Here is a 230,686-nt window from a genome sequence, read left to right on the forward strand (position 1 = left end):
GCAATGGCCGGCCGCGGGGTTGACCGGGCCCGGCGCGAGGGGCTCAATCGCCGCATGGACAGGGCAAGACAAGACGATTCGCTCAGCAACATCGCCGAGTTTTCCGTCAGCGAGATCTCGCAGGCGCTCAAGCGCACGGTCGAGGACGCCTTCGGCCATGTGCGCGTGCGCGGCGAGATATCGGGCTTTCGTGGCCAGCATGCCTCGGGCCACTGCTATTTTTCCTTGAAGGATGAGCGGGCGCGGATCGAGGCAGTCATCTGGCGGGGTACATTCTCCAAGCTGAAGTTTCCTCCACAGGAGGGGCTGGAGGTGGTGGCGACCGGCCGCCTGACCACCTATCCCGGCTCGTCGAAATACCAGATCGTCATCGACAGCATTGAGCCGGCCGGCGCCGGGGCGCTGATGGCCCTGCTCGAGGAGCGCAAGCGCAAGCTGGCGGCCGAGGGGCTTTTCGCGGAGGAGCGGAAAAAGCCCCTGCCCTTCCTGCCACGCGTCATCGGCGTCGTCACATCACCCACCGGTGCTGTCATTCGCGACATCATCCACCGCATCACCGACCGTTTTCCCGTTCACGTGGTCGTCTGGCCGGTCCGGGTGCAAGGCGAGACGACGGGCGGCGAAGTGTCGGCCGCCGTTGCCGGTTTCAATGCGCTTGGTCCAGCCGACGGCATCCCCCGGCCGGACGTCATTATCGTCGCCCGTGGCGGCGGCAGCCTGGAGGATCTGTGGGGCTTCAACGACGAGGCGGTAGTTCGGGCGGTCGCCGCCTCTGAAATACCAATCATCTCCGCCGTCGGCCACGAGACCGACTGGACGCTGATCGACCTCGCCGCCGACCGGCGCGCGCCGACACCCACCGGGGCGGCGGAGATGGCGGTGCCGGTAAAGGCGGAGCTCGAGGCTGGCCTCTCCCGCCTCTCGGCGCGCCTCAAAGGGGCGGTTTCGCGGGATCTGGAGCGGCGGCGGCAAGGCCTGCGTGCGCTCTCGCGGGCGCTGCCGTCGCCGGACCAGCTCTTCGCCCTGCCGCGCCGGCGCTTCGACGAGGCGGCGGGACGGCTGGTGCGTGCCTTGGGCGGCGCCACCCAGCGCAAACGACTGCGCTTCGACGGGTTGCGGCTGTCGATCACGGCACTCGACCGACGCCTCGTCGAGGCACGGCGGCGGGCCACCCAGTGCGGCGAGCGCCTGCCCATCGTCTATCTCGGCCTGGTGCGAAACCGCCGCGCCCGCTTTGATCGTGATGCCGCACGCGTCAGCCCGCGCGCCAGCCTGGAGCGCATCGGCCGCCTGAAAGAGAGGCTGGCGGCCACCACCGGCCGCCGGGACCGCGCCGCCCTTCTGCGGCTCGAGCGCGCGAAAGCTGCCTACGACCAGGCGGCACGGCTCGCCGAATCGCTATCCTACAAGAAGGTTCTGGAGCGCGGCTTTGCATTGGTGCGCGATGCAGAGGACAAGCCGCTTAAGCGGGCCAGCGATCTGCGGGTAGGCCAGGAACTGCACCTGCAATTCTCCGACGGCAGCGCCGGCGCCGTCGCCACCGGCAAACCAGCGGGCGCCCCGCGTCCAAGCAAGTCTTCCCCGCCGGCGAAAGAGCCTGGAAAGCAGGGCTCTCTGTTCTAGGCAGACCAGGTGCGCGTTGGAGACGGTGCCTAACCGGAGAGACCACATCGGAGAATGCCGCGCCAGCAGTGCGGCTGCCGACCGCGCCAGCGCCACTCCCCCACTCCGTCTCGGGCTCCACATCGTGGGGTAGAGGAACCGTGGCTGCAATGACGGGCGCCTTTCCTCTCCCCCATCAAGATGCAGGCTATCCAAGCGGGGGATAAATTTCGACCAAATTTCCCACTAACCTATTGATCCCCCACAACCTGCAAACTTTTCTCGCAGGAATTTTCGCCCCCCTGCCCAAGCCGCCCCTATCATAGCCCCATCGCCCTTACGGGAACCGGGTCCGGACCGGGGATCAGGGAGGGCGGCGGAGACCTCCCCCTTCGGGCTGCCGGTGCCCGGAGGCCTGAGGGCCCGCGACAGGCCGGCGGTGCCGGAGGCGCTACAGACAGCGTCGCCGGCATTGCGGAGAAGCCGCCAGGCTTCCCGTCCGGCCCGGTAAAGCCCCCAATCGGGTGCAGCCGGGAAGGGCGGGGGGCCGGGTGACCGGCCGACCGCCGGGACAGACTCCGGCGGGGCGCGTTGGACGCGCCTTAAAAAGAAATAGAGTGGCTCGGACAACGCGCCCCGCTTCCCACGTTCTTTGACATAGCCCGGCTTCGGCAGAAGCGCGGCAACGGATAAGTATGGCTTGGCCTTCGTACCTGCCGAAACCATTTCCCAATGTGGATTCTGGAGAAGCGGTACCGATGGTTCTGCATCGGCGCGACACCTTTTGGCCGCTTCGATTTGCCGACAAGGCGGGTGCAATTCCCGCGACCGCGATTATAATCGGTCATTCCGGGCCCAACGTGGCCAGCGCTCGATAGCCGGTCCCGTCAGGCGCCCGGACGAGCCAGTGCAGGCCGGGAAGGGTCGCTGCCGCTGTGCGCGCGGTGTGGGAGGGGCTGCCGAGTCGTGACGAGTACCATGCTGAACGCAGGAAGGCGCGCCCATGTCGGAACTTCTCCAACCCTCCATCAGCCATCACACGCGCAGATACGCCAAGGCCGTATTGAACCCGCTGCTTGGTTTGTTTCGCCCCGGGAACGTCGCCATGTTTCATGTCGGGCGCGTCGGTAGCACCGTGCTTGTTGGTATGCTGCAGCAGCACCGACGCATCTACTGGGCTGGCGAGGTGTTCCAGAGGGAGCATGACCGCTACATGAAAGCCGTCGGGTCCGGCAGCTATTCTCTTCCCCAGGATCCGTTGAAGGTCCTGCGGATCGAAATGCGCGAGGCGCGCAATCGGATGTTTGGTTTCGAGACGAAGTTTCTCGACGAGCATCATCTGAAGGTGATCGGCCTCGATCTGGAGCGCTACGTGGACACGCTGTCCGAGCTCGGATTCGAGCGCTGTGTCGTCCTCAAAAGGAAGAACATCCTGCGCCGGCTGATTTCCGGCGTCGTCCTGCGCGATACCGGCCAGTTTCACATTCGCGCGGACCAGAAGCAGCAGAAGAGGCGCTTCCGTCTCGACCTGCACAGGATTCCGCTCGGCGCCAGGCATCTCGACCTGGTCGATGCAATCCGCATGATCGAAGAAGGGCACGAGCGTCTCGACCGACTCCTCGCAGGCAAGCAGGTCTGCGAAATCAATTACGAGGAACACATAAGCGACGACCCGTTCGTCGCCTACCGCAAGGTGATGGCGTTTATGGGGCTGGAGCCCGGCAAGCCGGATATCCTTCTGCGCAAGACCAACCCCGATCCGCTTGAAGACATGATCGAGAACTACGATGAACTACAGGCGATGATCGGGACGACGCCTTATCGGTGGATGCTCGAGAGCGCATGAAGGGATCGCTGTTTCCGATGAAGCGATCCGTCGTGGGCCGGCCTCACGCGGCCTTTCCTGCGCGCCTGTCGGCAGCTGTCGTCAATATCTCCTCCATCCGATCGATCTGCCGCGCACGATCGAGCTGAGGACGTTTGGCGTAATTCAATGCGGCCTGGGAGAGAGATTCATAGAGGGTCGAGTCGTCCCAGAGAGAACGCAGGGCCGCGGTCCATTCCGATAGCTCCGCTCGCGGTGGCAGAAGGATACCGCCTGGTCCTACGGCCTCACCCAGCCCGCCGATCTGCGTGGCGAGAACAGGGATGCCGCTGTAATGCGCTTCAGAGGCAATACGCCCCCAGGTCTCCTCCCATCGGCTGGGAACCAGAACGACGCGGGCTCGGCCGTAGTGCTCGCGCATATCGTCCGTCCGCGAATGCAGCGTGACGTTTCCAAGTCCAGCAATGCTTTGCATGAGTGCCGATCGCTGGTCCTCCGACAGCGTCCAGCTCTCGACGAAATCGAAGGGGATATCGGGACATGCCCGTGCAAGCGTGATGGCGAGATCGACCCCCTTCAGCGGATGGGGGTTCACGAACAGGACCCGTTCGCGGCGCGAAGGGACCTGGTAGCGCTCGGGCTGGAAAAGCGGATTTATCACCGTCGAACGAATCCCGAAGGCGTCTTGATAGCGGTCGGCGGTGAACTGCGAGTTGGCAAGAAAGACGGCGTCGCCGAAATCCTCGATCGGCTCCCCGTGATCCTCGAACTCGACATTGTGAAGATAGATGACCGTCGGCAGGCCCATGTCCCGGAAGGCCCGCGCAACGCGCAGGATCTTGCCGGACTGCGCCACGACAACATCGGGCGCCTCCGAACGCGCTACGTCCCCCGCCCCCTCCCAGGCAAACCAGGAACGGTGAACCGGATAGCCCTGGCTGTGGTCGCAGACGGCTTTGCGCCGCGACAGCTTCATCATCACTCGACCGCGCGCACCGATCCAGCCGTCGCGCGTCAACCCGGCCAGGACGCCGATTTCGTGGCCGCGCGCAAGAAGTTCCCGCGCCATTTCGTGGGTATTCGACTGACTACCGCCGGCGATCTGCGGGAGATAGGGATGTGCACTCGCGAAAACTATCTTCAAAGCGGTCCTCATCCTGTTCGCCCACCGGGTCAGGGTTGCGGAATGGCTGCCTGGGTTTTGAACGTGCGATAGTGGGCTGGAACGCGAAGGCAGGTCTTTGGAAAGTGAAGCCAGAAGGAGGGCAGTTCCCGTGAGATCCTTAGAGCTGCATGCAGGGTGCTAAGCGGCCTGTAGCGCAGGTTCCTGAGGCACAGAAACACCAGATGATCACGCGTCTCCTGCGCTTCTTGCTCGCTCAGCCTCCTTTGTGTCGAATCCAGATCGAATATGGTGGCAAGCTTGTCCCTGAAGACAAGCCCGTCGATCAGGCGGTCGGGCGCGTTGACCGAGTCCCATGCAAGAGCTTCCCGGTAAACGGATACGCCCCGTCCGCGCGCTCCCATGACAGCAGTGGAATAGCTGACCCTGCTGGACTGCTTTGCGAGCGTGATCCAGAAAAGCTGGTCCTCACCGGTACGGCGCAGTTTGGCGTCGAAGCGCACATCACGGTGGGGCGGAAACCCGTACACGACATTGGACGTGTGCGGAATGCAGTGAACCAGAAACTCATTGAACGCCTGATGCCCTGATATGGACCGCGACTCGGGTTCCGCGCCGACGCGGACATCGTGGTTCTTCGTCATGTAGTCGAAGTAGGAGAACGACGTGACACCGTCGTGCATGCTATTGGCGAAATAAAAGTCCGCTCCTCCGGCAAGCGCAGCGACCGCGTGACGGAGATGGTCGGGAAACCACACATCATCAGAATCGAGAAAGGCCACATAGTCCGTCTCCGCCGGATCCAGATGGTCGAGCCCCGTATTCCGCGCCGCCCCTGGTCCGCCGTTTCCTCGGTTTAACACGACAATGCTGTATGGAGCGGGCGGAGTGAGATCGGAAAGCTCCTTTTTCGCAGGAAGCGGCGACTCGTCGTCGACGATGACAATCTTCACATCGGTGCCGTCCGGCAGTTCCTGTGCGAATACCGACTCGACTGAACGCCGCAAAATACCGGATTCCCGTTGGAAATACGGGATGACGACGGCGATCCTGATGTTCATGGCCTGTGCTCCATGACGGAAGCGCGTGATCTAAGAAACTCCTCAACGGCCTGGTGCGCACGCTCGCATGCGTCGTTGATACGATCGTCGCGGCTCAGTTGTGGTTCACATCGGCTCAGCTTTCTCAAATGCCGTGCGGCAAGGAGGGTCAAGACCTTGTTTGCCGGCCTGGCAAGTGTACTTCGACCCAATTGTTTTGCACGGCCTCCATAGTACCGCCGGCCCTTTGTCGCACTGACATAGGCTTCAAGCAGGCTCGACGGCTGGAGGGGATGTCGGCTCAAGTCCAATTCGAGGGATTCTGCCCAATCGGACCATTTGGCGGCATTCTGAGCGTGTATCGGGCGGACCGCAAGCCAAGGCGTTCTCAAGGCATCGGCGACGATGGCGCCATGCATGGCCTCGGTGATCAGCATGCGGGCGCCGCGAATCTTGCTGATGATTTCTTCCACATCATCGCGAGGATCGATCAGGCGAATGCCCGCCTCCGCGCAGGCTTCCGGCCAATGGCCGCGCGTAAAACTGTGATAGTGCGGCATGAAGGCGATGCCAATGTCTCCACCTGCCGGCGGCAAGTCGAGTTTACGGATGAGGACCGCGCTGTCGCAAATGCCTTTGGATAGCGGCAGGTCAAGCCGGGCGGCCGTTCGCGGGCCGCGCACGAATATCACATCCCACATGCCGTCGTGGACATCAGGTGCCGGTGCATACCCGCCATATCCCGATCCGAAAACGTATTTGCGCGGTTCCTTCGGATAGTGCTCCCAGAGTATCGACCCGATGCCGAGGAACAGTTCGCTGTCATCTTCGTCGAGGAAGCCCTGCGGCAAAAGCCGCGGCCACATAAAGGTGTTCAGCTCGTCACCAAAATTGGGTACGTGACCCCTGAAGTAGGTGAGCTTCATGCCGACACCGCTCCCCGCTTCAGCACAAGGTCGCGCATTTGAAATATCCGGCGGCTGTCGAGGATGGCAAGCACCGCGCAGTAGATTACCGCGCCGCATGAGACCTCGCCGGCAAGGCGCAGATATGCCGAATCCTCAGCCATATATTGCCGGAGGGCGAGCACTCCGACCAACATTGCCAGGCTGGCAATCGCGGGGGCGAGGAAGGGCCGCAGATAGGTCCAGGGGCCGATCTTCAGTATTCTCAGCACCATCCAGACGGCGGCCGGCCACATGAGGAAGATCTGGACGGCAATGGCGAAGACAAGCGTGGAAACGCCAAAGCGGTAGAAGACCAAGATCACCAGCACGGTCACAGCCTGCTTCGCCGCCATATAATAGAACCACCAGTTCGCGTTACCCTGGCTGTTGATCAGCGAAGCCTGGAGGATCCCGATGCAGCTTAGCAGTCCGATGACGCAGAAGCTGCGAAGGGCAGGTATGGCCTCGATCCAGTGCGCGCCGAAAAGCACCGGGATGAGATCGCCGGCAACGATGGCGAGCCCGACGAACACGGGGAATGAGAGCGCCGAGGAAGCGAAGGTCGCGAAAAGGAATGCCTCCTTCAGCTTCTCGTGCTCGCTCTGCAGCGACGAGAGCAGTGTATAGGAAACAGCGTTGAGCGCACCGGCGATGAGATCGTTGAGGATCTTAAATATCCGCCGCGCGAAACTGTATATGCCGAGCGCCGTCGTGCCCAGAAGGCTGCCGATCAGTATCTGGTCCAAACTGATCATGCGGAGAATCCGGTGGCCCGAGGCGAACATGCCGTAGTGGGCAAGCTCGCTGAGAGCACGCCGGTCGAAGCGCAGACCAGGCCGCCAGTCGACCGACAGGAGGGTGCCCACGCATATGGCAACCGACGAGGCCAGCTGCGACAGCGCCAGCGCCCAAAGCCCGTATCCCAAGGCCAGCAGGCAAAGACAGACGGCTGCTGAAACAAGCGAGGCGATCGTCGTGCGCATGGCCATCTTGCTGAACGCCATGGCGCGCGAAAGAAGCGCATTCGGTACAACGCATGAAAGATCGAATATGACGCGCAAGCCGATGACCGGCAGGAGCAGCGCCAAGCCGTCTTCGCCCAGAAAACCGGCGAGCGCAGGGGCCGCCAGAACGAGCCCAGCATAGATGGCAAGTGCGACGAGGACGCAGAGCCAAAATACGGAATCGAGATGCCGCCGCCCCAAATCCTCGCGCTGAATGAGGGCCTGGCCAAACCCCGCCGGGGCGACAGCACTCGCCAGCATAGCGATGCTGGCCGCCAGCGCGACCAGACCGAACTCTGCGGGTGTGAGGAAACGCGAGGTGACAGTGAACACACCCGCAGCGACCGCCGCTGGCGCAAAGCCGCTCAGCGCCGACCAGAAGACGCCATGAACGGCTGCACGTGTACGACCGCTGCGCAGACGGCCGTAGACAATCTGTTCTTCCTGTTCGAGGCTCTTTTCGCTACGATCCAGCAAGCTCTGTTCCTTCAGCGGCTCGCTGCCAACACCGGCAGCCGATTGTTCCCGGGCCGCCGCGCCACGGCGACCTGTGCGCCGTTCTCGGGCTTTCTACCGGCATAGGTATTCACCCTGACCTGCAACATATCCCTGGTCAGAAGCTCAAAGTCAGGCTTTTGTGCGGTTGCTTTCGAGTTTCGCATTCATGACAGCTCCAGATCTGCCCCCAGCCTCTGCTTCTGTCGGCTTACGGTCGAAGTCGCAGCGAGCGACTATAGGCATGACCGCCCTGCGTGGCCCGCGCGCGCCAACCCCGTTCCAGTCAGCGCTCACTTTCAAACGGACGCCTCGACGCCACAATGCTGCAACGCAACATACGATGCCACCGAACGCGTGGTCAAGCAACTGCGAAAATTAATTCTGAGTCGATCATGACGGTTATTAGAATCTACTGAGAGCGGCATCGTAACGACTTTCCAATTTGAGCAATTTTTGTGTAACGCCTGTATAAAAAGTGAAGAATAATGCCATCCACGCAGGCTGCAGCAACATACCTCCCATTGATCAATCGACCCCTTGGAGCTCATAGAGCTCGTCCATGCTCAGGGACGCCAGATCGGCGAGCGGGGTTTGGCCCTTTACGCGGCCGCCGCTCAGGATCACGACATCGTCGCAGAACGAAATGGTGCTGCGATGATGGCTGATCACGACCGTCGTGCGGTGGCCGGCTCTCGATCTTAGCGTCTCGACGATTGCCGCTTCGGAGAGACCATCCACGGCGTTGGTGGCTTCATCCAGAATCAGGATGTCGGGATCGCGGACCAGCGCTCTTGCCAGCGCGATCCGCTGCCGCTGCCCCGCAGATAGATTGACGCCCCGGTAGCCGACCACGGTCTGGTATCCCTGGGGCAGTTTTTCTATGAACTCATGCGCCTCGGCCGATTTTGCAGCACGCTCGGCTTCGGCGGCTGTGGCCTGCTTTTGGCCGTAGGTGATGTTTTCCAGAATGGTGCCATCGACAAGCTCGAGCTCCTGGCTGGCGAGCGCGATCTGACTTCGCCATTGGGTAGGATCGATCTGGCTTAGCGGGAGGCCGTCGACGAGGGTAACGCCCTCATCCGGTTCCACGAACCGGCATAGGAGGTTCACGACCGTTGTCTTGCCAGCGCCGGAGCGGCCGATGATCGCCGTCGAGCGGCCTTTGCGGATTTCGAAACTCGCGGAATGCAGCACCACCGCGCGGGAGCCTGAATCCGGATACCGGAACGTCACGCCATCAAACTTCACACCTTGCCTGAGGCCGTGGAAGGGGATGATGCCCTCGGGCGGCTGGGGTTTGTCCGACGAGTCCAGCAGCCATCTGACTTCTTCCATCGACCCACTCCAGCCCTGCAACTGACTCCAGGCAGTCTGCAAAGACCGCATGTGCGGCTGCAGCCTGTAGAGGAGGACGACGAACGCCACGATCACCGGGAAACTCACCCCCACAAACCAGGCGCCCACGACCACACCCAGGAAGAGCATCGCGTGGAGCACTTCCGTCAGCAGCGGCAGCGCACCCTGACGGGTCTGTAGGACGAAGCCGGCTCGGCGAACAGCGTCCGATGCTCCGTCGAACACTGCCTTTTCACGCTGCTCCTGACCGAAAATGCGGATCAGCTGTCCGGCATGCACTAGGTGGAGCATTCTCGATGCGAGTGCGCTGTTGTGCGAGGTAACGCTGCGGCTGGGGGCCTTCAGGCTGGCCGACAGAACGGCATGCGCGAGTTGGACCGCGGCCAGACCGAACGCGACCAGCAGTGTCATCTGCCAGGAAAGGAGCAGCAGGAAGGCCAAGAGAATGACTGCAGCCGAGGCGTTCACGATCGCCCCAAGAACAGTTTGAACCGCATCCGAGGCACGCCAGGACTCGTTGGAGATGATATTGAGCAGACGACCAGGATCCTGTTGCAGGAAGAATGGATAGCCTACCCTCAAGAGTTGTTCCGACAGGGCGCTTCGGATGGAATGGCTCGCTTTGCCATAGATGAATGTCGTGAGTACGGTATTTGAAAACGCCAGGATGTTCTTCAGCACGATCAACGCAACGATGATGGCGGAAATTACGATCAGCCGCTCACCATTGTCGAACCCTGATCCGACCTTTTGGAAGAATGCGGAGAAGCTGCTCATCTGGGAGCTATCGTCGTGACCGACGATGATGCTTAGCATGGGAATGACCAGGCCGATGCCGACACCTTCAAGCGCGGAGGCGACCAAGCCTAGAACCACCACGGCCGGAAGGAGACGCAAATGTCCCCCCAGCGCGTTGCGCAGCACCGGCAATCCCGGCAATACCAATCGCAACATGACGGTCACCTCACCTCAGCGGTTGCCTGTTGGACCTGTCGTACCTCTGCGCGCCCTGGCCGTCCTGCGATCAGCAGGCCGACGAATTTTGCGGCGCCGAGCATGTTCATGGACACGATCGACCAATGAGACAGGCGCAGTTCGGAATCGAACCGTGGGCCGCCCATAAGTTCTCTGAAAGCCGATCGCACAGTCCAGTAGAAGTGGAGAAGCAGCCAGGGCGCATCGCGGATGTGCTTCAGGCAAAGTCCTCCATTACCAAGGCTATAGTTTCGGTGAAGCGTCTCGATGGCTTGGCGGGCGTTTCGGCCATGATGATGAAAAACGGTCATGTCGGGCACATACTCCACCGGGATGCCGAGCAGATATGCTCGCACGAGATAGTCGGTGTCCTCTGCGGAGCGTAGCGGGCCGCCAGCACCGAAGCGCTCGTCGAAATCTCCCACGAGGGCCGCAACCTCGCGATGCATCGTCATATTACAGCCCAGTACGAAGCCGCCCGGATGAACCTCGCGGGTGAGCCGAGCGCGCACCGGCGAGCGTTTGATAGTGAATGGCAGGTCCTCCGAATCTCCGAGTTCGACGCGGCCGCCTCGGATAACGCAGCTATCGCCGCTCGCGTAGTGCCGCTCCAAATCGCGGAGGTAGTCCCGGTGAATTTCGCAATCATCGTCGATGAAGACGAATATGCGACCACGGGCGCTCTTCAGTCCGGCATTGCGAGCGGCAGCCAGCCCCGGACGCGGCTCCGAAATGATCGTGACTGCGATGTTCGACGTTGCGTCGATGCGGGCCAGATATTCCGAAGTGCCGTCCGTGGAGCCATTGTCGATCATGACGAGCTCGGCCGTAATGGCAGCATGAGATTGGCACGCTGCCTGAATTGACGCGATGCAGACATCAAGTGACGAGACGCGGTTGCGGGTGCAGACAATGAAGCTGGCCAGCGGCGTCGGTCCGTCTGTCGTCGCCGGGTAAGCGGCTTCTGGGGCAAACGCCTCTGTGCTGCTCCGTAACGTGGGTGGGATAGGTCCGGCGGTCATTCTAGCTCATGTGATAGCGGGGAAGGACAGCCGCAGCGGGCACTGATTGCAGGTGTCGCGAGAGCGCGTCCACCCGTCTGGTGGCCGCGGTCGACACGCGGCTCAACCATGGCGCATAGGCTCCAACCAGCAACCCGTACTTCTCGCGGCGCCGGATGAGCCCCCATTTCTGCGCCCGGCTCAGGAACTCATGCGTCAGTTCCGGCCGCTGCTCGTCGCTGATGAGTTGGTAGATGAAATAGAAGAGGTTCAGCGTTCCTTGCTCATAGCTCGGTCGCGTTTCCGCAGGCAGGGTTGCGACCCAGCCTTCAAGCGCGAGGATGGAGTCAGCGGCCCGACGAACAGTGTCCGGCGTCACCGCCTCACCGATGTCGCACAGAGTGCCGGGGACAACGGCAGTAGCCTCCCGCTCAAGATTTTCGGTGACGATCGCCAGGTGCGTTCTACGCATCTCGCGCCTGTGCCTGCTTGAAACGCTGCCGTCGTGGATACGGTAGGCGATCAGGCTGTCTTCGATCATCGTCGCCGGAAAGCGATCGGCGATGCGCCTGAAGAGATCGAAGTCTTCCGCGTGCACATAGCGCGGGTCATATCTCAATATTTTCTCCGGTATGACCCGCCTGTTGTAGACTACGGTCGAGTGGATGAAGATCGTAAAGAACATCGACAGTATACGCAGGCTGCAGAGCTGATAGATCGGATCGGCCGTGCCCCTGACAATGCGAGCGCCGACGAGTGTGTCGACGCCCGACCCACAGATTGCGCACTGAGGCTGTTGGGCAAATGCTGCAACCTGCCGCGAAAGGCGCGAAGGATAGGCTATGTCATCGGCGTCCATCCTGGCGATGAGATCGCCTTGGGCCAGGGCAAGACCCTCGTTCAGCGTCGCAATCAGACCGCGGTTTTCACGCGAGACGATCGAAATTCGGCCATCGGCCTTTTGGTACTGCCGCAGAATGTATGCTGAACGGTCGGTCGAGCCGTCATCGATGGCGATGATTTCCAGACGCTCGTAATCCTGGCGCAGGACGCTCTCCAGCGCAGCGGCCAGATAGGGTTCGGCATTGTAGACGGGTAGCAGAACAGAGACCAATGGGGCGGACATGGTTCAGCCTTAGATCGGTTCATCGAGTATCAGGGTCCGGAACGGCCTTGGTGCGCTCAATCGGACCGTGCGGCACAGCCACACTCCTCCGGTCGTGCGCATTGCCTAGCCATCTGGTGAATATCGTCGTGGGATTGCGGTCTCCCTGGGCAACGTAAGGAAAGTGGCGCTTGAACGCGTTGATCGGTTTCTCGAAAAAAAGCCAGGAAACGGAAGCGAGCATCAGCGTTCCAGCTCCCGCGATCGCGAATCGGCCGAACCCCTGTTCCGCGACGTTGACCGGAAGCCAGGGCTGCGCCTTGACGACCAGCGCCAACACCAGACCGTGATAGAGATATATGCCATAGCTGATGCAGCCGAGAGCGACCAACGGCCGCGCCTCCAATAGACGGCCGGCGTAGCCTTCGATCCGCGCCGAACAGAGCCCGACGACCATGACCAGCGGCACGAGGGGGAATACCTCCATTCCGATCCAGCGCATCCAATCCTGCGTCGGCGTAAGCTGGACCGATCTGAACGACAGCAACAGGAGGAAAGCGACCGCAAGGGGTGCCCAGGCCGACCGCATCCATTGGGGCCAGCCCACGGCATGAGACCGATAAGCCGCCAGCAATGCCCCGGCCCCCAGCGCATCCATCGACGCCGGGGGAAGGACATCGCGCGCAGCCGAAGGCGTCCCTGTGAAGGGCCAATAGAACCGGTATGCCAACGACAGGACGATGACGGCTATGCAGATCCGCTCGATCCATTGGCGCGGCGCCAGCAGGATGAGCAAAGGCCAAACGACATAGAACTGCTCTTCGATGGACAGCGTCCAGGTGTGGACCAGGACCCACGGCGTCCAGTCATTCTGGAGAGCGTACCAAAAGTTCGAAATGTAAAGCGCGTGCCAGAGGAGGACCCATCTGGACTGCTCCAGGCTGAGCAGCCAGACGCACCCCAACATGGCGAAATATGGCGGGAAGATCCGCAGAGCCCGTCGAATATAGAACGAGCCGAGGGCGGGCAAAGCTTCAAATTCTGCGGCTGAACGCGCGTCCAGGAGGAGGCGGGTGATCAGGAAACCACTGAGGATGAAGAACAGGCGCACACCGACGTGGCCCCAATAGGAATCGTTGGTGGAGAAAAAATGCGCGTACAGCACCATCGTGACGGCGATTGCCCTCAGCCCATCAAGCTGCCGATCGCGCCCATTCGACATTAATTGCTCCCCTCAGCATGCAGAACCTGATCGCATCAGTTCCTGATCTGAACGCGCAGCCGATCACCACCTTTTCGACAGGCCGACTTCGTAATATTCATAGGTCCGAAGGCAAAATCGAGGATGCGTTGCCAAATAAGCCCGAGCTATGGCAAAGTTGGTCATGTTTTTGGACATGGTGAAATAGAGTTTTACTTGACACAATGAATGAAGAATTCGCAATTAAAGCGATGAATTGACTTCAGAAATCTCGCCGATTTTGCTCATAAAAGCTCAGAAATTTTTCGTTTTAATGTGCGAAATTGGTTCTAACTCTTCATTGAGAAACTGTTTTCCTCTACCGATAGGTGGGCAGTTTGCGGCCCGCGCCTTCCTGGAGATCAGATATCCTTGAGAAGGCGGTGCGCATCGTAGATTGCTGCATGCGTATTGCGCGCCGAAACGGCATCGCCAATGCGAAAGAGCTGGAACTCGCCTCGCGGGTTGCGGCCAGTCGACTGCGGAACGCCGGCGATCAGTTGCTCATGCGACATCTCGCCGAGGTTCGTGGAAGCGGGCTTGAGCTCGAAGTAAACATCATCCAGCGGAATCGTGCCGTGGTTGACGACCACCTGGTCGAACGTGCGCTGCTTTGCAACGCCGCCATAGTCGCTGCCGACGTGGGCTATCAGCTGATTGCCGTTCTTCTCAACCGCCTCCAGGCGATAGGTAACCGTGAAGGTGGCGTCCAGCTTTTGGAGAGTACGCATGTAGGGCACCAGGTTCATGGCCATGACCTCTGGCGCGAACGAACGGTCGGGCGTCATGATCTCGACCTTCGCCCCGGAATTGGCAAGGATTTCGGCTGCCTGCAGTCCGGCATGGTCGCCCGCATCATCATACACGAGGACGTTGCTGCCGGGTTTTACATCGCCCGAGATGATATCCCAGGAGGAAGCGACGAGCTCGTTACCCTTCTTCAGCACCTCTGTGTGCGGCAGGCCGCCCGTCGCGATGATGACGACATCGGGCTTTTCGGCCCGAACGTTCTCGGCTTCCGCCCAGCTATTGAAGTGGAAGACGACGCCGTGCTTTTCGCACTGTGCCATGCGCCAGTCGATAATGCTGATCATCTCGCGACGGCGCTCGCTCTGTGCGGTCAGACGGATTTGACCGCCGGGGTCGCTCGCCGCCTCGAAGACGACCACCTCATGGCCGCGCTCGCCCGCAACCCGCGCCGCCTCCATCCCTGCCGGCCCCGCGCCGACGACGACAATTTTCTTGCGACGGTCGGCCTTGGTGATCTCATGTGGCATGGTGAGTTCACGGCCGGTGGCCGCATTGTGAATGCAGTAGGCGGCGCCGCCCTGATAGATCCGGTCCAGACAGTAGTTGGCGCCCACGCAGGGTCGGATCTCGTCCTCCCGCTTCTCCATGATCTTCCGGACGATATGGGGATCCGTCATATGGGCGCGGGTCATGCCGACCATATCGAGCTTACCAGAGGCGATGGCGTGGCGCGCCGTTGCCACGTCCGGGATCTTCGCGGCATGGAAGGTCGGGAAATTGGTGGCCGCGCGTATTTCACCCGCAAAGTCCAGATGCGGGGAATTGGCCATCCCCTGAATCGGAATGACGTCGGTCAGGCCGGCATCGGTGTCGATATGCCCCCTGACGACGTTCAGGAAGTCGACCATGCCGCTGTCCTTGAGCCGCCTCGAGATTTCCAGGCCGTCCTCCTTGGCCAATCCGCCTTCGAGCATCTCGTCGCCCGTGTAGCGGACACCCACGATGAAGTTGGGGCCGACGCGCTTGCGGATTTCCCTTAGGACGTCGAAGGTGAAGCGTAGCCTGTTTTCGAGAGAACCGCCGTAAGGTCCGTCGAGTTCGTTCGTCAGCGGAGACCAGAACTGGTCCATCAGGTGCCCGTAGGCCTGCAGCTCGATGCCGTCCATGCCGCCGGCCTTCATGCGCTCGGCTGCATCGGCGTAGTCCTTGATGATCCGCTCGATATCCCAGTCTTCCATCTTCTTCGGGAACGCGCGGTGAGACGCCTCGCGATGATGCGATGGTGAGACGACCGGCAGCCAGAATTCCTTGTCCCAGCGCGTCCGGCGGCCGAGATGGGTGAGCTGGATCATGACCGCAGCGCCCTCTTCGTGCACGGCATCGGTCATATCCTTCATCCACGGCACTACCTCGTCTTTGTAGACGAGGAGATTGTTGAAGACCGGTGGGCTGTCCTTTGAAACGGCCGCGGAACCCGCCGTCATCGTCATGGCAACGCCGCCCTTGGCGCGCTCCACGTGATAGGCGCGGTAGCGCCCTTTCGGCATCCCGTCCTCCGGATAAGCCGGCTCGTGCGACGTCATGATGATGCGGTTGCGCAGCGTAAGATGCTTGAGCTGGTAGGGCTGAAGGAGTGGGTCGTTCGACATCTGCCTGGCTCCGACTTGGACATTCTCCGGAAGCATAAGTGAGAATGTACATATGTGTCAATTCAGAGTTCATGCGCGAACCTATGATTGACATATATGTACATTTCGGGCAGGAGAATATCCCATGGAGCAGACTTCGAACGAAAGTGGCTGGCGCGGTTCCCCAGATCTTTGGCTGGGGGCGGCATACGAGTCGCTGCTCGAATCGGGCATCGATGCCGTGAAAATCATGCCGCTGGCAAAGAAGCTCAATCTGTCGCGAACGAGCTTTTATTGGTTCTTCAAGGATCGCGAAGAACTGCTTGATGCCCTCGTTGCGCGTTGGCGCGAAAAAAACACCGGCAACCTCATCGAACGAACGGAAGCATATGCCGAGACGATTGCGGAGGCGATGCTGAATGTCTTTGACTGCTGGCTCGACAGCGAGCTCTTCGACTCGAAATTCGAGTTTGCGATCAGGAGCTGGGCGCTCCAGTCATCTGGAATACTGGCTGAGGTCCAGAAGGCCGACCAGCAACGCCTCGACGCCCTGGCGCGGATGTTCATTCGCTTTGGACAAGACGAGTCACGTGCCGATGTTCGGGCACGCACAATCTATCTGGTGCAGATCGGATACATCTCGATGCAGACGAAGGAAGATCTCTCCGTCCGCATGAAACGCATCCCTGAATACGTGGAAATCTTCACCAGTCAGGCGCCGGAGCAGAGAGAACTCGACCGCTTCTTCGCGCGGCATGGCTATTCCGGATAGCAGCAGCGAGGCCGGTATGAGCGACGTGTTGAAGATTGGTGTAATTGGTGGAAACGGATGGCTGGGCGGGGCCATCGCCAAGTCGATCATCGACGCGGGGCCGGTGTCAGCCGAGGAACTCATATTGTCCTACCGGAGCGAACGGCCGAAGCGTTTGCAGGGCGTTCGCTGGACCCGGGACAATCAGGAGCTCGCTGACCGATCGGATGTGATCATCGTTTCGGTGCGCCCGGCTGACTGGCCCTCCCTCCTAGTCAATGCCGGCGGCAAGCTCGTTATATCGGTTATGGCCGGTATCCGGCTGAGCCAGCTGGCCGACCAACTCAAGACGAAGCGCGTCGTTCGGGCGCTGCCGAATGCGGCAGCGGAGGTCGCAAAATCCTACACCCCCTGGGTCGCCTCAGCCGATCTTGACGACCGCGATCGCGCAACCGTGTGCCGCATCTTCGATGCGTGCGGCGCGGCGGACGAGGTGGGCAGCGAAGACGACCTCGACTATCTGACCGGCCTTTCCGGCTCGGGCCCTGCGTTTCCCGCACTGTTGGCGGCAGCTATGATGAATGACGCCCTCGCGCGTGGCCTTGATCCGGAGATCGCTCGCCGCGCGGTCAATGCCGTGCTCATCGGCGCTGGCCGCTTGATTGAACGTCACGAAGAATGCCCTACTGACATGGTGGAAGCATTCGTGAGCTACCGCGGCACGACGGCGGCGGCCATCGAGGCCGTGCGTGACGCCGGCTTCGATGCCGCCGTCCGCTCCGGCCTTGCTAAGGCTCTCAAGAAATCGGTGGATATGGGACAGAAGTCCTGATCCTGCCAGCGTTGGCATGCTTCTATCGAACAAAGGGACTTGCTCCGGGTGACCTGGCATACTCGCGACACCTCGACCGTCACGCGGGCGATGCGAGGCTACCTAGAGCAGTGATGACGGCCACACCTGCGACGATGCCGAAGGTCGCCTCTACAAGCGCATAGGCGTCATTGCGCTGATACCGGCGGCGAAGCATTGAACAGTCCTGGAGACGAAGATTCCATCACACCCGCAGTTCGCCTGCGGAAGCCTGGAACGGTCGCCTGCCGCAAATTGCATTGCAAAATCTATTGCTCGACCGGTGGCAGCGGCTCGCGTGCCGGGCCGTGGATCACCGATCCGTCAGCGGCAAAGATCGAACCATGGCAGGGGCAGTCCCATGTCCGGTCAGCATTGTTCCAGGTGAGTGTGCAGCCTTTGTGGGTGCAGCTTGCGGAGAATGTGCGGAGCGCGCCGGTTTCGTCCCGCACCGCCGCGATCTTTTCATCGCCGCGAACAATTACCCCGCCCTGGCCCGGCTCGATCTCGTCCAGGCTTTGGACATATGACTGGCTGTCCCCACTCTTGTGGAAATCGTCCGGATAAGGCCGCGTCGGATCGTAAAGTGAGGTCCAGGAGTTCGCGCGACCGGCGATAATATCGGCGATCATCATGCCGACGGCCGTCCCGTTGCTTATGCCCCAGGCATTGAAGCCGGTAGCGATGTAAAAGCCCGGCGCCTTCTCCACGTCCGGCGCGCCCGCATAGGGCACGCGGTCGGCCGTGTCGTAGTCTTCGTTGCACCAACGCCAAAGGGTATCACCCACCGGCAGGTGTGCACGTGCCCAGTCTTCCAGCTCCACGAACCGGGCCGCCACGTTGCCATCCTGTCCGGTCCTGAAATGCGGGCCTAGTACGATCAGCAGTGGGCCATGGGCATCGCGACCGGTGCGCAGCGAGCGCGTCGGCTCCTCGATGCTGATGAACATGCCGTCGACGACCGCGGGATCATCGATACGGAAGGCCATAGCCACGTGGCTACGCGGCTGTGTGCGGTGCGCCATGCCGACCGGGCTCTTCACGGTCATGTTCGTCGCCACCACCACGTTCTCCGCATGCACGGTGCCGCCATCGGTGACGACACGCCAGCGGCTCGCCGCATCGGTCATCCGCGCGCGGCTGTTTTCGAAAATCTGCCCGCCGCGCGCCTTCACAACAGCCGCCAACCCGATCAGATATCGGGCCGGGTTGAACTGCGCCTGATCCGGGAAACAAAGCCCGCAGGCCGTATCGAACGGCAGCGGCGCTCGATCGAACACCTCCGCTTGGAGGCCCAGTTTTTGCGCGGCCTCTGCCTCGGCCTCAATCTTTTCTCGAACTGTCGGATCGCGCGTATAAGACCAGGCGGGCTTGGCCTCGAGGTCACAGGCGATGCCGTGTTCTGGAATCCAGCTCTTAATTTGTTGTGCACCCGCACTATTCGCCTCCGCATAATCGCGAGCGCGTTCGATCCCGATCGTGTCTATCAGATCTCGGTAGATGAGCCGGTGCTGCGTGGTGATCTTGGCTGTCGAACGGCCTGTGACCTGCCGACCCACCCGCAGACCTTCAAGCACTATGACGGAGCGCCCCGCTTCGAGGAGCCGCAGAGCTGTGGTGAGGCCAACGATACCGGCGCCTACGACCACCGTCTCGGCATGGATGGAGCCGTCGAGGGGCGGATAATTCGTCGCTTCGGCATTCTCGATCCAGCAGCACGCTGGTTTTCCCGATAACGCATGCATCGGCTATCCACTCTCATGAATTTCGTCGAGATCCGTGGCGGCGATCACACGCGACTTTGCCTGTTCGATCATGTCTGCGATCGTGGCTTTGCGGTCAGGGGCGAACGCCATGGGTGCTTCCCTTCCAGAATCTGTCCCGTCTCCCGAACAACGAATGCCATCGCGAGTTCCATAACGGTGGCAGGGCACTCCACTTCGATGTCTCAACACGCCATAGGCCAATCGCCACGCATTCACGCACCAATGCCGTCTGTTGAGCCCAGAACAGCCTGTAGCAGCGCTTTATGAAGCCGACATTGGGTGGTTCACATCGCGCAGTCGCATATCTCTGCTGTCTTAGAAGGAACATTAGGGTTCGGTTTCTGTTCATTGTTCATGTTGAGCGGCGAACTCACCAGTCATATGACGATGCACATTCTGGCGATGAATCTACTGGCGCCGCTTCTGGCGTATACATTGTACCGCATTCACTGGCGCTACCTGCCTCATCTGACCTTTCTCAGCGCCGCCGCAGCCTTGCAGATCGCGCTTCTTTGGGTGTGGCACGTTCCAGCGATCCTGGCCGCTGCAGCCTCAAGCTCGTCGCTCAGTGTGGTGATGCACATATCGCTGTTGCTCTCGGCGCTCTTTTTCTGGATCTCCATCATTTACAGCGCGGCACGGTCGCCCTGGGGGTCAATCGGAGCTCTTCTCGTTAGCGGCAAACTGTTCTGCCTGCTCGGCGTTCTCCTCCTCTTCGCTCCGAGGCCGCTCTATCGACTGACGGGACATGAGCCCACCGCGTCGATGGCTAGCCAGCTCGCCGACCAGCAGATGGCGGGCCTGCTGATGCTGATCGTCTGTCCCCTCACCTATGTGCTCGGCAGTATCCTTGTTGCCCGCCATTGGCTCATCTCGACCGAACGATCACCAGACTGGCGCTTTGACGGGTAGAGCCGTGGTCAGAATAGCTCCACGTGACCTAACTTGGCGTCAGGGGCTTTTCTGGCTGGCGGTCTTCATATTGGCCACGGTCGTCGGTGCTTTCATGTTTGCCGCTTCCGGCTTCTACAACGTTTCGGCGCTGAAAAGGCATTATGTGGTCGTGGAACGCGCCATCCAGTTCGCGCTGAACCGGTCGATCTCCACGCACAGTACCGGCGATGCGCCTAACAATCTCGATGATGAGAACCTCATCCGACTTGGTGCACGGCATTTCCAACTTGGCTGCGCTCCCTGCCACGGAATGCCCAGCGGCGATGGAAACCCGATCATGCAGGAGATGTATCCCGCGCCGCCGGATCTCAGCCATGCGGCTTCCAAATGGGATGCTGCGGAGCTGGGCTGGATTATTCAGAACGGAGTGAAATTCACCGGCATGCCCGCTTGGGCTGGATTGCACAGACAAGATGAAATTTGGCCTCTGGTGGCCTTCCTACAGTACCTGCCGAGCGAAGAGGTCTACGCTGACACGATCGGCGGTTTGGCGTCGCCCACTGCCGACGAGACTACACCCGCCGATCGCGCTTCGCTTTGCGTGGCCTGCCATGGTGACGGGCAGCGGCTGCCCGTGTCGGATAAGGTGCCGTCCCTTTCCGGACAGACTGCGGCATACCTGCGGCGATCGCTGTTCGATTATCGCGCCGACCGGCGCCAGAGCGGGATGATGGAACCCATCGCCGCGGCGCTCGATGACCAGGCGATAGAGCGTCTTGCAGCCCATTTTTCCGCTCAGAAGGTGCCGAAAGATATTGCAGGAACGGCGCAAAATGGCATCGAGCGCGGCCGCAGGATTGCCGTTTCGGGACAGCCCGACGCCCATCTGCCGCCTTGCCTTTCGTGCCACGGCAGCAGCGGGTCCGACCGCTTTCCTCGGCTGGGCGGATTGTCTCGGCAATATATTCTCGGCCAATTGCGCCTCTTCCAATCCGGCGTGCGTAGCGAGAGCGGCTTTGCCGCAATCATGTCGACGGTCGCCCAACGTCTTACACCGGAGCAGATGGAGGATGTGGCCACATATTTCGCGGCTGCCGATAGGCCCGTTCGCGAGACCGCTTCGTCGAGGATGGGTCGATGATGAAACCGGGGCGTATCGCGGCTGTCCATGTACCCTTGCTCGTCATCACCGGATGTTCGGGCATACAGTCGGCCTTGCAGCCGGAAGGTCGCGAAGCGGTTGAACTGCACGGATTATTGCTCGCTTCAACCGGGTTCAGCGCAGCAATAACGCTGTTGGTGCTGGCGTTGATCATCGTCGCCATGTGGGGTCCGCGGAGCTGGCGGCACCGGCTGGCCCACGAATGGCTGATTTTCGGCGGAGGCATCATCCTGCCAGTGGTGCTCCTCACCTGCCTGCTCGTCTACGGGCTCGTAACCATGGACGCGGGTGCCTCGCGGGCAGCCCGTGCCGAAGGGCCCGGCATCACCATTGTCGGCAAGCGCTGGTGGTGGCAGGTCGTCTACACCTCGACCGATGGCGAACGCGTGGTCAGCGCCAACGAACTGCGCCTGCCGGTTGGGCGCCCGGTCACGTTGCGGCTTGAGAGCGACAACGTGATCCACAGCTTCTGGGCGCCCAAGCTCGCCGGTAAGCTGGACATGATCCCTGGCCGCACCAACACCCTGACCGTGGAGGCGATCGAGCCCAGCATCAGCCGTGGTCAATGCGCCGAGTATTGCGGCGGCGCGCACGCGCTCATGTCGTTCTATGTGGTGGCGATGCCCGCTCAGGACTTCGATGCCTGGTTGGAGGCAGAGGCCGGGCCTGCAAGCGATCCGCAAAACACAGCGGCGCGACGCGGCAGCCAGCTTTTCCAAGAGAACGGTTGCGGAGGCTGCCACACCATTCGCGGGACCGAGGCCACAGGCACAATTGGCCCTGATCTTACTCATGTGGGCTCGCGCCATTCGCTTGCCGCGGCCACTTTGCCCAACGATGCCCAAGCCTTTTCGCGCTGGATCACGAACAATCAGCACATCAAGCCCGACAATCTCATGCCGGTCTACCAGTATCTCAAACCCGAGGAAGTTGAGGCGATCTCGGTCTATCTGGAGGGGCTCGATCTAGGTGATTGACTTCACTCAACTGGCATTGCCACTGAACCTGATCTTTTTCGCGACGGCTGCAGCGTTCGTCTGGTTTGCCGGCAGCAGGTTGACACAGTATGCGAACATGATCAGCAATGTCACCGGCATCGGGCAAGCCATGATCGGCATTGTCCTGCTTGCAGGCGTGACATCGCTCCCCGAGATCGGCGTAACGGCAACCGCCTCTGTCGCAGGCAATGCGGAACTTGCTGTCAACAATCTGTTCGGGAGCATTGCGCTGCAGGTTACGCTGCTGGCGATCATCGATTTCGTCATTGGCAGGAAGGCGCTCACCGCGGTCGTCCCCGAGGCTACCGTCATCCTTCAGGGCAGTCTCAACGTAATCCTCATCTCGGCGGCTGCGGCCGCAATGGTGGTTGGCGACGTCAACGTTTTCGGAGTCGGCCTGTGGGGCTGGGGAGCGCTGTTCGGCTACCTCGCCTGCGTACGGGTCCTGTCGCGCGCCGAGGGGCGCCGACCGTGGCTTGCCGCCGAAGGTGGCCGTGTGGTGGAAAGGCTGACTGATCAGAAGGAAAAGCAGTCTGCCGCAAAAATGGAGGACGATCATTCGCTGCGGAGCCTGCTGGTCAAAACTGCAATCGTCGCCGCGGTGATTCTGATCGCCGGTTATGTCGTCGCCAAATCCGGCGAGGCGATCGCCCAGAAAACCGGATTGGGATCGAGCTTCGTCGGCTTCGTCCTTGTAGCCATTGCAACGTCTCTGCCGGAATTAAGTACAGCGATCTCCGCCGCCAGGCGCCAGCTATTCACCATGGCGATTTCGGATATCCTCGGCACGAACCTTATAAATGTGGCGTTGCTTTTCCTGGTCGATCTGCTCGACACTGGAGGACCGGTGATGGGGCGGCTGGGCCCGTTTCCGGTGTTCGGAGCACTCCTCGCCGTAATTCTGACGGCCCTGTTTCAGGCCGGGCTTGCGGAACGGCGGGACAAGTCGATCCTGCGGATGGGCTACGATTCCATGCTGGTGCTTTGCGTCTATGCCGGCGGTGTGATTCTGCTCTACACACTGCGGAGCAGCGGCTCATGAGCGATTTCCGCCGCAGCCTTCCCAATCCGGAAACCCGCTCCGAACAGGAGGTGGATGAGCTCCTGCGCATCTGGGCAGTGCCCAAAGGTTTCAGGATCGTGACCGCCGTCAACAATACGGTTATCGGCCTGCTCTATATCGGCGCCGCCTTCCTCTTTTTCCTTCTGGCGGGCGTTCTGGCGCTCCTGATGCGCACGCAGCTGGCTGTGCCGGATAACGATTTCCTGAGCCAGGATCTCTACAACCAGATCTTCACGGTCCACGGCACGACAATGATGTTCCTCTTCGCCGTGCCGGCGGTGGAGGCGCTGGGGGTCATGCTCCTGCCGCAGATGCTGGCGGCGCGCGACCTCCCTTTCCCACGCCTGAGCGCCTTTGCGATCTGGGCGTATGTCGTGGGTGGGCTCGTCTTCTTCTCGACCGTCTTCTACGATCTTGCGCCCAAGGGCGGTTGGTTCATGTACACGCCGCTGACGCTGAAGGAATTCTCGCCCGGCGACAACGCGGATTTCTGGCTGCTCGGCATCGGTTTCATAGAGATCTCGGCGATTGCCGGCGCCATCGAGATCGTCGTCGGAACGCTGCGGACGCGCCCGCCCGGCATGTCGCTGACCAAAATGCCGATCTTTGCATGGTCGATGCTGATTTTTGCGGCGATGATCATGTTCGCCTTTCCGGCGGTTATCCTGGGAACGATGCTGCTCGAGATCGAGCGTTCCTTCGGCTGGCCGTTCTTCACCGCCACCAAGGGCGGAGACCCTCTTCTGTGGCAGCATCTGTTCTGGTTCTTCGGCCACCCGGAGGTCTACATCATCTTCCTGCCGGCCGCTGGTCTTGTATCGATGATCGTTCCGACCATGGCGCGCCGGCCGCTGATCGGCTACCGGCTGATCGTGGTGGCGCTGATCGGCACCGGCTTCTTCTCTTTCGGACTGTGGGTGCACCACATGTTCACCACGGGCATTCCGTCCCTGAGCCTCGCCTTCTTCTCCGCGGCGAGCATGGCGGTCGCCATTCCGTCCGGCATCCAGGTGTTTTCGTGGATCGCCACCATGGCGGCCAGCAGAGGCGGCTTCCGTATCACCACGCCGTCGCTGTTCGTCATCGGCTTTCTCGTTGTCTTCACCATCGGCGGCCTGACGGGTGTGATGGTTGCGCTGGTGCCTGTCGACTACCAGGTGCACGACACCTATTTCGTCGTCGCTCACTTCCATTATGTGCTGATTGGCGGAATGGTCTTTCCGCTCATCGCCACTTTCTATTACTGGATGCCGCTAGCAACTGGCAGGCTGCTTTCCGAACGGGTTGGACGATGGGTGTTCTGGCTGATGTTCGGCGGCTTCAACATCGCATTCTTCCCCATGCACATCACCGGCCTACGCGGCATGCCGAGACGCGTCTGGACCTACCCAGAAGGCCTGGGCTGGGATGCGCTCAACATGATTTCAACCGTCGGCGCCTACGTCTTTGCTGCGGGCGTTGCCATCTTCGTGGTCGACCTCATCCGCAGCCACCTGCGACCTGCCAACGCGCCGCAAAATCCGTGGGGGGCAGGAACGCTGGAGTGGCTGCCCAATGATGTCTATTCCACTCGTAGCATTCCCTTCGTCACCAGCAGAGAGCCTTTATGGGATGACCCCACACTGCCCCAGGAGGTGCGCGGCGGACACCACTTCCTTCCGAATGCACCGACCGGCGGCCGCGAGACCATCGTCACATCGGCGATCGAGGCAAAACCGCAATATATCATTCGTATGCCAGGTCCGGGCTGGGAGCACCTGATCGCGGCAGTCTTCACGGCTGCATTCTTTCTGCTGCTGACGGTCAAGCTGGTCGTGCCGGCTTTAATATGCGGCGTCATCGCCATAGCCGCCTGCCTCGTCTGGGCCTGGGGGCTTGATCCCGGTCCCTCCAAAGGTGCGGTAGAGATCGGCGCGGGTATCAGGCTGCCGACTTATGAGAGCGGACCCTCGTCGCATTCCTGGTGGGCGATGGTCGTGCTGATCTTCGTCGCCGGCTCCCTCTACGTCGCCTATGTCTTCTCCTATCTCTACCTCTGGGTGGTTTCACCGCAGGTCTGGGCGGGCCACGGCTCGCCCGATCTGCCATCTGCTGTTTGGCCGGTGACGATTGCCCTGCTTGCCATTGCCGGCTCGGCTACGATGCGCGCCGCAGGCCGTCTTCTGCCCGATCCGGGCACGCGCCGCGCCACGCCGCTATTGCTCATCGCTACCGGCTCACTGGGCCTCATCGCCGCCGTGGCCCTGGAAATGCTGGGCCATTGGCAAAGCGGGCTGCGGCCAACGGAAAGCGCCTATGGCGCCATGGTCTATATGCAGAGCGCACTCAACGGGCAACTCGCCTTCACCCTTTTTATTATGAGTGGCTTTGCAATCGCTCGTCTGCTTACGGGGAAGCTCGACCACGTACGCCGGGTAAGTTTCGACAATTTAGCCGTCCTTTATTACTACGTCGCGGCCCAGCTTCTCGTAGGGCTGCTTCTGATCCATGGGTTTCCGAGAGTGGCCGGATGACATGAACAGGCATGACGATTTCTTTCCGCTCGGGCCGAAGCCTTCGACCACGGGGACCATCTTCTACCTGTTATTCGGCCCGCTGCTCTGGGCAGGGCAGCTGACGGTTGCATATGGCGGACATACGTTGGCATGCGTGCGCGGCAGCAGTCCGGAGCTTGCCGACGCGATCGTCATCGTCGTCACGGCCCTGGCCTTAGTGGCATTGACCGGTTTTCTCATATGGCAGGATCGGTGCGCGCGCGCGCTCGGCCAGCCGGCATTGCCCGCACGTGATCGCGCGACCGACAGTATGGCGCGGCTCCTCGTAGTCCTGTCACTGCCGGCCGTCCTATGGGGCGGGGCGACAGTCGGTCTGGTGGCCGCTTGTGTTGCGGGCCGCTGACGCCCGTCCGTTCTCGTGATATCGCAGGACTGGCCGCTACTGTCTCGGGATTACGCTGATGTTGCCGCTGACCTCGAGCACGGCGAACTCGATCTGCTCCCGGCGGGAGAACTCCCGCGCGTCCCAGTTCTCAATATTCCCCAAAAGCGGATGCTCGGATCATCGGGAGCGCGGCGCGAACAGGCGATCGCGCGACCCCTGTAGATGGGCGCGCATCAGCTCGCCCGCGCGGGCGGCGTCCCGGTCTAGAATGGATTGATAGACAGCCGTGTGTTCGACGAACACGTGTTCGAGACCATCGGCTGTGCTCTTGAGCGAAAGGCCATGAAGCTTCATGCCGACGGCAATGTGGTCTTCGAGCGCCTGCATGGCTGTCGCGAAATAGGGATTTGCCGAAGCCTGCGCAATTGAGAGGTGGAACATGAAATCGGCATCGGAGCGGTGCAACTGCCGGTTGGTTGCATCACGCAGCAGGCTCAGGGCGGTCCTGATCTTCTGCAGCGCCTCCTCGGACCTGCGCTCCGCCGCTAACGCCGCAGCTTTCGGCTCAATGGTCAGCCGGAAATCGTAGCAATGCTGCAGGTCGGAAAGGTTCTCCATCTGTCCGAAGCCCAGCGGCTCGCGGATGCCCTGCTCGCGCACGAAACTGCCCGACCCGCGCCGGGAATAGATGAGCCCCTGGTCGCGCAGCCGCTGCAATGCATCGCGGATCACCGGCCGGGAGACCTGGAACTCAGCGGCCAAGGCGTGCTCGGTCGGCAGGCGCTCATCAACGCCGTAGGCCCCCGACTTGATCGCCTTCTGGATGCGCTCGAATACCGTATCCGAAAGACTGCGCCGAACATTCAGCCCGTTCAACATGGTCATATTCCACCCGTCACCGTTCCACCCCCAGACGCTCCAGGACTTTCACAAATGCATCCGGCGCGCCGAATCCTCCCGACTTTGTGATTAACTTCAGGCGGCCGGCATCGGCAAGGGGCATCCCTGGCAGAACTTCGCCAACAACTTCAACGATTACGATGCCGATTTGGCCGAGGACAGTCTGTGCTGTCGCCCCACCCGAAACGATCAGCAGCGCACCCTGTGGCGGATCGAGCGCCGCCAGCGCGCTAGCCACCGCAGTCGCGTCGGCCCGTTCCGCACCGGGCACTGCCTGAACAATGGTGATGCCACCCTTCGCCCGGACCTCTGGCAATACGCCATTGGGCGCCGGGATATAGACCGCCGCCGGATAGCGTTGCCGCAAGCGATCGACCTGTTCGAGCGTGATCGGATCGGTCGATCCAATGACGAGGATAACCGGGCCGCGATGCGAACCCGTCTCGATAGTGCGCGCCCCCCGCCCCATGCTTTCGGCCTGCGCCTCGGCCAGTGCCCGCGCCCCGATCAAAAGGTCGTAAACACCTCTCGCCAAAGCGGCGCAAATATCGTCCTGCGTCCCAGCATCGGGAATCTCTGCGCGACCAGCATGTGGCCCGAGCCGATCGGCGATGTCGATGGGCGTATCCACCCCGAACCCGCCGAGCTTCCCATCGCGCATCCAGCGTCCGAAGGCCGGAATGGCAGGTATAACGAGGGCTTTCTCATAGGACAGGGCGTCGAGCTCGGCCACGAGATTACCCTTGAGGCGCGAGTCAATTTTCTTGAAGAGCTTGGTACCGGCGGGGATATATGCCAGCGTACGCGCCACCCGCTCGCGTGCCGTCTCCGGCCCGATCTCCCGGCTGTCAGTCGAGACCGCGACCACCTCCGCGCCGGTCTCGAGTGCCTTCTCCAAGGCCTCGGGGGAAAGGGCGACGACGGTGTGGTGGCCCTGCACGGCGAATGGCGCGGCCGAATCGAGCGCGCCCGACAGATCGTCCGCGATGATCGCCAGCCCGGTCATGATGGCGCTGTGGCTGCCATCTGCCGCCTCTGGGCCTGGACGTCGGGGTCAGGATCGAGATTGGCGGCCAACAGCCTCCGCGTATAGGGGTGCTCGGGCGCGTTGAAGACCTTTTCGGTCGGGCCGCCCTCAACGATCTCGCCTGACTTCATGACCAGCACCATGTCGGCGAAATCGCGCACCACGCCCAGATCGTGGGCGATGAACAGGTATGAAATGCCGAACTTTTTCCTTAGCCCGTCGAGCAGCGCCATGACCTGCGCCTGCACCGAAACGTCAAGCGCGGAAACTGCCTCGTCGCAGATGATGAGTTCCGGCTCGAGCGCCAGCGCGCGGGCAATGGCGATGCGCTGACGCTGGCCGCCCGAGAACTGGTGCGGATAGCGCTCGGCATGCTCAGGCAAAAGGCCCACCTGTTCGAGCAGCTCGTCCACCCGCCGGCGCCGCGCCTTGCGGTCCGGCATCAGCCGATGGATGTCCCAGCCCTCGGAAATGAGCTGATAGACCGACATGCGTGGATTGAGCGATTGCGTGGGGTCCTGGAACACCATCTGGATTTCCCGCCGCACGCTTAGCAATTCTCGCGGCGACATGGTGATCAGATCCTTGCCCTTCCACAGCGCCTTGCCGCTATCGGCCTTCTCGAGCCGCAGAATGGTCCGCGCTAGGGTCGATTTGCCCGACCCGCTTTCGCCCACGACAGCAAGGCTCTGGCCGCGCGACAGGGTGAACGAGGCATCCTTGAGCGCAGTGAACTTGCCATAGGACTTGGCGAGCTCTCTGACCTCGAGCAGCGCCGGTGCATCTGTGGCAGGCTGCTTGATCTCCCCTTTGCCCGGAGCCGCGCCGATCAGCTTGCGCGTATAGGGGTGGCGGGGATGGTGATAGACCTCGCGCACCGAGCCTTCTTCGACGATCTCGCCCTGGCTCATTACCACCACGCGGTCGGCGATCTCGGCGACCACACCCAGATCGTGGGTTATGAGAACCAGTCCCATACCGGTTTCAGCCTGCAGTTCCTTCAGCAGCGCCAGCACCTCGGCCTGGATGGTGACGTCAAGCGCGGTGGTCGGCTCGTCGGCAATCAGGATGTCGGGCTTGAGCATCAGCGCCATGGCGATCATAAGCCGCTGGCGCTGGCCACCCGAGAACTCGTGCGGATATTTCTTCAGCGCCTTTTCGGGGTCGGGTATGCCCACCCGGGTCACCAGTTCGAGCGCCCGGGCCCGCGCCTTGTTGGCTGGCCGCCCATGCGCCGTCATCATCTCGACGATCTGCCAGCCCACCGTATAGACCGGATTGAGATGGCCCAGCGGATCCTGGAAGATCATCGCGATCCGCTTGCCGTTGAGCGCGCGGTGCTCCTCATAGCTGACCTTGAGCAGGTCCTTGCCCTCGAACAGGATCTCCCCGCTCACCACCTCGGCGGGCGGAATGTCGAGCAGGTTCATCACGGCCGAAGCCGAGACGGATTTACCCGACCCGCTCTCTCCAAGGATTGCGAGCGTCTCGCCCCTGTTGACCGACCAGCTGGCGTTGCGCACTGCATGGACGGTACCGCGCGCCGTATGAAAGTCCACCGAGAGATTGCGGACGGTGAGCAGGGCTTCAGTCATGTCCAGTCTTCCGGCTTTCGAGGCGCCAGCGTTGCGCAGGGTCGAGCGCGACGCGCATCCAGTTGGAAAGAAGATTGAGCGAGAGGGCGGTGATGACGATCATCAGCCCCGGCCAGAAGGCCAGCCACCACGCCGTGTTCAGATAGGGCCTTCCCTGGCTGACCATCAGGCCCCAGGTGATGTTCGGCGGCTGGATGCCGATACCCAGGAACGAGAGCGAGGATTCGGCCAGCATTACGAAAGCGAAGTCCAGCGTCGCGATGGTCACCAGCGTCGGCGCGATGATCGGCAGGATGTGACGGAAGATAATGCGCCAGTGTGAGGCGCCCATCACCACCGCCGCCTGCACGAACATGCGCTCGCGCACTTCGAGCACCTCGGCGCGCGTGGTGCGCAGATAGATCGGGATGCGGGTGATGGCCAGCACCAGGATCATGTTGGGGACCGACGGCCCCAGAAGATAAAGCACCACTACGGCCAGCAGCAGCGAGGGAAAGGACATGATGACGTCGGCAAGTCGCATGACGAGCTGCGAGACATTCTTGCCCATATAGCCGGCCACCAGCCCGAACAGCGCGCCCACAGTCATGGCCGAGAAAACAGCACCAGCGGCGACCATCATCGTGCTCTGCGCCGCCACAATCAGCCGGGCCAGCACGGGACGGCCCAGTGAATCCCCGCCAAGCACGAAGGCCCAACCGCGCGACAGATCGAACGGCGGGCTGTTGCGTCCCCTCAGGTTCTGGCTAGCCGCCAGATCGCCCAGGAACACCGGCCCAATGAGGGCGCAGATGATGATTATGAGCAGCACCACCGCCGAGACGAAGGCGAACTTGTCGCGCCAGAGCATGGCCAGCAGCGCCGGAGCGCCACGGAGTTCGGCGGGAGAAGCGTTTGTCTGCGAGATGTCGGTCATCTTCACCCGCCCCCTTACTGCCGGATGCGCGGATCGAGGATCGAATAGGCAATATCGATCAGGATATTCATGATGAAGATGGCGACGGCCGTGACCAGAATGGCGGCCATGACCACGTTGAAGTCGCGCTGCAGGATGGAATCGATCATCAGCTTGCCGATGCCCGGAAAGCCGAAGATTGTCTCGACGATCACCGCGCCATTGAGCAGGGCCGCGGCCTGGTCGCCGATCACGGTTATGACCGGCAGCATGGCGTTGCGCAGCGTATGGACGAAGATGATGGGGCGGTTCTTTACCCCCTTTGCCCGCGCCGTCTTGACGTATGGGGCGGCGAGCGCCGAAAGCATGGAACCGCGCACCACCTGCACGATCAGCCCGAACGGGCGGATGAACAGCACCGCCACCGGCATGATCCAGTGCCAGGGGGTCCCAACCCCCGAGGTGGGCAGCCAGCCCAGATTGATAGCAAAGAGCACAATGGCGACGATGGCGATCCAAAAGTCGGGCGCCGAGGCCCCGATCAGCGATACCACGGAAATGCCGCGATCGATGATGCCGCCCACATTGAACGCCGCGATGGCGCCAAGAACGATGGCTGCGACGACGACAAGGGCCATAGTGATAAGCGCCAGGGGCAGCGTCCAGGCATAGGCTTCCAGCACCACGTCGATCGCTGGCCGCGCCCGCCTCAGGGATTCCCCGAAATCGAGCCGCAGCACATCCCAAACATACATGACGAACTGCTCGAGGACCGGGCGGTCAAGACCGTGCAGCGTGCGAAACTGCTGCTTCATTTCCTCGGTCGCATCGATCGGCAGGAACAGTGCCGCGGGGTCGCCCGTCAGCCGCGAGAGGAAGAAGACCATCACCATCAGGACAACGAGCGAGGCAAGGCTCGCAATCGCCCTCTGTCCGATCAATCCGATCATTGGGGTCCACCGGTGCGTTTCAGAAGGGGCGCCGCCGGCCCAACCGGCGCCGCCTGTTCCACGATTGGCCAGAGCTTACTTGAAGCCAATTTCGGAAAGTTGCAGTTGCGAATTGGTCGCGATGGTGGGCCGGAAATCGAGCCGTTCGCTGACCCGGCTGTGACCGACCATGTGGAACAGCAGCACGTCGGCTACAACCTCCTCGTGGATATAGGCGAACAGCTCCGACCACAACGCCGCGCGCTCGTCGCCGGTCGCGGCGGTCGCCCGCTCGATCAGATCGTCCACATGTGGGTCGGAAATGCCCGACTGCGTGCCCTCGCTGTGATACTTGAAGAACATCGAGAACACCGGGTCACCACGGCTGTTGTCGTGTTGGGCAAGAATCAGGCGCGTGCCTTCGCTTTCCGGATAGGGCTTGGAGTAGTACTGCTCATGCTCTGCCACTTCCACCATGCGCAAGCTGGCGTTGAACCCAACTTCGCTGAGCATCTGGGTCAGCGCCTCGGCCACTTCCGTCACGTTGGGGAAGTTCCCGGTGCGCGCGATGATCTCGATGGGCAGGTTCACATCGACGCCGTCGGCCGCGGCCTTCTCGAGCAATTGGCGGGCCAGGTCCGGATCATAGGCGGGCGGCTCGAGACCGCCGTTCCAGCCCAGGGTGGTGGGCGGGACGATGGTGACGGCAAGCTCGGTGCCCTCCGAGAGCAGCGTGCCGATGAACGCCTCGCGGTCGATGGCGTGGTTGAGCGCCTGGCGCACGCGGATGTCGTCGGTCGGCGCATCGGCGCTGTCGATGCGCAGATAGACCGTCTCGGAGTTCGGATAGCTGAAGTCGGTCGCCGGGTTGGTCGCTTCGAGCTCGGTGATCTGCGGAGCGATATCGGCTTCCCCGGTCTCAACCATCGCCGCGCGCACCGCAGCCTCGCTGCGGAATACGTAGCGGGCCGAGCTCACCTCGGGCTGCTCGCCCCAATAATCGTCGCGCCGGTCGAGCTGGATATGCTGCCCGGCCTGCCATTCCGAGAGCACATAGGGTCCGGTGCCGATCGGCTCGCGCACAAATTCCATCGGCGTTTCAGAAGGCACGATGGTCACGAGCGTCATGAGCAGCGGCAGGATGGGCTGCGCCGGCTCGGAGGTGATGTCGATAGTTAAATCGTCGACGACCTCGAAGCTCAGCTCCGTATCGGCGAAATAGCGCGCGCTCTCGCAGGTGACGTCCTCACTGAAGACGCGGTCGAAGGTGTGCTGGACGTCTGCCGCGTCGAACGCGGAGCCATCCGAGAAGGTGACGTTGGGCCGCAGATGGAAGCGCCACACGCCGTCGCCAAGATCTTCCCAGCTCTCGGCGAGCCGCGGCATCAGGCCTTCATCGCCCCGCACGTCCAGCTCGGTCAGCGTTTCGCTCACATTCTGCATGATGACGCGCCCGATATTGGAACGCGTAGCCATGCAGGGGTCGACGAGGTCAAGCTCCTCGCTGAGCACCACGGTAATGTCGGTATTGTCCTGCGCCAGCACCGGCGTTACCGCCGCCGACGCAAAGAGTGCGCCTGCAATCAGGTATCTGAGGGTCAATGCATCCTCCCTTGGCAGCCTCGTCAAGCGGCTGAGCGGCGCTGCCGGACGCCCAGCGGCATGGGAAACGGCCCCTCTCTTGGTTCCAGAGCCGGCGCCACTATCCATGCCCGCGCCAAATTTGTCAAATCTAAATGAACGGCGCAAGGCTTATCGCTCGCGCTGCAACCATAACAGATTGTTTTTATTTATAATTTACTTAGTTTGCAAGGAAATCTTACAAATTATAGACACGTAATAACTTGACAACATTCCAGTTCGCGTGGAGGTATTGCAGCCAAGACGCGAAGGAGGACCCATGTCTCCCAAGGACATCGCCGCCGCCATGACGGGGCAGCTCACCCAGGGGCCGTCCGGAAGGCTCGAAGCCTTCCTCCCCTCCCCCATGGTCCAGAACCACGCCGCCTTCATCGAGCGGCTGGAGGATGGCACCCTGGTGAGCCTGTGGTTCGGCGGCACGCTGGAAGGCAAGTCCGACATTTCCATTTTCGGGTCCACACTCGCCCCGGGCGCCGAGGCCTGGAGCGCGCCGGTGCGCCTTTCGGACGATCCTGAACGCTCCGAGCAGAATCCCCTCCTCGCTCATAACGGGCTGGGCTGGCAGCTCTTCCACACCGCCCAGCCGGCGGGCAACCAGGACGAATGCCTGCTGCGCGCCCGCGAGATCACCCTGACCAGTGGACGTATCGGCGGGGGCGAACCGCGCATCCTTGACCTGCCGCACGGCTGTTTCATCCGCGGGCGCTTCGTCCGCCGCAAGGACGGGGCGTGGATGATGCCGATCTTCCGCTGCGTCTCCCGCCCCGGCCAGCGCTGGACCGGTAGCCACGACACCGCCGCCGTCGGCATCAGCCATGACAATGGGCAGACCTGGACTCTCGAAGAGATTCCCGGCTCGATCGGCTCGGTTCACATGACCATCGTGCCGCTCGACGGTGACCGGATGGTCGCCTTCTACCGCCGCCGCCAGTCCGATTTCGTCCACCGCTCGGTGAGCGAGGATGGCGGAGTGACGTGGTCGGCGCCCGAGCCCACTGACGTTCCCAACAACAATTCCTCCATCAACGTCGTCCGGCTCACCGACGGGCACCTGGCCATGGTGTGCAACCCCACTTCTGCCGCCACCTCCTCGGACCGCCGCGCCTCGCTCTATGACGAGATCGAGGAGGGTGACGACCGCCCCGATGCCAGCGGCGGGTGCAAGCCGATCTGGGGTGTCCCCCGCGCGCCGCTGAGCCTGTGTATTTCGACCGACGAGGGCCGCACCTTCCCGCTGCGCCGCATCATCGACGACAGCCCCGGCACGTGCCTCTCCAACAATTCGGAGGACGGACGCAACAAGGAGCTATCCTATCCCTACCTGCTCGAAGGAGATGATGGCGCCATCCATGTCGCCTACACCTACTTCCGGCGTGCAATCAAATATGTCCAGCTGCCCAAGGGCTGGATATACGGAGAAGAGGCGTGAGCGACATCATCGGCATCACAATGGGCGATCCCGCGGGCGTCGGACCGGAAATCACCGTCCGCGCCATAGCCGAAATGAGCGAAACCGACCGGGCCCGGACCCGCATCTACGGCCATCGCAATACTCTGGAAAAGGCGCTGGAAGCCTCCAATCTCTCGCTCGATCTCGGCCCCCTGGTCGAGAATATCGAGATCGAAGGCGGCGTGCTCCCCTGGGGCAAGCTCGACGCCCGCGCGGGCGACGCGGCCTATCGCTTCATTGCTCGCGCCGTCTCGGACGCCCAGGGAAACAAGATCGGCTGCATCGTCACGGCGCCGATCAACAAGGAAGCGCTCAACCTCGCCGGACACCATTATGACGGCCACACTGGCATGCTGGCCGCACTCACCGGCCAGCGTTCCGCCTTCATGCTCCTGGCCTCCGACCGGCTCAAGGTGATCCACGTCTCGACCCACGTGTCGCTCAAGACCGCGATCGACCGCGCCACGCCCGAACGGATTCTCGCTACAATCCGCGCCGGCAACGACCACCTCAAGCGCATCGGCTACGAGACGCCACGCATCGCTGTGGCCGGCATCAATCCCCATTGCGGCGAGAACGGGTTGTTCGGTACCGAGGACGACGAGCAGATCGTCCCAGCCATCGAGATGGCGCGTGCCGAAGGCATCGAGGTTGCCGGTCCCATCTCCGCCGACACCGTCTATCACCGCGCCTATAACGGCGCCTTCGACCTGGTGGTCGCGCAATATCACGACCAGGGCCACATCCCGATCAAGCTGGTGGCCTTCGATACTGCCGTCAACATCTCGCTCGGCCTGCCCATCGACCGCACCTCGGTCGACCATGGCACGGCCTTCGACATTGCCGGCACTGGCAAGGCCAACCACACCAACATGAACGCGGCCATCGCCTATGCCCGCAAACTCGCTGCCCGGAGAGCACAATGAACCCCGCCCGCACCCTGCCGATCAGCGGCGTATTCTGTGCCGCCGCCACCCCGGTTCTTCAGAACGGCGAGCCCGACCACGCCACCTTCGCCGACCATTGCAAGGCCCTGCTCGAAGAAGGCTGCGACGGCATCGCTCTGCTCGGAACCACCGGAGAGGCTAATTCCTTTTCCATCTCCCAGCGCCAGGACCTGCTCGACCAGGTGATCGCGGCGGGCATCGACCCTAAGCGCCTGATGCCGGGCACCTCCCAGAACAACGTCGCCGACAGTGTCACCCTTACCCGTCACGCCGTCGACCGCGGCGTCGCCGCCTGTGTGGTGCTGCCCCCCTTCTACTATAAAGGGGTGAGCGACGAGGGACTGTTCCAATTCTATTCCGAACTGATCGAGGGCGTGGGGAGCGACGATCTGCGGATTGTTCTTTATCACATTCCCCCTATCGCCCAGGTGGGGCTCTCCCTGGACCTTGTCGGGCGCCTGCTCGAGAGCTTTCCCGGTATCGTCATCGGCGTCAAGGACAGCTCGGGCAAGCTCGACAGCATGCAGTCCTTTGCCAGCGCATACCACAATTTCTCGGTCCTCGCCGGGGCCGACCCGTTAATGCTGCCCCTGCTGCGTTCAGGCGGCGCCGGCTGCATCACCTCGAGCTCGAATCTCATCGCCTCCCATCTGCGCTTCGTTTTCGACAACTGGTTCGACCCGGCGCTCGAAGGCGAGGTGGACCGCGTTCAGCAGCGCATCGACGCCTGGCGCACTCTTTCCAACGCTTATGTGCAGCTGCCGACCGTCAAGGCCATGCTGGCCCGGCGCAGGAACCACGAGGGCTGGACGCGCGTACGCCCGCCGCTCGTTGCGCTCACGCCAGACGAGGTCGAGGTGGTGTGGCGGCAGATGGCTGAACTCGAGGCGACTGACAATGGCTAAATCCGCTCTCTCGATGGCCCGACCGATCACCCTGCTCCAGCCGCCCAGACTGGAGATCGGCGCCGGCGCAATCACTCGCCTCGGGGAATTCTCCAACCGTTTCCGCCGCATCTTCGTCGTCGCCATGGCGCCCACCGCGCCCTATGTCGAACGCATCGGGCTGAAGGGCGCCGTTGAATCCTATATCGACCTGCCCCCCGAGCCTGACCTGCCTTCGGTCGAGGCCGTGCTCGACGCGGCCCGCGCCTTCGAGCCCGATCTCGTGATCGGCCTGGGCGGCGGCTCGGCCATGGACGTCGCGAAGCTGGTGGCTGTCCTCTGGGACAGCGAACAGACCATTCCCGAAGTGGTCGGCCCCGGCAAGGTCCAGAGCCGCCGGACCGCCCTCGTTCAGGTCCCCACCACCTCGGGTACCGGCTCGGAAGCCGGCACGCGCGCGCTCGTGACCAATCCTGCAACCCTCGCCAAACTTGCGGTTGAAAGCGAACACATGCTGGCCGATATGGCCGTGCTCGACCCTGAGCTGACCTATTCCGTCCCCGCTCCCGTGACAGCCGCGACCGGCGTGGACGCTCTCGCCCATTGCGTGGAGGCCTTTACAAACATCAAGGCCCATCCGCTCATTGATGGCTATGCCCGGCTCGGCATCAAGCTGGTTGGCCGCTATCTCAAGCGCGCCGTTGCCGATGGTTCAGATGTGGAGGCCCGCGCCGGCATGATGCTCGCCTCTTATTACGGCGGGATCTGCCTCGGACCGGTCAACACCGCCGCCGGCCACGCCCTCGCCTACCCGCTCGGCACACGCCTCAAGCTGCCACACGGACTGGCCAACGCGATCATTTTTCCCCATGTGCTGGCCTTCAATGCGTCCGCCTGCCGGGAAAAGACCCGCGAGATCACCGAATTGCTCGGGCTTTCCGCCGATGGTGACACCATCCTCGATGAGAGCCACAGATATTGCTGCAGCCTCGGGCTCGAGATGGACCTTGCCGGCCACGGAGCCCGGCAGGACCATCTGCAGGACTGGGCTCGGGAGGCCCACGGCATTCGGCGCCTAATGGACAACAATCCGCGCGCCATGAACGTTGAGGACATTCTCGCCATATACAGCGCCGCGCTGCACCCGCGGCCCTGATATCGCCGGCTCACAAATCGAAGGTCATCAGGAAGAGAATTATGAAGATTCTTTTACACGGCTCGGCACTACGCACCCTACCGATGGGATGGCTGCGGCAAGATATCCGTACGATGCTCGTCCGGTGGCAACGGTGCCGGAGCGGCTGTTCTTAAGTCTTCTCTCGCGCCCCCATTTGCCGGCCAGCTGAGCGTCGCAGGCGACCGCCGGGTTGAAATCCGCAAAGGTCCCGTGCGAATTTTCGCGCCAGGCCCACACATGGAGCTCATAGAAGGGATCGAATCCGTAGCGGCTGCGCGCACCAGACGAAGTGGAAAAGATGTCCCTTCAAAACGGCGGGTCTGGAAAAGGTGAGCATCTTGGCGGTGCCCGACACCTTCATGTCGTGCCTGTCCGGCATCTTCGACACGCTCATCGAGGCCCGCGACGCGGTTTCGCGGGATCTCGCATTCGAGCCGGAGATCGTTGCCGCGACACCCCGGATCGAGATCGGCAAGAGCCGCATGCCGCTCGACGCGCACCGCACGCTCGACGAGATCGACCGCACCGACATCGTCATCGTAGCCGCATCGGTTATGGACGGCGCGCGATGGACGACAGCACGCTATGGCGAGGTGGTGGGCTGGCTTCGCCTGATGCACGATCGCGGCGCGATCCTCTGCTCGGCCTGTTCCGGTGCGTTGCTTCTGGCGGAAACGGGGCTGCTCGATGGCGAGGAAGCGACGACTCATTGGGCGCTGGAGCGCTATTTCAAGGAGACGTTTCCGAAGGTCAGACTGCGGCTTGAAAGGGAACTGGTCGTGAGCGGAGCGGATGGCCGTCTGGTAATGTCCGGCGCATCGACGGTCTGGCACGACCTGACGCTCTACCTGATCGCCCGCTTCAACGGCCCGGCGACCGCCCGCGCCGTGGCGAAATACTTCATGCTGCAATGGCATGCGGACAGTCAGGGCGCCCTTCTTCTCGTTCGAGGAGAGGACCATGGCGATGCGGCGGTCCTGGCAGCCCAGAAATGGCTCCAGGAGAACTGGCGCGAACAGGCTCCGTCGAGGGAATGATCGAGAGTTCCGGGCTATCGGAGCGGAACTTCAAGCGCCGATTTCGCAGCGACCGGCCATTCGCCCATCGGCTATGTGCAAGGCTTGAGGATCGAACGGGCGAAGCACCGGCTCGAGAGGCCCGCCGATCCGATCGAGCGCATCAGTTGGGATATCGGTTACGAGGATGCGTCATTCTTCCGACGGCTGTTCAAGCGCACGGTCGGCATGAGGCCTGTCGACTATCGAAAGAGGTTCGACAGCCGCCACCTACGCTGACTGTTCAATGTCCGCAGATCGATGCCTTGCGTCATTCGGCTGTCCACCGGCAATGACGCATTTCCACCCAACCGCGACGAAGGACGCTCCGCGGCTGTACGGCAGAACCGAATCCTTCGGCCGGCTCGGTCCCGCCATTTCTTGACATTCGCAGCGCTTCTCCGAAGCCTACCTTCGCGTTCCGGCCGGTGTCGACCTCTTGCAGACCCTCGCGCTTCGGGCGCAAGGACAAGAGCCGCGGCTCTAAACGGTCGCTCGGGTTAAACGTGATCCTTCTCATGCTCGCTCCCGTGCTCGTCGGGGCCGTGCCGGATTGGGAACCCCGATGATGTCCGGGCTCATCCCTTGTCTCGACGAAGTAATGTTCTGGCCTCGACACTACTTCTGCCGGTGGAGTTTCCCTTCACAGCGGATAGCGCGCCCGATCCGAACCCGGGTGTACGCTCTAACTCCCCGCCCTCAGCAATGCCGCCGTCCGCCTTAGCCAGTCGGCGGAATCGTCGCGGTGATAGACCTGTTCCGACGGCTCGATGTTGTCCAGGAACTGGCGATAGATCACGGCCTGCCTGGCTGCGGCAATGGGCGCGAGGAGGCCGGCAGCGCGGGCGGGTTCGCAGCCGGGCAGCCGGGCCAGCCATGCGCTAGCCCAGTACTCCTTGATCGTCTCCACGTACTCGAATGGGACGCGGTCGAGAAATGCCGGCTGGTCCAGCATCGGGTGGCCGATCCCGCTGTCGCCCCAATCAAGCAACGTAAGGGTTCGTTCTGCCCCGCGAAAATTGCCGGGATGGAAATCGCCGTGGACCAGCGTGTCAGGCAATCCGCAGGACTCGAGCGCGGCAAAGCGGTCGGCGAGACCGCTGACGAAGCGCTGGAGCAGCGTAAGCTCGTTCCGAGACAACTCTTCGCTGGCTCGCTCCGCCACATCGCCGATCGCAGCGATTAAAGTCGGGCCGCCCCAGTACGGCAGTCCTATGGAGCGCAATTGTTCGACGCGGCCGGTCCACGATGACTGCAGTTCAACCAGCAGGGTCACCATCTCGAGCAATCGCGGTAACGACGCCTCATACATGTCCTCGCCCGCGACTTCTGCGAGCAGCATGCGTCGTCCGCCGTCGTGGCCAAGCAGTTCCGGAACGGGACGGTCGACTAATGCTGTGATGACGCGCGGCTCGTGCGCGAAGAATGGCGGCACGACCTTTAGCCATACAGCTTGGCGGGCGACCGGAATGCGCCAGATGCTGGATAGATTCCAGCTGCGGATCTGGACAGGCTTCCCGACGGGCGTCAGGCCATGCCCGGCTAGTATGCGCCTCGCCCAGGCGAGGTCGGCGGCAGGCCCGCCGGGCTCAGCGTAGCTTTGGCGGAGCGGGTGGGGCTCGAGTCGCCCTGCCCAGACCTCGGCCGGAACGGGCTGTGCGACCTCGGCCAGATACGTGACTTCTCCGCCGTGCGGTCGGTCGCGAACTGCCTCCAGCAGCCGCAGGATCGTGACATCGATCCCATGGTATTCGCGCACGGCGAGGACTACCGACTGCGCATCCTGCCACCAGGGAAGTTCGACCGGGACCGGTGCCAGTCTGCCGACCACGGCACCCTCTGGCGAAACGAGCACCAGCCGGGCGACACGCGGCGGCGGCTCCGATTGCTTCTCGCCATTCATGCGGTCCCCCTCGCGTCCTTGACGCGCTCTTCGCGGAGATCATGCCGGCCGAGTCCGCCCGCTTCAAGCGCAAGGCGAATGTCTGCGTCTCACGCTCTCCGCCCGTTCCGATTGAAAACAGCAACGGCAAAGTTCCACCGCGACGGATGGGAACCGGCAAGTTCGACCCATTATGGTCCTTGCGCCAAGTAAAATTGAAGGCAGGTCCCGATACGTTATCGGACGTTCAGAGCTATCGGGCCTCCGCGAACAGCCTGTTAAGCCGGACAAGCTGCTCTGACCACCGCGTCGCAGACCCAAATGCACGCACGCAACATCATCACCCTGCTGCTCATCATCGTGGGCGGCCTATATTGGGGGCTCGTCGGCCTTTTCCAATTCGACCTTGTTGCTGCGATTTTTGGCGGCCAAGAGGCCACTCTTTCTCGGATCGTCTATGTCCTCGTCTGGCTCTCGGCGCTTTGGCAGCTCATGGCGTTCGTCAAAAGCTTCAGCGACGGCGAAGTCAGGGCCGAACGCAACGTGCGCTGACGGGCATACTCAAATGTGAGCTGCGGCCCTGCGCGGCCGCAGCCTTTTGGCTCATGCCGCCTCGCTGCCCTCTGCATGAGTTTCAGCTCCTGGCATCTCCCGGAGCACCAAATAGCGATTGCCGCGGCGTCGGATGCATCTCGCCAGGAGCACAGCCGTATGGTGGCCGGACCTCATACGGCAGGACGAGGTAAACAAGACCTCGATCTCCTGGGACGAGACGACGGTGGCGGCACAGCCGGAGAACTGCCGCCGATCATGACCTGATCTACCGCAGTGCAGCACTGCAGGCGATGGCCGCCCATGGAACAGGCGCTGTAGCCTTGGCGGCTGGCAATCATCGGAGCGCCTTTCCTGCGCTCAGGCGCGCCTTCGAGCTTTGGCTTCCAGATGCTTCCGCGTCTCGGCCGCACCATAGTATCGGGGCAGATAGATCTTTATCGACGTGCCTTGGCCGATCTCGGAGTAGATCTTTATGTGGCCTCCAGACTGCTTCACAAAGCCGAAAACCTGACTTAGCCCCAGCCCCGTGCCCTTTCCCGGGCCTTTGGTGGTGAAGAACGGATCGAAGGCCTTGGCCATGACGTCGGATGTCATGCCGGTGCCCGTGTCTGTGACTGCGACCATCACATACTGCCCCGGCTTCACATCGTGCTCGGCGCCATAGGCCTCGTCGAGGTGGCTATTGGCGGTCTCGATCGTGAGCCTGCCGCCTTGAGGCATAGCGTCACGCGCGTTGATGGCCAGGTTGAAGATGGCATTCTCAAGCGCATTCTTGTCCGTCAAAACCTGCCAGAGGCCGCCGGCAAGCACCGTCTCCAACCGGACCGTCCCGCCCAAAGTGCGGCGGAGCAGATCGGACATTTCCGCCACCATCTGGTTCGCGTAGAGCGGCTCGGGAGCGAGCGTCTGCTGGCGTGAGAAGGCGAGCAGGCGCTGCGTGAGTGCCGCGGCACGGGAGGCGCCGTCGTTGGCCGCGGCGATGTACTGGGAGATGTCCTCCCCCTTCGCGAGGCGACGTTCGAGAAGGTTTAGCGCGGAGAGGATGACCGCCAGCATGTTATTGAAGTCGTGGGCGATGCCCCCTGTGAGCTGACCGACGGCTTCCAACTTCTGGGCCTGGCGGAGTGCTGCTTCCGACTTCATCCGCGCCTCGACCGCCTCGGCGATGCGCTCCTCCAGCGTGCGGTTGAGCTCCTGGAGTTCGGCATTGGCGTTCTCGGCGGAACGGCGGGCCTCAAGCAGTTCGCGCTCGTAGCGGCGGCGGTCGGATGCGTTGAAGATGGTGATGCGGACGAAGCGCAGCGCACCCTTTTCATCGCGCCGCTCGACGGCATTGACGAGTACAGGAAGCCTGCTGCCGTCAGCGCGCACCAGGTCGAGGGCCACCTCATTGAAAAAGCCCTGCATGCGCATGAGCGGTGCGAAATGAGTCTCGTAGTAGATTTTTCCGGCGATGTTCAGGAAATCCTGAAAGCGCCGCCCGACAAATTCGGAGCGCTCGCGGCCGAGCCACGTGGCGAAGGTGCGGTTAGCCTTGGTGATACGCCCGTCGGGTCCCGCCGAGACATAGCCGCAGGGGGCGTTGTCGAACAAATCCTCGAGGTCGTCGATCCCCTGGCTCATGGGCTCAAATTCGGCGCTCCGGATCCCTCGCCTCAAAGAACGTCTTCATGGCGGAGATCGTTTCCTCCGGCGCGCTGAGATTGGGGCAATGGCCGGTGGCCTGCAGTAGGACGAAGGCGCTGTCGGGAAGACGCTGGTGGACATATGCGCCCACGGCCTGCGGCGCGATCACATCCTCGGAGCATTGAAGCACGAGCGCACGGGCGGTGACGCGCGCGAGATCGGCGCGGTTGTCGGAAAGGAAGGTGACCCGGGCGAAGCGCTTGGCAATTTCCGGGTCCGTCATGCAGAAGGAGTTGATGAGCTCCTCGCTGAGTTCCGGCCGGTCGGGATTGCCCATGATGACGGTGGCCATGGCCTGCGACCATCCCATATGGTTGTCGTCGAGGAAATCGAGCAGTTCGTGGATCTGCGCCTCGCTGAAGCCGCCGGTGTACTCCTGGTCGTCTATGTAGCGAGGCGACGGACCGATCATGACGAGGTCGTCGAAGAGCTCAGGCGCCTGAATAGAGGCAATGGCTCCGATCATGGCGCTGACCGAATGGCCGACGAAAATGCCATGGGTGACGTCGAGCTCGCGGCAAATCGCGATGATGTCGTCAGCATAGCCTTCGAGAGAGGTATACTTGCCGACATCGTAGGCCTTCAGATCGGAGCCGCCGCAACCGACGTGGTCGAACAGGACAATGCGGTACTCCTCGGCAAAGGCAGGCCAGACAAAACGCCACATATTCTGATCGCATCCGAAGCCATGGGCGAAAACCATCGCTCGCCGCCCGGAACCCACAACCTTTACATTGTTCCGCCGCAATACACTCAAGAACAATCTCCCTTTCGTGCCTACTGGAGACCAGCTGCTCGCACAGGGCGCCAGGATGATCTCGCTCATTGAACGGGAAATAGGGCCAACCGCACGCTGTTCAATCGACGGCCCAGCGCCGGCGTGGCACTCGGTCGCTCATGTTGCGGTTGTCTGCTCTGGCGAAGTGCCGGGAAGGATAAGGGCGGCTTCGTCCGCTCGAGCAGTTTGCTCGGACTTGCAGCTAGGACCAAGTGTTGTCGCAGCCGCGGCGAGCGAGGCGAATTTTCGCAATTGGAATGGAACCATTCGCCGCGACAAGGTTGAGCCAATCATCTCGCCATTGCCGCAACGCTTTGCCGGCCCAGGAGTTAGGGCCAAAAGGTGCATCCCATGCAGGAAACAGAGCGCGACGAAGCGGAGACGCCCTCCCATGAGCGTTCGACCGAACCACCGCAGGTCATTGTCGTTGACAAGACCCTGAAGGCGCTGGGAATTGGCACATTCCTGATCATTCTGGTCGTGGCGCTCTATTTCGGGCGTGATTTTCTCCTGCCCGTAGTGCTTGCCTTCCTCTTCGCCCTCGTTCTTGGCCCGGTAGTTCGATCTCTCGCCAGGCGAGGTGTTCCTGAATGGGCCACCGCGATACTGCTCGTGGTCATACTCTCTGCGATCATCTCATCCGCGCTCTACTCCCTGAGCGGCCCGGTTTCGCAATGGATCGAGGACGCGCCGCGCATCGGCCGCGAAGTGCAGGACCGGATCGCCATGCTACGCCGCCCGGTGGATGCGGTGGTGGATGCGTCCCAGCAGGTCGAGCAACTCGCCGAATCCGAGGATCCGGAAGCGCAGCGCGTCGTCCTGAGCGAGCCGGGTCTCATCAGCCGTGCTGCCAGCGGCGCGCCCGAGGTCGCCGCACAGATCGGGGTCACTCTTATTCTGCTTCTCTTTCTGCTTTCCTCCGGCGATATGTTCTATGAAAAGCTGGTGAAATCGCTGCCCACGCTCTCGGACAAAAAGCGCGGATTGCGAATCGCGCGAACGGTCGAGCGGGATGTTTCGCGCTATCTTTTCACCATCTCGCTCATCAATGTCGGCCTTGGCGCCGCTGTTGCGGCGGGCATGTTTGCGATCGGCATGCCCAATCCCGTGCTCTGGGGCGTGCTGGCCGCGCTGTTGAACTTCATTCCGTATCTTGGAGCCTTGCTCGGCGTCGTGCTGGTTGGTCTGGTCGCCCTGGTCTCTTTCGATGCGATCGGAGTGGCGCTCCTTGCGCCGCTCATCTATCTTGCCTGCACCACGGTCGAGGGACAGTTGGTCACCCCGCTGGTCATCGGGCGCCGGCTTGAAATGAACCCCATCGTCATCTTCCTGGCGATCGCATTCTGGGGCTGGCTTTGGGGGATAGTCGGCGCGCTGATCGCCGTTCCACTTCTCGTTATTCTCAAGGTGTTCGCCGATCATGTTGAAGGCCTCGGGGGTTTGGGCGAATTCCTGGCGGGGCGCGACGTGCCGCAGGCGCAGGAAGACGAGGAGAGCAAGCCAGCCGAATCCTCCTAGGTCCCTCCGGTCAAGCGGTGCTAAGCTTATGATCCATTCAACCTGAAGCGCCCTTCGGAGGATTCTCAAGAGAGATGAAATCCATTCTCTTCGCTTCCGGATGCCTACTCATCGTCATGACGCTACTGTCATTCGTGAAAAGCGCGAAGTGGTGGATTCGTGGAGCGGACTTTCCGCGCCTGCAGATCGCCGTCGCGAGCGCCCTTGTGCTGTGCGTGTACCTGTTCCTCTATGAAGAGAGAGGCACATGGGACGCCATTTTCCTGATCACTCTCGCAGGCGCGCTCGGCTACCAAAGTTTCCGGATATTTCCATATACGATCGTGGCGCCTCGGGAGGTTGCGAAGGCCTCTGGCGATGCAGACACGGCAAACTCTATCCGCCTGCTGATCGCCAATGTCTTGATGGAGAACCGGGCAGCCCGCAGATTTCTGGCTCTCGTGCAGGAGACCCGACCGGATATCATCCTGGCCGTGGAGACCGATGCCTGGTGGGACGAGCAGCTGCGCGACCTGAGCGGCGATTATCCGCATTCCATCAAGCAACCGCAAGAAAACCACTACGGCATGCACCTCTTTTCCAAACTGGAACTGGCTTCCCCCGAAGTTCGGTTCCTGGTGGAAGGCGACGTTCCCTCGGTCCGCGCTTCCGTGCGCTTGCGATCCGGCCAGTGGATCGAATTCTTCGGCGTACACCCGCGGCCGCCGGAGCCGCGCACCGATACCGAAGAGCGGGACGCCGAAATCCTGATCGTGGGTAGGCAGGTGAAGGCGCAGAACCGACCAGCGATCGTTGCGGGCGATCTCAACGACGTAGCATGGTCCCACACCACACGTCTTTTCCAGCGCACCAGTGGTTTGCTGGATCCGCGGCGCGGGCGCGGCATGTTCAGCACCTTCCACGCTCGATATCCCCTGTTTAGATGGCCTCTGGACCATATTTTCCACGACGCTTCCTACACGCTTGTCCACCTGCAGCGCCTGCGCGGTTTCGGATCAGATCACTTCCCTGTCCTGGCGGAACTGCACTACACTCCCAGCGCGGCCGAAGGCCAGGAAGCGCCAGAATCCGACCAGGACGACCGCGCGGAAGCTCAAGAAAAGATCGCCGAGGGCAAGGCTGCCGATTAGGCGATTGGCGGCTCCCGAACAGTGGCGGCAGTCATCAGCATCGGAACCAAACGGCTCACCGGCTGTTCGAATACGCCGCCATGTCCGGACACCGCTCCCGGATATCGCGTCGACGCCACGGAGGTTCCTCATGCTCAAGTCAGCCGCCCGAAACGGCGTTGCATTTCGTGTGTGGGCGCCGCATGCCGACGCGATATTTGTCACCGGCTCATTCAATGGCTGGTCGGATGACGAAGTCGCGATGCCGGCGGAGGGGGATGGGATCTGGTACGCCGATGTGGCCGGAGCAAAACCCGGCGACGAATACAGGTTCCTGATCCGCAATGGTGAGCAGGTCCTGTCGCGCATCGATCCCTATGCCCGCGCGGTGACGAGCTCCGTCGGCGACGGAATTGTCGTCGAGCCAGACCACGACTGGCATGATATCGACTTCCAGACGCCGCCCGGGAACGAGCTGGTCATGTAGGCCATGGCCTGCCGGCCACGCCTGCCTTCCTGGTGTGGCAGGAGGCCTATCTCGATCGCTTCGAGGCGGCAATTCTTGGTGCCGACTGGGACAATCCGGACGCCGCGCGGGCGGGCGTACTGGAGGACATGATGGCCTTCCTGCCAAGCGATGAGCTGCTGTTCTTCCTTGAGCAGTCGATTTTGCCCATGCGGAACGACTCGGCATGACCGAATAGCGATTTCTGACAGCATCAAGGGGCGTCGCCGTTGTGGTGGCAAGGCCTTTGGCTCAAGCCCGATCACAGCGCGAAGCTCAGCTTCGGACGGGTCTCACGAATGGCAGCTCATTGGCACTGTGCGGTAGTTCCACACGTTCACCTAAACTTCCTCTCTCCACCCGTTGCTGTCACTGGAATCCCGCTCGAGGAATGCCTCGATTGAGCCCCCAGTGCGGTCATTCGCCTATCGTCATCAGCAACAGGGTGGGGGATACGGTCAATTCGAATGCCGGTTGGTGATCCTGATATAATATCCGTCGGGATCAACAAGACGAAAATCGGTTAACCCCCAGGGCTGTAGGGTGAGGTCACCTGAGAGTGGCCAGCCACTCGCCTTTGCGGCATCATAGGAAGCGTCGATATTGTCGACGCTCAGCACAACTTCTACACCTCGGCCGACTTTCTCACCCGGTCGACATTGCACAGGATGATCGTTCGGCAATAATCTCCTGAGATTCAATGAAATCGTCGCCGCATCATTCGCCAGCATCGTGTATCCGTCGGTGCCCTCCTGGCAAATTTGAAAACCCAATACTTGAGTGTAGAAACTGGCTGACCTTTCCAAGTCATCAACGAACAACTCCAAGCGCAAGTTTATCATCGCTGCCACCTCATCTTCTTAACGTAGTGCGTTTCACCGTAGTAGCCCTGTCAGTTTGCGTGGAATGTCAACTGCGGATCAACTTGATCCGTTTTCGTGCGTCGGTGTCGGATCCACATGCGCGCGTGCCAGTCGCCAAGGAGGGTTCACTCGGTTCGTTCCCTCAAAGGACGATCCGGTTGCCACCTGGGCCAAACAACTCTGCTTCGCGCCAGAGTCCCCGGGCCCACTCGCGAATGCGACGCGGCGTCCTACATTTCCTGCTGCCCAAGGACAAGAATACGCATTTCCTCAAGCTCCTATTTGGAACGCTCCGCAGAAACTTTCCTCTTCAGGCTCAGCCGGTTGTCGGTCAGGTTTGCATGGCAGGTGCCTCGCGCGGTGCGTTTGCGGACCGACGCAACATGAGCCCGATCGCGAGCACGACTGCAACGCTGCCGGGAAGCCACAACCATCCGATCTCGTCAGGCGCAGCGGCAAACAGGATGAGCATGGACACGAAAGGAACGAGATAGGTGTAGGCAGTCACCGCGCCCGGTGTGAGAACCCCAGTTCCTCGCTGCATCAACCAAAACGTGACGCCGCTGGAAAAGATTCCCAGATAGGCCACCATAAGAAAATCGAAGAATGTCAAACGTGCGAGCGCTTGCGCCGGCTCGAAGGCCAAGCCCAGTATCCCGATCAGTACGCCACCGGCCAAGAGGCTCCAGAAGGTGCGTAACGCAGCACTGTCGGAAAGCCATCCACGCTTGAGCCCCCACTTGCTGAGGACCGGGTAAAGAGCGGACGCGACGCACCCCAGGAAGAAAGCAGCCTCGCCGAGGCTGAACTGTAAGCTGCCATTCCCGCCGCTGTTGCCGGCCCAGGCGAGCCAAAGGGCGCCCGCTGCACCAAGCGCCAATGCGGCCAGCAACCCACCATCCGGCCGCTCGACACGGATTATCCGTCCAAGGCCGTAGGCAAGCAACGGTACACTGACATACAGCGTGGCCATCGACAGTGCGGTGACTTGATGTGCGGCCCAGAACATGGCGCCGAAGAAGCCGGCAAGACACAAGCCCATCACTGCATAAAGGACGAGTCCGGGAGGGCTTGGCCAGTGATCGGGCGTACGCCAGACAAGCGCTCCGATGGCGGCGGCGGCTATGGCAAAGCGGATCGCCGTCAGGAACAATGGCGGTAGCCCCTCGCTCATTAGTCCCACAGCAGGGAATGACAATCCGACAATCAGCGCCCACAGGAACATTCCCGCGTGTGCGCCTCCCGGCGCCGCCATGAAGGCGTTCAATCTGTATTGCATCAGGATTTCCCCTGGGTAGTGTCGGACATTCGTCCGACCGGGATGAATCAAGTGGTTTCAGACAGTTTGAGCCTCCGCGATCGCCGCCGCCAGGATTGGGTCGCTGCCGGCAGGGACGTCGATGAGGAAGTGGTTCTTAAGGACATCATGCAACTCCGTGATATCGGTCAGCAGCCTTCGCTCCGACGGTCCATCAATGGCGTGGACCGTCAACCGATTGCCGAGAAGCGCGTAGCGGCCTTCGGCGAATGGCCGTGCGGCAATCAGCGTATGTCGGAAATGGGAGTCCGGATGTGACGAAAGATAGTGGTTGGTGATCTCGTAATCGGCCAGGACCTGCTCCTGCAGATCGAAGCGGTAAACCGGTCTCCAGTCAGCGCCGATCCGGGCGTCCAGGCGAAACAGGCCATCTTGCTCGACAAGGCGGAAGCGCTCATGCGGTGTCTCTTGTTCAAGATCGGGCCGCAGGCGCAACGGCGCCGTCAGAGTGAGCGCTCCGAAGCCGACATCAGCAATGCAGTCCTCGCCATCTGCGTGAACCCTGAGAAGCATATGGCCGCGGGGCGTCTTCGCTTCTTCGGGCTGGTTCCACAGAATGCGTGCAGCCAGACCTGAAACGCGAAACCCCAGAGCTGACAGCATATGCCCAAAGAGCAAATTCTGCTCGAAGCAATAGCCGCCACGTCTGCCGCGGACCAGCTTGTCCATCAGCGAGGCCGCATCCAGCCGGACCGGCAGGCGACCGAGGCGTGGGTCGAGGTTCTCGAAGGCGATTGCCTGAGGATGCAAGCGATGCAGTGAATGCAGCACCGCCAGCGAAGCTTCGCGCGATCCCGAATAGCCGATGCGCGCGAGATAAGCGTCCATCTCGATCGCTTCGTCCGTTGCTGCAAACAGGCGGTCAGTTGTCATTGCGCCGTTTCCGGATTGAAGCGGGCCTTGGGCGGCTCGTGCCCGAAGCCACTCACGCCGACGGCAGATCGCCCCGCGACAGCATCGATAATCTCCGCAGCGGTCTCATCGGAAAAGCCGCCATAGAGTTCGATCAAGCCGACTCCCTGGTCCACCAACCGGCGCGCAACGTCAGGCGCGGCTCGTTCGTCCGCCATGATGAAGGTGGTGTTTTGAGACCCTGCAGTGCGGACGAAACGGTCGACAGCGGGATTTGCGCCTGGAGCAGACACGATGCAGGCCTCTGCGGGGGGCTTGCCATCCATGAAGGCCCGATTGAATTCGGCCGCCTGTACGATCGATTCAATGCCGAACGAGACGGAAGCGACTCTGGTATTGCTGGGTACGGCCGCCCTGACTTTGGCACGCACCGCCAGAGGCATGCCGCCACACAGCTCGACCAATTCGGTTCCTGTGCCTGCCATCTTCTTCGCGACCGCCGGGACCTTGGACGGGTCTCCAACCAGCACTATGGTCACCTCGCCGTTTGCCGACTTGTAGGTGAACCGGTCGGTGTCGGGATCGGCTTCTGGTAATTCATAGAATATGGCGTGGTGCATCTGCGATCTCCTGGCAGCCTGTGCCTCTTGCCGACGGTTTGCTGGTTTATGGGTGACCAGCTCATGAGCCATAAGGTCGCTCCGCTCGTGCATTGCGGAGCGCTGTGGCCCACCATACAAGCTGGTCGAGCATCATCTTTGCCGCTGCGTTGGGACCAGACGGCTCCTTGAGCGCGCCTGTTTCATCGAACAACGCATGGCACATGTGCAGGCTGACGCAATCGCGAAGCGAGACCATGTGCAATTCCGCGCAGACCTGCCGGAGCTGTTCCACCGATCTGAGGCCGCCGGAAATTCCGCCATAGGAGACGAACGAAACCGGTTTGGCCATCCACTCCTCTCGCGCTGAATCGAGCGCGAACTTCAATGAGGCCGGATAGCCGTGGTTGTATTCGGGGGTAATGACCACGAAGGCGTCCGCCTCGGCAAAACGCGAGGTCATCGCCTGAACTTCCGCCGGTGGCGTGTCCTCGAGGATTGCCGGTAGGTTTACTTCCGCCAAATCGATGAGATCGATTTTGATTTCGCTGTTCAGCGCTGCCCGTCCGACGAACCAACCTGCTACCGTATCGCCGAAGCGTCCTTCTCGGGTACTTCCAACAATCACTGCCGTTCGAATTCGAGCTTCAGTCATTTCGTTACCTCCTGATCACGCAGACGGCGTAGCTCGCCCTGGGGAAAGCGGCCTTGCGATGAAATGCTAGGTGTGGAAGGCAGCTTGGATATAGAATATCCAGGAGAGAAACGTTGAACGTTGTTGCTCCTGCAGCTTGCAGCACAATGCCACAATTCCGGGCTTCACCTGCAGGCCGTCACCTGCGTGCGATTGCACGCCTAGTCCGCCTTGCGGCGCTAGGAGAAGGAAGTCTCGTTGCGATATTCGCCAGGCGTTACGTTCAAGACACGGCGGAACAGCCGGGTCATATGGCTCTGGTCGGCGAAGCCACTGTTGGCGGCGACAACCTTCAGCGGGACATTTCCACGGCGCAACTGGCGCTTTGCGTATTCCAATCGTTGCTGGATAACGTAGGCGTAGGGAGGGCAGCCGAATTCGCGACGGAACTTACGGCTGAAGTGAAAGACGCTCAGCTGTAGTAGGCCTGCCAGTTCCGCCAGCGATATATTCCGGCCTATATTCTCTTCGATGAACTCAATAATCATCCTGCGCTGGGCTTGCGAGAGGCCGCCGCAAGAACGATGCTCTCGGAAGGCGACGGTCGCGTAGGTGCGGATGATGTGAACGCATATCTGGCACCGGAGAGCCTCGACATAAAGACGCCCCCCAAGCCCCCCAACCCTTGATTCGGTAGCGAGGCTGTTTGCGGTTTCCGTCAGAACGGTATCGTCGGCGCCGAGAACATCAAGGAGCTCGATATCCGCGATATCGCGCTCGAACACCTCCGCAGCAACACCGGCAAGCACGTTGTAGGGCAGATAGACATGAATGGCCTCGAGCGGCTCATTCCATCGCCAGTGTGATTCTTCGGCGCGGGTAAGAACCGATACCACTCCGGGGCCAACGGTGTGGCTCTGCCAAGGACCGTTCGTGCGCCGATGCAACTCGCCCCGACGCGCGCCATAAGACAGGAGGGCATAGTCGCACATCATGGGAAACTGAAGGTCTTGAGGCGGAGTCCTGTATCCTTTCAGCTTGAGCCCGTCCCAACCGAGCGGGGAACTGTCGTCCAGAACCTCACACTCCAACAAACGGGGCACGTCCTCCGGCGTAATCACTTGGTTCACGTCACCCCTCCCTTAAATGGCGTTCATCCGCGGGGCCTGTGTCCCGACTGTCTTTCCCTGTTGATTTCGTCGTGTAATGCCGCCGTGCGACGAACCGCCACGGTATCCCCGAAAGCGCCTTCGCGGGTGCTTCCAGCAATCACTGCCGTTCGAATTCGATCTTGAGACATCATCGCTTCGTTTCAGTTTTCGCGTCGTTTGCGAATGGCACTGGCAACTGTTCTAAGCAATTGCTAAAGTTTCGATGGAATTGTTCTAAGGGATCGATCAGATTCTCGACGCACTAACGCTTGACCAGTTGCGAACTTTCGTTTCGGTTGCCGAAGCAGGAAGTTTTCGTGGCAGCGCGCGACACCTGTCGCGCGTTCAATCTGCGATAAGTTACTCTGTGGGAAACTTGGAGACCCAGCTGGGAGTGGTGCTTTTCGACCGCTCCGGGCATCTGCCAAAGCTCACACCGCAGGGTCAGTCCTTGCTGGCTGATGCCCGATCCATTCTCCTGAAGGTCGACGCGATGCGAGCGCGGGCTCGCGGGCTCGGCGAGGGGGTAGAACTCGAATTGTCGATCGTGGTCGACTCGCTCTACCCGATGCCCTGGGTCATGACGGCGTTACACACCATCCGTCGCAGCTACGTTGGCGTGAGCATCCAACTGCAGGTCTTGCCACTCGGCGGCCCGCCAGCCGCAATTCAGGATGGGCGGGTGACGCTTGGCATTCTGGCTGGCGAAGACTTGACGGATTCTCGAATTGAGCTCGAGGCGATGCATTCGCATCCCTTTGTCGCAGTCGCTGCACGAACCCATCCACTGGCAGCTGCGGCGGAAGATTTGGGCACCTTGGAGGCTGTGGCGCTTGCTGAGCACGTACAAATCGTCTTGTCTGATCCGACCCAACTTTCTGAGGGCCGCGATTTCGGCGTCCTTTCGCCAACCACTTGGCGCGTCAATAACCAAGAGACAAAATACGCCATGATCCGGGCCGGTCACGGCTGGGGGCGGCTACCCTACTGGGTCGTGGCAGAGAACCTCAAATCCGGGGAACTCGTTCGGCTTCCGGTAGTCGCGCTAGGCCCCGGCGGCCAGATTGAAGTGCAGTTCTATCTCGCGCGCAGGATCGATCGCCCCTTCGGTCCTGTGGCCCGAGCGTTCAGAGAGGCAATTCTCGCCAACCGCGCTTCCGAGACATGATAGACGCAGCCTCGTTCATGGTAGCAAGCGAGGCGCGGTCGCGTTGGGGTGTGAGAGATCCGCCGACTAGGGTTGAAGCGCGTTGGCTTTCAGGGATCGATGATGTGCGAGCTGATCCAGTAACTATTCACCAGCAGTGAATGATGACGCGCGATCCGTGCCCGGCTTCAACGACTGCCAGAACGGCCTTGCCGCTTCCCGCTCGACATCGGCTCGCGTAAGCCCGATATCGTCGAGGAGGCGATCTGTGAGATCGCTAAGACGTCGCCGCTCCCGGACGCGGTCGCACCACTGGCGAGGCAGTGCCAGCAAGGCGCACCATAGCCTGAGTGAGCCTAATCCGGATAAGCTGAAGGACATGACATCGCCCACCTTGACGGAATTCGCTTCGGTCGAGCCGCTGGCACGTCGGGGACAGAAGTGCCGGACCAAGTGCTTCTCCTGCCCAGACGCCTGCTGGAGCAAGCGGCCTTGCGACGAAATGCTAGGGTGGAAGGCAGTTCGGGTATAGAATGTCCCGGAGAGAAACGTTGAAAGTTGTTGCTCCAGTAGCTTGCAGCACAATGCCGGGCTTCACCCGCTGGCCGTCACCTGCAGGTCAAGACCGGCGAGAGCGGCGGGCCACGCGGCTATGATGCGGGCAAGAAGATCAACGGCCACAAGTGTCACGCTCTGGTCGACACCGACGGACGGGTACTGGTGCTGTTCCCAGCATCCAGGACCGGAATGGCGCCGGTCCGCTCCTGCAAGCATCGCAGCGGCCCTTTCCTTCATTCGCAATGGCCTTCGCCGATGCCGGCTATCAGGGCCCGCGCGTCGCCGAAGCCACCTCCATCGCCGTCAAGATCGTGAAACGAAAGCCCGATCAGGTCGGCTTCGCGGTGCAACCAAGGCGCCGGGTGGTTGAGCGCTTCTTCGCGTGGATCGGCCGCAACCGGCGGCTCCAGAAGGACGCGGAAGCAACCATCGAGTCCGCAACCTCCTTCCTCTACGCAGCAGCCGTCATGATCCTCGTCCGACGCATCGCACGCAACTCATGAACAGTTTCGGCACGGACTCTCAGTCAGCGTAAGTGACAATCTTCCTTTGGGCTTGCCCGACCGCTTCCGTTAGCGCCAATAGGTTCCCCCAACTTTGGCATTGGCGTGCTTTCAGAAAACCCTCTGTGACGTGGCCCGGCGCGAAACGCTAAAAAATGCCCATTCTAAGCAATTGGCAGGCTTGCACCAACTTGGGGCCGTTTGCTACCTGTCCGGTTCTGGCCGAGAAAACCGAATAAGCCGCCGTTCGGCTGCTGACGCCGTTTCAGCCGTTCCGCCGTCGATTTGGGCTCTCAAAAGCAGACGCTGCGCGACGTTGTTACTTCAAGGCGACGAGTCCGGCGTCAGAAGGACTGAACCCACAAGCGTCGAAATAAAATGGCCGTAGGTGCGGTTCAAAATCCACATGGAGCCACTCGCAGCCGGTTCGTTTCGCCCGATCAACCGCCTCCACTATCAGGGCCGTTGCAATGCCCTGGCGTTGGAAAGCAGGCGCCACCATTGTGTCCAGAATAAAAGCGTGAACCCCGCCATCCCACGCGACGTTAACGAACCCAACCAGCTTCCCCGAACGACGAGTACACACCCAACCGAGGCTGAAGCGGTTGACTTGTGACCACCAATCATCAGCGAAGACTCGATGTTTAAAACACTCGGCATGAAGAGCATTGACCTCAGCGTTCTCGAAGACTCCACGCCACTCGGTGATGTACTCGGAAGATCCAGACACTTGCGGTGATGTTAGCTTCATGCGCGCGGTTAGATCGGAGACTTCGTTCCGCGTCAAGGTCCGCTTCTTAACGTGGCGCCGCCACAAGCCGCCCGAGCACAAACCACCCGTTCGTGCCTCTCACGCCTCGGCGATCGCAGACATAAAGCGGAGATTGATTTCCGGAAGCATCGGGGCCGGAAGTTGACGGTCCGCTTTCGGGGGCCGCTCAGTACAAAGCGGTCGTTCTGGAACGGACCCGTGATAAAATGGTACGGTTGGGTGGATTCGAACCACCGACCTCAGGAGCCACAATCCTGCGCTCTAACCAACTGAGCTACAACCGCATGGCGTCGTGCGACTGCCGCGTCATTACGAGCAAACGGAGGCTTTTTCAAGAGCCATGCGCGCGTAGGCCGCGAAGGGGGTGCAAAAAAGAAAAGACCGGGGGGAGGACCCGGTCTTTTCAGGAAAAGGCTGGCGGGAGGAGGAGGAGATGCCAGCCCGGTGTTCTTGCGAATGCGCCGGATATAGGCCCGCCCGCCAAAATTTTCAGCGCGACCGTTCGCCTCAGGCGGCGGTCTGCTTCAGAGCCTTCTCGAAGGCATCCTTGACCGGCTTGGAGACCTCGGTGGCCGCCTTCTGGGAGATCGCCTGGAACTCTTTGGCCTGGTTAGCGGCGAGTTCCATCTGCTTGCGCAGGAAAGAGCTCTGCAGCTCGATCACCTCGGAGAAGGAGGAAGCACCGACCAGCGCCTCGAACTGGGCGAAATTGGCCTCGGCGCCAACGCGCATGGCGGCGATGGACTTCAGAACCAGCTCGTCGCCTACGGACTTGGCGTTCTCGAAGGAAGCCTCGAATGCCTTGCGGGCATCCTCAGCGCCGGACTTCATCTTCTCGTAGTTCTCGCGGGTCTGCTCGGCGCTCTTCTCAGCAAAGCTGCGAAACTGCTCCGTTGCCTTGGAGGCGTCGAAAGTGGGGAATTCGGTGGCTTCCGGCTTGTTGCTGGTCTTGCTCATGTGTCGATCCTCTTGTCTACTGCGGGCGGCTTTCAAAAAACGGCCCCGAACTGAACTTGGACCTAATATAGCATACATTTTGTGCATTGCAACATTTTTGTTGCGGCGCAGCAAACGGAGAGCATAGGCGGGGATTAACCAACGGGCAAATTGAAGCTGTCGACAAATGCAGGGTTTGTGGACGTGCGCTTACCGTGCTCTTATTACTAACGACTGGTTAATCTTGGGGCTCACCAGCGGAAATGGTTCGATCTGAATGGCGTCGGCGTACTCGTTCCTCGACATAGCGGTCCTCGACGAGGTGCGTGAGCGCTTCGCCGCCGGCGACGCGCTGGCGGTGCTGTCGGTCGACCTGGCGGAGATCGTCTGGGCCAACGGTGCCGGTGCGGCATGGCTCGGCTATCCCGATATAGAGGCAGCGATCGGCAACGCACCACGGCTTCCGGCCGTGGCACTGCGGCAGGTTGCGGCCGCGCCGGGCTTTCCCGATATCGGCCGCGACCGGCCGCTTGCCCTCAGGCTAGCCGGCGGGCTGAAGAGCCGGATCGTCTCCTTGCAGGCAACTGCGATCGCTTTGCCGCGCGGGGAGAAGGCGCTGCTTCTAGCCCTTCCCTCACCGGTAACGAAAGACGCCATGGAGAAGGAACAGGCGGAGCGAATCGTCGCCGGTTTCGACGAACCCGGCCACTTCGCCGCCCTCCTGGACGCGGAAGGCAATGTGGCGGCGGCATCCGAGGGATTCGAGGCTCTGGGTATCACAGCGGACACGCTGAGGGCGCTGGTCGAGGAGGTGCACGGAGAAGAAGACCGGCTGGTCAAGAAGCCGATCGCCGGCGCGCACCCGTTTCCCGCCGGCATCGCCCGCCTTACCGACGCACCTGCCACCCATTTGCTGGTCGTGGTCGACGAGGGCCCCACCGCTGTCGGATTGGCGGTGGAAGACGAAGACGTCGCCGAGAGCACACCGGAAGCGTTGCAAGCGGAGGAGCCCGAGCCGGTCGCGGCAGAGCCGGAAGAGCCGGTCGCCGCACCCGTTGCCGAGGAGCCCCGTGCTGCTGCGGAGCACAGCAGCACGGAAAGCCGCCCCGAGAGCGAAACGCACGCCGCACGGACGGTCCGTTTCGCCTGGCGCACCGACGAGGAAGGGCGCTTCTCGGCCATTTCGGAGGGCTTCGCTGAAGCCATGGGCGCCCCCGCCGCCGATATAATCGGCCGCAGCTTCCGTGAGGTCTCCAATGCCTTCGGGTTGGACCCGACTGGTTCCATCGCCCGCCTTCTGGAGCGGCGCGACACGTGGTCGGGCCGCACGGTCATGTGGCCGCTCTCGGGTACCGAACTGAAGGTGCCTGTCGATCTCGCCGCCCTGCCCGTCTACGGACGTGGGCACACCTTCGAAGGTTTCCGCGGCTTCGGCATCGCCCGGCTGAGCGAGGCGGAGGTCGACCCGGAAAAGATCGGCTTGGCGCTCACGTCTTCCGCCCCGGAAGAGAAACCTGAGGATCTGCCGCCCTCAGCGGAACACGGCGAGCCACGGGATTTGGCGACGGAGGAAGCGCCTGCTGAGGCCACGACCGACCCTTTCCTGGGCGAGACGCCGGCCATCAGCATCTCCGACGGTCCGGAGCGGCCCACCACGGACAAGGTCATTCGCCTCGCCGAGCACCGTGAGGATACGCGGGATACGCGCCTTTCGGCCTCCGAACGCACCGCCTTTCGCGAGATCGGTGAACGGCTGCGGCGAGCCAGTGAGGCGGCCGCCGCGCGGGCTGCGGAAGTGAGCGACGCGGAGGAACCGAAAGCGGCGGAGGAAGCTCCCGCTCCGGAGGCGATTACCGCGGCGCGGGAGACGAGGCTAGCGCCCGAGGCAACCGCGGACGCCGCGACGGAGGAGGTGCAGAAGCAGGCGGCCGAGCCTGACGAAGAGCAGAAGACGCCACCGCCCGATTTCATCCCCTCGGCTTTTGCCCACCCTGCCCCCGAGCGCCGGGAGAAAGCCACAGATACTGGCCTTCTGACGCATCTGCCGCTGCCCATCCTCATCCATTCGGGCGACCGGCTGCACTATGCAAACCGGGAGTTTTTCACCTTCACCGGGTACGAGGATCTTGCCGCACTCGAGGCCGCCGGTGGCATCGGTGCGCTGTTCGAGGAGCCGCAGGACGGCGCCGAGGAGGCGCCGAGCCGCGCCCTTCGGCTGACCACTGCACAAGGCACGGACGTGCCCGTGGAGGCGCATCTGCAGTCGATGCCCTGGGAGAATGGAAAGGCGCTGATGCTGGCGCTGCGCCCGGCGCGGGAGGGCGTCGCGTCCCGAGCCGAGGATGCCGACGAGGTCGAAGCACGCCTCATGGAGATGCGTGCCATCGTCGACACGGCAACGGACGGCATTGCAGTCATCGCCGACGACGGCACCATTCGCTCCATAAACCGGCCGGCGGAGGCATTGTTCGGCTTCGATGCCGAGCATGTGACGGGCAAGCCTTTCAGCTCGCTTTTCGCCATCGAGAGCCAACGCACGGTGCAGGACTATCTCACCGCCCTTGCAGATAACGGCGTGGCGAGCGTCTTGAATGACGGCCGGCAGGTGATCGGACGGGAGGCGCAGGGTCGCTTCATCCCGCTCTTCATCACCATCGGCCGCCTGCCGAACCAAAGCGGCTACTGCGCCGTCTTGCGCGACATCACCCATTGGAAGCGCGCCGAGGAGGAGCTGACCCAGGCGCGCGCGCAGGCCGAACGCGCCTCTTCGCAGAAGAGCGAGTTTCTCGCCCGCGTCAGCCACGAAATACGCACGCCGCTCAACGCGATCATCGGCTTTTCCGAGCTGATGATCGACGAGAAATTCGGCCCCATCGGCAATGAGCGCTACCGCGACTACCTGCGCGACATCAACCGTTCGGGCAACCACGTACTCGACCTCGTCAACGACCTACTGGATATCTCCAAGATAGAGGCCGGACAGCAGGAGATGCAGTACGAGGCGGTGCCGCTCAACGAGACGCTGGGCGAGGTGGTCGCCATGATGCAGCCGCAGGCCAACAGCGAGCGCGTCATCATCCGCTCCAGCTTCGCCTCGCGGCTGCCCGACGTCGTCGCCGACTTGAGAAGCGTGCGTCAGATCGCGCTCAATATTCTGTCGAACGCCGTGCGCTACACGCCGGCGGGCGGCCAGGTGATCGTTTCCACCGCCTACGACACGGACGGTTCTGTTGTCATGCGGGTGCGCGATACGGGCGTGGGCATGAGCTCCGCCGAGATCGATGAGGCGCTGAAACCCTTCAAGCAGATCAACACCTTGCGCCGCAAGCGCGGCGACGGCACTGGGCTTGGCCTGCCGCTGACGAGAGCCATGGTCGAAGCCAACAGGGCACAGTTCACCATTACCTCGAGGCCCGGCGAAGGCACGCTGGTGGAGATCACCTTCCCGCCCACGCGGGTGCTAGCGGATTGACGTCGGCAGTCGATAACCTGACAATCGCAGTTTAGAATTATTCTAAACTACTGATTTTGTTGCCTTTCCCTTGACCCAAAAACGGGTTTCCCTCATTAGATGAGCTGCGGAGCGGTAGTCCCTCCGCACGGTTTGAAACCTCTTGCCGGGACCTTGTCTCCCGGTGTTCAGGAGAACGATGATGTTTGACACTTCCTCCAAGCTGAAAGCGGGTCTGGCGGCCCTCTCCGTCGCCGCTGGCGCTTCGCTGCTTCCGCTTACGGCACAGGCCGAAGGGACGGTGAATATCTATTCACAGCGTCAGCCCTTCCTGATCCAGCCGTTGCTGGATGCCTTCACGGAAGAAACCGGAATTGAGGCCGAGGTGCTTCACCTCGACGAGGGTCTGCCCGAGCGTATCGCCGCCGAGGGCGAGAACTCCCCCGCCGACGTCATCCTGACCGTCGATATCGGCCGGCTCGCCGCCGTGGTCGATGCGGGCGTCACCCAGCCGGTCGAGAACGACGTCATCAACGAAGCCATTCCCGCCCAGTACCGGGACCCGGAGGGTCACTGGTTCGGCGTGACGACGCGCGGGCGCGTGATCTACGCTTCCAAGGATCGCGTCGAGCAGGACACGATCACCTATGAGGAGCTGGCTGATCCCAAGTGGAAGGGCAAGATCTGCATGCGCAGCGGCCAGCACCAGTACAACATTGCCCTGTTCGCCTCCATGATCGCCCATCACGGCGAGGCTGAAGCCGAAGAGTGGATGAAGGGCCTGAAGGAGAACCTGGCGCGCAAGCCCGGCGGCAACGACCGCGGCCAGGCGCAGGCCATCTATGCCGGTGAGTGCGATCTCGGCCTCGGCAACACCTACTATGTCGGCCTGATGATGAACAACGACGAGGAGCCGGAGCAGAAGGAGTGGGCGGAAGCCATCAAGGTGCTGTTCCCCAACTCCCAGGATCGCGGCACCCACGTGAACATCTCCGGCATGGCGCTGGCCAAGAACGCGCCGAACAAGGATAACGCCATCAAGCTGATGGAATTCCTGACGAGCCCCGAGGCTCAGGCCATCTACGCCGAGAAGAACTATGAGTACCCGGTTCTGCCGGACGCGGAGGTCTCCGAGACTGTGCAGTCATTCGGCGAGATCAAGCCAGACACGCTGCCGCTTGCAGACGTCGCCAAGCACCGCAAGGCAGCCTCCGAGATGGTCGACCGTGTCGGCCTTGACGACGGCCCGGCCAGCTGAGGCGGCGGCTGACTGCCAAAACAGAGAGCCGGACCGGGACGACCGGTCCGGCTCTCGCATTTAGACCACTCGGCATCCGATGAGCAGCTTCATCCTCAAGGCGCCGCTTTCCCCGCCCACCGCAGGCAAGGGCAAAACACGCCGGCAGCGCCATCCCGCGGCGCTTGTCGTGACCGCCCTTGTCGCCGCCGCCGTTCTCCTGCCGATCGTCGCCGTCATCGTCATGGCTTTCTCCGGCACCGGTGCTGACTGGCCGCATCTGGCGCGCTACGTGCTACCGCAATCGGTGAGGACGACGTTCGTTCTACTCGCTCTGGTGGCGTTCGGCAGCAGTATCGTGGGCGTGGGCTGCGCATGGCTCGTGGTGGCCTACGAGTTTCCCTTTCGCCGCACCTTCGCATGGGCGCTGGTGCTGCCGCTCGCCGTGCCGCCCTATCTTGCCGCCTACGCTTTCGGCGAGTTCTTCCACTATGTGGGGCCGGTGCAGACGGCGATTAGGTCCCTATTCGGTTTCACTAGGCCCGGCGACTACTGGTTTCCCGATATCCGCACCACGGCGGGCGCGGCCATTGTCATGACCTCCGTCACCTTCCCCTACGTCTATCTGACGGCGCGGGTCGTCTTCGTCATGCAGGGGCGTAACATCGCCGATGTAGCGCGCACACTGGGGGCTGGGCCCGCTCGTGTCTTCTGGCGGGTGCTCTTGCCCGTCGCGCGGCCGGCTATCGTCGCCGGCGTTGCGTTGGTGCTGATGGAGACGGTCAACGATTTCGGCGCCGTGCAGTATCTGGGTGTGCGCACGCTGACGCTGGCGATCTATTCCACCTGGCTCAACCGGGGCAGCCTTGAGGGAGCGGCGCAAATCGCGGTCGTCATGCTGTTCCTCGTCTTCCTTCTGCTGACGGCCGAGCAGATGGCGCGCCGCAAGCAACGCTTTCATTCGGCACGCGGAACGCAGATGAAGGTACGACCGCCGCGTATCGCGCTTTCCGGATGGCGGGCGAGTGGCGCCTTCGCTGTTGCGCTCGTTCCCATCCTCGCCGGATTCGGTATCCCACTCGCAGTCTTCGGGCGCTACGCGCTGAACCGGCTGCACCGGCTCGCTGAGCCAGCCCTGGCGGAAGCGCTGATAACCAGCATCGGCACGGCACTCGCGACAGCTATCCTGGCCATCGCCGTCGCCCTCCTCCTGCTTTATGCGGCGCGGCTGGTGCGCACGCGCCGAATGATGCTCCTGGTGCGCTTCGCCACCATCGGCTACGCAATGCCTGGCACCATCCTGGCGCTCGGCTTGCTCATATCGCTGGCACGGTTCGATAATTTCATCGACGGGTTGGCGCGCGAATATCTGGGATTGTCCACCGGCCTGCTCCTTACAGGCTCGGCCGCGGCAGTGGTGCTTGCCTGCGCCATCCGCTTCCTGGCGCTTGCCGAAGGCGCCGTGCAGGCGGGGCTGGAGAAGCTTCCGCCGAATCTCGACGAGGCAGCACGCAGCCTCGGCCGCTCGGCGCTGGCCAGCGCGGCCACGATCCTGCTGCCGCTCTTGAAACCGGCCATCTTCACCGCCGGCATCCTCGTCTTTGTTGACACGGTGAAGGAGCTTTCGGCGACCATCCTCTTACGCCCCTTCGGGTTCAACACGCTGGCGACTTACGTCTACGAAAATGCCTCGCGCGGCGCGGTGGAAGAAGGCGCCATGGCCGCTCTGCTTATCATCGCCACGGCCATAGTGCCGGTCATCCTGCTTTCCGGCCCCTTGATGCGCGACCGGGATGCGTGAACATGAAGGCCATAAAAGAAGCGCCCCAAAAGGGGCGCTGTAGAGTTGAATTGGGTGCTGTCAAAACAGGGCTTGGCAAACTCTCGGGCCGCACTGACACGGCTGGTCCGACAAGTTGCCCACGACTATTGGTATCATTCATTAACAAGACCTTACTGGTGCGCACGAAATTTTAACCGAGTGTACCAACCCTGAAATCTCGGTAAATTTCGTCGCAAGCATTCGTTAACCCTTGAGCGCCGGCAGATCGCGGAAAAGCTCCAGCGCTTCAGGGTTGGCCAACGCCTCCTTGTTCTTCACCTGGCGGCCATGCACCACATCGCGCACCGCGAGCTCAGTGATCTTGCCCGACTTGGTGCGCGGGATGTCCTTCACGGCGACGATCCTCGCCGGCACGTGGCGTGGACTGGCGCCGGTCCTGATCTTGTCGCGGATTGTCTTCTCGAGCGCCGCGTCGAGTGTCACCCCCTCGGCAAGCCGCACGAATAGCACCACCCGCACGTCGTCTTCCCACTCCTGACCGATGCAGAGCGCCTCCAGGATCTCCGGCAGCTGCTCGACCTGATTGTAGATCTCCGCTGTGCCGATGCGCACACCGCCGGGATTGAGCGTGGCGTCCGAGCGGCCGTGGATGACGATGCCCCCATGACCCGTCCACTCGGCGAAATCGCCATGGCACCACACATTGTCGAAGCGGTCGAAATAGGCGCTGCGGTACTTCTCGCCATCCGGATCGTTCCAGAAGCCGATTGGCATGGAGGGAAACGCCTTAGTACACACGAGCTCACCCTTGCCGCTTTTGAGCGGGCGCCCTGCGTCATCCCACACGTCGACGGCCATGCCGAGGCCGGCCCCCTGAATCTCGCCCACCCAAACCGGCAGCAAGGGTACACCAAGCACGAAGCAGGAGACGATGTCGGTGCCGCCGGAAATGGACGCCAGATGCACGTCCTCCTTAATTCCGCGGTAGACGAACTCGAAGTTCTCCGGCGCCAGGGGCGAGCCGGTCGACGAGAGGACGCGGACGCTTTCGAGGTCGTGCGACGTAGCCGGCTCCAGCCCCGCCTTGCGCACGGCGTCGATGAACTTCGCCGACGTGCCGAAATAGGTCATCTTCTCGGCCTCGGCGAAGTCGAACAACGTATTGCCGTCGGGATAGAACGGCGAGCCGTCGTAGAGGAGGAGTGTGGCGCCGGAGGCGAGCCCCGAGACTAGCCAGTTCCACATCATCCAGCCGCAGGTCGTGAAGTAAAAGAAGCGGTCGCCGTCCTCAAGGCCCGCATGCAGGCGCTGCTCCTTCAGGTGCTGGATCAGCGTGCCGCCGGCCGAATGGACGATACATTTCGGGACACCGGTCGTGCCGGAGGAAAATAGGATGTAGAGCGGATGCGCAAAGGGCAGCCGCTCGTAGGCGATCTCCGCCGGCTCATAGAGCGTAAGCGCGTCCCCCAGCACTTCAGCGTTCTCGATGCTCGCGGCCGCTTCACGCGCCTTGCCCAGATAGTCGACGATGAGCGCCTTCCTCACGCTGGGAAGTGCTGCGAGGATCTCTTTCGTCTTCTCCGCCACCTCCAAACGCTTGCCGCCGTACCAGTAGCCATCCGGCGCGATGAAGAACACCGGCTCGATCTGGCCGAAGCGGTCGAGCACACCGCGGGCCCCGAAATCGGGCGAGCAGGACGACCAGATAGCGCCCAGCGAGGCGGCGGCCAGCATCGCAGCGACCGTCTCCGGCATGTTCGGCATCATGGCGGCGATGCGGTCGCCGGGTTTCACGCCCTCCGCCCTGAAAAGCTGCTGCAGGCGCGAGACGAGGGCGCGCAACTCGTCCCAGGAAAGGCGCCGCTCCACCTTGTCCTCTCCACGAAAGACAATGGCATCTCCCGCGCCGGTTCTCTTCATAAGGTTCTCGGCGAAATTGAGCTTCGCGTTGGGGAAGAAGGAGGCGCCCGGCATCTTTTCACCGTCGACCAGCACCCGCTCCCCTCGTTCGCCGACGATGCCGCAGAAGTCCCAAACCAGCGGCCAGAATGCCTCCCGCTCCTCCACGGACCAGCGGTGGAGCGAATCGAAATCAGCGATCGGTCGGCCCGACGCTCTCGCCGCCGCCTCCATGAAGATCGACATCGGCGCGCGCCGAAGCCGCTCGGCAGACGGTATCCACAACGGCTTTTCTTGCTGCATGGCGATCCTCCTCGTTGTGCCGGTTATGCCCCTGGCTCACGGAAGGGGCAAGCACGTGACAGTTAAACCCAGTTACAAAGGCTTGAAATAAAAGGCCCGTCGTTTAAACCCTCCTTGGGAAGCGGGGGCGGGACCGTTTCGGCTCACCTGACGAGGAAATATGCCGGTACCGTTGGCGAGAAAAGGCGTTTGGGCCGCCGGCGTTGTTGTGGTCCTGGTCACCCTCTTCGTGATCGGGCTGCCGCTTGTTGCCTCAACGCAGATCGTCCGCGACGGCATCGCCTATCAGATGAGCGCGTGGAGTGGCTACCGCGTGCAGCTGGGCGACACGCCGGACATCCGCGTCTGGCCCTTCCGCGCCGTGCTCCATGAAGTGTCCCTTTCCGACTGGAGCGAAGCCAACCCGCAGCCGGTGCTCGAGGCAGAGCAGGTTCAGGTCGACCTGTCGGCGCTGGCAGCGCTCAGGGGCGAAATCGTCTTCACGAAAATGCGGCTCATCCAACCCGTCCTGCGCCTGCGCGGACGGGAGGGCGCGTTGCGCCTGACGCCGCCGCAGAGCTGGGGCAGGCTCTCGCGTTCCGTGACTGCGGCGCGGGGGGTAGTCTCCGCTGCACCCACTGAGCCCGACACCAGCGCCCTGCCGTCCGACACCTTCGGCGAGGTGGAGTTCGTCGACGCACGGATCACCACGCGCGTTGGCGGGCGCAGCCGGGACATCGTCACCAGCCTGGCGGGTGTATTCAACTGGCCGGCGCTGAACCGGCAAGCCTCGCTCTCAGCGAAGGGCATCTGGCGCGGCGAGAACGTCACACTGGAAGCGGCAAGCAGTCAACCGCTGGTACTCCTCGGCGGCGGCAGCGCGCCGGTCAACTTCTCACTGACGTCCACGCCGGCAACGGCCTCCTTCTCGGGCATTGCCAACTTTTCCGGAAAGAATTTCGTCGACGGTCAGCTTGATTTCTCCGCACCTTCGCTCAACCGTTTGGTGGAGTGGACGCATTCCGTCTCTCTGCCAGGAACCCGCGTCGGCCCAGTCACCGTCGCCGCCCGCGTGACGGGCGATATGAGCCGACTGAAGTTCGAGGATGCGACCCTTGGTCTCGATAACAGTACGGGCAAGGGTCTGCTGGACGTGAGCCTAGGGCCGGGGCGGCCGAGCGTTGTCGGTACGCTTGCCTTCGACACGCTTAACCTTCACGCGCTCTATGATACCTTCAGTCCGTTTTCCCCCGACACGCCGCCAGTGGGAGGGGCGCCGCCGTCAATGAACCCGAGGGGTTACGACTTCGACCTCCGCTTCTCCGCGGCAAACGCTCGTTTCAACGCTGCCAATCTCGCCGATGTCGCCGCCGCAGTGAAGGTAAAGGACGGTCTGTCAACTTTCGACATTTCAGACGCGACGGCCTTTGGCGGCACAATCCAGCTCGGTGTGCGAGCCGACCGGACCGGCGGGAGCGAAGTGGTCGAAATCCGCATGCGTGGCGAAGAGGTCGACGTGGCCCAGCTTGCCCAGACGTTCGAGGTCAAGCAACTCGTTCCGCAGGCGCGTGGCACGCTCTCGGTGGTGCTGAAGGGCACCGGGAACAACCTCGACACCGTTTTGGAGACGGCGGAGGGGAGCGTTTCGGCGACTTTCGGCGCCGGCAGCGTCCCAGGCCTCAGCCTGGAAACTTTCCTCCAGCGCAGTGAGGAGGGCGATTTCTTCCCACTCGGGGCAATGGGCGAAGGTGCCCTGCCGATCAGCCGCGCCGAGATCAAGGCGACCCTTTCCAAGGGCGTTGCAAGGATCGACCAGGCGGAAGCATTTTCGGGGCAACACCGGATCGCGCTCGACGGCTTGGTACCCTTCGCCAGCCGCGGCCTGGCCCTCTACGGCACGCTCTCATCGCTCGATGGTGCAGATCCGCGGTTTGAGTCGCCACTGACGTTCTTCGTCGGCGGCTCCTGGAGCACGCCCTTCATTGCTTCGTTCCTTTCGCCCGCTAGGGAGGGGAGATGAGCAGGCAGTAAGGCAATGGGGGTCGGTCACATCGTCTTCCTGCTGTGCCCTACCCTATCTCTGCCTCCCTCTGCCGCAGCACCTCCTGCCGCTTGTTCACCAGCGAAGCCACAATGACGCCCACCGTTACGACGCCGATGAGAACGGTGCTGACGGCGTTGATTTCCGGTGTCACGCCCAGTCGCACCTGGCTGTAGATTTTCATCGGCAGTGTCGTGGCACCCGGCCCCGAAGTGAAGCTGGCGATCACCAGGTCGTCGAGCGACAGCGTGAAAGCCAGCATCCAACCGGCGATGACGGCCGGCAGGATGACCGGCAGCGTGACCTGAAAGAACGCCTTGACCGGCGTTGCACCTAAATCCAGCGCTGCCTCTTCCAGTGACTTGTCGAAGGTGATGAGCCGCGATTGCACAACGACGGCGACGAAGCACATGGAGAAGGTGATGTGGGCAATGGTGACAGTGGCAAAGCCGCGGTCGAAGTTGATAGCCACAAAAAGGAGCAACAAGGATAGCCCGGTGATGACCTCCGGCATGACGAGAGGCGCAAAGACTATTCCGGAAAAGAGCAGCCGCCCGCGAAAGCGGGTGTAGCGGGTGAGTGCCACTGCTGCCATCGTGCCGAAGACGGTGGCGATGGTGGCCGAGAGGAAGGCGACGCGCGCCGTCACCCAGGCCGCGTCCATCAAACCGCGGTTGTTGAGCATGGCGACGTACCACTTGGTCGAGAAGCCAGCCCAGACGGTGACCAACCGCGACTCGTTGAAGGAGTAAATTACGAGGAGGACGATGGGCAGATAGAGAAAGGCGAAGCCAAGAGCGAGGGCTACAACGTTGAAACGTCCCCAGGTGCCGGCCATGTCAGCTCTCCTGTTCCCGGGCGCGGGCCTGGGCGCGCTGGAAATACGCGATAGGCACGACGAGGATGAGGAGCAGGACCACGGCCACCGCGGAAGAGACCGGCCAGTCGCGATTGAAGAAGAACTCGTCCCACAGGGTCTTGCCGATCATCAGCGTGCGCGAGCCGCCAAGGAGATCGGGGATCACGAACTCACCGACGGCAGGGATGAAGACCAGCATGCAACCTGCGATGACACCGGGAGCCGAAAGCGGGAAGGTTATCTTCCAGAAAGCTGCCAGCGGCGGACAGCCGAGATCCTGCGCCGCCTCGATCAGGGAATAGTCCATCTTCTCGAGGGCCGCATAAAGAGGCAGAACCATGAAGGGGAGGTAGGAATAGACAATGCCGATATAGACCGCGCTCGTCGTGTTGAGGATGATAAGCGGCTCGTCGATGACGCCAAGGGCGAAGAGAAACTGGTTGAGCAGCCCTTCCGGCTTCAGGATGCCGATCCACGCATAAACGCGGATCAGGAAACTCGTCCAGAAAGGCAGGATGATCAACATCAGAAGCAGCGGGCGGAGGGTGGCCGGTGCGCGCGCCATGCCGTAGGCGATCGGGTAGCCAACCAAAAGTGTAAGCAGTGTCGAGACGGCTGCGATGACGAGGCTCGACAGATAGGCGTTCACGTAGAGCGCGTCTTGAAAAAGCCACAGGTAGTTTTCGAAGGACAGGTCACGCAGGTTGCGGATGAAGCCGGAGATCCCCTCCTCCAAGCCAAATACCGGCAGATAAGGCGGCATGGCGATCGTCGTCTGCGACAGCGATATCTTGAAGACGATAAAGAAGGGAACGAGGAAGAAGACCAGAAGCCATAGATAGGGCACGGCGATGACGAGCCGGCTGCCGATCATGGAGAAAAGCCGGACCATTGCCTTTTCCTACCGCGTCAAGACGACACCAGCATCGGCAGAGAAGGAGACCCAGGCGCGATCATGCCAGGTCAGCGCGTCCTCCAGCCGGCGGATGCTGTTGATAGTGCTTGCCTTGACGATGCGGCCGTCGTCCAGCTTGACGTTGTAGACGGTCATGTCGCCAAGATAGGCGATATCCCATATCTCGCCGTCGAGCGCATTTGCCGCGTCCGCCGGCCGCTCACGCGAAATACTGAGCTTTTCTGGCCGCACAGCGAGCCACACCGTGTCGCCGGCGGCAGCCTCGCCGGCATCCGCCACGCGAAACTCCGTCCCGCTCCTGTCCCTGATGCGTGCGGCGCTGCCGGTCTTCGTCACCGAGCCCTCGAAGGTGTTGATCGAGCCAACGAAGTCGGCGACGAAGCGGCAGGATGGTGCCTCGTAGACTTCTGCCGGCGTCGCCACTTGCAGTACCTTGCCCTTGTCCATGATGGCGATGCGGTCGGCCATGGTCATCGCCTCCTCCTGGTCATGGGTGACGACGATGAAGGTGAGGCCAAGCTCGTACTGCAGGTCCACCAGCTCGAACTGCGTTTCCTCACGCAGCTTCTTGTCGAGGGCAGCCAACGGCTCGTCGAGCAGCAGCACCTTGGGCCGCTTGGCCAGCGAACGGGCGAGCGCCACGCGCTGGCGCTGTCCGCCGGAAAGCTGCTGCGGCTTGCGCTTGGCGAACTGCTCGAGCTTGACCAGCTTTAACATCTGGCCGACGCGCTCGGCGATCTGCGGCTTCGGCATGCCGTCCTGCTTCAGACCGAAGGCGATGTTTGCTTCCACGGTCATGTGCGGGAAGAGAGCGTAGGATTGGAACATCATGTTGACGGGCCGGCGGTAGGGCGGGATACCCTTCATGTCCTGCCCGTCGAGGAAGATGCGGCCGGAGGTCGGCTGCTCAAAGCCGCCCAGCATGCGCAGAAGCGTGGTCTTACCGCAGCCGGAGGCGCCGAGGAGGGCAAAGAACTCGCGCTCGTAGATCGTCAGCGACAGATCGTCGACGGCGGTGAAGTCGCCGAAGCGCTTAGTTACGTTCTCGAAACGGATATAGGGCTTCGCCGCCGGATCAGCCCACGGAGCGAACGTCCTTCGCGTGCTGCCAAGCGATGCCATCCCGCTTCCGCCTTCTGCCCGTCGAAAAAGCTGCGGCCGGCCCGGCATGTAGCGCCGGACCGGTGCTCGCCGAGGCTACTGTCCTGTGACAACCCTGGTCCACAGCCGCGTAACGAGGCGCTGTGTTCGCGGATCGTAGGGCAATGTCGTATAGAGCTTTTCGAGAACCGCTTCGTCCGGGTAGACGGCCGGATCGTCGATCACCTCTTCATCGAGCAGTTCCTGAGAGGCCTTGTTGCCGTTGGCGTAGAAGACATAGTTCGACGCTTTGGCGATGACTTCGGGGCGCAGGATATAGTTTATGAACTCGTGCGCCTCCTCGAGGTGCTGCGCATCGGCGGGAATGGCCATCTGATCGAACCACATCTGCGCCCCCTCCTTCGGGATGGCGTAGGCGATCTCGACGCCTTGGCCGGCCTCGGCCGCGCGATCGCGCGCCTGGAAGACGTCGCCTGACCAGCCGACAGCAAGGCAGATGTCACCGTTGGCGAGGGCATTGATATATTCGGAGGAATGGAATTTACGCACATACGGCCGCACGGCAAGCAGTAGTTCCTCCGCCTTCTCTAGATCGGCCGGATCGCGGCTATCGGGGTCGAGGCCGAGGTGATTCAATGCCGCACGCACCATCTCCGCTGGCGCGTTGAGCATATGGATGCCGCAATCCGCCAGCTTGGAGATCATGTCAGGATTGAAGACTACCTCCCATGAATCGATCCTGTCGGTGCCGAGCGCTTCCTCAACCTTGGCCACGTTGTAGCCGATGCCGGTTGTGCCCCACATGTAATTGACCGAATAGGCATTTTCGGGATCGTACTTCTCCGTGCGCTCGGCAATCATGTCCCAGACATTGTCGATGTTGGTGAGCTTGGATTTATCCAGTTTCTGAAATACGCCCGCTTGGATCTGCCGGCCAAGGAATTCGCCCGAGGGTACCACCACATCGTAGCCCGTGCCGCCGGCGAGCAGCTTTGTTTCCAGGATCTCGTTGGAATCGAAGACGTCATAGACGACCTCGATACCGGTCTCAGCGGTGAAGTCCTCGAGGATCGATTCGTCGATATAGTCGGACCAATTGTAGACGTTTACCACGCGGTCCTGCGCCGCGGCACTTGTCGCAAGCGCCGCCGCGGCGATGGTCACGGCGGAAAGCAGAGCGGCTTTGCGTATCATGAACAAGACTCCCATTTTCGGCTTCTTTCGGCCTGTCTTCCCGCCCGGGCCGACCGGCTTTTGTAACAAGCCTATTTTCGTTTTCGCAGTGCGACAAGCGTGAAAATTTCTCGACATGCCTCGGGGGAGCCGGCACTTAAAGCGGGTAACGATCCCTCCACCACCGCTGTCGATCCGCCGGCTCAGGCCTGTTCATCCCGCGCCAGTCTGCTACAAATTTCCGCGGCGGAGGAAATACACCATGAAAGCAGCCTGGTATGAGAAGAACGGGCCGGCGCGCGCGGTGCTGGATGTGGGCGAGATGGCAACGCCCGAACCCGGCGCGGGCGAAGTGCGCGTGCGGCTCTATGCCTCCGGCGTCAACCCCTCGGACGTCAAGAGCCGCCGCGGCCGCGCGCTGATCGCCCCGCGCATCATTCCGCACAGCGACGGCGCCGGCGAGATCGATGCGGTCGGCCAAGGCGTGGCGCACGCACGGATCGGCGAGCGCGTGTGGGTGTGGAACGGGCAGTGGAAGCGCCCGTTTGGCACGGCGGCCGAGTTCATCTGTCTGCCCTCCGAGCAAGCCGTGCCTCTGCCGGAAGGCGTCGACTATGCCACCGGCGCCTGTTTCGGCATTCCGGCGCTGACGGCTGTCCAAGCCGTGCGGCTGCACGGGAACATCGGCGGCAGGACGCTGCTCATCACCGGTGCCGGCTCCTCCGTCGCCTATTATGCGGTGCAGATGGCGAAGGCGGCCGGCGCGCGCGTGCTGGGTACGGCCTCGGCCGAGCGCGCCGCCCTTGCACGCGAGGCCGGGGCGGACTTCGTCATCGACTATAAGGCGAAGGACGTCGCCAAGGTGGCGAAGGACCTGACCGGCGGCAAGGGTGTTGACGGCGTGATCGACATGGATCTCTCGTCTACCGTAGCGCTCGTCGCCGATGGTCTCGTGGCGCCGCATGGAAAGATTGTCTGCTATGGCTCGAACGTCGCCGGTGACATTCCGCTGTCCTTCCCGACCATGCTGTGGAGCAGCCTCACGTTGCAGTTCTTCCTGGTCTACGAGCTCTTGCCCGAGGAGCGCGCCGAGGCCATCGCGCAACTTACTGGGATGCTGCGGCAGGGTGCGCTTCGGCACATGACCGGCGCGCGCTTCCGGCTCGACCAGATTGCCGATGCCCACGAGGCCGTGGAAAGCGGCGATGTCGTTGGCAATGTCGTCATCGATGTCGTCTGATGAACCTGCCGAGACGCCGCGCGCCCTGCATCACCCGACTTGGCCTGTACTGGACGATATAGTCGTCATAGGACCGCCTCTCCAGCTGCTGCATCGCCCAAACGTGGTGGCTAAGAACCCATCCGCTCACATAATCCATGGTGTTTTCTCCTGCTGTTTTTCATGAGCGGAGAATAAAGATGCCATTTCCCTTTATCAGGCTTCGATTCCGCACTATCTTTTTCAACCATGAAAAGCCTGAGTTGGGACGACCTGCGCATTTTCATCGGCGTGGCGCGTGGCGGCGGATTGTCGCCTGCGGCCGCTGAGGCGGGTTTGAGCCCGGCCACGGTAGGTCGACGCATGCTGGCGCTGGAGGAGGCGGCGGGAAGGCCGCTCTTCGTGCGCCGGCAGACGGGCTATGCGCTGACACCCGATGGGGAAGCGCTTTTTCAGCGTGCCCAGGCGATGGAAGCGAGTGCCCGGCCGATCGGCGAATGGCTCGCCGCCGAGGGCGCCCGGCCCGTCGTGCGTATCTCCGCCGGCACGTGGACAGCCAATTTCTTCGCCGCCAATTTCTCACGCCTGTGGACGCCGGACGACAATTTTCGCATTGCCTTCAAGACGACCGAAGCGAAGCTCGACATCGGCCACCGCGAGGTCGAGATCGGCATCAGGAACCATGCTCCCGAGAGCGCCAATCTGGCCGCGCGCAGAACGGGAGAGGTGGCGCAGGCGCCTTTCCGGGCGCGCAACCATCCGCGGCCGGGACGCGAAGACTGGGTGGCGATCGCGCCGGAGGACATCTCAACACGCTCGGCGCGGTGGGTTGCGGAGCAGAAGGGACTTTCAGTCGTCGCCTGGGCGAACACGCCGCGCACACTCTATGACCTGATCCGCTCCGGCGTCGGCAAGGGCGTGCTTCCTTGCTTCGCAGGCGACCGTGACCCACTTCTGGAACGGGCGGGCGAGGAGATCGCCGACCTGCGCGAGGGCCAATGGGTCGTCATGCACAACGACGACCGGCACCGCCGCGAGGTACGCATCGTCATCGACCGCATCGTCGACCTTCTCACCAGCCATGCTCCGCTGTTTGCGGGAGAGCGGCCCTTGGGGACCGAGTGAGGGATTCTATCCCTTAGTCACCGCCTTCTTACTGAAAATCAAACGCGCTCAGCCCCGTCACCATCTCGTCCAGTCCCAGCGGCCTTGTCACCGGCGGTTCGGCCCGGGCGAGGCAGCCAGGGCGCTCACATAGCCTGCAGGCTGGGCCGACGGAGACCGGCGCCTCAACGGCGGAGGCCGGGAGGGATGCGCCGTAGACCAGTCGATCCCTGTAAGCAAGATCACAGGCAAGGAGGAGCGCGGTGCGGCGCGGGCGCTCGTTGAAGGCCGCCTGCGGCCCCTCCAGCGTGCGCGCCAGCGTCAGAAACATCTCGCCGTCTGGCATTGCCACCGCTTCCACCAGCACCTGCCCAGGCTGGGCGAAGGCCGCGTGATGGCCGAGCTTCGGGCATCCGCCACCGAACCGGCTTACGGGAAAGCCGCCCGCCCCGGCGCGGCGCAGGCGGTTGCCGGCATTATCCACCTCCAGCATGAAGAAAGGCACACCCGCCGCGCCGTCCCGCGCAAGCGTGGTGAGCCGGCTGGCCGCCTGTTCAAACGACACATGGAAGCGGGCTGCCAGCACCTCGATGTCATAGCGTGTCCGCTCGGCGGCGGCGAGGAAAGCCTGGTAGGGCATCATCAGCGCATGCGCGGCATAGCGGCCGAGCTCAAAACGCGCCAGCCGCCGTGCCTCGTTGGAGCCAAGCTTGAACGCCTCGATCTCGGCTGCGATCGCCACCTGCATGCGGATGAGACAGGCCTCCACAGCGATCTCGTGCAACTGGTCGGCCGCGGACAGCCGCTCGGAGACAAAAAGCCGCTGCGAATGCCGGTCATAGCGCCGACGCCAGTTAGGCATGGTGTCAGCCGGCAGCACGCGCACGGCGATACCATGCTCGCTTCTGAGCCAGGCTTTCAAGGTACCCGCCAAATCGCCGCCAGCCTCCAGCACGCGGTGAAAAGCCCCTGCCTCCTCCTCCAGTGTCGGGAAATAATTGGCTCGGCGCTCGAGGGTCTCGCGCACCTCGTCGACCGGTAACCGGGTGGCGGAGATTGCCGTGGCCCGTCCCTCCCGCGCTAGCATTTCCGAAAGATCCGACAGCCTCGCGGCCTGTTCGCGGTAAGCGCGGTAGAGCTTGGCCAGCGCGGCGGCCGCGTTGGGTGCAGCCTCCACCACCTCAACCAGTTCGTGCTCGCCCGGCAGTTCGCCGGCAAGCAGCGGATCGGAGAATACTTCCTTCAACGCCGCCAGCGATGCTCCGCTTTCCCCTTGCAACTCTTCCGGGTCGACTTTGTAGACGGAGGCAAGTTTGAGGATGAGCTGCACGGTCAATGGCCGCTGGTTGCGCTCGATAAGGTTCAGATAAGACGGCGAGATTCCAAGCCCCTCAGCCATCGCCGTCTGGGTCAATCCCTTGGCGTTGCGGATGCGCCTGATGCGGGCGCCGGCGAAGATCTTCTGCGAGGCCATAGCTTTCCACGCCGTCTTTACAGCTCTTTACACAACAGGTGCAAAGACACCCCACAAGAGCCTTACTTCTTTTACAAATTTACCGAATCCGCCTGTGAAAGGCAACACAGCTCCACCTGATTCCGCGGCTCTTGGGAGGAAAATCCCGTGCCTTTCTGTGCAGTGCAGCGTAAATCTTGTCACAGGAGTTGGCGTCAGCCACCCAGGAACGGCACAACGGAGACACCAGATGACGGATTTTTACAACCTCGTTCCCTCCGCACCCGAAGGCCGCTTCGACGGCATCGAACGACCCTATGGGGCCGAAGAGGTGCGCCGGCTGCGCGGCTCAGTGACCATCCGTCACACATTGGCGGAAGAGACCGCCAACCGGCTGTGGCAGCTCATCCGTGAAGAGGACTTCGTCAATGCGCTGGGCGCGGTTACCGGCAACCAGGCTATGCAGATGGTGCGCGCGGGGCTGAAGGCCATCTACCTCTCCGGCTGGCAGGTGGCGGCGGATGCCAACACGGCATCATCCATGTATCCGGACCAGTCACTCTACCCCGCCAACGCGGGGCCGGAGCTTGCCCGACGCATCAATCGCGCGCTGCAGCGTGCCGATCAGATCGAGACAGCGGAAGGCAAGGGCCTTTCCGTCGATACCTGGTTTGCACCGATTGTTGCAGACGCGGAAGCGGGCTTCGGCGGTCCGCTCAATGCGTTCGAGCTCATGAAAGCCTACATCGAAGCGGGCGTGGCGGGCGTGCATTTCGAAGATCAGTTGGCTTCGGAAAAGAAGTGCGGCCATCTGGGCGGCAAGGTGCTCATCCCCACCGCTCAGCATATCCGCAACCTCACCGCCGCAAGGCTTGCCGCTGACGTGATGGGGGTGCCCACGCTCGTCATCTGCCGTACGGACGCGGAGGCCGCCAAGCTCGTTACCTCCGATATTGACGAGCGCGACCGGCCGTTCGTCGACTACGATGCCGGCCGCACCGTGGAAGGTTTCTACCGCGTGAAGAATGGGCTGGAGCCCTGCATCGCGCGCGCCATTGCCTACGCACCCTATTCCGATCTCATCTGGTGCGAGACATCGAAGCCGGACCTCGATCAGGCAAAGCAGTTTGCCGAGAGTGTGCACAGGCATCATCCGGGTAAACCGCTCGTCTACAACTGCTCGCCTTCCTTCAATTGGAAGAAGAATCTGGACGAGGCCACCATTGCCAAATTCCAGCGCGAGCTGGGCGCCATGGGCTACAAGTTTCAGTTCATAACGCTGGCCGGCTTCCATCAGCTCAACTACGGCATGTTCGAGCTGGCCCGCGGCTACAAGGAACGGCAGATGGCGGCCTACAGTGAGTTACAGCAGGCCGAGTTTACGGCTGAGGCGAACGGCTATACCGCCACTAAACACCAGCGTGAGGTTGGCACCGGCTACTTCGACGCCGTGTCCATGGCGATTTCCGGCGGCCAGTCCTCCACCACGGCCATGAGCGAATCCACCGAGCAGGACCAATTCCGCCCGGCGGCGGAATAATAACCAGTCGAGGAGAAACGACATGACACCGAACACCCGCGTCAAGGAACGCGCAGACGAGCAAGCCAGCGCCATGAACGGCGACCAGCAGGCGATCGTGCGTATGATTGCCAATGACCTGCACCGCCTCAACCAGTCGGTTATGACGGCGGTCGAAGCCGGCATCTCCGTGGAGCTGGTGCGTTCGGCACGCCACCACGGCGGCGAAGGCAACTGGGGCGACCTGCTCGTGCCGGTTATCGTCACCAATCGCCTTGCGCGCGGCTAGAGAAGCGATTGCTCGATATTCCTCCGCCCCTGCCCCGCATGGTTCGCCGTGCGGGGCGAACGCCGTCCGTAGGAGCGATAAACCTATCTTGAAGTGCACATATCCGAACCGTTATACGGGTTGACAAGGCAGCAGAGATGGCGAGTATGCCGCCCGCACACTCAACCGGGCATTGAACCCGGCTCCTAACGGTCGTATATCATGAACAATCGGAATGCCGGACGAGGCAGCGCCGGAGGCTTTGGCCGCAGCCCTTCGAACGACGATCACGGTCCGGACACGAATCGGGTTCTCATCGTCTCCGACTCGCCGATAAACCGTATCGTCATCGCCCGCACCCTTGAGCGCATCTACCTGAAGCCTCAGGCCGTGGCCTCAAGCGCCGCTCTGAAGACACTGAACGACAGTCGTCCCATGATGGTCATCATAGACGGCCCGGCGCAGGGCGTAGCATTCGACCCGCTGCTGGCCGAACTGGCCAAGAAGCGGGGCTCCTCCCAGCGCAACCTTCCCCGCACCGTCCTGATCAACGGACCCGCGCAACAGAGCGATGTGCCGCCCGCAGAGCTCTTCGATGCCGTGGCTATCAAACCCATCACCCCGGATGTGCTGCAGCCCATCGTCGAGCGCCTTGTGAAGGATATCCGCAGCGCTTAGCGCGCCTCCGCCTCCAGATGATCGAGTGGCAGCGGCGCCCGGTCCTTGACCGTCTGGATGGCGAAATTGGAGCGAATGTCGCTGACGGCCGGCAGCTTCAGGAGCGTGCCGAGCAACAACTGCTCATAAGCGGTCAGATCCGGCACCACGACCTGAAGCAGGAAATCCGCCTCACCGGAAACGAGATGGCACGAGACCACCTCCGGCAGTGCCTGCACCGCCTCACGGAAGGCGGTGGCCTCCTCTTCGTGATGGCGCTCCACCTTAACGCCGACGAAGATGGTCAGCCCGAGCCCCACCCCCGCGCGATCGAGCGCGGCGTGATAGCCGGTGATCATACCTGCCTCCTCCAGAAGGCGCACCCGGCGCAGGCAGGGTGACGGCGACAACCCTACCTCGTCGGCGAGTTCAACGTTGGAAAGCCGCCCGTTGCGCTGCAGCGCAGCCAGAATCTTTCGATCTATCACGTCCAGGCTAATCTTTGGCATATCCCATCTCATATACAGCACCTGTCGGCATATCATGCCATAAGCGAGCCTTATTGAAAGCATATTTCGCAAGGACATGCGCTGCCGCGCATCGCTAGAATCGGCCCTCGACGATCAACCGACGGAGGCTCCGATGCCCGAACTCACCCTCTTCGTCAGTGCATTGGCGATCGCCTATCTGATACCCGGGCCGGACATGATCCTGCTCCTGCAGACCGGGGCGCTCGGCGGTCGCCGCCAGGCGCTTGCCACGACCGTGGGGCTTGCGGCGGCCAGGGCTGCACACGTAGCGCTCGCCGCTCTTGGGCTTGCGGCGCTCTTGAGGACTTCGCCGCTCGTCTTCGAAGCCGTGCGGCTTATCGGTGCGGCCTACCTCGCCTGGCTGGGCTACGGCATACTGCGCGCGCATTCGCTAGTGCCTGCGGGGAAAGCGGAAGCCGCACCCACCCCGGCAGACGGTATACGCCTGGCCGCTGTTCGCGGCTTCCTCACTAACCTCCTTAACCCCAAGGCGCTTATCTTCTGCTCGGTCCTCCTGCCACAGTTCCTGCGCCCCGACGGAGGACCGCTTTCGGCCCAGTTCCTCCTGCTCGGTACGGTGCTGGTGGCGACAGGCATCGCGTTCGACATCCAGTACGCGCTCGCCGGCGACCGCGTAGGCGCCTTTCTCGCCCGACGGCCGCTATGGCAGCGTTTGCAGCGCTGGCTTTTCGGATCGCTCCTGATCGGCTTCGGGGTCAGGCTGGCGCTGGCGGAGCGGCCGGTGTGAGTGGTGCAGCCTCCGAGTCTTCCCGCAACGCCCAAGGCCGCCCCCTTCCCTTCCCGATTGGCCGCCGTCTATACTCTCGCATCCGAAGCGACCGCTGGTGATTTATGCTGGACAACAAGAAGGCAGGCCGCAGCGTCGGGCGAAGCGGACGGGTTCGCACGCCGGCGTTCTTGAAAAATCTGCGTGGGGTGAAGGGCTGGAAGGAAGCGACGGCCTGGCTGGAATGGCGCGGCATCGAAGATATCGAGTGCATCACGCCGGACCAGGCAGGCGTGGCGCGCGGCAAAATGATGCCGTCGAAGAAGTTCACCTCCAACACGTCGCTGGCGCTGCCGTCGGCCGTCTTCATGGCGACGATTTCCGGAGAGTATCCGCAAAGCGGCAACGGCTTCATCTATCCGGAGGATGACGGCGACCTGAAGCTCGTGCCCGACCTTTCCACGCTTTCTGTAGTGCCGTGGGAGAGCGACCCGACGGCACAGGTGATCTGTGATTTGGTGCACCAGGACGGGCGCGTGGTCGAGTTCAGCCCGCGCAACGTGTTGAAGCGGGTGATGGCGAAATACGCCGAGCACGGGCTGAAGCCGATCGTGGCTCCCGAGATCGAGTTCTACCTCGTGCACAAGAACCCGGACCCTGACTACCCGCTCACCCCGCCTGTCGGCCGTTCGGGAAGGCCCATCGGTGGTGGCCAGGGCTATTCGATCGCCGGTGTCAACGAGTTCGACGAGCTGATCGATGACATCTACCACTTCTCCGAGTCGCAAGGCCTGGAAATCGACACGCTGATCCACGAGGAAGGCGCGGGGCAGCTTGAGATCAATCTGCGCCACGGCGACCCGGTGGAACTCGCGGACCAGGTGTTTCTGTTCAAACGCACCATCCGCGAGGCCGCTCTCAAGCACGATACCTACGCCACTTTCATGGCCAAGCCGATCCAGGACCAACCGGGCTCGGCCATGCACATCCACCAGTCGGTGGTGAAGGCGAAGGGTGGCCGCAACGTCTTTTCCGACGAAAAGGGCGAGGAAACCGATACCTTCCATCACTTCATCGGCGGGCTGCAGCACCACATCCCCAATGCACTCATCATGCTCGCTCCCTACGTGAATTCCTACCGGCGGCTGACCCAAGGCAGCGCCGTGCCCGTCAACACGCGCTGGGGCTACGACAACCGCACGACTGCCTTCCGCATACCGCGCTCGGACCCGGCAGCCAGGCGTGTGGAAAATCGCATCCCCTCCTCCGATGCCAACCCCTACCTGGCGCTCGCCGCCTCGCTCGCCTGCGGGCTCGTCGGTATTCTGGAGAAGACGTCTTCCGACGCACCGGCTGGCTCGGCGGTAAACCAGGACGAGATTGAACTGCCGCGCGGGCTTTTGGAGGCAGTGGCGCTGTTCGAGGGCGATACTGCGCTGCGCGACATCCTGGGCGAACCGTTCACCACCACCTACGCTGCGATCAAACGGGCCGAGTTCGAGACCTTCATGAAGGTCATCAGCCCTTGGGAGCGGGAGTATCTGCTTTTGAATGTCTGAGTTCTCGTTTCCTTCCGACCTTCAGTCCGGCGTCTATCAGTCTCCCATCTCTCCCGGATATTCCTGGTACGAGGCGACAGTGGGCGAGCGGCCGGAATATGGGCCGTTCGAAGGCGACATCGGTGCCGACGTTGTCATCGTCGGCGGCGGCTTCACGGGATTGTCCGCGGCAGCACACCTTGCCAAAGCAGGCGTGAACGTCGTGCTCATCGAGGCGCACCGGTTCGGCGATGGCGCCTCGGGCCGTAACGGCGGCCAACTCGGCACCGGTCAGCGCGCCTGGGCGGAGGATATGGAGGCCGATCTCGGCTTCACACGCGCCAAGGCGCTGTTTGATATGGCGGAGGAGGCCAAGGCGCACCTTCTTGATTTCGCAGCGGCAAACGGCATCGAGATCGACTACGTGCCGGGCCAGATGTCGGTCGCTCACAAGGAGCGCTATCTCGACGAATATCGGGCGCATGCGGAGGTCATGGGCGAACGCTTCGGCTATCCGCATATCACCTTCATGGGCCGTGAGGAGACGGCAGCGCGACTGGGCTCAGCGCGCTACTTCGGCGGCACGCGCGATACCGGCACCGGCCATATCCACCCCCTCAAGCTGTTGGTCGGCACGGCGCGAGTGGCGGCTTCGGTGGGCGCGAAGCTTTTCGAGCGAACGAAGGCAGAGGGCATAACGGCCGAGGCCGGAAAAGTACGTGTAGCCACACCACGCGGCACGATCACCGCTGAAAAATGCCTGGTGGCGACCAACGCCTATGGCGGCGACCTCGATCCGGCGACGGCAGCGCATCTCATGCCCATCGGCTCCTTCATCGGAGCGACCGTTCCGCTCGGATCCGACAGTCCGGTGCTGCCCGGCGGCGAGAGCGTCGACGACTCACGCTTCGTGGTGCGCTACTTCCGCAAGACGAAGGACGGGCGGCTTCTGTTCGGTGGCCGCGAGATCTATTCCAGGGGCGATCCGAAGGATATCCCCTTGCAAATCCGCCGCCAGATCGCCGAAGTCTATCCGTCCCTTGAGGATATCGAGATCACCCACGCCTGGGGCGGCTACGTGGGCATCACCATGCCGCGCCGGCCCTTCGTGCGCGAGGTGATGTCGGGCGTAATCTCGGTCGGCGGCTATTCCGGCCACGGCGTTATGCTGGCCAATTTCATGGGCAGACTTTACGCCGAGACGGTTGCGGGAAACCGTGACCAGCTGAAGCTTTTCGAGGAGTTGAACGTCCCGCCCTTCCCCGGCGGCCAGCGCCTGCGCCCGGCGCTCCTCTTCCTGGCGCTCAACTGGTATGCGCTGCGGGACAGGATCTAGAGCGGCCAGAAGAACAGAATCGCCGGCACGCCGATGGCGATGATGATGATCTCCAGCGGCAGGCCCATGCGCCAATAGTCGCCGAAGCGGTAGCCGCCGGGGCCCATGATGATGGTGTTGTTCTTGTGACCGATGGGAGTGAGGAAGGCGCAGGAAGCGGCAACCGCCACCCCCATCAGGAATGGGTCGGGCGAGACCTCAAGCGCTCGGGCGACGGACAAGCCGACCGGGGCGGCGATCAGCGCGGTCGCCACATTGTTCAAGAAATCGGACAGTGTCATGGTGACGATCATGAGGATGGCGAGGATTGCCCAGGCGGGGAGCGCACCGGCCTGCGCGACGATCGCCTCCGCAATGAGGCGAGTGCCGCCGGACTCCTCCAATGCCAGGCCGAGAGGGATAAGCGAGCCGAGGAGGATGATCACCGGCCATTCGACCGCTTCGTAGACCTCGCGTCCGCCGATGATGTTGAACAGTGCATAGATGGTGACTGCACCGGCAAGGCCCACAGACAGCGGGACGTATCCCATGACTGCAGCGGTAACGGCCAAGGCGAATACGGCAATGGTGAACACTGCCTTGCTGCGCTGGGTAACAGTGTGGCTCTTCTCTGCCAGCGGCAGCACACCCAGCCACTCCGCAGCGTCGGTGACACGGCTTTCGGGCCCCAGAAGAAGCACCACATCACCGGGTTTGATAGCAAGGTCGCGCACGCGATCGCGGAAGCGCTTTCCTTGGCGCGAGACACCCAGCAGCGTCACACCGCGGCGGTATAGCAGTTTCAGATCGAGCGCCGTACGACCGACCATGCGCGCGTTGTCGGGCACGATGGCCTCCACCAGCGTCAGCGACTTACCGGTCAGGCCGCCATGCTTATCGGCGCCGGCCGGTGTGAGATCCGCGCCACCGATGAACGACTCGATGGATTTCGGATCGCCTTCGAGAACCAGATGATCGTTCTTGCGGATTTCCTCGCCTGCCGCGAAGCCGGGCAGCCGCTTACCTCGGCGCACCAGCCCGAGAATGGACACGTCGCATTCATCGGCAAGGGGGTAAAGGGCGGATGGCGACTGCCCTATGGCTTTTGAATCTTCCTTCGCACTGGCCTCGGCGACGAACAGTCCGGTGTCACGGCCCTCACCCACCGCGGCGCGCTGGCCCGTATCCGGGATGAGGCGCCAGCCGACGGTGGTGACGAAGGCAATTCCCACCAGTGCACAGACCAGGCCGACAGGAGAGAAGTCGAACATGGAAAACGGCGCGCCCAGCGCCCGGTCGCGGAACTGGGCAACGACGATGTTTGGCGGCGTGCCGATCTGCGTGATCATGCCGCCAAGGATGGTGGCGAAGGAAAGCGGCATGAGCGATTGCGCAACCGGCCGCTTCGCCTTCTCCGCCGCTTCCATGTCGAGCGTCATCAGCATGACAAGGGCGGCGACATTGTTGATGACGGCCGAAAGAGCCGCACCCACGACCGACATGATGCCGATATGGGTGGACAGCGAACGCCCCGCCGACAACACGAAGCGGGCGACAACCTCGACGGCGCCGGCATTCACCATGGCACGCGAGACGATGAGAACGAGCGCGATGATGATGACTGCCTCATGACCAAAGCCCGCAAATGCCCGCTCCGCGGGCACCACCCCGCCGATGACCGCGACGACGAGGGCGGCGAAAGCCACGAGGTCATAGCGCACGCGCCCCCAGACCAGAAAAGCGAAGACGAGGCCGAGCAGGCTGAAAAGAAAAATCTGGTCGTAGGTCATGGAGAGCGGAGACTTGGGATGATGGGAGGTGGGGATGCCCTGCCTATCAGATGCATCGCCCGCCATCCACCTCCAGCGCCACACCGGTGATGAAGGCGGCCTCATCGGAGGCAAGCCACAGCGCAGCGTTGGCGATGTCTAGCGGTGTCGACAGGCGTCCGAGTGGGACGGTCGAGCGGAACAGGGCGCGTTTTTCCGGTGTGTCCTCACCCATGAACTGGGCAAGCATGCCTGTCTCGCCCGCCACGGGACACAGGCAGTTGACGCGGATATTCTTCGGCGCCAGCTCTACCGCCATCGATTTCGTGGCGGCGATCGCCCAACCCTTGGAGGCGTTATACCATGTGAGTCCGGGCCGGGGGCGGAGACCGGCGGTGGAGGCGGTGGTGATGATAGAACCGACGCCCTGGCTTTCCATGATCGGCACTACGGCGAGTGCGGCGTAGTAGATCGCCTTCATGTTGACGGCAGTGATGAGATCGAAGGACTGTTCGTCCACCTGCAGCAAGTCGCCGTTCTTGTGCGTGAATCCGGCATTGTTGACCATGATATCGATGCGGTCATGGGCATCCATCGCCGCCCTCACCATCGCCTCGATATCGGACTTGATCGAAACGTCGGCGGCGACGGGCATGGCGGCCCCGCCAATCTCGCCGGCGACGCGCTCCGCGCCCTTGCCGTTGAGATCTGCGACGACGACCTTCGCGCCCTCCTCGGCAAAGCGCTTGGCCATACCCTCGCCGAAGCCGGAAGCCGCGCCGGTTATGATCGCTACCTTATCTTTCAGTCGCACTTAAACTTTCCTTCTATTCGGGTGGCGCGAAGGGCGTCCACATCCAGCTATCCGTGGTTAAACACGATCGTCTTGGTCGCCGACATATCGTACAGCGCTTCAAAGCCCTTCTCGCGGCCGTGGCCGGATTTCTTGAAGCCACCGAACGGCAATTCGATACCGCCGCCAGCGCCGTAACCGTTGACATAGACCTGTCCCGCCCGCACCCGCTTCGCCACCCGGTGCTGGCGAGCGCCGTCATGCGTCCACACCCCGGCCACCAGGCCGAATTCGGTGCTGTTGGCAAGGCGCACCGCGTCGGCTTCGTCTTCGAATGGGAAGAGCGAAAGGACTGGTCCGAACACCTCCTCCTGTGCCAAGGCCGAGGCAGGATCCACCGCGCCGAACAGAACGGGCGGGAAATAGAAACCTTCTTGCGGCGCCCCTTCGTGAATGCGCCCGCGCGCCAGAACCTGCGTACCCGCCTCCTCCGCCGCGCGCACGAAACCCTCCACCCGTGCTTTCTGTGCTGGGTTGATGAGCGCGCCGATGTCGAGGTCGGCGTCGTGAGGGCCGGCGACGAGGGCGGAGAAACGTTCGGCAAGGGCGGCGGCGACCTCTTGGTAGATGGATTTCTCTATTAGGATGCGACTGCCGGCGGAGCAGGTCTGGCCGCCGTTCTGGATGATGGCGTTGACGAGCACGGGCAAAGCCGCCTCGACGTCAGCATCAGCGAATACAATCTGCGGCGACTTGCCACCGAGCTCCATGGTCACACCACGGTTGTTCAAGGCCGCAGCCTGCTGGATGGCAGTGCCGGTCGCAGGCGAACCGGTGAAGGTGACGTAATCGATTTGGCTGTGGGCGGAAAGCGCCGCCCCTGCCTCGTGCCCATAGCCCGTGACGACGTTGAAGACGCCTACGGGAATGCCCGCCTCCAGCGCCAACTCGGCGATGCGGATGGCCGTCAGCGAGGCGTCCTCGGCGGGCTTGGCCACCAGCGTATTGCCCATCGCAAGCGCGGCACCGACTACGCGGGCGAGGATCTGCAGCGGATAGTTCCACGGGACGATGCCGGCAACGACGCCGTGCGGCTCGCGCAGAGTGAGTGCCGTGTAGCCTTCGAGGAAGGGGATGGTGTCGCCGTGGATCTTGTCGGCGGCGGCGCCGTAGAATTCGTAATAACGAGCGGCGGCGGTCACATCGGCTTTGCCCTGGCGGAGCGGCTTTCCGGTGTCGCGCGATTCGAGCGCGGCCAATTCTTCCGCATTCTCCGCCACCAATTGCCCGAGCCGCGTCAGGCAGCGCCCGCGCTCCACAGCGGGCATGCGGCCCCACGGCCCCTCGTCGAAGGCGCGGCGGGCAGCCTGGACGGCCTTGTCCACGTCCGCTTCACCCGAGGCGGGAATGGAGGCGAAGACTTTTCCATCGGAGGGGCAGACGACGTCAATACGCCGGCCCGAGAGCGCATCGGCGGACCCGCCGTCGATCACCTGCATGAACGCGTGCGCTTCCGCGGCCGTTTTCGTTATGTGGCTGCCCATCCGTGTTTCTCCAGCTTGTATTGTGGCTATGGGGGCCTATCCTGCCTAACGCAAGTCCGCCTGGAAAGCCTGCCGCCTCAATGTCCTTAGTTAAGGCACAGGGCAAGGATGCAAGTGCGGGCTGGCATTCTTAAATCGATTAGACTATGAGCCCTTCTCGACAGCGATCAAGCGCAGGCGGAACAGCAATGACGAGCCAGACGATACCAGTCGAGCCTTTCGATCTCGTGGTCTTCGGCGCCACCGGTGACCTGTCGGAGCGCAAACTCCTGCCGGCGCTCTATCAGCGCCAGCGCGCCGGACAGTTCTCTGGGCCGACGAGAATTATCGGTTCCTCGCGCTCCGAGCTCAGCGACGACCAGTTTCGCGCTTTCGCCAAGGAAGCGATCGACACGCATGTGGCGAAGGAGCATATCGACGAGGACGACCTCGCCCATTTTCTGGAGCGGCTTTTCTATGTGCCGTCCGACGCCAAGTCGGGCAAGGGCTATGACAACCTCAAGAGGAAGATCGGCGATGGGGCAGAGGTGCGTGCCTTCTATCTCGCGGTGGCGCCGGGCATCTTCGGCGACATCGTCGACAAGATCGACCGGCACGGCCTCGCCACGCCGACCTCACGCATCATCGTGGAGAAGCCGATCGGCCGCAGCCTTGAGACGGCGCGAGAGGTGAACGAGACGATCGGCCGCGTCTTCGACGAGACGCGGGTGTTCCGCATCGACCACTATCTGGGCAAGGAGACGGTGCAGAACCTGATGGCGCTGCGCTTCGCCAACGCACTCTACGAGCCGTTGTGGAATTCCGCCCATATCGACCACGTGCAGATCACCGTGGCTGAATCGGTGGGGCTGGAGGGCCGTGCGGAGTATTACGACAAGGCCGGTGCGCTGCGTGACATGGTGCAGAACCACATCCTGCAGCTCCTTTGCCTGATGGCGATGGAAGCGCCTGCTTCCATGGATGCGGATGCCGTGCGTGACGAGAAGCTGAAGGTGTTGAGGGCGCTCAAGCCGATCCATCCGTTCAACGCCGAGAAGCTGACCGTGCGCGGGCAGTATCGCTCCGGCGCCTCCGCGGGCGGGGCGGTGAAGGGGTATACGGACGAGCTGGCGAGCGGGGTGAGCAATACGGAGACGTTTGTCGCCGTCAAGGCCGAGATCGAGAACTGGCGCTGGGCGGGCGTTCCCTTCTATCTGCGTACGGGCAAGCGGCTGGCGGCGCGGGTCTCCGAGATCGTTATCGAGTTCAAGCCGATCCCGCACTCGATCTTCGGTGAGCAGGCTGGCCGCGTCTTTGCCAACCAGCTCGTCATCCGTCTGCAGCCGGACGAAGGCGTGAAGCAGTGGCTCATGATCAAGGATCCGGGGCCCGGCGGCATGCGGCTTAGGCATGTGCCGCTCGACATGAGTTTTGCCCAGGCCTTCGACGTGCGCAACCCGGATGCATATGAGCGGCTGATCATGGACGTGATCCGCGGCAACCAGACGCTGTTCATGCGCCGCGACGAGGTGGAGGAGGCGTGGCGCTGGATCGATCCGATCGTGGCGGCCTGGGAGGAGCGCAGCCAGAACGTCCAGGGGTATACCGCGGGAACGTGGGGACCGTCGGCGGCGATTGCGCTGATCGAGCGGGATGGCCGGACCTGGCACGAGAGCGTGTGAGCCATGAAGGCTGAATGGCAGGAGTTCGCTTCCGGGCAGAAGCTGGCCGACGCGCTGGCCGACACCGTGGCGGAACGTCTCGAAGGGGCGATCGCCGCGCGCGGCACGGCGGTGATCGCCGTTTCGGGCGGCAGCACGCCGCCGCCTTTCTTCAAGGCTCTGTCGCGCAGGAAGCTCAACTGGGCCAGGGTGACGGTGACGCTGGCGGACGAACGGTTCGTGCCGTCACAATCCGGCCGCTCCAACGCGCGGCTGGTCACCCAGAACCTGTTGCAGAACGACGCGGCGCGGGCTGGCTTCATCGGCCTGTACCACAACCGCGAGGATGTCGAGGCGGCGGCCGAGATGGCCGACCGGGCGGTGGGAGCGCTTCCGCTGCCACTCGATGTCGCCGTGCTCGGCATGGGAACGGACGGGCACACCGCCTCCTTCTTTCCCGATGCGGAGAACCTCGACGAGCTGCTCGACCCTGCGGGCGACCGCCATGTGCTGCCGGTGCACGCGCCGAGCGCGGTGGAGCCGCGGCTGACGCTTTCCATGCCGCTCATCTGCAATGCGCGGCTGGTGGCACTACATATCGAGGGTGCAGACAAGAGGAAGGTGCTGGAGGCAGCGCTTGCCCAGGATGAGGGGCCGATGCCGCCAATCCGCACCGTGCTGGAGAACGCCGTTTCGCCCGCGCACATCTACTGGGCCCCCAAAAAGGACGCCAAGCCATGACCGCAAGACGAGAGATCGAAGCCGTCACAGCGCGCATCCGCGAGCGCTCGCGCGAGACCCGAGAGGCCTATCTCGCGCGGGTGGACGAGGCGGCGGCGAAGGGGCCGCACCGCACGGTGCTTTCCTGCGGGAACCTGGCGCATGGCTTTGCCGCCTGCGGACCGCAGGACAAGGCCGCCCTTGCCGGCGACGTGGTGCCCAATCTCGGCATCATCACCGCCTATAACGACATGCTGTCGGCGCATCAGCCCTATGAGCCCTATCCGCGGCTCATCAAGGAGGCCGCGCACGAGGCGGGCGGCGTGGCGCAGGTGGCCGGCGGCGTACCGGCCATGTGCGACGGGGTCACCCAGGGGCAGCCGGGCATGGAGCTTTCGCTGTTCTCGCGCGATGTGATCGCGCTGGCGGCGGCCGTCGGCCTGTCGCACAACATGTTCGACGCCGCCGTCTTCCTCGGCATCTGCGACAAGATCGTGCCGGGGCTGGTGACGGCCGCGCTCAGCTTCGGGCACCTGCCGGCGGTCTTCATTCCCGCCGGGCCGATGACCACCGGCCTGCCCAACGACGAGAAATCGAAGGTGCGGCAGCTCTTCGCTGAGGGTAAGGTGGGGCGCGAGGCGCTGCTGGAGGCGGAGGCCAAGTCCTATCACGGGCCGGGCACCTGCACCTTCTACGGCACGGCTAACTCCAACCAGATGCTGATGGAGATCATGGGCCTGCACACGCCTGGCTCCTCCTTCGTCAACCCGAACACGCCGTTGCGCGATGCGCTGACGAAGGAAGCGGCGCAGCGGGCGCTGGCGATAACCGCGCTCGGCAACGAGTTCACGCCCGCCGGCCGCATGATCGACGAGCGCTCCATCGTCAACGGCGTGGTGGGGCTCAATGCCACGGGCGGCTCCACCAACCACACGATCCACCTCATCGCCATCGCGGCGGCCGCCGGCATCAAGCTCACCTGGGCCGACATCGCCGAGATCTCGGCCAATGTGCCGCTTCTGGCTCGCGTCTATCCGAACGGGCTTGCCGATGTGAACCACTTCCACGCCGCCGGCGGCATGGGCTTCCTGGTGCGCGAGCTGCTCGATGCGGGGCTCCTCCACGAGGACGTGCAGACGATCTGGGGGCCGGGGCTGCGGCCCTATGCCGTCGAGGCGAAGCTTGGCGAGGACGGCACGGTGGCGCGCGAGCCGGCGCCGGCCAGAAGCGGCAACGAGAAGGTGCTGGCGCCGGTCGCCAAGGCCTTCCAGCCGACGGGCGGCATCCGCGTTCTCACAGGCAATCTCGGCCAGGCCATCATCAAGACCTCCGCCGTCAAGCCCGAGCACCGGGTGGTGGAGGCGCCGGCGATCGTGTTCACCGCGCAGGAGGAGCTGCAGGCGGCCTTCAAGGCGGGCGAGCTCGACGACCGCGACTTCATCGCCGTCATCCGCTACCAGGGGCCGAAGGCGAACGGCATGCCGGAACTGCACAAACTGACGCCTCTGCTCGGCGTGCTGCAGGACCGGGGCCGCCGCGTGGCACTGGTGACCGACGGGCGCATGTCTGGCGCCTCCGGCAAGGTGCCGGCGGCCATCCACGTGACGCCCGAGGCGCTCGACGGCGGGGCGATCGGCAAGGTGCGCGACGGCGACATGGTGCGGCTTGACGCCGAGGCGGGCACGCTGGAGATCCTGGTGGAGGCGGAGGAGCTTGCAGGGCGGGAGATCGAGCCGGTGGACCTTACCCACCGTCATTACGGCATGGGCCGCGAGCTCTTCGCCGGCTTTCGCGCGCTTGCCTCGCGGGCCGACCAGGGGGCGGCGGTTTTTTAAAGAACCGCGTCGCCGCCGGCGGGACAGTGAGCTGAGCCCACGCGTCTTCGTTGCCGCGCTTCCTTTTCGAAGCCGGGCTATGTCAAAGAACGTGGGAAGCGGGGCGCGTTGTCCGAGCCACTCAGTTTATTTTTTAAGGCGCGTCCAACGCGCCCCGCCGGAGTCTGTCCCGACGGTCGGCCGGTCACTCGGCCTCCCCGCCCTTCCCGGCTGCACCCAATTGGGGGCTTAGCCGGGCCGGACGAGAAGCCCTGGCGGCTTCTCCGCAATGCCAGCAACGCTGTCACCCAGCGCTCCCGGCACCGCCGGCCTGTCGCGGGCCCTCAGGCCTCCGGGTACCGAGCCCGAAGGGGGAGGTTTCCGCCGCTCTCCCTGATCCCCGGTCCGGACCCGGTTCCCGCGAGAGCGATGGGGAGGATTGTAAGGGGCGTTCGGGCAGGGGGGAGTATTTTCCTGCGAGAAAAGTTGGAGAAATTATTCGGAAGCCAGGGAAAACAATGGGTTGGTGGGGAAGAAAGATTTTTTGTCGCCACATTTTATCCCCGCGCAGGCGAGGCATCGCCGGCTGAGGTGAAGGGCGCCCGCCGCCTTTCCAACGCGCGTCATCCCACCCGCGCGCGGTGGGGTGGGGGATGACGCCCTGAGGGGGCGCCACGACCCGTCCACTGAAACCGAAGGGCGAGGGTGGAGCGAGGTGGGTTGGCGGATTCTGACCGTCGGATTTATCCCCCGTTTGGAGATTGGCGCCGGTTCTCCCTCACCGACCCCGCTGCGCGGCCCACCTCTCCCCCATCGAAGATAGGGGAGCGGAGTGGCGCTCGGCATCGCGGCCGGCGAGTCCTCGCCCCCACAAGGTGGGGGAGAGGTGGGCCGCGAAGCGGGTCGGTGAAGGGATAGTGGCGCTGGCCGTGAGGACGGGCGCTGCGCCTGTGCGGGCGTATGGGGTTAGTTGGCGCCGCGTTGGACGATCAGGCCTGCCGTGTTCTGGCCGAAGCGCTTGACATGCGGCGCGCGGGGCGCAAGAAATTATACATGGGGATCGCGATCTCCCCACGAGGCGCCAGCCCAAGAATCGCGTCCACGAACCCGTTAAACGGAAGGACGCGTCATGCCCTCTCCTACCACTATCTCCATCGACAAACTTTCCCGCCTGATCGGCACGCCCAACTGCCCTGCCCTGATCGATGTCCGCAACGAGGAAGACTTTTCCGGCGACCCGCGGCTGATACCCGGCTCGGTCCGCCGGCCGCATGAGGAGGCGCGCGACTGGGGCCCTGCGGTCGAAGGGCGCTCCGCGGTCGTCATCTGCCACAGCGGCAAGAAGCTCAGCGAGGGGGCGGCCGCCTGGCTTCGCCATCAGGGGATCGCCGCCGAATCGCTGGAGGGCGGCTTCGAGGCCTGGCTGGATGCAGGGTTGCCGGCTGTGCCGGCGGAGCGACTGCCAGGGGAGTTCGCCGGGGGCGGAACGGTCTGGGTCACCCGGGCGCGGCCCAAGATCGACCGCATCGCCTGTCCCTGGCTTATCCGGCGCTTCGTCGACCCTCAAGCCGTCTTCCTGTTCGTCGCCCCGCAGGAGGTGATTGCCGTGGGCGAGCGGTTCGATGCCGTTCCCTTCGATGTCGAGGACGTTTTCTGGAGCCACCGCGGGGAGCTTTGCACCTTCGACGTCATGGTCGAGGAGTTCGGCCTGACGACGGAACCGCTACTGAGGCTCGCGGCGATTATCCGCGGCGCCGACACAGCACGGCTCGACCTCGCCCCGGAAGCCCCCGGTCTGCTCGCCGCCTCACTTGGGCTGTCGCGCATGTTCGCCGACGATCTGCAACAGCTCGAAGCCGGCATGGTGCTCTACGATGCCTTTTACCGCTGGTGCCGCGATGCCACGGACGAAACCCACAACTGGCCCTCGGCCAAACCCAGGCAAACGAGATGAACGAACAGCTTTCCGATGTCCCCGCATATCGGAACATGCCGGCAGACGGGCACGGCATCCCGTTTGCAGAAGGATTGAAAGTCTGGCTGCGAGTGGCGGCTCTAAGCTTCGGCGGGCCTGCTGGGCAGATCGCGGTCATGCACCGGATCATCGTCGAGGAGAAACGCTGGATCGGCGAGAACCGCTTTCTCCACGCGCTCAACTACTGCATGCTGCTTCCTGGGCCAGAGGCGCAGCAGCTCGCCATCTATATCGGCTGGCTGCTACACCGGACGGCAGGTGGCGTCATCGCCGGCACGCTCTTCGTGCTCCCGGGTTTCCTGTCCATCCTAGCGCTCAGTTACATCTACGCAGCCTTCGGCAATATTCGTATCGTTGAGGGCCTGTTCTTCGGGCTCAAGGCAGCGGTGCTCGCCATCGTACTCCACGCCGTGGTGCGTATCGGCAGGCGGGCGCTGAAGAACCGAGCAATGATCGCTATTGCGGTCGCCGCCTTCATTGCCATCTTTTTCTTCGATGTGCCGTTTCCGCTCATTATCCTGTCCGCCGCGCTGATCGGCTTTTTTGGGGGGCGGATGGGCTCGCCACGGTTCCAGATCGGCGGCGGCCACGGTAAGACATCAAAAGATGTCCTATCCGATGCGGATTCTGCGCTGGGCAAGGGGGTGCCAGCCCACGCGCGACCCAATGTCGCCTGGTCGCTCCAGGTCTCGGCTATCCTCCTTGCCCTGTGGCTGGTGCCGGTGACGACCATCATCGCCGTGCTCGGCATGGGCAACGTGTTCAGCCAGATTGCTCTTTTCTTCAGTCAGATGGCCGTGGTGACTTTCGGCGGCGCCTATGCGGTGCTCGCTTATGTGGCGCAGGAGGCTGTGCAGCACTATGGCTGGCTTCAGCCCGGCGAGATGCTGGATGGCCTTGGCATGGCGGAAACGACGCCGGGGCCGCTCATCCAGGTCGTCCAGTTCGTCGGCTTCATTGGTGCCTATCGCGACCCCGGCGCGCTCAACCCCATGATGGCGGCCACCCTTGCAGCGGTTCTCACGACCTGGGTGACCTTCGTGCCGTGTTTTCTGTGGATCTTTCTCGGCGCGCCCTTCATCGAGACGCTGCGCGACAATCGGGCCATGACGGGTGCCATGTCGGCCATCACGGCCGCCGTCGTGGGCGTCGTCATGAACCTTGCCGTCTGGTTCGCACTCCATGCGATCTTTCGCGACGTGTCGCCCTGGAGCGGCTACGGGCTGGTGGTGGAGGTGCCGGTCTGGTCGAGCGTGAGCCTTCCCGCGCTGGTGCTCACGACGGCCGCCGTTTTTGCCATCTTCCGGCTCGGCGTTCCCTTGATCGCGGTGCTGCTCCTGTCGGCGCTCGCCGGACTTGTCTGGACGGCTATGGCGTGAGGGCGCCTCAATACGTCGTCCGTCTCTCGTCGCTCGGGGGCCTGCCGAATTGCAGGCGGTAGCTTTGGGCGAAGTAGGAGTGGGAGGTGAAGCCGGTGGCGATGGCGACGTCTAGGATGGACATGTTGGTCTGACGCAGGAGCTCGCGGGCGCGCTCCAGGCGCAGGCGCATGTAGTAGCGGCCGGGGGTCTGGCCCAGGTGGCGCAGGAAGAGGCGCTCGACCTGGCGGACGGAGAGGCCGGCGGACTGGGCGAGCTCCACGGCCGAATAGGGCTCGTCGAGGCTCTCGGCCATCAGGGCGACGATCTTCTGCAGCTTTTCGGACTTGCCGGCGAGGTCGCGCTCGGGGCCGATACGCTGGCGGTCGATGGGGGAGCGGATGCGCTCGTGCTGGAACTGGTTGGCGACCTCGTTGACGACGCCGTTGCCGAAATCGGCGCGGACGATCTCCAGCATCAGGTCTATGGAGGTGGTGACGCCGGCGCAGGTGTAGCGCTTGCGGTCGATCTCGTAGACGTTGCCGGTGCACTCGATCTCGGGGAAGCGCTCCTTGAAGCCGGCGCGATTTTCCCAGTGGATGGTGCAGCGGTGGCCTTCGAGCTGGCCGGCCTCGGCGAGGAGAAGCGAGCCGGCAGCGATGGCGCCCAGTGCCCGGCCCTGGCGGCCCCAGGCGCGCAGTGCCGCCAGAACCTTGCTCTTGCCGGGAAACTCGGTGGCGAGGCCAACGCAGACGAAGAGGATGTCGGCTTTCGGCAGGTCGGCAATGGCGTAGTCGACCTTGATGGGCAGGCCGTTGGAGGCCATGACTGCATCGCCGTCGGCCGAGACGGTGATCCAGCGATAGAAATCGCGGTCGAGCAGGCGATTGGCCGAGCGGAAGGTATCGATCGCCGCGGCGAGCGAAAACATGGAGAACCTGTCGACCAGCAGGAATGCGAACTGCCGGCCCTCCGCCGTGCCCTCGGTCATGGCCGGGCTTTCTACAGGATATGACGGAGTGCGGAAAGCCATGCCGGGGGATGGGCGGTCAGAAGACGGGCGGCTTGTGCCCGGCTGCGCGGCAGGCGGAGACGAGCGTATTGGCCATCAGCATGGCGATGGTCATGGGGCCGACGCCGCCAGGGACCGGGGTGATGGCGCCGGCCACCTTTTCCGCCTCCTCGAAGGCGACGTCGCCGACGAGGCGCGTCTTGCCCTCGCCGCGCTCCGGGGCGGGGATGCGGTTGATGCCGACGTCGATGACGGTGGCGCCGGGCTTGACCCAGTCGCCCTTGACCATCCCGGGCCGGCCGACGGCGGCGACGAGGATGTCTGCCGTGCGGGCGAGCGCGGGGAGGTCTTTCGTGCGGCTGTGGGCGATGGTGACGGTGGCGTTGGCGGCCAGAAGCAGGTTGGCCATCGGCTTGCCGACGATGTTTGAGCGGCCGACGACGACGGCGGAAAGGCCGGACAGGTCCTTGCCGCGCAGGCGCTCGAGGAGGAGCATGGAGCCGGCGGGGGTGCAGGGGACGAAGGCGGTGGCGAGTTCGCCGGTGCCGAGCTTGCCGACGTTTATGAAGTGGAAGCCGTCGACGTCCTTTTCGGGGGCGATGGTCTGGATGATGCGGCCGGCGTCGACGTGGTCCGGCAGGGGGAGCTGGACCAGGATGCCGTGGATTGAGGGATCGTTGTTGAGCGCCTCGACGAGGGCGACTAGATCTTGCGGTGGCGTGTCGGCGGGGAGCGTGTGCTGGACGGAATGGAAGCCGCACTCCTTGGCCTTCTTCGACTTGGAGGCGACATAGACCTGGCTTGCCGGATCCTCGCCGACGATGACGACGGCGAGGCCCGGCGTCGTGCCGGCGGCGATGAGTTCGGCCGCCTCTGCCGTCACCTTCTCCACCACCTCGGCGGCCACCGCCTTGCCGTCGATTATCTCTGCCATGAAACACCCTCCCGGTTCCGGTTTTGCCGATCTCCCGCATATGCGGCAATGGCGGCGCGCGCAATCCCGCACATGCGCCGCCTTTTGACGCAATCGCGAATGCTGGCGGGCTGACGGCGGTTGCGCCCAACGGCTGCGAGCGCGTATTGCTGGAGCGAGAATAGGAGGCGTTCATGGGCAGGAAGGTTGTTCTCGTCGGCTGCGGCAATATGGGCTACGCCATGCTGAAAGGGTGGCTGTCGGCCGGCAAGCTGGCGGCGGGCGATGTCACGGTGGTGGAGCCGAATGAGGGGCTGCGGGCGCGGGCGGCCGCGCATGGCGTGGTGGTGACGGCGGATGCGGGGGAGCTTGCGGCGGCCGATCTCGTGGTCTTCGCGGTGAAGCCGCAGGTGATCCGCGACGTGGTGCCGGCGTATCGGAGGCTCGAGGACGCGACCTATCTGAGCGTTGCCGCAGGGACGGGCGTGGCCACTTTCGAGGAACTGCTTGGCCGCGAGGCGGCGGTCATGCGCTGCATGCCCAACACGCCGGCGGCCATCGGCAAGGGCATGATGGTGGTCTTCGCCAACCGCAATGTGGGCGCTGAGACGAAGGCGTTCGTGGAGGGGCTTTTGGCGGCCAGCGGCGCCGTCGCGACGATTGACGACGAGGCGCTGATGGACGCGGTGACGGCGGTCTCGGGCTCGGGGCCGGCCTATGTGTTCCACTTCATCGAATGCCTGGCGGCGGCGGGCGAGAAGGCAGGGCTGCCGGCCGAAACCGCCAAGCTGCTTGCCATGCAGACGGTCTACGGGGCGGCGTGCCTTGCCAAGGAAAGCGGCGAGGAGCCGGGGACGCTGCGCGAGCAGGTGACGAGCCCGGGCGGGACGACGGCGGCAGCACTCGGCGTGCTGATGGGGGAGGAGCGGCTGGCGGAGCTGGTGGGGGAAGCGGTGGAGGCGGCGAAGCGGCGGTCGGTAGAATTGGGGGAGTGAAGCGTCTCGGCTGGTGCTGGAGTGTTGCTCCGCGTGGAGGTCAGGGCCGGTGCCCTTTCACGCCCCCCTCTGTCCTGCCGAACATCTCCCCCACAAGGGGGGATTGCGCGCTGGCCGCTTGATCCGGCGCTTTTCCTGCGATGTGCAAGACTGGCGAAAATCATCGTGGCGGCCAATCTCCCCCGTGTGGGGGGTGTCCGACCCTTCGACAAGCTCAGGGCCAGAGGGGGCGTGAAGGAGTGCCGGCGTTTTCAAACCGATTCCCTACCCCTCGCCGGTCACCATCTCGTCCTGCAATCGCCGCAGCTCCATCAGCTTTGTGCCCGGTATGGGCGCGGCGTTGTCGTGGGTGATGAGCGCGCCCTTCTTCACCGGGGCGGTGACCGTGCCGCCTTCGAGCAGGCCGCAGGGGACGGCGCCGGCGGCGCGGGCGTCCTCGGCCGTCATGATCCACGAGCGGTAGGTGTATTCGCCGATGGCGTCGAGCTTTTCGCCGGGGGCGAGGTCGCGCTTGGCGACCGCGCAGACCTCGGCCACCGGCTTGTCGAGCGGCACCATGTCGGCCTTGCCGTAAAGGACGGCGCGGGCGCAGGTGAGCGGCACTTCGAGGCTTGTCAGGTGGTGCGGGCGGTAGAAGGTGAAGTAAGGCCCCTCCCCCAGCTTCAGGTCGGCCATGCGCTCGTGCAGGCGCGGGTGGGCCATGTCGGCGACGACGAAGACACCGGGGGCGACGCCCTTGCCGATCGTGAAATCCACGCACCCCTTCTTAGACAGTACGCCGCCGTCGGCCGCAGGGCAGAGCACGCGCGGCAGGTCTTCGAGGGTGGCGGCGGGGCCGTGCATGCCGGGCTTGTCCGGGACGAGGCCGGTGGCGTTGGCAATCGCGGCCATCTCCACCATCGTCTTGGAGCCGTCGACGAACTCGACCAGCATGCGCGGGTTCATGTTGCGGCGCTCGGCCTCTTCGCGATAGTCGTCCGGCGTGGCGTCGTGGTTGAGCGGGTTATTCTTGCCCTTGCCGGCGGCGACCACGTCGTGCCCCATGGCGGTGACGAACTCGATCAGCTCCATGCAGGAAGACGGCTCGTCGCCCGCACCCAGCGAATAGACGACGCCGCGCCTGTCGGCCTGGCGCCGCAGATAGGCGCCGATGGTGACGTCGGCCTCGACATTCATCATGACGAGATGCTTGCCCGCCTCGATTGCGGCGAGGCCGTATTCAGCGCCGGCGGTAGGCTTGCCCGTTGCATCGACGATGACGTCGACATGTTCGCTCTCCATGAGATGCATGGCATCGCCGACGATGGCCGTGCGGCCCGAGCGGATGGCATCGGCCATGGCGCCGACGGACGCGGCGCGTATAGCACTTTCACGCGGCCGGCCGGCGATGCGGACGGCGGCCTCGGCATTCACGTAGCGCCGGTCGGCAATCGCCGCGACCTCGATGCCACGCATGAGGGCGACCTGGGTGACGATGTCGGTGCCCATCTCGCCGCAGCCGATGACGCCGATGCGCACGGGCCGCCCCTCCTCGGCGCGGCGAGCGAGATCGCGGGCAAGGCCAGTCAGGGCGACATTGGTCATCGGTGGTTTCCCAGCGTGAGAGATGGCCGGAGATAGAGGGCCGGCGCGGCGCTTTGTCAACCGGGGCCGGCCGGCGGGCCGAGAAACCGGCTTTTTCCCTTGCCCGTGCGGGAGCGCTGTGCGAGGAGCCGGGGCATATAGATCAGAACGTGACCAAGGGAGGAGCTTATGTTCACGGTTACACGCAGGTCGTTCGTGGTGGCGACGCTTGCCGGGGCGGTTGGCCTTGCGGCCACCGGCGCCCAGGCCGCCGATAAGATCAATGTCGGCATCATCCCCTCGCTCACCTCGCATTCGCCGAGCATCATCGCCGAGGCCAGGGGCTATTTCGCCGATGAGGACCTCGAGGTGGAGTTCGTCAGCTTTCAGTCGGCGCAGCCGATGGCGGTGGCGATCGCCTCGGGCGACGTCGATTTCGGCATGACGGCGATCTCCGGCGGGCTCATCAGCCTGGCTGACAAGGGCGTGATCAAGGTGATCGGCGGGGCGCTGCAGGAGGACCCGGAGATCGAGGGACAGAAGATCCTCGTCTCCAAGGCCGCCCACGATGCCGGCGTGAGAAGCCCGGCGGACCTGAAGGGACACAGCTTCGGCATCACCACCACCGGCTCCTCCTTCCATTACATGGCGCACAAGATCGCCGACGGGGAAGGCTTCCCGCGCTCGGAGATCAGCCTCAGGCCGTTGCAGAAGGTGCCTGCCGTGATCGCCGCGCTGAAGAGCGGGCAGATCGACGCCTGGTCCATCGTGCCCAATATCGCCGGCAGCCTGACGGCGAGTGGCGACGTGGTCGAGATCGGCAAGGTCTCGGACTATATCGAAAACTATCAGGTGACCACCGTCTTCACCTCGACGGCCAATACGGAAGAAAAGCCGGACCTCGTGAAGCGCTTCCTGGCGGCCCTTTCCAAGGGAATGGACGACTACAACGCCGCCCTGGTGGACAAGACGATGGGCGAAGAGGAGACGGTGGAGATCGTCGAGGCGATCCACGAATACATCTACGCCGACCAGCCGCTCGACAAGGCCGCCCCGCGCATCCGCGCCGGCGCCATGCGCATGAGCCCCGATGCGGCGATGAACCTCGCCAGCATCGAAGACCAACTCGAATGGTTCAAGTCGGAGGGGCTGGTGCCGGAGGGCGTGAGCATGGAGAAGCTGGTCGACGCGAGCTTCGTGGAGACCTATTGAGGCGCGAGCCGCCCCGCCTGCGGGGCGGCTGCCCGAGCAGAAGCGCGACCGGCCTATGCAGCTCATCCTTCAAGGCATCAGCCACCGCTACGGCGGCACGAACGTTCTGGAGGACATCTCGTTTGCCGTCGGCGACGGTGAGATCGTCTGTATCGTCGGGCCCTCGGGCTGCGGTAAGTCGACGCTGCTTCGGATCGCCGGCGGGCTGGAGCGGCCGGGCGAGGGCGAGGCGCTGATCGCCGGCAAGGCGCCGGAGGGCTCCCTCAACCCGCTCACTTATATCTTCCAGGACTTTGCGCTTCTGCCCTGGCGCACGGTGGCGGGTAATGTCAGCCTGGTTCTTGAGGACCATGGCATCGAGACAAAAAGGCGGCGTGCCATCATCGACGACGTGCTTTCGCGCACCAATCTCTCCGACTTCGCGCATGCCCTGCCACGCCAGCTCTCCGGCGGCATGAAGCAGCGCGTGGCGATCGCCCGGGCGCTGGCCGTCAAGCCGGCGATCATGCTGATGGACGAGCCCCTGTCGGCACTCGACAGTCAGACGCGTGAATTGCTCATGGACGACCTCGTGGCGCTATGGCAGCGCGAGCGCTTCTCCGCCTGCTATGTCACGCACAATCTGGCTGAAGCCGTGCGGCTCGGCCGGCGCATCGTCGTGCTCTCGCGGCGGCCGGGGCGCATCCGCGAGGTGGTGGATATCGACATGCCGCTTGCCGAGCGGCCGGAGCGGCTGGTCGAACTGGAAAAGCTGCAGCGGCGGGTGTGGGAGATCATGCGCGAGGAAGCGCGCGAAGCCGACAGGGAGATTTCCGATGTCGCATGAAGCGGCGTCGACCCAGGGCGCGGGGCGCGAAGAGGACACCGCGGCGCCCGAGGCAGCACGTCCGGTGCCCTTCCGCGGCGGCGGCTTCACGCACCGGCGGCTGGGGCCGGTGGCGCCGATTGTCTTTCTTGCCATCATCGCCCTGTGGGAGGCCGGCTCGCGCGCGGGCATCATCAGCCCCATCGCCCTGCCCGCCCCATCGGAAGCGCTTGGCGCGCTGGGCGACCTCGTTACCACCGGCATGCTATGGAAGCACCTGGGCGCAAGCATCTACCGGCTTGGGCTCGGCTGGGTGCTGGGCAGCCTTGTGGGCATTTCTGTCGGCCTCATGGTCGGCCTCTTCTCGCTCGCCCGCGCCGGACTCCTGCCACTGGTCTCGGCCCTCTTTCCCATCCCGAAGATTGCGCTTCTGCCGCTCTTCATCATCTGGTTCGGCATCGGCGAGGGCTCAAAGGTGGCGACCATCCTTTTCGGCACCTTCTTTCCCACGGTGATCGCCACCTATGGCGGCGTCGACAATGTCGACCGGAACCTCATCCGCATGGGTCAGTCCTTCGGCCTTTCGTGGCTGTCGATCGTGCGCAAGATCATCATCCCCGGCGCCATGCCGGCGATCCTGTCGGGCTTCCGCATCTCCGCCTCCATCGCCATCGTGCTTCTGGTGGCGGCGGAGATGATCGGCGCGGAAACGGGCATCGGCGCCTATATCCTGATGGCTGGCGCGCTTTTCGCGCTCGACCAACTGATCGCCGGCGTGGCGCTTTTATCGATGCTCGGCCTTGCCATCGCTTGGCTGATCGGCCGCGCCGAACGGGCGCTTCTTTCCTGGCGAGCATGAGCCAACACCGCACCGCGCTCGACGACCGGCCGCCGCTTCGGGCGACTGGAAAAAACTCTCGCCAATTCCCTACCCAGGGCGCTGGACAGGGCAAAATCTCATGCTATAACCCACGCGCCTTCGGCGGAGCACCAACCCCGCCGGCCGGACGAGAGCGGGCTCACGCCCAACGGCAAAACGGCGCGCCCAGGTAGCTCAGTTGGTAGAGCAGCGGACTGAAAATCCGCGTGTCGGTGGTTCGATTCCGCCCCTGGGCACCAGCAACCCCAGGTTGCAGGACTGAAATCATAACTTACTGATTTTATTTCCTTTATTTCTTTATACAACCGGAAATTCTGGTGCAAGGATGCTAATTTGACGGTATTTTTGACGGTCTCGTCCGCTTGGGTGACGGTATCGACCAATTCGGTTGAATTTAGCTAAAGCCCTAATTGTGTTGAGTTTTTTTTTGCAATTTCAAGGGGTTCGGGTTCCCTACTTCGATTCCGGCGTGCGGAATCGAACCGCCGCCAGGCGGGAAAGCGCGTGCTAGAATCGACCATGCTCTGATATGTATTTGACTGTGCTGAACCGCGCCGGGATTTCCCGGAGGCTGCTACTTCCACAAGAGTTGGAGCCTCCGGCAAATCCCGGCGCGGTTCAATGACGGACGTTGCCGCAGTTGAGCTGTTAATTCTCTTCAAGATACCCCGGTCCGTACGACTCCTTCCAACTGCCGGTCGTTGCGAGGCTCATTACGTTGCTCACTGCCTCTTGGAGACGAGCGTTGACATGCTTCTTGCGCGCGACGAGCAGTTCGTTGGCATATTGCTGTGCGATAGTCTGGGTGCCTTCAACGCCGAAGAACTTCAGCATGACTGAGATGTGTCCCTCGGCTAGCGTCACGATGGGATATGTGTCTGTTGCATCGGCGACACGGTTTAGTGCGCGGAGCGCCTCTATCGCTTCATTGAGTAGCGGCTGCGCGTCGTCCCAGCTCAGAGACATCGAGGCGATGATCATCAGCTGCTGGGCATAGGCGTGTTCGATTTGCGGGGAAGTGTAAGCTTCGCGTGCGGTCTTTAACTTTTCGAGCGCTTCCGTTTGCTTGTTGAAGTCGCGCAGCGCAAGGCCATATTGGAGCCAGTAAAGTCCATCGATATGAAATTTTGTCTCAAATGCCTCATAAATAGATCGGACTTTGTCCTCATCATTACGCATCATCTCCTTGATGAAACGATGATTTATGATTGACTTGAAAACGACACTGTCAGCCTTTCCGACATGCTTGATTACCGGGGCCTCATAGTCAGAGAACGCTTCTAAAACAGCGATAAGGCAATCCCTGATAATCGTCGTCGGCACAATTTTTTCAAAAAGTTCGCGGACATAAACTGGGTGTCGCGCAGAATACTTCTTACCGTCGGTCACGATAATGCCCTCGGTCTCACGCGATAAGATGTTGACGTCTTCTGCGATGCCTAGGTTTGAAAGAGCCGCCCCCACAATGTGGGAACTTAGCGTCGATCTATGAATGCTCGCAAGTCCGACAATAGTAAGAAACTTTTTGTGTTGGTCATCACCTGCATTTTTGAAGTCGTTGTCGATGATTTGCGTGAATCCGAAGCCGGTCGTCGCTTCCATCAAGCCTATGAGCAATTGCCGATCTGCTCTGCTGTATATTTCAGCGACGCGCTGCTCCTGCCTCATCTGTTGCAAGCGCGTCCAAGGCCCGAACTTCTCCAGCTTTTCTAGTATTCTTCCGGGATCGGCCTTGCGAATCTTCTCGACCTTAAACACCTTGGAAATGACAGGTTCTACGGCCGCTTTCACACGTCTGTTCCAGATGTTGAGCCTCTCCGAAGCGACAATGCAAACATGCCTTGTCTGCGGGCCCTCCAGCAGTTCTGCCACCTCGTTATGCATCGCCTCCATCTTGTCGATGAACAAGTAGAACCTCGAAGAGTTGATCTGCTCCAGCGCAACGACGACCTCCTTAAGCTCGCTGACTGCCTCCCTCAGAAAATAGATGGGTGTGTTCGAGACCTTGCTAAGGTGCAGTGCGGTGATCATCAGCGCAGTACTTTTGCCAGAGCCCGCAGGCCCCACCAGGGCTATACACTTTCTACCTTCGTACCCTTCCTCAACGAGTTTTGAGAAATCCTTGATGAAAGCAAGGTCAGCTGGAACGCCGTCGAGTATGTCAACCCAGCGCGGCTTATATCCCTTGTAAAACTCCCGAATTGCTCCAAGGGTGTGGTCCGAGCCGGAGTGCGGAAGGATATCTGCGCTTACGAGCGTGACACTGTTTAGTGCGCGCTTTTGTGGTTCGGTGAGCGCTCGATTGATGTTACGCAACTCTGGACGTCGTGCGGTAGCAAGATCCCATCCAGTTGGACGTTGTGGCATTTCGCGGCTGAGCCACTCCGCGAAATCTTTCAGTGTGCCGGGCACGTGAACAAGGTTGAGGCTACTGAGATGATGTTTGTCGATCTCACTTGCGGATGGAGTTATTACGTATCCTTGAAGCGGCGCTCTTTTCACGATCGAACGCATCTCTGCCATGGCATGTTGAAAGAGCGGCTCGTTCAGCTTGCTGCCAACGAAAACAAAGGCGTAGTTGCTGTGGTTCTGGCCCAATTCACGGTACCAGATGGGAAGGCGATTTGAGCCCTCACCATACTCTTGAGGCGAAAATATAAAGCCGTCTTCCGGTCGATCAGCTGAGCCATTCAACTTAACGAGCTGCACATATTTGAATATCGGATCGATTTCTTCGAGCGGTGAATTTCGCGCAGAGATCTGAACATTCTGCGTTCTCGCCTTCCGTAGCGCTGTTTCGGTGCAGTCATCGATGTTCAGGGTGAAGATACGCAACCACGGAAAGGACGCGAGTGTTTGAAGTTCCGGCGATGGCCTTGTGTTGGTTAATCGCCTTCTTAGGAACGAGTGGAGTCGCGCAGAGTCGGTTGCGTCGATTGCGGAGTAGACGGTACTGAGCGCCTCGCCTTGATAGGACCACCCCATCAGTGCAGCGAGTTCTTTGGCAAGGTCGTCGCCCATGGGTATGTCAAGATTTTCAGAGTCGCGCGATCCAGAGGAGGCGCCGGCGCCGAGGAGAAGCATCAGCCGGCCACTCAGATAGGCGTTCTTTATTTCAGGCAACATTGGATGCTCCACGTCGTTGCGCCGCGACAGAGGTATTTCAATTTTCGCCAGAATAGTTCCCTCAAGCGCAGCCTATCGGAAATCGCGCATTGTGCGAAGGAATTGATGTGCGGGATCGGATATGATGGCGAGCCGCACAAGCTAATGAATGATTGTCCTAAGGGTGGCGAAGTTCAGTTTTCTAGTGAGTGGTAGTGTCGGTACTTTTGACGGTATCGGCGCTCGCCTCTATCAAAAAGGTATTTTTAAACAATAAGTTAGAACTCATGTGGGGTGCCGCCCCTGGGCACCATCCCCTCTTCTCCCGACATCCTCTTTCGCCGAAGCTTCTACGCAGAAATCTCAGCAAGTATCTGAACTTACTTGCCTTTCATGTTCAGGCAGTTCAGCATAAGGAAGTGCTTGAGTCTTCCGCTCTGCGCCACAATCTGCGGTCCGGAAAACAAGACTTTGATGAACGAGCGGATAAGGGCGGAATTGCTCGCCTTCGAGAAGGTCCGCTAATGGCTCCGGGATTCAGAGGTGCTAACGTCCGAGATGGCGACTTCCGCCATTGCTGCCTCACTGCACCAACGTCAGCTTATCCGTTTTCTCGGCCAAAACCGGACAGGCAGCTTTCGGCCCTCAGTGGTCGTTGAGCTTTTTCATCTCAAGGATCTACACCGCAAATTCTATGGGGGGTATAAAAACGCCTATGGTGCTAGGTGGTAGTGCCGGGCTATCTAGCCGAGGTCGGTCTGGATCCAACGCGGCGAATGGTGGACGTCTATCGTCTGTAAGCGCCCTGGTCCCAGATTTTCGAACCGGTGCGGGATGCCGGCCGGGCCAAACACAACCTGACCGGCAGTCGCGTCGAGAACTGTGTCTCCAACGAAAAAGCGGGCCCGACCCTCGGTCACGACAAACACCTCGTCATAGGGATGCACGTGAAGACGTGGGCCTTCGCCAGTGCGGTCGGTGCCGTAAGCGAGCACGGTCACCGGTGCTCCGAGCGCTTCACCCGGCAAAGAGCCACGCCAGGGACCTTCAGCACCTGGATCGAAAAGCGTTGCCTGAGCAGGCGCGCTTCCGCTTGGCTTGACCGAATTGACGTCGAAATCATTGCGCGTCATGTCATCTCTCGCGAATGGTCCATCTCTCTATTTCGCAGTTCAGTATGAAGCCCGCCGGCGTATCCAGGGCCGCGACCCGAATTGCCCTGCATCGCAGTTCCAATCTCTGGATATCTGGCGCGGCAAAGTGCGCTGTCTGGTCGTCCCTTCCTTGCGTCGGCGAAACGCTCATGCGCTGTTCAGATGGAGGATGTTGCCGTCAGGGTCCTTGAACCAGACCATCTTGAACCCGTTCGCGTCGTGGACCCCGTCCTTGTATGACACGCCCTCCATCTCATAGCGCTCGAACGTCACACCCTTGGCACCCAGGTCGGCAACGATGGCGTCGATATCTGGTCCGCAGTCCCACACCACGGCATTGGCCTCGTTGGTGCCGGCGAATTCCGAAGGGTAGACGACCAGATACGTCGCACCCGTCTTGTAGACCAGCGCGCCTTCCATGCCTTCGTCGTTGAGTTCCAGCCCCAGTATATCGCTGTAGAAACGCCTCGCCCGATCGATGTCGCTCACCGCGACAATGGCCGAGGAAGACTTGTCGTTGAGTGCATTCATGGAATGTCTCCTTGATTGACATTCAAAGGACGAATGAGCTGCTTCGGTTCCGACACCCAAGAGGGAGGTCTCGGCAAATATGCAGAAAGTGACACAAACAAACGAGGCTGCATCGGAGATGCCAAATGTCCGCTATTCGCCTCCCGGCCCCGAAAGCTGACGGTCAACTTACGGTCCCCAAAAAGCATCCGTCAGAGCCGTCCGTTTCGCGCCTCAATGTCGGCCGTTGAGGCAAACCTTTGCCTCCGCCCGCAAGCGACCATGCTGGAGTTCGTGGTTGTGCCAAGAACAGCCATTCAAACGCCGCTGCAGCAGTGACTGTTATGAAGGGACGGCAGCCTTCCTCAACCCGGTAGAGTAAAGGTCGAGCTCGCCAGAGTCCCCACGGACGGGCCGGACTTAGTGGCTCACCTATGCGAGGCGCGTCGCTCGCGGACTTTCCTCCATGTTGCGGATCATCTCGTGTACAAGGCGATCCGTGAGTTCAGCGCGGATGTGCCGATGCGCCTTATCATCCCATAGGTTCCGCGTCTCGCCCGGGTCGGCCTTGCGATCGTAGAGTTCGCCCCAGTCTTCGTCCTTAAACACCGTCATGCGCCAGCGGTCGGTGAGAAGGCAGCGCGCACGGGCTGGCTTGTCGAATCCCATGCGTGGGCCGCCGTCATGGTGTTCGATAAGCATAGCGTCGCGAACGGGGCGGCCGTCCTGGATGTTTGGAAGCAGGCTCTTCCCCTGCATGCCCCAATAGGGAGCAACGCCCGCGCGGTCGAGGATTGTCGCCGATATGTCGATCGTCGAAGCGAGTGTACGCGAGGTGCACGCCCTCCGGTCGGAGGGATCCGCCCAGATGAAAGGCGTGCGTGTGATGGCGCGCGTCGGCAGCGGTCCCTTCAGCAGCAGGTTGTAGTCGCCGAGATAGTCACCATGGTCCGAGGTAAAGATGACGATCGTATCCTCAGCCTGCCCGGATTCCTCCAGCGCGGTCAGCACCTGGCCGATTCTGTCGTCGATCATGGTGATCATGCCGGCGGTGAGCGCCATCGCCTCGCGCAAGGCTTGATCATCCGCATAGAACGCCGCCTGGGATATGGCTTCGCGTTCGCCCTGCTCCCAGCGTTTGCGCAGATATCGCAGCGGTGGCGGCGGGTTTTCATGTGCCGAATACGGCAAGCCGATCTCGAACTGCTCGGGCTGGTACATTGACCAGTACTTGCCGGGCGGGTTGAAGGGATGGTGCGGGTCGGGAAACGATACAAAGGCGAAGAACGGGGCGTCGCTACCCGCCTGCTCGCGGATCCAGGCGGCCGCGCGGTCGGCGATCCAGGCGGTGGGATAGGACTCCTCGGGAACGGGTGTCCGATAGGCCTGAGGACAGCTGTAATTGTGCGGCAACTCGTTGGCGGGGTCATACAGTTCCCGCCAGTTCGGATGCGTCCGGCGGAACCACTGCCCGTAATGGCCGCCGCATTTGTCGCCGTGATCCGTGACCATCTCGACGTGCTGGTAGCCGTAGTAAGGCGTGCGGACCGTATAGACCTCCTCGCCGGCATAGCTGCCGGGTTGCTCCTCCTCATAGGGCACGACATCGGGCTTCCAGGCCTCGGCGATCGGCCCGGTCTCAGGGACTGGCCCGCCCTTCGGTCTGTTCGACGAAAACGGCTGCAAGTGGCTCTTGCCGATCGTGGCAGTCCGATATCCATCGGCGGCAAGCACCTCGACAAAGGTGTTGGTGCGCTCCGATAGCACACAGCCGTTGTGACGCAGTCCGTGCACAGAAGGATAGCGTCCGGTCAGTAGCGACGCCCTGTTGGGCATACAAACGGGCAGGGCTACGTGAAAATCGTCGAAGCGTGTGCCGCGTGCCGCCAGCGAATCGATATTCGGGGTTCGCACAACCGTGTGACCGTAGCAGCCGAGCCAATCTGCCCGATGCTGATCCGTGATGAACAGCAGGAAGTTCGGTTTGCGCATCTGCCCCCCAAATCAGCTCGCTTCATCCGTGCGCTGATTGGCTGCGTTTTTGTTGATGTTGGTGAAGAGTTGGTCCGCCCTCTGTAGGGGCAATAGTCCATGTTCGCGCATAAGAAACTCGGCACGCGTTCCTTCGCCTTTTCGAATGGCGTCCACGAGCCGGATGTGGTCGCGCTGGGCGTCGATCAGGGCGGCGCGTCCTTCCTCATCGGGCAGGAAATGCAAAAGCGGCGCGGAGCGAAACGGATTGCGCACCATCAGCCGTTGCAGCGCGGTATTGCCAGCAAATGCCGCGATCGAGGTGTGAAAGCGGTCATTGATCCGGGCAAATTCACGAAACGTCTCGGGGTCATGGCGCTTTGACGCGATAAGCTCCGCAATCCCATTGAGGCATTCCTGCAACGTAGCATTCTGATCGGGTTCGAGACCCTTTTCCGCAAGCAGGCGTGCCGCCATTCCTTCGAGCACGGCGCGCACCTCCATGATCTCGCGCATGTCCTCGATGGAGAAACGCCGAACGCGAAAGCCGCGATTTGGCGCCCCTTCCACGAGGTCTTCCCTTTCCAGCGTGGCCAGCGCCAACCGGACCGGCGTTCGCGAAACAGCCAACCGTGCTGCCAATCCGGTCTCCGTCAGCCGCTCACCCTGAACAAGCGTTCCGTTCATAATGAGCTCACGCAGCTTGCTGGTCACCTCCTCGGTGCTGTTGATCCCGCCCCTGAGTTCAGAATGCATGCAATTTATCCACTCGCTGTTTTTGAACTTCCCTAATTCTCCCTTATGTCGATAAAATGCAACCCCTCTCTTGTTGAATTGCATGCAATCTTGTGTAATCGTTTCGCCAGAGGATGTGCTGGCGGAAGCCGCGCCGTCCCAAAATGGGAGGAAACCTATGAGACACACTACGCGTAAAGTGGCGGGTGCTATTGCCGCTGTTAGCCTGTCGCTCTGCGCCACCGCCGCTGGGGCGGAGACCGTCAGGATCGAGACAGGCACGTCGGCCGGCCTGACGACGCTGATCCCACAGCTCCTGGCCAAGTCGCTTTCCAACGAAGGCGTGGATTTCCGCATCAATGCGGATCAGACGTTGACCCGATCGGCCCTCAGTCTCGGCGTCGGCCGCATCGACGCGGCCATCGTCCCGCCGCCGGCCTTCAACGCAATGTCGCGCGGCGTCGGTCCCTACAAGGATAGCGCGGATCAGGCCAAGGCGACCGCGGCGGAGCTGCGTAGCCTGTTCCCCTTCGCGGGAGGCGTCTTCCATCCCATCGTCTGGGCCGATTCCGGCATCGAAACCTGGGAAGACATGAGGGGCAAGCGCATCTTCATTGGCCCGCCGGCCGGCGCGGCCAATCAGCAGATTACGACCCTCATCAGGTTGGCGAGCGGGGGCTTCGAGCCAGACAAGGACTATACGCCCGTGCGGCTCGGCTGGGGCGCGGCCATACCTTCCTTCCAGGATGGTCAGTTTGATGTGCTCGTTATGTCGTCGCCGGCCGGCGGCGCCGCAATCGAACAGATCGGCCTGCAGCGCAAAATTCGGCTGATCGGTGTTCCCGCCGAGGTCCTCAAGACCGAGGAGTGGGCCGAGCAGTTGGAGGTCACGGGCGAGACGAATGCAGTCATCGCGCCGGGAACATATTCGGGTCAGGATAACAGCGATGAGGAGATCGCCGTTCCTGCCTATGCCATGGTCTTCGCTGTGAACAGGAAGATGGACGACGATCTCGCCTACATCATCACGAAGACCTACTGGGAGAACATCGACGAATACAAGAAATCGGTCGCGGAACTGGCGCAACTCCCTACAAGCGAGCCCTTGGCCGGCAACAACATTCCATTACATCCGGGCGCCGTACGCTACTATGAGGAGGAGGGGATGGCCATTCCCGACCGGCTGATGGCGAACCAGTAGTCCCGAACCCGGTACCGGCACCATCCGCTGAAGAGCCATTCATATGGAAGACGTCAAACCCGGGACGCCTCGCTTCGACGTCCGCATGCGGGTCGTCCTCACCTTGTCGTTCCTGATGGCGCTCATACCGCTGGCGCACAAGATGCCCTCGTTCGGCCCCCTTCCCAGTCTCGGGCCGTTCGAGGCGGAACCGTTCCGAAGCAGCGTCATGGCGTTTTGCCTGCTGATCTGCGTCGTACTCCATCCGTTCGGAATCAATCGCGAGGGAAAACCGCGGCCGCTCGGCCTCCTCGTTGATGCAACACTGCTCGCCGTTGGCCTCTGGGCGTGCTGGCGCTTCTATGTCGACGTGACGGCGATGCACACCAGTATCGTCTTCTTCGAGGAGTGGCAGGCGTGGACGGCGCTGGGCGTGTGCGTCGTGCTGATCATCATGACATGGCGCATCTGGGGAGCGGCGCTCGCAATCGTCTCATCGGTCGCGCTCGCCTGGTTCCTGTGGAGCTTCCGTGACGACTGGGTGCAGGCAGCCACGGAAAACCTGTGGCTCGTGCTCGACGACGGCGTGCTTGGCAATGTCACCGACGTCGTCCTCAGCACGGTCTTTCCGTTCATCGTCCTGGGCGCGATGTTGGAGGGCACGGGCGCCGGCGGGTCGATGATCCGCATTTCCTACCACCTCATGCGTCGGTTCAGGGGCGGACCGGCGCATGCCGCCATTCTGGCGTCCGCCTTCTTTGGGGCGATCTCCGGCTCGGCAGTCGCCAATGTAGTCGGAACCGGAGTGATCACCATCCCCTTGATCAAGCGAAGGAAGTTTTCTCCCGAGTTCGCCGGCGGTGTGGAAGCAGCCGCCTCCACCGGAGGACAGGTGATGCCGCCGATCATGGGTGCCGCCGCGCTCGTGATGGCGGACCTGGTGGGGCTCAATTACCTCCTGATCATTACCGCCGCGCTGATCCCGGCGCTCGCCTATTACGGAGCGCTTTTTGCCTCTGTCGTCTTCGAATGCCGGCGCCTCAACGTCGAGGTGGCGGAGACTGTCGAAGCTGATTTGGCCGTCACCCCGCAGGATTGGCTCAATCTCATCCTCGTCGCCGCTCCGCTGCTGGCCATTGTCACCTGCCTGATCATCGGACTGTCGCCGACAGGTGCGGCGCTGACTGCGCTTGCCCTTCTGATACCCTTGAGCTTTCTCAACCCGGCGGTGCGCCGGCGGCCCTTCGCTCTCGTCGAAGCGTTCGCGCATGGCGGGCTGAGCTTTGCAAGGCTGATGATGGCGGTCGGCGCGATCGGGATCGTGATCGCGTCAATGTCGTCGACCGGGCTGCCGACCATGTTCGCGCTCCAACTCGACGCGTTCTCGGCCCACAGCCTCCTGATCACGCTAATCGTCGCCGCCATCGGCTGCATCATGCTGGGCATGGGCATGCCGACGCTGCCCGCCTATCTGACGATCATCATCATTAGCGGCAGTTCGATGATGGCGCTCGGCCTCGCACCGTTGACCGCTCACTTCTTTGTCTTTTACTTCGGTGTCGCGTCCGCAATCACGCCGCCGGTGGCCATCGCAGCATATGCGGCGGCCGCAATATCCGGCGGCAATCCCATCCGCACCGGCGTGGCAGCGGTCCGAATCGGCGGAGCGATCTTTGCCATCCCGTTCATGTTCGTCTTCAATCCCGAGATGCTCGTCGTCAGCCAGGCTGCCGCCGACGCCGGGCCGGCGTCCGTGCTCCTTGTCATCCTCCGCACCGGCCTGATGGTTTGGATGATGACGTCGGCAGCTAACCGGTACGATGCGAGACGGCTGCATCCGTGGGAGATCGTTTTGCGCCTGACGCTGGCTGCCGCTCTGATCGTTCCGGCCCCGCCGATTCATTGGGCTGCGATTGCTGTGGCGCTTGGCTCAGTCGTCTGGCATCGCTACTCGCCAAAAGTTGCCTCCGCTCGCGAAACGTCTTCCTGAAGTAACCGCGTGACCGGACAAGGCCGCATCGTCTGGACCAAGGTCTAAGAAAAGTACCGGCGTGTCGTGCTCGGATCCGGCATGAGGGTCGCATCCAGCGCGAAGGCGATGTGGTGCACATCGTGGCGCACGAACTCACCGATCTCTCTGCCGAGCTGACCAGCGCTATCGCTGAACTGGGTCGAATATCCCGACTCTCGTCCGTTCCTTACGCCGGCACTAACCGGACCAAGTTCGAAGGATCGGACCGAACTCCTCTCAGCGTATACGAACGCGCCGCGGAACGCGCGCGAGTCAGCGCCGCCCGCAAAGCTCTTCAAGCCGGACAAGCTCTTTGCCCGGACCGCCCATTCCGGGGCGGGTAAAAAGGCTGGCGCAGCCGACGCGCACAATGCTATTTGCGAGCTCAAAAGGTTGGAGATGATTTCAGATGCTGACACGGCGCCAGCTGATGCTTGGACTGACCAGCGTCGGGGCCAGCGCATGCGTGCCGGATAAGATGGCTCTGGAGAACGTGATCTCACCGGATCGTACACCGTCATCTCCTTCCCTCAAGGTTCTGGGAGCTAGGCGAGGCCTGGAAATCGGCTCTGCATTCAATGGCAATGGCGATCCCAAATATCGACGGCTGCTCGCAAAACACTGCGGACTGATCGTCCCCGAATGGCAGCTCAAGCCGCGTTTCCTGAGACCCAACCACTCATCGTCCTATCGCTTCGGTCCCTGCGACAAGATCGCGGCTTTTGCCGCCTCCAACCGAATGGATTTTCACGGGCATACGCTCTTCTGGCATGAAGAGCCGATCCGCTGGGTAGAGAGCAACGACTTCGCGGAGGTCAAGAGGGGCTATGGCGGCTTCATCCGCGACGTCGTCGCCCATTACCCGCGCGCCGTCTCGTGGGACGTATTCAACGAGATCATCGGCGACCGGCATAAGTATCGCAACGAGTTTCTGATCCGCAAGTTCGGCCCGAAATTCATCGACTTCGCCCTGAGAACCACGCATGAGGTGGCACCCCGAGCACGGCTGTCCATCAATGAATACAACCTGGAATGCGGTGCCAGTTGGTGCCGATCGAAGCAGGACAGCATGCTGGCGCTGTTGAAGGAACTCAAACGCCAGAAGACGCCCATCCATGCCGTTGGCATCCAGGGCCATCTTTCCTCTATTCATCCGGCTTCCCCGTCGGCCACCCTCTCTTTCATCGATCGGGTGGCCGATCTCGGCTTGGATGTCTACATCTCGGAACTGGACGTGAACGATTCCACCATGCCGAAGGATATCGCGACGCGAGACCGGATGGTGGCCGACTATTATGAGGAGTTCCTCACTGCGGTGCTACGCCGACCGGCCGTGAAACGGCTCGTATTCTGGGGCATCTCCGACTTCGACAACTGGATTGTCAGACGATACACCCAGGAGAAACGGCCATTGGGCGCAGGCGACGCAAGACCCGCCCTCTTCGACAGCAACAACGAGCCGAAGCCGGCCTTCGACGCCGTCGTCCGCGCTCTCGGCGGCACCTCGTCGCGGACGGCTTAGGCCGCCCGCGCAGCGCTATGCCTTGATCACCCGCCCGCAGACGATCCCCTTGCGCTGCATGACATTGCGTGTATCGACAATCAGCCTCGCGTGATTGGCCACCAGACCGTAATCAACCTGGTCGTGGTCGGTGATGATTACAACGGCGTCATAAGCAGCAATCGAATCCCGGTTCAACCGAATGTAGTCCTTGCCGGCAAGCGTCGGGTGCTTTCGCGTCTTGGGTATCTTTGCCACATGCGGATCGTGATAGGCGATATCAGCCACTTTGCTCGCCAAAAGCTCGATCAGCTTCAACGCCGGGCTCTCACGCACATCGGACACGTTCTTCTTGTACGCAACGCCGAGGATCAGCACGGAGGCCTGACTAAGCGGCAGGCCGAGATTCTTGTCCAGCGCGTCGATCAGTTTCTCCATAACATAGTACGGCATCATCAGGTTGATCTCGCCGGCGAGTTCGATGAAGCGGGTGGGAACGTCGAACTCCCGCGACTTCCAGGTGAGGTAGAACGGATCGATGGGAATGCAGTGCCCGCCCAGCCCGGGCCCCGGATAGAAGGGCATATAGCCGAAGGGCTTGGTCTTGGCCGCCTCGATCACCTCCCAGACGTCGATCCCCATCGCCGCGTAGATCACCTTCAGTTCGTTTACCAGGGCGATGTTGACGGCACGGAAGATATTCTCCGTGAGTTTGACGACCTCGGCCACCTTGATGCTGGAAACCGGAACGATTTCCTGCACGAACGCGCCATAAAACTTGGCAACCAAATTGGCTGCGGCGGGGCCGTCGCCAGCCACCACTTTGGGGATCGTCGCCGTTTCGAAGCCGGCGCTGCCCGGATCCTCGCGCTCGGGAGAGTATCCGAGGAAGAAGTCGCGGCCGGAGCGGAGCCCGCTCTGCTCCAAGATCGGCTTCATGAGCTCATCGGTCGTGCCGGGATAGGTCGTGGACTCAAGCACGATGAGCTGGTCCCGCCGCAGGTGCCGCGCAATCTCCCGCGTCGTCTGCTCAACAAATGAAAGGTCTGGCTCCCGTTGCTTCGTAAGCGGCGTGGGAATGCATATGGAGATGACATCGCATTCGGCGAGCAGCCTTCCATCGGTGGTGGCGCTGAAGCGCCCAGCGTCGATCTGCGCCTGCAGGTCCTTGTCGGCCACGGCATCTATGTAGGACCGACCTGCCAAGAGCTTGTCGATCTTGGATGGGTCGACATCGAAACCGATGACCTTGAAACCCGCCTTTGCAGCTGCAGCCGCGAGCGGCAGGCCGACATATCCAAGTCCGACCACGCCGACTGTAGCGGCTCGCGTTTCGAGGTTGAAGAGAAGAGTGGCACCTCTGGCCGGGGCGATGATGTTCATGCGGTACTCCTGACACAGACCTGAAGGCACACCTTCAGGTGCAAAAAACCATCTGGGCCGCGAGAAAACTTCTGGATTGTCTATTTTCAGGACGGAAGTTTTTCCGTGGGCGCACCAAGAGCTCCGCAAATATTGTGCCAAGGAATATTTGAGGGGCCATCGCTACTGGCAAGTGCATGAAATGGAAGGGAATCAAGGCCGGCGCGGAGTGCCAAGAGTCAATCTGTCAAGATGGAGCGCCTGTATTATTATGATATACACTCGTGCCAAAATGATACATAGTCAAATTTCTTCATAAATCACAGTATCTTGTCTTGATTTTCCAATTAACTATTCAGTAATATTGCGATTGCTTTTCCTGTGGATATCGAGTTTTTGATACGGGGAAGCGTCGCCGTGGATATTTCACGGCCAGTTGTTCGGGGAGCGATCGATGCGTAAGCCAACCCAAAACGACAGATGCCTTGTAGCAGGCGGTGCCGGATTTATCGGAAGTAATCTTTGTCGTCATCTTCTGAAGGACGGAATTTCTGTCGATGTAGTCGATGACCTTTCGACCGGCCGGATGGAGAATATTGCCGAGCTTCGTCAAAATCCTTCTTTCCGTTTCATCAAGGGCGATGTTGCCGATGAGAATATCTGTCAGCGTCTTCCACATCGACGTTACTCACAGGTCTATCATCTGGCCTGCCCCACGGGCGTACCGAACATCGAACTGCTTGGCGAGAAGATGCTCCTGGCCTCCTCGGCCGGCACACTGAACCTTCTGAAAGTTGCGCAACGTTCGCGCGCGAAGTTCCTCTTTGCCAGCACTGCCGAAGCCTATGGCGATCCGCAGGTATTTCCCCAGCCGGAAACCTATGCCGGCAATGTCGACCCCATCGGTCCGCGAAGCCCCTATGAAGAGGGCAAGCGCTTTGGTGAGGCACTGACACGGTATTTCGGGCAAAAGCACGGAATCGACACTTACATCGTGCGCATCTTCAACACCTACGGCCCAGGCATGTCGCCGACCGACCAGCGCGTCATCCCTCAGATGCTTGCGCGGCTGATCCAGAAAAAGCCCGTCGTCATCTATGGCGACGGCTCGCAGACGCGGACCTTCCTGTACGTCGACGATCTTCTGGCGGGTTTCCGCCTCGTGATCGAGCGCGGGGAGCCCGGCGCCGCCTACAACATCGGCGGATCGGATCCGGTGACGATTCGCGATCTCCTCGAAACGGTCAAAAAGGCGTCCGGCCTTACCGGGCGCGGCGTCCATAAACAGCACTTCATCGAGGACCATCGCGGTCGCTGGCCGGATACGGCAAAGGTCCGGGCGCTGGGCTGGCGGCCGAAGGTCTCCCTGGAACAGGGAATCCGGCGCATCCACCAGGACTTTTGCGAAGAGGTGGGACTGCACACGTCCACATCGCGCAGCAAGACGGAGGCACCTTTCATGTCCACGTCGGAGCTGCCGCGCGCCACCTTCTCCGCGCAAGAGCGCCGGAGCCTCTATGACCAATTTCACCGCGTCTGATCTGGCATTGATGATGCTCAGCGCATCGCTGGGCATCAACATCGCGTTCTGGAGCGTCATGGGGGCCTTGCGCTTTGCCGGCACGCTCGTGCCCGGGCGGCCGAAACGCGGGGTGCCAGCCCTGAGTGTGGCCGATGTGGCGGTGGTCATTCCGGCACATAATGAGGAGATCGGCCTGCCGAAGTGTCTTCGCGCACTTACCGCCATCGTCCCGCCAAAGCAGATTTTCGTGGCCAGCGACGGCTCGCGCGACGCCACAGTCGCCATTGCCAGGGCGGCGGGCTGTCGCGCACTTGACATCCAACCGAACGGCGGCAAGGCGAAGGCTCTGGCGCGCGCCATCCGGCATTACCGGCTTTGCGACCGCTTCAAGGCTGTGCTGATTCAGGATGCGGACTCGGAGATGGATCCGCACTACCTCGAACACGCGTTGCCACTTTTCGACGATCCCGAAGTGGTCGCGGTAGCCGGTCACGTATTGTCCCGCTGGCGACCGCATGTGTGGCCGCGTGCCGACATGGTCTATGCCGCCTATCGCACGCGGCTTTACCGGCTCCTGCAGATGACTTTTCAATACGGCCAGTCCTGGAGGTGGGCCAATGTAAGCTACATCGCACCGGGCTTTGCCAGCATGTATCGCACCCGGGCACTGCGCGAGATCGATATCACGGCACCCGGCCTGGTGATCGAGGACTTCAACATGACCTTCGAGGTGCAGCGCAAGCGTCTCGGTCGTATCGCCTACACGCCGATGGCCCGTTGTTCGTCCGAGGACCCTTTCACCCTCAAGGACTACCGCAAGCAGGTGCAACGCTGGTATCTCGGCTTTTGGCAGACGGTGCGGCGCCACGGCATCTGGCCGAGCAGGTTCTGGATTGCGCTCGGCATGCTGCTTTTCGAACTCATCCTCATTTCGCTCTTCGTGCTCGCCCTGCCCTTCCTCGCCCTCGGTGCGTTGCTCGCCGGAGGGCTGCAGGTTCCGGCCCTGTCCTTGTTCGACCCCGGCCTTCACTCCGTCTCAGTGCTCGATCTGATCGTCCTGTTCCTGGCGGTCGACTATGCGATCACCGTGATCGCCGCCGTCATCGACCGCCGGCCGGCCCTGCTCCTTTACGGCGTTCTGTTCCCCCTCATCAGGCTTCTGGATGCCGCGCTTTTCCTGCGCGCGCTGGGCCAGTCCTTCACTGCGCAGTCGGACGGCCGCTGGGCCAGTCCCGAAAGGTTCGCCACACCGGCCTTGGCTCTTAGCAAACGGAACTTTCACGCGGAGGTAACAACATGAGTATAACCCGTCGTGGATTTCTCCTCGCAGGAGCGGCAGCTCCCATTATGCTGGCGGCAGGCCGCAACACATCGTTCGCTGCATCATCCGCCACACTACCTAACCCGCTCATCCTCTCGGTGAGCGGCGTCGACGGAGCGTCCGATCCCGCCAGGCTGGCGCGGCTCATCGATCCGATCATCGCGAGCGGCATTCCGCTTCTGCTCACCGTTTCTCCCTTCGATACGGAAGGTCATCCGCTCGACTACAATTCGGCGATGGCAGCGTGGCTGCGCCGGCGCATCGACGACAGTTTCGATGCGTTGGAGATCGGCCTCCACGTCGAAACCATCGAGGCCGACGCCCCCTACTTCCAGCTTCGCCTTGCCAGCCAGGCGCAGGCGGTGTTCGCCAAGGCACTCAACGACTACACGCGCTATCGCACCAAAGCCCTTGTCGAAGCACGGACGCTCACCACCACGTCTCCCGCGCGCGCCTGGCAGGACTGCGCCGCCATGCGCGCGGCCGGCATCCATTCCGTCATCCACCTGCCCAGTGGTCGACCCGATAAGGCGGGACTCCAGCCGGTTGATGGCGGTTACTGGATGGCGGAGACCGGGCTCATGAACATCTTCGCCGCGCCCCAGAGCTCGATCCGCCCGTCGGGCCGCAGCCAAGCCCCGCTCGGCATGCCCGACCTCGTGAACGGCGTAAAGTCGCTCTCAAAGGGTAACGAGCCCATCGTCATCGACATTCCGCTTCAAAGCTTAGCGGGGATGAGCGCGGCCGACCTTGAAGACTATGGTAAAGCGCTGGCGCAGATTGCGCACAGGCTGAACGCCACAGGTGTGGTCCGCCAAATCCTGCCCCGCACGCTTTATCGGCAAAGCCACCACACACACCGCTTCGTGATCATACGCATCGACGACCTGCGTCTCACACAGGCCGGGGACATGGAGCACATGGCCTTTACCCGCAGTCTTCTCGAGGCCGGCTATCCTGTCACGGAGGCAATCATACCGTCGCCGCCGCACGGGCCGGTCTCGAAGGACGAAGCCTCGCGGGCCTACATCGAAGCGATGTTCGCCAAGAAGGGCTATGATGTCGCCACCCATGGCTGGCAGCACACATTTCAGGAGATGCTCGGAAAATCGCCGGAGGCAAACCTGAAGCTCGTGCGGGATGGCGCTTCGGAACTCTTCAAGACCACCGGCCGGGTTCCGACATGCTATGTCCCGCCAAACAATGCCTTTGACGAAAACACGCTCGATGCTCTGGCACGCACCGGCGCCTCGACCATGGCGGCCGACAAGAGCGAGGACCTAGCCTGGTTCCGGGGCATGGACAGGAGAGGGCTGCTGCATGTCTCCGAAACGGTTATGTTCGAGCAGGAATGGAGCGGAGACATTCCCTATCGCGAGACCGACGAGGTCCTGGATCGCCTTGGCGAGGACAATGATGCCGTCTTCAGCATCCACCCGTTGACGGCAAACACGCCAGAAAAGAAGCGACAGATCATGGAGGTGCTCGAGACCCTGACGAAGCAAAGCGGCACCAGGCTCGCGAACTTCTCGGAGTATTACGAAGCCGTGGTACCGCTCATGCCGACGGTCGAGCGCATTCGCCAGGCCCGCGCCGACGTGATGATCCGCGACTGGCGCCCCGACGCCATCTCTGCTGCGACGGACGCCGCGCTGAAAGAGGACGCGGCTTTCGCCTGGCGCTATTTCGAATGGGGTGCCAAGAACTTCGGCGGCATGGTTCCAGCTACCGCCTGGCCGGAGGGCCGCACCCGACAAGGCTATCCCTACGCCACCATGTGGGACGTAGGAAGCTATATCATGGCCGCCATATCGGCGCACCGCATTGACCTGGTCGATGACACGACCTTCGAGACAACCGCCAGCCGAATCCTGTCCTTCCTCGCCGAGGAATCTTACCTCTACAAGGGCAGCAAACTGCCGCCCACCGAAAGGTCTTTAGAAAACGGCGGCAAGGAACGGAAAGGCTTCGATTCAGCCGACACCGGACGCCTGCTCATCGCATTGAAGATCCTCGACCGCTACACCAACGGGGAACTGCCGGTCGCGCGGCTTGTGGCGGGCTGGGATTTCGACAACGTCCTGCGCGGTGGCAAGATGCACATCGTCAAGAATGGCCGGCTCGTCCCCGTCCATGACAATAGCTACGCCAATTATGTCAGCCGCGGCTACAGGCTCTGGAACCACCCGCTGAACCCGGTCTTCGATGTCGAACGTCCCGACACCGATATGGACGATGCCGTCCGCGCCTTTTCCGAGATCGCGCGGCGCGGCCGGCTCGCCACCGAACCGCACCTGACTGAAGAGATCGAGCTAGGCGGCTCGCCGCATGGGCGGCTCATGTCCGATATCCTCTATTCGGCGCAGATGAAACGCTATTCGGAGACAGGAGTTCTCACCTGCGTTTCCGAGGGCCCCGTCAGAGGGCGGCCCTTCTTCGTCTATCAGGGCTACCAGATCAACGAGGACGGCGGAGGGACTTTCGTTGTCGACGCGCCGAAGGATTCCGATATCGCCTATACCGCGCGCAAAGAAGAAGCGTTGCGGGCGGTCAGCACCAAGGGATCCTATCTCTGGCACGCAGCCCGCCCCGGCGCTTATTCGAGCAAGCTCATGGAGTTCGTCCGCAAAGAAGCCCGAATTCCCGGGATAGGCTTTGCGACGGCCATCAGCGAAGCCACGGGAAAGCGCTTCGAGGTCTGCGACGTCAACACCAACGGCATCATCCTCGAAGCAGCGGCCCACGTTCTCGGCGGCCGCAAGCCCTTCCTGCAGGAGCCGTCAGGAACCGCGAGAGGTTTCTGACGGTGGCTCGAACAGGCGCTTAAGGTAGGTGTGGGCCAGCAAGAATCTGCGGTGGCGTTGAGGCGAAAACCAGGAAGCTGGGACGTATCGCCGATCACAGCGTGGGAGCTGTTGATCGCCGCGCGAAAGAGATCCACCCAACCTGGGCGACAGCTCGCCTGCGCGCTCGTTCTCCGCCGCGGTTGCGGCCACGGCGGCAAAGATTATCCCGATCAAACAAGGGATCGCCATACCGGCGCGGCGATGCGTGGGCGAAGTCAATCTCGAATATGAGGATGTACGCCGCTTCTTCGAGATGAGAGCGGCGACGAACTGCTGGTGCGCGAGGATGCGGGGGCGCTGGTCCATAACTTGCGGGCCATGCCGTCGCTGCCAGCCGACGCAGCATGGGCCAACTTCATCCACAATCACGACGAGTGGTCGCTCGACAAGCTCGGAGAGGCAGGCCGACCTGCGCCGCGCCGGGCGCATCCGGTATCTCATTGCGACGAGCGGCGGGCATCCATGAGGCCGGCCTTCTCGTAGTGGCGCAGCATGCGCCCCGTGATCCCAAGCCTTTCGGCCGCTTCCTTGATCTGCATTTCGACCCTTTTTCCACGCTGCCCCCAACACCCTGACATTAGTGTCAGGCTCGAGCCCGGCGTGCAAGAAAGTGACCCCGAATGGGCGGTGTCTAGGCCCGCAACGACCACCCGCCATCCACTGTGAGAACCTGGCCAGTGAGCCATTCATTGGCGGAACTGCCGAGCCGCAATATCCAGGTACGAGATCAGCCGTTGCCCCGCGTCGTCCCAAGGGGACTTGTACCGTCTCGGTCTCCTCGACGGATTGCGCGACCTCACGGGACAGCCCCATCATGCCGGTCAAAGCGCCGCTCTTGACAGGACCCGGAGCTATTGCATTCACCCGGATTCCGTCGCCTGCAAGCTCTACTGCCCAGGAGCGTGTCAAATGTTCAAGCGCCGCCTTGGTGGCAGCATAATGCGCCAACCCCGGTGCGGCATTTTGAGAAACGGCTGTTCCGATATTGACGATCGCGCCTTTCGTTTCCCGCAGAGCCGCCCGTGCCTCCTTTACGAGAAGCGACGGCGCGACGATGTTCACTGCACAGATTTCGGAGATTGCATGAGCATCATAGGAGTCGATGGCCAGCGGTTTGCCTGCTCCGGCATTGTTGACAATCAAATCCAGTCGCTTCCATCGATCCAACGCCGCCTCGACAACGCGCCTGGTGCTGACTGGGTCGGCGCTGTCGGCTTGAACGGCCTCGATCGCCGAACTCTCGGCAGCAACGCTTGAGAGCTTCGTCCTATCGCGGCCCGTGATGACCACATTCGCTCCGCGCTCTGCCAGCGTCCGCGCGGTTGCTTCCCCAATGCCGGAACTGCCACCGGTGATAATGGCAACCCTGCCCTGCCAGATTTTCTCTTCAAACATCTCGGTCTGCTTCCCTGATCTTGAATGTGCGGTGCATGCACGTCGATGTCGGCACTAGCGGATTGACATTAGTGTCAAGGTCAAGCCCGAATTCCGACAAACCGCTCTGGCTGAGACTGGATCCAATACGTCGCGGCCTTTGCCGGCAGAGACCAAAGTTTGCAGGAAAGCAGAATCAAGGTCCGAGGTCGTTCCTCCAACCCAACAGCCAGCGGAGCGAACCGCGCCGCCCAGGAGGTCGGGATCACGCTGGGCTCGATGCCTTGCCACCAATGGAACAAGCGGAAAATTGTGGCCGTACTCGATCAGCGGAACTTGCCACTCGAATACAACCGCTCACCGAACTTGTGCGGCATCGCCGGCAAATCGTTGTCGGCTCGCACCGGCAGGCTGCAGGTGGGGCCGTTGGCCGGACTGGCGGCCACCACCGCGATGGCGCGCCAATATGCCGACGATCTCAAAAAGCTCGGCGCCGGAATCCTCCTCTACGATACCTTCTATCGCTGGTGCTGAGATGCGACCGGTGAAACGGATAAATAAACTGGCCGCACAAGAGGCCTGTGGGCGCGCGACATGGATCAGATTGCCTTCTCAGCCCCTCTATCAAGTCAAGACGAACGACCGCTTACGGCACGCAGGATCAAACGCGCGCACGATCGATATCAGGCGCGTTGCCGCCGAAGCTCGTTGGTGACGGCGGAATGGCTGAAGAACGATCTGCCGCCTGTAGCTCTGTTGGCTATTCAGGCACACGACCACAGAACAGGCATTGTTTCGGAGACCAATCTGGCGGACGCTCTCAAGCTTGCAGATGCAATAGCCATCGGCGAAATCACTGCTGGTCGCCAAGCGATGGTCTCAGCCCTGGCTAAGCCGGACAACGGTGCCGCCATGAGGTCAGCCCTCACAGAGAGGCCTTATCTGCCACGCATCATCCTGAATCTCTCGCAGAACCACGGAATATCTCTCGCCGCGATGGCTGATGTCTGTAGCGCCGCTCCGCCGCAATGACCCCTTCTTGCCTCTGCAATTGCAGGCAACGAGCAACACGTACGCCTCGATTGAGCCCGTCTTGGACCTTCGGCACGAGAGCTTCTATGGTGATCTGAGGTCTGATCAGGAAGGCAGGATGACCGAAATTCACGGCAGCAGGGATTGCGGGAACTCTCCCAAGAACAAGTTCGTGCAGGATATTGCGATCGCGTTGGAAACTGGCGAAGCCACGCCGCAAGACTTCAGCGAGGATGTCGTCTGGGAAGGTGCCTCGGAGGAGCCGATCAACGGAAGAAGCGCGTTGTTTCAGGAACTCGCCGATCGGACGACACCAATTGCCATTACCGTCGAGCACGCGATTTCTCACGGGAAAGTAGGCTCAGCCAGCGGAGAAGCAACGCTTGGAAATGGTCGTAGTCGGCGTTTCAGCCACATATTCGAATTCACCAATGCAAAGGCAAACCGTGTTGCGGTGATCAAGTCTTACGCCTGAAAGATCGAACGTCCTCTCTGTTCCGCTTCCTGCCCGTTCAGATCGAGGGGTATCAACGCGAACTCTCCACCTCTCCTACGCTGGAGCACGCTAGAGCAACATCATCGCCCGGCCGAGTGATCCAAACTCGACTTCCGCAGACGGATCCGCGGATGGCCGCTTCGCGCCGCAATGTCGGACGTAGGGGCAAAACTTTGCCTTGGGCCGGGAGCGGACATTCCGGCTCCCGAACGGGGTCGTTCATGCGCGCTCTAAAAACCGATTGCAATATAAAATCAGTTGAACTAGCTTAAACTGATTGCATAATGCAATCAGAGCTGCGAATGCGCCGCGTGAGGAAAGGAAGTGGCATGGCCAAGTTCGTGTTCGGAATGAACCAGGCCCTGGACGGCTATGTCGCTCATATGGCGTTTGCGCCAAGCCCCGCGATCTTCCGCCACCTCATCGCAGACATGCGCGGTCTGGCCGGCAGCGTGAAAAAACGTTGACGGAGATGAAAAGATGAACGCCTACACCTCAGTCACCATAACGCCAATCCTCGTTGCCGACCTGTTCGTCGAGGGTGAGCGGATGCCAGTCTACGTGCATGTCATCGACCATCCCGATGCGCGCATACTGGTCGACACCGGCATGACGGAACTGCACCCGGCGGTGGCCGAACTCAATCCCCGCCTCTATCCACTGAACAAGCAGGACTTCGACCTCACCGGCATCGACATCGTCGTCAACACACACCTGCACGCCGACCATTGCGGCGGCAACCACCTTTTTGCAGGCAAGCCCATCTACGTCCAGCGTCGGGAGCTCGACGATGCGCACAGCGACGAGGACGAATACCCTATTCGCGACTGGGTCGATGCGCCCGGCGTGCGGTATGTGCCGGTCGACGGCGAACTCGATCTGCTTTCCGGGCTCCGGCTCGTTCCGGCACCGGGCCACACGGCCGGCATGCAGGTCGTCGTCATCGAGACCAGCGGGCGCCCGGTCGTCGTTGGCGGCGACGTGGCGGTTTGGTTTGGCGAGCTTGACGAGCCGCAAACCGAAGGCCAGCTGCGGGTGCGCGCGCTCGACCCCGAGCTGGTCTGGCTCGCGCACGAGCACGAGCCGTGGCGACCCCGCACCACATAGGAATCACGCCGGCGCTCTCTGGGCGGGCGGGGCAAGCACATATCAAGTCTGACTGCGCCCTAGCGCAGACCATATAGCATTGCGCCTCGGTCGCGCGGCACTTGAGAGGAGAACGAGAATATGGCCAAGCTCGTGTTCGGAATGAACCAGTCCCTGGACGGCTACGTCGACCATATGGCGTTTGCGCCAAGCCCCACGCTGTTCCGCCACTTCATCGAGGAGGCTCAGGGGCAGGCGGGCAGTGTGTACGGTCGCCAAATGTATGAGATCATGCGTTACTGGGACGACGATCATCCTGAATGGGATGCAGAGCAGCACGCCTTCGCGGCGGCGTGGCGGAACCAGCCGAAATGGGTCGTCTCTCGCTCGTTAAAGTCGGTCGGCCCCAACGCCACGCTTGTTGAGGATGATCTTGAGGGCGCGATCCGCGAGCTGAAGGCCGAGCGCGACGGGGAGATCGAAGTTGCTGGTCCGAACTTGGCGGGAAGCCTGACGGAACTTTGCCTGATCGATGAGTATCGAATCTACCTGCACCCCGTCGTGCTTGGTCACGGCAAGCCATATTTCGCCGGACCCCGGCCGCCGCTCCGCCTTATGACTCATGATCGGATTGGCGAGGATGTGATCAGGTTGACCTACGTTCCTGCTTGATGTCGCGACTCGGCGGATGGAAATCGCCGCTGAAGTCTGTCTTGGTTGGGCCCAAAGCGACGGGAACGGCCCGCTTTGGTGGTGAACCCCGACGACAAGCCGCGTGCATGAAGGGCAGCTATCCCCCAACCCCCTCTGGAACCTGCCGGTCCGCTGTCGCCGCCGAACTACACAACTATGAACAGCCTGGGCTGGTGGGAAGCAGAAAGGCGACTTAGAGGAATAGGACGAGGTTGACTGCCTGTTAGCCGAGCGTCCGGACCATGCGGGGCTGCAAAGCAGCTAAGGGGTTGAGGCTTCGAACCCTGCGAGAATATCGCTCAGAAGCCTACGGCTTTGGGCAAGCTTCCTGCTCTGATCGTCGATCAAGCCGATCTGTCGGCGAAGCTTCGATTTTAGTTCGTCGCACGGCTCGAACTCGTGGCGCTGGTCCAGGGAACAGGGCAAAAATTCGCGAATGGTCGATAGGGTCATACCGGCGCTTCCCAGCAAACGGATGCGCTGGACAGTATCTTCGTCTGCTCGCCCGTAATCGCGGTATCCTCCTTCAGATCGTTGGGGCGCCAGCAAGCCCTCGGCTTCGTAGTAACGAAGCATCCTGATGCTAACCCCGGTCCTTCGAGACAGCTCGCCGATCTTCATTTTGCCCTTGACCCTGACAGCGCTGTTAGACGGTAAAGGGTTTGCTCGATGGTGTGAAGTCGCACAGGAGCGAGCAAGATGACTTACGATTCCAGCTTCAAGACCCAGATCGATGGTCGTTCGGCAACGGCCGATGATCTCTCACCGCTTGCCTTCTCGGGCTTTGCACATTTCACTGCCATGCAGGTTCGCGACGGTGGGGTGAAAGGTTTGGATCTTCACCTAACTCGGTTACGCCTGCAGTCGATAGAGTTCTTCGGGAGAGCACTGCCTGACGAGCAGGTACGTCACTATCTTAGGACCGCGATCGACAATGGGCCGGTTGCCATGTCTCTAACGGTCACGATGTTCTCTCGCAACGGGGAGTTCACCCCCTCGGGCACCGAAGATGATCCAGCCGTCTTTGTTCGCACGGGACCAGCTTCCAGTGGCCCGAGTGGACCTTTGAGGTTGGCTGCGGTTGAACATCAGCGCCCGCTGCCGGTAATCAAGCATGTCGGCGAGGCGACCAAAACGCATTACCTGCGGCAAGCGGTGAAGGATGGCTACGATGATGCAGCCTTCATCAACGCACGGGGACATCTCAGCGAGGCCACAATCTGGAACCTTGCTTTCTGGGACGGTGAAGCGATCATCTGGCCGAAGGCGGCGGTCCTGCCAGGCGTCACGATGGGAATCGTCCGTCGTCAGCTTGCAGGGTTGAACGTTCCCCAAAGGGTGGAGGTCATCAGCATCGATGGTTTGGGGAGTCTAGGTGGGGCTGCGGTCATGAATTCGTGGACTCCCGGCATCGGAGTCAAAAGTATCGCATCGGTGCCGCTTCCCCTTTCGCCAACGTTCATGGAAATTCTCCACAGCGCCTATGCGCGAGAACCGGCTGAAAAGGTGTAGGAGTAAGGGAAAAGCTACGTCCACTTTCAAGACGCGCTGCATGTAAGAGGCTGAGAGGAGGTCGTCAGCGGATTGGCCGCTTTCCGATAGTTACGTGCTGATTGCAGACGGTCTGCCGACGGCCCCTGAACTCGCAGCTGCATGGTGTATAATGGCATCGCCAGCGGCAGAGTCGAGCATGAAGAAGGTACTGAACAGCGCCGCAGCTCGGTTGCGTTGGCCGACGCGGTCGAACGGATTGTGCGGAGAATGGGAGAGGATGCTGGCAGTCTGGCTGCGTGAGGCTGCGAACTTTCGTCCTGGGGGGTTCACTTACATTAGCACTCCCAAAACCCACAAAGTGCTCATAGCGGAGGCCGACGAAACACGTGGCTGCTGGACGCAACCGGCATGGAGCGTGCGGAACAATGCCGTTCCGGCAGCCCGTGTCACGCCGCCTTCGCATCGGGTCGGCGCGGGGAGCGCTCAGCTCCCCGTCAATTGCAAGGGCGGCTCAGAAAGGCCAGCTACGGGCTGTGTCCAGATCAGATCGGCGCAGCGGCTCGTCACTGGTACGTCCGCTTCTTGCTAACTTTACCTGGTAACCGACGGGCGGCTTCCGGCCAGTCCACTTATTGCCACCACTCCCAAATAGCCAAGTACACCACAACCATGCAACGGCGGCCGTGGCTCTGCCGATCGATTTTCCAGCACGATCACTAGAACTAATCGTATAGGCACGAATACGCTATGGTAGCTCACGCCAAGACGGGAATGATCGGCGATAGTGTGGACCGCCAAAAGGCGTCAGAAAACCTTTCCTTCCTCCGCTAGGAAATCGAGCAGCGCCCGGACGCGAGAGGGGAGCGGGCCGCCCTGGCCGACATAGACGGCGTGGAAGGCTTCCTTCTCGCCCGTGTCAAGATGGCCGAGGACCGGCACCAGCCGTCCAGCGACGATGTCGTCGCGCACGGTGAAGGCGGCGAGGCGAGCGAGGCCCACGCCGGCGAGCGCCAGATGCCGTAGGCCCTCGCCGTCGCTTGCCTGCACGCGGCCCGTGGCGGGAACCACGACGGTTGCGCCGTTTTCCCGCAGCGGCCAACCATCGACGGCGCGGGCATAGCCGAAGCCGAGGCGATTGTGCTGCTCAAGATCGGCGATGGTGCGCGGCTCGCCGTATCGGTCAAGATAGGATGGGGCGGCTACGATCATCAGCGCGGTCTCGCCGAGCTTGCGTGCGACGAGGCTTGAGCTTTTCAGCGGTCCAGCCCGGATCGCGACATCGGTGCGCTCCGCCAGAAGATCGACCACCGCGTCGGTCTGCACCATGTCGAGCGTGACGCCGGGATGGCGCAACAGAAACTCCGGCAGAACCGGCGTGAGAATGTGGTTGGCATAGGAGGCGCTGGTGTTGATACACACGCGCCCGACCGGCTGCTCGCCCACGCCTGCTGCGCGCTCGGCGTCCTCCAGATCGGCGAGGATGCGCGTCGCCCGTTCGTAGAAGGCGCAGCCCTCCGCCGTGAGCTGGAGCTGGCGTGTCGAACGGTTGAGCAGCCTTGCGCCAAGCCGGGTTTCCAGCCGGGCGATGAGCTTGCTGACCGCCGAGGGCGTCATGCGCGCGGCCCGAGCAGCTGGCGAGAAACCGCCGAGTTCGACCACTCGGACGAACACTTCCATTTCGCCAGATCGGTTGGCTTCAAGCCGTGCCATGATGAGTTCATCTCACAAGTGATGTTCCTTTCGGCACTCTACCTCATTCGATCTCGCCGATCTATCTTTGCCGCATCGCACAATCGGAGAAGATTGGACTGCATCATGCCGCTGGCGCTCTATGCCCTGACGGCCGGAGCCTTCGGCATCGGCGTCACCGAATTTGTGATCATGGGCCTCCTGCTGGAGGTCAGCCGTGAGTTGGACGTGACCATTGCCGCCGCCGGCCTGTTGATATCCGGCTACGCGCTGGGCGTGACAATTGGTGCTCCTGTCCTCACCGCACTCACCGCCCGCTGGCCACGCAAGCGCGTGCTGGTAGGCCTTATGGTCATCTTCATCATCGGCAATGCCGCCTGCGCGCTCGCGCCGACCTATGGCTGGTTGATGGCAGCGCGCGGGTTGACGTCGTTGACGCACGGCACATTCTTCGGCGTCGGAGCCGTAGTGGCGACCGGCCTTGTCGCCGAAGACAAGCGGGCCTCGGCCATCGCCATCATGTTCACGGGCGTCACGGTCGCGACCGTGCTCGGCGTGCCCTTCGGCACGTGGCTCGGCCAGCATTACGGCTGGCGCGCGAGCTTCTGGGCGGTGACGCTCGTTGGGCTGATCGCCCTGATCGTCCTTACGCTGTTGGTGCCGCAGGACAGGACGCAGCCCGAAGCCTCCGACTGGCGGGCTGATCTGCGCGCCATCTGCCGCCGCCCGGTCCTGCTCGGGCTGCTGACGACGGTGCTCGGCTATGCCGGCGTCTTTGCGGTCTTCACCTATATCGCGCCGCTGCTGACCGAGATCAGCGGTTTTGCCGAAAGCGCGGTTTCGCCGATCCTGCTGGTCTTTGGCGGCGGTCTGGTAGCGGGCAACCTGCTGGGCGGCAGGCTCGCCGACCGCGATCTGGTCCGCGCCATATTCGGCACGCTGACAGTGCTCGCCCTCGTACTCGCGCTCATGACCTTCGCCCTCCACGGCCAGGTTGCGGCCGTGCTCTTCACAGGACTACTCGGCGCGGCAGGCTTCGCCACCGTCGCGCCCTTGCAGATGTGGGTGCTCTCCAAGGCCGAAGGCGCGGGGCAGAGCCTCGCATCCAGCTTCAACATCGGGGCCTTCAATCTCGGCAACGCTATCGGCGCATGGGCGGGCGGCGTGGTCATCGACCACGGGCCGGGCCTTGCCTTCACGCCGATGACGGCGGCGCTGTTCCCGCTATCCGCAATCGCCACTGCGCTGATCGCCGTCCGCGCTAGCCGGCGCACGGCGCTGGCCCCCTCCTGCAGCAGTCCCGTTCTATAAGGAGCATTCCCATGGACTATCGACCGCTTGGCAAATCCGGCCTCAAAGTGCCCATCCTCAGCTTCGGCGCTGGCACATTCGGCGGCACCGGCCCACTCTTCAGCAATTGGGGCAATTCCGACGCCAGGGAGGCCCGCCGCCTCATCGACATATGCCTGGAGACCGGCGTCAACTTGTTCGACACGGCCGATGTCTATTCCGATGGCGCTTCGGAGAAAGTGCTTGGCGAGGCGATCAAAGGCCGGCGCGACGCGGTGCTGATCTCGACCAAGATCAGCCTGCCGATGGGTGACGGACCCAACGATGCCGGTTCCTCGCGCTTTCGGCTGATCCGGGCTGTCGAAGACGCGCTGCGCCGCCTCCAGACCGACTATATCGATCTGCTCCAACTTCATGCCTACGATGCGGGCACGCCGGTCGAGGAAGTGCTTTCGACGCTCGACACGCTCGTGCGCGCCGGCAAGGTCCGCTATGTCGGCGTCTCCAATTTTTCCGGTTGGCAGATCATGAAATCGCTGGCGGTCGCCGACCGCTACGGCTGGCCGCGTTACGTCGCCAGTCAGGTCTATTACTCGCTGGTCGGCCGCGATTACGAATGGGACCTGATGCCGTTGGGCGAGGACCAGGGCCTTGGGGCGCTGGTCTGGAGCCCGCTTGGCTGGGGTCGTCTGACGGGGAAAATCCGGCGTGGAACGCCGCTGCCCGATGGCAGCCGTCTGCACGAAACCGCCAGCTTTGGCCCGCCGGTGGTGGACGAATACCTTTACCGCGTTGTCGATGCGCTCGACGCGATCGCTAAAGAGACTGGCAAGACCGTTCCGCAGATCGCGCTCAATTGGCTCCTGCAACGCCCGACCGTATCATCGGTCATTATTGGTGCCCGCAACGAGGATCAGCTTCGCCAGAATCTCGGCGCGGTCGGCTGGAGCCTGACGCCCGAGCAGGTGGCAATGCTGGACGAGGCCAGCGCCGTCACCGCGCCGTATCCCTATTTCCCTTATCGCCGGCAGGACGGCTTTGCACGGCTCAATCCACCAATGGTTTAGCGGAATTCGGGTGGGTCACGACGAAGCCGAACTTCTCACTTGGGTCGTCAACGGAACGGCTACTTCGCGCCGCCAAAATCGGCCTTACGAATTCCAAGCACCAGCCTTTTATCAATCTCTGGGATATGAGGTATTCGGTCACCTGCCAGAGCATCCCAGAGGTTCGCGTCGATATTTTCTGCGGAAAGTGCTAGCTGGCGACTAAGGTCACCAATGGGGTCGGAACGTCGCAAAAAAGTCCGCAACCTGCTCGTTCCGATCGGCGAGACAGAGGGCCGTGAACCACCCTTTCGCGACCTTCCCACCGTGCCTCCACTGCACTTCTCTTCTGAGCGCTGCAGTTCACTTTCGAATTTGACAAGTATGGCGCGACGCAGAGCGCGCGGGCAACGCCGTGCGCCAGCGCAGGCGTGCAGTGCCGCGCAATCGGAAATGCGTTACGCGACGAGCGTCGCGGACCGTTCCACGACCCACCAGGCCGATACGACGGCGATGCCGGCGAGCGTGGCCGCGCGCAGGACCGGCGTGAGTGAAGCCGAAAGCCGCGTGGCGAAGGCCACCGCCAGCAAAGTTGCCGCAATGATCATCAACTGGCCGATTTCGATACCGATATTGAAAGCCGCCAGCGCGGGCACAAGGTTGGGCGCGTCACGGCCAAGAAGGTCGCCGAGAACGAAGGAAAAGCCGAGACCGTGCAGCAGGCCGACGCCTGCAATCAGCAGGATCGAATCCATCCTGCCCATCAGGGCGGCGACCGCCGCATAAAGCACCGTCGCCGCGATGGCGGCTTCGACCGCCGGGATGAACCATGGCCAGGAAGGCGTCGCGCCCAGGAAGGTGGCGACCAGCGTCACCGAATGGCCAAGCGTGAATGCCGTCACAATCCACAACAGCCGGCCGCGCGCGCCGATGCCAAGCGCCAGGCAGATAACCAGGAAGACATGGTCCAGGCCCTCGACAATGTGCAGCACGCCCTGCCAGACGAATTCGCCGACGGTGCGCCAGAGCGAGGTGTCGATCACCGCGGGCTGCTCCAATTGTCCCGGTCGCGTGTAGGAAACCGGCACGTCGCCGCGCGAGTCGATGATGTGGTTGTCGATGGTCACGCCGTCGGGGATCGGCAGCGGCGGATAGGCCGAGCGCACCGCCACCGGCCCGGCGGCGTCGGGTGGCGACAGGCTGACCGCGAAATCCACATAGGCCTCGCCAAATACCGGATCGATGCCGCTGCTTGCGCCCGCGATCGCGGCTTCCGCCGCCTCCCGGCTGTCGAAAGAATCTGCCGGCATACGCGGGTGAACACGCATGGCAACGATGCGGGCAGCGATTTCCCGGCCGTTCTGCGACCACGACAGAGCGCGTTCCAGCCGCTCCCGAAACGCGGACTCGTCGGCCGCTATAGCCTCCATCGAGAGCCTGTAGCGACCTCCCGCCCCGGTCTCTTCGAAGTAGAGGAACGGCGTGTCCAGCGCTTGGCTGCTTGCCTGTGCGCTCGTGACCACGTCTGAGAAGACGAGTGGTAGCGGCGCGCGCACGTAGGCGGTCAATGATTCCTCGTGCGGCGCGATCAGGATGGTCCGTAGTTTCGTGCCTTGCGCAAAATGCGCTCGCGCGATGCCTGCATGACCAAAGAGCACGGTCAGGATCAGGACGACGTTGATGATGATACGCACATTGACCCCTCGTGTGGTTTTTGCCCGGGCGATGCACGCCCGGGCAGGAGGTTCCGTTTTTCCGGATGCGTTCGGATCGAGGCGCCGTTTGCTGCCGCCCCGGACTGAACGGCAACAGACCTTAGTTGAACAAACCCTCGTTCCAGTCAGGATTGGGAAGTTCGTTCACCACCTCGAAGGTAAGCTTATGGGTGAAGGTTCGGCCGTAACGGTCGGTCGCCTTCACCTCCAGCACATGAACGCCCTCGGCCAGAGTTTCCGGCAGGTCGGCGCGCCACAGATGGCTGGAATTGTCGGTCAGAAGTCCGCGCGACAGCGGCCCCGGCACCCCTGCCGCGCGGCTGCCGCGCCCGGTGGTGAAGCCGGCCGTGCCGTCACCGCCACGGGCGGAACGGAACGCCACGCGACCGACGGTCGCCTGCGTGACCAGCGCCAACGGATCGGCATATTCCGGCCCCTTCAGCTTCGCCTCGCCCTCACCCGGCTGGGTGCGTTTGGCCGCGATCGCCGCCCCGCCGTCGATGGAGATCGACACCGTGTCCCCCTTGGCGCCGCTCCACACATTGGCCGCCACCCAGGTGCCTTCTTTCAAGTCGTCAAGCGTGATCATGTTTATGTCGCCGAGGTCGTTGACGGTGACCGGCGGCAGGATGCCGTTTGGCGTCTCGTAGAGATCGGCGAAGGCCAGCAGATCGGCCGCCCATTCACGGAAGCGTGGCGTGTTGAAGGAGGCGTGCATCTGCTCGTCCTTCGTGCCGCCGAAGCGGACGAAGGTCTCGACGTAATCAGATCCATCGAACTCGAAGACGAAGTAGCCGCGCGGATTGCCCAGGCGCTGGGTGGAGCGCGGAACGCCCCGGTCGTCCAGGTCGCCGGACCACCAGGAGCCCGACACCGCGCCGGTGACGATCTGATGGAATTTCGCCGGACCGGTGTTGGTGGCTTCCGCCCAGCCCTCGAAATGCTCGCCCGGCATGATCTGCTCGGTGGTGTGCGTGTGGCCGGAAAGCCCGAGTGCGGGGCGGTCGCCGATGATCTCGTAGAGAACGTCGAGATTGTCGGTCTGGTGTTTCTGTGCGGTGTTGTCGGTGAAGGTGACGAAAGGAATGTGGGCGTTGAGGACGATCAGCTTGTCCTGCGGCACATGCGCCAGGTCGTTGCGCAGCCACTCGAGCTGGCGGTCGTGAATGACACCGTTGTAGGTGGGGTTTTCGGCAGGATCGCAGAAGGGATGGTCGTCGACCCCGTTGCAGGGATAGCGCACATTGTCGAGCACCACGAAATGCACATTGCCGATGTCGAAGGAGTAGTATTCCGGGCCCCATTCGCGGCGGAACGTGTCGTAGGAGTCGGCATCGCTCTCGGCGTCGAAATCAAGGTCGTGATTGCCGGGGACGAAATATTGCGGCACCCGACCGGTCGCCACGATTTTCTTGAAACGGGGATAGAGCGACAGGTCGTCGCCGATCACGTCGCCTTCGAAGATGAGGCATTCGGTGTTCGTGTTATCGCGGTTGGCGAGCATGGTGCCGACCGTCTCGCGCACATAGCCGACTTCGCGGTTGTTGTAGGGCTGGGGATCGCCGAAGACCAGGCAGGAGAAACGGTCGCCGATGTCGTCCTCTACCAGCGGGAAGTTGATCGCCTCGGGCAGCGCGCCGGTGGGCTCGATGCCGCCGAAGCGCAGGTCGGGCGAGCCCGCGGTCTTGTGAACGTAATGGAATTGCGGAACCATGTCCTCGCTGACCGGCACGGCATAGCCGGCTGGCTTGGTGATGAAGAGGTTCATGTCGTCATAGGCAGGAAGCTCGTAATCGCCGGTGGCGTCGGTCTTCACGACCTCGCGCCCGTTGGAGACCAGCACGCCTTCCACGCCGCCTTCGCCCTCGTCCAGCCTGGCGTTGCGGTTGGCGTCGAGAAAGACCTTGCCGCGCGCCATATCGGCCGTTTTGCCGGAAACCGTGTGAACCGAACCGATATAGGACGTATCCTTTGCGGCCGCCGGCGCGGCGAGCGCCGTGGAAGCCGCGAGGAGAAGAAATGTGGACAGTCGCGTCATTGTCGGAACTCCCTCCTGAGGAATGCATCACATCCAGACAGGGAGCATCGCCGCGGCACATGAAATGCGCTTGACCGCCGCGTTAAACTTCCGTGACTGTTTCCACAGCCCCGCTTCTACATTTTATCTACTGATCGTTCCGGCAAGGGAGGAACTCTCTAGCCCGGCGGCAGGATGCGCTGTACGACGAACGCCTGCTCCGGATCGACGGGAACGGTCTCGCCGAGCGCCTCGACCCGGTAGCCCGGCGGCACGTCGCGGCCATAGACCGTCACCGCCCCGCCCTTGAGCGGAATGTTGCGGAACGCCGTGCGGTCCTCGCCCCGGCCCGGCGCCACCGCCTCGTCGCGATGGCGCTCCAAAGCGCGCTCGGAGCGGTGAAGCGGCAGCGGCACCGTCTCGTCATAGCGCCCGCCCCGGCCACAGACGCGCAGCACATAGGCGAAGTCGTCATTCCCCGCCGCCGGCATCGGCCAGTCCGCCGTGCCGTTGATCGCCACCGGCACGACCGCCACCGGCCGCCCCGCGTCCACCGCGTCGGCTTCAAAGATGCGGATCTCCGCCTTGTCGACGGAGGCCGGATAGTTGCTGGTCGCCAGGAAGGTGACCGGCTCGCCGGCGCGATAGGTGCGCTCCACCGGCGGGGTGGACACGTTGAGCTGCGGCTCCACCTCCAGCCCGTCGAACTTCACCTGGATGTCGACCGCCGGCAGCCCGACATCCGTCTGCCGCTGCGGGTCCACCGGGCGCTCCTGAGCCTGTCGAAGGGGCGGCGCCGCTTCGCCCGGCGCCAGATCGGCATCGCCGGCCACGGCGCTCTCGTCCACCGTCTCCCCGTCGACGCTGATGCGAAAGGGAATGGACGGTTCGTCTCCCGAACGCGCCCGTTCGGTCTTCGCGCCAACGGGCGTGGTGCCGGTGGCGCCGTCGTTGACCGCCTTGCCGGTGATGGCCAGCGGGCAGACACCCTCCGTACAGGCCTCCTCCGCCCCCGCGGCGGGCGTCAGCAGCGCCAGAGCCGACGCGCTAGCGCACGGTGACTGAACCGCACCGCAAGGCTCCCCTTCTCATCGCCCTCATTGCCCCGCCTCCACGCGCGTCTCGATCTCCAGGCGGTAGCCGCCGCCGCGCCGCCGCCATCGCTCGGCGATCAGGTTCCTCAGGTCCCCGATACGCCGCTTCACGAGTTTCGCGTCCGCATCGCCGGAGTGGAAATAGCTCAGCCTGAGCACCGAGCGCTCCTCGGCCAGCACGCCGATGAGCTGGTCGATGCCGGCCGCCCATTCGGGCCTGAGTTCCGTATCGCCCGGCTGGAACGCTGCATCCTCGAGGTCCAGCCGCACCACCCGGCCGATCGAGGCGCCGAAGTTCAGCTTGGTCATCTTGCCCGCCGTCAGCCGCACCACGCGCGGGTTCTCCGTCGTCAGGCGGTAGCCCGTGGGCAGCGTGCGCTCATCCAGCTTCATGATGAAGTTCGAGCCGATGCGGCTCTCCGGCAGGTCGGCACAGGCGACGTGGAAGCGGCCATGGGCGTCCGTGGTGATCAACCAGCCCTTGACGGTGGCCACCCGCACGCCCGGCAGCCCCGGCTCGCCCGCATCCTGGTGGCCGTTGCCGTTCTGATCGTCGAACACCTTGCCGATGATGTCGCCACAGTCGAACACCGGCTCGGCCAGGATCTCCACCACGGCCGTCGCTTCCGTCCCCAGTCGGCGCCCGGTCACATCCTGCGCGCTCGCCCGGTTCGTGTGCTCGCCCGGCCCGGCCGTGCTCAACGCCTGCAGCCGCAGCCGGATGTCACGTTCGCCGTTGCCTTCCAGAGACAGACCCTCGAAACGGACCTGACGTCCGGCGACCACGGGCTCCACCGCCTCGTCATCGATCGTCGCCGAGCCCTCCACATAGCGGAAGCCCGGCGGCATGGTGTCGATCACCGTCAGCCCATCGGCGAACGAGCCGGCATTGTTGGTCACCCGGATGGTGAACGGGACCTGCTCGCCACGCCGGATCGCCCGAAGACCGGCAATCTTGATCACCGAGATGTCGCTTGCCGCAAGCGGCAGCGACAGCAGCGACACGCTCTCGTCCGACTCCACCATCGTGCCGGTCACCTGCGTGCCGTTGACGTAGCCGATCGCCGTCGCCGTGTTCTCCACGCCGTTTTCGATACCGGCTCCATTGTCGATATCCGTCTGTCCCAGAGAGTAGGTGGCGGTGAAGGTGCCTTCTTCGCCCGGGGCCAGGGTCACGTTCTCCGGATCGAAGTCCGAAAGGTCGTTCTCGCCCGGTTCGCCGCCGAAGAGCGGACCCTCGTCCTGCGGCACGACATCGGCAATCGGCACGTTGCCCGTGTTCGTCACGGTGAAGGTGTAGCGGATCAGATCGCCGGGGCTGGAGGCGCCCTCGCCGTCCACGTCCTCGTACTCGCCGGCCTTGGTCGTGCCGAGTGAGGGCTCCTGCGGATCGATTACGACACACTGCCCGGGGTTGTCGCTGCAATCGGGCTCCGGCGTTCCCGCCTCGTAGGCGACGTTTCTGATTTCGGTGACATCGTCGGGGATCGGGTCGGCCACGGTGACCTGATAGACCACCTCCAGCGTGCCGCTCGCCGGGACGACGAGATCGTTCCACACCAGCGGATCGCCCACAGCGTCCGGTTCCTGGCTGTTACCGCCCACCGTCGCGGAACCGGCGACATACGCGGTGTTGTCGTCGATGTTGTCGGCCAGATCGTAAAGTGCGCCGGAATCGGTCTCGTTCGTCAACGTAACCGTGAAGGTGAGGGTCTCGCCCGGCTCGGCGACGTCGTCTTCCAGGCCGTCCTCGTCCGTCAGTTCCTTCGAGGGCGCGGCCACGCCCGGCGTTCGCGTGCTGACGCAGGCGTCCGGAAAGGCATCGCAATCGTCGGTCGCCGCGTTGCGGATCTCTTTCACATCGTCGGGAAGCGGGTCGGCCACCGTGACCGAATAGACCACTTCCAGCGTGCCGTTTGCCGGGACGACGAGATCGATCCATTCCAGCGGATCGCCGGCCTGATCCGGCTCCCGCGGGCTTCCGCCCACCGTCGCCGAGCCCGCCACGTAGGTCGTGTTGTCGTCGATGTTGTCGATGAGGTCGTGAAGCGCGCCGGAACTGCCCGAATTGGTGAGCGTGACCGTGTAAGTCAGCGTCTCGCCCGGCTCTGCCGCGTTGTCGACCAGCCCATCCTCGCCCGTCAGTGCCTTGGACGGAACGGCTGTTCCCGGCGTTGGCGTGGTAACGCAAGCATCGGGATTGGCGCCACAATCGTCGGTCGCCGCGTTGCGGATCTCCGTCACGCCGTCGGGGAGCGGGTTGGCCACCGTGACCGAATAGACCACCTGCAGCGTGCCGTTCGCCGGAACGACGAGATCGATCCACTCCAGCGGATCGCCTGCGGTGTCCGGCTCCTGTGCCGTGCCGCCCACCGTCGCCGAACCCGGCACATAGGTGGTGTTGTCGTCGATGTTGTCGATGAGGTCATGAAGAGTGCCGGAATCGCTCGGATTGGTGAGCGTGACCGTGTAGGTCAGCGTCTCGCCCGGCTCTGCCGTGTTGTCGACCAGCCCGTCCTCGCTCGTCAGTGCCTTGGAGGGAATGGCCCTCGCAGGCGTTGGCGTGGTGACGCAAGCATCGGGATTGGCGCCGCAGTCGTCGGTCGCCGCGTTGCGGATCTCCGTCACGCCGTCGGGGAGCGGATCGGCCACCAGAACGTCGTAGATAACCTCCAGCGTGCCGCCGGCGGGAACGACGAGATCGTTCCACTGCAGAGGATCGCCGGTCTCATCCGGCTCCTGCGGGTTGCCGCCAACCGTCGACGAGCCCGCCACGTAGGTCGTGTTGTCGTCGATGTTGTCGGGGAGGTCATGAAGCGCGTCGACCGTACCTGGATTGGTGAGCGTGACCGTGTAGGTCAGCGTCTCGCCCGGCTCGGCCACGTCGTCGACCAGCCCGTCCTCGCCCGTCAGTTCCTTGGACGGAACGGCCGTTCCCGGCGTCGGTGTGGTCGTGCAGGCATCCGGGAAACCGGCGCAATCGCTTGTCGCCGCGTTGTGGATCTCCGTCACGCCGTCGGGAAGCGGGTCGTCCACCAGGACGCTGTATTCGACCAGGACGGTCGTTCCCGCCGGAACATCCACGTCGATCCAGTCCAGCGGATCGCCAACGGTATCCGGCTCCTGCGGCGTGCCGTCCACCCTCGACGAGCCCGGCACATAGGTGGTGTTGTCGTCTATGTTGTCGGTGAGGTCGAACACGACATCGAATGTTTCCGCGTTCTCGAGCGCCACCGTATAGGTCAGCGTCTCGCCCGGCTCGGCGACATCGTCGATCAGGCCGTCTTCGTCCGTCAGCGACTTCGTGCGGTGGATGAGAGGGAAGATATCTCCGTCTGTCGCCGAGTTGTTGGAGAGATCGGAATCCGGCGTTTCCGGCGGGTTCGTGACCGTGGCGGTGTTGACGAGTTCCCCCTCTGTGCCCGGGGGAATATCGACCGTGAACGTGAACGTGACAAAGCCACCATCAACGAGGTCCACCGGCACGTCCGTTATCGCGCCGGTGCCGCTGGCCGCTCCGCAGACGCCGCTCACGCCGTCGCCGGTACACGTCCAGCTCGCACCCGAGGCGGGGCCGGGAACGGCATCGTTGACGAGCGCACCGGTCACGTCGATGGGGCCGTTGTTGGTGACGACGATGGTGTAGATCGTCTGCCCGCCCGGATTGTACGTTTCGCTGCCGTTGGTCTTCGTAATCGCCAGGTCGGTCGGCTCGTTATCGTCGTTGGTGACGGTGCATACCGCGTCGTCGCCGACCGCCATGTCGATGGTATTGCCGGAGACCGGCGCACCGCCATTGACGACGCAGCTATAGTCGGAACCGGTATAGTCCGGCAGCGTCGTCTCGCTTAGGATATAGGTCCCTACCTCGACGGGCACGTCGGTGACGGCCGGCTCGCCGCTGACGCCGGAGAACGACGTCGGGCCCGACGCTTCGAGCGTGAAATCGTCCGTGGTCGCGGTGCCCACGTCGTCGTTGACGACGTTCTTGGCGAGCGTGAGCGTTGGCAGGGTATCGTCGTTCGTGATGGTACAGACGGCGACCTGCTCGTTTTCGAGCGCGATCGAGTTGCCGACAACGGGCGAACCGCCATCGACCACGCAGCTGTATTCGCTCGCGTCGTAGCCCGGCTGATTGGTCTCGCTCAGCGTATAGGTGCCCGCAGGCACCGCCGCATCCGTCACGTCGGCGCTGCCGCTGACGCCGGAGATGGTCACGGGGCCATCGGCGCTCAGCGTGAAATCCGCGGTGCTCAACGTCCCGCCATTGTCGTTGACCACCTGCTTCTCGAGCGTGAGAAGGGGGGCGGCGATGTCGGTGTCGGAATTCGTGTTGTTGCTCGGGGTCGGGTCGGAGAAGCCCTCGGGATTCGTCACCGTCGCGGTGTTGGTGAGTTCACCGGTGAAGCTTAGCGGCACCTGCATGGTCAGTGTAAAGGTGACCGAAGACTCGGCGGGCAGGTTGACCGGCGCATCGACAATATCGTCGGTGCCGTTGGCCACGCCGCATGTAGCGCCGTTCGTCGGGCTGCCGCAGGTCCACGTCGCGCTGGTGATGCCATCGGGGAGCGCGTCGTTGACGAGCGCATTTTGGACGCCAAAGGGGCCGTTATTGCTGACGAGGATGGTGTACTCTACCTCGCCGCCACGATTGTAGGTCTCGGAGCTGTCGTCCTTGTCGATCTCGAGGTCGGCGTCGAGCAGCACCGCCGTGGTGGGGCACTTGGCGCCGTCGCCGGCGCCCGACGGCGCATTGGAGATGAGCGTCGCCTCGCCCGTCGCGGGATCGAACTGGTAGAAGGCCCCGGAATTGAGACGGCCGAAAATGCCGTTGGTGGCGCTGATCATCGACCCGAAGGCGCTGGTGATGCCCGTTTGGCCGATCTGGTTCACGTCTCCCGTAACGGGATCGATCGAATAAAGAAAGCCGTCGCTGTGGTTGTGCGCGTAAAGCAGCCCGTTGTGCCAGGCGAGATCCCCGTGGTCGATGCCCCGGTCAAGGTCTATGGCCGTCGCCGTCGGCGAATTCAGATTCGACACGTCGACGCGCCACATCCTGTCCGTGAGCCCACCGTTGTGCTTGAGGTAGAGGAAGCCGTCCGGCCCGATCACGCCAGAAGCGATCCACCGCTGATAATTAGTACTGGCGGTGCCGTAATTCTGGTTGATGCCCCCACCGATGATGTCGCCGAATTCCCGCAGGACACCATTGCTGTCGATACGCTGAAGAACGTGCCTGCTCCGATCCGAGTCCCAACGCGCCGCGTAGATGAAGTTGTCGGTGGGATGGTAGCCCATGCCGTTGTAGGCGGGGGCCGGATCGCCGATGGTCGGAAAGTCGAACGGGTTGGTGCTTGTGTCGACGCTGTGGAGTTGCACCTCACCACCGCCGACGGCTATCCCGAGATACATGGTCGACGTACAGGCGGCGAACGGGGTCTGTGCCTGCGCCCGGGAGGCCGAAGTCCCCCCCAACAGAAACGCGGTGGCGGCAAGGAACATCAGCGCCGCGAAACTGGCCAGCCTGGCTGGATTTCGCACTGCGGAAAGCAGAACCGATCGATGCATGTACGCCCCCTCGTATACATATCATCCGATGAGGCCACTTTGTTTCCACGCCGCCGGAGCACCGCTCTGCATTCGTTGGAATGCATCGCGCTGCATCGGTGCTCGGCGGTGTGACCGGAAGCACCGGATGATTCGAGGGTAAGGGGGCATATTGCCGCCGCTGCTGTATTTCAGGAAACGCATGATTTTTCAAAAAATAACGATATCGATGAATTAAATAGGAACTATGAAGAACAACGTGTCTGATTTGCCACAACTTCTGGTTTGTCTTCTTCGAACGTGAAAGAGTCAATTATACCTAAACTAATGTGTCTTGCGTCCGCTCTGTTCCCCTGAACGAGACATGCTTGGCCCTGTCACGAAACACAGGGGCGATGGGACACATCCATGCCGTTATGGCACATCCTGGATTTAGCGAATGAGAGAGCCCGGGGACTGGGAAGCATAGTCGGTCGCACTATGGTGCAGTAGAAGATGGCCTAAAGACCTGCCGATCCATCGGCGTGCGTCGATCGCTATTGTCTCGCCCAGGTCGGGCATCCGCGTCCAGAGCGGCCACCAATTCCTCCGGGTCGACTTCCATCCCTCATGCCAGCCGCCTTGGGGCCGACTGTTGACTGTCGGCTTACGGGACGATGTCACCGAAGCGGACATTCACGCGGATCAGGTGCGTGGTAGGGTTTGCGGCTACAGCTGTCATTAGCGATTAGGTGGCTGCTGCGCCGCAGCAGCATTCAGTTGTCGGCGCTCTTTCTCAGATGCGATAGCCAGAGAGATTTGCAAATTCCGTAATCTAGCTCGATGACTGCTGCTGAGCTTCAGGCGACCTATGTCTCCTCCATGACCGATGGCAGCTTCGCGCCCATATCGGACAAACGGCGTGACACCATAAAACTCCAGAAGCAGACATTCACCCGCCGAAGATTGCGATATTGCCTCGATGGCCTCCGCTACACGGCGGTCGAGCTCCTCGTGGTCGTGCTCCGTCGAGTCCCGGCACTTGAACAACCTGTGCAAACCGGCGGGCGGGCGTCTAGTGTATACCGGAGGACGGCAGGCCGGATGCCAACATTTTCTGGCGGAACCGAGTACTATGGCAATACTGGAATCGCGGCTAGGGATTTCTGATGAGCGGGGCGGACGAGACCACCTTTGTTTGCGGGTGCAAGACGGGCCATGTGTATGTCCACGACTTCAAGGACGTCCGTGGGAGGCTAACCGGCAGTTACCCTCCCGAGTTGGTGCCGGAGATGACAACTCCGACATCCAAGTTGTTGCACCTGCAGATCGTTTAATAGCTGGCGGAGAAGTCGTCGGAGGCATTATAGCCTCGATATACCCGGTCCGCATTGTCACGCGATGCACGAGCAGGATAACCGGTCGTCACCTTCGCGGTGCCGGAGGTGATAAACGCGGCATCGGAGCCGTTAACATACCCTTCCATGCGCAGCGGCAGGTCATTCTGTTCGCTTGGACCGAAGTCGTCCGCGGCATTGTACCTAGTGGAACTCTGCGCATTGGCGCCACCGAGCCCGAATCCGAGCACAGCGAGCGTGGAGGTGAAGATAATGAACTTGCGCATTGCATTTTTCCTTTCACATTGAGCTTAGGGTGTCCGAGCTCCCGTCGAGCGTACCTCCGGGATCTCGCGGTGGGTTTTCTCCTCATGTGCTTTGGCGGATCACGCCGAAGCACATCTGCTACTCAGTGAGAACTGAGCATCTCGACCGCTTGATCGAAGCGGCCTAGACGGAGCCATGCTAGGCGGGAGCTGTCGTAGAACTTTGTCTCGATGACCGGCAGTTCATCGCAAGCTGTCGCAGGGACAACGAGGCGATACATCTCGTTACACTTCTCACGGTTTCTTGAAGCCGTGCGAGATTGCGCCTTCGCCGGAAGGGGGACATCCCTGTAGAACAGATATGCCGACGCCAGCCATCCTTCTGCGGCGGCTTTCGAGCATTGCGTGAAAGCGGTGCATCACATCGCGCTCGTCGGCGACCCTGGGGACTTTCGCGATCTCGTTGGGAAGTACCTCACCCGGCAGGGTTACCGAGTCAGCCTCGCTGACAGCGGTGGCGCTGAAGCGGCTGCTCGACCGCAGCCTGTCCGACCTCGTCGTTCTCGACATCATGATGCTGGCCGAGGATGGGTTCGCCTGCCTGTCGGCAGGTTCGCAGCACCGTCGACATTCGATCATCTTTCTCACCGCCATGACTGACGACATAGACCGGATCGTAAGCCTGGAGGTCGGTGCCGCCGACTATCAGACGAAACCGCTCAATCCGCGCGAACTGCCAGCGCGCTTCAAGGCGGTGCTCAGGCGCGTGAACAGCCGGCCGCTGCAACGGCGGAAAGAATTTAGGAAACCATTGCCCCCTCCTGCCCTCGGCAGGCTACCCTTCAGAACTACCTTTTCTAAGTCTGATCAGAATCTGGGTTCTGTTTCACGCTACGAAGACTGCAACTAGGAAGAGAAGGCCGGCCGGCCCAGGCTTTCTCGATGAAGACTTTCTATCAGCGCATTGTTCCAACTGCTTAGCGCTCTATCTCGTCATATCTGCAGACCTGAGCTGGTCCGTCCGTCGCCGTGCATTGGCGGGCCGGCGTTGGCGCAAGCGGGACCGAGAAGATCCCGTCGTTGTTCTCGCCGCGCCCGTTCGTCAGGAACCATAGCTTGTAGTCGCTTCCCTCAAGCACATGGCGAATACGACCGTACTCGCCGACATAGTGCGCCGAAGCTACGGGATTGCCTGCGGTATCGATTGTCACCGACCACAGCCGCTGTCCGGTCAGCCCGGCAACGAAGAAGGTGCCGTCAACGTAAGCAAGCCCGCTCGGCCCCATTTCCTCCGTACGCCACTGCATAACCGGGTCTATGTAAGCTGCGTTGCCTCCCCGGCCTTCCATGACCGGCCAGCCGTAGTTTCCGCCCGGCTCAATTCGGTTGAGCTCATCCCATGCATCATCCCCGAATTCGGTCGCCCACAGCTGGCCATTTTCATCCCACGCCAACCCCTGGGGATTGCGGTGTCCAAGGGAGTAGACGAGGGACCCATCGATTGGGTTGTCGTTCGGGATGCCGCCAGCCGGCGTCATGCGCAGGATCTTGCCAGCAAGCGAATTCGGATCCTGCGAGAGGTCGGGATTTCGTGTTTCGCCGACCGTGGCATAGAGCATCCCGTCCGGTCCAAATGCGATCCGCCCACCGTTGTGACTGCGCCCTCCGGGCAATCCATCAAGAACGATCTGCACATCGCCGAGCACACCTTCGCTATACGCCATCCGCACGATGCGATTGCCCGAGGCCGTGCTGTGGTAAGCATACACCCAGACTTCAGCGCCTTCTGTGAGCACAGCGAGTCCAAGCATCCCGCCATCACCTCGGGCGACTACGTCGGGCACGGTGCCGACTGATCGCAGCGTCTCGCCCAGCCGAAAAGCGACGATCTCCCCAGTGCCACGCTGGCTGACGAGTACGTCGCGGCCCACAGTCACGGCGGACCAGGGTATATCGAGCCCTGAGACAATCTCGACGGGAGTGCCCTCGGGCACTAAGCCCGATGTCGCAGTCCCGTTTAAACTCGACGACTGCGCATGAGCGCCGGAGGAAACCACAGCTGGTGTGGCATCGATCATGATGAACGCAAGAGCGATCATCGCGAACTGAACCACTGCGGTTGCTCCACTGCCTGCGCCTGTTCGGCGCACCTCATGCCGTAGGTGGCCAGTACCGACACAATTGTCGAAATCTCGGTTCTTCATAGTCAACTCTCCCACTTCGGCGCGAAGCGGTCGCAATTACTACAACTCTGTCTTAGAAATGTGCCGCACTGGCATCAGATTGTCGCAGCGCTATGGTGTTAAGTGACGGTCATCTTGGGTCAATCAACACGGTTTTCCGGCGAACGAACACTCGCGCAGACCGATGCGAGATGTTTGAAATCTCAATTCGTCTTGAGGTGGCAATAGGATCCGCCGACGAGCCGCCTCGATCTCTCGGCCACTCACGGTGCTACACAAATCTAGACTACACGATTCATCGGCGCCCGTCGTTGACGTGCGCCTCCTGCAACCCCGCGACAGACCTTACAGTTTGCTTGCAGGTTCCGCGACCGGTGAAGACACTTCGTTACAATTTGGTACCAGTGCGGCACACTCATACGACAAATCAATCGTATTGATCATGCTCCACCCCACTGTCCACCGCGCAGTTATGGAGGCGATGATCAGGCGTGTGACAACGGATTTGTGCCGCTCGCGGCGCGCGCTTACAGGCGCCCGACGTGCACTTCTTGATTGGAGAATGCACCACCCCGCGCTACCCATTTTTGACGCATTTTACCGATGGAGAAGACCCTAACTCCTCTGTAAAGTCTCTGAGAGGTTGGGCCGATGCAAAACGCCACGCATGTCGTAGTCGTTGATGATCACACCGATATTCGGGATCTCGTTCGACAATATCTGGAGCAGCAAGGTTACAAGGTCAGCGTGGCCGAAAGCGGTTCGAGCCTGAGACGAATCCTCGAACGGCAGACTGTCGACCTGATCATCCTCGATATCATGATGCCTGGTGAGGATGGCATTTCCCTGTGCAGGCGGATTCGAGCCTCGGAAGACATTCCCATCATTTTTCTGACAGCGATGGCCGAGGAGACGGATCGGATCGTCGGTCTCGAGCTGGGAGCCGACGATTATCTCGTAAAGCCGTTCAATCCGCGCGAGCTACTTGCCCGGATCAGAGCAGTGCTTCGGCGAGCAACGGCTCCTGCGGCGTTGCGAGCGATGCATGAGCGGAGGACCGTTCGGATCGGCCATTGGCGGGTCAATCTGGGTCGCCAGGAAATCTGCGGCGAGGACGGCGTCGGCATTCCGCTCAGCACGGCTGAGTTTCGCCTTCTGAAGGTTTTCATTGAGCGGCCGGGCCTGGTCCTAAGCAGGGAACAGCTTCTGGATCTGACCGTGGGCAGGACGGCTGATATCTTCGACCGCAGCATCGATAACCAGGTCAGCCGTCTTCGGAAGAAGATCGAAGAGAACCCAAAAAATCCCTCGATCATCAAGACGCATTGGGGTGGCGGCTACAGCCTATGCGCCGAGGTCGCGTTCGAATGACCCGTTTCTGGCAGCAAAGTCTGGCGACACAGTTCATCGGGCTGATGCTCGCGGCTTTGATCATCTCGCAGGCGCTCACCTTCCTCATCTCATGGGATGAGTACACCAAGAAATTCGACGCTGCGGTGAAAGCCGAGTTTATCAGCCGAGCGTCATCGGTGACCCGCTTGATGGGAACGCTATCGCCTCAGGTGAGGGAGCAAGCGCTTCGCGCGAGTGAAGGAAGCTATTTGAGATACTGGTTGACAGACAGCGAGCCCACGGATGCGAATGCGTTCAGGTTGCAGGCCCTCGATCAGCTTTCGCGGCCTCTGGAAAGTTCCGCCGATCCGAGTGGAACATTCGGATGGGCCGGGGCGCCGCATCCGCAATTGCCAGACGCCGAAGACGTGGCCACCGCAAACGCGGATGACCCGTGGCGAACTCCAACGCCTTATTTGTGGATGCTGTCGCAGCCGGCGGAGGTCCTCCGTTTTTCGGGAAGTCTGGGGTATGGGTTCAAGACGCAACTCGACGATGGACGTTGGTTGAACGCTGCCTTTTATCAGCACGACAAGGGAAGTCTGTGGACTTCCCAGTCCTTGATATCCCTTGGTCTTACGGCGTCGATTCTTGCTTTGATTGGCGTCTTCATCGCCCGGCGCATCGCCCGCCCATTAAGGCACCTGGCAACATCCGCTGAAGCTCTCGGGCGAGGCGAAAACCTGCCGCCGCTGTCGGAGGACGGGCCGGAAGAGATCAGGCGGACGGCTCAGTCCTTCAATACCATGCAAAGGCGCCTGCACCGCTTCGTCGAGGACCGGACGAAGATGCTGGCGGCGATCGGCCATGATCTACGCACGCCACTTACCTCCCTTCGGCTACGAGCGGAGTTCGTCAACGACGAAGATGTCCAGCGCAAGATGCTAACCACCATCGACGAGCTCCAGTCGATGACGGAAGCCGCGATTTCGTTCGCGCGTGGAGAATCGATCAGAGAGGAAACACGGGCGATAGACCTGCAAGCGCTCGTAGCCAGCATCTGTGATGATCAATCCGATCTCGGGCACCCGGTCACGCATATCGAAGGCGCGAAGATGAAGTACCGTTGTCGGCCCGACGGTCTCCGCCGCGCAATCAGAAATCTCGTCGAGAACGCGGTGCGGTATGGCGGGGAGGCGAAGGTGTTCATCCGGCAGACCGCATCGACCGTTGATATCGTGGTGGAAGACCGGGGCCCCGGAATTCCGGACGACATGACAGAGAAGGTTTTCGCGCCCTATGTCCGGCTGGAAGCTTCACGAAACAGGCAGACCGGTGGCATCGGCCTCGGTCTCTCTATAGCGCGGGCGGTCGCCAGGCAGCATGGGGGAGACATTTCGTTCTCCAAAGGCGACGCCGGTATGCAAGCCATCATCTCGCTTCCGAGAGAAGGCCGTGTCGATGGCGCGCCAGCGAGGAAAGCGCGCATCTGGAGTTTCGAAAAAACAGTACGCGCCTCGCAAAGCGCTCCGTTGCCGGAATAGCTCGCGCCACCTCCCTCACGATCCACCAGACGACGGTCTTGGCGCAGATTATAAGGATCGCAGTTTGGCGTCCCGCGCTCAGATAGAGGAAATGACCGTAGTGCGGATCGAGCTTCGAGGGAGCGGGCGTCCCGGCTTGCGTGGCCTGGCCCTTACGATCCTTGCGCGCACGCCGGACCGTAAGGGATGTCTCGGAACTGGATCAAGAGCGCTTGTCGCGCCCGCGTCCTTCAAAGGACGTCTTCGATGCGGATGGGCAGCTTCCGGATGCGTTTGCCTGTCGCATGGTAGATCGCGTTTGCGATCGCTGGCGCCGTGCCGAGCATGACGAGTTCGCCCATGCCCTTGACGCCGGCCGAGTTGACCATCGTATCGGGCTTATCGATCAGGCCGACGTCTACCTCTCCGATGTCGGCGTTTACCGCCATGACGTAATCGGCGAGGTCGTCATTCAGGTAACCGGCGAAACGCGGATCGACCTCGGACTGTTCCCGAAGCGCGGTACTGAACCCCCAGACAACGCCGCCATGCATCTGCCCTCTTGCGGTCCTTGGGCTGACGACCCGGCCGATATCGGCAATGCTGACCGCGCGCGGCATGCGGATTCTCCGCGTGCCCGGCTCGATATGGATTTCCACGAACTGCGCGATGTAGCTCATGGAGGTGAAGCCGGGATACTCGGATCCCGCCCCCGCGCGGCGGCCGGTCCGGAAGGCTTCGAGGGCGGATGCATCCTGCCCGGGTGCGAGTTCCGATGCGGTCACCTCGATATAGGGCCGTTTCAGGCGCGCCAACTGCTGGTGAAGGTTGCCGGCCGGTGGGTTGGGTCCCGCAAGTTCCTCAAATCGGGCACGCAGGGCCTGCACGGCTTTTACCGTTGCCGGGATGATACTTGCCGTACCGCGTTCTCCGACCGTGGCCATCTGCGGACCTACGGACGTATCGCCCAGCAGGATTTCGATCCTGTCGGGATTGACGTCCAGTCCCTGGACGATCGCGTTCGCGACGGCGGTCCGGATGCCCTGTCCCATTTCATGGCCCGAGCTGATGATCCGCGTCGTGCCGTCCGCCCGGACCCTGAGCGTTGTCTCCGCGGCGGATCCCGACGCCCCGAAGATGCCGCAGGCAACGCCGAGGCCGACCAGAGTGCCGTCTTCCAGGGTCATCGAGCCGGGTTCGGGGGTGCGGCGGCTCCAGTCGAAACGGCGGGCACCCTCTCTGAGGCAGTCATTCAGGAAATGCGGCGCGAGCGGCTGCCCGACGATGATGTCGGTGGTGGCCTCATGATCGAGGCGCAGTTGCACAGGATCCACGCCCAGCCGGTAAGCCATTTCGTCGATCGCGCTTTCCAGGGCGAAGCCGGCCGGAAACGGATGCGTTCCCCGCGTATGGCGCGGCATGTTGCGGTCTATATAGATGTCACCTGCTGTCGCGCGGAGATTTCCGATGGCGTATAGTCGCGCGACGTCCTCATGATAGCCGTTCGAACGAAACCCGCCGTCCGGCCAATTCTCCTGCACGACGTCGTAGTCGATTGCGGTGAGGCGCCCTTCGCTATTGGCGGTCAGCCGAATGTTGTGGATGCTGCGTGGCCGGTAGTTGGCGATGTGAAAAAGTTGTCCGCGCGGCGTGACCAGCTTGACCGGGCGCTGCGTCAGCCTTGCGGCTTCAGCCACCAGCGCGGTCTGCAATTTGGGAGGGGACTTCTGCCCGAAGCCACCGCCGACATAGTCGGATTTGACTGTGACAAGCTCGGGGGAAATCCCCATTGCCTCCGCAAGCGCGTTTCTGGCCGAGTCCGAATTCTGGCATCCCTCGTAAACCGTCAGCCGCCCGCCGGACCAATGCGCGACGGTGCCGAACAGCTCCATAGCGTTGTGATGCTGGGCCGGCGTTTCGAAAGTGCCCTCGACGATCTCGGCGGCATTCTGGAACTCGGTGTCGACATCGCCCGTATCGAAACCCTCGGATGGAACGACCGTAGCGCCCGGGCTGTCCATCAGCGGGATGAACGGCGCGGTCTCATAGGTCGCCGTTATCGCCTCGGCGCCCTCGATCGCGGCCTCGAGCGTCTCGGCGACGACCATCGCAATGGGGTAGCCCAGATAATTTATTTCGGGCGAAAGGGTTGGAAAATCTCCCAAGGAGAGGACCCGTACCACGCCACTGGTTTCGGTCGCGGGTGTGATATCGATGTTGCTTACCGCACCTTTGGCGACGGTGGCCGGGACCAGCATCGCATAGAGCATGCCCGGCAAATGCATGTCAGCGCCGTATTGCGTCTGGCCGAGAACTTTGCCCCTGGCATCGACGCGCGCGATATCGGAAAACACTTCTGCAGGCATCACACTCTCCTTTGCGCGGCGATGATCAGGGCATCGGCGATGACCCTGGCACCGAGTTCCACTTTGAATGCGTTATGCTGGCCCGGGCGGGCCTCGGTGAACGCAGCATGTCCGGCTTCGAGGGCCAGTTCGGGTGTCAGGGATGATCCGACAACAACCCTTTCGGCGGCGCTGGCCCGCCATGGTGTGGTGGCGACACCACCCAGCGCAATTCGGGCGGTGCGGACGGCATCCCCATCCATTTCGACGGCGACAGCGGCGGACGCCAGCGCAAAGGCATAGCTCTCCCGGTCGCGGATCTTGTGATAGGTTGATGTGCGTCCCGCCGGTGTTTTCCGGACGGTGATGGCCGTTACCAGTTCGCCCGGATTGATGTTGAATTCCCTATGCGGCGTGTCCCCTGGCAGCAGATAGAAGTCCGCGATCGGGATGTTGCGCGTCCCCTCGGGCCCGAAAACCTCGATCGTGGCGTCCATCGCGGCCAGTGCCACCGGCCAGTCGCCGGGCGCCACCGCGGTGCACGCCTCGCTGGTGCCGAGAACGGCTTGCGTACGGTCGAGCCCGCCGAGAGCCGCACAGCCGGATCCGGGTTCGCGCTTGTTGCAGAGATAGACGCCCACCGTGGTCGACGACCCCGCGCCGTTGCGGAAATACATGCAGCGGGTGCGCTGCAGCAGATTGCCGCCCACCGTGGCCATGTTGCGCAATTGCTGCGAGGCGGCCTTGAGCAGGCTTTCAGCCAGAACCGGATACTCATCGCGCACGACCGGTGCGCGCGCCACATCCGCCATCAAGGCACGGCCGCCGAAACGCAGAACATCGCCATCCGTCTCGATCGCATCCAGCCCCTCGATGCGGCTGACATCGATCAGGTGAGCCGGGCGCTCGATCCCCAGCTTCATGAGATCGTAGATATTGGTGCCGCCCGCGATATAGCGGGCCGACCCGCCAGCCTCGGCAAATTGCGTGACTGCCGCGTCCGCCGTTTCTGCGAAAGTGTAATTCAATCCCCGCATGTTTTAGCCCTCCATGGTTTCGGCGGCCTGGGCGATGGCGGCGAGAATGCCGACATAGGCGCCGCAGCGGCAGATGTTCCCGCTCATGAACTCCCGGATGGCACCGGGATCGGTTGCCTGCCCCTGAGTGACGCATGCGACAGCCGACATGATCTGCCCAGGGGTGCAGTACCCGCATTGAAGCGCATCGTTGTCGATGAAAGCCTGCTGCATGGGGTGCAGCTCATCGCCCCTTGCAAGCCCTTCGATCGTGGTGACCTGCCGCCCATCAACCTTGGCCGCCATCGTTAGACAGGAGGAGACGGGGCGGCCGTCCAAATGCACGGTGCAGGCACCGCATTGGCCGTGATCGCAGCCCTTTTTTGTTCCAGTCAGCGCCAAGCGTTCGCGCAGAAGATCCAGCAGTGAAGCGCGCCCATCGACATCGATGGTGACCCGTTCACCATTTACCTGGAACGAAATGTGGGTCGTGGGACCGTTTTCCGGACCTGGGACGGGAACTTGCTCTTGAGCATCGAGGCGGAGAGGAACCAGGCTGGCAGCAGTCACGCCAGCGCTGACGCCGAGCACCGTGCGGCGGGTGACGCCGGACGATGTCTCGTTGTTGCAACCATGATCTGTCATTGTCACCTCTCCTCTTTAAGCCCTGCGTGCCGTATCAAGCGCAGAGCCTGAGCACTGCGCTTGCGCGTGATGGTCCTGTCATCAGGATAGGCCAGAGGCTTCGCAGGGATATGCCGTCGGTTTGCCGATTTGTCGCGAAATGTCTCAGCTTGTAATCAGTCGATTACAGCTTTGGCCTGATGCCCCGCTCTCGTGTGATGGAGCGAACGGGTAGGGACTGGAGGATGACGGTTTCACCGAAGCAACGAAGTAAGCCGGCTAAGCCCCTTCGCAGGCTAATGACAAGCTCGCTGCAAAATCATCGGCTCCGTCTCACCACAGCCTGGCATCATCACGCGCGGTTCGTGTGCCGGTGATACATTTTCGTACAATTTCGCACACTGTCGGCACATTCGCGCGATGAGCCTCCTGTAATGATCCGACTTATCACACCCGAAGTGGGACAAGAATTATCAGCGGCGTGCCTTACGCCGTCGAAACCGGAGGATAGACGAGTGGAAATGAGATTTATTCAACGCTGGGCACCGGAACTCTTAAGTATACTGCGTATCGTGTCAGCGGGATCGTTTTTCACGCACGGAACGATGAAGTTGTTCGCATGGCCTGCGCCATTCGAGTATCCGATGAACGCGATGCTATATGTGGCCGGCATTTTGGAAGTAATTGGCGGAGTTTTGCTGCTGGCCGGCCTGTTTACGCGTCCGATCGCGTTCTTGTTGTCTGGCTTGATGGCTTTCGCCTATTTTATTGCTCACGCCTCTCAGGGATTTTTCCCGGTCCTCAACCATGGCGAGGCGGCGATGCTATATTGCTTTGTCTTTCTATATATCGCAGCCGCTGGCCCCGGTTCGCTTAGTATTGACGCGTTGGCCGGGAAAGCCCAGCAGCCGATGGGGGCAGGATCGTCCTGACATTCCCACGCTGATGCTGGCTTGCGGCGAGGGACGTCAACCGCGCCGACGAGCTTGCGCACGCGCACACACGTCAGTTCCGCGAAAACTTCATGGACTTCATGCAGGAGAATTGCACGACCGACGTTACGCTGGGTCCATTGAAAGCGGCGGAGTGAACCACCGATGCGAATCGGATTTGTCAGAACTGGATCGATCACTGAGGAAAGACCGCTAAGGCGCTCACCGTGCTTGTGCTCGGCTTGGAAAAGCCTTTCGCGTCTCGCAGATCGTTCGATGATTGGCGTTCGCCCATGCTATCAGGCTTTTCATCGGGACGAGAAAGGACTGCCCGAGTTCCGTTAGCTCATATTCCACGCGCAGTGGCACTTCCGCGTATAGGGTCCTGCGGACGAAGCCGTCTTGCTCCAGCCGCTTCAAGGTTTTGGACAGCATCTGCTTGGAAACGTCGCCGATCTCGCGCGAGAGCGCGTTGAAGCGTTTGGCGCCCTTTTCCAAGGCCGTGAGGATCAGCAGGCTCCATTGGTCACCGATGCGGTCGAGAACATCGCGGATGGGACAGGGCTGATCGAACACGAAATCTTCCGCAGCACGATTTGTCTCAACCATTGTTGTTCCTTTTCTGATCCGTTGCCGCGGTCACTCCACGATGACCTGATCACATCCCGATGACTTCTTGCGGTCCGCAGTCAGATAGCATAGCTGTGAGCATATGGTCTAGATTATAGACCTGATCAGAATATTGTACCATCAAGGAGCTTGATATGGCACGCATCGCCCTCATCGGCGCGTCCGGCAATGTCGGACAGCGCCTCCTCAAGGAATTGTCCGATCGAGGCCATCAGGTCACGGCCATTGCACGCAATCCTGACAAGATAGCCGCGCTACCGGGCGTTGCCGCAACTAAGGGCGATGTCAAAGACGGTGCCGGCCTCGCAGCGCTTCTCAAAGGGCACGATGCGGTCATCAGTTCGCTGCGTTTCCTGGACACCGATTTCAACGCGCTGCTCGATGCCGTCCGCGCCTCGGGCGTCAAGCGTTATCTGATCGTCGGCGGCGCAGCCAGCTTGGAAGTCGCTCCCGGCGTCAGGCTGCTCGACAGCCCCGATTTTCCTGATGCTTATCGCGCCGAAGCCACGGCCGGCGCCGAATATCTGAAGCGACTGCGCGAGGTAACTGTTCTCGACTGGACCTTCCTCTCGCCTTCGGCGCTGTTCGTCCCCGGCGAGCGCACAGGCCAGTTCCGCCTCGACAAGGATCAGCTTTTGACGAGTGACAGCGGCAGCAGCATTTCCTTCGAGGACTACGCCATCGCCATGGTGGATGAGATCGAGAAGCCCCACCACATCCGCCAGAGATTCACCGTCGGATACTGATATGAGGGAAATCCACCTCTCCTATCTCTTCGATCCGCTTTGTGGCTGGTGCTATGGCGCCGCGCCGGTAATTGGCGGCCTGATGCAACGAAGCGGCTTTGCCGTCGAGTTGATTCCGACTGGCCTTTTCGCCGGTGAGGGCGCATTCCCGATCAGTGACGGCTTTGCCGCCCATGCCTGGGACGCCGATCAGCGGATTGCCCGGCTTTCGGGCCAACCGTTCAGCGAAGCCTATCGCCGCAATGTTCTGGGGAACCGCCGGTCACGCGTCAATTCGGGGCCGGCGACCCTGGCGCTGACCGCAGTGCGCTTGACCGCGCCCGAGCGGGAGTTCGACACGCTGCACGCCATTCAGCGCGCCCGCTACGAAGGCGGGCGCGACAATGGAGACGCCGCCGTTGTTGCTGATGTCCTGGACGCATTTGCACTCGGCGACGCGGCCCGGCGGTTTTCATCGCCAGACGATGAACTTCTGTCAGCCAACCGTGCCCGCATCGCGGAGGGTCGCGCCGCAATGCAGCGCTTTGGCGCGCGCGGCGTGCCTGCGCTGGTAGCGGCAGAGCAGGACGATCCCCGTCTGGTCGATTCCAGCCTGCTCTATAGCGGTGTCGACGCGCTTGCCGGCGCCCTCAATGGATCTTGACACCGTCGATCACCAGCCGGGCTGCGGCTGCCTTCCGGCCGCTCCCTATCTCCGCAAGTCCCCCGGCAGCCTTCCAGGCTCTTCACGGTAGATGCTCTCGGGCGGATTTGCGATCGGCGGTCTCAGCGAAATATTCGACAAGAATATCGATCAAAACGCGCACTTTGCGCGAAGGAAATGCGCCATTGGCAGAGACAGGTTCCTGAAAGACATAAAGCCGCCGGTAGCTGAAAGAGGCAGGCACTATCACCACCGGCGCTTACTAACGTGCTGACCTGCCGACGGCTTTACGGAAGAGCTCGTTCTGAAGACCGAGGCGTGGGATCGTTCCTCGACCAGGAGCCGGTGGGCGGCTCTGGAACCGGAGGAGACGCGGACACTATGGGCGAAGCAGCGATCGCCATGACATTTGCCGGTTTCGGTGTAAGAAGAAAAGACCAGCGTCAGCTTCAAAGAAAAGGCCGGCAGAGCCGGCCAATTGTGGGGACCCTCCAGCGATTTCAGACCGTCTCGGGAATCGGTAGCTTGCTGTTCATCAGGCCGACATGCAGCGCACCGCCAAGGACCGCGCCGATCACCCAGCCGTAGCCAGACAGCTGCGATAGGGCTGGGACCCAGACCGTAGCCACCGAGAAGATGGCGGGAATGGCGAAGGCGATGATGGCCTTGTGGTTCCAGCCATTGCCGTAGAAGTACGGTCCGGACGGGTCGGACGAGAACATGTCGTCCACTGAAACCTTTTTGCGACGAACGATGTAATAGTCAGCAACGAGAATGCCGTAGAGCGGCGCAAGGAAGGCTCCCAGCGTATCGACGAAGCCAGTGATGCCGATATTGGAAATTAGCGGAACCCAGAGCGCCCCAATGAAGAAGGCAACGACCGCAGTGATGACGCCACCCATCTTCGCGGAGATCTTTTCCGGATTGAGGTTGGCGATGTCGTAGGCCGGAGGAATGAAGTTGGCGACGAGGTTGATGCCGACGGTCGCCGCGAAGAAAGTGAGTGCCGCGACCAGCGTGAGCAGAACGTTGTCGACCCGGTCGACAATATCGGCGGGATTGACGAGCTTCTCGCCGAACAGCACCACGGTCCCGGCCGTTACGAAGAGCGCAATAAAGGAGAACAACGCCATGGAGACCGGCAGGCCCCAGAAATTGCCCACCTTCATGGCCGACTCGGTTTTGACGAAACGCGAGAAGTCGCCGAAGTTGATCACCACCGCGGCGAAGTAGGCGATCATCGTTCCCACGATCGCGAAGAACGCTGCGACCGCCCCACGCGGATCGGTCGCCTCACTGCCCTCGAAGATGGTGCCCAGCGCAGCGAAGATGCCGTTTCCGGCCTTCCACCAGATGACGATGCAAAGCGCGATCATGACGACATAGACCAAGGGGCCGGCCCAGTTCAGGAATTTCCCCACCCAGTCGATACCACGCATGAAGAGAACCACCTGGAACACGCAGACGACCAAGTACGAGAGCCAGCCGACGGCCGTCATACCGAGGAATTCCGTCCCGCCCTGAATGCCGAAGGTGGTGTTCAACAGCAGTGCCACCGCGGTCGAGGCAAAGTAGGTCTGCACCCCATACCAGAAAATTGCCACGATGCCGCGGACCAGGGCCGGGAAGCGCGCGCCATAGACTCCCATGCTCACTCTGGCCATGACAGGATAGGGGACCCCGTACTTGACCGATGGTTTACCGGTGAGGTTGACCAGGAACATTACGAAGAAACCGGCGACAATGATCGCCCCGAATACCGCCCAGCCATTGAGCCCATAAGTGATGAAGAGCGAGGCGGCCAACGAATACCCGAACAGGCTCTGAATGTCGTTGTTCCACACGTTAAATATCTCGAAGGCGCCCCATTTGCGTTTCTCCGGCGGTAGCGGGGCCAAGTCGGCATTGTAGAGTGCACCGTCGTGGAGGTGCTCGTGGGGTGAATTCGCCATATCTCTCTCCCATTATTGAATCTTAGGTGCCGCCAAAGGCTCTAAGATGCAAAACAACCGCTGGCATTTCTTGTGACATTTTTTCTAAAAGGTTACATAGCATCTTTCACCAGCAGTACGTGTGAATCAGATGAAACACCTTCCTGAAAAACGCGAAAATGGCAGCCGTCTTGAAAATACAGGGAAACGCAAAAAGGCGTCGCCGGATCGACTGACCCAAGGGGCCTACAACGCGCTTGTCGACAGGCTGCGCGACGGAGAGCTTTCCAGCGGTGCATTCGTCACGGTTCCCGGCCTTGTCGAGATGCTGGGCTTCCCACTTGCAGCGGTACGCGAGGCCGTGAAGCGTGCCGACGCGTTTGGACTCCTGACCGTCATCCCCAAGCGCGGTGTTATAGTCATGGATGCAGGACCGGAAACCACCCGTGCCTGCCTGAGCCTGCGTGCGTTATTCGATGTCGAAGGCGCAAGGCGGCTTATCAAGAAAGGGGCAGACCTGCCGCTCAAGGCCCTGCGCGCGGATCATGAAGAAATGCTGGAAAGAGCACAGCGGGAGATGACGCCTGAGCTGCCACGCCAGGCGATCCAGACCGATCTGTCGTTGCATGATGCACTGTCGGTTGGTCTCGACACCTGGCTCGAAGCGCGGCTTTATGATGAGAACCGCAACCGCATCGCCATCATCCAGAACACCAGGGCGTTCGTGCCCAACCGCATCGTCTCAGCGATGGAAGAGCACTTGGCCATCATAGCCGCATTGGAAGCCCGGGATGGGGAGGCTGTCGCTGAAGCCATCCGCTTTCACCTCCAAAGTACGCTCCAGTGGTGGGGTGTTCCCGAGCAAGGAACTGGGGCGTCGGGCGTTCGCGAAGATACAGTTCAGTAGTTGCTCCTAACAACCAAGCGTCCAGCCAAAGCACCCGCAGCAAATAGCTATAGAGGATGCGGAGGAGGAGCCACGCGCCGGCAGCGTAAAGCACGGCAATCCATATGGGATAGGACCGCAACATCTTCGCTGTTGAATGCCCGCGGAGCTACGTCCCACCATGCATTTCGCGCCGACGCCCCGATCTATGCGGCGAGACCGACATTTCATGCAGCAGATTGATCACACGACATGAGGTGCGGCGGGTGTGCCGTTCAGGGCCAGGCCGCGAAAGAGTGGCTGCTATGTGAACGCAGCGCCGAAAGCTGGCGGTGTTTGTTGGGCGAGCGGCCGGTCTGGCGCTTGAAGAAGCGGCTGAAATAGGCTGGGTCGTGAAATCCCAGCGTCGCGGCAATCTCGGCAATAGGAAGGCTGCTGCCGTCGAGCAGACTGACCGCCTCCTGGGTCAACCGCGCATGTATGATCGCCAGTGGTGAGCAGCCCGCCACGCGCCTAACCATCGCGTTGAGGCGCTCCGTGGTAACGCCAATCTCCTGTGCGAAGCGCGCGATCGTCCAGTGGTCGCGCAGATGCAGTTCCAGCGCGTGGAGGAAGCGGTGCATGATCGTACGCGGCAGAGGCTGCACCTCGCGCATAACCGGACCTGAAAGCCGCCAGGCGCCGATCAGCAACAGCGCCAGCCGATGCCGCACGGCGTCCTCCATCCCGGGACAATCCTGCATGCGCTCATCCAGAACAGCCTCCGCGTCGTCCGCAAGGCGCCGCGCCTGTTGCGGCTCGAGCTTCGCAAAAAGGAGCGGCCGCGACAGCGCCTCGCGGATTGCACGCGCGTTCGGGCCCATGCCGACTGCCCGTGCGAAGCTGATCTCGGACATGGACAAGGAGACCCCGCGGGAGCCCGCATTCGCCTGCAGGCTGCTGCCACGCCTGGCTTGGAGCCAGATCAGGCACGGCGCGGCGAAAGGCACCTCCCCATCGGCGCTGCGCACGGACCCGCCGCCTGAGAGGAAAATGAAGCAGCGATAGCCGGACTCGGAAAAGATCCACTCGCCGTTCGTGAGCTCGCCCCTGAGAAGCTGGACCTCCGGATCGGGTGGTGGCCTCTGCCACTGGTTCACCATCGTTCCCCTCCCCTTTCAAACCCAATCATGAAATGTGCAAAAAAACGCCGATAATGTCTATTTTTACTCTCAGGCCGCTGTCTTAGCCTCGCGCTGAACTGGTATGCACTGAGAAAGATCGCATGTCGGATAGCAGGTGACCACCAGGATCACCGGAGGGGAGATGCGCAACCAGACCGCGCTCGTACGCAAGGCAAGGCTTCCGAGACTACGAGCTGTGTATTCCCGAGCAGGCGGCGGAGATCGCCGGCTGGGCACACCGGCATAGCACGGCCTTGCGCTTCTGGATGTGAGAGTCCGACCGCAAAAGGAGGAAAGCCCGATGCCCGAAGCCCCTGCGAGCGAATTCTGGCGCGACCTAAAGCCGATCGAGCAGGTGTTCCAGCGCGACGCAAAGCCTGAGGTCTATCTTGCCGACGCGCCGACGGAAGACGAGCGCTACTACGTACCCTTCACCGAAACGGTGTCCTCGCGCCCGCTCTGGATCTCGCCCGCGCAGAACAGGTGGTGCGATATCCTGATGGCAAAGAAGGCCGGGTTGGTGAACCGCCACTACCACCCGCACGAGGTATTCGCCTATACGATCTCCGGCAAGTGGGGCTATCTCGAGCATGACTGGACGGCGACGGCCGGCGATTTCGTGTACGAGACGCCGGGCGAAGGCCACACGCTGGTGGCCTATGACCATCCCGAGCCGATGAAGGTGTTCTTTCAGGTGAAAGGACCGCTCATCTGGCTGGACGAGAATGGCGAGCCGGACGGCTATTTCGACGTCCACCATTACATCGAGATGTGTCGCAGCCACTATGAGAAGGTGGGGATCGGCGCGGACTACGTGGAGGCGCTGTTCCGGTAGCCGCGGCCTCACACACTCATGCTGCCGTCCACCATTAGCGTGGCGCCGGTGGTGAAGCTCGACTCCTCCGAGGCGAGATAGAGCACGGAGCGGGCGATCTCGTCGGGCCTGCCGTGGCGGCCGAGTGGGATGAGGCGGTTGAAGAACTCCGTCCCGTCCACGCCCAGCGCCTCGCCCAGCCCTTCCTCCACGGCGGACTGGAAGCCATTGTCGACCGGTCCCGGATGGATGGTGTTGACGCGGATGCGGCGCGGCGCGAGCTCCTTGGCAAGGCAGCGCATCAGCCCCACCTGCGCGTGCTTGGGGGTGATGTAGGCGTAGACGCCGGCGTCTCCCCTTACCCCGGCCACGCTCGAGGTGATAACGATGGCGCCGCCGTCTCGCATGTGCGGAACCGTATGTTTGGCGGCAAGGTACGCACCGTGCACATGCACCGCCATCACCGCTTCGAACACATCGTCGGGATAAACGACAATCGGGCGGACTGTCCCGAAATTGCCGGCGTTCGAGAAGAGGACGTCGATGGGACCGAAAGCCTCGACCGCCTTGCCGACATAGGCCGCGGTGCTGGCCGCGGCCTATACGTCGGCCGCCACCCAGGCCAACCGCTCGGCCTCTTCAAGCTCGCCCGACACGCGCTCGAGCGCCTCTGCATCCCGATCTACCAGAAGCACCCGCGCGCCCTCTTCAAGGAAGAGACGCGCAGTCGCGCTGCCGATGCTTCCGGCACCTCCGGTGACGATGCAGGTTTTGTCCTGAAGCCGCCCATCTCGGCCTCAGAACGGATAGTGCATCGGACCGTCCTGGATCGTCATCCAGCGCAGTTCGGTGAACTCGTGAATTCCGGCGCTGCCGCCGAAGCGACCCCAGCCAGAGGCCTTCACGCCGCCGAAGGGCATCTGCGCCTCGTCGTGCACCGTCGGTCCGTTGATATGGCAGATGCCGGACTGGATGCGGCGCGCGACAGACATGGCACGGTTCGTGTCGCGGCCGAAGACGGCGGCGGACAGGCCGTAATCGGTGTCGTTCGCCACCCGCACGGCCTCCTCCACGCTGCCGACGCGGATGACCGCCACCACCGGACCGAAGGTCTCCTCCGAATAGACGCGCATGGATGGCGTCACCTTGTCGAGGACGGTGGCCTGGATGATCGTCCCGTCCACGCCGCCGCCGGCCGCCAGAATTGCGCCCTTAGAGACGGCATCGTTGATGAGCTGGGCGATCCGTTCGGCCGCTGCCGGCTCCACGACACCGCCGAGCGGTGCGTTGCCCTGACGCGGGTCGGCGGCCTTCAGCGTTTTCGCCTTCGCCGCGAGCGCCCCCACGAACTCGTCGGCGATCGTCTCGTCAACGACGATGCGATCCGTCGACATGCAGATCTGGCCCTGATTCATGAAGGAGCCGAAGGCAGCGGCGGCCACGGCCGCCTCGAGGTCGGCGTCTTCGAGGACGACGAGCGGCGCCTTGCCACCAAGCTCCATCAGGGCTGGCTTCAGATGCCGCCCGGCCAGCTCCGCAATGATGCGGCCCACGCGAGTTGAGCCGGTGAAGTTGACGCGACGGACGGCGGGCTGCGCGATCAGCGTCTCGACGACTTCGGCGGCATCCTCCGGCGCATTGGAAACGGCGTTAAGCACACCCCTGGGTAATCCCGCCTCGTTGAGCGCCTGCACGATGAGGGCGTGCGTGCGCGGGCACATCTCCGATGTCTTCATCACCACCGTGTTGCCGCAGGCGAGCGGCGTGGCAAGTGAGCGTACGCCGAGGATGATTGGCGCGTTCCACGGGGCGATCGACAGCACCACACCAGCGGGCTGGCGGATCGCCATGGCAAGCGATCCCGGCCGGTTGGAGGGGATGATCTCGCCCCTGATCTGCGTGGTGATCGCCGCCGCCTCGCGCAGCATGTCCGCAGCAAGACCGACATTAAACAGCGCCCACCCGGCAGTGGCGCCGATTTCCGCGACCATCGCCGCCACGAAATCGTCCGCCTTCGCCTGTAGCCGGTCTGCCGCCTCTATAAGGATAGCACGGCGCTCGCCGGGGGAGCTCTGCGACCAGGCCGGGAATACGGCTGCCGCCGCGTCCACTGCCGCTACGGCATCGTCCACGCTCGCCGCCGCTGCACGCGTGGCGACGTCGCCCGTCACAGGGTTGTGGCGCTCGAAAATGCGGCCGTCGGAGGCAGAGCGTTCTTCGCTGTCGATCGTCAATCCAAGCACTTCCATCGTTATCTCCATGTTCAGGCGTCCGCAGCTATTCCGAGGAAGGCGTGCTGGACAACGGGATCATCCTTAAGAGCGGCGGCATCGCCCTTGCCTCGATCACGTAGCCGCGGTCGGCGAGGCTCCGGCTCTTACGCACATTCTGTTCGACGATCAGCAGCGACACGCCGGCGTGCCGGATCCGCGCGAGCGCCGAAAACAGCTCCCCGACCATTACGGGGGCGAGCCCGAGGCTCGGCTCGTCAAGCATCAGGCTAGCACGCTCACTTCCCAGCGGAATGGAAGCTTTCGTTGAAGAATTGTACTTTTCACGGGGAAAAGGGGGTCAAGTCAAGCGAACCAGCCACTTGGGTTCCCAGGCAGCCTCGTGAGATCTCGGTAGGTGAACACTCTCGCCCGGATTGCCACCGCGTCTCGCCGAGATGTTCAATCAGAACCCTCACCTTGCGGGAGGGTAACGCACCCCGGCGGACGCACGACGTGCCGTAACGGGGCCCAGTTACGTCAGTCCGAACGAACATAGGCCGTCTTTACTATTGGTGAAGAACTCGGCGGCGTAGCGGCCCTGCTCGCGCGGGCCGTAGCTGGAAGCCTTGCGGCCACCGAAAGGCACGTGAAAATCGACGCCCGCCGTCGGCAGGTAGACCATTGCCATCCCGGCTTACGAATTGCGTTTGAAATGGACTGCGTCTGGCAGGCGCGAACCGTCTCGGCGATGCCTTCGGCAATTGTCTTGCCCTCTTGGCGAGAGAGGAGGCGGCCGAGTTCATCTTGCACGCCATGATCTCGTCGGCCGCGCGGCGCAGGATGTCGTGGCGCTCCAGCAAACCGAAAACGCGACCACGCCGGGAAGACGTACTTCGCCGCCGCGACCGCCGCCTGCGCGTCGGTCTCCGTGCCGCGGGCATAGTGACCAATCATGTCGGTATTGGAAGGATTCACGTTGGAACCGGCTCCCCGCCGGTCCACTCGCCATCGATCAGATTGCGGTGCAGCTCGCGCATGGACATATCTCCCATTTGGGGACCACCGCCTTCCCCATAGGGAGAGAACCCAACCTAGGGCTTGTTGGGATTCATCTGGAGTTGAAGAGGGCCGAGCAGAGATAGATCAAGCTCTCGAAGCTTTTGTCTGTTTTGCAGGCTCTCATGGCGATGCGTTTAAACGCTTTGAGTTTGCAGAAGACGTTGTCGATGAGGTGGCGCCACTTGTAGACTTCGGCGTCTATGGCGAGTGGCTTCAGTCTCTGTGGGCGCTGAGAGTTGACGATGCCAGCGCCCCGCTCGTTCAAGTCAGCGATGATCCAGTTGGAATCGAATGCCTTGTCGGCGATCAGGGTGCCGAACTCGATGCCTTCGCGGCGCCCGCATCGTGATCGTCACCTACAGCGCAGGGGTATCGGACAGCGAAGAATTGCTTAATATTGCCAGGGCCGCCGCGGGCCAATGAACAAGAACACCCCCGGACGCTGTCGGGGGCCAGGCGCTAACTCTCGGTTTGTCGGAGGTGGTGGCGGTTAAAGTCGGTTGGAACGCATCGTCCGGAGCGTGGCGGGAAATGCAGCAACCTCAGAGAATCGTGATCGTGGGCGCCGGATTTGCCGGACTGGAGGTCGCTAAGGCCCTGGGCAAGGCCGGCATCGACGTCACCATCATCGACCGCCACAACCACCATCTCTTCCAGCCACTTCTCTACCAAGTGGCAACAGCAGCTCTTTCAGCACCTGATATCGCGGAGCCCATCCGCAGGATCGTGCGACGCTATCCTTCCACAAAGGTCCTGTTCGGCGAAGTCGCAGGAATCGACAGGGACGGGCGGCGCGTCCTGCTCTCCGACGGCGAGGCGATCCGCTACGACGTCCTCATTCTCGCGACCGGCTCAGTGCCAGGCTATTTCGGCCGTGATGACTGGGCGGCGGTCTCCCCGGGGCTCAAGACGATCGAGGACGCGCGCAAGATCCGCTCCGAGTTGCTCCTTGCCTTCGAAATCGCTGAGCGGGCGACCGATCCCGTCACGCAGGAGCGCCTGATGACGATCGCCATCATCGGCGGCGGTCCGACAGGCGTGGAGCTTGCGGGTTCGATCGCCGAACTCAGCCGATATACGTTGGCCCGCGACTTTCGCAATATCCGTCCGGAGAGCGCGCGGATCATCCTGGTGGAAGCGGGCCCGCGGCTGCTGCCGGCCTTCTCCGAGAAGCTTTCCGAATATGCGGCGGAACGTCTACAGCGCCTCGGCGTGAAGATCCTCACGAACAAGGCGGTGGATCACCTTTCCGATGGAGAGCTTGGCATCGCCGGCGAGCGGATCGGTGTCGGGCTTGTTCTGTGGGCGGCGGGAGTGGCAGCCTCACCCCTTGCGCGCGAGGTCGGAGTGGAGACCGACTGGCTCGGACGGCTTATCGTCGACGATACGCTGCGGGTGCGCGGCGAGGAGAATATCTTTGCGCTGGGCGATGTAGCTCATTTTGCCGATGCGGATGGCCGGCCGCTTCCGGGCCTTGCCCAAGTCGCAAAGCAGCAGGGCATGCATCTCGGTCATTCGCTGGCCCGGCATCTGACACACGGCGATGCCCTGGTTCCCTTCACCTATCGAAGCCGCGGCAACACGGCCATCATCGGCCGTCATGCCGCCGTCTTCGAGCAGGGGCGCTTCAAGGTGAAGGGTTGGATCGCGTGGCTCGCATGGGCGATCATCCACATCTACCTTCTAATCGGCTTTCAGAGCCGCGTCCTGGTTTCGGTGCAATGGCTCTGGCGCTACGCCACCTATGATCGCGGCGCACGGCTGATCGCGCGAGAGACAACGCCAAAGGCCAGGCCCGGGCCGAAAGCGGCTAGCCGCAAGCGGAAACGCCACGAAAAGACGTGAGCGCGGCCCTAGCCGCTTCTCAGCCTGTCCATGTCGCGGAAGTGGCACGATGTCCCGGCAGCAGAAAGAAGGGTTCAATACGAACATGCACGTCCTCGACAGATCGGCCCGGCGCCCATGTTGCTGATAGTGCATCCGGCATCAATCGTGTGGTTAAATGCTCATCTTGTTTGTCGCACGGCATCCGTGTTGCCTATATCGGCGCGCGTTGAACCTGAAAGTTCTCGCAGCCAAGCAATAACCCTGGCCTCGACTTCGTCTCTGATGCGCCGACGAAGGCTGGCGCTTCAAAAAAGGCTGCTCGCCCTTGAGCAGGCTCGCGCGACATGGCGCGGCGCCGCCAGCGCTGGCTCATAGCAGGCTGGTCTCGATTCAAACCAGCAAGACCTTGTGCAAGATGCGCGAGGTAGGGGGAGTCAGGTCGATGATTGATCCGAAAGGGAACCTTCTTTGGGAGCGCCGTTCCTGATTTGAGGGCCGTATTCGCTTTCGAGGGTTCCCCATTCACCCAAGGGTTGGCGGCACTGCGAGCAAGCAACTTGCTCGGTTGCCGACATTGAGCCTTTAACCGTGAGATCATTCGATGCGCCGCAATGCCGGCACCGTACTGCTATGTTGGACATGGGTGTGCTCCTGTTGCCTTGCGGCGGGAGCGCTGAGAAGCCCCGATGGGCGGGAAGTCACACACTCTCTGTCATCGGCCGCCAGTGCGTTTTGCCGACGATGCAAAATCCTACCACGACAATGTGGCGATGATGTATCGAGCTCACGCAGCATGGCGGATACGAAGGGCAATCTTTCGCGGGGGACGGTCACAGCCGTCACGCATCGGCTCGCCTAAGGCCACATCTCACGAAGCTTTCCGAAGATAGTCGGCACGGACAATACCAGAGCCCAGGCGAACGGCCGTGACGTTCATTGTTCCTTACTTGATCGCACGGAGGAACGGTTGGCAGTGGTGCGTTTACCCGCGGCCCCTGATCTCCGAGACGCCGAATTCGCTGCCTTGGCGGCTCTGTTCAACTCCTCGCTGAAAATGCGCTCTGCTTCCTCGAACAGGCGATCTGAACTCTCACCAATGGTGCTGTCCTCTGCAGATGTCCGCGGGAGAGCCGCACCAATGACGGCGCCAAGGGCCACCGCCAGAGCACCCGAGACAATTGGCTGCTCGAGGTAGAAATCTTTTATGGCCTTGCTCCCGCGGCCCGCGGTCTGCTCCAAGTCGCGTTGGGCGCGGTACGCCGCTTCCCGGGCCTCGACCACGCGTTTTTTCGCCGTGTCCGAGAGCTGTTCGGTGCCTTCGTACAGCCGATTGCGCAAATCCTCGGCGGATTCCCTCGTCCGTTGACCGAACCAGCTGGCGTCTGAGTGCAACCGGTCCCATCGCTTCGGCGTCGTTCCAACGCCCGGCGAAGTGGCCATGGCATCATTCTTCGCGCTCGATGCGTGTTTTTCTCCCTGGTCCCTACGAGTATCGCTGAACATCATCCAGGCAAGACCGAGGCCCGTCAGCGCCAGCGCCATAGGATTACTCTTGGCGGAACGGAGGGCAGAATTGCCAAACTCTCCGCCGTGCCGGGTGACTTGCTCAGCCAGTTGCCGCGCCACACCCTCGATCGAGAAGCGCTCCTGCAGGGCTTCGACAGCCGAGACCAGCTGATCACGCTCTTGTTCGAGATCACGTTCGATGTCTGCCGGAGTCCGAGCATCAGTGTTCATGGCGGCTCTCCCTTGCGATTGCGGCATCCCGGCGCAAGCTTCTGGCGGTGCGCCGAGGCGCAAAGCTGGCAGGCCTGAGGTCGTTCATTCCCTTGTAGCAAAGGCCGAGAGCGATGACGGTAAGAGCCACACCCACGATGAGAGCCGCCCAGCCACCGGGGATTCCCGCTTCGGCCAGGGCGACGACGAGCGCCGCCGCAAGCACGTTCAGTGCAGTAAGTGCAATGACGACACCGCCGATGATCAATCCGATAGCGGCTATGGCCTTCTCAATGCTCTCTGTAACCTCGGCGCGAGCCAACTCGATTTCGCCGCGAATCAGGTTACTCAAATGCGTCAACACGTCGGCCACGATCGCGCGAGTGCTTGTCTTGGTTGAGTGGTCGGTCATGGTGCGGCCTCTGAACTATCTTGCACCTCTGTTCGATCTTTTGCAGCTTCACCGGACGCTCTGGCAAATCGACTGCCCATGAATCCGAGCAAAGCTGCTGTACCGAGGAACGCTGCTGGATTTCGACGAGCAAAGCCATTCAGGTCAGAGACCATTTCGCTAAGGTTCTTCTGACGGATTGCTTCCGATGCTCCCGAAAGCGCTTCGGCAAGCTGGTTGAAAGTCTTCGACTCTGTGGATTCGTCACTGAATTCGCCCGAGGCGACCTTAAGCGCAGAGGCCACGCTGGCTATCTCCTCTGAAAGCGAGAACTTGGCGCCCTCGGCCCTTCTGGTCGCCTCTGCCTTCGCCGACTGTGCAAATTCTGCAGCTTTCTCTTGGACGTTTTCCGCGGCACTCGCCGCAGTGTCGGTTTTTGATTTCACCATCCCTTCCTCCCACTCAGCCCAGCAGGCTGAGTACGAAAAGCACTACGACCACGACCCCGATCACATAGAAAATGTTGTACATCGTCGTCTCCGAAGAGGTTTGGCTTCAAACAGGGTGGGAACCAAATTGTTCCGAAGCCACCAACTATTCCTTCCGATGCAGCCCGTAGCGGGGATCTCTCCTTCAGTGTTTGGTTTCGATCGGGCCTGATAGTGGTGCGTGCCACTGCTGACCGCTCCACCGGCGGAAAGCTCCCCCATCGGCATGACTCGGAGACGGAGCAGCCCGGCAGGCGACGGCGGGGCGGATCAATTGGCAGGTTCGTAGGTTGATGAATGATGGACCGCGCCCGGAACCTGATCGCACTGCTGAGAACCCAACTCTGGCCCATTCCTGCCGTCATAACGCTGCTGGCTGCTGCTCTCGCCTATCTTCTGCTCACCCACGGTGCCGCTCTCGGTCCGCGGAACGCCGGCGAACATTGGTGGCTCTACAGCGGCGAGGCGAGGACGGCGCGCCAGCTTCTCTCAAGCCTGCTTTCGGGATTGATGACGATGACGTCGCTCGTCGTATCGGTGACCTTCGTGATCCTGACGCTCGCCGCCAACCAGCTCGGGCCCCGCCTTATCTCGATCTTCATGGCGGACCGGCAGATCCAGACGGTGCTCGGCGTCTTCATCGGAACGATCCTCTACGTGATCCTGATCATGCGGGTGCTGGACGATGAACTCGGATCAGACGGCGTGCCACATCTGGCCGTTACGGCGGCGAGCGTGCTGACTATCCTCTGCCTGCTCGCGCTCCTGTTCTACATCCACAAGATCGCGCGATTGATCATCGCCGACAACGTCGTCGAAGCCGTCGCCAAAGAATTCCGCCACACGCTGCACAGTCTTCTGCCCGACGGCCCGGTGCAACCGGAGAGCAAGGCGGAAGCGTCACCCGGCTCCACCGCGTACCCCCTCCATTTAAACAGCGTCGGCTATCTTCAGGTGGTGGACTATGAGCGACTGGTGGAACTTGCCCGCAAGCGCAGTGTCGTTATCGAGGTGAATGTGCGGGCCGGTCACTTTATTCTGCGGGATGGCGAACATGTGCGCGTGTTCTCACGGCGGCCGCTCGACGAGAGCCTGAGGGAAGACATCCGGTCCACCTTCACCATCGGCTCGTCGCGGACCCCTGCCCAGGATCCGGAACATGGCGTAGGGCAGCTGGTGGAGATCGCGACTAGGGCTCTGTCGCCCGGAATGAACGATCCGTTCACGGCGAGGGCGGTCATCGACAGGCTTGGCGCAGCCTTCGAGGTGATTCTCACTCGCCACCTCCAGCCACGCCTGTTGCGGGATGGCGGCGGCGCGGTCCGCGTCATGGCGGACCGCACCGACATAGACGGGCTTCTCGATGCCGCCTTCCATCCTATCCGCCAGGCGGGTGCGGACCATCCCGCGATCCTCATCCGGATCGCGGACATCGTTCGGGACCTCGCGGCAGGCGCCACGGCAGCGGAACAGAAACATGCCCTAATCGTTCAGCTGCTCCGTCTCGCTCAGTCTGCTCGCCTCGGACGGCTGACGGTTGGTGACCGGAAGGACGTCGCCCGGCGGATCAAAGTCGCCCGCCGGGCAGTAAGGAACATTCCGCCGGCAGGCGCTGCCAGCTGACATAGAGCCGGACATCGCCCCGTCCGCTCATCCAGAAGGATGCAACATATGCTCGACTTCGGGTTCGATCTCCAACTCCTGGCGAGGGACTGCGTCTTCGTGCTCGCCGCCTTTCTGCTCGCCCTGCCTATCGGCTGGGAGCGGGGCCGCGGCCCCCACAGCGTCGGCTTCCGCACGCTTCCGATCGTCTCGATGGCCTCCTGCGGCTTCGCCCTGATCATCAGCGAAACCGCCTCGGCCGACAACGAAGCACAGGCGCGCGTGCTTCAGGGCGTCATCACGGGCATCGGCTTCATCGGTGGCGGCGCCATCATTAAGCAGGGGCGCGACGTAAAAGGTCTGGTCACTGCCGCCAGCATCTGGAACGCCGGCGCGATCGGCGTAGCCGTCGGGCTGGGCCGCCTGAACATTGCAATCCTGCTCAGCTTCATAAATCTCATCGGCCTCTGGCTGCTCGCCTATCTAGATGTCGATGACGATGAGAAGGAGAACCAATCCCGATGAATGAGCCGTTCCTGTTCGACAGCTGGGAGAGCCTGCTGCGGATCGTGATCGTAGGAGTTGCGGCCTACGCAGCACTGGTGCTGATGTTGCGTGTGTCCGGCAAACGGACGTTGAGCAAGATGAACGCGTTCGATCTCGTTGTTACCGTGGCGCTGGGGTCGACGCTCGCCACCGTGCTTCTGGACAGGGATATTCCCCTAGCCGACGGAGTGCTTGCCCTGGGGCTGCTGGTTGGCCTCCAATTCATCATCACCTGGGGCTCCGTCCGATCGCACCGGATCCGGGAACTCGTCAAAAGCCAGCCGACCGCGCTGCTTGTGGCGGGTATCTTTCGTGACGACGCCATGCGGCGGCAGCGAGTGACGCGGGAAGAAGTTGAAGCCGCCATCCGCCAGCATGGCCATTCGGGTCTTCGGTCGGTCGATCGTGTCGTGCTTGAAACCGATGGCTCTCTCAGCGTCATTGCAAATCACGGCCGCGAATGAGGCCCGCAGTCGAGCGGCGGCAAAGGGGTCTGCTCCTCATGACGCCGTATGTTCTGCCGGGCGGTGCCCGCGCTTCCAGCCAGCGGATCGTCGATGAGGATGCGGTGGCGTAGCGACGCAGCAAATTGTCGGCCCGCCCCGATTTGACCACCGAGGCCGCCAGCGCGCCGCCGCTGCCTTCCACTTCATTCCGGCCCTTCGGGTGCGGCCCCTCTTGCCCCGTGGCATCGGACTGACGAATACAAGCGTATCCTGGAGAGCGGCCCCCTGAGCGTGCCGGAGATATTGCGTCGTTGGGAGGAACTTCGCATGTGTGGCCGCGTGTTCGTCAGAAGCCGGTGATCATCGCGCCTGACGATTATCCGCGCTGGCTCGCGTTCCATGAGGAAGACCCGCGCGATCTGTTGAAGTCATTCCCGACCGAAAAGATGAAGATATGGCCCATTGGCCGAAAGGTGGGGAATACATGGAACAACACATCGGATATCCTAGATCCAATTGAAGAAGAAGAGCCACCGCTCATTAGCCGCGGGACTATCATGACCGCTTTGCACGAAACGAATGCCTGTGACGTGGAAGCGACGGCGCGCCTGTTCTATGAATTCGCTACCGGCAAGCGGTGGAGAAACGCAAGATCGGCCATTCGGGACACTTGGCTTGAGGCAGCACGGCAGCTCCATGACATCCTTGGGGAGCCGATCTCGCCAATTGGATCGCCAAAGCCTACACCCCACTGATCGCCCGGCAAACAAAAAGCCCCGCTGGCCGGAGCCAACGGGGCAGTGACTGAAGGATGCTTGGTGTATTGCGAATCTTAATACCGGCGTGGAGATTCACCAGTCGCCAAAATGGCGTAGTGCCGTAGACGCAAGATGCCTCACCAGCGGGAACCTTTCCAGTGTGGCCATCGTTCGTCGTGCGTGGCTTTTCCTCCCGCCACAGGCAGGCCGGCCAACCCTCCCGAAGTTCCCCCCAACCGCTACGGCCGGCCTGCCGCTCTCGAGGAGACATCGAAAGCCTCGACTCCCTCCCGCGCCCATGGCACGATGTCGATGGGAAATTGGAGAAGGTTATGAAACCGTCACTTACTGTGCAGGGCGCCGGAGGCGCAAAGACGTTGCAGGGTGTCGGCGACGTGGAACTCGCGGCGCGGCTATTCTACGAATTCGAGACACGCAAGCAGTGGGCAGACGCAAAGCCGGCCGTCAAGGAGACGTGGCTGAAGGCTGCCCGACAGTTCCACGACGTGAGGCACCGCAGCTAGTCGCGATGTGGCACACGTTGACCCACAATGAGCGATAAGATGACCGATCTCGAAAAGAACCCCATGTGCCGACGGGCGTTCAGATCGGCGAGGTAACAGACGAAAACGGTACAACACTCGGCATTCTGATCTTTCACACGGCTGACGGTGTGACCAGTTTCTACATCAATGAGCAGGCAGCCGGCGTTTTACGGGGCGCGGTCGAGAGCCTGCAACTACTAGCGAGCAAGGGAGGAACAGCTTAGCCGAACTCAACGGCCGGTTCCCCGTTTTCCTTCGTGAGATCGCATTGCCGACAACGTATGCCGCCTGATTTCGAGACGGATGAGCAATAAGAAGGCGCGCCTGCCGGAGCCAACGGGGCGGTGACCGAAGGATGCTTGGTGCACAGGGCAGATTAGCCATGGTGTGGTGCTTCACCGGTCGCAAAACGGGCGTAGTCCTGTTGACGCAAAAGCCGCACCGGTCGCGGACTCGCTAGGTTACCTCCGTTTCGACATGTGTGCTTGTTTCGGCACCCAACGAACTATTCGGCAGCGGAGCGCAGGGGCGACCGGTGCCGCTCGTCGGCACGTGCACCCAGCTGTTCGCGCATGAAACGCTCGAGCTGCCTACGCTCGGATGCAGAGCGTATCTGCTGCGTCGTCACCGTTTCAGAGTATAGAATACGCGTCCCCGCCTCCTCGGCGACGTCATAGACTCGCGTAGCCGCCACCGGCGTATCCTCGGGGCCGTAGGTGGCCACGACCGTGAGTGAAACGCCAACTATTGACGAGATACTGCCGTCGCCTTGCTCCAGCGCATGCTCAATGATCTTGCTGTAGGAGCCGAGCTCTACAGACCGGCCGCTGTTGAGCGGTCCCTCGTACCCGTCCTGCTCCGCAGTGCGCTCGGGTTCCACCCTGCCGCCGTGGTCGGTCAGCGAACAGGTAATGTTATCGTCGCCGTTCTCGCCCCTGAGTTCGGTCACCACGCCTTCAATATAGATCGCTTCCGCGCTCATATTTGTGACGACGCATTGAGTTTCGAGCACATGACCGTTGGCCCGGTTGATGAGGATCTTGGGGCGCCGTTCCCGCCGATAGCCGTTCAGGAGAAGCTGGAAATAGAGCCCCCAGACGACGAGCATTAGACCGCTCAAGGCGACATTAAGGACGTCACTGTTTCCCGATATCCAGTTCAACATACCGCTCTCCATGATCGCCGACAGTGTCTCCCGTGAACAGAGAAGCGCGCACATGGTTTCACCGGCGGAACTCGCGTCCGGATCGATCACGCCTCTTTGGGTTCAGTGGCGGCTTATTGCCTGTGAAAGCCGGGCCAGGTCAGCGATGTTCGCCGTGTCGCTCCATCGCCTGAGATTGGCCGCGGCTGTCTTGCTGGCTCGTTACCTTGCCGACGCGACTCTCTCTCCCTCGAACGGTGCCAAACATACGCTTGAGAATGCGCGCCTGAAGAAGCTTCTGGCGGGTCGGTGGCCTTTTCGCCTTCATCAGCGTCGCAGACAGTTGAGAGCAGTCGTGACTTGGCGGCTATGCTGGCAGGACATCTCTCAACTGCTTCGCGCATCTGACGGGCAAGCAAGACGAAAGGACCGTTGGCTACCGTCACCTTGCTGTTATTCTCCCAAACACTTGGGAGGGATAGATGCTCAAAGCGCGAGGCGCGGATGTGCGAATACGATCCCGCGCTGCAATCTACAGCAAACTCTTGCTGATACCGGCGGCTGCTGCCGGGATCGTATCGGCCGAGGTCAGTGATGCTGCCGAGCCATTGCCCCTGGCAATCTCCAATTTCGATTTCAGGGATACGTCGGGCGAAGTCAGGGACCAGACCGCTGAGCATGAAAGGCGATTGAGGGCATTGGATGTTGCCTTGCAGAAGGGCCTTTCTGACAGCGAGGGGATCAAGTCGATCCTGTTGACCTGCCAGACTGGCAAGTGCTCGGCGAGAGCGGCGGGACTGGAAGCGCTTTCAACGCAGGCGAGAAATGCCGGGGCAAGATATTTGCTGATTGGGGAGGTGCACAAGATGAGCACCCTGGTCGGCTGGGTGAAGTTCGCAGTGATGGATTTGAACAGCAATAAACCTGCCTGCGATAGGTTTCTGAGCTACCGGGGTGATACGGACGAGGCATGGCAGCACGCAGCAGAATTCGTTGTGCGTGACATCGAAAAGCACTGCATGCCGAGGTAGCCGCCGGAAATTCGACGCTCGGAGAGGGTTATGCTATCCCGTTCCTGAAGATCTCAGGTGGGTCGATCTTTCTGATTCCTGTCCGCCGCAGATGTGTGGGTGGAAAGCAGAAATTCAAAATAAACTGAGTCATAAGAAGCAACCATGATTCATCCGTATTGGGAATGAACGGGCGGCGGAGGGCGACTGTTGATAGATAGAACATTTGCTGAAGTGGTGTCGGCGTGCGGCGCATCGCCGAAGCCGAAGTTGGCGAACCCAGCGTTCGGGGGCCAGCCGGAGGATCGGCTGCGCAGACCGCTTGAAGCACCGGTCGCGGAATTGGCCGAAATCGGCGGCCTGGCAGCCGGCGCCGTTCATCTGGTCGGCGAGACGAGCCTCGCCGATATTAGAACGCGCCCGGACTTCGCCATCACCGTGAAACAGACGCTCGTTGGTTTCATCGAGGTCAAGGGGCCCGGCAAGGGCGCCGATCCGCGCCATTTCACCGTCCAGCACGACAAGGACCAGTGGAACAAGCTGAAATCGCTGCCGAACCTGCTTTACACGGACGGCAGCGCCTTCAGCCTGTGGTGCGACGGAGCCATGGTCGGCAGGATCGCCACCTTTGATGGCGACCTCGAAACCGCGGGCGCGAAGCTCACCGCGCCTAACGGGCTGCTGCCGCTTAGCTGCGGCGGAGGGCATTGCTCTGGAGAGGCTTTGGGATGAAGGCACGAATCTTAGCCACTATAGCGGTGCTCGCCATCGCCGGGTGCACAACGGCGCCAGCCGAATATGCAGCCGCACTCTCACCTCAAGACCCCAAATGGCCCTCGCCGGAATGCGAACAAATCCGCGCGGCGGCGTTGAACTACGAGGCTGGACAAAGGAAGCCATTGAACATGGGCGCCGCACTGTTGCTTGGCCCGTATGGACTTGGGATCGCGATGGCAGGCAGAGAGCATCAGGAAAAGCAACGAAAGCTGTTTACTCGCGACATGCATACGCGATGCTCAAGTCTGCCCCTTCCTAAGAACCTACAAATCCGAGACACAGATGCACCAGCATAAGACTGCCGATCGCCCCTACCGCTTCAACCGCTGGAGCAAACAGGCGTTTGGGAGGATCTCTTCTATGCCCTGAGTGGCTCCAGCGGCGTGATTTCGACCACGGCCGTCGATTCCACCCACATCAAGGCGCACCGCTCGGCGGCCGGGGCAAAAAGGGGGGACTTCGAGCATGCCATCGGCCCAAAGTTCACGCCCAGACAGATGCCTCGGGCCGGCCCATCGCTTTCACTTTGACGGCCGGACAGGCCCTTGGCTTGGTCCGGGTTGGCGTACTGCTGGCACGCGTCCCCACGCCCCCGCCGGCTCATAGCCGACCGCGCCGACGACGCAAGAAAGCTCAGAGACTGGCTGGCCGTGCGCGACTGCCAAGCCGTCATCTCACCAAAGCCGACCCGCAAGCATCCGCATGCCTGGGACCGGGCCGCCTACAAAAGCCGCAATCTCATCGAGCGCACGTTCTGCCGCCTCAAGGACATCCGGCGCGTCGCAACACGCTAGAGGGCCGACACCTTCCTCTCTGCCGTCTTCCTCGCTGCAACAATCACATGGTGGCTCAAATTGACTTCTGATCCTAGTCGGATGGGGCTGAGAGGGTCGCACCGCGAGTCGAGCAAGATTTCTTTCTCGCGCCCGAGTTTGGCCCAACTGCAAGCCCAGCGCCTGCTGACGGTTGCTCCGGGTCTGCCGCCTCCCGTTGTGCGAACGGACTGAGGAGCAACCACGAGCAGAATGTCTGGCACAAGCTGCGCGGGCCCGAGAGTTCCAAAGTGCCGATATCGATCGCAGCCGAAAGCTGCAGTTTACCAACCCAAATCCGGGCCATCGTCGGCAGATCGGTGATCACGTAAAGGTCTACCTCGAAACCGGGGTCCTTGGGGCACAGATCGACATTCGTACCTTGGTTAACCAGCCACCAGCAGCGTTTCGCCTGTGGCTGATCGGTGAACTCGAACTGAACGGTGACCCGGCGCTTTCCAAATGCCGACGGATCGACGCGCCGCCGGAGTGCCCACATCAGCGCGGTGACGTCCGGTTTGCGCGTATCGATATGGCCCAAAACCCAGCGCTCGCCCCATTGGCTGAGCAGGTGCACGATGGGTGCGAGTTCCTGGCCGGCTTCAGTCAGGTGATAGAGATGACCGGAGCCGGATGGCTCTCGCCTGACCAATCCCTCGCGTTCCAGCCGCTGCAGCCGTTGCGACAAGAGCGATGGCGATATGAGCGGAATGCCGCGGCGGATCTCGTTGAAGCGGGCCGAGCCGGAGAGCAGCTCCCGGATCACCAGGAACGTCCAGCGTTCAGCAAGTATCTCCGCGGCCTTGGCCAAGGGGCAGAGCTGACCGTATTCCATGGCGGTCTCCATGTTGGTTCGATCATAGCGAAAATCCGGCCGCCGACCGATTCAATTTCTGGACTGGAGGACATTTTCCTTCCGGCGCATGCTTGCCGACATCAGCCCGAAAAGGAGGATCTCATGACGGGGCAAGCAATACCGAATGAAGTTCGGATGACCGATTCCAGGGAGGAGAGCATGTCAGATATAGCCAAGCGTGAAGATAAGTGGAGCGCAGGCGATGCTTATGAGCCGTATGTTGGGCGATGGAGCAGGCTTGTCGCAGCCGAATTCGTGGACTGGCTCGACGCCGCGAAAGGGGCCCGCTGGCTGGAAGTCGGTTGCGGAACCGGCGCGCTCACCGAAACGATCCTTGATCGCGCCGCTCCGCAGCGGGTAGTCGGCGTCGACCCGTCGGAGGCGTTCCTCGACTTTGCAAGGAGCCGCCTTGATGATCGGCGCATAGAGCTGCGGAGCGGTGATGCCCGCGCCCTCCCCGTCGAAAACGGTGCGTTTGATATTGCCGTGGCCGGGCTCGTGCTCAACTTTGTCCCCGAGCCGGCAAAGGCGGTCTTCGAGATGAAGCGCGCACTGCGCCCGGGAGGGATCGTTGCCGTCTATGTCTGGGACTATGCCGGCGAGATGCAGCTGATGCGGCGTTTCTGGGAGGCGGCCGCCGCGCTGGACGACGCCGCGCGTGAACTCGACGAGGGCCGTCGTTTTCCGATCTGCAAGCCCGAAGCATTGCGCGCACTGTTTGCCGAGGCTGGCGTCGACGACATCGACGGTCGTGCGATCGACGTGCCGACAGTGTTCAGCGACTTCGACGACTATTGGTCGCCATTCCTCGGTGGTCAGGGGCCGGCGCCCGGCTACTGCGTGTCGCTGTCGGAATCCAAACGCGAGGCCCTCCGGGAAAAGCTCCGTGCCGAGTTGCCGACATCGCCCGATGGCAGCATCCACCTCAAGGCGCGGGCATTTGCCATTCGTGGAGTGCAACCCGCTTGAGTTGGGCAACTGACCTGTCCGCTGCATCAAAGTGCGTTGCCCAAGGAAAAAAGCGCACAAGCAGCCGTCCGGCCCCAGGGCAGCCCGTTTTGTCTTGCAGGACTTGGCGCGCAAGCGGGACGAGCTGCGCATTCTCATTGCTTGGTCCCACAGCCTACACAAAAGCGTTACATGCCGCGTCTAGTGAAGCGCCGGAACAACATCCGGTTCAAGGCGCGGCATGGCTGGCGGAATCTCTATCGCAAATATCGAAAAGGCGTTTGGCGCCACGCGTGTCCTATCCGGCGTGTCGCTCGACGTGCGCGAGGGTGAGTTTCTTTCCCTGGTCGGTCCGTCAGGCTGCGGCAAATCCACACTTCTGCGTATAATTGCCGGGCTCGAGCGGCAGGATGCGGGCAACATCGCCATAGCGGGCAAACCGATGGATCACCTGTTGCCGCGCGAGCGCAACGTTGCGATGGTCTTTCAGAACTACGCGCTCTATCCGCACATGACAGCGGGCGAGAACATCGCCACGCCACTGGTGATGAGCCGTCTTTCCCTGTTCGAACGCCTGCCGCTCCTAGGGCATCTGTCGCCGCGTCGGAACGCGATCGCCGCGGGCGTTGCCAAAGATGTGCGTCGCGTGGCCCAGCAGCTCCATATCGAGGCTCTGCTCGACCGCAGGCCTGGCCAGCTCTCCGGCGGTCAGCGGCAGCGCGTGGCGCTCGCACGGGCCATGGTGCGTGAGCCCGCGGCATTCCTGATGGATGAGCCGCTTTCCAACCTCGATGCCAAGCTGCGCGTCCACATGCGCGACGAGCTTTCGGAGCTACACCGGCGGCTGGGCGCCACCTTCGTCTACGTCACTCATGACCAGGTGGAGGCTATGACCATGTCGAACCGGGTGGCGCTGATGGACGGCGGCGAGGTGCTCCAGCTCGGCACGCCGACGGAACTCTACGCGCGGCCGCGCTCCCTGAAGGTGGCGGAGTTCATCGGCTCCCCCACCATCAACACGCTGCCTGTTACCTGCGACGCCGGGGGCGGCGTGCACTTGGCCGGCATGCGGCTGCCGATCGACATGCCGCTTGGGCTGCGTGTGACCAAACTGGCGCTCAGACCGGAAGCGATCAAGCTTTCCGCCGGCCGCTCTGCTCCTGGCCAAATCCGGCTTTCGGGAAGACTGAGGCGCATCGAGCACCATGGCGCCGAACGCATCGGGCATCTGACCCTGGAAATCCCGGAGGCTTCGTCCATCCAGTTCCGCCTTCAAGCTGAGGAGGTAGGCGGACTCGAAGAGGGGCAGGCGGTGGATGTGCGGTTTCACCCCAAGGATGTGCATCTTTTCGATGCCGCAGGCATGCGGGTGGAGGCGGAACCACACCGCCAAGCGCATCGGGAGTACGCCTGATGCCCACCGCCCTGCCGTCGGCGCGACGCGAGCTCTTCTCAGGCCTTCTCTTCAGCGCGCCGGCATTCATTCTCCTATCTCTCATCCACATCGTCCCGCTGCTCACACTTATTGCGCTGAGCTTCACCGACTACGAGCTCGGTGCGCTGGACGTCAGGTGGCTGGGGCTCGATAACTTCGCGCGCGCTTTTTCCGATCCCGTCTTCCAGCGCGCGCTCAGGAATACGCTTCTCTATGTGGCGATCGTCATTCCAGGCAGCGTCCTTCTGGGACTCCTGATCGCGCTTCTCGTCCATGCGCGCAAGCGCACCCGCTCCATCTACGAGGTGATCTATTTCCTGCCGGTCACCTCGACGCTGGTTGCCATGGCGACTGTCTGGCAGTTCCTGCTGCACCCGCGGCTGGGTCCGGTGAACGGCTTCCTGAAAAGTCTCGGCTTTCCCGAGATTGCCTTCCTCTCCGAACCCTCGCTCGTCATCCCCACGCTCGCCGTCATCGGTCTCTGGCAGATGGTGGGCTTCAATATGATCCTCTTTCTGGCGGGACTGTCCACTATCCCGCGCGATCTCTATGACGCGGCGGAGGTGGACGGCGCCGGTGGGGCAGTGGATCGCTTCCTGCGCATCACCTGGCCGATGCTCGGTCCCACCACGATGTTCGTGACCGTCACCACCTGCATCACGGCCTTCAAGGTGTTCGATACGGTCGCCGTGCTGACCCATGGCCGCGGTGGCTCGGAAGTGCTGCTCTACGCGATCTATCTGGAAGGTTTCCACTACTTCAAGATGGGCTACGCAGCAGCCCTCACCCTCGTCTTCCTCGCCTTCATCCTCGTCTTCTCCATCCTCCAGGCACGGCGGATGGACCGCAAGGTGCACTACGCATGACCACCGCGAGTGAAAGCCTGACGCCGGCTATCTCCTCGGCCCGGCCGATCCAATTCCGCAAGGTGCTGAGTGGGCTCTTGAGCCATAGCGTGCTGATCCTGGGCGCAGCCTTCATCCTCCTGCCTTTCATCTGGATGCTGCTCACCTCCGTGCGCTCGCCGGACGAGATTTTCGAAGGCTCGCTCTGGCCCTGGCCGCGCAATTTCTACGGAGCAGAGCACTACGCCGCCGCACTCCAGCAGGTGCCGATGCTGGGCTTCATGCTCAACGGCGTCATCGTCTGCGCGGGCATTCTGATTATGCAGCTCCTCGTGGCCATTCCGGCAGCCTATGCGCTGGCCAAGCTGCGCTTTCCCGGGCGCGGGCTTCTCTTCGCGCTGGTGGTGGCCGGGCTTGCCATCCCGATCCAGGTGCCGGCACTGCCGCTCTATATGGGCCTCGCCTTCACAGGGCTGCTCAACACCTATTTCGCGATGATGTTCCCGTTCTTCCTGTCGGTCTTCGCGATCTTCCTGCTGCGCCAGTCCTTCAAGACCTTCCCGGACGAAATCATCGAGGCGGCGAGGCTCGACGGCATGAGTGAAATGGAAATCGTCTGGCGCGTGGTCGTCCCCTCGGCGCGGCCGGCGATTGCGGCCTTCTCGATCTTCTCCATCGTCGCCCACTGGAACGACCTCTACTGGCCGCTGATCGTCATCAACGATACCGCGCTCGCACCACCGCCACTCGGCATGATGTTCTTCGCCGACGCGGAGGTAGGCACCAATTACGGAGCGCTGATGGCCGGCGCCACCATCGTCACCGCACCGCTCGTGCTTACCTTCCTCGCCCTGCGGCGCCGCTTCATCCAGGGCATCACCATGACCGGAATCAAGTGATGCCGAAGCTTTCACATCCCAACCCACGGAGAACATTGATGTCGATGCTAAAACGAACGCTGATTGCCGCGGGCGCGCTTGCCGCCTTTGCCGTGCCGGCCCTGGCGGCCGAGGTGAAGCTGGAGGGCTTTCATGCCAACCCGGCCTTCGCCCGCTTCCACGGCCCTATCGCCGAGGCTTTCATGAAGAAGCATCCGGAGATCGAGGTGACCTACCGCGCCACGTCTCCCAGCTACAACGAGGCGCATCAGCAGATTCTGCGCAGTGCGGTTACCAACGAACTACCTGATTTCTATTTCTCCGGTTATCACCTGCTGCCGGAGCTGGTGGAGACTCTGGAGAAGCGCGATCAGATCGTCGATCTCGGCAGCTTCCTAACCGAAGAAGGCGAGGACTTCGTGACGGAAAACTACGCCCCGCGTATGCTGGCCCTGGGCCAGATCGAGGGCAAGCAATGGGGCCTGGCCTTCAACGCCTCTTCTCCCCTCATGTATTACAATGCCGATCTGGTGAAACAGGCGGGTGGCGATCCCGAGAACATGCCGTCCGACTGGGAATCCGTGATGGCGCTCGCCGCGAAGATCAACACGCTGGGTGACGACATCACCGGCATTTCCTACGATGTGGGCACCTGGCCCGACGACTGGCTGTGGCAAGCCGCGCTTTACCAGCAGGGCGCACGGCTGTTCGATGGTGAAGGCGATGTGGCTTTCGGTAATGAGGCCGGGCTGAAGAGCCTGGAGCTGTTCCGTACCTTCGTCACCGACGGCGGAATGCAGATCCTCGACTGGAACCAGTCGCGCCAGCAGTTCGGCGCAGGCAAGACCGGCATCTTCTTCACCACCCCGGCGCACTTGACGGTGATCACCGACATGGTGGGGGACAAATTTGCGCTGCGCACCGCCCCCTTCCCTCTGGATGACAAGGGAGAGATGAGCGGCGTGCCCACCGGCGGCAATGCCGTCGTGATGCTGACCAAGGACGAGGCCAAGCAGAAGGCTGCCTGGGAATACATCAAATTCGCCACCGGCCCGGAAGCGCAGAAGATCGTCGTGGAAATGACCGGCTACCTGCCCACCAACCTGCGGACGGTGGAGACGGACTATCTCGGTGCCTTCTATGATGCCAATCCCAACTATCGCACCGCCATCGACCAGATCGACCGTTCGCTCCCCTGGGTCGGCTATCCGGGCGGCCAGTCGGTGCGGGTCTGGAACACCCAGCGTGAGATCATCGCCGCTGTCATGCGCGGCGAGAAGACGCCGGAGGAAGGGCTTGAGGAAATGGTGCAAGCCACCAGCCAGATGATGAACTAACCTCACAACCCGGACTTTCTTGAAGGGAGGAGCGTTGCCCCTCCCTTTCTCTCGTCCAGAGCCATGGACGTGATTTCGGAATCACCTCCATGGCTCTAACTCTTTGTTTATCGCGGCGTTTGTGCCAAAAAACCGGCGTCCACTTTTCGGCACGCCGCTCTAGATGGAAAGCGCAAAGATGCTCGTCGCCCAGATTTCGGACCTTCATATCAAGCCCCGTGGCCGGCTGGCCTATGGGCATGCGGACACCGCCGCGGCCCTTAAGCGCTGCGTTGCGGAGATCGGCCGCCTGCCCCAGAAGCCGGACCTCGTCCTCATGTCGGGCGACCTGACCGATGAGGGGACCGTGGAGGAATATGCGCATCTCCTCGATCTGCTCGCGCCGCTCAAGCAGACCATTCTTGCAATCCCCGGCAATCACGACGAGCGCGAGGCCATGCGAGCGGCCTTTGCTCGAAGAGGATTTCTGCCAGAGAACGGCTACCTACACTTTGCCTATGACGATCCGGCTTTCCCGATTCGCATCATTGGGCTCGACACCATCGTGCCTGGCCGAAGCGGCGGCCTTCTCTGCCAGGAGCGCCTGTCATGGCTGGAGGCGCGGCTGGCCGAACAGCCGGAGCGGCCGACGCTGATCGCCATGCACCACCCGCCTTTCTCCACCGGCATCGCGCACATGGACGCCATCGGGCTAGAGGGCAAGGAGGGCTTCGCCGAGATCGTGCGGCAGCATCCCTCGGTCGAGCTTGTCACCTGCGGTCATGTACATCGGCTGGTCCGTGCAAGCGTGGGCGGCCGACCGACGCTGATCTGCCCCGGCCCGGCACATATCGTCCATCTCGATCTCGACGAGGCGGCACCGGCTACCTTCCGCATGGAGCCGCCGGGATTCCTCCTGCATTGGTGGAATGCGCACACGCTGATCACCCATCTGGTCCCGGTCGGGGATTTCGACGGGCCTTACCCCTTTTTCGACGAAACGGGCCAGCTTCTGGCGTGAGGGATTGCCCGGGTCCAATTTATCACCTGAGGACGAACCGCAAGAAGTTTTCCCGAGCGGTGTCTGTTCTCGGTCCGCTCTCCGTTCCCCGTCCTCTCGTGACCGTGGCGGGCGTGGCGCATTCCGTCGCCCGGATACTTGCTATCCAGTGCCAGCGAATGCATTCGGCGCGCGGCTTGAGTGCCTCACGTGCCGATGGCGAATCACACCGGCACCGGAGTTCCGCTTCAGATCTATCAGCCGCGCGAGCGCTCTTCGATCTTTAGGTTCGCGCCATCGGATCGAATCTCGATGGAAAGCGGGCGGCCCGTGGCGATGCGACCGTCAAACTCGAAGTAGATCTCATCCCTCGGGCGCAGGCTTCGCTCCGTCCGATCAACCCGGAAACGGCCGACCACTTCCCTGACGGCTCTGCGGACGTTGTCGGGAACGACTTCGAGCGGGATTGTTTCCTCGATCTCCTGGATATTGCCGGAGGCTGCCACGTCGACTTCGACGCGCCGTCCGCTCTCTCGCTCGGTTCCCGCAAACTCGAAGACGCGCTGCCCATCGTCAAAGCCATAGGCATAGGTCTCGAAATCCACAGTGGGCAGCGCCCTCTCAGCCCTCTGCAACATCCGCTGCACAGCCTCGCGGTCCGCCGTCTCACGTTCCCTTCGGCTTTCCGGGGGCTGGCCGTCCTGGCGCTCGGTTGCGCGGCTCTCGCGTCCATTCGTTTCCCCACGGCCCCGAAGCTCGTCCGGAATTCTCTGCGCCCCATTCTCCTCGGCCGGAGCAGCGCGGCTTTCGCGCCGCTCCGCTTCGCGTGCGCTTCTCGCCCGCTCAGCCCAGTTTTCCAAGCTCTCATCATCAGGCGGCGGAAGAGGCTCCCAGCGTTCCTCCGGTATGCTTGCCTCGGAAGCGCCATTCCCGTCGAGCCGTTCGTCTGTCGAGGTATCCTCTGCCACTTGGTCCGGCCGGTCTGGATGAAGTTCACCGCGGTCGAATCTGCGGCTGGCGGCGCGTCCGTCCCAGCCGAAAGACGGCCCCTCCTCGAAGGAAAGCCGGTTTGCGGCAGCCTGGCGGTCGCTCACTTCTCCCGGGGTCGGAGCCGGACTGACAGGTGGGTCGCTCATCGCATCGCGCGCCGGGCCATCGGTCGTTGTCGACGCAGTTTCCTCCGAGCGCTCCAGCATCGCCTCTGCCGCTTCCACCATCGTATCGCAACGGCGGGAATCATGGGCCACGATGCGAGCAGCGTCGAGCGCGGCCAGGGCAGCCTGCAACTGCTCTTCACTGAGACCCATTTCCGCCGCGGCGCCGGGGATGTTGCGCAGATCGGGAATCCGATCGGCGATCCTGTCGACTTTCTGGCGGCAATCGGAACGCGTCTCGCCTTCCTGTGCGGGTGCAAGAGCAGTCGAAAGCGCCAGCACCCCCAAGCCCGCTACAACAGCATGTTTCATGATCGGTCTCCTTTTGGCGACGGGCGCTCCCGTCGCGAACTAACCGAAGGATTTCGGACGGCGAACCGGACCTCTCGTCGCTGGTCAGGCAGCGGCAATCTGCAAGCGCCGCTTTGCCGACCTGACCTGCTTCGTTGCAGGCCGTCCTGGGGCCCTCCGCCGTCCATACGACTGCCAACCGCGCCGGGCGTGCGTTGTTCCCAACGCCGCCGCGTGATGGAACTGGCATTGAGCAGACGCTCGAGATGCCGCACCGCAGCCGGATCGAGGCGGTCGGCGGAATGCTGGCGACGTGCTCGATGATGAACTCATGCGTAAGACTGGAGAAGGACGCAGGCTTTGGCCAGCAGCCGTCAAAACCGTGAGTCCATATCCGGCGGCGGTGAAGTAGTTTCGGCATTTGGTTGGCGAGAAGAGATTGCAGATATCTCCGATGGCGTTCCAGAGGGCATCGATGAACGCCGACCGGCAACAGAGAAGATCGTTCTCTCCAACCGCGAAGGAGGCCCGGAGCGTGTCATCGACATGGTCGAGGCGCGTGCACCGGGGACGGTCAGAGCTCGGCATGCATCTCGCGGAACAGGCGCGGGGCGATCCCAAATCGGCGCTCGAACGCTTCGGAAAGGCGTGCTGCCGGAAACAGCCCGACTTGCGCGGCGACGGATTTCAGAGAAAGCCTGCGCAAAAGGAGCATGCGGGCGGCATCCAGCCGCACCGTCTCGACGAAGCGCGCTGGCGTTTCGCCGGTTGCCGCGACGAACTTGCGATGGAAGGTTCGCTCGGTCAGGCCGGCACGGGCCGCCAGCGCCGGCACGTCCAGCGGTGCGTCGAGATTGGCCTGTATCCATCCGATCAGATCGGCGAACGGACTGTCTGCCTTTGCTTGTGCCTTCAACAACGGGCTGAACTGGGATTGATAGCCAGGACGCCGTGAATAGAGCACGAGCCGCTTGGCCACCTCACCAGCGATTGCTGCTTCAAGGTCATGGGCGACAATGGCCAAAGCCATATCGATGCCGGTGGTCACCCCGGCCGAGGTCCAGAGCCGCCCGTCCACGACATAAAGCGCATCGGGATCGACGGTGACGGAGGGAAAGGCCTGGGCGAACGGCGCACAGGCATCCCAATGGGTTGCGACGCGATGGCCGTTGAGCAGCCCCAGGCTCGCAAGGATGAAACCGCCGGAACAGACCGAGCCGAACCTTTGCGCCCCGCGCGTCAATTGCGGGAGACATTCTCGCAATCCGGGGTCGGCTATTGCCGGCAACAGGCGCTCCCGTTCGGCGCCCGCAATCAGGAGCGTACCGATCGCCTTGCGCGCTAGCTCATCCGGACTTCGCGTATCGACAACAATTCCGCTGCTACTCGTCACCGCCCCGCCTCCAGCCGAAACCAGATCGAGGCCGTAGAAGGGCAGCTTGCCGTGCTGATCCAAGGCGCGATTTGCGCTGTTGAAGACTGAGGCGGGCCCCGATGTGTCGAGAAGCTCGAAGCCAGGATAGACGATAAACACAACGTGATGCATTGGCAGAAAATACAATGTTTCTGTCATTTCTGCCAGAGGCAAGTATTGATAGCTTTGGCGGCTGGCAGGGGCCCATAGTTGGAGAACCACTGATCATGTCCGCACGGTATTTCATCTGGGGTGGGTTGGCGCTGATCGCGCTTTCGATGACAGGCTTCGGCGTCTGGATCTTCAGCTTGCCGCCGGCACAGGCGGCCGCCGAGGCGCCGCCGGTGGCGCAAAGCGAAATGGATGCCATGCTGGCCTCCTTGGGGCCCCCAAAGCGAGAGCGGCCGCTGGTTGCAATCATCGGCATCAACGACGCGACCGAGACCACTGACTATCTGATGCCCTACGGCATTCTGCGGCGCGCCGACGTTGCCGACGTCGTGATGGTGGCGACGGAGCCCGGACCGGTGACGCTCTATCCGGCGCTCAGGGTCGAACCGGACGCGACTATCGCGGAGTTCGATACGCAGCATCCGGAAGGGGCCGACTATGTCATCGTACCGGCGATGAGCCGCGACGACGACCCCGCCGCGCTCGCATGGCTCAGGAGCCAGGCGGACAAGGGCGCGACGATCGTCGGCATCTGCGCCGGAGCCAAGGTCGTCGGTGCTGCCGGGCTGCTCGACGGAAAGCAGGCGACGACCCACTGGTACTATCTCAAGGAGATGCTCGCGAGGAGCCCGACGATCACATATGTGGCGGACCGGCGCATCGTGGTCGACGGGAGTCGTGCGACGACGACCGGGATAACCGCTTCCATGCCGATGATGCTGACCTTGATCGAGGCTATCGCCGGCCGGGAGAAGGCGGAAGCTGTCGCTCGCGATCTCGGCCTCCCTCAATGGGATGCCCGTCACGACAGTGGAGCATTCAAGCTCACCCGCCCCTTCGCGACAACGGTACTCGCCAACCGGATGGCCTTCTGGAACCACGAGGACGTAGGAATCCGACTCGAGCCGGGTATGGATGAGGTGTCGCTCGCACTGGTGGCCGATGCCTGGTCTCGGACCTACCGGTCCAGTGTCTTCACATTTGCGGCTTCGACGTCCGCGGTCGTGGCGGCGAACGGCGTTCGCGTCCTGCCGGACCGGGACACGGCGGACCTGCCGGATGATCGCCACGTATCGACCTTCCCCGACCTGCGGCCGGCTAACGCGCTGGAAGCCACGCTCCGCGCGATTGCCAAGCGCTACGGCGAGCGCACGACGCGTATCGTTGCGATGCAGCTCGAATATCCGCAGTCCGGTGAGGTCCGATGACGAGTCCGCGGTCAAAAAGAAACGAGGTCTGTTGTCGGGAGACGCGCCACTTGTTCGTCCCAGAGATACGAAGCCGCACACACAAGGAAAAAGGTCCATGAGAAGATCAGGATCATCGCAAACATCTCGCTCGACGATGTGACCCAAGCGCCCGGCGGGCCGGACGAAGACAGAAACGGCAACTTCAAGCATGGAGATCAGGTATGACCAAACTCGTGACCTGCCTGTGGTTCGACCACGGCGAAGCACTCAAAGCGGCGGAGTTCTACGCCGCCACCTTTCCCGATAGCCATGTGGATCGGGTGAATGCGGCCGCATCCGACTATCCCGGCGGCCAGGAAGGCAATGAACTGACCGTCGAGTTCACAGTGCTCGGCCAGCCGTTCCTGGGCCTGAACGGCGGCCCGAATTTCAAGGCGAACGAATCCGTCAGCTTCATGGTGCTGACCGAAGATCAGGAAGAGACCGACCGCTACTGGAACGCCATCGTCGGGAACGGCGGCGCGGAGAGCGCCTGCGGCTGGTGTCGCGACCGCTGGGGTTTCTCGTGGCAGATCACGCCGAAGCGGCTGATGGAGCTGACGACCAGTCCCGACCGCACCAAGGCAAAGCGCGCGATGGAGGCGATGATGACGATGAAGAAGATCGACATCGCGGCGCTCGAGGCTGCGGTGGCCACCACTCACGAAGAAAGGAAATGATCATGCCCAGCACCGTCAAGCTGCACCGCGTTCTTGCCGCCCGACCGGAGAAGGTCTTCCGGGCCTTCGTCGAATCCGACGCGGTTGCGAGCTGGCTCCCGCCCAACGGGTTCACGTGCACCGTGCACGAGCTCGACGCCAGCATCGGCGGCAAGCACCGGATGTCGTTCCGCAACTTTACGACCGGTGGCAGCCACTCCTTCGGCGGCATCTACGAGGAGCTCGTTCCGGGCGAGCGGCTCGTCTACACAGACAGTTTCGATGACCCCAACCTGCCGGGTGAGATGACCACCACCGTGACGCTCAAGGCCGTTTCGGTCGGCACGGAAGTAAGCATCGAGCAGCAGGGCATTCCGGACGTGATCCCACCCGAAGCCTGCTATCTCGGCTGGCAGGAATCCCTGCGGAAACTCGCGAAACTCGTCGAGCCCGAAATCAGCCAGTAGCGTCGACAGTTTTCGCCGTGCTCGCCCCCACTCGTGTCGCGATCGCGACGCCCACGTCAGGATGCTGCGAGCCTGCCGTCATAACCCACGTGGAAGCTGGCGCCGCTCCTCGGCGAGAATCTCGGCGAGGCGCGTCAGACTTGTCTCCCAGCCTGCGCGCGTCGCCTCGCATATTTCTTCGACCACCAAGCCCGCATGGTCCACTGTCAGACGCACGCTGTCGCCCTCCGGCTCCACCCGGTAGGTGACGGTCGAGGGATCTCCCGCTTCGCCAACCATCTTCCACGTATGCGCCAGCCGAACGGGAGGCTCGACTTCGAGATATTCGCCCTTCAGCCGATAGGGCTGTCCCCCGCCGATGCCAGCCGATTCCCAGCGCCCGCCAACACGCAGATCACCATTCCATTCCCTGGTGTCGAACACGCCGGGATGCACCCACCATTGGCAGATTTCCGCCGAGGTCATCGCTCGAAAGACGCGATCGGGCATGGCGGGTAGCAGAGCCGAGGCCGAAACTTCGCCCCGCGTGAAATCGGCATGCGCCGTTACGGATGCTTCTATTGTGGGGCTGTCGGACGTCGTCATCGTCTCCTCCATTTTCGATGGATGGAGGATAGTTGTCATAGTACGATTTCGTAAATACGGACAAAAAGGATAGTATGGAGAAAATCGTGCAGGAAGGATCGGTAAGTTTCTCAGGCCCGACCGCCTCGCTGCTGACCGGGCTCGACATGAGCCATATCCGGCTTTGCCCGGCCATTGCGTTCAACCAGATCGTCGGCGGCCGCTACAAGCTTCACATTCTTTGCGTTCTCAACCGCGGACCTCATCGCTACGGCGAGATCGGACGCTCGCTCCTCAAGGGCGGTCTGGGCAAGCCAATCACACCGCGCATCCTGAGCCGCGAGCTGAAGGAACTCGAACAGCGGGGCCTTGTCGATCGCAAGGCCTATCCGGTCGTGCCGCGCAAGGTGGAATACAGCCTCACGGATAGAGGACGGGCGCTCCTGCCGATCCTGGGAGAAATCATTCGCTGGGGAGCAACCGGCGCCCACGAGCAAATACTGGGGATCACCTGAATGCATGCCCAGGTCAGGGATGGCCATGACCATTGGCCGGGCGCTCACTTGAACTTCCTCGGGGACGGAGTGAGGACCTTTCTGAGCGCCCTGGGCCACCTGCACCGGGTCCGAAACCACAGAGGTTGACGCGACTGTGATGAGGGCTGCGCGGATACGGAGGTCGGGCGCACTCCGCGACGCCGAGAGCTGCCTGCTCCTAATCATGGCGCTCGCCGTCGAAGCGCACGAGAGTTCGGCCCGCGCTAAGGTGCCGTGATCTTGAACAGCGCGCGCGCATTGTCCTCGAAAAACTGCTTCATGGCCGTCTCGCCGATCGGCATGGCCTCGAGCTCGCCCACCTCGGAGGGCACGAACTGCCACGGATAGTCCATGGCATACATCATTCGGTCGGCGCCGATCACCTCGCGCACGAACATGACCGGCGGTGCCCAGCCGACGCCGCTGGAGGTGTAGTGGAAATTTTCGCGCAGATAGTCGCTCGCCTTGCGCTTGAGCGGGCGGACGTTCGGATAGCGGCGCGAGACCGAGATGTGCCCGTGCATATAGTCGATGCGCGACAGCCAGTAAGGCAGTGCCTCGCCGCAATGGCCGAGGGCGATCTGCAGGCGGGGAAACCGGTCGAACAGCCCGGCAACCAGGAGGCGCAGCGCGTGCAGGCCGGTCTCGCAGGCGAAGCCGTAGACGGCGGCATCCAGCCCGCGCTCCAGGAAGGGCTCGATCATGTTGGCCGGTGGCGTCTGCGGGTGCAGGTAGATCGGCACGTCCAGCGCCTCGGCCGCTTCGAAGATTTCCCAGTAGCGCTCGTCGTCGAGATAGGTGCCCAGCGTGTGCGAGTTGAGGATGCCGCCGCGCAGGCCGAGCTTCTTCACACTCCGCTCCAGCTCCTTCGCCGCGTTTGCCGGGTCGAGCGGCGAGAAGGCGGCAAGGCCGACGAAACGGTCGGGATGGCGCGCGATCCCTTCGGCCAGTTCGTCGTTGAAGCGCTCGGCAAGTGAGGTAGCGGTTGCCGGATCGAAGATCTGTACACCGGGCGAGGTCAGCGACACGACCTGGATGTCGATGCCTGAATCGTCCATGTCGCGGATGCGTTCCTCACCCAGGTCCTGGATGCGCCGGTTGTGCGCCTGCGCCTTTTCCGAAGCGCCGGAGAAGAAGCCCCACAGGCTGTGGAAGCCCGGATCGGCAACCGCCTTTTCCTCGATCTCCTTGCGGTAGAGCCTGATAAGCTCCGCCGGCGCCCAGGCCTCCTCGGCAGCGATGCGCTTATAGGGCGGGTTGGGGTGCCTCTCGGTCATATCTGCTCCATTCGGTTGGGAGGGTCGTTCGGGGTTGCGGGCCGCTGTGGGGGCCGCGCACCGGCGACGAAACGGCGGGTGACGAGGACGACCGCTACGCCTGCAAATGCCGTGGCGGCAGCGGCCGGCGAAGCGGCTCCGAAGGCGGCACTGCTGGCGCCGACGAAGAGCGCGACGGTCCCCATGGCGAGGCGGCGCCACCCGCCGCCATAAGCACCCCTCCAGGCCAGCACCTCGGCAAGCATCATGCCGGCCGCCCCGACACTGACGCAGGAGATCGTGATTTCGAGCCACGTGCCGTCGAGCAGCAGCGCCGGGTTGAAGGCGAAGGCGAAGGGGATGAGATAGGCGACCACCGCCAGCCGCATGCCCGTCACGCCAGTGCGCCACATGTCGCTCTCGGCCAGTGAGGCCGCGGCATAGGAGGCGATCGCCACCGGCGGGGTCAGCATCGAAAGCAGGCCGAAATAGAAGATGAACAGATGCGCCGACATCTGCCCGATGCCGGCCTTCACCAGCGCCGGCGCCAGCAGCACCGAGACCACCACGTAAACGCCCGTGGTCGGCATGCCGACGCCGAGGATGATGGCGATCAGCGCGGTGACGGCGAGAAGCGCCAGCACGCCACCGAGCTCGGCGATCCTGCCCAGTGCCAAGGTCAGCGCAAAGCCGAGCCCGGTGATGTTGATCGTGCCGATGATGATGCCGGCGATGGCGCAGACCAGGAGCACCGGGATCAGGATGACGCCGGCATTCTGCGCAATCACGCCGAGCAGCGAAAGGCGCGGCGCGGCGCGCGGGGCGGTGACGAGATAGAGCCCATAGGAGACGAAGGCGGCATAGAGCGCCGCCTTGCCGGGCGCGTAGCCGAGGCCGAACAGGAACCAGATCAGCACGCCGAGCGGCATAAGCAGCGGCCACGCCTTGGCGAAACTCGCCCCCAGCGGCGGCAGCTCGGCGCGCGGCGTGCCTTCCAGGCCGTGCACGGCAGCGTAGCGGTCGACCTGCAGATAGAGCATCAGATAGTAGGCGACCGCCGGCAGCAGCGCCGCCAGCACCACGGTCGCATAGGAAACCTGCAGGAACTCGGCGATGACGAAGGCGGTCGCGCCCATGACCGGAGGCGCGATCTGGCCGCCGTTCGAGGCGACGGCCTCGATCGCCGCGGCGTAGCGGGCGGGAAAGCCCGAGCGCTTCATCATGGGAATTGTGACGACGCCGGTGCTCATCACATTGGCGACCGTCGAGCCCGACAGCGTGCCGAACAGGCTCGATGCCAGGATGGCGACCTTGGCCGGCCCGCCCCGGCGATGGCCCATGGCGGCCATGGCCAGGTCCGTCAGCACGCGGCTGCCGCCGACCGCGTTCAGCACCGCGCCGAAGACGATGAAGCCGAGGATCTGAGTGGCGCCGACGCCGAGCACCAGGCCGGGAATGCCGTTGGTGTCCGAATAAAGGTAGAGAATGAAGCGTTCCGGCGCGAGTTCCGCGGCCTCGAAGATGCCCGGTGCGTATGCACCGAAAAGCCCGTAGGCGATGAAGGCCACCGCCAGTGCCCCCAGCACCATGCCGCAGTGGCGCCGCGTAGCCTCTATCACGCCGGCGATCGCCACCACCGCCGGCACCCATTTCTCAGGGCCGCGGTTGACCGGATCGAGCAGCCAGACCTCGTAATTCCACGCAAGCCAGCACCATGCGGCGAGGCAGGCGAGGCCAAAAAGCCAGTCGACAACATGCAGGCGTCCCTTCAGCGGCGCGACCACCAGCCCCGCCAGGACCGCCAGGCCAATCATCAGCGCGAGATACTGCTCGGTGATGACGAGCAGGCCCAGGCGGCGCGGGAGATCGAGCAGCCACAGGATGCCGATGACGGTGATCGGCACCGTCAGATGGGACGCCTTCATGGCACCTGTCCCTTGCCGCTACTGCGTCAGGGCCTGCTGGCGGGCCTCGTTCTTCTCGCTCCACATATCCTTGGACTTGAAGAACGCCACGGCCGCCTCGTGATAGGGCACCGTGTTGGTGGGCATGGACATCTTGTCCTGCGCCGCACCGCCGAGCGGCGGATAGTCCTTCTTGAGCTGGGGCAGGCTCTCATAGAAAGCCTCCAAGATGGCCGTCGCGTCCTCCTCGGGCATATCGGTGCTCACCGTCAGGAACACGTCGAAGCCGGCGACCGTCACCGGCTCGGTGACCTCGGGCAGGCGCCCGCTCGGCTCCACATCGGTGAGATAGAGGCCCGAATAGAGCTCGTCGGCTTTCTCCGACGTGGCGTTCTCGCCGTCGATGTCGAGATAGCGGATGCCGCCGGGGATCGAGGCATGCGCCTGCTGGGTCAGCGGTATGCCGACGGCGATCAGCGTCGCGTCGAGATTGTTCTCCGTAAGCTGCTCCATGCCGGGGCCGAGACCCGCGACGGATACCGCCTCGACGTCGTCGACGCTGAGCCCGGACAGTTCGAGGATGGTCTTCGACAGCGTGCTCATGGCCTTGAGCGCGCTCAGTTCCGTCACCACGCGCTTGCCTTCAAGCTCCGAGATTTTGGTGATGCCGAGATCGTTGCGGGCGACGAGCGCCACAGTCAGCGGCCAGACACGGGCCAGCACCCGCAGATCCTTCATCGGCTCGCCGAACTCGCCGGCGCGCGCGCCGCCGAGATCGAGGCTCGAATTCAGCCCCATGGACACTTCGCCGGCCGCGATCAGCGGCAGGTAGACCGACGAGCCGGTGTAGGGCTGGACGGTGACCTGCTTGCCCAGCTTCTCCTGAAGGGCGGCGGCGATGCCGCCGCCAATCGTGTAGTAGATCGTGCCCTGCGGGTTGGTGCCGAGCGTATAGCGATCGGCCGCCGTGGCCGCAGAGGCCAAAAGGCTCAAGGCACCAGCCGCGGCCAGCGCAATCAAGCGACGCCAGTTCATGGCAACTCCTCCCTTGTGGTGCTGCCGGGCCGCCGGGCGCGACGGCTCGCGGCAACGCGCGAGGGTATTGAAGACCATTCCTATTCTAAATAAAATCGAAAAATTAAGGAGCATTCATAAAGCGACTTTAAGTGTGGACATCGAGAACCAGCTCACTCTGAAACAGCTTCGCGCCTTTGCGGCCGTCTACCGCAGAGGCAGGCTTGCCTCCGCCGCCGAGGAGCTGGGGGTAACGCAATCCGCTGTCAGCGTTCTCATCCGGCAAGTCGAGGAGACGTTGAACACGCGGCTGTTCGACCGCACGACGCGTTCACTTGTGCCGACCAGGGCGGCGGATGAGGCCTACGGCATCGCCGAGCGCATCCTGCAGGACGTTGCGACACTGGGCAGTAACTTTCGCGACCTGTCGGAGGGAAACCGCGGCAGCGTGCACCTGGCCGCCACGCCGGCGACGGCGATGACGCTCCTGCCGAAGACGGCGCAACGGTTCTCCCGCCGCTACGCCAATATAAAGCTGGTGCTCGACGACTGCGCGCCCAACCAGTTCCTGCCGAACATCCTGTCCGAGCGGGTCGAGTTCGGCATCGGAATTCCGCTCTCGGTGGGGTCGGAGTTCAACGCGGAACCGATCCTGGAAGACAGCATGCAGATAGTGTGTGCCCACGATCATCCGTTTGCGGCGGCCAAGGAGGTGCGCTGGGCCGAACTTCGGGGCGTGCCGCTGATCGTCTTCCGGCCCGGCTACGGCGTGCGCCAGATGCTGGATTCGACGCTGGCCAAGGTCGGGATCGAGCCGCACATCGCCCATGAGGTCGGCTTTCTCGACACGGCCGCCTGGATGGCGGCCGGCGGGCTGGGGGTCACCATTCTGCCGAATGAGATGGCGCGGCTGCGCGCGCATGAAGGGCTGGCGATACGGCCGCTGGTCGAGCCGGTGGTTACACGAACGGTCGCGATCGTCACCAAAAGGAGCCGATCGCTCTCACCGCCTTGCCGGCTGTTCCTCGACATGCTGAGAGAAGATATCGGCGAGGCCGCACCGCCGCATTGGCGATCAGGTGCGTGAAAGCTACCGCGCCGGCGCCGGCGCAAGAGCCGAATCCGCAGTCGTCAGAATGCTGGCCTTGGTCCGCGTTGTGGTGAGACTTGGTTCGGGGGAACCGGCATGTGCAAATGTGCCGGCCGAACGCCGCCGTCCGCTTCCTACCAACTGCCGCCGATGTTCAAACAGAAGACCGGTCAGATCAGGTTATCAATTCCAACTACCACCCCCACCGTCGCTTTGAGAAGGGAGTCTGATCAAAGGTGACGGAGGTGCCGGTGTGGTAGCCTGCGCCGGCGTTGGCTGTGGGTTTCTTGGAGCGGCCGTCCGCGCTGCCGCTTGGGGCTGCTGCGTGGCGGGTGCCTGCGCCGCGGGAGGTGGCGGTGGTGGGTTGGCGGCCTGCGTAAATGGCCAGGGCGTCGTCTCGCAGCCGCTCAATATCATCGCCGTCCCGGCAATCAACATCATATATCCACGCATCCCAATCTCCTGTTCCCGCCCTTCACAGCATGTCGAGGCGCGGCCTTGACGAAATCCATTCCTGCGCGACCAGTTCGGAAAGAAGCTCATGGGGCGCCTGCGGAGCGGGACGGCCGAGGATAGCCTCCGCCGCCTGTCGTGTTCTCGGCCCGAGCACGCCGTCGACCTGAACGTCCCTGCTTCCCATACGCAGCAGCGTCCTTTGAATCTCGCTGTTCACAAGCCTTCCGGACATTGCCGTCAGCGCATCCCTCGCGCTTTCGGATGCGGCCCCGGCGTTGCGGCTCAGCGCAAAGGCCAGCAGCCAGATATCCTCCCCCTCTTCAGCCATAAGGCTGCGATCCCGCTGCATCATGTCGGCAGCATAAAGGGCGCCCGTCGCATCGCCCCGATCCGCACTCTCGCGGAACAGCTGAAAAAGGGATCGTTGGTCGGTGCTTCCCTCGTCCACCAACATCAGTGCCAGCAAGCGCCCGGCATAAGGATGCATCCCTTCGTGCGCCTGTGTCAGGAGTTCCTTTGCCCGGTCAGTGTCCTTCTCGACACCCTCTCCGTCGCGATAGAGCAGCGCGAGGTTCATCGCGCCCCAGACATCGCCCCGTTCATAGGACTCCCGGAAATAGCGATGCGCCCGCTCGGCGTCTTTTTCCACCCGGTTGCCGTAGAGATACTCCGCGCCGAGCTGGTTCATTGCGAAGGTGTGCCCGGCTTCTGCGGCGCGCGTGAGGAGTTCGATGCCGCGGCGATCGTCCTCCGGCACACCGTTGCCTTCGAGATAGGCCTTCCCGAGCGAGTGCTGCGCATACGCATCGCCCCGGTCGGCGGCGGTCTGGAAGAGGGGGATCGCCTTTTCGGGATCCTTCTCGACACCCGCGCCGAGCTGGTAAAAGCGGCCGAGGAGCTGACCGGAGCGGACGTGGCCGGCCGCGTGCGCCGTCTCGAACTCGGCGATCGCCGCTTCATAGTCCCCGCTCGCATAAAGCGCCCGGCCGAGCTGGTGATGGAAGCGGGCGACACCGGGCGAGGCCGCCACCGCCTCGCGGCAGGCGGCCAGCGCCTCCTCGACGCGGATATCGTTCGGGTAGACGCCATCCACCACGCCCTGAATGTCGAGTGCGTCGCCCGCCAGCTCGTCGCAGCGGTTGACCGAGGCGTTGACGTTGATGACGACCGGGGCCTCGGCGGCCGACCGGCCGACGGGCTCCAGCACCACCCTGGCATCGGTGTCGACGATCCTGAGCGAGGGGCGGATGGCAAGCTGGGCGACTTCCTCCGACTTCACGAGGTCACCCTCCGAAAGCATCCTGGAGCCGAGCGCGACCTGTGCGGAGGGCGAGCGTTCGTTGATCCGATACCAGCCCTGGGACAGCTTTTCCGTCCGCGGCATAGCGTCGGAGATCGTCAGGAAGCCGGTGCCGACATTGGTGGCAAGCGCAAGCTGCACCGGCGCCTCGGCCTCAGGCGCTTTCTCCGGCTCCTGCGCAGCCACCGGAACCCCGCTGGCTTCTCCCGGCGGCGGCAGCTCGGGATCGAAAACGATCGCCACGGCGCCGCTGACCTTGTGGCCGTCGGCGGAGGCGACGGTGTAGGGGATAAGCTCGACGGAAGGCTCTTCCGATTCCGCGATGTAGACCACGTCGTGGAGCCGCTCCATGTCGATCGGCGCGCCGGGTTCGATCTTGCGGTCGTCCAGCATCAGCGTGCCGGACTTCGGCGCCTGGTCGAAACTTGCGGTCAGCACCATGCCCCCGCTGGCGACCGGCGGCGGAATGTCGAGCTCCACGCGCCTTGCCTGCGGCGAGACGCGCACCTCCGTCAGGCTCTCGCCCATGACGAGGAGATTCTGCTTGGTCACAAAGTAGAATTGCGAGGTGAGGCTCGACACGTCCCAGGGCACCTGCCGGCCGTTGGTGCGGGCGATGACATCGGAGCGGATGTCCGTCAGCACCTGCCGCACCTCCTTGTTGGGCGTCAGGATGTGGTCAGTGAGCGACTCGGTGAAGGGGCTCAGCTCGCCCGCCCCGTCATAGGCGACCTGGTCGGGCGCGGTGGAATAGACGATGAGCGAGCCTTGGCGCGGGGTGAGCGAGGCGAGCCCCTTGTTGCCCTTGACGTCCACCTTCTTGTCGCCGGTGTAGTAGTACTCGCTCCTGAACGGGTTGTCGCGGCAGGCGTCGAGGATCAGGATCTGCAGCGACGAGGTCTGCCGCATGTAGTCGAGCAGGTTGGAGATGTTGTAGGACTCCACCTCCAGGTCGTAGGAGGAGGACAGGCTGGCATCGACCGGCAGGACGAAGTTTTCGCCCGCCACCTGCACGGCGTGCCCGCTGTAATAGAACAGCGCCACGTCGCCGTCGTCGAGCGAGCGCAGGAAATCGCGTATCGTCCGTTCGAGCCCGGCCTTGTCCAGGTCATTGCCAATGGTGACCTCGAAATTCGCCCTGGCGAGCACGTCGCTGACCCTGTGCGCATCCTTGACCGCATTGGGCAGCGGCGTGAGCGCGCTGTAGGCCGAATTGCCGATGACGAGTGCTGCACGCCGCCCCTCCACGCGTTCGGCATGGGCCGGCATCATGCCGGCGGCAAGCGCACAAAGGGCGAATGTCAGGAAGACGAAGAGGGCGGCACTGCGTGGCTGGAAGCGCTGCTTTGCGCGAGGCGCTGTCGTACCGTCTGCCTCGCACGTGTCGAGGCCGATACGGCCGCCACAGCTTACCTCAACCCGTTCCAACTCCCACCCCTCTCGTGACAGGCGGCAGGTTTCGTGGATAAAGACGAAGGATATACCCATGCCGGAGGCAAGACAAGGAGGCGGCCGGAATGCCGGCACTAGCGCATCGGCCCGAAAACCCGAATCGGTTTCGGAAAGCACGATGCGTAGATTCAAGGTGCTAGAGCGTCCTTGTGTAGCGTCCGAATGGACGCACGGCGCTCTAGGCAGGCCGCGTCAGAAATCTGTTTGTGTCAGTGGCGGCGGAGGCTACACTTGGGCCGGACCGGACCAGGGTCGCTTGGAGCAGAACCGATGTCCTGGGCAAGAACGTCTGCCGCGGCAGTCCTCATATGCCTTCTGGCGGGCCCGAGCGGGGCCTCGTCAGAAGAGAAGAGCTTCTCGATCGAGCTGAACGATGCGGTCGATGTCGGCTCCGGCTGCCGTCTCGTCTACGTCGCCTACAATGGCACGGGGGTGCCGCTGGAGGAGACTTCCTACGACGTCTTCACCTTCGACGGGAACGGCAAGGTGGCGCAGTCGCTGGTTTTCCAGTTCGGCGGCTTCCCGGCCGGAAAGACCAAGGTGATGCAGTTCGATCTGCCCGAGCAGCCATGTTCGGACATCTCACGGCTGCTCATCAACGAGGTCACCAGGTGCCGCGTGGATGGTGCCGATTCCCCTATATGCCTTGATGCGCTCGAGACCTCGACCAGAACCCCAATCGCATTTGGCTGGTAGCACCCGCCGGGGAGGCCCGCATGATTGACGTCCTGACCGATCAGCTCACCACCGCCGGTGGTCCCATCCTGGCCGCGCTGCTTGTCATCTCGGTCATCGCCACCACGGTGACGATCTTCAAGGTGGTCCAGTTCGCGCGTATCGGCGTCGGCCGCACGCGCGGCGCACGCAGCGCCGTGGCCGCCTGGGCCGCCGGCGACAGGGCGCAGGCACTGGACGAGGCGCGCTCGGAGAACTCGCCAGCCGCTGCCGCCGTGGCGGCAGCGATGGCCTCCTTCCTCGACGCCCCGGCCGACCGGGAGCGGGCGCGAGAGCTTTCCACCCAGACTGCACTCGACCAACTCGCGACGATGTCTCGGCACCTGCGCGTGCTCGAGGCGGTCGCCCAGGCAGCCCCCATGATCGGCTTGCTCGGCACCGTGGTCGGCATGATCTCGGCCTTCGGCGAATTGTCGGCGAGCGGCGGAGCGGTCGACCCTTCAGCGCTTGCAACAGGCATCTGGACCGCGCTGCTCACCACCGCGGCCGGGCTGACGGTAGCGATTCCCTTTTATTTCGTTTCGGTTTGGCTGGAGGCGCGCGTCGACGCGGAGCGCGCGACGATGGAAGCGGCGATCGGCGCTGTGCTCTACAGCGGGGCAGGCGGCATTGCAGGCCAGCCGGCGCCCGAGGGTCCGGCGGCGCCGGTGGGCATGCCGCCCCAGCCCTCCTTCGGCTGATTCCGGGTGGCGGAGCGGACGGGTCTTGCGATGCTTTTGCCGAAGGAGCCCCATCGACGCCCCCTTCTGGCGCTGACGCCGCTGATCGACGTTCTGTTCCTGCTGCTCATCTTTTTCATGCTGTCCTCGCAAGTGGCGCCCTATTCGCTGATCCCCCTCGGCGGCGTGTTTCACGGTGGCGGGGCGGAAAGCCGGCCGCAGGAGGCGATCCCGGTGGCGGCACCGGTCGTGCTGCGCGTCTCCCACGGCTACGTGACGCTTGGCCGCGAGCGGACGGCCATCACCGATCTGAAGGAGGCGGTGGAGGAACTCCGCCAGCAGGACATCGACCGATACCTGGTCATCCCGACCGCGACGGCGAACGTGCAGGACATGGTCTCGGTGCTCGAGGTGCTCAAGATGGGGGCGGCTGCCGAGGTCACGCTGATCAATTCGGGGGGCGGGCGCCAATGAGCCACATTCCCGCACCTCGCAGGCGGCCGAAGCCGGACTTCTCGCTCACAATGGTGAACGTGGTCTTCCTGCTCCTTCTGTTCTACCTGGCCGCCGGTACGCTGGTGAGCCAGAGCGAGTTCGAGGCCGAGGCGCCGGTGACGGCCGACCTGCCGCTGGAGCGGCTGCCGCGACCTCTACTGCTGGTCACCGAAGGCGGCGCGTTCCTCGATGGCGCACGTGTCGACGGCGAGGCGCTGGTAGACAGAATCCGCGAAGCAGCGGCGGACGCTGCCTTCCTCAACGTGCTGGCCGACAGGGACATGCCGGCGGCGCAATTCCTCGGCGTGGTCGCCGAGGCCGGCAAGGCTGGCGCCCCCATCAGGATCGTGACGGTGCGCCAGCCGCAAGAGGAGGCGGAGCGGCCATGAGACCGTTGCCGGACCTGGCCATCTGGGGACTTGCGGCAGCCGCCTCGCTCGCCATCCATGGCTCTCTGGCTGCATGGCTGGTCCTGCTGCCGGCCCCGAACCGGGCCGCGGAGGGAGAGACGATGATCGCCGTGCATGCCATGCCTTCCAGCCTACCGCAAAGCGTGAACAGCGGCATGGCGCTCCGACCGGTGGAGGCGGCCGGAACGGTGGCCGCCGAGGGCGGCACGCTCAAGTCAATCGCAAAGGCACGCACGGGCGGTGAGGAAGCCGATCTCCTGCGGCCGGCCACCACCGCCTCGGCCGCGCTGTCGCCGACTGCCGCCGGCCGGGAGATCGGCGGAACCGAGGCGGATCCGGTTCCAGCCGCTGCCATATCTGAACGTCGCGTGGCGCGGGAAAGTGCTGCAGCACCTCGCGCTGCGCAGCCGCCGCCTGGTGAGGCCTCGCCGGTCCTCAAACCCAGCGCCACCGGCGGGTCGGTGCGGGCCTCGACCGCGGCATCGGCGGCTGCACCCCGGGCGGACCGAGAGGCGGCGGTCCTGGATGCCCGAACCGCCGGGGGGGCTGAGATCGCGCAAAGTCCGGCCCCCGGGGTGATAGCCTCGGTCCCGCTTGCCGAGCAGCCCAACCGCACCGCGCCGGTCGCCACCAGTGCCGCGGGCGCGCAACCACCGCACGCCTCGGCCGAGAAGAAGGTTGCCGCGCGGGCTCTCCCGCCGGCTGGGGCGGATGCCGTGCGCCATCGAGGCGGCGCTCCGGCCATCGCCGCGGAAGAAAGGGTCACGGTGGTTGCGCCCGCCGAGCGGGAGGTACCATCAGCCCAAAGCGCCAGCCCGAGCAGCGGGACCACCGAGGCGGTGGCCGTTGTCGTACCGCCGAAGCCGCTTCCTCCTGCGCGAGTGCAGGAGGTCGATCCGTACACCCAGGTCCTGGAGTATCTGGCCGGCTACGACGCGGACAATTGCTTCCTCGCGCTGCCCTCCCGCGGGAAAGGAGGTCGGGTGACGATCGATGGCTTCGCGCTGAAACCCGCCGAAGTATCGCGCTTTACGGCAGAGCTGGCGTCTCTCACCGGCGTGGATGTCGAGCCGAGCGGGCATTCCGTCTCGCCCGATCAATGTCGCGCCCTCTCCTTTGCGCGCGGACTTGCCGCCTACCCCACTCCCGGCCTTTCAATCCGCCTCGAAGCGCAGAGTATCAGGAGCGGCACCTATCTCTCCGGCCAAGTCGGCAACCTGCGCCGCGGGATGCTCTACCTGATCGTCATCGACGACGAGGGAAAGGTCCAGGAAATCGATCAGTTGTTCCAAGGGGCGGCGGGCGAGATCGGCTTCGAGGCGCCGATGACGCTGACGCGCGGGCCGGTTGAGACGGTGCAGCTTCTTCTTGCCGTCGCCAGCGACGTTCCGCTGACAACCTTCGCATCCCACGAGGGCGAAACGGCGGAGACCTACTTTGCCGCGCTGGCGGAGGAAATCGGGCGCACGGAGACGGCTGTCGATTTCGGCTTCACCTTCTTCTTCGTCAACTGACCGCCCGCATTCACCCTCCGAGGCGGAAATACTTGGCCACCGCGGTTCCGTTCGACTGCCGTGCGCGGACCTCCGTCAGGATGCGCGGGAACAGATCGGCAGCCGGCGTCGGCGCCGTGAACTCCGCGGCCTCAATCCCGTCCGGACTGGCGAGGGTGACGATCAGTTGAGGTGCCGGCTTCCCTCGCGCTAAGTCGGCCGCGGTCAATCCGATATTGATGCTGAACGTCGCTGCGTCGCCCCCAGCCTTCAGCCTGTTGTTCAAGCTGTAGGCCATCCCCCGGTGGTCGACCAGGATGACGTCGGCCTTGCGCCCGCCGAGGCCCTGCAACTGCCCGCGTATCTCCGCGCCGTTCGGAAGCGCCATCTGCCGCAGCGCCAATTCCGGCGCCCGTGCCGGCAAACTGGCCATTTCGCGCAGGAGGTCGGTGACGATGCATTGCTCGGGTTCGATCAAGCGTACGCCGACCTCGGGTTCGATGCCGAAAGTGCTCTCGTATGCCGCTTGCAATTCGACGAACGGCTCCACATTCCTGCCGAAGCCCTCCAGCTCCGTCGCCGAGGCCGAGGTCGCCGTTACATAGAAGCAGTCGCCGCCGGAATAACTTCTGAGCCAGGAAAGCCGGTTCTCCGCCTGGTCGACCGTGCCCGGATTTTCGTCAGGCGTCGGCTGCGTCGGCGGTGGCTGAGCGGGCTCGTCCGCCTCCCCCGCGGCCGGGCCGCTGGGGGGCGTGTCGGGCCCCTCCGGTACCGCCGGAGGTGGATCAGGCAGGACTGCCGGCTCCCCAGTCGCCTCCTGCTGATACGAAGGCTCGAACAGCCCTCCGAAATATGCTCCGGCAAAGACCACCGCTGCGGCTAAGAGCGCCAGAAGAGCCAGCGCACCACCGCGCCGGCGTCGGGATGGGGGCGCCGGTGCTGGGCCATTCCGTGCAAAGGGCGGCATTACCGGCGCAGCGGGATGGGCGCGGTCGGCACTCGGCTGCCAATCGGCGACCTCCTGCATGCTCGGCGGACGATCTCGCGGGTCCGGCTGCAGCATCGTCTCGAGCAGGGGCCGGAAATCGGAATCGATGCTGCTCAGGTCGGGAATGTCCCGGCGCTTTTCGATTATCTCGAGCTGTGAGCCGGACATATCCATCGGCTTGCCGCGTAGGGCGGCGGCGAGAACGAGGCCGAGGCTGTAGATATCGGACCGCTCTGTGATCTCGCCGCCGAAAAGACCAAGCTGTTCGGGCGAGATATAGTTGTATTTGCCGGCGAATTTCCCGCCAAGAAGCGTCCCGCCGCCCACCACCGCCGAGCGTGCGATGCCGAAGTCGATGATCTTGGCCTTCTCCACGCTTCCGCCGGGAAGGATGATGTTGTCGGGCGAAAGATCGCGGTGGATGACGCCCGCCTCATGGGCTGCGGCCAGACCTGCGGCAACGCGTCGGCGCAATCTCCAAACCCTTTCGGGCGGCATAGCTCCCTGGCGCAGGACCTCCGCGAGCGGCTTTCCGTTGACGAATTCCATCGCCAGATAGGGGCGACCGATGCCCTGGTCGATCGTGAAGACGTGGTAGCGGACGATGGCCTCGTGCGACAGATGGTTGAGGATGGAGGCTTCCTTCCTGAAGAGCGCGAGGATGGCGGGGTCGCGCGCGAATTCGGGCAGCACGATCTTGATGGCGACCGGGTCCCCGGTCTGAATATTGTGCCCGCGGAAGACCTCGCCCATGCCACCGGAGCCTAGTCGCTCGTCGAGCTCGTAGATGCCGCTCAACTGGGTGCCCAGCGTAACGCTCGCCATCGCGGGCATGATGCGGGTTTTCTCGTCAGATGACATCGCGCAGGAACCGCTCCCGGAACTTAGAACGGGCCATTGGTGCCTCTCCTCGTCGTCTCCGCCTCGTGCACCTTGACGATGACAACTGTCACATTGTCTGTCGCGCCGCGCGACAGCACCAGTTCGAGAAGGTGCTCGCAGGACTGCTGGGCGCTATGTCCCGTCACTGCTTCCCGGATTTCCTCGTCGCTCACATGGGCTGTCAGCCCGTCCGTATTCAGCACGAAGACGTCGCCGGGCAGCGTCTCGCTCTGCATGGCGTCGATCTCGACATCCTCAGTAACCCCGATCGCCCGCGTGATGACATTGCGGCGCGGCCAGGATTGGGCTTCCGCCGGATCGATCATGCCCCTGTCGAGAAGCTCTTGCACCTCGCTGTGGTCGCGCGAGACCTGCGTGATCGCACCGTCACGGACAAGGTAGATGCGGCTGTCGCCGGACCACAAACATGCATAACGGCCGTCGAAGGCGAGGAGAGCCGCGACCGTGGAGCCGATCGTAACACCGCCCCTTGCCGTCGACAGTCGACGGATTTTGGAGTGAGCGCGCGCGATCCGATCCTCGAACTGGGCCAGAAGTTCCGGCGCAGAGTGTACGGCGGTCAAACCGCTCATCTGCTCGACGATGCTGGCCGAAGCCACTTCGCCCGCGTCGTGGCCGCCCATACCATCGGCGACCAGCCAGACGCCGCTGGCCGGATCCATGAGGAAACCGTCCTCGTTGATCTGGCGGACACGGCCCCTATGGCTCAGGCCAAAGCTTTCGAAGGTCAACGACACGGTATTTGCAAAGCCCGCCTTCGACATGTGCATTCCACCCCACCCGCCGCCGTCTATCTCCCGGACGGCATGCGTTCACTGCCATTTTTTCGGGTGCTCGCGCGCGGCTGTGCGATCGCACCCTTCCGCCTGCGCCGCAACATTGCGCGTGATACGGCGGTCGGCACCGGTCGTCTCAATCGAACGCATAGGTGAAGCCGCCATCGGAAGCACCGACCGTCACTTGGGTGATGGACTGCCCGTCGAGCATGCGGTTCAGGACCCCACGGCTCAGCTCGGGCAGCAGCGTGTTCGTTAGGATTGCGTCGATCATGCGTCCGCCGGACTCGATCTCGGTGCAGCGCGCTTTGACGAGATCCATCACGCCGTCACCGATGATAAGCTCCGCCCCGGAGGTCTCGCGCAGACGCCGGGCGACCTTTGTGAAGTGGTGCCTGGTGATGGCCTCGATCATCGCATCCGACAACGGGTAATAGGGTATCGTCACCACCCGGCCGAGAAAGGCCGCCGGGAAAACCTTCAGCAGCGGCGAACGCAAAGCCTTGTCGAGATCCTCCATCTTCGCCCGCTTCTGCCCGTTGCCCGTGCGATCCATGATCACCTCGGAGCCGACATTGGACGTGAGCAGGATAAGCGTGTTCTTGAAATCGATGCGCCGGCCTTCGCTGTCATCCATCATTCCCTTATCGAAGACCTGGAAGAAGATCTCGTGTACGTCGGGATGTGCCTTCTCGACCTCATCGAGCAGGATGACCGAATAGGGCCGGCGGCGTACCGCCTCCGTCAGGATGCCACCCTTGCCGTACCCAACATAGCCCGGAGGCGCGCCCTTGAGGGTGGAGACCGTGTGCGCTTCCTGGAACTCCGACATGTTGATGGAGATGAGGTTCTGCTCGCCGCCGTAAAGCGTCTCGGCGAGCGCCAGCGCTGTCTCGGTCTTGCCGACGCCCGATGGGCCGCAGAGGAGGAAGACGCCGACCGGTTTTTCCGGCGCGCCGAGCCCCGCCCTGCTCGTCTGCACGCGTCTGGCGATCATCTCCATGGCATGATCCTGGCCGACAACGCGTTCCGAAAGTATGGCGGCGAGGCGCAGCGCTTTTTCCGTCTGGCTCGTGAGCATGCGGCCGGTCGGGATGCCGGTCCAGTCCTGCACCACCGCGGCAACCGCGTTGCGGTCGACCGAAGGCAGGATCAGCGGTGTCTCGCCCTGGGCCTCGGCAAGCTCGGTCATGAGCTCGCGCAAGCGCGCAAGATCGGCCGCAGGGTCGGCAGCCGCCTGCGCAGAGGCCGGCTCCGCCGGTGGCAACTCGGTCGCTGGGTCTCCAGGCTCTTCCGCCTCCGGGGCCTCGCTCTCGGCCTCTGCCTCGTCGAGCGCCACGCCCTCGCCGCGAAGCCGCGCGCGAAGTGTAAGGATTTCCTCCACCAGCGCTTTTTCACGCTCCCAGCGTTCCTGCGCGGCGGCAAGGGACGTCTCGATTTCGGCAAGCCCGGCCTCGACCCGCGCCTGCCGGTCGGCAACTTCGATGCCGATCGCCGCCTCGCGCCCGATGATACCGCCCTCCACCTCCAGCGCCTGCTTGCGACGCAGAAGGTCCTCCACTTCCGCCGGCGTGGCGTGCTGCGAGACGGCAACGCGTGCGCAGGCGGTGTCCAGCAGGCTCACCGCCTTGTCCGGCAGCTGCCGTGCCGGGATGTAGCGGTGCGAAAGGGCGACCGCCGCCTCGATGGCCTCGTCGAGGATCTGCACCTGGTGATGTTTTTCCAGGATACCCGCCACGCCACGCAGCATGAGCACGGCCGCCGCCTCCGACGGCTCCTCAATCTTCACAACCTGGAAGCGGCGGGTGAGCGCGGGGTCTTTCTCGATGTGCTGCTTGTATTCCGCCCAGGTGGTGGCGGCGATGGTACGCAGCTCGCCGCGCGCAAGCGCCGGTTTCAGAAGATTGGCGGCATCGCCCGTGCCAGCAGCACCGCCGGCGCCGATCAGCGTGTGCGCCTCGTCGATGAAGAGGATGATGGACGTTTCGGACGACTGCACCTCGTCTATCACCGCCTTGAGCCGCTTTTCGAACTCGCCCTTCACGCTGGCTCCAGCCTGCATCAGCCCGACGTCGAGCATTCTGAGGCTGATATCCTTGAGCATTGGCGGAACGTCACCTGCGGCGATCCGCAGGGCGAAGCCCTCGACGACGGCCGTTTTCCCCACGCCGGCCTCGCCGGTCAGGATCGGGTTGTTCTGGCGGCGCCGCATCAGGATATCGATGATCTGCCGGATCTCGGGGTCGCGACCGACGACCGGGTCGATCTTGCCGCTCTTCGCCCGCTCCGTCAGGTCTGTGGCATATTTCGCCAGCGCCGACTCGCCGCCCGCAGGCCGCCGCTTCGGCATTTGCTCCGGAGCGGCGTCGCCGGCAGTTCCTTCCAGTGAACCTTCCACCACCTCGGCGAAGCGGGTGATGACGGTGTCTGCGTCGATCTTGTCGAACTCACCGCTGATCTTCGACAACAGGCCTTCCAGGACGGGCGTCCTCAGGCAGGCAAGCAGGATATGGCCGCTGCGTACCTCGCCGGCCGCAAACTCGAGCGTGGCCAGGCTCCAGGCCTCCTGTATGGCGTGGAAGATATGGTCGGAGAATTCCTCGATCGACGTGGCGCCGTAGGGCAGCTTGTCCACCGCGCGGGTGAGGTCGGCGGCGAGCCTACCTGCATCGATCCCGGTGTCTGCCAGGATGAACTGGACGTCCGAGCGGTCCGACAGCGTGAGCTGCTCGACGAAGTGCACGAGTTCGACATAGGGATTGCCGCGCAGCTTGGCTGTCTCGGCCGCCGCCTTGAAGGCGCGCAGACAGGTGGGATTGAGCTTGCCGACCAGTTCCTTGCGCTTGACGCTCTGCGATGACCTGCGCGTGCCACTGGCCTCCATCGGACCTGCTCCTGATCGGACTGGCTGGGCAATAACTTGCCATACAAACCGGACTTTACAAAGCGAGATCGGGAGAGTTACGGGAGTTCGCCGGATGATGAAGAGATTTTTCTATGGATTCTCCGCATGTTGTATGTGGATTCCTCATAAATCCACTCACTTGCGAAACTTTACATGCAGATCATAAAACTTAGCCTTTCTTGTAAATTATTACATCCAAAAGATATGTGTGCGGCGCAGCAATCGTTCAAAAAGATACATTCATGAACTCAATTGCGTAATCTTGTTCCTTTTCGGATTCTGCTGAATTGTTACAACGGAAAATCATGTGCTAAAGTAGCGCATGCCCGGCCTCGAACCTGGGCGCAGGGGGTTGGCGTGATTGATCTTGCTCTCTGGCTGAGTCCTTTGGACGGTGAGAATCCGTCGGGAGAAGACTTGCGCAACGATCCGCGCTTCCACGAGCTGGAACGCCTCGCGGAGCCGCAGGTCGAGGTAGTTCACGACGAGCGCAACAAGCCCTCCTCCCAGATGACGATCCCCGTCGACTGGGCGGCCGTGCTGGAAAAAACGGAGGAGTTGCGGGCGCATGGCCGGGACCTCCGCCTGCTCGTCCTCCTCACGCAGGCCCTCGCTAACGAAGAAGGGTTTGCCGGCCTCACGCAGGGCCTGACGCTTATTGCCAAGACAATTGAAACCCATTGGGACACGGTGCACCCGGCGCTGCGGTCCAATGCGCCGCCGCGCGAGGCTGCGCTGCGCCGTACAAACGCACTTCTGGAACTGCAGAACAGCCAAACCGGGCTGCTGGCGAACCTCAGGCAAAGAACGTTCTTCGCCCCGCGCGGCATCGGACCGATCAGCGGACGCGACCTGGAGCAGGGTTCACTCGACGAGCGCACGGTGCTGCAGGAAGCGGCATCGGGCCTCAACAGCGCGGAGCAGGCCGAACTTGCCAGCGCGCACGAGCAGCTTCTGTCGCGCGTGCGCGGTGGGTGCGCTGCACAGGCCGATCAGGCAGGCGAGGAGATGACCTCGCTTGTCGCCGACATCCGCGACACGCTCACCGCCCTGGATGCAATCGGGGCCGCACTCAAGTCGCGGCTTGAAGCCGAGGTCGCCGTCGCTCCGGAGTTGCGCAAGTTCATGGAACGCGTGCTCACGACGCTTGAGCGCACCGCCGCATCCCGCAATTCGGAAACCGCCGATCTCCCGGCCACTCCGGAAGTGATGCGGCCCAACGGACAGGACCAAACGGCCGCGGCGGCCAATACAGGGGGAAGCGCGCCGCTCCCGTCGCGGATCAACTCGCGGGAAGACGTCGTCAAATGCCTCGACCTCGTCATCGCCTTTTATGACCGCACGGAGCCATCGAGCCCGATCCCGCATCTGGCCCGGCGCATCCGGCGGATGGTGCCGATGGATTTCCTCGAGCTGATGGAAGACCTCGCGCCGTCGGGGCTGAAGGAATTCCGTCTTCTCGCCGGCACCCCCGACAACAGAAAGACGGCTCAGAAAGACGAAAGGTAGCAGACCATGAGTGAAACCAAGGCCAAGGTCATAGAGAGAAACCGCGCGCCGCGGGTGCAGATCGCCTATGAGGTGGAGCACTATGGCAGCCCGACCACGATCGAACTGCCCTTCGTTATGGGCGTGATCGCCGATCTCGCGGGCGCATCGGAGACACGCGAAGCACAGAAATCGGTACAGGACCGCGGTTTCGTTGAGACCGACGCGGGGCGTTTCCCGAAATTCATGGAGGCGCTGGGGCCGCGCGTGAAGGCGCGCGTGAAGAACGTGCTCCCGCAGCCCGAGGGAGAGGAGCGCGAGGAAGAGCTTGCGGTCGACCTGACATTCTCCAACATGGGCGACTTTGCACCCGACCGCATCGCCGAACAGGTGCCGCAGCTTGCCGAGATCCTGAAGATGCGCCGGCAGCTCGTCGAACTCCTCGGCTTTATGGACGGCCGGGTCGATGCGGAAAAGCGCATCGCACAGTTGCTGAACAACGAACCGCTTCTGGGCCAGATCGCCAGCCAGGCGCTGGAAGACCAAAGCAAGGTTGAGGAATAAGCCATGGCCGAGCAGCAGAAAACAGCAGCCGTCGCCGAAGCCGAAACCGAGGCCGTGGACCTCGGAGAATTCAGCGAGCTTCTCGAGAAGGACTTCCGCGTCAAGAAGGACGATAGCGAGAAGCTGCAGCAGCTCGTCCGCAACCTTGCCCTTGCGGCGCGCTCGCGCTCCGAGACAGCGACGATCTCCTCGAATGCCATCAAGTCGATCAAGTCTCTGATCGCCGGCATTGACCAGATGCTGTCGGCGCAGATGAACGAGATCCTACATGCGCCAGAGGTGCGGGAGATGGAAGGCACCTGGCGGGGCCTCTGGTATCTCGTCAACAACACCGAAACGGATCAGAAGCTGAAGATCCGGGTGATGAACATCACCAAGGGGGAGCTGGCCGACACGCTGGAAGACTATGAAGGCCAGATGTGGGACCAGAGCCCGGTCTTCAAGAAGATCTATACGGACGAGTACTCGATGTTCGGCGGCGAGCCGTTCGGCTGCCTGATCGGCGCCTACGAGTTCTCCAACCATCCGCGTGATGTGAGCCTTCTGCGCAACATGTCGGGCGTCTGCGCCTCGGCGCATACGCCCTTCATCGCCGCAGCCTCGCCCACCCTCTTCCGCATGGAGACCTGGCAGGAACTGCCCAACCCGCAGGACCTGCAGCAGATCGTCTCCTCGCCGGCCTACGCCTCCTGGCAATCGCTGCGCGAGAGCGAAGACGCGCGCTACATCGGTCTGACTATGCCGCGCGTGCTCGCCCGTCTTCCCTATGGCGCCGACACCGTTCCGGTGAAGGGTTTTTCCTTCGAGGAAGAGGTGCACGGGGACCACAACAAGTATGTCTGGATGAATGCCGCCTTCCCCATGGGCGTCAACATCAACCGCAGCCACAAGCTGTTCGGCTGGGGCACCCAGATCCGCGGCGTGGAGAACGGCGGTACGGTGATGAACCTGCCCGTTCATGCCTTCCCGACAGATGACGGCTCGGTAGCCATGAAGTGCCCGACGGAGGTCGCCATCGACGACCGGCGCGAGGCGGAGCTCGCCAAGCTGGGTCTGATGCCCATCCTGCACCGCAAGAACACGGACCTCGCCGCCTTCATTGGCGCCCACTCGCTGCAGGACGACGACAAGCGGGCCGGTCGTCTGGTGGATACGGACGCCCAGGCAAACGAACGGTTGAGTGCAAACCTGCCCTATCTCTTCCCCGTCTGCCGCTTCGCCCACTATCTGAAGGCGATTGCGCGCGACAAGATCGGCTCGTTCAAGGAACGCTCCGATATGGAGATCTGGCTGACGGAGTGGATCAACCGCTACGTCCTCGCCAACCCCGCCTTCGCCGACGACAAGGCCCGCGCCAAGCGCCCGCTTGCGGCGGCCGAGGTCCAGGTCGACAGTGTCGAGGGACGGCCCGGCTACTACAACGCCCGTTTCTATCTGCGCCCGCACTACCAGCTCGAGGGGATCAATGCGTCGCTTCGGCTCGTATCGGAGCTGCCTTCCGTCAAGTCGTGAATGAGTTGAGTACAGTGGAGAGCGGAAATGAAGATCGATGGTTTTTTGAAGGTTCCGGACATTACGGGCCCGAGCGTTCGCGACGGCCACGAAGACGAGATCGAGATCCACGGGGTGGAGTTCGACATGAAGGCGCCGCACGATCCCAACTCGCTTTCGCGACGGGGTCGGGTGGCATTGGGCATGATCAAGTTCGTCAAGCACTATGACAAGTCCTCGCCCTATCTGAAGCAGGCGCTCTTCCAGAACAAGAAGCTGGACGAGGTGAAGTTCTCCGCCCGCCGGACAATCGAAGAGGCGACCAGCGACTATCTCGTCATCACCCTCACCGACGCCTCGGTGGTCGACTACGAGATGCGGCCGAGCGAGGACGAGCCGGACCTGATCGAGGAGCGCATCGGCTTCGCCTATAAGGTCATCAACTTCACCTATGACGACTCCGACGAGGTTGAGATGGACGTGCATGTCGGCGTCTAGGGGACAAGCGGTATCCGGATGATGAAGACGACGAGCAGCCCCCGAGCAGCACGCGAGGCGGTCCAGCCCTCACTTTGGGACCGCCTCGTGAACGATCTGCCTGGGCTGTCCTCGGAAATCGAGGCGATGCGCAGGACGCTCGGCGAGGAGTTGGGCGAGGCGCGGCTCGACGCGCTCTCGTCCGGCAGTCTGCGCGCGATCGAAGCGGATCCGGAGCTTACGGCCGAGCAGAAACGGCGCCTGCAGCGGCTCGCATTCCTGGAGCGCAGCCGTGCCGAGCTTGAAAGCCGCGGCATCGTGGTCTCGGCGAGCGTGCTGAGGGAGGCGGTGCGGCGTGACATCGAAGCGCTGTTCAATACCGAGCGCTTTCAGTCGGTTCCGCTTCTGTCCGCCCAGGAGGCCGCACAGGCGGATGAGGACCTGCTGACGCTAGAGGGCTTCCCGGAGGTTCGGCGCAGCGTCATCAACTACGGCATGCCCTCCTTCTCCGGGCGTTCCTCGCGCGATTTCGACCGCGAGGCGCTGGCGCGCGAGATCCGCGACATTCTCACCACCTTCGAGCCGCGTCTGAAGGAGGGGTCGACGAAGGTCACCGTCGGCTTCGGCGACAAGAGCATAGGCCTGAAGATCGAGATCGATGCGGTGCTGATCATGACGCCGGCGCCGGAGCGTCTGAACCTGCGCACCACCATCGATCTCGACAATGGCGTGGCGCAAACCGACTTCAAGGATGCCTGAAAATGGATCGGGTCTTCCTGGAATATTACGAGGAGGAACTGACCCACATCCGCACGCTCGCGGCAGAGTTTGCGCAGATGCACCCGGCGGTGGCGCGCAACCTGTCGCTGGATACCACACCTTGCCCCGACCCCTATGTCGAGCGCCTGCTCGACGGCGTGGCATACCTTGCCGCACGCACGCGCCTCAAGGTGGACGCGGAGCGCTCGCGGTTTTCCCGCAGTATCCTGGAGGTTCTTTATCCGGACCTTGTCACGCCAGCGCCCGCAACGGCAATGGCGGTGCTGAAGCCAGGCCAGCAGGTGCAGACGATGGATGCCGGCCATGTCGTCGCCCGCAACACGCGGCTGGTCTCCAGCCTGCGCCCGGGCCTGTCCACACGTTGCATCTTCACCACCGCGCAGGACGTTACGCTCTGGCCGTTGAAGGTCGCATCCGTCACCTATTTCCAGGACCGCAGCGCGATTTCGGCGGGCGGCATAAATCCCCCGGCGGGGAAAAGCGGCGAAGCCGCCCTTCGCCTGACCCTTGCCCGCGTCGGCAAGGGCAAGCTCTGCGATCTCGCTCTGGATAGCCTCAGTCTACACCTCGCCGGCCGCACCAGCGCACCGCTTCTGTTCGACGCCATCTTCGGCATCTGCTCCAGCGTAGGCGCGCGCGCCGAGGGCAAGGACAGTCCGACGACTGCTTTACCCCCACCTGAGATGATCGGCATAAGCGATGCCGAAGCGCTGATGCCGCGTACGCGAGCCACCTTCGAGGGCTATCGCCTGCTGCGCGAATACTTCATCATGCCCGAACGCTTCCATTTCGTGCGCGTTGCCGGGCTTCATCCGGTCGTTAAGACCTGCGCTGCGGGGCTGGAGATAATCTTCTTCTTCAGGAGGCCGGCGCCGGATCTGGCTGATCTCAAGCCTGCCGACTTCGAGCTCTTCGCCACCCCGATCGTCAATCTCTTCGAGCGCGAGTGTAATGCCATCGAGCTTGACGCCAGACGCACGCGGCAGGTGCTGCATGCCGACCGCACGCGGCCGCTCGATTTCGAGATATTCCGGGTCACTCATGTCGAGGACGCCGACATGGAGGGCCCCGAGGCCGAGATACCGGCGCTGTTCAGCCTGGGCCAGAACCGCGGCAGCGGCTGGGTCTATTCGGTCGAGCGCAGACCCCGCCGCGCGACGGAGGACGAGCGGCGGGAGGGCATTACGCGGACGTCCTATACGGGCGACGACGTCTTCATCGCGATCTCCCGTCCGGCCGGGCGGCAGGCGAGCCGACCTCTCAGGCGCATCGAGGTCTCAGCGCTCTGCACCAACCGCGACCTGCCGATCCTTGACGACACACCGACCCTGACGTTGGAAAGCGGCGATCCGGTGGAGGCCGTCCGGCTTTTGGGGGCGCTGCGCGCGCCGCAACCGGCGATCCCCGCCACGCTGCCCTCCGGCGCGGGCGGTGAATCGCGGGCCGACGATCTCGCCTGGCGGCTCGTGGCACAGCTCTCGCTGAGTTTCCTGAGCCTCGCCGAGGAGGGACGCGGCGCGGATCCTCTGCACGTACTGCTCGATCTCTATGCCGACCGGGGGGATCCCGAGCTTGCCCGCCATGCGCGCTCTATCGTGCGTATCGCCTCCCGTCCCGTCGTCGAAAGGCTGCCGATCGACGGCCCGATGTGCTTCGGCAGGGGCACGGAGGTCACGCTCCATGTCGATCAGTCGGTCCTTGCAGGGCAGAGCGCATTACTGCTTTCAGCCCTGCTTGCCCGGCTCTTCGCCCGCCACGCGGGCATAAACGGCTTCGTGCGCACGCGTACGAGGCTTCTTCAGAAGCAGGAGGACGTGTCATGGCCGATGACGCCCGGCAACCGCTTCCTGATCTAGAGAAGAGCGATCTGCCGCACACGGCGTTCGACTTCTTCGAGCTTTTGCGCCGGCTTGAAAACGGCGGCGGTATCTTCGGCCATGCCGGCCGTCCCGACCGAGAGCCCGCCCGGCTTGGCCAGCACGTGCGGCTCGGCTTTGCAACGCAGGACGTGGTCGAATTCCGCCCGGCGTCGGGCGACGCGCCGGCCAGAATCACAGTCGCCAATCTCGGACTTCTGGGGCCGGAAGGTCCCATGCCGCTGCATCTGACGCGGTGGGTGCTGGACCGCTTGTCTCAACGCTGGTTCGCGGGCGCCGAGGCGCGGCAGACCAGCGACACGACCTTCCTCGACTTCATAAACATTCTTCAGCACCGCATGATCGCCCTTTTCTATCGCGCCTGGGCGGATGCCACGCCGGCGGTACAGGTAGAGCGCTCCGAGGGGGATCGGGTCCGCGCCATGCTGAAGGCCATGGCCGGCATAGGACTGCCGGGAACCGAGAACAGCGAAAATCCTGAAATCGACACGGTGAAGCTCGGCCAGGCTGCCTCGCTTGTCAGCCAGATCGAGGGGCCCGAGCGGCTCACACTGTTTCTCTCGGAAGCCTTCAGCGTGCCGGTGCGGCTGCAGGAGTTCGTCGCTACCTGGCTTACCATACCGAAGGCGCTGCAGACGCGGCTCGGGAGGGATCACGCCACCCTTGGCCGAGGTGCCACGATCGGACCGCGTATATTCAGCCGCCAGAGCCGTATAGAACTGCGTATCGGACCGCTGAGCAGGGACGAGTTCGAGGCGTTCCTTCCTGGAGGCGCACGGCTCGTGGTGCTGAAGCGGGCCGTGCGCGACCTGGTCGACCAGCAGTTCGATGTGGATGTCAGGCTGGTGCTCGCCTCAAGCCAGGTGCCGCGCGCGAAGCTCGGTGCAGCACAGCTTGGGCGCACGGCATGGCTTGCGCGGCCGCAAGGCTGGGGCGATGCCGAAGATATGCGCATGCGGGCGGCCGTCGGATGGCGGCCGGAAGCGGCGGAGGTGGCAGCATGAGCCTGCGTCTCACGCTCGAGCAAGGACCGCACGCCCAGGCTGTGCGGCAGACGCGGCTGGACCAGGGTGAACTGGTGATCGGCCGTAGTCCCGAGGCGGACTGGCAGATTGAAGACCCCGACATGTTCGTGTCGCGCACCCACTGCCGCATCACCGCCGGCGAGAGCGGCTATTCCGTCACCGATCTTTCCTCCAGCGGCCTCTTCATCGACGAAGCAGCCAGCCCGTTGGGCTCCGGCAACACGGTGCCGCTCAGGAACGGAATGCGGCTCAGACTGGGTGACTACGTTGTCTGTGTGGAGCTTGATATTCCGACAGGTGAGCAGCCGGCGGACCATGACAGCCTTCCCCGGCGGGCACCCTCGGGAACGCCCGTCAGCCTCGGCAGCGACGACTTCTTCTCGGTAAGGAGCGAAGAGGAGCCGCAGCGCCCGCGACCGGCGGACCTGCCGAACCCGTTCGAACAGCCGGAACCGGGCGCCTTCCGTGCCTTCGAGCGCAGGGCGGATCGCTCTCTCTCGCCGGCCTTTGATGATCCCTTCAGCCTCGATCCGGTGGCAACGCCGAGGTCCGAAAGCGACGAAGCGCCCGAAGCAGCCCCCTGGGCAGAAACTCCCGCGAAGGTAAGGCATGAGTCACCGCGGCAAAGGTCCCGCGAAGAAGGCAACGACTTCGCCTTCGGCACAGATGCCTTTTCAAGCAGCGAAGCGACCGGAGGGCGGCGAGGAAGCGTCACCGAAGAGCATTCCTCGCGGGTCCCGTGGGACCCGCCTGCCGATCTTCCTCGCAAGCGCCCTGCCCCGCATCTTACGGCACCTCGCCAAGCAGCCGTACACGCACCTGTCAGAGGCGCGGCAGAACCGGCGCTCCGCGCAGCTTTCCTGCGCGGACTTGGCGTTGACGAGGCCGATTATCCATCCGCCGATCCGGTTGCCGAAATGGAAAGGTTCGGACGCCAATACCGCATCATGATGGAAGGGATGATGCAGCTCCTGCGCAAGCGTGCGGAGGAGAAGGGCAGTGCCCGTGTCGCACAGACTGTGGTGGGCGCCTCCGAGGTCAATCCGCTCAAGTTCCTTCCCACGGTCGATGACGCGCTGGCGACGATGCTCGCTGAGCGCAGCCCCGGGTTCCTTCCGGCAGAAGCCGCGATCGCCGACGCCGTGCACGATCTCGCCCAGCATCACATACGCGCATGGCGCGGCCTGCAGGGGGCGCTGCGGCGCATGATCGACCGCTTCGACCCGGCGGCGATCGAGGCGGAGCTGAAATCGAGCTCGGCCATCGAGACCATTCTCGCCGGCGGGCGCGGCGCCAAGCTCTGGGAGCTTTACCAGAAGCGCCACCGTGAGATCGCCACGAGCGCGGAGCAGCGCTTCATGGGTGAGATCGGCGCCGATTTTCGAGATGCGTATGAAGAGGAGTGACTGCATGATCGACCGGCGCAATTTCCTTCTCGCCCTTGGTGCGACGAGCTTCCTTTCCGCCTGCCAGAGCGGCCCGCCGAAGCCGTCCGCGGTGACGGTGAACCTGATCGGCCAGGCCGGGATGAACCCGGGGCCGGACGGTGGCGGCAGGCCCGTGACGGTGCTCGTCATGCGGCTCAAGAGCACCGGCATATTCAACTCGGCGGACTATTTTGCTCTTCAGAGCGATCCCGCGGGAACGCTCGGCGGCGATCTTCTCGGCACGGATCAGATCCCTGTCGGGCCCGGTGGCAGCGCCTCCAAGACCATCACGGTGGAACCGGAAGCGACGGCGCTGGGCTTCGTGGCGCTGCTTCGCGAGCCGGGCGGGCGCACGTGGCGGTCCACGGTTCCCGTCTCGCCGGGCTCACAGTTCAGCGTCAACGTCACGATCGGCGGCAGCGGGATGTCCGTAGCACGCGCATGAGCCAGAGAGTGCCAGTATGAGCGACGCAAACAGAGTGCTCTGGTCTGAAGGTCTCTTCCTGAGGACACAGCACTTTCAGCAGCAGGATCGCTTTATCGAAACGATGGTGCGCGGGACGTTGCAGGCCGGTCGGCTGCAGACGTTCGGCTTCCGCGCACTATCGCTTGATCCGGCATTGCTGGAGGCCGGCCAGATCGCTGTGCAATCGGCGCGCGGCATCTTCCCCGACGGCACACCCTTCGCCATCCCGGAGACGATGGATGCGCCGCGCCCGCTCGCGGTTACCGCGGAGACGGGCGCCGGCCCGGTGCTGATCGCGCTGCCGCTCGAGCCGCCGGGCGGCGTCGGCTTCGACCCTGCCCATGCCGAGCCATCCGGCGCGCGCTATCGCGGGCAGATCGTGACGGTGCGGGATGCCGTGCAGGGCGGCGCCGATTCCGAAGAGATCGAAGTGGCGCGGCCGCAGGCCTTGCTGCTTTCCCCCGGCAAGTCGGTCGGCGGCTACACGGCACTTCCGGTGACCGAGATAAAGGGCCTCAAAGCCGATGGCGGCGTCGCTCTGGAAGAGCGTTTCCTGCCGCCCGCCCTGGTGACGGGTGCGGTGTCTTGGTACGCCCAGCTACTGCAGGAGGTCCTCACCGGCCTCGACCAGATCGCCGAGGCGCATGGCAAGATGGTGCTGGGCGGGCCAGGGCGCAGTGTCGAGGACCTCCTGATGCTTGAGCTCGCCAATACGGCGCGCCCGCGGCTGGCACACATGCTGACACAGGATGTCTTTCATCCGGCGGAGCTTTTTCTCGAACTATCGGGTCTCGCCGGTTCCATGGCGACTTATGGCTCGAGCGCGCGGCGGCTGGGTGAGCTACCGCCCTACGACCACGTGGCGCCGGGGCCGGCCTATGCCGCGCTTGCCGATACGCTGCGCTCGCTCATCCTCAGCCTGCGCTACGTGGAGCCGAAGTCGCGGGCATTGCCAGTGATGAAGCACGCGACCAATGTCTGGAAGGTGCGCATCGATAATCCCAAGCTATTGACGGCCAGCCGGATTGTCATCCGTGTCGGCTCCGAACTTTCCGAGGATGCGCTGCGCAAGATCTTCGTCAATCAGGCGACAGTGGGCGCGGCCGGCGAATTCGAGGCACTGTGGAAGTCGCGCCTGCCCGGCATCCCACTGAAACCATTGCACTCGCAGCCGCGGGAAATTCCCTACGACGGCGACCGGTTGTGCCTAGAGCTCGACCAGCGCAGCGAACACTGGGCCTCGTTGCTCGAGGCGCCTGGCTTCGTCATCGGGGTCTCTGGCGTCCTGCCGAGCGAGCCGCAGATCGACTGCTATTCGGTGAACAGGTGACACCATGAGCCGGGACGATCCCTTCGGACTGTCTGAGGATCGTGAGCGTACCCGTATACGCCTGGTCGGCACGCCGCCGACCCCGCGCCCTTCTGCCCCCCCGCCCGCAGGCGCTGCACTCAAGCGGCTGCGCTCGCACCCGAATGGGCTCATCAATGCTTTCGCCCCCCTGCTTGAGTTCGCGCCGGAGCTCGAGAGCCCTTTGGCGCCAGAGAACCCCGAAGCCTTACGCACGCGGCTCCTCGATGAGATCGTGCGCGCGCGCGATGCCGCCGTCTCGGCCGGCTCCTCGCTCGACAGGGCCGACCGCGCGGCCTGGCTCGTGGCTGCGCTCCTCGACGATCTGGCGCTCAACACGCCGTGGGGCGGCGCCAGCGCATGGCCGCGCCAGCCACTCGTGGTCATGCTGCATGGCGACGTCGATGCGGGGGCGCAGTTCTTTGCCAGGCTGGAAGAGCTCGAGCGCCATCCCAACCGCGATCGAGAACTGCTGGAGCTGCAGTATTACTGCCTGGCGCTCGGCTTCCGCGGCAAATACCGGGTGCCCGGCCGTGCCGGCGACCGGTCGCTCAATGCCGTGCGCGTGGCCGCTGCCCGCTTCCTGCGTGACCCTGACGCGGAAGGCTCTCCACTCTCGCCCAACTGGAAGGGCGTCGTGGCGGCTGACGAGCCTGCGCGCTTCACCGTGCCCATCTGGGTCATGGCGGCCTTGGCTGCGGTTGCCGCGACGGCAATCTATGTCGGGCTCTCCATGGGGCTGAGCAGCCGGGCGGTGGAGCTGTCCGCTCTCGTCCGCGCCCTGCCGCCGCCCGGACGCGTGGAGATCGTCCGCGCCGCGCCCACTGTCGAGGCGCCGCCGCCTGAAACGGTGGAGATAGCGCTCCTACCGGAATTCGAGGCGGCCGCCCCGAGCGATCTGCGCCGCGCGCTCAAGGGCACCGAAAGCATTTCACTGGCCAAGCTGGTCGTCCAGGCCTCGGACCCGGAAGTCTTCCAGTCTTCCCGCGCCGAACTGACCGGAAGTTTCGAGCCCCTCATCGTCTCCATCGCCGCGGTGATCCGCGAGAACCAGGAACTCATAGGCAACATAACGGTCGTGGGCCACACCGACAGTGTCCCGCTGCAGCGCAGCAACCCGCTTTTGACGAACCAGCGCCTATCCGAGGCTCGCGCCGAGACGATCGCCGGAATTCTGGTGAGGAATGGCGTGCCGCAGGAGCGCGTGAGCGCGGAGGGACGGGCCGCGACCGACCCTGTGGCCGATAACGGCACGCGCGAAGGCCGAGCCTTGAACCGGCGTGTCGAGATCCTGGTCGAAAAGAGGCTGTAGGATGTTCATTCTGCGCTTTCTATGGTCGGTTCTTACCTCCCGCTGGCTGTGGACACTGATCGGCCTCGCGCTCATTTCCCTGATCATCTGGGTGTTCGCTCCCATCGTCAGGATCGGCGAGAGTGCGCCCTTTGCATCGGAGACGGTGCGCATCGTCCTGATCGCACTTCTCGTCATCTTCTGGCTTGTCTGGCTGATCGCCGCGCAGCGGCGGGCAATCCGCGCCAACCGCATGTTCGTCGCCGAGATCGCACCTCAGGCGCCGGAGAAGCCGCCGAGCGCCGGCGATGAGAGTGTGGCCGCCGTCGGCGCCAAATTCGACGAGGTGATGGCCGAGCTGAAGCGACGCAAGCTGGGCGGTCGGAAGTTTCTGCGCGAGATGCCGTGGTATGTGATTGTCGGCCCGCCCGCTACCGGCAAGACGACTGCATTGCGCCAATCCGGGCTCAACTTTCCCATCGACCTCACCGATGACCTTCAGGGCATCGGCGGCACGCGCAACTGCGACTGGTTCTTCACCGAGAACGCAGTTCTGATCGATACCGCCGGCCGCTACGTACAGCAGGAAAGCCAGCCCGAGGTCGACGCGGTCGAGTGGCAGGGTTTCCTCGACCTCCTGAAGAAGCATCGTGGCCACCGCGCGCTCAATGGCGTGATCGTTGCACTTTCCATCGACACGTTGTCGGAGGGCGGAGAAGCGATCAGAATGCACGGTCGCAAGATCAGGAGGCGGCTTGCCGAGCTCAATGAGCGGCTGGAAATCCGCCTGCCCGTCTACCTGATGCTCACCAAAGCCGACCTCATCAAGGGGTTCGAAGCCTTCTTCGACGGCCTCTCCACGACAGAGCGCGAACAGGTTTGGGGGGCCACCTTCGCGCTCGACTCGCGCGTTGACGGCAACATGGTCGCGCACGAAATCTCCACTCTTGCAAGCGAACTCGAACGCCGGCTCGTGCCGCGCCTGGAAAACGAGGACCAGCTTTCGATGCGTGCGGAAATCTTCAGGTTCCCCGCCCAGCTCGAAAGCCTGTCAGAACAGATCCAACTTCTGGTCGACACCATATTCGGTGAAAGCCGCTACGAGGAAAGCCCATGGCTGCGCGGAGTCTATCTCACCTCCGCCACACAGGAAGGCGCGCCCATCGACCGGCTGACGGCCGCGCTCTCCTCCTCCTTCGGCCTGCCGCCGCCCCGGACAATGCCCGCACCGCGCATCGAGAAACGCAGCTTCTTTCTCAAGAACCTGCTCACCGAGGTCATCTTCAGAGAGGCGGGACTCGGCACGTTCGATCCGGCCGCCGAGCGCCGCCGCCTCTGGGTCTGGCGAGGTGCTGCGGCAGGTTCGGCCGCTGCGGCGGCCCTCGCCGGCCTCGTCTTCGCCTTCGCCTTTTACGACAATCGCGGCGCGATCGATTCGCAGGCCGCCCAGTTCGAAGCGCTACAAACACCACTGACGGCGGCCGCCGCGACACCCGTGTCGGCCGAAGCGCCCGACCTCGACGTCGCACTCGCCGCCATGGACGAGGTGACGGGCGCGCGGACCGCACCGCCCGGCGGCGTGCAGGATTTCATCGGCCCGTCCGCGTCCGCAGAACTTCTGCGGGCCCAGGACGATGCCTATGATCATGCCCTGCGCAATATCCTCGAGCCGCGCATGGTGGCCGTGCTGGAAACCACGATGTGGCGGCAGCTTCGGGATCCCGATTTCATGCTTGGTGCGCTCAAGACCTACCGCATGATGACGGGCCTGTCGCAGATGGACCCGGAGTTCGCGCAGTACTGGTGGGTAAATGTGCTGCCGGAATACGCACCCGTTGCCCTCTTCCCCACACCGGATGCGGAAGAACACCAGCTCGTCGCGATCGACCGCATGGCCATCGACGAAAGCTACACAGCGCCCGACCAGGCGCTCGTCGCCGAGGCGCTGAAGAGCGTGTGCACGATCTCGCTGCCGGTGCGCGCCTACAACGCCCTCCTGGCCGACCAGGCCGTTGCGGAGCTTCCCGAATGGATCCCTGCAAATTTCGCGGGGCCCAACGGTGCGAAGGTTCTGGCGAGGCGCTCCGGCAAGACGCTGCGAACCGGCATCCCCGGCGCCTTCACCTATGACGGCTTCCATGGCGCCATCCTCGACCGGCTCGAAGACGTCGCTGCACAGGCGGCACTCGACCGTGCCGTTTTCGCCGGCGGTTGCTCGGAAAACGCTGAGATCTCGGTCTCCGCCCTGTCGGAGGATATCCTCAAGCTTTATTATGAGGACTTCATCGCGCAGTGGGACAGCTTCCTGCGCGACGTGCGGCTAGCGCCGCTCACCGACCTCAATACCGCCAGCGAAAACCTGAAGGACCTGTCGAGCGCCGATTCGGCACTGAAGCGCCTCGTCACCGCTGTCGTGCGAGAGACCGAGCTCACCCGCTCTGACGAGGAAGAACCCGCCTCGGACAACAAGGCCGCCTCCAAGGGGGCGTCCAAGGTGCTGGGAAAGCTTGGCAAGATCGGCAAGCTGGCAAAGAAGGGCGTCAAGCTCCTCCCGCGCGCGGGCTCCGCCGAGGAGGTGGATCTCACCGGCGCTCTTGTTGCCGAGCACTTCAAGCCCATAAAGAGCGTGGTCGCCGAGGTGGACGGCCAGCCTCCGGCACTCGACGGGGCCGTCGTCGCGCTCACCGCGCTTTCCAACGTGCTGCAGACCGTCACCGCCAGCCCCGACCCCCAGGACGCCATCAAGAAGCAGGGCGGGCTTGCCGAACTGACCGGCGCCGTGGCGAGGCAGGCGCAGATCCTGCCCGACCCCATTGACGATTGGCTCAGCGGGCTCGCCGGCGACACCAGCGGACTGACGGAAAAAGCCGTCACTTCCGAGCTCAACGCCATATGGCGCGCCGAGATCCTGCCCTTCTGCGAGGCTGCGCTGAGCAATCGCTATCCCTTCACGCCGGACAGCGCGATCGACGTCAATGTGCGGGATTTCCAGCGCCTGTTCGGGCCGGGCGGCCTGATTGACGGCTTCATCAACGACCATCTCATCACTTATGTCGACACGACCAGCAAGCCGTGGAAATGGCGGGCGGACTTCGGTCTCGACTCCTCTGCACTCGCCGCCTTCGAACAAGCGCGGCAGATTCGCGACGATCTGTTTCCCGGCGGCCAGGGCCCGGTGATGAGCTTTACGCTCGAGCCCAAGGACCTGTCGCCGAGCGTGACCCGCGTGACCCTCAATCTGGACGGGCAGAGCCTCGTCTACTTCAACAACGCCACGCGCCCGCAGCCGATGACCTGGCCGGGCACTGACGGCACCGGCGTCATCACGCTGGCCTTCCAGCCGATCGACGGCTCGCCCGAGGTCGTGCTGACGGAGACGGGAAGCTGGGCGTGGCTGCGGCTCCTGCGGAGCGGCCAGTTCACCAGCACGCCGCTGCCCGAGGTCTACAAGCTTAGGCTCGGCACCAAGGGCTTCTACGCAGATTTCGAGCTCCGCGCGGCAAGTGTCGAAAACCCCTACAACCTTGAGATGTTCAAGAGGTTCACGTGCCCGCCCCAGATCTGATCGCGCCGGGGTTCTACGGCAAGCTTCCGACAGCGGGCGACTTTGTGAGCCGGCGTCTTCCGCCCGATTTCGTCCGCAACTGGGATCGATGGGTGGCGCTCCACCTCATGCCGCTGCTCGCTTCCGGCGTCTGGCCGGAGGGTACGGCAGTTTGTTTCATGCTAGGCGCCCGCTTCCACGGACCCGCGGCCGGGGTTGTGGTGCCGAGCGCCGACCGGGCGCGTCGCCGGTTTCCGCTTACGCTGGCTCAGCCGCTCATTCTGGCAACACCATGTCTGGCCGAAACAGGCGCGCATTGGTTCTCCAAACTCGCCGCGACAGCACAGGCGGCCCGGAAGGGCGAATTCGACGCCGATACGCTCGAAGCAGAACTTGCCGACATGCCCTTCCCGGCATTCGCCGTCGAAGGAGAGCCTTTGGAGGGAACGGTATTCTGGAACGACCCTTCAGCCCTCTTCGCCGTCGCACCGGAAGCGCCCCGCGCCGCTCTGCAAGCGCTGTTGGCACCGAGTTGGGAGCCGTGCTGATGCAGGTGTGGAACCAGACGAGCTTTCCGCACGAATTCACCATGGGCATGGATAAGGCCGCCCACGAGTATATCGTGGTCGTCATCAAGGGTACATTCGACTTTCCAGAAACGCCAGGCGGACTGGTCAAGAAGTCCGCTGACCAGGTGCCGCTCGTCATGGCCGACATGCATACGGGCGAGCCCGGCTTTTCAGCCACGCTTTGGGAGAGCGACTTCGCCTTCCGCAAGCCGCGTTGCGACGTGATCGCCAATGGATGCGCCTACTCGCCAGGTGGGCGGCCCGCCGAACGGGTGACGGTCGGCATCAAAGTCGGCGGGTGGTCGAAAGTGTTCGAAGTGCTGGGCACGCGCGAATGGCGCGCGGTGGGGCCGGTCTTCACAGCTACCGCGCCGCAGCCATTCCTGCGCCAGCCTTTCTCCTATGACACCGCCTGGGGCGGCACCGACCGCCTTGACCCGCAGGACACGCTGCCCGCCAGCTACGCGGCAAATCCGGTCGGAACCGGCTGGGCACGCACGCGCAACCAGCGCTTCATTCCCGGCCTGCGACTGCCAAACACCCAGGCCGTGGGCGAGGAGGTGCGCTCGCCATTTGGCGATTACAGGCCAATGAGCTTTGGCCCGTGCGGGCGCGGGTGGCCCGGCCGGATCGAATATGGCGGCACCTACGACCAGACATGGATCGACAACGTCTTTCCGTTCCTGCCGCCCGACTTCGACGAGCGCTATTTCCAGATGGCGCCAATCGACCAGCAGATCGACCACCCACGCGGCGGCGAAGAGGTGGTGCTCCTCAGCCTCACGCCGGAAGGACGCGTCAGCTTCAGGCTGCCCGACACGAAGCTGCCGATCACGCTTTTCAAGGGCACGGCAGAGGCGTTCAAAGGTGAGCTGCTGCCCGACACCTTGCTCTTCGAGCCCGAGAACCGGCGCTTCTCGCTCGTATGGCGGGTGCAGCAGCGCATCCAGCGCACCATCCTCGACTTTTCCGAATGCTGGATCGGCCATCCCACACGGGGGATGCTTAGGGCACGGGCGGCTGGCAAGCGCTACGTTCGAGGTTTCGACCTCCCGCCGCCGCCCGATGACGAGGAGGCCGAGGCCGCATGAAGCCCAGCCTCGACATCGTGTCAGTGGGCATGGTGACGGCCGTAGGGCTCGACGCGCCGTCGGCGTGCGCGGCGATGCGGGCCAGGCTCGACGGCTTCCAGGAAACGCGGTTCGTCGGTTCGGGCGGAGAGTGGCTCAACGGCGCACCGGTGCCCCTGCCGCGCAACTGGATCGGCGAGAAGCGCATGGCCCACATGGCCGCCGCCGCGATCTGCGAGGCCTTTGATGCCGTGCCGGAAGCGCGCGGCCAGACGCCGATCCTTCTTTGTCTTGCTGAAGAAGACCGGCCGGGCCGGCCCTATGCCGACGGAGGCGCTCTGCTTCGCCAGATCGCGGGGATTGTCGAGATCGAGGTTCACCCGGCCTCACGCATCGTCGCGCACGGCCGCCCATCGGGCCACGCTGCATTCGACAGCGCCCGCAGGGCGCTTGCCGCCGGCGACGCGCCCTTCGTCATGGTCGCGGGCGTCGACAGCTACCTGACCAGCGCTTCGGTCTCGCACTATCTCAGCAGTCAACGACTATTGACACCTGTCAACCCGAACGGCTTCATCCCCGGGGAGGCGGCCGCCGCGGTGCTGTGCGCTCGCACCGGCACGGGCAGCTTGCGGCTCCACGGCCTGGGCCTCGCCCGCGAGGCCGCCCACATCTACAATACCCACGACCTGCCCTTGCGCGGCGACGGCATGACCACCGCCTATCGCACGGCGCTCGACGAAACCGGCATCGAGATGAACAGGCTCGGCTACCGGATATCCGATCTCGTCGGCGAGCAATACTGGTTCAAGCAGACCGCGCTGGCGAGCCTCCGGCTGCTGCGTGGGCGACACGAATTCCAGGATCTGTGGTCGCCCGCCGAGTCGCTCGGCAACATCGGCGCGGCCTGCGTTCCGCTGATGGCCGGCATGGCCTGGATGGCTGCTAGGAAAGGCTATGCCGCCGGCAACCCCGTGCTCATAGAAGCTTCCAACGACTCCGGCGCATGCGGCGCCGCCGTGCTCGCGGCAAGGGCGGCGTGATGTCCAACGTCTTCGCCAACGGCCTTGGAGTCTCTGGCAAGGCAACGGACGGGAAAACGATCGCCGCCTTCCCCGATACCTGCTTCACGCCGCCCGAGAACCCCGCCACGCCGCCTGGCGTCCCGGTCCCCTACCCGAGCTTCGGAATGGCGGGCGACACCGAAAGCGGCACCGGCACCGTCTTCATCGGCGGCAAGATTGTCAACATCAAGAACAAGTCCGACCTCTCGAAAACTTCCGGAACCGAGGCGGGCTGCGCCGCCAAGAAGGGCGCCGTAACCTCCAAGAACACTGGCAAGGAGTACTTCAACTCCTGGTCCAACAATGTGAAATTCGACGGCGAACCAGTGATCCGCATGTCGGATCTTGCCACTAACAACCATGCCTCGCCCGTCGGTAACACACCACCCTGGGCACATGTTCTGGGCATGAACATCGGCAATACGACCTGTGCACAGGTGCTGATCGACTGTGGCCTTCAACTCCACAAACACCAGGACAGCCCCTGCAAGTCTCCCGACCAGTCCGAGCACATGGTCCAGAACGCGTTTTTTCAAAACAAGCGCGGCGGCGCCTCCCATTCAATTCCCGACTTTGCCAACTACTCCAAAAACACTGCTCCATGCATCTGCATGGAGGGACCGGGCCACGCCGGCGCCGATACACCGCACGGCCGCAAGACCTCAGCGCAACTCAAGTTCGCGCAAAGCTGCGGCACGACCCGTCCGACGGTCAAGCAGGCGGTAGACAACGAAATGCAGAACGTCAGAGAAAACCACCCCGCCATCAAGAATGACGAGAAGAGCGAATGGGCGATGGAATGCCTGGAGGCCGTGGTCTATGCCTACCTTGAAGAGGCATCCGGCAAGAAGGGAGATGACCTCAAGCAGACTAGGTGCCGAGTGCCGGGCGGCGAGAAGATCAGCGACGCCACGCCCGTCCCGGCTAGCCCGCTATAGGAGATTGATCGGTGGCGAACGGCATTAGCAGGGAATGCGTTTCGGTGGGTCAGTCCGACGACGGACAGGCCAGTGTCCTCGTGGTGTCCACGGACGAGGATCGCGAAAGCTTCAAAAGCAACATTTTCGAATACACGACACTAGAATCCAATCCCGCGCTCATCTTCAGCGAAGACATCTGGATCTCCAACATGTGGAAGTCACAGTCCGGCGCCCATTTCCTCTGCGAGATCCTCGGTCGCTGTTTCCACGATCTGCCTGGGACCTTCGTCGAGCAGCGTGTGACGAGCGAGCGTCTCTTTAAAATTTGGGGACTACACGACCGCGCCGTCTATGTCGTCGGCGAAGCGGGGACGTGTTTCCGCTTCAATGGGGTCTCCTGGATTGACATGAGCGACGGTCTTTCCGGATACGTGCACGCGATCGGCGGCGTGGCGGAGGATTCTCTTATCTGTGCCGGCGACGGCGGCTTCATCGCGCGCTGGACCGGCGGCCCCTGGCAGCGCATCGACATCCCCACCAACCCGGACCTTAGGGGCGCCTTCGCCAAGAGCCGCGACGTCGCCTATTTCTGCGGCCTCAGCGGTGCGTGCCTCATGATCGATGGCGATAGCTACCAGATGATCGATGCGCCGCCGGAAAGTTTCTACAGCATTGCGGAATACGCCGGCGACATCTACTTCGGTTCGCTTTCCGGCGGGATTTTCAAGCTTGTGGGCAACACCCTCATCCCGTTCAAGCCGCAGGCGCGCGGCTATGCGATGCGAGGGACGAAACGCTACCTCTGGACCTGCGGCGGAGATCAGCTCGCCCGCTTTAACGGTACCGGCTGGACCGCAGCGTCCTTCACGTAGAGACGTCCCGGCGCACGCCGCCCACCGTTCGCTGCCCGTTGCGCGAGATGTTGGCGCGTCGCTATACCTACGGGCACCATCGAAAAGCTACAGCGGCTTTGGTGCCCCGGCGCCGTGCGTTAATGCAGCGCGGCGGCGAGGTACTCCCTCACCTTTTCAAGATTGAGTTGCGCAACGCTTGTAGGCGCCCCGTCCATCAACATCCGCACGACGAACAGCTCACCTGCCTCTGGAAATTCCTCATAACGCTCCTGCGCGATCCGCCGCCCCTCTTCGCCGGCGACGCGCAAGCCGTCGAGATGCGCTTCCAGCCGCTCGACCAGCCGGGCGAGGCGCTCCTCGTCCATCTCCGGGTTCTCGTCCGGGTTGAGCAGGTGGTGGTCGTAGACGGTCCACAGGAAGGCCGCCATTTCGGCGTGCTGACGGACAATCTCCGGAAGCACCGGCGCGCGCGGCATCAGTTGAGGTTCACCGAGCCGCCTCGGATGCGGTTGGCGGCGCTGGCGTGGCTGGTGACATAGGTGCCGCGAATTGTGATGCGGCCGTCCTTTTCCAGGATGATCCTGGCCTTTCCGCAGCGCAGCTCGACGCGCTCCTGACCTGTGATCGTCACGCGCTCGCCGTCGCGGATCACCTCCGGCGTGATGCCCGGCGCCTTGCGGGCCGGTGCTACGATGCGCCCGACGATCAGCGGCTTTGCGGGGTTCCCTCCTTCGAAGAGGAGCGCCACCTCGGCACCCAGCGCCTCCGGCGAAAGCTCGACCAGGCTGCGCGCCGGCAGCGCGGTCTCCTTCGGATTACCCGCAAAGACGACCAGCGGCTTGGCTCCGTCGAAGCCCATCAGCACGCCGATCACCACGCCCTCGATCCGCTCGCGCACCTTCGCCATCGCCGTGCCCTCAGTTCTGGTTGATCTTCGAGCCCTTCATTGTGATGTCGCTCGAAGCCTTCACGTTGATCTTGCCCGATCCCTTGATCGTAATGTCCTTGCCTTCGATCGAGATGGTGCCGTCCTTCTTCATCGCGATCGCCGCCGAGCCGCATTTGATGACGATGGAATCGCCGGCTTCGATCAGGAGGTCCTTGCCGACCTTGATCGCACCGTCCTCGCCGACCTCCACCAGGCTTCCCTTGCCGATCTTGAGCGCGCGAGCCCCGCCGACCTCCGTCGCATCGTCTTCGGCGACCTTGGCGCTACGGCCCTTGCCGATCTCGCTCGTCTGGCCGCCACCAACCTTGAAGCTCTGGTCCCCGCCGATCTCCACACTCTGGTTCGAGCCGATCCGCCAGCTGTCGGATGAGCCGATGCTGTGGCTCTGGTTGATGCCCACCGTCATCGACCGGTCGGCACCGATCGTGTTCGTCTGTGCTGCCGCGACGTTGCGGGTTTCGGCCGCCCCAACCGCATCCACGCGGGCCGCGCCAACCTTGATCGTCTGGACAGCACCCACGGTCTGTGTGTGGTTGGAGCCGATGGTCTCGGTCGAGTTCGCGCCGATGCCGATGGTCTCATCCGCGCCCACCGTCAGCGAGCGGTTGATGCCCACCGTCTCGGTATCGTTCGAGCCGATCTCGACGGTGCGATCCACGCCCACCTTCGTGGTCTTGTTGTTGCCAACGTCCTCGTCGAGATTGACGCCCACGGAGTGCTTGGCATTGTTGTCGATGCGGTCCGACTGGTCGTGCTGGACGAGCTTGCTGCGATCGTTCTTGATCAGAAGGTTGTGGTCTTTCTGGGCCTGGAAATAGACCTCCTCGGAGCCCGCCTTGTCCTCAAATCGCAGCTCATTCCAGCCTCCGCCACCGAGCGAGGAATTGGTTTTCAGCCCCGACTGCGTTGCATTTCCCGGCAGCTCGTAGGGTGGCATCTGGGCGGCGTTATAGACCCGGCCGGTGATGATCGGCCGGTCCGGATCGCCCTCGATGAAGTCGATAATCACCTCCTGGCCGATGCGGGGGATCTGTATGAAACCCCAGCCGCTGCCGGCCCAGGTCTGCGATACGCGCACGAAGCAGGAGCTATTCTGGTCCTTCCTGCCTTCGCGATCCCAGTGGAACTGCACCTTCACACGGGCGTATTCGTCGGTGAATATCTCTTCGCCCGAGGGGCCGACGACGGTCGCTGTCTGCGGCCCGCGCATGACGGGACGCGAGGTGATGCGCGGCGGGCGATACGGCACGGAGGTCGGCGCCAGCTCCAGCACTACGCCGAAATTCTCATCTTCCGGTTCGGCGCCGCTGCGGTACTCGGGGTCGAACAGCTTGTACTCGGCGCTGATGACCAGGTACTCCTGGTTCTGGTCCTTGCGCGGGAAGTCCTCGAGCTCGAAGGTGCATCCGGGAAAGAGCCCACGCACCGTGCCGGCGGCCGCGATGCGCTGATGTGCGGCCTGGAGTTCCTCGCGCCGGATTGATGCGATTGTATCACCGCGGCCGATTTCCAGATGCGCGCCGGGCTGCCGGTAATTCTCACCCTCTGCCAACTCGTGGCTGAAGGGCTGGGCGGACTTGGTCATCAGGTCCGTGCGCGGCTTCTTGAAGTCGTAGTCGGTGTGGGCGTAAGCGCCCGGCCTGACGGAACTGCCGGGAATCCACTCCGTGATGTATTCCACGTCGCGCCGCATCGCCTGGCCTTCGAAATGGTACGGCACCGTCTCGCAGCCCGGCGCCGGCTTTAGCTTGCTCATGGCGTCGGCGAGGATCATTTTGTGCTCCCCGTCGCCATGCTCGAAGAAATACATGATGCCCTCATGCTCGAGCAGGCGCTGCACGAAATCGAGGTCGGTTTCGTCGTACTGCACGCAGTATTCGTGCGGGTCGTAGGAAGCCTGCAGCCGCTTCTCGAATTTCGCCGAGCCGTATTTCGAGAAGATCTTCTCGACGATCTCGACCGTGCTCATGTTCTGGAAAATGCGGCAGTCCGTCGTCGTGCCGAGGAACCACAGCCACGGCCGGACGACCGCCTCGTAATGGGCCAGACGATCCTCGATCCTGGTCAGCCGGAATTCCGACACCAGTCCGCTGAACCAGCGCTTGGGCTCGCCCGCTTCCGCCTCGACCGATACCGCCCCGCCGAGCATATCCAGCGGATCAATCTCCTGGTCCTTGCTGACGAAGCCGACCGTATAGGCGAAACAGCGGCTGATCTCGTCGCGCCCGAGGAGATGCGTGAAGGTCAGCGCGTCCGGGCCGAGCGGCGTCTGGACGGCTGTGACACGATCGTTGGACATGGCGTCGTGCCCCCTCCAAGAACGCGGCCGATCTTAGTTTCGAGCTTAGCACATGTCTTCGAACCCACAAAGAAGAGCCGCCTGGGCCGCCGCAAGCGTGCGAAGCATATTCCCGCGCATCCTGCTGGCTTTTCGAACTGTGCTAGAATAAGGCGGAAACGGCGGCAGGAAACGAACGTGGCGGGCGATTTCTGATGCATATCAGTCTGAGGATCGACAATGTCGACCGGCTGCCCGGCGGCGGTCCGCTCAGCTTTCAGGCGCAGGAGCGCAGTTTCGAGATCGGCCGCGAGAGCCGCGACTGGCGCTTACCTGATCCGAACAGGTTCATCTCCGGCCGGCACTGCGAAGTCCGCTTCGAAAACAGTGCATTCTGGCTTCATGATGTCTCCCGCAACGGAACCTTCATCAACGGATCCAGCCGGCGTCTGGAGACCCCGCATCGCCTCGCCGACGGAGATCGGGTGAGGATCGGCCCCTACATCATCTCTGTGTCCCTCTCCGAAGGCCGGCGCGAGCGTGTACTGGCACCCGGCGAGGGGGCCCGATGGTCCCAATCCGGGAGTCCCGCACGCCCGTCGGACCCCTTCTTCGGCGGTCAGGCAAGCCAGCGAAGGTTTCCGGGCAACAGCCGGCCGACGACACATCCGCCACCCGAGGAAAGCGGCATTGAAGGGGCGGCCCCGTTGACGCCGAACGCCTCCGGCCACCACGACACTGCCGATGTCTTCCTGCACATTGCCGTAGCAGCGGGCGTGCGGCCCGAGATATTCACAATGCGCGATCAGCGCGAAGTTGCCGCCGAGATCGGGGCGATCCTGCGCAACACGATCGATGAGCTCGCTGTGATGCTGAAGGCGCGTGCCTCCGCGAAGGTGCTCACGAGGAGCGGCCACCAGACAATGGTGGGGCCGGCCGACAACAATCCCCTGAAATCCGTTCCGGGATCCGAAGACATCCTGGAGATCATGTTCACACGCAACAGAACCGGATATCTCGACGCCAAGCGTAGCGTAGAGGAGGCGTTCAACGACCTGGAGACGCATGAATATGCCACCTATGCCGCTATGCAGCAGGCGCTGTTCCGGCTCCTCGAAGACCTTTCGCCAGAGGCCATAGAACGGAAAGTGCCCGCCGCCGTCTTCGCATCGCGAAAGGCTCGCGCTTGGGATGCCTTCGTCGCGACCTGGAAAGCCCGGGAGGACGCCCACGAAAACGGCATGCTTGACGTCTTCCTCGCCTATTTCGCAGAAGCCTACGCCAAGGCCGTCAAGCAGAAATAGCCTTGCCCATTCTGCCGCCGAGCATGGCGGAGGGTCAGAAAGCCATCTTGAGACCGATCTTGCCGCCCAGGGTGGAGGAGTCTGCCGAGAACTTGCCGCGGACCTCGCTGCTGACGGTCGTCCGCTGCGAGACCCGCAGGTTGAAGCCGGCCGACAGCGCGGCCGAAAAGTCCGCATCGTCGAAGGCGATCTCGCGGCCATCCAGAACGGAGGTGTTGCGATAGCCGAACCTTTGCTGTAGGTTCGCACGCGCATAGGGGCTGATTACCATGCCGTTTTTGAGCTTATAGTCGGCGTAGATGCCGGGCTCGAACTTAACCGCCCCGAACGATATCCGGCTTTCTCCAAAACGGTTGCCGCCGCTGTCAATATAGTCATCTCCCCTGAAGGTGACGCCCAGAAGTCCGCCCCGCAGGTCGAAGCGCACGCGCTCGCTCAGG

General features: G+C 62.7%; 193 protein-coding genes, 2 tRNA genes and 7 pseudogenes (1 of these 202 running past the window's edge). 115 read left to right on the top strand and 87 right to left on the bottom strand.

All coding sequences use genetic code 11. The features are described from left to right. The first annotated feature begins 54 nt into the window (after positions 1–54). Together xseA and N5A92_RS02805 are read left to right on the top strand one after the other, a co-directional pair. Entirely contained in the window at positions 55–1,623 is a 1,569-nt protein-coding gene (gene xseA, locus N5A92_RS02800; RefSeq protein WP_260900979.1) for an exodeoxyribonuclease VII large subunit, read from the top strand. 982 nt (positions 1,624–2,605) lie between these two features. Then, positions 2,606–3,448, top strand: a complete 843-nt coding sequence (locus N5A92_RS02805; protein WP_260900315.1) for a hypothetical protein — start codon at positions 2,606–2,608, stop codon at positions 3,446–3,448. A 43-nt stretch (positions 3,449–3,491) separates the two neighbouring features. On the opposite strand, the gene N5A92_RS02810 is transcribed toward N5A92_RS02805, so the two are convergent. The 9 genes from N5A92_RS02810 to N5A92_RS02850 form a co-directional block, all read right to left on the bottom strand. Beyond that, positions 3,492–4,571, bottom strand: a complete 1,080-nt coding sequence (locus tag N5A92_RS02810) for a glycosyltransferase (RefSeq protein WP_260900316.1) — start codon at positions 4,569–4,571, stop codon at positions 3,492–3,494. A 29-nt stretch (positions 4,572–4,600) separates the two neighbouring features. Continuing rightward, positions 4,601–5,611: a glycosyltransferase family 2 protein gene (locus N5A92_RS02815; RefSeq protein WP_260900317.1), complete on the bottom strand. Its 1,011-nt coding sequence runs from the start codon at positions 5,609–5,611 to the stop codon at positions 4,601–4,603. Next, a complete protein-coding gene (locus N5A92_RS02820) occupies positions 5,608–6,516 on the bottom strand; it encodes a polysaccharide pyruvyl transferase family protein (protein WP_260900318.1) in 909 nt (302 codons plus the stop codon). The genes N5A92_RS02815 and N5A92_RS02820 overlap by 4 nt, the downstream gene beginning before the upstream one ends. Then, a complete protein-coding gene (locus tag N5A92_RS02825) occupies positions 6,513–8,018 on the bottom strand; it encodes a lipopolysaccharide biosynthesis protein (RefSeq protein WP_260900319.1) in 1,506 nt (501 codons plus the stop codon). Before N5A92_RS02825 ends, N5A92_RS02820 begins: the two co-directional genes overlap by 4 nt. A 546-nt stretch (positions 8,019–8,564) precedes the next feature. Further along, positions 8,565–10,349, bottom strand: coding sequence for an ABC transporter ATP-binding protein (locus N5A92_RS02830; RefSeq protein WP_260900320.1), 1,785 nt, complete (start codon positions 10,347–10,349; stop codon positions 8,565–8,567). A 5-nt stretch (positions 10,350–10,354) separates the two neighbouring features. Further along, positions 10,355–11,392: a glycosyltransferase family 2 protein gene (locus N5A92_RS02835; protein ID WP_260900321.1), complete on the bottom strand. Its 1,038-nt coding sequence runs from the start codon at positions 11,390–11,392 to the stop codon at positions 10,355–10,357. Position 11,393: 1 nt separating this feature from the next. Further along, entirely contained in the window at positions 11,394–12,497 is a 1,104-nt protein-coding gene (locus N5A92_RS02840; protein WP_260900322.1) for a glycosyltransferase family 2 protein, read from the bottom strand. Positions 12,498–12,516: 19 nt separating this feature from the next. Beyond that, positions 12,517–13,698: an acyltransferase family protein gene (locus N5A92_RS02845; RefSeq protein ID WP_260900323.1), complete on the bottom strand. Its 1,182-nt coding sequence runs from the start codon at positions 13,696–13,698 to the stop codon at positions 12,517–12,519. Between the two features lie 380 nt (positions 13,699–14,078). Further along, the gene (locus tag N5A92_RS02850; protein WP_260900324.1) at positions 14,079–16,115 is read right to left on the bottom strand and encodes an NADH:flavin oxidoreductase; all 2,037 of its coding nucleotides are present in this window, start codon (positions 16,113–16,115) and stop codon (positions 14,079–14,081) included. Positions 16,116–16,239: 124 nt separating this feature from the next. Between N5A92_RS02850 and N5A92_RS02855 the strand changes: the two genes are divergently transcribed. Both N5A92_RS02855 and N5A92_RS02860 read left to right on the top strand, forming a co-directional pair. Then, positions 16,240–16,866 (top strand): TetR/AcrR family transcriptional regulator, encoded by a 627-nt coding sequence (locus N5A92_RS02855; RefSeq protein WP_260900325.1) that lies wholly within the window; start codon positions 16,240–16,242, stop codon positions 16,864–16,866. Positions 16,867–16,882: 16 nt separating this feature from the next. After that, positions 16,883–17,677 carry a pyrroline-5-carboxylate reductase family protein gene (locus tag N5A92_RS02860; RefSeq protein ID WP_260900327.1) on the top strand — a complete coding sequence of 265 codons (795 nt, stop codon included), beginning with the start codon at positions 16,883–16,885 and terminating at the stop codon, positions 17,675–17,677. A 287-nt stretch (positions 17,678–17,964) separates the two neighbouring features. On the opposite strand, the gene N5A92_RS02865 is transcribed toward N5A92_RS02860, so the two are convergent. After that, positions 17,965–19,440 (bottom strand): FAD-dependent oxidoreductase, encoded by a 1,476-nt coding sequence (locus tag N5A92_RS02865; protein ID WP_260900328.1) that lies wholly within the window; start codon positions 19,438–19,440, stop codon positions 17,965–17,967. 300 nt (positions 19,441–19,740) lie between these two features. Between N5A92_RS02865 and N5A92_RS02870 the strand changes: the two genes are divergently transcribed. The 6 genes from N5A92_RS02870 to N5A92_RS02895 all read left to right on the top strand — a co-directional run bounded on the left by N5A92_RS02870 (position 19,741) and on the right by N5A92_RS02895 (position 26,476). After that, positions 19,741–20,373, top strand: a complete 633-nt coding sequence (locus tag N5A92_RS02870; RefSeq protein WP_260900329.1) for a cytochrome c oxidase assembly protein — start codon at positions 19,741–19,743, stop codon at positions 20,371–20,373. Between the two features lie 70 nt (positions 20,374–20,443). Then, positions 20,444–21,496, top strand: coding sequence for a c-type cytochrome (locus N5A92_RS02875; protein WP_260900330.1), 1,053 nt, complete (start codon positions 20,444–20,446; stop codon positions 21,494–21,496). Further along, positions 21,493–22,494 carry a cytochrome c oxidase subunit II gene (locus tag N5A92_RS02880; RefSeq protein ID WP_260900331.1) on the top strand — a complete coding sequence of 334 codons (1,002 nt, stop codon included), beginning with the start codon at positions 21,493–21,495 and terminating at the stop codon, positions 22,492–22,494. Before N5A92_RS02875 ends, N5A92_RS02880 begins: the two co-directional genes overlap by 4 nt. Beyond that, positions 22,487–23,557, top strand: a complete 1,071-nt coding sequence (locus N5A92_RS02885) for a sodium:calcium antiporter (RefSeq protein ID WP_260900332.1) — start codon at positions 22,487–22,489, stop codon at positions 23,555–23,557. The genes N5A92_RS02880 and N5A92_RS02885 overlap by 8 nt, the downstream gene beginning before the upstream one ends. Continuing rightward, on the top strand, positions 23,554–26,091 hold the full coding sequence (gene ctaD, locus N5A92_RS02890; protein WP_260900333.1) for a cytochrome c oxidase subunit I: 2,538 nt from the start codon (positions 23,554–23,556) through the stop codon (positions 26,089–26,091). The genes N5A92_RS02885 and ctaD overlap by 4 nt, the downstream gene beginning before the upstream one ends. Before the next feature lies 1 nt (position 26,092). Next, positions 26,093–26,476: a hypothetical protein gene (locus N5A92_RS02895; protein WP_260900334.1), complete on the top strand. Its 384-nt coding sequence runs from the start codon at positions 26,093–26,095 to the stop codon at positions 26,474–26,476. Positions 26,477–26,635: 159 nt separating this feature from the next. Here N5A92_RS02895 and N5A92_RS02900 read toward each other — a convergent pair whose 3' ends face one another. From N5A92_RS02900 to N5A92_RS02925, 6 genes are all read right to left on the bottom strand, one after another. Next, entirely contained in the window at positions 26,636–27,343 is a 708-nt protein-coding gene (locus N5A92_RS02900; protein ID WP_260900336.1) for a FadR/GntR family transcriptional regulator, read from the bottom strand. A 10-nt stretch (positions 27,344–27,353) separates the two neighbouring features. Next, positions 27,354–28,364, bottom strand: a complete 1,011-nt coding sequence (locus tag N5A92_RS02905) for a four-carbon acid sugar kinase family protein (protein ID WP_260900338.1) — start codon at positions 28,362–28,364, stop codon at positions 27,354–27,356. Beyond that, a complete protein-coding gene (locus N5A92_RS02910) occupies positions 28,361–29,980 on the bottom strand; it encodes an ABC transporter ATP-binding protein (RefSeq protein WP_260900339.1) in 1,620 nt (539 codons plus the stop codon). The genes N5A92_RS02905 and N5A92_RS02910 overlap by 4 nt, the downstream gene beginning before the upstream one ends. Continuing rightward, positions 29,973–30,896 carry an ABC transporter permease gene (locus N5A92_RS02915; RefSeq protein ID WP_260900340.1) on the bottom strand — a complete coding sequence of 308 codons (924 nt, stop codon included), beginning with the start codon at positions 30,894–30,896 and terminating at the stop codon, positions 29,973–29,975. The genes N5A92_RS02910 and N5A92_RS02915 overlap by 8 nt, the downstream gene beginning before the upstream one ends. Positions 30,897–30,910: 14 nt before the next feature. Beyond that, positions 30,911–31,825: an ABC transporter permease gene (locus N5A92_RS02920; protein WP_260900341.1), complete on the bottom strand. Its 915-nt coding sequence runs from the start codon at positions 31,823–31,825 to the stop codon at positions 30,911–30,913. A gap of 75 nt (positions 31,826–31,900) precedes the next feature. Beyond that, positions 31,901–33,406: an ABC transporter substrate-binding protein gene (locus tag N5A92_RS02925; protein ID WP_260900342.1), complete on the bottom strand. Its 1,506-nt coding sequence runs from the start codon at positions 33,404–33,406 to the stop codon at positions 31,901–31,903. Between the two features lie 298 nt (positions 33,407–33,704). Between N5A92_RS02925 and N5A92_RS02930 the strand changes: the two genes are divergently transcribed. From N5A92_RS02930 to N5A92_RS02955, 6 genes and pseudogenes are all read left to right on the top strand, one after another. Beyond that, the gene (locus N5A92_RS02930) at positions 33,705–34,874 is read left to right on the top strand and encodes a sialidase family protein (RefSeq protein WP_260900343.1); all 1,170 of its coding nucleotides are present in this window, start codon (positions 33,705–33,707) and stop codon (positions 34,872–34,874) included. Then, a complete protein-coding gene (gene pdxA / locus N5A92_RS02935) occupies positions 34,871–35,821 on the top strand; it encodes a 4-hydroxythreonine-4-phosphate dehydrogenase PdxA (RefSeq protein WP_260900344.1) in 951 nt (316 codons plus the stop codon). The genes N5A92_RS02930 and pdxA overlap by 4 nt, the downstream gene beginning before the upstream one ends. Continuing rightward, positions 35,818–36,747 carry a dihydrodipicolinate synthase family protein gene (locus N5A92_RS02940; protein ID WP_260900345.1) on the top strand — a complete coding sequence of 310 codons (930 nt, stop codon included), beginning with the start codon at positions 35,818–35,820 and terminating at the stop codon, positions 36,745–36,747. The genes pdxA and N5A92_RS02940 overlap by 4 nt, the downstream gene beginning before the upstream one ends. Next, entirely contained in the window at positions 36,740–37,882 is a 1,143-nt protein-coding gene (locus tag N5A92_RS02945; protein WP_260900347.1) for an iron-containing alcohol dehydrogenase, read from the top strand. The genes N5A92_RS02940 and N5A92_RS02945 overlap by 8 nt, the downstream gene beginning before the upstream one ends. A 365-nt stretch (positions 37,883–38,247) precedes the next feature. Next, positions 38,248–38,940, top strand: coding sequence for a GlxA family transcriptional regulator (locus tag N5A92_RS02950; RefSeq protein WP_260900981.1), 693 nt, complete (start codon positions 38,248–38,250; stop codon positions 38,938–38,940). Positions 38,941–38,991: 51 nt separating this feature from the next. Beyond that, positions 38,992–39,198: pseudogene (locus N5A92_RS02955) on the top strand (helix-turn-helix domain-containing protein); the annotation flags it as partial. Positions 39,199–39,643: 445 nt separating this feature from the next. On the opposite strand, the gene N5A92_RS02960 reads toward N5A92_RS02955, so the two are convergent. Further along, a complete protein-coding gene (locus N5A92_RS02960) occupies positions 39,644–40,861 on the bottom strand; it encodes an aminoglycoside phosphotransferase family protein (protein WP_260900348.1) in 1,218 nt (405 codons plus the stop codon). Between the two features lie 300 nt (positions 40,862–41,161). Between N5A92_RS02960 and N5A92_RS02965 the strand changes: the two genes are divergently transcribed. Next, entirely contained in the window at positions 41,162–41,392 is a 231-nt protein-coding gene (locus N5A92_RS02965) for a DUF378 domain-containing protein (protein ID WP_260900349.1), read from the top strand. Between the two features lie 360 nt (positions 41,393–41,752). Here N5A92_RS02965 and N5A92_RS27385 read toward each other — a convergent pair whose 3' ends face one another. Both N5A92_RS27385 and N5A92_RS02980 read right to left on the bottom strand, forming a co-directional pair. Next, the gene (locus N5A92_RS27385) at positions 41,753–43,018 is read right to left on the bottom strand and encodes a PAS domain-containing hybrid sensor histidine kinase/response regulator (protein WP_425248517.1); all 1,266 of its coding nucleotides are present in this window, start codon (positions 43,016–43,018) and stop codon (positions 41,753–41,755) included. 4 nt (positions 43,019–43,022) lie between these two features. Continuing rightward, positions 43,023–43,838: an alpha/beta fold hydrolase gene (locus tag N5A92_RS02980; protein WP_313958376.1), complete on the bottom strand. Its 816-nt coding sequence runs from the start codon at positions 43,836–43,838 to the stop codon at positions 43,023–43,025. Between the two features lie 372 nt (positions 43,839–44,210). Between N5A92_RS02980 and N5A92_RS02985 the strand changes: the two genes are divergently transcribed. From N5A92_RS02985 to N5A92_RS03000, 4 genes are all read left to right on the top strand, one after another. Beyond that, entirely contained in the window at positions 44,211–45,377 is a 1,167-nt protein-coding gene (locus tag N5A92_RS02985; RefSeq protein ID WP_260900351.1) for an AI-2E family transporter, read from the top strand. A 74-nt stretch (positions 45,378–45,451) separates the two neighbouring features. Further along, positions 45,452–46,507: an endonuclease/exonuclease/phosphatase family protein gene (locus N5A92_RS02990; protein ID WP_260900352.1), complete on the top strand. Its 1,056-nt coding sequence runs from the start codon at positions 45,452–45,454 to the stop codon at positions 46,505–46,507. Positions 46,508–46,637: 130 nt separating this feature from the next. After that, a complete protein-coding gene (locus N5A92_RS02995; protein WP_260900353.1) occupies positions 46,638–46,973 on the top strand; it encodes a hypothetical protein in 336 nt (111 codons plus the stop codon). A 32-nt stretch (positions 46,974–47,005) separates the two neighbouring features. Then, positions 47,006–47,182, top strand: coding sequence for a hypothetical protein (locus N5A92_RS03000; protein WP_260900354.1), 177 nt, complete (start codon positions 47,006–47,008; stop codon positions 47,180–47,182). Between the two features lie 267 nt (positions 47,183–47,449). Here N5A92_RS03000 and N5A92_RS03005 read toward each other — a convergent pair whose 3' ends face one another. The 6 genes from N5A92_RS03005 to N5A92_RS03030 all read right to left on the bottom strand — a co-directional run bounded on the left by N5A92_RS03005 (position 47,450) and on the right by N5A92_RS03030 (position 52,387). After that, positions 47,450–47,833 (bottom strand): VOC family protein, encoded by a 384-nt coding sequence (locus tag N5A92_RS03005; protein WP_260900983.1) that lies wholly within the window; start codon positions 47,831–47,833, stop codon positions 47,450–47,452. Positions 47,834–48,185: 352 nt separating this feature from the next. Beyond that, complete coding sequence (locus N5A92_RS03010; RefSeq protein WP_260900355.1) at positions 48,186–49,079, bottom strand: DMT family transporter; 894 nt, start codon at positions 49,077–49,079, stop codon at positions 48,186–48,188. Between the two features lie 111 nt (positions 49,080–49,190). Continuing rightward, positions 49,191–50,045 (bottom strand): arylamine N-acetyltransferase family protein, encoded by an 855-nt coding sequence (locus N5A92_RS03015; RefSeq protein ID WP_260900356.1) that lies wholly within the window; start codon positions 50,043–50,045, stop codon positions 49,191–49,193. After that, on the bottom strand, positions 50,042–50,644 hold the full coding sequence (locus N5A92_RS03020; RefSeq protein WP_260900357.1) for a DUF6506 family protein: 603 nt from the start codon (positions 50,642–50,644) through the stop codon (positions 50,042–50,044). The genes N5A92_RS03015 and N5A92_RS03020 overlap by 4 nt, the downstream gene beginning before the upstream one ends. A 61-nt stretch (positions 50,645–50,705) precedes the next feature. Then, positions 50,706–51,278 (bottom strand): NADPH-dependent FMN reductase, encoded by a 573-nt coding sequence (locus N5A92_RS03025; protein ID WP_260900359.1) that lies wholly within the window; start codon positions 51,276–51,278, stop codon positions 50,706–50,708. Between the two features lie 218 nt (positions 51,279–51,496). Beyond that, positions 51,497–52,387: a helix-turn-helix transcriptional regulator gene (locus N5A92_RS03030; protein WP_260900360.1), complete on the bottom strand. Its 891-nt coding sequence runs from the start codon at positions 52,385–52,387 to the stop codon at positions 51,497–51,499. 271 nt (positions 52,388–52,658) lie between these two features. Here N5A92_RS03030 and N5A92_RS03035 point away from each other — a divergent pair, with 271 nt between their 5' ends. Beyond that, on the top strand, positions 52,659–53,576 hold the full coding sequence (locus N5A92_RS03035; RefSeq protein WP_425248536.1) for a LysR family transcriptional regulator: 918 nt from the start codon (positions 52,659–52,661) through the stop codon (positions 53,574–53,576). 123 nt (positions 53,577–53,699) lie between these two features. Here the strand turns inward: N5A92_RS03035 and N5A92_RS03040 are convergent, their stop codons facing one another. Next, positions 53,700–53,936 carry a DUF1127 domain-containing protein gene (locus tag N5A92_RS03040; protein ID WP_260900985.1) on the bottom strand — a complete coding sequence of 79 codons (237 nt, stop codon included), beginning with the start codon at positions 53,934–53,936 and terminating at the stop codon, positions 53,700–53,702. Positions 53,937–54,146: 210 nt separating this feature from the next. On the opposite strand from N5A92_RS03040, the pseudogene N5A92_RS03045 reads away from it, so the two are divergent. Further along, a pseudogene (locus N5A92_RS03045) lies at positions 54,147–54,616 on the top strand (transposase); the annotation flags it as partial. Between the two features lie 319 nt (positions 54,617–54,935). Here N5A92_RS03045 and N5A92_RS03050 read toward each other — a convergent pair. The 3 genes from N5A92_RS03050 to N5A92_RS03060 all read right to left on the bottom strand — a co-directional run bounded on the left by N5A92_RS03050 (position 54,936) and on the right by N5A92_RS03060 (position 56,345). Next, positions 54,936–55,403 (bottom strand): GNAT family N-acetyltransferase, encoded by a 468-nt coding sequence (locus N5A92_RS03050; RefSeq protein ID WP_260900363.1) that lies wholly within the window; start codon positions 55,401–55,403, stop codon positions 54,936–54,938. Between the two features lie 192 nt (positions 55,404–55,595). Next, a tRNA-His gene (locus N5A92_RS03055) sits at positions 55,596–55,672 on the bottom strand. Between the two features lie 223 nt (positions 55,673–55,895). Beyond that, positions 55,896–56,345 carry a phasin gene (locus N5A92_RS03060; RefSeq protein WP_260900365.1) on the bottom strand — a complete coding sequence of 150 codons (450 nt, stop codon included), beginning with the start codon at positions 56,343–56,345 and terminating at the stop codon, positions 55,896–55,898. Positions 56,346–56,601: 256 nt separating this feature from the next. On the opposite strand from N5A92_RS03060, the gene N5A92_RS03065 reads away from it, so the two are divergent. The 3 genes from N5A92_RS03065 to N5A92_RS03075 all read left to right on the top strand — a co-directional run bounded on the left by N5A92_RS03065 (position 56,602) and on the right by N5A92_RS03075 (position 62,813). Then, entirely contained in the window at positions 56,602–59,796 is a 3,195-nt protein-coding gene (locus N5A92_RS03065) for a PAS domain S-box protein (RefSeq protein WP_260900366.1), read from the top strand. A gap of 181 nt (positions 59,797–59,977) precedes the next feature. Beyond that, on the top strand, positions 59,978–61,033 hold the full coding sequence (locus N5A92_RS03070; RefSeq protein ID WP_260900367.1) for a Fe(3+) ABC transporter substrate-binding protein: 1,056 nt from the start codon (positions 59,978–59,980) through the stop codon (positions 61,031–61,033). A gap of 79 nt (positions 61,034–61,112) precedes the next feature. Then, the gene (locus tag N5A92_RS03075; protein ID WP_260900368.1) at positions 61,113–62,813 is read left to right on the top strand and encodes an ABC transporter permease; all 1,701 of its coding nucleotides are present in this window, start codon (positions 61,113–61,115) and stop codon (positions 62,811–62,813) included. 225 nt (positions 62,814–63,038) lie between these two features. On the opposite strand, the gene N5A92_RS03080 is transcribed toward N5A92_RS03075, so the two are convergent. After that, positions 63,039–64,997, bottom strand: a complete 1,959-nt coding sequence (locus N5A92_RS03080) for an acetoacetate--CoA ligase (protein ID WP_260900369.1) — start codon at positions 64,995–64,997, stop codon at positions 63,039–63,041. Between the two features lie 160 nt (positions 64,998–65,157). Between N5A92_RS03080 and N5A92_RS03085 the strand changes: the two genes are divergently transcribed. Beyond that, positions 65,158–66,996 (top strand): AsmA family protein, encoded by a 1,839-nt coding sequence (locus tag N5A92_RS03085; protein ID WP_260900370.1) that lies wholly within the window; start codon positions 65,158–65,160, stop codon positions 66,994–66,996. Between the two features lie 49 nt (positions 66,997–67,045). Here the strand turns inward: N5A92_RS03085 and N5A92_RS03090 are convergent, their stop codons facing one another. From N5A92_RS03090 to N5A92_RS03105, 4 genes are all read right to left on the bottom strand, one after another. After that, the gene (locus N5A92_RS03090; protein ID WP_260900371.1) at positions 67,046–67,855 is read right to left on the bottom strand and encodes an ABC transporter permease; all 810 of its coding nucleotides are present in this window, start codon (positions 67,853–67,855) and stop codon (positions 67,046–67,048) included. A 1-nt stretch (position 67,856) separates the two neighbouring features. Next, positions 67,857–68,768, bottom strand: a complete 912-nt coding sequence (locus N5A92_RS03095) for an ABC transporter permease subunit (RefSeq protein WP_260900372.1) — start codon at positions 68,766–68,768, stop codon at positions 67,857–67,859. Positions 68,769–68,777: 9 nt separating this feature from the next. Further along, positions 68,778–69,914 (bottom strand): ABC transporter ATP-binding protein, encoded by a 1,137-nt coding sequence (locus tag N5A92_RS03100; protein ID WP_260900373.1) that lies wholly within the window; start codon positions 69,912–69,914, stop codon positions 68,778–68,780. A gap of 75 nt (positions 69,915–69,989) precedes the next feature. After that, positions 69,990–71,087, bottom strand: a complete 1,098-nt coding sequence (locus N5A92_RS03105; RefSeq protein WP_260900374.1) for a polyamine ABC transporter substrate-binding protein — start codon at positions 71,085–71,087, stop codon at positions 69,990–69,992. A 241-nt stretch (positions 71,088–71,328) separates the two neighbouring features. Here N5A92_RS03105 and N5A92_RS03110 point away from each other — a divergent pair, with 241 nt between their 5' ends. Next, positions 71,329–72,306: an NADPH:quinone reductase gene (locus N5A92_RS03110; RefSeq protein ID WP_260900375.1), complete on the top strand. Its 978-nt coding sequence runs from the start codon at positions 71,329–71,331 to the stop codon at positions 72,304–72,306. Between the two features lie 228 nt (positions 72,307–72,534). Then, complete coding sequence (locus N5A92_RS03115) at positions 72,535–73,410, top strand: LysR family transcriptional regulator (protein ID WP_260900376.1); 876 nt, start codon at positions 72,535–72,537, stop codon at positions 73,408–73,410. Between the two features lie 28 nt (positions 73,411–73,438). On the opposite strand, the gene N5A92_RS03120 is transcribed toward N5A92_RS03115, so the two are convergent. Beyond that, positions 73,439–74,863, bottom strand: a complete 1,425-nt coding sequence (locus N5A92_RS03120; protein WP_260900377.1) for a helix-turn-helix domain-containing protein — start codon at positions 74,861–74,863, stop codon at positions 73,439–73,441. 229 nt (positions 74,864–75,092) lie between these two features. Here N5A92_RS03120 and aceA point away from each other — a divergent pair, with 229 nt between their 5' ends. From aceA to N5A92_RS03135, 3 genes are all read left to right on the top strand, one after another. Continuing rightward, positions 75,093–76,382, top strand: a complete 1,290-nt coding sequence (gene aceA, locus N5A92_RS03125) for an isocitrate lyase (protein ID WP_260900378.1) — start codon at positions 75,093–75,095, stop codon at positions 76,380–76,382. 22 nt (positions 76,383–76,404) lie between these two features. Beyond that, positions 76,405–76,650: an SMc00767 family acetate metabolism repressor gene (locus N5A92_RS03130; protein ID WP_260900379.1), complete on the top strand. Its 246-nt coding sequence runs from the start codon at positions 76,405–76,407 to the stop codon at positions 76,648–76,650. A gap of 201 nt (positions 76,651–76,851) precedes the next feature. Then, on the top strand, positions 76,852–77,307 hold the full coding sequence (locus tag N5A92_RS03135) for a response regulator (RefSeq protein ID WP_260900380.1): 456 nt from the start codon (positions 76,852–76,854) through the stop codon (positions 77,305–77,307). Here N5A92_RS03135 and N5A92_RS03140 read toward each other — a convergent pair. Continuing rightward, positions 77,304–77,795, bottom strand: coding sequence for an Lrp/AsnC family transcriptional regulator (locus tag N5A92_RS03140; protein WP_260900381.1), 492 nt, complete (start codon positions 77,793–77,795; stop codon positions 77,304–77,306). The two genes, N5A92_RS03135 and N5A92_RS03140, sit on opposite strands and share 4 nt — an antisense overlap. 133 nt (positions 77,796–77,928) lie before the next feature. Between N5A92_RS03140 and N5A92_RS03145 the strand changes: the two genes are divergently transcribed. From N5A92_RS03145 to N5A92_RS03155, 3 genes are all read left to right on the top strand, one after another. Beyond that, positions 77,929–78,564, top strand: a complete 636-nt coding sequence (locus tag N5A92_RS03145) for a LysE family translocator (protein ID WP_260900382.1) — start codon at positions 77,929–77,931, stop codon at positions 78,562–78,564. A 104-nt stretch (positions 78,565–78,668) separates the two neighbouring features. Then, positions 78,669–80,102: a glutamine synthetase family protein gene (locus tag N5A92_RS03150; protein ID WP_260900383.1), complete on the top strand. Its 1,434-nt coding sequence runs from the start codon at positions 78,669–78,671 to the stop codon at positions 80,100–80,102. After that, the gene (locus tag N5A92_RS03155; RefSeq protein WP_260900384.1) at positions 80,095–81,417 is read left to right on the top strand and encodes an NAD(P)/FAD-dependent oxidoreductase; all 1,323 of its coding nucleotides are present in this window, start codon (positions 80,095–80,097) and stop codon (positions 81,415–81,417) included. Before N5A92_RS03150 ends, N5A92_RS03155 begins: the two co-directional genes overlap by 8 nt. Here the strand turns inward: N5A92_RS03155 and N5A92_RS03160 are convergent. From N5A92_RS03160 to N5A92_RS03170, 3 genes are read right to left on the bottom strand one after another with little or no spacing between them, the layout of a single operon-like run. Continuing rightward, positions 81,414–83,186 carry an SLC13 family permease gene (locus N5A92_RS03160; RefSeq protein WP_260900986.1) on the bottom strand — a complete coding sequence of 591 codons (1,773 nt, stop codon included), beginning with the start codon at positions 83,184–83,186 and terminating at the stop codon, positions 81,414–81,416. The genes N5A92_RS03155 and N5A92_RS03160 overlap by 4 nt on opposite strands. A 46-nt stretch (positions 83,187–83,232) precedes the next feature. Beyond that, a complete protein-coding gene (locus N5A92_RS03165; protein WP_260900385.1) occupies positions 83,233–83,979 on the bottom strand; it encodes an SDR family oxidoreductase in 747 nt (248 codons plus the stop codon). A 47-nt stretch (positions 83,980–84,026) separates the two neighbouring features. After that, positions 84,027–85,502, bottom strand: coding sequence for an aldehyde dehydrogenase family protein (locus N5A92_RS03170; RefSeq protein WP_260900386.1), 1,476 nt, complete (start codon positions 85,500–85,502; stop codon positions 84,027–84,029). A gap of 188 nt (positions 85,503–85,690) precedes the next feature. On the opposite strand from N5A92_RS03170, the gene zwf reads away from it, so the two are divergent. From zwf to chrA, 5 genes are all read left to right on the top strand, one after another. Next, positions 85,691–87,163 carry a glucose-6-phosphate dehydrogenase gene (gene zwf / locus N5A92_RS03175; RefSeq protein ID WP_260900387.1) on the top strand — a complete coding sequence of 491 codons (1,473 nt, stop codon included), beginning with the start codon at positions 85,691–85,693 and terminating at the stop codon, positions 87,161–87,163. A gap of 3 nt (positions 87,164–87,166) precedes the next feature. Further along, the gene (gene pgl / locus N5A92_RS03180; RefSeq protein ID WP_260900388.1) at positions 87,167–87,883 is read left to right on the top strand and encodes a 6-phosphogluconolactonase; all 717 of its coding nucleotides are present in this window, start codon (positions 87,167–87,169) and stop codon (positions 87,881–87,883) included. Beyond that, positions 87,880–89,697 carry a phosphogluconate dehydratase gene (gene edd / locus N5A92_RS03185; RefSeq protein ID WP_260900389.1) on the top strand — a complete coding sequence of 606 codons (1,818 nt, stop codon included), beginning with the start codon at positions 87,880–87,882 and terminating at the stop codon, positions 89,695–89,697. Before pgl ends, edd begins: the two co-directional genes overlap by 4 nt. A 1,108-nt stretch (positions 89,698–90,805) precedes the next feature. After that, a complete protein-coding gene (locus N5A92_RS03190) occupies positions 90,806–91,630 on the top strand; it encodes a chromate resistance protein ChrB domain-containing protein (RefSeq protein WP_260900390.1) in 825 nt (274 codons plus the stop codon). Beyond that, entirely contained in the window at positions 91,627–93,030 is a 1,404-nt protein-coding gene (gene chrA, locus N5A92_RS03195; RefSeq protein WP_260900393.1) for a chromate efflux transporter, read from the top strand. Before N5A92_RS03190 ends, chrA begins: the two co-directional genes overlap by 4 nt. Positions 93,031–93,037: 7 nt before the next feature. On the opposite strand, the gene N5A92_RS03200 is transcribed toward chrA, so the two are convergent. Next, positions 93,038–94,000 (bottom strand): GlxA family transcriptional regulator, encoded by a 963-nt coding sequence (locus tag N5A92_RS03200; protein ID WP_260900394.1) that lies wholly within the window; start codon positions 93,998–94,000, stop codon positions 93,038–93,040. 58 nt (positions 94,001–94,058) lie between these two features. Next, positions 94,059–94,955 carry a bifunctional methylenetetrahydrofolate dehydrogenase/methenyltetrahydrofolate cyclohydrolase FolD gene (gene folD, locus N5A92_RS03205; protein WP_260900395.1) on the bottom strand — a complete coding sequence of 299 codons (897 nt, stop codon included), beginning with the start codon at positions 94,953–94,955 and terminating at the stop codon, positions 94,059–94,061. Positions 94,956–95,128: 173 nt separating this feature from the next. Between folD and proC the strand changes: the two genes are divergently transcribed. Next, positions 95,129–95,929, top strand: a complete 801-nt coding sequence (proC, locus tag N5A92_RS03210) for a pyrroline-5-carboxylate reductase (protein ID WP_260900396.1) — start codon at positions 95,129–95,131, stop codon at positions 95,927–95,929. A 264-nt stretch (positions 95,930–96,193) separates the two neighbouring features. Here proC and N5A92_RS03215 read toward each other — a convergent pair whose 3' ends face one another. Next, positions 96,194–97,513, bottom strand: a complete 1,320-nt coding sequence (locus N5A92_RS03215) for an NAD(P)H-dependent oxidoreductase (RefSeq protein WP_260900397.1) — start codon at positions 97,511–97,513, stop codon at positions 96,194–96,196. Positions 97,514–97,681: 168 nt separating this feature from the next. On the opposite strand from N5A92_RS03215, the gene N5A92_RS03220 reads away from it, so the two are divergent. The 4 genes from N5A92_RS03220 (at position 97,682) to N5A92_RS03235 (ending at position 100,628) form a co-directional block, all read left to right on the top strand. Next, complete coding sequence (locus N5A92_RS03220) at positions 97,682–98,704, top strand: ABC transporter substrate-binding protein (protein WP_260900398.1); 1,023 nt, start codon at positions 97,682–97,684, stop codon at positions 98,702–98,704. A 55-nt stretch (positions 98,705–98,759) separates the two neighbouring features. Continuing rightward, entirely contained in the window at positions 98,760–99,530 is a 771-nt protein-coding gene (locus N5A92_RS03225) for an ABC transporter ATP-binding protein (RefSeq protein WP_260900399.1), read from the top strand. Further along, positions 99,520–100,368, top strand: a complete 849-nt coding sequence (locus N5A92_RS03230; RefSeq protein ID WP_260900400.1) for an ABC transporter permease — start codon at positions 99,520–99,522, stop codon at positions 100,366–100,368. Before N5A92_RS03225 ends, N5A92_RS03230 begins: the two co-directional genes overlap by 11 nt. A 184-nt stretch (positions 100,369–100,552) precedes the next feature. Continuing rightward, positions 100,553–100,628, top strand: a tRNA-Phe gene (locus N5A92_RS03235). A 409-nt stretch (positions 100,629–101,037) separates the two neighbouring features. On the opposite strand, the gene N5A92_RS03240 is transcribed toward N5A92_RS03235, so the two are convergent. The 5 genes from N5A92_RS03240 to N5A92_RS03260 all read right to left on the bottom strand — a co-directional run bounded on the left by N5A92_RS03240 (position 101,038) and on the right by N5A92_RS03260 (position 107,969). Next, positions 101,038–103,515 (bottom strand): P-loop NTPase, encoded by a 2,478-nt coding sequence (locus N5A92_RS03240; protein ID WP_260900401.1) that lies wholly within the window; start codon positions 103,513–103,515, stop codon positions 101,038–101,040. Positions 103,516–104,237: 722 nt separating this feature from the next. Continuing rightward, positions 104,238–104,627, bottom strand: a complete 390-nt coding sequence (locus tag N5A92_RS03245; protein WP_260900402.1) for a cupin domain-containing protein — start codon at positions 104,625–104,627, stop codon at positions 104,238–104,240. A 168-nt stretch (positions 104,628–104,795) separates the two neighbouring features. Beyond that, positions 104,796–105,179 carry a VOC family protein gene (locus N5A92_RS03250; protein WP_260900403.1) on the bottom strand — a complete coding sequence of 128 codons (384 nt, stop codon included), beginning with the start codon at positions 105,177–105,179 and terminating at the stop codon, positions 104,796–104,798. Between the two features lie 411 nt (positions 105,180–105,590). Further along, positions 105,591–107,150 carry a sulfatase family protein gene (locus N5A92_RS03255; RefSeq protein WP_260900404.1) on the bottom strand — a complete coding sequence of 520 codons (1,560 nt, stop codon included), beginning with the start codon at positions 107,148–107,150 and terminating at the stop codon, positions 105,591–105,593. A 12-nt stretch (positions 107,151–107,162) separates the two neighbouring features. Then, a complete protein-coding gene (locus tag N5A92_RS03260) occupies positions 107,163–107,969 on the bottom strand; it encodes a GntR family transcriptional regulator (RefSeq protein ID WP_260900405.1) in 807 nt (268 codons plus the stop codon). 73 nt (positions 107,970–108,042) lie between these two features. Between N5A92_RS03260 and N5A92_RS03265 the strand changes: the two genes are divergently transcribed. The 3 genes from N5A92_RS03265 (at position 108,043) to N5A92_RS03275 (ending at position 112,577) form a co-directional block, all read left to right on the top strand. After that, positions 108,043–109,065 carry a TAXI family TRAP transporter solute-binding subunit gene (locus N5A92_RS03265; RefSeq protein ID WP_260900406.1) on the top strand — a complete coding sequence of 341 codons (1,023 nt, stop codon included), beginning with the start codon at positions 108,043–108,045 and terminating at the stop codon, positions 109,063–109,065. A gap of 43 nt (positions 109,066–109,108) precedes the next feature. Then, on the top strand, positions 109,109–111,034 hold the full coding sequence (locus N5A92_RS03270; protein WP_260900407.1) for a TRAP transporter permease: 1,926 nt from the start codon (positions 109,109–109,111) through the stop codon (positions 111,032–111,034). Positions 111,035–111,464: 430 nt separating this feature from the next. Continuing rightward, entirely contained in the window at positions 111,465–112,577 is a 1,113-nt protein-coding gene (locus N5A92_RS03275; protein ID WP_260900408.1) for an endo-1,4-beta-xylanase, read from the top strand. Positions 112,578–112,592: 15 nt separating this feature from the next. Here N5A92_RS03275 and N5A92_RS03280 read toward each other — a convergent pair whose 3' ends face one another. Beyond that, complete coding sequence (locus N5A92_RS03280) at positions 112,593–113,939, bottom strand: nucleotide sugar dehydrogenase (RefSeq protein ID WP_260900409.1); 1,347 nt, start codon at positions 113,937–113,939, stop codon at positions 112,593–112,595. 433 nt (positions 113,940–114,372) lie between these two features. On the opposite strand from N5A92_RS03280, the gene N5A92_RS03285 reads away from it, so the two are divergent. From N5A92_RS03285 to N5A92_RS03295, 3 genes are read left to right on the top strand one after another with little or no spacing between them, the layout of a single operon-like run. Further along, a complete protein-coding gene (locus N5A92_RS03285; protein ID WP_260900410.1) occupies positions 114,373–115,458 on the top strand; it encodes an NAD-dependent epimerase/dehydratase family protein in 1,086 nt (361 codons plus the stop codon). Next, complete coding sequence (locus tag N5A92_RS03290; protein ID WP_260900412.1) at positions 115,436–116,740, top strand: glycosyltransferase family 2 protein; 1,305 nt, start codon at positions 115,436–115,438, stop codon at positions 116,738–116,740. The genes N5A92_RS03285 and N5A92_RS03290 overlap by 23 nt, the downstream gene beginning before the upstream one ends. Further along, entirely contained in the window at positions 116,737–119,565 is a 2,829-nt protein-coding gene (locus N5A92_RS03295; RefSeq protein ID WP_260900413.1) for a DUF3131 domain-containing protein, read from the top strand. The genes N5A92_RS03290 and N5A92_RS03295 overlap by 4 nt, the downstream gene beginning before the upstream one ends. Here the strand turns inward: N5A92_RS03295 and N5A92_RS27390 are convergent. Beyond that, complete coding sequence (locus tag N5A92_RS27390) at positions 119,542–121,002, bottom strand: SDR family NAD(P)-dependent oxidoreductase (RefSeq protein ID WP_425248518.1); 1,461 nt, start codon at positions 121,000–121,002, stop codon at positions 119,542–119,544. The genes N5A92_RS03295 and N5A92_RS27390 overlap by 24 nt on opposite strands. A 159-nt stretch (positions 121,003–121,161) precedes the next feature. On the opposite strand from N5A92_RS27390, the gene N5A92_RS27395 reads away from it, so the two are divergent. The 6 genes from N5A92_RS27395 to N5A92_RS03335 all read left to right on the top strand — a co-directional run bounded on the left by N5A92_RS27395 (position 121,162) and on the right by N5A92_RS03335 (position 124,267). Then, entirely contained in the window at positions 121,162–121,515 is a 354-nt protein-coding gene (locus N5A92_RS27395) for a hypothetical protein (protein WP_425248519.1), read from the top strand. A gap of 60 nt (positions 121,516–121,575) precedes the next feature. Then, complete coding sequence (locus tag N5A92_RS03315) at positions 121,576–122,013, top strand: hypothetical protein (protein WP_260900414.1); 438 nt, start codon at positions 121,576–121,578, stop codon at positions 122,011–122,013. A 118-nt stretch (positions 122,014–122,131) separates the two neighbouring features. Then, complete coding sequence (locus N5A92_RS03320) at positions 122,132–122,488, top strand: nuclear transport factor 2-like protein (protein ID WP_260900415.1); 357 nt, start codon at positions 122,132–122,134, stop codon at positions 122,486–122,488. Positions 122,489–122,838: 350 nt separating this feature from the next. Next, positions 122,839–122,976, top strand: a complete 138-nt coding sequence (locus N5A92_RS03325) for a hypothetical protein (RefSeq protein ID WP_425248520.1) — start codon at positions 122,839–122,841, stop codon at positions 122,974–122,976. 13 nt (positions 122,977–122,989) lie between these two features. Next, a complete protein-coding gene (locus N5A92_RS03330) occupies positions 122,990–123,616 on the top strand; it encodes an MBL fold metallo-hydrolase (RefSeq protein ID WP_260900416.1) in 627 nt (208 codons plus the stop codon). A gap of 120 nt (positions 123,617–123,736) precedes the next feature. Continuing rightward, the gene (locus N5A92_RS03335; RefSeq protein ID WP_260900417.1) at positions 123,737–124,267 is read left to right on the top strand and encodes a dihydrofolate reductase family protein; all 531 of its coding nucleotides are present in this window, start codon (positions 123,737–123,739) and stop codon (positions 124,265–124,267) included. 282 nt (positions 124,268–124,549) lie between these two features. On the opposite strand, the gene N5A92_RS03340 is transcribed toward N5A92_RS03335, so the two are convergent. Then, complete coding sequence (locus N5A92_RS03340; protein ID WP_260900418.1) at positions 124,550–124,909, bottom strand: MerR family transcriptional regulator; 360 nt, start codon at positions 124,907–124,909, stop codon at positions 124,550–124,552. A gap of 78 nt (positions 124,910–124,987) precedes the next feature. On the opposite strand from N5A92_RS03340, the gene N5A92_RS03345 reads away from it, so the two are divergent. Together N5A92_RS03345 and N5A92_RS27400 are read left to right on the top strand one after the other, a co-directional pair. Then, positions 124,988–125,800 (top strand): aminotransferase class IV family protein, encoded by an 813-nt coding sequence (locus N5A92_RS03345; RefSeq protein WP_260900419.1) that lies wholly within the window; start codon positions 124,988–124,990, stop codon positions 125,798–125,800. 144 nt (positions 125,801–125,944) lie between these two features. Then, positions 125,945–126,082: pseudogene (locus tag N5A92_RS27400) on the top strand (NmrA family NAD(P)-binding protein); the annotation flags it as partial. 504 nt (positions 126,083–126,586) lie between these two features. Here the strand turns inward: N5A92_RS27400 and N5A92_RS03350 are convergent. Then, positions 126,587–127,492 (bottom strand): LysR family transcriptional regulator, encoded by a 906-nt coding sequence (locus N5A92_RS03350; RefSeq protein WP_260900421.1) that lies wholly within the window; start codon positions 127,490–127,492, stop codon positions 126,587–126,589. 105 nt (positions 127,493–127,597) lie between these two features. Between N5A92_RS03350 and N5A92_RS03355 the strand changes: the two genes are divergently transcribed. Beyond that, the gene (locus tag N5A92_RS03355) at positions 127,598–128,782 is read left to right on the top strand and encodes an MFS transporter (protein ID WP_260900422.1); all 1,185 of its coding nucleotides are present in this window, start codon (positions 127,598–127,600) and stop codon (positions 128,780–128,782) included. A gap of 11 nt (positions 128,783–128,793) precedes the next feature. Next, the gene (locus N5A92_RS03360) at positions 128,794–129,828 is read left to right on the top strand and encodes an aldo/keto reductase (protein ID WP_260900423.1); all 1,035 of its coding nucleotides are present in this window, start codon (positions 128,794–128,796) and stop codon (positions 129,826–129,828) included. A gap of 437 nt (positions 129,829–130,265) precedes the next feature. Here the strand turns inward: N5A92_RS03360 and N5A92_RS03365 are convergent, their stop codons facing one another. The 3 genes from N5A92_RS03365 to N5A92_RS03375 form a co-directional block, all read right to left on the bottom strand. Then, positions 130,266–131,501 carry a HupE/UreJ family protein gene (locus tag N5A92_RS03365; RefSeq protein WP_260900424.1) on the bottom strand — a complete coding sequence of 412 codons (1,236 nt, stop codon included), beginning with the start codon at positions 131,499–131,501 and terminating at the stop codon, positions 130,266–130,268. A 121-nt stretch (positions 131,502–131,622) separates the two neighbouring features. Next, a complete protein-coding gene (locus N5A92_RS03370; protein WP_260900425.1) occupies positions 131,623–133,560 on the bottom strand; it encodes a calcineurin-like phosphoesterase C-terminal domain-containing protein in 1,938 nt (645 codons plus the stop codon). A 158-nt stretch (positions 133,561–133,718) separates the two neighbouring features. Continuing rightward, complete coding sequence (locus tag N5A92_RS03375) at positions 133,719–134,387, bottom strand: hypothetical protein (protein ID WP_260900426.1); 669 nt, start codon at positions 134,385–134,387, stop codon at positions 133,719–133,721. A 31-nt stretch (positions 134,388–134,418) separates the two neighbouring features. On the opposite strand from N5A92_RS03375, the gene N5A92_RS03380 reads away from it, so the two are divergent. Then, on the top strand, positions 134,419–134,604 hold the full coding sequence (locus tag N5A92_RS03380; RefSeq protein ID WP_260900427.1) for a hypothetical protein: 186 nt from the start codon (positions 134,419–134,421) through the stop codon (positions 134,602–134,604). Positions 134,605–134,636: 32 nt separating this feature from the next. Here the strand turns inward: N5A92_RS03380 and N5A92_RS03385 are convergent, their stop codons facing one another. Together N5A92_RS03385 and N5A92_RS03390 are read right to left on the bottom strand one after the other, a co-directional pair. Continuing rightward, positions 134,637–140,201 (bottom strand): DUF6923 family protein, encoded by a 5,565-nt coding sequence (locus tag N5A92_RS03385; protein WP_260900428.1) that lies wholly within the window; start codon positions 140,199–140,201, stop codon positions 134,637–134,639. Between the two features lie 1,291 nt (positions 140,202–141,492). Beyond that, positions 141,493–141,783: a hypothetical protein gene (locus tag N5A92_RS03390; RefSeq protein ID WP_260900429.1), complete on the bottom strand. Its 291-nt coding sequence runs from the start codon at positions 141,781–141,783 to the stop codon at positions 141,493–141,495. Positions 141,784–142,276: 493 nt separating this feature from the next. Here N5A92_RS03390 and N5A92_RS27245 point away from each other — a divergent pair, with 493 nt between their 5' ends. After that, positions 142,277–142,672, top strand: coding sequence for a response regulator (locus N5A92_RS27245; RefSeq protein WP_313958377.1), 396 nt, complete (start codon positions 142,277–142,279; stop codon positions 142,670–142,672). 67 nt (positions 142,673–142,739) lie between these two features. Here the strand turns inward: N5A92_RS27245 and N5A92_RS03400 are convergent, their stop codons facing one another. Continuing rightward, positions 142,740–143,966 (bottom strand): PQQ-dependent sugar dehydrogenase, encoded by a 1,227-nt coding sequence (locus N5A92_RS03400; RefSeq protein ID WP_260900430.1) that lies wholly within the window; start codon positions 143,964–143,966, stop codon positions 142,740–142,742. 630 nt (positions 143,967–144,596) lie between these two features. Between N5A92_RS03400 and N5A92_RS03405 the strand changes: the two genes are divergently transcribed. Both N5A92_RS03405 and N5A92_RS03410 read left to right on the top strand, forming a co-directional pair. Further along, a complete protein-coding gene (locus tag N5A92_RS03405) occupies positions 144,597–145,316 on the top strand; it encodes a response regulator (protein ID WP_260900432.1) in 720 nt (239 codons plus the stop codon). Further along, positions 145,313–146,821, top strand: coding sequence for an ATP-binding protein (locus tag N5A92_RS03410; protein ID WP_260900433.1), 1,509 nt, complete (start codon positions 145,313–145,315; stop codon positions 146,819–146,821). Before N5A92_RS03405 ends, N5A92_RS03410 begins: the two co-directional genes overlap by 4 nt. 230 nt (positions 146,822–147,051) lie before the next feature. Here the strand turns inward: N5A92_RS03410 and N5A92_RS03415 are convergent, their stop codons facing one another. From N5A92_RS03415 to N5A92_RS03425, 3 genes are read right to left on the bottom strand one after another with little or no spacing between them, the layout of a single operon-like run. Next, the gene (locus N5A92_RS03415; RefSeq protein WP_260900434.1) at positions 147,052–149,154 is read right to left on the bottom strand and encodes a xanthine dehydrogenase family protein molybdopterin-binding subunit; all 2,103 of its coding nucleotides are present in this window, start codon (positions 149,152–149,154) and stop codon (positions 147,052–147,054) included. Positions 149,155–149,165: 11 nt separating this feature from the next. Then, positions 149,166–150,182: an FAD binding domain-containing protein gene (locus tag N5A92_RS03420; RefSeq protein WP_260900435.1), complete on the bottom strand. Its 1,017-nt coding sequence runs from the start codon at positions 150,180–150,182 to the stop codon at positions 149,166–149,168. 3 nt (positions 150,183–150,185) lie between these two features. Next, on the bottom strand, positions 150,186–150,806 hold the full coding sequence (locus N5A92_RS03425) for a (2Fe-2S)-binding protein (RefSeq protein WP_260900436.1): 621 nt from the start codon (positions 150,804–150,806) through the stop codon (positions 150,186–150,188). A 500-nt stretch (positions 150,807–151,306) separates the two neighbouring features. Between N5A92_RS03425 and N5A92_RS03430 the strand changes: the two genes are divergently transcribed. Beyond that, complete coding sequence (locus N5A92_RS03430) at positions 151,307–151,717, top strand: DoxX family protein (RefSeq protein ID WP_260900988.1); 411 nt, start codon at positions 151,307–151,309, stop codon at positions 151,715–151,717. Positions 151,718–151,746: 29 nt separating this feature from the next. After that, positions 151,747–151,875: pseudogene (locus tag N5A92_RS03435) on the top strand (GntR family transcriptional regulator); the annotation flags it as partial. A 64-nt stretch (positions 151,876–151,939) separates the two neighbouring features. Here N5A92_RS03435 and N5A92_RS03440 read toward each other — a convergent pair. Next, positions 151,940–152,326 carry a winged helix-turn-helix transcriptional regulator gene (locus N5A92_RS03440; RefSeq protein ID WP_260900437.1) on the bottom strand — a complete coding sequence of 129 codons (387 nt, stop codon included), beginning with the start codon at positions 152,324–152,326 and terminating at the stop codon, positions 151,940–151,942. 155 nt (positions 152,327–152,481) lie between these two features. On the opposite strand from N5A92_RS03440, the gene N5A92_RS03445 reads away from it, so the two are divergent. Together N5A92_RS03445 and N5A92_RS03450 are read left to right on the top strand one after the other, a co-directional pair. After that, positions 152,482–153,093, top strand: coding sequence for an NAD(P)-dependent oxidoreductase (locus N5A92_RS03445; RefSeq protein WP_260900438.1), 612 nt, complete (start codon positions 152,482–152,484; stop codon positions 153,091–153,093). Position 153,094: 1 nt separating this feature from the next. Beyond that, on the top strand, positions 153,095–153,736 hold the full coding sequence (locus N5A92_RS03450) for a DsbA family protein (RefSeq protein ID WP_313958378.1): 642 nt from the start codon (positions 153,095–153,097) through the stop codon (positions 153,734–153,736). 500 nt (positions 153,737–154,236) lie between these two features. Here N5A92_RS03450 and N5A92_RS03455 read toward each other — a convergent pair whose 3' ends face one another. After that, positions 154,237–155,688, bottom strand: a complete 1,452-nt coding sequence (locus N5A92_RS03455) for an NCS1 family nucleobase:cation symporter-1 (protein WP_260900439.1) — start codon at positions 155,686–155,688, stop codon at positions 154,237–154,239. 130 nt (positions 155,689–155,818) lie between these two features. Between N5A92_RS03455 and N5A92_RS03460 the strand changes: the two genes are divergently transcribed. Then, positions 155,819–156,574: a GntR family transcriptional regulator gene (locus tag N5A92_RS03460; protein ID WP_260900990.1), complete on the top strand. Its 756-nt coding sequence runs from the start codon at positions 155,819–155,821 to the stop codon at positions 156,572–156,574. A 254-nt stretch (positions 156,575–156,828) separates the two neighbouring features. Here the strand turns inward: N5A92_RS03460 and N5A92_RS03465 are convergent, their stop codons facing one another. Beyond that, complete coding sequence (locus tag N5A92_RS03465) at positions 156,829–157,695, bottom strand: helix-turn-helix domain-containing protein (RefSeq protein ID WP_260900440.1); 867 nt, start codon at positions 157,693–157,695, stop codon at positions 156,829–156,831. A 322-nt stretch (positions 157,696–158,017) separates the two neighbouring features. On the opposite strand from N5A92_RS03465, the gene N5A92_RS03470 reads away from it, so the two are divergent. Next, entirely contained in the window at positions 158,018–158,551 is a 534-nt protein-coding gene (locus tag N5A92_RS03470) for a 2,4'-dihydroxyacetophenone dioxygenase family protein (RefSeq protein WP_260900441.1), read from the top strand. A gap of 8 nt (positions 158,552–158,559) precedes the next feature. On the opposite strand, the pseudogene N5A92_RS03475 reads toward N5A92_RS03470, so the two are convergent. The 5 genes and pseudogenes from N5A92_RS03475 to N5A92_RS27405 form a co-directional block, all read right to left on the bottom strand. Further along, positions 158,560–159,294, bottom strand: a pseudogene (locus N5A92_RS03475) (SDR family NAD(P)-dependent oxidoreductase). A gap of 33 nt (positions 159,295–159,327) precedes the next feature. Further along, positions 159,328–160,779 (bottom strand): aldehyde dehydrogenase, encoded by a 1,452-nt coding sequence (locus tag N5A92_RS03480; RefSeq protein WP_260900443.1) that lies wholly within the window; start codon positions 160,777–160,779, stop codon positions 159,328–159,330. Positions 160,780–160,807: 28 nt separating this feature from the next. Continuing rightward, positions 160,808–161,026, bottom strand: coding sequence for an ATP-binding cassette domain-containing protein (locus tag N5A92_RS03485; protein WP_425248521.1), 219 nt, complete (start codon positions 161,024–161,026; stop codon positions 160,808–160,810). 254 nt (positions 161,027–161,280) lie between these two features. Continuing rightward, positions 161,281–161,464: pseudogene (locus tag N5A92_RS03490) on the bottom strand (aldehyde dehydrogenase family protein); the annotation flags it as partial. Between the two features lie 59 nt (positions 161,465–161,523). Beyond that, a pseudogene (locus tag N5A92_RS27405) lies at positions 161,524–161,697 on the bottom strand (aldehyde dehydrogenase family protein); the annotation flags it as partial. A gap of 277 nt (positions 161,698–161,974) precedes the next feature. Here N5A92_RS27405 and N5A92_RS03500 point away from each other — a divergent pair. Further along, positions 161,975–162,151: a hypothetical protein gene (locus N5A92_RS03500; protein ID WP_260900445.1), complete on the top strand. Its 177-nt coding sequence runs from the start codon at positions 161,975–161,977 to the stop codon at positions 162,149–162,151. Between the two features lie 182 nt (positions 162,152–162,333). After that, on the top strand, positions 162,334–163,647 hold the full coding sequence (locus N5A92_RS03505; RefSeq protein ID WP_260900446.1) for an NAD(P)/FAD-dependent oxidoreductase: 1,314 nt from the start codon (positions 162,334–162,336) through the stop codon (positions 163,645–163,647). 915 nt (positions 163,648–164,562) lie between these two features. Here the strand turns inward: N5A92_RS03505 and N5A92_RS03510 are convergent. Genes N5A92_RS03510 through N5A92_RS03520 form a run of 3 tightly spaced genes read right to left on the bottom strand, consistent with a single transcriptional unit; the run spans position 164,563 to position 166,185 of the window. Then, positions 164,563–165,366: a DUF3618 domain-containing protein gene (locus N5A92_RS03510; RefSeq protein ID WP_260900447.1), complete on the bottom strand. Its 804-nt coding sequence runs from the start codon at positions 165,364–165,366 to the stop codon at positions 164,563–164,565. Beyond that, positions 165,356–165,757 carry a phage holin family protein gene (locus tag N5A92_RS03515; protein WP_260900448.1) on the bottom strand — a complete coding sequence of 134 codons (402 nt, stop codon included), beginning with the start codon at positions 165,755–165,757 and terminating at the stop codon, positions 165,356–165,358. The genes N5A92_RS03510 and N5A92_RS03515 overlap by 11 nt, the downstream gene beginning before the upstream one ends. After that, a complete protein-coding gene (locus tag N5A92_RS03520) occupies positions 165,754–166,185 on the bottom strand; it encodes a hypothetical protein (RefSeq protein ID WP_260900449.1) in 432 nt (143 codons plus the stop codon). The genes N5A92_RS03515 and N5A92_RS03520 overlap by 4 nt, the downstream gene beginning before the upstream one ends. A gap of 336 nt (positions 166,186–166,521) precedes the next feature. On the opposite strand from N5A92_RS03520, the gene N5A92_RS03525 reads away from it, so the two are divergent. The 5 genes from N5A92_RS03525 (at position 166,522) to N5A92_RS03545 (ending at position 170,100) form a co-directional block, all read left to right on the top strand. After that, the gene (locus N5A92_RS03525) at positions 166,522–167,847 is read left to right on the top strand and encodes a DUF2254 domain-containing protein (protein WP_260900451.1); all 1,326 of its coding nucleotides are present in this window, start codon (positions 166,522–166,524) and stop codon (positions 167,845–167,847) included. A 48-nt stretch (positions 167,848–167,895) separates the two neighbouring features. Next, positions 167,896–168,351 (top strand): MgtC/SapB family protein, encoded by a 456-nt coding sequence (locus N5A92_RS03530; protein ID WP_260900452.1) that lies wholly within the window; start codon positions 167,896–167,898, stop codon positions 168,349–168,351. Then, complete coding sequence (locus N5A92_RS03535) at positions 168,348–168,836, top strand: DUF421 domain-containing protein (RefSeq protein ID WP_260900453.1); 489 nt, start codon at positions 168,348–168,350, stop codon at positions 168,834–168,836. The genes N5A92_RS03530 and N5A92_RS03535 overlap by 4 nt, the downstream gene beginning before the upstream one ends. A 311-nt stretch (positions 168,837–169,147) precedes the next feature. Continuing rightward, complete coding sequence (locus N5A92_RS03540) at positions 169,148–169,573, top strand: SOS response-associated peptidase family protein (protein ID WP_260900454.1); 426 nt, start codon at positions 169,148–169,150, stop codon at positions 169,571–169,573. Positions 169,574–169,908: 335 nt separating this feature from the next. Further along, complete coding sequence (locus tag N5A92_RS03545; protein ID WP_260900455.1) at positions 169,909–170,100, top strand: hypothetical protein; 192 nt, start codon at positions 169,909–169,911, stop codon at positions 170,098–170,100. 526 nt (positions 170,101–170,626) lie between these two features. Here the strand turns inward: N5A92_RS03545 and N5A92_RS03550 are convergent. Next, positions 170,627–171,286, bottom strand: coding sequence for a hypothetical protein (locus N5A92_RS03550; RefSeq protein WP_260900456.1), 660 nt, complete (start codon positions 171,284–171,286; stop codon positions 170,627–170,629). 461 nt (positions 171,287–171,747) lie between these two features. On the opposite strand from N5A92_RS03550, the gene N5A92_RS03555 reads away from it, so the two are divergent. The 3 genes from N5A92_RS03555 to N5A92_RS03570 all read left to right on the top strand — a co-directional run bounded on the left by N5A92_RS03555 (position 171,748) and on the right by N5A92_RS03570 (position 173,846). Beyond that, on the top strand, positions 171,748–172,296 hold the full coding sequence (locus tag N5A92_RS03555; RefSeq protein ID WP_260900457.1) for a DUF3280 domain-containing protein: 549 nt from the start codon (positions 171,748–171,750) through the stop codon (positions 172,294–172,296). 321 nt (positions 172,297–172,617) lie between these two features. After that, positions 172,618–173,007 (top strand): hypothetical protein, encoded by a 390-nt coding sequence (locus tag N5A92_RS03560; RefSeq protein WP_260900458.1) that lies wholly within the window; start codon positions 172,618–172,620, stop codon positions 173,005–173,007. Positions 173,008–173,597: 590 nt separating this feature from the next. Beyond that, positions 173,598–173,846, top strand: a complete 249-nt coding sequence (locus tag N5A92_RS03570; protein ID WP_260900460.1) for a transposase — start codon at positions 173,598–173,600, stop codon at positions 173,844–173,846. 73 nt (positions 173,847–173,919) lie between these two features. On the opposite strand, the gene N5A92_RS03575 is transcribed toward N5A92_RS03570, so the two are convergent. Beyond that, positions 173,920–174,699, bottom strand: coding sequence for a winged helix-turn-helix transcriptional regulator (locus N5A92_RS03575; RefSeq protein WP_260900461.1), 780 nt, complete (start codon positions 174,697–174,699; stop codon positions 173,920–173,922). Between the two features lie 180 nt (positions 174,700–174,879). On the opposite strand from N5A92_RS03575, the gene N5A92_RS03580 reads away from it, so the two are divergent. The 6 genes from N5A92_RS03580 (at position 174,880) to N5A92_RS03605 (ending at position 181,163) form a co-directional block, all read left to right on the top strand. Beyond that, a complete protein-coding gene (locus N5A92_RS03580; protein ID WP_260900462.1) occupies positions 174,880–175,689 on the top strand; it encodes a class I SAM-dependent methyltransferase in 810 nt (269 codons plus the stop codon). 220 nt (positions 175,690–175,909) lie between these two features. Beyond that, on the top strand, positions 175,910–177,082 hold the full coding sequence (locus N5A92_RS03585; RefSeq protein WP_260900464.1) for an ABC transporter ATP-binding protein: 1,173 nt from the start codon (positions 175,910–175,912) through the stop codon (positions 177,080–177,082). Next, positions 177,082–177,969, top strand: coding sequence for a carbohydrate ABC transporter permease (locus N5A92_RS03590; protein WP_260900465.1), 888 nt, complete (start codon positions 177,082–177,084; stop codon positions 177,967–177,969). The genes N5A92_RS03585 and N5A92_RS03590 overlap by 1 nt, the downstream gene beginning before the upstream one ends. Continuing rightward, on the top strand, positions 177,966–178,847 hold the full coding sequence (locus N5A92_RS03595; RefSeq protein ID WP_260900466.1) for a carbohydrate ABC transporter permease: 882 nt from the start codon (positions 177,966–177,968) through the stop codon (positions 178,845–178,847). Before N5A92_RS03590 ends, N5A92_RS03595 begins: the two co-directional genes overlap by 4 nt. A 38-nt stretch (positions 178,848–178,885) precedes the next feature. Continuing rightward, positions 178,886–180,163, top strand: a complete 1,278-nt coding sequence (locus tag N5A92_RS03600) for an ABC transporter substrate-binding protein (protein WP_260900468.1) — start codon at positions 178,886–178,888, stop codon at positions 180,161–180,163. Positions 180,164–180,341: 178 nt separating this feature from the next. Continuing rightward, positions 180,342–181,163, top strand: a complete 822-nt coding sequence (locus N5A92_RS03605) for a phosphodiesterase (RefSeq protein WP_260900470.1) — start codon at positions 180,342–180,344, stop codon at positions 181,161–181,163. A gap of 236 nt (positions 181,164–181,399) precedes the next feature. Here the strand turns inward: N5A92_RS03605 and N5A92_RS03610 are convergent, their stop codons facing one another. Then, positions 181,400–182,608 (bottom strand): hypothetical protein, encoded by a 1,209-nt coding sequence (locus N5A92_RS03610; RefSeq protein WP_260900472.1) that lies wholly within the window; start codon positions 182,606–182,608, stop codon positions 181,400–181,402. A gap of 553 nt (positions 182,609–183,161) precedes the next feature. After that, entirely contained in the window at positions 183,162–184,160 is a 999-nt protein-coding gene (locus N5A92_RS03615; RefSeq protein ID WP_260900473.1) for a GlxA family transcriptional regulator, read from the bottom strand. Between the two features lie 68 nt (positions 184,161–184,228). On the opposite strand from N5A92_RS03615, the gene N5A92_RS03620 reads away from it, so the two are divergent. From N5A92_RS03620 to N5A92_RS03630, 3 genes are all read left to right on the top strand, one after another. Continuing rightward, positions 184,229–185,380, top strand: coding sequence for a DJ-1/PfpI family protein (locus tag N5A92_RS03620; RefSeq protein WP_260900474.1), 1,152 nt, complete (start codon positions 184,229–184,231; stop codon positions 185,378–185,380). Between the two features lie 203 nt (positions 185,381–185,583). Then, positions 185,584–186,081, top strand: a complete 498-nt coding sequence (locus tag N5A92_RS03625; protein WP_260900475.1) for a VOC family protein — start codon at positions 185,584–185,586, stop codon at positions 186,079–186,081. A 2-nt stretch (positions 186,082–186,083) separates the two neighbouring features. After that, positions 186,084–186,527, top strand: a complete 444-nt coding sequence (locus N5A92_RS03630; RefSeq protein WP_260900476.1) for an SRPBCC family protein — start codon at positions 186,084–186,086, stop codon at positions 186,525–186,527. Between the two features lie 78 nt (positions 186,528–186,605). Here the strand turns inward: N5A92_RS03630 and N5A92_RS03635 are convergent, their stop codons facing one another. Further along, complete coding sequence (locus N5A92_RS03635) at positions 186,606–187,112, bottom strand: SRPBCC family protein (RefSeq protein ID WP_260900477.1); 507 nt, start codon at positions 187,110–187,112, stop codon at positions 186,606–186,608. A gap of 86 nt (positions 187,113–187,198) precedes the next feature. On the opposite strand from N5A92_RS03635, the gene N5A92_RS03640 reads away from it, so the two are divergent. After that, on the top strand, positions 187,199–187,606 hold the full coding sequence (locus N5A92_RS03640) for a winged helix-turn-helix transcriptional regulator (RefSeq protein WP_260900478.1): 408 nt from the start codon (positions 187,199–187,201) through the stop codon (positions 187,604–187,606). A 245-nt stretch (positions 187,607–187,851) separates the two neighbouring features. Here N5A92_RS03640 and N5A92_RS03645 read toward each other — a convergent pair whose 3' ends face one another. The 3 genes from N5A92_RS03645 to N5A92_RS03655 are packed head-to-tail and all read right to left on the bottom strand — an operon-like array spanning position 187,852 to position 191,822. Beyond that, the gene (locus tag N5A92_RS03645) at positions 187,852–188,904 is read right to left on the bottom strand and encodes an amidohydrolase family protein (protein ID WP_260900480.1); all 1,053 of its coding nucleotides are present in this window, start codon (positions 188,902–188,904) and stop codon (positions 187,852–187,854) included. Further along, complete coding sequence (locus N5A92_RS03650) at positions 188,901–190,808, bottom strand: TRAP transporter permease (protein ID WP_260900481.1); 1,908 nt, start codon at positions 190,806–190,808, stop codon at positions 188,901–188,903. Before N5A92_RS03650 ends, N5A92_RS03645 begins: the two co-directional genes overlap by 4 nt. An 18-nt stretch (positions 190,809–190,826) precedes the next feature. Next, positions 190,827–191,822 carry a TAXI family TRAP transporter solute-binding subunit gene (locus N5A92_RS03655; RefSeq protein WP_260900482.1) on the bottom strand — a complete coding sequence of 332 codons (996 nt, stop codon included), beginning with the start codon at positions 191,820–191,822 and terminating at the stop codon, positions 190,827–190,829. Between the two features lie 133 nt (positions 191,823–191,955). Between N5A92_RS03655 and N5A92_RS03660 the strand changes: the two genes are divergently transcribed. Further along, positions 191,956–192,888: a LysR family transcriptional regulator gene (locus N5A92_RS03660; protein WP_260900483.1), complete on the top strand. Its 933-nt coding sequence runs from the start codon at positions 191,956–191,958 to the stop codon at positions 192,886–192,888. Positions 192,889–193,366: 478 nt separating this feature from the next. Here N5A92_RS03660 and N5A92_RS03665 read toward each other — a convergent pair whose 3' ends face one another. Beyond that, a complete protein-coding gene (locus N5A92_RS03665; RefSeq protein ID WP_260900484.1) occupies positions 193,367–196,231 on the bottom strand; it encodes a caspase family protein in 2,865 nt (954 codons plus the stop codon). Positions 196,232–196,369: 138 nt separating this feature from the next. On the opposite strand from N5A92_RS03665, the gene N5A92_RS03670 reads away from it, so the two are divergent. The 5 genes from N5A92_RS03670 to N5A92_RS03690 are packed head-to-tail and all read left to right on the top strand — an operon-like array spanning position 196,370 to position 199,912. Beyond that, a complete protein-coding gene (locus N5A92_RS03670) occupies positions 196,370–196,795 on the top strand; it encodes a hypothetical protein (protein ID WP_260900485.1) in 426 nt (141 codons plus the stop codon). Between the two features lie 20 nt (positions 196,796–196,815). Continuing rightward, a complete protein-coding gene (locus tag N5A92_RS03675) occupies positions 196,816–197,514 on the top strand; it encodes a MotA/TolQ/ExbB proton channel family protein (protein WP_260900486.1) in 699 nt (232 codons plus the stop codon). Positions 197,515–197,544: 30 nt separating this feature from the next. After that, positions 197,545–197,967: a biopolymer transporter ExbD gene (locus N5A92_RS03680; RefSeq protein WP_260900487.1), complete on the top strand. Its 423-nt coding sequence runs from the start codon at positions 197,545–197,547 to the stop codon at positions 197,965–197,967. After that, on the top strand, positions 197,964–198,377 hold the full coding sequence (locus tag N5A92_RS03685) for a biopolymer transporter ExbD (RefSeq protein ID WP_260900489.1): 414 nt from the start codon (positions 197,964–197,966) through the stop codon (positions 198,375–198,377). The genes N5A92_RS03680 and N5A92_RS03685 overlap by 4 nt, the downstream gene beginning before the upstream one ends. Continuing rightward, entirely contained in the window at positions 198,374–199,912 is a 1,539-nt protein-coding gene (locus N5A92_RS03690; RefSeq protein ID WP_260900490.1) for a hypothetical protein, read from the top strand. The genes N5A92_RS03685 and N5A92_RS03690 overlap by 4 nt, the downstream gene beginning before the upstream one ends. Positions 199,913–199,922: 10 nt before the next feature. Here the strand turns inward: N5A92_RS03690 and N5A92_RS03695 are convergent, their stop codons facing one another. From N5A92_RS03695 to tssH, 3 genes are all read right to left on the bottom strand, one after another. Further along, positions 199,923–201,740, bottom strand: a complete 1,818-nt coding sequence (locus tag N5A92_RS03695) for a serine/threonine-protein kinase (RefSeq protein WP_260900491.1) — start codon at positions 201,738–201,740, stop codon at positions 199,923–199,925. Positions 201,741–201,763: 23 nt separating this feature from the next. Beyond that, positions 201,764–202,552, bottom strand: a complete 789-nt coding sequence (locus tag N5A92_RS03700; RefSeq protein ID WP_313958379.1) for a PP2C family protein-serine/threonine phosphatase — start codon at positions 202,550–202,552, stop codon at positions 201,764–201,766. 142 nt (positions 202,553–202,694) lie between these two features. Next, the gene (gene tssH, locus N5A92_RS03705; protein WP_260900492.1) at positions 202,695–205,442 is read right to left on the bottom strand and encodes a type VI secretion system ATPase TssH; all 2,748 of its coding nucleotides are present in this window, start codon (positions 205,440–205,442) and stop codon (positions 202,695–202,697) included. A 378-nt stretch (positions 205,443–205,820) separates the two neighbouring features. Between tssH and tssA the strand changes: the two genes are divergently transcribed. Genes tssA through N5A92_RS03790 form a run of 17 tightly spaced genes read left to right on the top strand, consistent with a single transcriptional unit; the run spans position 205,821 to position 225,733 of the window. Further along, positions 205,821–206,972 (top strand): type VI secretion system protein TssA, encoded by a 1,152-nt coding sequence (gene tssA / locus N5A92_RS03710; RefSeq protein WP_260900992.1) that lies wholly within the window; start codon positions 205,821–205,823, stop codon positions 206,970–206,972. Positions 206,973–206,978: 6 nt separating this feature from the next. Beyond that, entirely contained in the window at positions 206,979–207,515 is a 537-nt protein-coding gene (gene tssB / locus N5A92_RS03715) for a type VI secretion system contractile sheath small subunit (protein WP_260900493.1), read from the top strand. Positions 207,516–207,518: 3 nt separating this feature from the next. Further along, positions 207,519–209,027, top strand: coding sequence for a type VI secretion system contractile sheath large subunit (tssC, locus tag N5A92_RS03720; protein ID WP_260900495.1), 1,509 nt, complete (start codon positions 207,519–207,521; stop codon positions 209,025–209,027). A gap of 27 nt (positions 209,028–209,054) precedes the next feature. After that, complete coding sequence (locus N5A92_RS03725) at positions 209,055–209,504, top strand: Hcp family type VI secretion system effector (protein ID WP_260900496.1); 450 nt, start codon at positions 209,055–209,057, stop codon at positions 209,502–209,504. 18 nt (positions 209,505–209,522) lie between these two features. Continuing rightward, positions 209,523–210,242 (top strand): type VI secretion system baseplate subunit TssE, encoded by a 720-nt coding sequence (gene tssE / locus N5A92_RS03730; protein ID WP_260900497.1) that lies wholly within the window; start codon positions 209,523–209,525, stop codon positions 210,240–210,242. Between the two features lie 2 nt (positions 210,243–210,244). Beyond that, on the top strand, positions 210,245–212,119 hold the full coding sequence (gene tssF, locus N5A92_RS03735) for a type VI secretion system baseplate subunit TssF (RefSeq protein ID WP_260900499.1): 1,875 nt from the start codon (positions 210,245–210,247) through the stop codon (positions 212,117–212,119). Beyond that, the gene (gene tssG, locus N5A92_RS03740; RefSeq protein WP_260900500.1) at positions 212,083–213,144 is read left to right on the top strand and encodes a type VI secretion system baseplate subunit TssG; all 1,062 of its coding nucleotides are present in this window, start codon (positions 212,083–212,085) and stop codon (positions 213,142–213,144) included. Before tssF ends, tssG begins: the two co-directional genes overlap by 37 nt. Then, complete coding sequence (gene tagH / locus N5A92_RS03745; RefSeq protein ID WP_260900501.1) at positions 213,141–214,571, top strand: type VI secretion system-associated FHA domain protein TagH; 1,431 nt, start codon at positions 213,141–213,143, stop codon at positions 214,569–214,571. Before tssG ends, tagH (N5A92_RS03745) begins: the two co-directional genes overlap by 4 nt. A gap of 4 nt (positions 214,572–214,575) precedes the next feature. Next, positions 214,576–215,037 carry a type VI secretion system lipoprotein TssJ gene (tssJ, locus tag N5A92_RS03750; RefSeq protein WP_260900502.1) on the top strand — a complete coding sequence of 154 codons (462 nt, stop codon included), beginning with the start codon at positions 214,576–214,578 and terminating at the stop codon, positions 215,035–215,037. Between the two features lie 16 nt (positions 215,038–215,053). Continuing rightward, entirely contained in the window at positions 215,054–216,388 is a 1,335-nt protein-coding gene (tssK, locus tag N5A92_RS03755; protein ID WP_260900503.1) for a type VI secretion system baseplate subunit TssK, read from the top strand. Between the two features lie 4 nt (positions 216,389–216,392). Further along, a complete protein-coding gene (icmH, locus tag N5A92_RS03760; protein ID WP_260900505.1) occupies positions 216,393–217,718 on the top strand; it encodes a type IVB secretion system protein IcmH/DotU in 1,326 nt (441 codons plus the stop codon). 1 nt (position 217,719) lies between these two features. Beyond that, positions 217,720–221,262 (top strand): type VI secretion system membrane subunit TssM, encoded by a 3,543-nt coding sequence (gene tssM, locus N5A92_RS03765; protein ID WP_260900507.1) that lies wholly within the window; start codon positions 217,720–217,722, stop codon positions 221,260–221,262. Further along, positions 221,244–221,789 carry a type VI secretion system-associated protein TagF gene (gene tagF / locus N5A92_RS03770; protein WP_260900508.1) on the top strand — a complete coding sequence of 182 codons (546 nt, stop codon included), beginning with the start codon at positions 221,244–221,246 and terminating at the stop codon, positions 221,787–221,789. The genes tssM and tagF overlap by 19 nt, the downstream gene beginning before the upstream one ends. Continuing rightward, positions 221,789–222,901 (top strand): DUF2169 family type VI secretion system accessory protein, encoded by a 1,113-nt coding sequence (locus N5A92_RS03775; protein ID WP_260900509.1) that lies wholly within the window; start codon positions 221,789–221,791, stop codon positions 222,899–222,901. Before tagF ends, N5A92_RS03775 begins: the two co-directional genes overlap by 1 nt. Further along, positions 222,898–223,920, top strand: a complete 1,023-nt coding sequence (locus N5A92_RS03780; RefSeq protein ID WP_260900510.1) for a beta-ketoacyl synthase N-terminal-like domain-containing protein — start codon at positions 222,898–222,900, stop codon at positions 223,918–223,920. Before N5A92_RS03775 ends, N5A92_RS03780 begins: the two co-directional genes overlap by 4 nt. Beyond that, positions 223,920–224,879: a DUF4150 domain-containing protein gene (locus N5A92_RS03785; protein WP_260900511.1), complete on the top strand. Its 960-nt coding sequence runs from the start codon at positions 223,920–223,922 to the stop codon at positions 224,877–224,879. Before N5A92_RS03780 ends, N5A92_RS03785 begins: the two co-directional genes overlap by 1 nt. Before the next feature lie 11 nt (positions 224,880–224,890). Beyond that, positions 224,891–225,733, top strand: coding sequence for a hypothetical protein (locus tag N5A92_RS03790; RefSeq protein ID WP_260900512.1), 843 nt, complete (start codon positions 224,891–224,893; stop codon positions 225,731–225,733). Between the two features lie 119 nt (positions 225,734–225,852). Here the strand turns inward: N5A92_RS03790 and N5A92_RS03795 are convergent, their stop codons facing one another. Genes N5A92_RS03795 through N5A92_RS03805 form a run of 3 tightly spaced genes read right to left on the bottom strand, consistent with a single transcriptional unit; the run spans position 225,853 to position 228,963 of the window. Then, positions 225,853–226,191: a hypothetical protein gene (locus N5A92_RS03795; protein WP_260900513.1), complete on the bottom strand. Its 339-nt coding sequence runs from the start codon at positions 226,189–226,191 to the stop codon at positions 225,853–225,855. After that, entirely contained in the window at positions 226,191–226,622 is a 432-nt protein-coding gene (locus tag N5A92_RS03800) for a DUF6484 domain-containing protein (RefSeq protein ID WP_260900514.1), read from the bottom strand. The genes N5A92_RS03795 and N5A92_RS03800 overlap by 1 nt, the downstream gene beginning before the upstream one ends. A gap of 10 nt (positions 226,623–226,632) precedes the next feature. Beyond that, positions 226,633–228,963, bottom strand: a complete 2,331-nt coding sequence (locus N5A92_RS03805; protein ID WP_260900516.1) for a type VI secretion system Vgr family protein — start codon at positions 228,961–228,963, stop codon at positions 226,633–226,635. Positions 228,964–229,157: 194 nt separating this feature from the next. Between N5A92_RS03805 and tagH (N5A92_RS03810) the strand changes: the two genes are divergently transcribed. After that, complete coding sequence (gene tagH, locus N5A92_RS03810; RefSeq protein ID WP_260900517.1) at positions 229,158–230,246, top strand: type VI secretion system-associated FHA domain protein TagH; 1,089 nt, start codon at positions 229,158–229,160, stop codon at positions 230,244–230,246. 34 nt (positions 230,247–230,280) lie between these two features. Here the strand turns inward: tagH (N5A92_RS03810) and N5A92_RS03815 are convergent, their stop codons facing one another. Continuing rightward, positions 230,281–230,686 carry the 3' end of an autotransporter gene (locus N5A92_RS03815; RefSeq protein ID WP_260900518.1) on the bottom strand. 2,180 nt of this gene lie beyond the right edge of the window, so 406 of the gene's 2,586 nt are visible here — the last part of the coding sequence; its start codon lies beyond the right edge, outside the window; its stop codon occupies positions 230,281–230,283.

Origin of the sequence: Chelativorans salis, from assembly GCF_025336525.1 — a bacterium.
GTDB lineage: Bacteria > Pseudomonadota > Alphaproteobacteria > Rhizobiales > Rhizobiaceae > Chelativorans > Chelativorans salis.

Bases quoted from the DNA above. Each gene is read 5' to 3' on its own strand.
- xseA (WP_260900979.1), top strand. From the start codon at position 55: ATGGACAGGGCAAGACAAGACGATTCGCTCAGCAACATCGCCGAGTTT.
- N5A92_RS02805 (WP_260900315.1), top strand. From the start codon at position 2,606: ATGTCGGAACTTCTCCAACCCTCCATCAGCCATCACACGCGCAGATAC.
- N5A92_RS02815 (WP_260900317.1), bottom strand. From the start codon at position 5,611: ATGAACATCAGGATCGCCGTCGTCATCCCGTATTTCCAACGGGAATCC.
- N5A92_RS02820 (WP_260900318.1), bottom strand. From the start codon at position 6,516: ATGAAGCTCACCTACTTCAGGGGTCACGTACCCAATTTTGGTGACGAG.
- N5A92_RS02830 (WP_260900320.1), bottom strand. From the start codon at position 10,349: ATGTTGCGATTGGTATTGCCGGGATTGCCGGTGCTGCGCAACGCGCTG.
- N5A92_RS02835 (WP_260900321.1), bottom strand. From the start codon at position 11,392: ATGACCGCCGGACCTATCCCACCCACGTTACGGAGCAGCACAGAGGCG.
- N5A92_RS02840 (WP_260900322.1), bottom strand. From the start codon at position 12,497: ATGTCCGCCCCATTGGTCTCTGTTCTGCTACCCGTCTACAATGCCGAA.
- N5A92_RS02845 (WP_260900323.1), bottom strand. From the start codon at position 13,698: ATGTCGAATGGGCGCGATCGGCAGCTTGATGGGCTGAGGGCAATCGCC.
- N5A92_RS02850 (WP_260900324.1), bottom strand. From the start codon at position 16,115: ATGTCGAACGACCCACTCCTTCAGCCCTACCAGCTCAAGCATCTTACG.
- N5A92_RS02855 (WP_260900325.1), top strand. From the start codon at position 16,240: ATGGAGCAGACTTCGAACGAAAGTGGCTGGCGCGGTTCCCCAGATCTT.
- N5A92_RS02860 (WP_260900327.1), top strand. From the start codon at position 16,883: ATGAGCGACGTGTTGAAGATTGGTGTAATTGGTGGAAACGGATGGCTG.
- N5A92_RS02865 (WP_260900328.1), bottom strand. From the start codon at position 19,440: ATGCATGCGTTATCGGGAAAACCAGCGTGCTGCTGGATCGAGAATGCC.
- N5A92_RS02880 (WP_260900331.1), top strand. From the start codon at position 21,493: ATGATGAAACCGGGGCGTATCGCGGCTGTCCATGTACCCTTGCTCGTC.
- ctaD (WP_260900333.1), top strand. From the start codon at position 23,554: ATGAGCGATTTCCGCCGCAGCCTTCCCAATCCGGAAACCCGCTCCGAA.
- N5A92_RS02895 (WP_260900334.1), top strand. From the start codon at position 26,093: ATGAACAGGCATGACGATTTCTTTCCGCTCGGGCCGAAGCCTTCGACC.
- N5A92_RS02900 (WP_260900336.1), bottom strand. From the start codon at position 27,343: ATGACCATGTTGAACGGGCTGAATGTTCGGCGCAGTCTTTCGGATACG.
- N5A92_RS02905 (WP_260900338.1), bottom strand. From the start codon at position 28,364: ATGACCGGGCTGGCGATCATCGCGGACGATCTGTCGGGCGCGCTCGAT.
- N5A92_RS02910 (WP_260900339.1), bottom strand. From the start codon at position 29,980: ATGACTGAAGCCCTGCTCACCGTCCGCAATCTCTCGGTGGACTTTCAT.
- N5A92_RS02915 (WP_260900340.1), bottom strand. From the start codon at position 30,896: ATGACCGACATCTCGCAGACAAACGCTTCTCCCGCCGAACTCCGTGGC.
- N5A92_RS02920 (WP_260900341.1), bottom strand. From the start codon at position 31,825: ATGATCGGATTGATCGGACAGAGGGCGATTGCGAGCCTTGCCTCGCTC.
- N5A92_RS02930 (WP_260900343.1), top strand. From the start codon at position 33,705: ATGTCTCCCAAGGACATCGCCGCCGCCATGACGGGGCAGCTCACCCAG.
- N5A92_RS02940 (WP_260900345.1), top strand. From the start codon at position 35,818: ATGAACCCCGCCCGCACCCTGCCGATCAGCGGCGTATTCTGTGCCGCC.
- N5A92_RS02945 (WP_260900347.1), top strand. From the start codon at position 36,740: ATGGCTAAATCCGCTCTCTCGATGGCCCGACCGATCACCCTGCTCCAG.
- N5A92_RS02960 (WP_260900348.1), bottom strand. From the start codon at position 40,861: ATGAATGGCGAGAAGCAATCGGAGCCGCCGCCGCGTGTCGCCCGGCTG.
- N5A92_RS02965 (WP_260900349.1), top strand. From the start codon at position 41,162: ATGCACGCACGCAACATCATCACCCTGCTGCTCATCATCGTGGGCGGC.
- N5A92_RS27385 (WP_425248517.1), bottom strand. From the start codon at position 43,018: ATGAGCCAGGGGATCGACGACCTCGAGGATTTGTTCGACAACGCCCCC.
- N5A92_RS02985 (WP_260900351.1), top strand. From the start codon at position 44,211: ATGCAGGAAACAGAGCGCGACGAAGCGGAGACGCCCTCCCATGAGCGT.
- N5A92_RS02990 (WP_260900352.1), top strand. From the start codon at position 45,452: ATGAAATCCATTCTCTTCGCTTCCGGATGCCTACTCATCGTCATGACG.
- N5A92_RS02995 (WP_260900353.1), top strand. From the start codon at position 46,638: ATGCTCAAGTCAGCCGCCCGAAACGGCGTTGCATTTCGTGTGTGGGCG.
- N5A92_RS03005 (WP_260900983.1), bottom strand. From the start codon at position 47,833: ATGATAAACTTGCGCTTGGAGTTGTTCGTTGATGACTTGGAAAGGTCA.
- N5A92_RS03010 (WP_260900355.1), bottom strand. From the start codon at position 49,079: ATGTTCCTGTGGGCGCTGATTGTCGGATTGTCATTCCCTGCTGTGGGA.
- N5A92_RS03015 (WP_260900356.1), bottom strand. From the start codon at position 50,045: ATGACAACTGACCGCCTGTTTGCAGCAACGGACGAAGCGATCGAGATG.
- N5A92_RS03020 (WP_260900357.1), bottom strand. From the start codon at position 50,644: ATGCACCACGCCATATTCTATGAATTACCAGAAGCCGATCCCGACACC.
- N5A92_RS03025 (WP_260900359.1), bottom strand. From the start codon at position 51,278: ATGACTGAAGCTCGAATTCGAACGGCAGTGATTGTTGGAAGTACCCGA.
- N5A92_RS03040 (WP_260900985.1), bottom strand. From the start codon at position 53,936: ATGTCCTTCAGCTTATCCGGATTAGGCTCACTCAGGCTATGGTGCGCC.
- N5A92_RS03060 (WP_260900365.1), bottom strand. From the start codon at position 56,345: ATGAGCAAGACCAGCAACAAGCCGGAAGCCACCGAATTCCCCACTTTC.
- N5A92_RS03065 (WP_260900366.1), top strand. From the start codon at position 56,602: ATGGCGTCGGCGTACTCGTTCCTCGACATAGCGGTCCTCGACGAGGTG.
- N5A92_RS03070 (WP_260900367.1), top strand. From the start codon at position 59,978: ATGTTTGACACTTCCTCCAAGCTGAAAGCGGGTCTGGCGGCCCTCTCC.
- N5A92_RS03075 (WP_260900368.1), top strand. From the start codon at position 61,113: ATGAGCAGCTTCATCCTCAAGGCGCCGCTTTCCCCGCCCACCGCAGGC.
- N5A92_RS03080 (WP_260900369.1), bottom strand. From the start codon at position 64,997: ATGCAGCAAGAAAAGCCGTTGTGGATACCGTCTGCCGAGCGGCTTCGG.
- N5A92_RS03085 (WP_260900370.1), top strand. From the start codon at position 65,158: ATGCCGGTACCGTTGGCGAGAAAAGGCGTTTGGGCCGCCGGCGTTGTT.
- N5A92_RS03090 (WP_260900371.1), bottom strand. From the start codon at position 67,855: ATGGCCGGCACCTGGGGACGTTTCAACGTTGTAGCCCTCGCTCTTGGC.
- N5A92_RS03095 (WP_260900372.1), bottom strand. From the start codon at position 68,768: ATGGTCCGGCTTTTCTCCATGATCGGCAGCCGGCTCGTCATCGCCGTG.
- N5A92_RS03100 (WP_260900373.1), bottom strand. From the start codon at position 69,914: ATGGCATCGCTTGGCAGCACGCGAAGGACGTTCGCTCCGTGGGCTGAT.
- N5A92_RS03105 (WP_260900374.1), bottom strand. From the start codon at position 71,087: ATGATACGCAAAGCCGCTCTGCTTTCCGCCGTGACCATCGCCGCGGCG.
- N5A92_RS03110 (WP_260900375.1), top strand. From the start codon at position 71,329: ATGAAAGCAGCCTGGTATGAGAAGAACGGGCCGGCGCGCGCGGTGCTG.
- N5A92_RS03115 (WP_260900376.1), top strand. From the start codon at position 72,535: ATGAAAAGCCTGAGTTGGGACGACCTGCGCATTTTCATCGGCGTGGCG.
- N5A92_RS03120 (WP_260900377.1), bottom strand. From the start codon at position 74,863: ATGGCCTCGCAGAAGATCTTCGCCGGCGCCCGCATCAGGCGCATCCGC.
- aceA (WP_260900378.1), top strand. From the start codon at position 75,093: ATGACGGATTTTTACAACCTCGTTCCCTCCGCACCCGAAGGCCGCTTC.
- N5A92_RS03130 (WP_260900379.1), top strand. From the start codon at position 76,405: ATGACACCGAACACCCGCGTCAAGGAACGCGCAGACGAGCAAGCCAGC.
- N5A92_RS03135 (WP_260900380.1), top strand. From the start codon at position 76,852: ATGAACAATCGGAATGCCGGACGAGGCAGCGCCGGAGGCTTTGGCCGC.
- N5A92_RS03140 (WP_260900381.1), bottom strand. From the start codon at position 77,795: ATGCCAAAGATTAGCCTGGACGTGATAGATCGAAAGATTCTGGCTGCG.
- N5A92_RS03145 (WP_260900382.1), top strand. From the start codon at position 77,929: ATGCCCGAACTCACCCTCTTCGTCAGTGCATTGGCGATCGCCTATCTG.
- N5A92_RS03150 (WP_260900383.1), top strand. From the start codon at position 78,669: ATGCTGGACAACAAGAAGGCAGGCCGCAGCGTCGGGCGAAGCGGACGG.
- N5A92_RS03155 (WP_260900384.1), top strand. From the start codon at position 80,095: ATGTCTGAGTTCTCGTTTCCTTCCGACCTTCAGTCCGGCGTCTATCAG.
- N5A92_RS03160 (WP_260900986.1), bottom strand. From the start codon at position 83,186: ATGACCTACGACCAGATTTTTCTTTTCAGCCTGCTCGGCCTCGTCTTC.
- N5A92_RS03170 (WP_260900386.1), bottom strand. From the start codon at position 85,502: ATGGGCAGCCACATAACGAAAACGGCCGCGGAAGCGCACGCGTTCATG.
- zwf (WP_260900387.1), top strand. From the start codon at position 85,691: ATGACGAGCCAGACGATACCAGTCGAGCCTTTCGATCTCGTGGTCTTC.
- pgl (WP_260900388.1), top strand. From the start codon at position 87,167: ATGAAGGCTGAATGGCAGGAGTTCGCTTCCGGGCAGAAGCTGGCCGAC.
- edd (WP_260900389.1), top strand. From the start codon at position 87,880: ATGACCGCAAGACGAGAGATCGAAGCCGTCACAGCGCGCATCCGCGAG.
- N5A92_RS03190 (WP_260900390.1), top strand. From the start codon at position 90,806: ATGCCCTCTCCTACCACTATCTCCATCGACAAACTTTCCCGCCTGATC.
- chrA (WP_260900393.1), top strand. From the start codon at position 91,627: ATGAACGAACAGCTTTCCGATGTCCCCGCATATCGGAACATGCCGGCA.
- N5A92_RS03200 (WP_260900394.1), bottom strand. From the start codon at position 94,000: ATGACCGAGGGCACGGCGGAGGGCCGGCAGTTCGCATTCCTGCTGGTC.
- folD (WP_260900395.1), bottom strand. From the start codon at position 94,955: ATGGCAGAGATAATCGACGGCAAGGCGGTGGCCGCCGAGGTGGTGGAG.
- proC (WP_260900396.1), top strand. From the start codon at position 95,129: ATGGGCAGGAAGGTTGTTCTCGTCGGCTGCGGCAATATGGGCTACGCC.
- N5A92_RS03215 (WP_260900397.1), bottom strand. From the start codon at position 97,513: ATGACCAATGTCGCCCTGACTGGCCTTGCCCGCGATCTCGCTCGCCGC.
- N5A92_RS03220 (WP_260900398.1), top strand. From the start codon at position 97,682: ATGTTCACGGTTACACGCAGGTCGTTCGTGGTGGCGACGCTTGCCGGG.
- N5A92_RS03225 (WP_260900399.1), top strand. From the start codon at position 98,760: ATGCAGCTCATCCTTCAAGGCATCAGCCACCGCTACGGCGGCACGAAC.
- N5A92_RS03230 (WP_260900400.1), top strand. From the start codon at position 99,520: ATGTCGCATGAAGCGGCGTCGACCCAGGGCGCGGGGCGCGAAGAGGAC.
- N5A92_RS03240 (WP_260900401.1), bottom strand. From the start codon at position 103,515: ATGTTGCCTGAAATAAAGAACGCCTATCTGAGTGGCCGGCTGATGCTT.
- N5A92_RS03245 (WP_260900402.1), bottom strand. From the start codon at position 104,627: ATGACGCGCAATGATTTCGACGTCAATTCGGTCAAGCCAAGCGGAAGC.
- N5A92_RS03250 (WP_260900403.1), bottom strand. From the start codon at position 105,179: ATGAATGCACTCAACGACAAGTCTTCCTCGGCCATTGTCGCGGTGAGC.
- N5A92_RS03255 (WP_260900404.1), bottom strand. From the start codon at position 107,150: ATGCGCAAACCGAACTTCCTGCTGTTCATCACGGATCAGCATCGGGCA.
- N5A92_RS03260 (WP_260900405.1), bottom strand. From the start codon at position 107,969: ATGCAATTCAACAAGAGAGGGGTTGCATTTTATCGACATAAGGGAGAA.
- N5A92_RS03265 (WP_260900406.1), top strand. From the start codon at position 108,043: ATGAGACACACTACGCGTAAAGTGGCGGGTGCTATTGCCGCTGTTAGC.
- N5A92_RS03270 (WP_260900407.1), top strand. From the start codon at position 109,109: ATGGAAGACGTCAAACCCGGGACGCCTCGCTTCGACGTCCGCATGCGG.
- N5A92_RS03275 (WP_260900408.1), top strand. From the start codon at position 111,465: ATGCTGACACGGCGCCAGCTGATGCTTGGACTGACCAGCGTCGGGGCC.
- N5A92_RS03280 (WP_260900409.1), bottom strand. From the start codon at position 113,939: ATGAACATCATCGCCCCGGCCAGAGGTGCCACTCTTCTCTTCAACCTC.
- N5A92_RS03285 (WP_260900410.1), top strand. From the start codon at position 114,373: ATGCGTAAGCCAACCCAAAACGACAGATGCCTTGTAGCAGGCGGTGCC.
- N5A92_RS03290 (WP_260900412.1), top strand. From the start codon at position 115,436: ATGACCAATTTCACCGCGTCTGATCTGGCATTGATGATGCTCAGCGCA.
- N5A92_RS03295 (WP_260900413.1), top strand. From the start codon at position 116,737: ATGAGTATAACCCGTCGTGGATTTCTCCTCGCAGGAGCGGCAGCTCCC.
- N5A92_RS27390 (WP_425248518.1), bottom strand. From the start codon at position 121,002: ATGTTTGAAGAGAAAATCTGGCAGGGCAGGGTTGCCATTATCACCGGT.
- N5A92_RS03315 (WP_260900414.1), top strand. From the start codon at position 121,576: ATGGATCAGATTGCCTTCTCAGCCCCTCTATCAAGTCAAGACGAACGA.
- N5A92_RS03320 (WP_260900415.1), top strand. From the start codon at position 122,132: ATGACCGAAATTCACGGCAGCAGGGATTGCGGGAACTCTCCCAAGAAC.
- N5A92_RS03325 (WP_425248520.1), top strand. From the start codon at position 122,839: ATGGCCAAGTTCGTGTTCGGAATGAACCAGGCCCTGGACGGCTATGTC.
- N5A92_RS03330 (WP_260900416.1), top strand. From the start codon at position 122,990: ATGAACGCCTACACCTCAGTCACCATAACGCCAATCCTCGTTGCCGAC.
- N5A92_RS03335 (WP_260900417.1), top strand. From the start codon at position 123,737: ATGGCCAAGCTCGTGTTCGGAATGAACCAGTCCCTGGACGGCTACGTC.
- N5A92_RS03340 (WP_260900418.1), bottom strand. From the start codon at position 124,909: ATGAAGATCGGCGAGCTGTCTCGAAGGACCGGGGTTAGCATCAGGATG.
- N5A92_RS03345 (WP_260900419.1), top strand. From the start codon at position 124,988: ATGACTTACGATTCCAGCTTCAAGACCCAGATCGATGGTCGTTCGGCA.
- N5A92_RS03350 (WP_260900421.1), bottom strand. From the start codon at position 127,492: ATGGCACGGCTTGAAGCCAACCGATCTGGCGAAATGGAAGTGTTCGTC.
- N5A92_RS03355 (WP_260900422.1), top strand. From the start codon at position 127,598: ATGCCGCTGGCGCTCTATGCCCTGACGGCCGGAGCCTTCGGCATCGGC.
- N5A92_RS03360 (WP_260900423.1), top strand. From the start codon at position 128,794: ATGGACTATCGACCGCTTGGCAAATCCGGCCTCAAAGTGCCCATCCTC.
- N5A92_RS03370 (WP_260900425.1), bottom strand. From the start codon at position 133,560: ATGACGCGACTGTCCACATTTCTTCTCCTCGCGGCTTCCACGGCGCTC.
- N5A92_RS03380 (WP_260900427.1), top strand. From the start codon at position 134,419: ATGGACGGTTCGTCTCCCGAACGCGCCCGTTCGGTCTTCGCGCCAACG.
- N5A92_RS03385 (WP_260900428.1), bottom strand. From the start codon at position 140,201: ATGCATCGATCGGTTCTGCTTTCCGCAGTGCGAAATCCAGCCAGGCTG.
- N5A92_RS03390 (WP_260900429.1), bottom strand. From the start codon at position 141,783: ATGCGCAAGTTCATTATCTTCACCTCCACGCTCGCTGTGCTCGGATTC.
- N5A92_RS03400 (WP_260900430.1), bottom strand. From the start codon at position 143,966: ATGAAGAACCGAGATTTCGACAATTGTGTCGGTACTGGCCACCTACGG.
- N5A92_RS03405 (WP_260900432.1), top strand. From the start codon at position 144,597: ATGCAAAACGCCACGCATGTCGTAGTCGTTGATGATCACACCGATATT.
- N5A92_RS03410 (WP_260900433.1), top strand. From the start codon at position 145,313: ATGACCCGTTTCTGGCAGCAAAGTCTGGCGACACAGTTCATCGGGCTG.
- N5A92_RS03420 (WP_260900435.1), bottom strand. From the start codon at position 150,182: ATGCGGGGATTGAATTACACTTTCGCAGAAACGGCGGACGCGGCAGTC.
- N5A92_RS03425 (WP_260900436.1), bottom strand. From the start codon at position 150,806: ATGACAGATCATGGTTGCAACAACGAGACATCGTCCGGCGTCACCCGC.
- N5A92_RS03430 (WP_260900988.1), top strand. From the start codon at position 151,307: ATGAGATTTATTCAACGCTGGGCACCGGAACTCTTAAGTATACTGCGT.
- N5A92_RS03440 (WP_260900437.1), bottom strand. From the start codon at position 152,326: ATGGTTGAGACAAATCGTGCTGCGGAAGATTTCGTGTTCGATCAGCCC.
- N5A92_RS03445 (WP_260900438.1), top strand. From the start codon at position 152,482: ATGGCACGCATCGCCCTCATCGGCGCGTCCGGCAATGTCGGACAGCGC.
- N5A92_RS03450 (WP_313958378.1), top strand. From the start codon at position 153,095: ATGAGGGAAATCCACCTCTCCTATCTCTTCGATCCGCTTTGTGGCTGG.
- N5A92_RS03455 (WP_260900439.1), bottom strand. From the start codon at position 155,688: ATGGCGAATTCACCCCACGAGCACCTCCACGACGGTGCACTCTACAAT.
- N5A92_RS03460 (WP_260900990.1), top strand. From the start codon at position 155,819: ATGAAACACCTTCCTGAAAAACGCGAAAATGGCAGCCGTCTTGAAAAT.
- N5A92_RS03465 (WP_260900440.1), bottom strand. From the start codon at position 157,695: ATGGTGAACCAGTGGCAGAGGCCACCACCCGATCCGGAGGTCCAGCTT.
- N5A92_RS03470 (WP_260900441.1), top strand. From the start codon at position 158,018: ATGCCCGAAGCCCCTGCGAGCGAATTCTGGCGCGACCTAAAGCCGATC.
- N5A92_RS03480 (WP_260900443.1), bottom strand. From the start codon at position 160,779: ATGGAAGTGCTTGGATTGACGATCGACAGCGAAGAACGCTCTGCCTCC.
- N5A92_RS03485 (WP_425248521.1), bottom strand. From the start codon at position 161,026: ATGCTTGACGAGCCGAGCCTCGGGCTCGCCCCCGTAATGGTCGGGGAG.
- N5A92_RS03505 (WP_260900446.1), top strand. From the start codon at position 162,334: ATGCAGCAACCTCAGAGAATCGTGATCGTGGGCGCCGGATTTGCCGGA.
- N5A92_RS03510 (WP_260900447.1), bottom strand. From the start codon at position 165,366: ATGAACACTGATGCTCGGACTCCGGCAGACATCGAACGTGATCTCGAA.
- N5A92_RS03515 (WP_260900448.1), bottom strand. From the start codon at position 165,757: ATGACCGACCACTCAACCAAGACAAGCACTCGCGCGATCGTGGCCGAC.
- N5A92_RS03520 (WP_260900449.1), bottom strand. From the start codon at position 166,185: ATGGTGAAATCAAAAACCGACACTGCGGCGAGTGCCGCGGAAAACGTC.
- N5A92_RS03525 (WP_260900451.1), top strand. From the start codon at position 166,522: ATGATGGACCGCGCCCGGAACCTGATCGCACTGCTGAGAACCCAACTC.
- N5A92_RS03530 (WP_260900452.1), top strand. From the start codon at position 167,896: ATGCTCGACTTCGGGTTCGATCTCCAACTCCTGGCGAGGGACTGCGTC.
- N5A92_RS03535 (WP_260900453.1), top strand. From the start codon at position 168,348: ATGAATGAGCCGTTCCTGTTCGACAGCTGGGAGAGCCTGCTGCGGATC.
- N5A92_RS03545 (WP_260900455.1), top strand. From the start codon at position 169,909: ATGAAACCGTCACTTACTGTGCAGGGCGCCGGAGGCGCAAAGACGTTG.
- N5A92_RS03550 (WP_260900456.1), bottom strand. From the start codon at position 171,286: ATGTTGAACTGGATATCGGGAAACAGTGACGTCCTTAATGTCGCCTTG.
- N5A92_RS03555 (WP_260900457.1), top strand. From the start codon at position 171,748: ATGCTCAAAGCGCGAGGCGCGGATGTGCGAATACGATCCCGCGCTGCA.
- N5A92_RS03575 (WP_260900461.1), bottom strand. From the start codon at position 174,699: ATGGAATACGGTCAGCTCTGCCCCTTGGCCAAGGCCGCGGAGATACTT.
- N5A92_RS03580 (WP_260900462.1), top strand. From the start codon at position 174,880: ATGTCAGATATAGCCAAGCGTGAAGATAAGTGGAGCGCAGGCGATGCT.
- N5A92_RS03585 (WP_260900464.1), top strand. From the start codon at position 175,910: ATGGCTGGCGGAATCTCTATCGCAAATATCGAAAAGGCGTTTGGCGCC.
- N5A92_RS03590 (WP_260900465.1), top strand. From the start codon at position 177,082: ATGCCCACCGCCCTGCCGTCGGCGCGACGCGAGCTCTTCTCAGGCCTT.
- N5A92_RS03595 (WP_260900466.1), top strand. From the start codon at position 177,966: ATGACCACCGCGAGTGAAAGCCTGACGCCGGCTATCTCCTCGGCCCGG.
- N5A92_RS03600 (WP_260900468.1), top strand. From the start codon at position 178,886: ATGTCGATGCTAAAACGAACGCTGATTGCCGCGGGCGCGCTTGCCGCC.
- N5A92_RS03605 (WP_260900470.1), top strand. From the start codon at position 180,342: ATGCTCGTCGCCCAGATTTCGGACCTTCATATCAAGCCCCGTGGCCGG.
- N5A92_RS03610 (WP_260900472.1), bottom strand. From the start codon at position 182,608: ATGAAACATGCTGTTGTAGCGGGCTTGGGGGTGCTGGCGCTTTCGACT.
- N5A92_RS03615 (WP_260900473.1), bottom strand. From the start codon at position 184,160: ATGACAGAAACATTGTATTTTCTGCCAATGCATCACGTTGTGTTTATC.
- N5A92_RS03620 (WP_260900474.1), top strand. From the start codon at position 184,229: ATGTCCGCACGGTATTTCATCTGGGGTGGGTTGGCGCTGATCGCGCTT.
- N5A92_RS03625 (WP_260900475.1), top strand. From the start codon at position 185,584: ATGACCAAACTCGTGACCTGCCTGTGGTTCGACCACGGCGAAGCACTC.
- N5A92_RS03630 (WP_260900476.1), top strand. From the start codon at position 186,084: ATGCCCAGCACCGTCAAGCTGCACCGCGTTCTTGCCGCCCGACCGGAG.
- N5A92_RS03635 (WP_260900477.1), bottom strand. From the start codon at position 187,112: ATGACGACGTCCGACAGCCCCACAATAGAAGCATCCGTAACGGCGCAT.
- N5A92_RS03645 (WP_260900480.1), bottom strand. From the start codon at position 188,904: ATGACCGAGAGGCACCCCAACCCGCCCTATAAGCGCATCGCTGCCGAG.
- N5A92_RS03650 (WP_260900481.1), bottom strand. From the start codon at position 190,808: ATGAAGGCGTCCCATCTGACGGTGCCGATCACCGTCATCGGCATCCTG.
- N5A92_RS03655 (WP_260900482.1), bottom strand. From the start codon at position 191,822: ATGAACTGGCGTCGCTTGATTGCGCTGGCCGCGGCTGGTGCCTTGAGC.
- N5A92_RS03670 (WP_260900485.1), top strand. From the start codon at position 196,370: ATGTCCTGGGCAAGAACGTCTGCCGCGGCAGTCCTCATATGCCTTCTG.
- N5A92_RS03675 (WP_260900486.1), top strand. From the start codon at position 196,816: ATGATTGACGTCCTGACCGATCAGCTCACCACCGCCGGTGGTCCCATC.
- N5A92_RS03680 (WP_260900487.1), top strand. From the start codon at position 197,545: ATGCTTTTGCCGAAGGAGCCCCATCGACGCCCCCTTCTGGCGCTGACG.
- N5A92_RS03685 (WP_260900489.1), top strand. From the start codon at position 197,964: ATGAGCCACATTCCCGCACCTCGCAGGCGGCCGAAGCCGGACTTCTCG.
- N5A92_RS03690 (WP_260900490.1), top strand. From the start codon at position 198,374: ATGAGACCGTTGCCGGACCTGGCCATCTGGGGACTTGCGGCAGCCGCC.
- N5A92_RS03695 (WP_260900491.1), bottom strand. From the start codon at position 201,740: ATGTCATCTGACGAGAAAACCCGCATCATGCCCGCGATGGCGAGCGTT.
- N5A92_RS03700 (WP_313958379.1), bottom strand. From the start codon at position 202,552: ATGCACATGTCGAAGGCGGGCTTTGCAAATACCGTGTCGTTGACCTTC.
- tssH (WP_260900492.1), bottom strand. From the start codon at position 205,442: ATGGAGGCCAGTGGCACGCGCAGGTCATCGCAGAGCGTCAAGCGCAAG.
- tssB (WP_260900493.1), top strand. From the start codon at position 206,979: ATGAGTGAAACCAAGGCCAAGGTCATAGAGAGAAACCGCGCGCCGCGG.
- tssC (WP_260900495.1), top strand. From the start codon at position 207,519: ATGGCCGAGCAGCAGAAAACAGCAGCCGTCGCCGAAGCCGAAACCGAG.
- N5A92_RS03725 (WP_260900496.1), top strand. From the start codon at position 209,055: ATGAAGATCGATGGTTTTTTGAAGGTTCCGGACATTACGGGCCCGAGC.
- tssE (WP_260900497.1), top strand. From the start codon at position 209,523: ATGATGAAGACGACGAGCAGCCCCCGAGCAGCACGCGAGGCGGTCCAG.
- tssF (WP_260900499.1), top strand. From the start codon at position 210,245: ATGGATCGGGTCTTCCTGGAATATTACGAGGAGGAACTGACCCACATC.
- tssG (WP_260900500.1), top strand. From the start codon at position 212,083: ATGGCCGATGACGCCCGGCAACCGCTTCCTGATCTAGAGAAGAGCGAT.
- tagH (WP_260900501.1), top strand. From the start codon at position 213,141: ATGAGCCTGCGTCTCACGCTCGAGCAAGGACCGCACGCCCAGGCTGTG.
- tssJ (WP_260900502.1), top strand. From the start codon at position 214,576: ATGATCGACCGGCGCAATTTCCTTCTCGCCCTTGGTGCGACGAGCTTC.
- tssK (WP_260900503.1), top strand. From the start codon at position 215,054: ATGAGCGACGCAAACAGAGTGCTCTGGTCTGAAGGTCTCTTCCTGAGG.
- icmH (WP_260900505.1), top strand. From the start codon at position 216,393: ATGAGCCGGGACGATCCCTTCGGACTGTCTGAGGATCGTGAGCGTACC.
- tssM (WP_260900507.1), top strand. From the start codon at position 217,720: ATGTTCATTCTGCGCTTTCTATGGTCGGTTCTTACCTCCCGCTGGCTG.
- N5A92_RS03775 (WP_260900509.1), top strand. From the start codon at position 221,789: ATGCAGGTGTGGAACCAGACGAGCTTTCCGCACGAATTCACCATGGGC.
- N5A92_RS03780 (WP_260900510.1), top strand. From the start codon at position 222,898: ATGAAGCCCAGCCTCGACATCGTGTCAGTGGGCATGGTGACGGCCGTA.
- N5A92_RS03785 (WP_260900511.1), top strand. From the start codon at position 223,920: ATGTCCAACGTCTTCGCCAACGGCCTTGGAGTCTCTGGCAAGGCAACG.
- N5A92_RS03795 (WP_260900513.1), bottom strand. From the start codon at position 226,191: ATGCCGCGCGCGCCGGTGCTTCCGGAGATTGTCCGTCAGCACGCCGAA.
- N5A92_RS03800 (WP_260900514.1), bottom strand. From the start codon at position 226,622: ATGGCGAAGGTGCGCGAGCGGATCGAGGGCGTGGTGATCGGCGTGCTG.
- N5A92_RS03805 (WP_260900516.1), bottom strand. From the start codon at position 228,963: ATGTCCAACGATCGTGTCACAGCCGTCCAGACGCCGCTCGGCCCGGAC.
- tagH (WP_260900517.1), top strand. From the start codon at position 229,158: ATGCATATCAGTCTGAGGATCGACAATGTCGACCGGCTGCCCGGCGGC.